This is a genomic window from Lelliottia nimipressuralis, from assembly GCF_004115925.1.
Lineage (GTDB): Bacteria > Pseudomonadota > Gammaproteobacteria > Enterobacterales > Enterobacteriaceae > Enterobacter > Enterobacter nimipressuralis.
Map to the genome: position 1 here is coordinate 171751 of NZ_SDDX01000008.1, position 230686 is coordinate 402436.

The following is a 230686-nucleotide window of genomic DNA, read 5'->3' on the forward strand; positions in this document are numbered from 1 at the left end:
TTTCATAGGTGAAAGTGCGAAGGGACGACTCCAGCGTTAATGAGTTGGAGGCACCGCTGCGGTTACGATCGGGAGCAACAACCTGCACCTCGGCAAACTCGCGAAGGTGTTTAGCCAGCGTCTGAATTCCAGGCGCATGGATCCCATCATCGTTACTCAGCAATATTCGCATAGTCACCCGACGTATTGATTAGTTCCCTGACAACACTGGTGGCAAAGCTCCCTGCCGGCAGCCAGAAACGTAACTCTACGGTTACGTCATCCCACCAGTTCCAGCTTAGCTGCTGCGGATAGAGCAGCATCGCGCGGCGTGCCGCTTCAACTTTCTCCCGCACCAGCAATGATTGTAATTCTGTCGCCTCTGCAACCGCCGCCTGCTCCGCGACCAGCGCGTCGCCCTTCGTTCCCCACTCTCCCGAGCCGGGCAGCGCGGCGGTAATCAGCAGCGTTTTATTGTCGACGCGTGCCTGCAGATCGGCCATTTCATCGCTTGTGGCGACAAACCAACTGCCGCGTCCCGCTAATTGTAGCGCATCGCCGACAACAACTTGATTCGCGTCCGTTTTTTTCAGTCGTTCGCTCACAATCTGATTAAACAACGCACTGCGGGCTGCCGACAACCAAAAACTGCGTTTATTCCTGTCGCGAACCGAGGCATTGCTCTGCGCCCAGCGCAGCGCGCCCTGCAAATTGCTGCCGCCAATCCCGAAACGCTGGGTACCGAAATAGTTCGGCACGCCCTGCTCGTTGATGGCCGTCAGACGTTTTTCGACGTCATCACGGTCTGTGACTTCACGCAGCACCAGGGTAAACGTATTGCCCTGAAGCGCCCCCAGGCGCAACTTGCGCTTGTGGCGGGCGTACTCCAGCACTTTACAGCCTTCAAGCTCAAATTTGCTTAAATCAGGCATCGCATTGCCCGGCACGCGCGCGCACAGCCACTGTTCCGTGACCGCATGTTTGTCTTTTTGCCCCGCAAAGCTCACTTCACGGGCATGAATCTTGAGGAATTTTGCCAGCGCATCGGCCACAAAACGGGTGTTGCAGCCGTTTTTCAGAATACGCACCAGAATATGCTCGCCTTCGCCGTCCGGCTCAAAGCCGAGATCTTCCACGACCACGAAATCTTCTGGGCTGGCTTTCAGCAGGCCATTTCCCTGTGGTTTGCCGTGCAAATACGTCAGGTTAGCAAAGTCGATCATTTGGCCGCCTTCACCAGCAGCGCCACAGCCTCACAGGCGATACCTTCGCCGCGACCGGTAAAGCCGAGCTTCTCGGTGGTGGTCGCTTTGACGTTAACGTCATCCATATGGCAGCCGAGATCTTCAGCGATAAAAACGCGCATCTGCGGAATGTGTGGCAGCATTTTTGGCGCCTGAGCGATGATCGTCACATCGACATTGCCGAGGGTATAGCCCTTCGCCTGAATCCGGCGCCAGGCTTCACGCAGCAGCTCGCGGCTGTCCGCGCCTTTAAACGCCGGATCGGTGTCCGGGAACAGTTTACCGATATCGCCCAGCGCCGCCGCGCCGAGCAGAGCATCGGTTAAGGCATGCAGCGCAACATCGCCATCAGAGTGCGCGAGTAAGCCCTTCTCGAAGGGAATGCGTACGCCGCCAATGATAATCGGGCCAACGCCGCCAAAGGCGTGTACGTCAAAACCGTGTCCAATTCGCATTATGCCTTCTCCTGAGGGATCGTACGGGTAAGATAAAATTCCGCGAGCTGTAAGTCTTCCGGGCGCGTCACTTTTATATTATCAGCGCGCCCCTCAATCAGCTCAGGGTGAAAACCGCAATACTCCAGCGCCGACGCTTCATCGGTGATGGTGGCGCTTTCATTGAGCGCGCGGGTTAAACAGCTTTTGAGCAGTTCGCGGGGGAAAAACTGGGGGGTCAGCGCGTGCCATAAATCGACGCGCTCAACGGTATGGGCGATAGCTTGAACCCCCGGCTCTGCGCGCTTCATGGTGTCGCGCACGGGCGAGGCCAGAATGCCACCCGTGGCGCTGGTTTCGCTGAGCTTAAGCAGACGGGCCAGATCGTCCTGATGCAGGCAGGGGCGTGCAGCGTCGTGCACCAGCACCCACTCGGCATTACCCGCCGCGCGAAGGCCTGCAAGAACGGAGTCGGCGCGCTCTGCGCCACCATCAACGACGGTAATCTGTGGGTGATTTGCCAGCGGTAGATCGGCAAAACGGGCATCGCCCGGACTGATGGCGATCACGACGCGCGTCACCCGTGGATGCGCCAGCAGCGCCGCGACGGAGTGTTCAAGGATCGTTTTATCGCCAATGGAAAGGTACTGCTTAGGACACTCTGTTTGCATGCGCCGACCGAAACCTGCTGCCGGTACCACAGCGCATACATCCGAAAAAGTCACTGCCATGTCGTAATCCTGGGCCTGATTATCGATTGTTTTGTGCTGAGCCCTGACTGCGTTTAGACGCATCCGGCACCAGACGATAAAAAGTTTCGCCCGGCTTAGTCATACTGAGTTCGTTGCGTGCGCGTTCCTCAATCGCTTCTTGCCCGCCATTGAGGTCGTCAATTTCAGCAAAGAGTTGATCGTTTCGCGCTTTGAGTTTTGCGTTTGTTGCCTGCTGTGCCGTGACGTCATCATTGACGCGACTGTAGTCGTGAAGACCGTTCTTACCGAACCACAGCGAATACTGTAGCCAGACCAGCAAAGCCAGCAACAGCAGTGTTAATTTACCCATCCAGCCCCCTGAAAAACGGCATCATCATCCCATAACTTTCCGTTCGACTCTACTCTGGGGTTTTAATTATGTCGCAAGTTAGCCCATCAGCCATAAAAACAGCAGGCCGAAAATGATGACCACGGTGGCAATGGTGATAATGGTGCTGTAGAACAGGCGGCCATTCAGCAGCGAGTGCAGCGCAATGCCAACCACAACCGCGACGGGCATCAGCGCGAGAAAGAAAGGCCAGGTGTAGAGGAAGAAAAACAGCGTATTGCGGCCATAGATCAGAAACGGGATGCCGAGCGCCAGCAACCACGAGACGAAGCCGACCACGGCCCCAGGAAGTGACCAGGTCGTGTCGTCATCAGTCGATACGGTGTCCGACGTGGTGATAATGTAATTCTCACTGTTACGCATAGCAGATCCTGTGACCATGACACATCTTACGGGCAGCGAGCTATCCGTTCGATACCGTCTCAGGATCTGATAATATCGCCCTGTCTGAGCAGGTCTAATAATTGGCCTACTAAATTTGTTACCAATTGTTGACCTTCCAGGTGAATCTCTGGTGATTCAGGGGCTTCGTAAACCGAGTCAATGCCGGTGAAATTACGCAGCTCACCCGCACGGGCCTTTTTGTAAAGCCCTTTCGGATCGCGCGCTTCGCACACCGCAAGCGGCGTATCGACAAACACTTCGATAAACCGCTCGTGACCCACGCGCTCGCGCACCATCTGTCGCTCGGCGCGATGTGGCGAGATAAAGGCGGTTAATACGACCAGCCCTGCATCAGCCATCAGGCTCGCCACTTCCCCTACGCGGCGAATGTTCTCTTTACGATCGTCATCGCTAAATCCCAAATCGCTGCACAGGCCGTGGCGCACATTGTCGCCATCGAGCAGATAGGTACTGACGCCCTGCTGATGCAGCGCCTCTTCCAGCGCCCCGGCCACGGTGGATTTACCGGAGCCAGACAGCCCGGTAAACCACAGCACAACCCCACGATGACCGTGGAGTTGTTCGCGCGCGGCAACCGTTACCGGATGAGGATGCCAGACGACGTTCTCATCGTGCTGCGCCATTATTTTCCTCCCAGCAAATCGCGAGCGCCCCAGTGCGGGAAGTGTTTGCGAACCAGCGCGTTCAGCTCCAGCTCAAAGGCGCTGAATTCAGAAGGCGCTGCGGTTGCCTGCTCGTGCGGCTCGCGCACCATGCCGGCACCCACGGTGACGTTAGTCAGCCTGTCGATAAAGATCAGGCCGCCCGTTACCGGGTTTTGCTGATATTTGTCGAGCACCAGCGGCTCATCAAAAGTGAGATCCACCAGTCCAATGCCGTTCAGCGGCAATTCTGAAACCTGGTGCTGCGCCAGATTGTTGATATCCACCTGATAGTGAATGCTATCGACGCGCGCACGGGTTTTCTTGCCCGCGATTTTGATGTCGTAGCTTTGGCCCGCCGTCAGCGGTTGCTCCGCCATCCACACCACGTCCAGGGACGCGCTTTGCACGGCCGGCACGCTCTCCTGCGCATCCAGCAGCAAATCACCGCGGCTAATATCAATCTCGTCCTTCAGTACCAGAGTCACCGCTTCGCCCGCGCCCGCTTCCGGCAAATCACCGTCGAAGGTGACGATACGGGCAATGGTCGATTCCACACCGGACGGCAGCGCTTTCACGCGCTGGCCAACTTTCACCACGCCGGAGGCAATCGTCCCGGAGAAGCCACGGAAATCGAGGTTTGGACGGTTGACATATTGCACCGGGAAGCGCATCGGCTGGCTTTCCACGGGGCGTTGAATTTCGACGGTTTCCAGCACTTCCAGCAGCGTCGGGCCGCTGTACCACGGCATGTTCACGCTCTGGGAGGCCACGTTATCGCCCTCCAGTGCGGAGAGCGGCACAAAGCGAATATCCAGATTGCCCGGCAGCTGCGCGGCGAAAGTCAGATAGCTCTGGCGGATCTCCTCGAATTTCTCTTCGCTGAAATTCACCAGATCCATTTTGTTGACTGCCACCACCAGGTGTTTGATGCCGAGCAGCGTGGAGATAAAGCTGTGGCGACGGGTCTGATCGAGCACGCCTTTGCGCGCATCCATCAGCAGGATCGCCAGCTCACAGGTCGAGGCGCCCGTGGCCATGTTACGGGTGTACTGCTCATGCCCTGGGGTGTCGGCGATGATAAATTTGCGCTTCTCGGTAGAGAAATAGCGGTACGCCACGTCGATGGTAATCCCCTGCTCGCGTTCAGCCTGCAGGCCATCCACCAGCAGCGCCAGATCGAGTTTTTCGCCCTGGGTGCCGTGACGTTTGCTGTCATTGTGCAGGGAGGAGAGCTGGTCTTCGTAAATCTGACGCGTGTCATGCAGCAGTCGGCCAATCAGGGTACTTTTTCCGTCATCGACGCTGCCGCAGGTCAGAAAGCGCAGCAGGCTTTTGTGCTGCTGGGCGTGCAGGTAAGCTTCCACGCCGCCTTCATCAGCAATTTGTTGTGCAATAGTGGTGTTCATGGCGGCTCCTTAGAAATAACCCTGACGTTTCTTCAGCTCCATTGAGCCTGCCTGGTCGCGGTCAATCATGCGCCCCTGTCGCTCACTGGTGGTGGAGACCAGCATCTCTTCGATGATCTCCGGCAGCGTCTGCGCGTTTGATTCCACAGCACCCGTCAACGGCCAGCAGCCCAGCGTACGGAAGCGGACCATCTGTTTTTTGATCACTTCGCCCGGCTGCAAATCGATACGATCGTCGTCGATCATCATCAGCATTCCGTCGCGTTCCAGCACCGGACGCTCTGCCGCCAGATACAGCGGAACGATTTCGATATTTTCCAGATAGATATACTGCCAGATATCCAGCTCGGTCCAGTTGGAGAGCGGGAAGACGCGGATGCTTTCGCCTTTATTAATCTGGCCGTTGTAGTTGTGCCACAGCTCCGGACGCTGGTTTTTCGGGTCCCAGCGGTGGAAGCGGTCGCGGAAAGAATAGATACGCTCTTTGGCGCGGGATTTCTCTTCGTCACGGCGCGCGCCACCGAAGGCCGCATCAAAACCGTATTTGTTCAGGGCCTGTTTCAGCCCTTCGGTTTTCATGATATCCGTGTGTTTCGCGCTGCCGTGCACGAACGGGTTGATGCCCATCGCCACCCCTTCCGGGTTTTTGTGCACCAGCAGCTCGCAGCCGTAGGCTTTGGCGGTACGGTCGCGGAACTCGTACATTTCGCGGAACTTCCAGCCGGTATCCACGTGCAGCAGCGGGAACGGCAAAGTGCCCGGATAAAACGCTTTACGCGCCAGATGCAGCATGACGCTGGAATCTTTCCCGATCGAGTACATCATCACCGGGTTCGAAAATTCGGCAGCCACCTCGCGGATAATATGGATGCTTTCCGCTTCAAGTTGCCGCAGGTGGGTAAGTCGTTTTTGGTCCATAACCATTCCTTAAGCCAGATTCACCACAGAAGAGTTGAATCCCTCCTGCTGTTGGTTGTGTTGAAACCAGGCGAGCGTCTGATGCAGCTCCACCACCTCTCCCACCACAATCAGGGCGGGCATGGGGGCATTTTTCGCCAGGTTTGCAAGTTGTTGTAAGGTTCCGGTCGCGACGTGCTGGTCGACGCGTGTCCCGCGTGAAATCACCGCCACCGGCGTCGCTTTATCGCGCCCATGACGAATCAACTGTTCGCTGATGTCAGCGGCTTTCAGAGTGCCCATGTAGATCGCCAGCGTCTGACGACTTTGCGCCAGCTGGGCCCAGTCAAACGGCGCGCTGTCTGCTTTGTAGTGTCCGGTAACGAAGGTGACGCTCTGGGCATAATCGCGGTGAGTGAGCGGGATACCGGCATAGGCGGTGACTGCCGATGCCGCCGTGATCCCAGGGACCACCTGAAACGGCACGCCCGCCTGCGCGGCTGCCTGCAACTCTTCACCGCCGCGCCCGAAAATAAACGGGTCGCCGCCTTTGAGGCGTACCACGGATTTCCCGGCTTTCGCGGCATCAATCAGCATCTGATTGGTCTCATGCTGCGCCACTGAGTGTTCGCCCGCGCGTTTGCCGACGCAGATCTGCTCGGCATCGCGACGGATAAGCTCACGCACCTCGTCGCTTACCAGATGATCGTAAAAGACCACGTCGGCCTGCTGGATAACCTGCAGACCGCGCAGCGTCAGCAGCCCGGCGTCACCCGGCCCGGCACCGACTAAAATAATTTCGCCCTGCTGCTGATGTGAAGCGTGAAGGGAGTCCTCCAGTTCGCGTTTGGCGGCCTGTTCGTTTCCCGCCGCCATCAGGCTGGCAAAACGCCCGCGAAAGGCTTTCTCCCAAAAACGACGGCGATCGGCGGTAGTGGTACGGTACGCTTTCAGTCGTTCCCGAAAGCCCCCCGCCACTTCAGCCATACGCCCGAGGCTTACAGGTAATAACGCTTCCAGCTTTTCACGCAGCATGCGCGCCAGCACGGGCGCGTTGCCGCCGGATGAGATTGCAATCAGCAGCGGGGAACGGTCGACAATCGACGGGAAGATAAACGAGCACAAGGGCTGATCGTCCACCACGTTCACCAGCCGATGACGGGCATTGGCCGCCTCGAACACCCGACGGTTCAGCGCCTGATCGTCCGTCGCCGCGATGGCCAGTACCACCTGATCAAGCTGTGACTCATCAAATTCTGACGCCGTAACACTCTGCACCTGCGCGCCGGCCCGCTGTAAAAAAGCGATTTTGCGATCGGCGATTTCGCCCGTCCCGACAACCAGCACCGGACGGTCTTTCAATAAAGCAAACAGCGGCAGATAGTCCACGATGCGGTAACTCGTCTCAACAACAGGAATAGTGGGACTATAGGGGGCGGCTTAGAGTGAATGAAATTACGAATTGGAATGAGTAGTTACTCAATGGAATAACGAGTTGAGAAAACTAATATCAAAAAGTGCTTAACCTGCGAAATAACGGGCATTTAAGAGCAAATGAAATTGTGTAAGCGCCGTCACAGTTTCATACTAGGCAGGTTAAAATTTTGTTCGATTTTTTAAGGACTCACTATGTTTTGCGCAATGCGCCACCGTATCGCTGCCCTGGCGATCGGCGTTTGCTGTATCCTCCCGGCTCAGGCCACCACTCAACCTTTGGGTGAAATCGCATCCACTCAGGCGCGCCATATTGCCACGGTATTTCCAGGACGAATGACGGGCACGCCTGCGGAGATGCTGTCGGCGGACTATCTGCGCCAGCAGTTTGCACAGATGGGCTACCAGAACGACATTCGGGCCTTCCACAGCCGCTACATTTTTACGTCGCGCAATAACAGCAAAAACTGGCATAACGTGACCGGCAGTACGGTTATCGCGGCCCACGAAGGCAAATCGGCGCAGCAAATTATTATTATGGCGCATCTCGATACCTTCGCCCCCCAGAGCGATGCGGACATTGATAATAATCTCGGCGGCCTGACCCTTCAGGGTATCGACGATAATGCGGCAGGCCTTGGCGTGATGCTGGAGCTGGCCGAACGGATGAAAGATGTTCCGACCCAGTACGGGATTCGCTTTGTCGCCACCAGCGGCGAAGAGGAAGGCAAACTCGGGGCGGAGAACCTGCTCAACCGCATGAGCGCGGCGGAAAAGAAAAATACCCTGCTGGTGATCAATCTCGATAATCTCATCGTCGGCGATAAGCTCTATTTCAACAGCGGCAAAAGCACCCCCAACTCTGTACGCAAACTGACGCGCGACCGCGCGCTGGCCATTGCCCGCAGCCACGGTATTCTGGCGGCAGTCAATCCTGGGCGTAATCCGGCTTACCCCAAAGGCACCGGCTGCTGTAGCGACGGCGAAGTGTTTGATAAAGCGGGCATTCCCGTGCTGTACGTCGAGGCGACGAACTGGAACTTAGGGGACAAAAACGGCTACCAGCAGCGCGCTAAATCGAAAGCCTTCCCGGATGGCACCAGCTGGCACGATGTGAGACTGGATAACCAGCAGCACATTGATAAAGTGCTGCCTCAGCGCATTGAGCACCGCAGCCGTGACGTGGTGAAAGTAATGCTGCCGCTGGTGAAAGAGTTGACGAAAGCGGGTAAAGCGTAAACGGAAAGCGAAAGAATGGGGGCATTAGGTCATGTGCCGCCCCCCAAAAAGTTGGACAGAATAGCCGAGGCACTCAAGAAAGAGTCCATGTGATGTACGGGCTCTTTTTTGTTTCCTGCCTGTCTAAAAAATCAATTCTGCAACCGTATCCTCCATTCCGCTGGTTGCTGACTTTTCTGCCTCAGCAATAACTTTGATGGATTAACACCCTTCATACACTCTCCCGAGGATGTTATGTCTGAAAAGAGTCATTTACCGCTGCCGGACGATCACAAGCCGTTACGATGAAGAGAAAGAGTTGCTGGCGCTCGAAGCACGAAAACCGCCCCTACTTAAGCCATAAAACGTGTCGAATGTTTCAGGACGTGCAGCGGACGTTTCCAGTAGATTGGCACAATAAATAGTGGGAGGCTTTTTAGTATTAATGCCCAATATTATCTGGAGTGAACGGGTACATTTGAAAGCAATATAAATAGCAGTATCACTTTATTAAGCCCATTAATGTTAAATCAGAAGTCTGTAGTATCTTAAAAGCCTTGGCTGCAATGGTCAGGGCTTTTAAGATGACTGCCCTTTTGGATTGTAAATTTCCCCAACAGATTACTGACAAAAATAATCTTGCTTATCAAGTCATATGCGCCCACTATGCGTCATCGGTTTGGCATACAGACCTTATGAAAGCAGTTTTAGTAAAGCAGTCCTCATTTCAAGCGTGTTCCTTAGATACTCTTCTGCATGAGCCTCCTCCTAAGTGCCCAATAAGTCCTCATCTGCAAGCAGGCCATGTTTGCCACCGCGTGTGGCTCAAGAAAATTTAAGGAAGTAAATATGTCTAATAAAATGACTGGTTTAGTAAAATGGTTTAACTCTGAAAAAGGCTTCGGCTTCATTTCGCCAGAAGACGGTAGCAAAGATGTCTTCGTACATTTTTCTGCTATCCAGAGCAACGATTACAAAACACTAGATGAAGGGCAGAAGGTTGAGTTCTCAATTGAGAATGGTGCCAAAGGTCCTGCAGCTGCCAACGTTATCACGCTGTAATAGCTGATAATGACACGAATACTTACGACAGCGATGACGGCATCAGCCTGAGCAGATAAGTGAACGTGATAAAAAAACCCGCCTTGAGCGGGTTTTTTTATGTTTCAGGCATAAGGGGGGGCGGCGGTAAAAGTGGGCTATGAGAGTGCGTCCCAGTTCAGCCGCGAGTACAGCAGGGAGTTTGGTGAGTCGCCGCAACGTGATATCAGACGCCTGCGGGGAGAAATAAGTCAGTAACAATCCCCCTCAGCAGCTATTTATAAGGATTCTGACGTCTCCTCTGTACGCAGTCATCCTTTACGGAATGCGTCTCGCAATAAAAAAAGCCCCTGCTCGTGACAAGCAGAGGCATATGACAGCGGACCGGTGAATCAGCCTTCGTGCAACCCGCACTCACGCTTAAGCCCAAAGAATCGTGTATCTTCTTCCGCCATTCCTGGCTCCCATTTGCGGGTGGTGTGGGTGTCGCCCACCGACAGGTAGCCCTGATCCCACAGGGGATGGTATTTCAGCCCGTGCTGCTGCAGATACTGATAAACGGTGCGGTTATCCCAGTCGATAATCGGCAGGACTTTAAATACGCCGCGCTGGATCCCAAGTACCGGCAGACTGGCCCGGCTGCCGGACTGTTCGCGGCGCAGACCGGCAAACCAGGTTTTCGCATTCAGCTCACTGAGCGCCCGGTTCATCGGCTCAACTTTGTTGATCTCATTGTATTTCTCAATGCCCTCAACACCCTGCTCCCACAGTTTGCCGTAGCGCGCTTCCTGCCACGCTGCGCTCTGCTCCGCGCGATAGACCTTAAGATTCAGCTGGAGCTTATCCGTCAGCTCATCAATAAACTGATAGGTTTCCGGAAACAGATAGCCGGTATCGGTGAGGATCACCGGAATGTCGGGGCGGATCTGATTCACAAGATGCAAACTCACCGCCGCCTGAATGCCAAAGCTCGACGAGAGCACATAGTCGCCCGGCAAATTTTCCAGCGCCCACGCGACGCGGCCCTGCGCATCGCGTTTTTCAAGCATGGCGTTCGTTTCCGCCAGCGCCAGGATACGTTCCACTTTGGGCAGATCGTTTAGGGCGTTTAGATCGAGTCTGGACATAAGTTCCTCACTGTTTGCCTTGCCTCATGGCGCTTCGCTTATCAGGCGCGCGCCACCGGGCGATCAGGATTACTCCCAGAAATCTCGCGCTGGATCGAGCACCGGGCGAATAATGCCCGCGCGTACCGTAAAGTCGCCGAAGCCTTCACCCGCTTCGCGCTCTTTCGCCCAGCGTCCGACCAGTTCATCGATGGAATCGAGAATTTCCGGCTCGGTAATGTTTTCGCGATACATACGCGGAATGCGCGTCCCGCTGCGATTCCCGCCAAGATGGACGTTGTAGCGGCCCGGCGCTTTACCCACCAGCCCCAGCTCCGCCAGCATCGCGCGGCCACAGCCGTTCGGGCAGCCCGTCACACGCATCACAATGTGTTCGTCGCCGATGCCGTGTTTCTCCAGCACCGCTTCCACTTTGTCAGTGAAAGAGGGCAGGAAGCGTTCGGCCTCAGCCATCGCCAGCGGACAGGTCGGGAAGGAGACGCAGGCCATGGAGTTTTCACGCTGCGGTTTAACCGCATCCATCAGCGTATGCTCGCGCGCCAGCTTCTCGATCTTCGCTTTCTGACTTTCCGGCACGCCGGCAATGATCAGGTTCTGGTTCGCGGTGATGCGGAACTCGCCTTTATGGATCTTAGCAATTTCCAGCAAACCGGTTTTCAGCGGACGGCCTGGATAATCCAGAATACGGCCATTCTCGATAAACAGCGTCAGGTGCCATTTATTGTCGATGCCTTTTACCCAGCCGATGCGATCGCCGCGCCCGGTGAACTCATACGGGCGGATTGGCTCAAATTTGATCCCTGCGCGACGCTCCACTTCCGCTTTAAACGTCTCAACGCCGACGCGCTCAAGGGTATATTTGGTCTTCGCGTTTTTACGATCCGTACGGTTGCCCCAGTCGCGCTGGGTCGTGACTACCGCTTCCGCCACCGCCAGGGTGTGCTCCAGCGGCAGATAACCAAACTCGCTCGCCGTGCGGGCGTAGGTTTTCTTGTTGCCGTGTTCAATCGACAGACCACCGCCCACCAGCAGGTTAAAGCCCACCAGTTTTCCGTTCTCGGCAATCGCCACGAAGTTCATGTCGTTGGCGTGAAGATCGATATCGTTCTGCGGCGGGATTACCACGGTCGTTTTAAATTTACGGGGCAGATAGGTCTGGCCGAGGATCGGCTCCTCGTCAGTGGTCGCGACCTTTTCCTGATCGAGCCAGATCTCCGCATAGGCGCGGGTGCGCGGCAGCAGATGCTCAGAGATCTTTTTCGCCCATTCGTAAGCTTCCGCATGCAGCTCAGACTCGAACGGGTTCGAGGTGCAGAGCACGTTACGGTTCATGTCGTTGGCGGTCGCCAGCGCGTCCAGGCCCACGGAGTGCAGCATCTGGTGAACCGGCTTCACGTTCTTCTTCAGAATGCCGTGGAACTGGAAGGTCTGACGGTTGGTCAGACGAATGCTGCCGTAAATCGTGTTGTCATGGGCGAACTTATCAATGGCCTGCCACTGCCTGGTGGTGATGACTCCACCCGGCAGGCGACAGCGCAGAAGCATCGCATGACGCGGCTCCAGCTTTTGCTCAGCACGCTCTGCGCGGATATCGCGGTCGTCCTGCTGGTACATGCCGTGGAAGCGGATCAGCAGGAAGTTGTCGCCGTTGAAACCGCCGGTCAGACCGTCATTTAAATCTTCGGCAATGGTGCCGCGCAGGTAGTTGCTCTCTACCTTCATGCGCTCGGCGTCCGTCAGTTTGCCTTCGACCACCAGTGGGCCAGGGTGTTTTTCACTCATTAGTAGACATCTCGCTGATAACGGCGCTCTACGCGCAGCTCACTTAAAAATTCGTCCGCCGTTTCGGCATCCATACCACCGAATTCGGCAATCACTTCCAGCAAAGCCTGCTCGACGTCTTTCGCCATGCGATTTGCGTCGCCACAGACATAAAGATGGGCACCGTCATTGATCCAGCGCCACAGCTCTGCGCCCTGTTCGCGCAGTTTGTCTTGTACGTATATTTTTTGTTGCTGGTCACGGGACCAGGCCAGATCGATACGGTTCAGCACGCCCTCTTTGACGTAACGTTGCCACTCAACCTGGTAAAGGAAATCTTCGGTAAAGTGCGGGTTGCCGAAGAACAGCCAGTTTTTGCCCGGCGCTTCATCTGCCGCGCGCTGCTGAAGGAAGGCGCGGAACGGGGCGATGCCGGTGCCAGGACCAATCATGATCACCGGCGTTTCCGGATTGGCCGGGAGGCGGAAGTTGTCGTTGTGCTCGATGAACACACGCACTTCGCCCTCTTCTTCCACACGATCGGCGAGGAAACTGGATGCCCCACCCGCACGAGCGCGGCCTTCGATTTCATAACGCACCGCGCCGACGGTGATGTGCACTTCGCTTTCCACTTCGGCCTGTGACGAGGCGATCGAGTAGAGGCGCGGCGTCAGCGGACGCAGCAGGCCGATGAGCGCCTCTGCATCCAGCTGCGCAGGCGCGAAACGCACCATATCCACAATCGGCGTGGTCGCGGCGTACTGCTGCAGTTTGGCTTTATCGCCCACGAATGGCAGCAGGGTTTCGCTGCGCGTCAGCGTGGCGTAGTTCTCAACGATATTGGCGGTATTGACCGTCAGTTCAAAGTGCCACTGAAGCGCCTCGGAGAGCGGCAGGGATTTGCCGTCCACGGTGACAGATTCAGTGCCCTTCAGCCACAGCAGCTCCACCAGCTCTTTGACCAGTTGCGGATCGTTCTGATACCAGACGCCGAGCGCATCGCCGGGCTGGTAGCGTAAACCGGAATCACCCAGATCGATTTCGATGTGGCGCACGTCTTTTTCGGAGTCGCGGCCGGTGATTTTCTGGTTAACTGACAAGCTCGCCGTCAGCGGTTCTTCTTTAGTGTAAGGGCTGGTCAGTACCTGATTCACCGCACCTGATGCCGTTGCAACGGCCTGCGCGGGGGAGTCTTTCGGCACGCGAGCTTTCAGCACTTCCACAATGCGCGCGCGCCATTCAGCGGCAGCAGGCTGGTATTCAACGTCAGCGTCGACGCGATCCAACAGGCGCTCAGCGCCCAACTCCGCGAGCTTATTGTCAAAATCTTTGCCGGACTGGCAGAAGAACTCGTATGAGGTATCACCAAGGCCAAAGACGGCGAACGCGGTGCCATCGAGTTTTGGCGCTTTTTTCGAGAACAGGAATTTATGCAGCGCGACCGCTTCTTCGGCCGGTTCGCCTTCGCCCTGCGTGGAGGCAACCACAACCAACAGTTTTTCTGACGCGATTTGTTTGAATTTATAATCCCCGGCGTTGACCAGGTTCACGTTCAGTTGGGCGGCCAGCAGATCGTCGCGCAGTGCTTCCGCCACGCGCCGGGCGTTGCCGGTCTGCGAAGCAGAGATAAGTGTAATCGCCGGGATTTCAACGGCGGCAGGCGCTGCGGTGACAACAGCCCCAGGTTGTTGATTGAGCATCCCCCAGAAATAGCCGGAGACCCAGGCAAGCTGAACAGGTGAAAAATCGGTGGTGGCCGCCTGGAGGCGCGCCAGTTGCTCCGGGTTCAGGGGAAGCAAATTCGAAGGTGGGGCCTGTGTTGTCATGCGTTGTTATGTTCCAGTAGCAAAGCGGAATTTATGCAAAAAGACCAAACTAGAGATAAGGTTAACGGCGGGGATAATAACAATTAAAGAAGGGATGGAAATAATAAATAACCAAAAGAACTAACCGCTTTTAGTCATGGTTCTTAACATTAAAACCGATAAAGCAAGCCACTGAATTTCTTAAATTTTATGAGCATAAGCGATGAGAAAATCTCTCATCCGGGACAAGGGCCGTTTTAGTTAATGCTAAAAAAGGGTCTTTCCGGTACTATGCGGCGGTTTTTTCCGCATTCGTATTACTGAGAGCACATGATGTCCACCACACTGTTTAAAGATTTCATCTTCGAAGCCGCCCATCGCCTGCCGCATGTTCCTGAGGGACATAAATGCGGTCGTCTGCACGGACACTCATTCATGGTGCGTCTTGAAATTACCGGTGAAGTCGATCCGCATACTGGCTGGATCATGGACTTTTCCGAGCTGAAAGCCGCCTTCAAGCCGACCTACGATCGTCTGGATCACTACTACCTGAACGATATTCCGGGGCTTGAAAATCCAACCAGCGAAGTGCTGGCGAAATGGATCTGGGAGCAGATGAAGCCGCTTGTCCCCCTGCTAAGCTCGGTGATGATCAAAGAGACCTGTACAGCGGGCTGCGTTTATCGCGGCGAATAAGACAAAAAAGCCCGGATATCCGGGCTTTTTTATATCAGGCAATATTCAGATACTTATGCGTCTGCATGGACAAACGCCAGTTACGCGCGATACAGGTTTCGATGCATAGCCGGGTGGCGTCATCTTTTTGGCTGATTGGCTGCAGGGCGATAATGCGCTGCTTTTCATCCGTCAGCGTCGCCAGCAGTTCATCCAGCGCTTCAATGTCACGCACGCGCCCTACCGGGTGTTTAATCTCATCCGCGCGCTCCAGCGCCTGAGAGAGTACGTCATATCCGCCGCGCATATTCACTTTGGGCGATACGGTCACCCAGGTCGAGTGCGAGCATCTGACTTCATGGGTACCGCTGGTTTCGATCTGGCAGCTGTAGCCGTTCTTCTCCAGCAGCTCCGTGAGCGGCATTAAATCGTGGATGCAGGGTTCACCACCGGTAATCACGATGTGGCGCGCGGTCCAGCCCTGACGGCCAATAATCGCCAGCAGATCTTCGGCACTCCCGGCACCCCATTTATCGCTCTCTTTGGTTTTTGCCAGAATACTAAACAGCGACACTTCCCGATCTGCGAGTTTATCCCACGTATGTTTGGTATCACACCAGGCACAGCCGACCGGGCATCCCTGTAAACGAATAAAAATAGCAGGAACGCCGGTGAAGTAACCCTCGCCTTGCAGGGTCTGGAACATCTCGTTAATCGGGTACTGCATAGTCATCTCAGTTAAGGGGATAAACGTTAAGTATCGCAGATCCCCGCCTAAGTATCATGCCCGATCGGTGCTTTACGCCTCAATCGCCGCCACAAAGCGCGCCGTAATCTGCTGAGGACGGGTGATTGCACCACCTACCACCACGGTATGCGCGCCCAGTGCCAGGCATCGTGCGGCCCGCTCTGGCGTGTCGACATTCCCTTCGGCCACCACCGGTACCGTCACTGCCGCAAGGACGTCGCGTAAAAAGGCGCAGTCATTATCCGGCAGAGACTGACCTGCCGTCTGCGCCGTGTAGCCGTGAAGGGTGGTGCCCACGCAGTCGAAGCCCAAATCCTGCGCCGTTTTGGCCTCGGCAACGGTGGCGATATCCGCCATCAGCAGTTGAGAGGGATAACGCGCACGAATCTGTGCGACGAGATCGGCAAGCGTCTCTCCATTCGGACGCGGGCGCGCGGTGGCGTCGAGGGCGATAATTTCCGGTGTCAGCGTCATCAGTTCGTCGATCTCTTTCATGGTGGCGGTGATAAACACCTCACTGTCCGGATAATCACGCTTAATGATGCCTATCACCGGTAAAGAGACGCTCGCCTGAATTGCCGCGATATCCACCACGCTGTTGGCTCGAATAGCGACCGCCCCACCCTGCGCCGCCGCCAGCGCCATGCGTGACATGATAAACGGGCTGTGCAGCGGTTCATTTTCCAGTGCCTGACAGGAGACGATCAACTTGCCTTTCAATACATCCAGTATCGTTTTCATTACGCTAAACTCTCTTCGACTTCGTTTTTAATGATGGTGACGTGCGGACCGTAAATCACCTGAACGCCGTTTCCGCGTACAATCACCCCGCGCGCGCCGGTCGCTTTTAGCGCCGCTTCGTTGACCTTACCGCCATCCTTCACGGTGACGCGCAGACGCGTGGCGCAGCAGTCCACCTCTTCCAGATTTTCCCGACCGCCTAATCCTGCAATCACCACCGCTGCGCGTTCGCTTTGTGGAAGCGCACTCTCAACCACGGCCTCTTTCTCACGGCCCGGCGTGGCGAACCGGAAACGGTTAATCAGGTAACGGAAGGTGAAGTAGTAGAGGAAGAACCACGGAACGCCGACCAGCGGGACGTACATCCAGTGGGTTTTGGCTTCGCCCTGCAGGACGCCAAACAGGATGAAATCGATAAAACCGCCCGAGAAGGTCTGCCCGATGGTGATGTGCAGAATATGTGCGATCATAAACGCCAGCCCATCAAAGAAGGCATGGATGACGTATAACACCGGCGCGACAAACAGGAATGAGAACTCAATCGGCTCGGTGATCCCGGTCAGGAAGGAGGTCAACGCCGCCGAGAGCAGCAGCCCGGCCACGCGCTTTTTGTTCTCCGGTTTAGCCGTGTGGTACATCGCCAGACAGGCACCCAGCAGGCCGAACATCATGGTAATAAAGCGCCCGGACATGAAGCGCGAGGTGCCGATATAAAACTGCTGGGTATTCGGATCGGCGAGCTGCGCAAAGAAGATACGCTGCGTGCCTTCCACCAGCTGGCCATTGACGATTTCACTCCCGCCCAGTGCGGTTGTCCAGAACGGCAGATAGAAGATATGGTGCAGACCAAACGGGCCGAGCATGCGCAGGATAAAACCGTACAAAAACGTGCCGAGATAACCCGTCGCGTCCACCAGCCCGCCCAGACCAAATATCATTTTCTGGAAATGAGGCCACACAACCGTCATCAGCGCACCGACCACAATTGCCGCCAGCGAGCTAATAATCGGCACAAAGCGGGAACCGCCGAAGAAGCCGAGGAACTGCGGCAGAGCGATTTTATTAAAGCGATGGTGTAGCGTGCAGGTCACCAGGCCAATCACCACGCCGCCAAAGACGCCGGTTTCCAGCGTCTGAATCCCAAGCGTCATTCCCTGCCCCACCGCGCCGGGATTTTCATGGGCCAGTGTGCCGGTGAGGATCAGCAGCGCATTGATGGTGGCATTCATCACCAGGAATGCGAGGAGCGCCGCAAGCCCGGCGGTGCCTTTATCCGTTTTCGCCAGCCCGACCGCAACACCCACCGCAAACAGCACCGAGAGGTTGGCAAAGACAATCGATCCGGCGCTACTCATGATGGTAAAGATGGCCTGAAGCCAGCCGACATCCAGGAACGGATATGCCGTCAGCGTATTGGGGTTGGACAACGCCCCCCCAATTCCTAGCAGCAAGCCCGCCGCGGGCAATACCGCTATCGGCAGCATGAACGATTTACCGAACCGCTGCGCCTTTTCAAACCACGCCCCTGAAGAGGCACCACTAAACATCTGCATCATATTTTCACTTCCCCCGAGTAATGATGAAAATTTTTACCACATAAATTATATAAACCGAAAATTATCACCAAAGATCGGGAAGCGGATCATACTTTTTTAAAATGACTGGCATCTCTCCCCCGCTTTCCGCCACACTAGCCCCAGAGAAACGCATTAAGGATCTTGCATGTCAGAAAATGAAAATCTGCTGCTGAGGCTGCGCCAGAGCGTCTCGGGATACAGCCCCACTCAGCAAAAACTGGGAGAGTTCGTCTTAAACGATCCCGCGAAAGTGCTTTATCTGACGATCACCGAACTGGCGCGCGAAAGTGAAACCAGTGAGGCGAGCGTGACGCGCTTATGCCGAGCGCTGGGCTGTAAGGGATATACGGAATTCAAAATGGCGCTGGCGCTGGATGTACAGCGGATCCAGGCACCTGCCAGAAAAGGAGATGAGATCGACGAGGTGGTGGAAGAGTCGGTGCAGGCGCTGCGCGATACCGCCCAGTTGCTCGACAGAGAGGTGCTGCTGAAGGCGGCGCAGGCGCTGCATCAGTCGCGGTCAGTCTACATTTATGGCGTCGCGGCCAGCGCCATTATCGGGGACTATCTGCACTACAAATTATTGCGGCTGGGGAAACCGGTGCAACTGTTCAGCGATATGCATCGGGCATCAATGAACGCGACGACGCTCACTCAGGACGATCTGGTGGTGGCGATTTCAAGTTCTGGTTCGACGCGTGACTTACTGCATGTGGTGAAGCTGGCGCGTAAGCGTGGAGCTAAAGTGCTGGCGCTGAGCAACACGCCGCGCAGCCCGCTGGCATCGATAAGCGAAATGCTGCTGGTGGCAGCGAAACCGGAAGGGCCGCTGAGTGCTGGGGCGTTAAATGCCAAAGTGGGCGTGATGCTGCTGGTGGAACTGCTGGCAACCAGTCTGATTACCCTCGACGGTCACTATGGCGATGTCAGTCAGCAGACGGCCAGTGCCACTCTCCCCTTGCTGCTGTAAATCAGACATAAAAAAACCCGCCGAAGCGGGTTTTTTCTTAAGAGTGAAAGCTCAGTAGATTACTGACCTTTGATCTCTTTACGACCGTTGTACGGAGCTTTTTCGCCCAGTGCTTCTTCGATACGAATCAGCTGGTTGTATTTAGCTACGCGATCAGAACGGCTCATAGAACCTGTTTTGATCTGGCCTGCAGCGGTACCAACAGCCAGGTCAGCGATGGTAGCGTCTTCAGTTTCGCCTGAACGGTGAGAGATAACGGCAGTGTAGCCAGCGTCTTTCGCCATTTTGATCGCAGCCAGAGTTTCGGTCAGAGAACCGATCTGGTTGAATTTGATCAGGATGGAGTTAACGATGCCTTTGTCGATACCTTCTTTCAGGATCTTGGTGTTGGTTACGAACAGATCGTCACCAACCAGCTGGATTTTGTCGCCCAGAACTTTAGTCTGGTATGCGAAACCGTCCCAGTCAGATTCGTCCAGACCGTCTTCGATAGAGACGATTGGGTACTGTTTGGTCAGGTCTTCCAGGAAGTGAGTGAACTCTTCGGAGGAGAATGCTTTGTTGCCTTCGCCAGCCAGAACGTATTTACCGTCTTTGTAGAATTCAGATGCTGCACAGTCCATCGCCAGGGTGATGTCGGTGCCCAGCTCGTAGCCCGCTGCTTTTACTGCTTCAGCGATAACAGCCAGAGCTTCTGCGTTAGAACCCAGGTTAGGCGCGTAGCCACCTTCGTCACCAACAGCAGTGTTCATGCCTTTAGCTTTCAGAACTTTAGCCAGGTTATGGAACACTTCAGAACCCATACGAACCGCTTCTTTCAGGGATTTCGCGCCAACTGGCTGAATCATGAATTCCTGAATATCAACGTTGTTGTCCGCGTGCTCACCACCGTTGATGATGTTCATCATCGGAACCGGCATGGAGTATTTGCCTGGGGTGCCGTTCAGTTCAGCGATGTGCTCATACAGCGGCTGACCTTTAGACGCTGCAGCCGCTTTGGCGTTAGCCAGAGACACAGCCAGGATTGCGTTCGCACCGAAGTTAGATTTGTTTTCAGTACCGTCCAGGTCGATCATGATTTTATCGATGCCAGCCTGGTCTTTGGCGTCTTTGCCAAGGATTGCCTGAGCGATAGGACCGTTAACCGCGCCAACAGCTTTGGTTACGCCTTTACCCAGGAAACGGGATTTGTCGCCATCGCGCAGTTCCAGCGCTTCGCGGGAACCAGTAGAAGCACCTGACGGAGCAGCTGCCATACCGACGAAACCACCTTCCAGGTGAACTTCGGCTTCAACGGTCGGGTTACCACGGGAGTCGATGATTTCACGACCGATGACTTTAACGATTTTGGACATTAGATTTTCCTCAGTACAAGTTAAACTAAAACTCCAGACAAACAACGCGTACCGATGGTACGCGTTGCCGTTCTAACTTTTTTTACTTCGCCTGACGCTTCTGGTATTCGCTCGCGGCTTTCACAAAGCCTGCAAACAGCGGATGTCCGTCACGCGGCGTTGAAGTAAATTCCGGGTGGAATTGACAGGCGACGAACCACGGATGGTTTGGCACCTCAATGATCTCGACTAACTGATCATCCCCGGAGCGGCCCGCGATACGCAGACCCGCAGCTTCGATTTGTTTCAACAGCATATTGTTGACTTCGTAGCGGTGACGATGGCGTTCAGTGATGGTTGGCGCACCATACATTTTGCGAACCAGACTATCGTCAGACACCTGGCAAGCCTGAGCGCCAAGACGCATCGTGCCACCCAGATCGCTCTTCTCAGTACGGACTTCGACGTTGCCGTCTTCATCACGCCATTCTGTAATAAGCGCCACAACAGGGTACTTACAGTCTGGCACAAATTCCGTAGAGTTCGCGTTTTCCATCCCGACTACGTTACGAGCGAACTCGATCAACGCAACCTGCATACCCAGGCAAATGCCGAGGTAAGGAATATTGTTTTCACGCGCAAAGCGTGCGGTAGCGATCTTGCCTTCAACACCGCGGTAGCCGAAGCCGCCAGGGATCAGAATAGCATCCAGATCTTTCAGAATTTCGACACCGCGCGTTTCAACATCCTGCGAATCAATCAGCTTGATGTTAACGGTTACGCGATTCTTCAGACCACCGTGTTTCAGCGCTTCGATAACCGACTTATAGGCATCCGGCAGTTCAATGTACTTGCCGACCATACCGATAGTCACTTCGCCTGCCGGATTAGCTTCTTCGTAGATAACCTGTTCCCATTCTGACAGATTAGCTTCCGGACAGTTCAAGCTGAATCGTTTACAAATATAATCGTCCAGACCCTGTGATTTCAACAGGCCCGGGATTTTATAAATGGAATCGACGTCTTTCAGAGAAATCACAGCCTTTTCAGCAACGTTACAGAACAATGCAATTTTCGCGCGCTCGTTGGCCGGAACGGCACGATCGGAGCGGCAGATCAGGATATCCGGCTGGATACCGATAGAGAGCAGTTCTTTCACGGAGTGCTGCGTCGGTTTGGTTTTCACTTCACCGGCCGCCGCCATGTATGGCACCAGCGTCAGGTGCATGAACAGCGCGTGTTCACGACCAATATCAACCGCCAACTGACGAATCGCTTCCAGGAATGGCAGAGATTCGATATCACCCACGGTACCGCCAATTTCAACCAGCACAACGTCGTGGCCTTCGCCACCTGCGATGATGCGCTCTTTAATAGCGTTGGTGATGTGTGGGATAACCTGAACGGTTGCGCCTAAGTAATCGCCACGGCGTTCTTTACGCAGAACGTCAGAGTAGATACGACCCGTGGTGAAGTTGTTGCGGCGACTCATTTTAGTACGGATGAAGCGCTCGTAGTGACCTAAGTCCAAATCGGTTTCAGCGCCGTCTTCGGTAACGAACACTTCGCCGTGCTGGATTGGGCTCATGGTGCCTGGATCGACGTTGATGTACGGATCCAGTTTCATCATAGTCACATTGAGGCCACGGGCTTCAAGAATGGCCGCGAGAGAGGCTGCGGCAATGCCTTTACCCAGAGAGGATACAACCCCGCCGGTCACAAAAATATAGTTCGTTGTCATGCTGAACCTGAGAAGTTAGGTTGGAACGATGGAATAACCAAGACGGGAAAGTAGTATACCCGAACACGGCGAGCGCCACAAACTTTCATTCTCCGTCTCCTGTCTCAGGCTTTGACAAACATAGGGAGTGAGAAAATAGCCCCTTTTGGGTAAATGTTTTTGACGCAAATCAAGCGCTTGTCATTTAAAAAATCACACAAATTGCGCTTGATCGCAAAAATCCGTTAGAGATCATGTTCCTGGCGTTTTACTTCCTGCCACACCTCTTCCATCAAATCGAGGTCCACGCCGGTCATTTCCAGGCCTCGTGCCGCAACAATCCGCTCGACTTCGCGGAAGCGACGTTCGAATTTGAGGTTGGCTTTTTGCAGCGCCGTTTCGGCTTTGACGCCCAAATGGCGCGAGAGGTTGACCGTGGCAAACAGCAGATCGCCCATCTCCTCTTCAAGGCGGGCTTCATCCACCACCGCCTGCTTAGCTTCATCCATCACTTCATCGATCTCTTCGTACACTTTGTCGAGCACCGGGCCAAGAGAGGTCCAGTCAAAGCCCACGGCGGAGCAACGCTTCTGAATTTTATGCGCACGCATCAGGGACGGCAGACTTAATGGGATATCGTCCAGCGCGGAGTGTTGTGCTTTTTCAGCGCGTTCAGCGCTTTTGATCTGCTCCCAACGGACCAGCACTTCTTCGCTGTTGCCAGCGGTCGCGTCGCCAAAAATATGCGGGTGGCGACGTTCGAGTTTGTCGCTAATGGCGGCACAGATATCATTAAAATCGAAGCGCCCCTCTTCCTGCGCCATCTGCGCATAAAACACCACCTGGAAAAGGAGATCACCCAGTTCACCGCGCAGATCGTCAAAATCTTCGCGCGAGATAGCGTCCAGCACTTCGTAGGTTTCTTCGAGGGTATAAGGGGCGATGGTGGCGAAGGTCTGCTCTTTGTCCCACGGACAGCCGTTTTCCGGGTCACGCAGACGTTTCATAATGCCGAGCAGGCGGTCGAGTTGGTTTTTATTGGTGGTGACAGTCATACGGCCTCTTTATCATCTTCACTTTCGCTAATGATAACGTGTTGCCAGATGACTACCATCCCCTCGCACTATATTCGGCAGATTAATAATCCATTCAGGGTGACGAACAAAATAACACCGTAACGGATCGTTTCGTAATCAGCTATGTAGTGCGCACGCAAAATACTATAGCCATAGCCGTGATAACCCACCACGTCGTAGTATCCTGTCACAATGTGAATAGCACAGCAAAGCGTTGTGACAATAATCAACAAAAACCGACAGAGTGTACTCGAATTACCTTTCACCAGACGATACAAAAAATAACAACCAATAAAAACAACCGCCCCCATTAAATAATACACTATGACTGGAAACCAGGGTTTTGATAAAAGAATAAAGTCCTGTTCCATGTTTAATGCCTCACGTCATTTTCATTGTAAGCAGGCATCAATGATAAAACAGTCACTTCATCGCTAATGATCTCAAGCATAAAAACAGGTTTCGTCATTTCAGTCACTCCTCTGACATAGTCTGTCTGGTGTAATCGAATGCCAAACAGACTCCATGACTTTTCTCTCGGCGTAGGAATTTTTCTGGCCATGCCATATCCGGACAGGACAAGATCGATTGTGCCGTATGCAATGTCCCCTAGAGTCTCATTAAAGCCAGTCTTTTTCGCTGCATAATGATATGCGTCTCTGAGTGGGCCGGACGCCTCTTCATAAGCAATAGGATAATAGCCATTCTCATAGGTATTGTTCAGTCCTTGCAGAATCATGGCAGCTCCAGGTACTGTTGCACCACCAACCGTTGATACACATAGCCCCACGCCGCTAATAACCTGACCTATACCTGCCAGAAAACCTATTATTTTGGTGTATAACTTATATAACTCCGCTGCTCTTTTATCTTTATACTCTTGTTCAGCCATCCACCGCGAATAAATTTTATTATTCATAATCACCGAACGCTGATAATTAAGAACATCCGATTTATATTTTAATATTTCCTCACCACCCGACCATGAAAGGCAATCCATCTTAATTTCAACTTCTATCTGTCGGACCACATCGTCAATTCGGCTAAAATAGTCTGTATCTTTAAAGTAAAAAGGTTCTGTCATCCATAAATGCTGTGCTATCGAAAAAAATTTATCTTTCTGAGTTTCAAACTCTTCCTTTGATCCATAAAGCATAAGTGCCTCCACTGCGGTTAAACAACAATTACACATTTAAATGTAAATACCGGAGAGAGTTTACTGCGCATACGCGTAAATTTGAGTGTTGAGGAAAAAATTCGGAAATGTGCCCGCCTCAGCGGAGAGGCCACCGAAAAAATTCAGTGGCCTCTGGCTTATTACCCGCCGTGCAGACGTCGAGCGTCAATCACATCCGGCACCTGATTCAGCTTGCCAAGCACGCGGCCCAGCACCTGTAGGTTGTAGATTTCGATAGTCATATCAATAGTCGCAAGCTGCTCGCGGGTATCACTGCGGCTGGCAACGCCAAGGACATTGACCTTTTCGTTGGCGAGGATGGTAGTGATATCGCGCAGCAAACCGCTGCGATCGTTGGCGGTGACACGCACCACCAGCGAGTAGCCCGCGGAATAGCTTTCGCCCCACACCGCATCCACAATACGTTCTGGCGCGTGAGATTGCAGCTCGGCCAGCTGTTCGCAGTCGGAGCGGTGAATGGAGATCCCGCGCCCCTGAGTGATAAAGCCCACGATATCATCACCAGGTATTGGCTGGCAGCAGCGAGCGATGTGGTGCATCAGATTGCCGACGCCCTCCACTACCACGCGGCCATTGTCTTTGCTGCGATGCTGAGGAGTATAGGTTTTCTGCTGAAGCTGCTTCAGCGCCGCCGCATCCTGCTCCTCCGCGCTCGGTTTGTTAAACTGAGACTGCAGGAAGTTCACCATCTGGTTGAGGCGAATATCGCCCCCGCCAATGGCCGCCAGCAGCTCATCGAGCTCATTGAAGTTGTAGCGCGGCAGCAGGTGTTTTTCCGCCTCTTTGATGCTAATGCCTAAATGCTCAAGCTCATCATCGAGGATCTGGCGACCCGCCAGGATATTCTTGTCGCGATCCTGTTTACGGAACCACGCGTGAATTTTGGAGCGTCCACGGCTGGTGGTGACATACCCCAGGTTCGGGTTCAGCCAGTCGCGGCTCGGGTTTGGCTGTTTCTGGGTGATGATTTCAATCTGATCGCCCATCTGCAGCTGATAGGTAAAGGGCACGATGCGCCCGCCGATCTTCGCGCCGATGCAGCGATGCCCCACGTCGCTGTGGATGTGGTAGGCAAAATCGAGGGGAGTAGACCCGGCAGGCAGATCGACAACGTCGCCTTTTGGCGTAAAGACGTAGACCCGATCGTCGAAGACCTGGCTGCGCACTTCGTCGAGCATTTCGCCGGAGTCGGCCATCTCTTCCTGCCACGCAATCAGCTTACGCAGCCATGCAATGCGGTCTTCATGGCCAGTGCGCGTTCCGCTGGATGGGCCTTCTTTGTATTTCCAGTGCGCCGCGACGCCCAGCTCGGCGTCTTCATGCATCTGTTTGGTACGAATCTGAATCTCGACCGTTTTACCGCCCGGCCCGAGCACTACCGTATGAATCGACTGGTAACCGTTCGGTTTCGGGTTCGCCACGTAGTCGTCGAACTCATCTGGCAGATGGCGGAAGTGAGTATGCACTATCCCCAGCGCGGCGTAGCAGTCCTGCAGGCGATCGGCAACGATGCGCACTGCACGCACGTCGAACAGCTCGTCAAAAGCGAGATGTTTTTTCTGCATTTTGCGCCAGATGCTGTAGATGTGCTTCGGACGACCATAGACCTCCGCCCGCACGTTCTCTTCTTTCATTGACTGGCGCAATCCGCCCACGAACTCGTCGATATAGTGTTCACGATCGATACGGCGTTCGTGCAGCAGTTTGGCAATGCGTTTGTATTCTGCCGGGTGCAGGTAGCGGAAGCAGTAATCCTCAAGCTCCCATTTCAGCTGGCCGATACCTAAGCGGTTCGCGAGGGGCGCATAGATATTGGTACACTCTTTCGCTGCCAGCACGCGTTCATCTTCCGGCGCGTCTTTTACTTCACGCAGGTGCGCGATGCGCTCGGCAAGCTTAATCACCACGCAGCGGAAATCATCCACCATCGCGAGCAGCATGCGACGGACGTTATCTACCTGTTCCGAGGAGACGGAATCTGTCTGGGCGGCTTTCAGTTGGCGGATGGCGGCCATATCGCGCACGCCGTGAATAAGCGCCACAACCGGCTTACCGACGCTGTCGCGCAGCACGTCTTCGCTCACCACTTCGGCATCTGCCAGCGGGAAGAGCAGCGCGGCCTGCAGCGTTTCGAGATCCATGTTGAGCATGGAGAGAATTTCAACCATCTCGATGCCGCGCCACAACAGCAGTTCGGCATCGGCATGTCCCTGCGTTGTGCGCAGACAATAGGCCCAGGTTTCGGTTAAGCGTTCACACGACTGCTGGCTGGAAATCCCCAGACTTGCGATCCATTTTTGTGGGTCAAACTCACCAGCTTTATTGAGATGTGCACTTCTTACCGCAACCATCGTCCTCTCCTTTAGGGACAAGGGCCTGTCGAATTCGACAAGCCGAAATTCGTTAGTTCTGCTCGAACAACACCATTGATTCCAGATGCCCAGTGTGCGGGAACATGTCCAGCATTGCCAGACGCTGAATCTGGTAACCCGCGCCCAATAAAGCCTCGCTGTCGCGGGCGAGCGTGGCCGGGTTACAGGAAACATAGACCACGCGTTTTGGCGCGAGTTTAATTATATGCTGCATTACGCCAGGCGCACCGGCGCGAGCCGGATCGAGCAGGATTTTATCGAAACCGTGCTTTGCCCACGGCTGCCGGGTGACATCTTCTTCCAGATTTTCATGAAAAAATGTCACATTGTGCAACGCGTTGCGCTGCGCATTTTCCTGCCCTTTTGCCACCAGCGCCTCGACGCCTTCTACGCCGACAACGCTGGCCGCCCGTTTTGCCAGCGGCAGGGTGAAATTCCCCATCCCGCAAAACAGATCCAGTACCCGGTCACCGGGCTGAACATCCAGCCACGCGATTGCGGTGGCGACCATCTGCTGGTTTACGCCGTCGTTTACCTGAATGAAGTCGCGCGGACTGAACGTTAAGCGTAGCCCGTCCGACAGATACCAGGGAGTTTCACCTGTAACCTGCTCAAGTATCTCGCTTTGTGGCGCAAGAAAAAGCGCCAGCTCGTGAGAATGCGAAAAGCGTTCCAGTTTTTCGCGGTCTTTGGCAGAAAGTGGCGCAGTGTGACGCAGCACCATCAGCGGGCCGTTATCGGCCAGTACCAGTTCCACATGCCCCAGCGAACGCACGCCCTGTAGATCAGACAGGCAGTTGCGCAGGTCCGGGAGCAATGCTTCAAGACGGGGCACCAAAACGGGGCACTGATTCACGTCGACAATGTCACTGGCGCTGCTCTTGCGAAAACCCATCTCCAGCTTTTGCGTTTTTGGCTGATAGTTCAGGCTCAGACGAGCCCGACGGCGGTAGCCCCACGGCTCGCCGGCGATGATGTCGTTCACGTCATGCTTGATAAGGCGTGCCAGGGCGGTGCTTTTGCTGCGCTGTTGCAGGGCAACGCTGGCATGCTGCTGCTGACAGCCGCCGCACACGCCAAAATGCGGGCAGCGGGGCACAGTGCGTTCCGCGCTATCATTAAGGCGACGCTTCACTTTGCCGCGAGCAAACTTGTTCTTGTCTTCCGTCAGGGTGACTTCGGCACGCTCAGTGGGTAATAATCCGGGGATAAACACCGTCTTACCATTATGACGCGCAACGCCCTGGCCGAAGGGGTCAAGGTCGGTGACATCAACAGTTATGATCTGACGCGTCGTCACGCGTCGCTTTGCAGAGTAGAATTGCGCCATTGCCGAGAATTTTCTCAAATAAACATAATGACTCTAATTGTCCCATAACGGAACTCCATGACCAACTACAGCCTGCGCGCGCGCATGATGATTTTGATCCTCGCCCCGACCGTTTTAATCGGTTTGCTGCTGAGCATCTTCTTCGTTGTGCACCGTTACAATGACTTGCAGCGTCAACTGGAAGATGCGGGAGCCAGCATCATCGAACCGTTGGCCGTCTCCAGTGAATACGGCATGAACCTGCAAAACCGTGATTCCCTCGGCCAGTTAATCAGCGTTTTGCATCGGCGGCATTCAGAAATCGTGCGCGCCATTTCGGTCTATGACGAGAATAACCGGCTGTTTGTCACGTCGAATTTCCATCTCGATCCCGGCGAGCTTAAAATCCCCGACGGTACGCCTTTCCCGCGCCATCTGAGCGTAGTGCGACGCGGCGACATCATGATCCTGCGTACGCCCATTATCTCGGAAAGCTATTCACCTGATGAATCGGCCATATCAGATGCCAAGGCCAGTAATAATATACTGGGATATGTGGCGCTGGAGTTGGATCTCAAGTCGGTGCGCCTGCAACAGTACAAAGAAATTTTCATCTCCAGCGTCATGATGCTGTTCTGTATCGGCATTGCGCTGATTTTCGGCTGGCGATTGATGCGTGACGTCACCAGCCCGATTCGCAATATGGTGAACACCGTCGACCGTATCCGTCGCGGGCAGCTCGATAGCCGCGTCGAAGGGTTTATGCTCGGCGAGCTGGATATGCTGAAAAACGGCATCAACTCGATGGCAATGTCGCTGGCGGCCTATCACGAAGAGATGCAGCACAACGTCGACCAGGCGACCTCCGATCTGCGCGAAACCTTAGAGCAGATGGAGATCCAGAACGTCGAGCTGGATCTGGCGAAGAAACGCGCCCAGGAAGCGGCGCGTATTAAATCGGAGTTCCTGGCGAATATGTCCCACGAGCTGCGTACGCCGCTGAACGGGGTGATTGGCTTTACCCGCCTGACGCTCAAATCGGAGCTTAATCCGACCCAGCGCGATCACCTGCACACCATCGAGCGTTCCGCCAATAACCTGCTGGCGATCATCAACGATGTTCTCGACTTCTCCAAGCTGGAGGCGGGCAAGCTCATCCTCGAAAGTATCCCCTTCCCGCTGCGCAGCACGCTGGATGAGGTGGTCACTCTGTTGGCCCACTCCTCCCATGACAAAGGCCTTGAGCTAACGCTGAACATCAAAAACGACGTGCCGGATAACGTCATCGGCGATCCTCTGCGCCTGCAGCAGGTGATCACTAACCTGGTGGGCAACGCGATCAAATTTACCGAGAGCGGCAACATCGATGTGCTGGTCGAGCGCCGGGCGATAAGCAATAACAAAGTGCAGATCGAGGTGCAGATACGCGATACGGGCATTGGTATTCCCGAGCGCGATCAGTCGCGGCTGTTCCAGGCATTCCGGCAGGCTGATGCCAGCATCTCGCGTCGCCACGGCGGGACAGGTCTGGGGCTTGTGATCACCCAGAAACTGGTCAAAGAGATGGGCGGCGATATCTCCTTCCACAGCCAGCCGAATCGTGGCTCAACCTTCTGGTTCCATATTAATCTCGATCTGAACCCGAACGTGGTGACGGACGGACCGATGACGGATTGCCTGCGCGGTAAGCGTCTGGCCTATATCGAACCCAACGCCGCAGCCGCGCAGAGCACGTTGGATGTGCTCAGCACCACGCCGCTGGAGGTGATTTACAGCCCGACGTTCTCGGCGCTGGCAGTCGACCATTACGATATTCTGCTGATGGGCATTCCCGTGACGTTTACCGGTGAGCTGACCATGCAGCAGGAGCGGCTGGCGAAGGCCGCATCGATGACCGATTACTTGCTCCTGGCTTTGCCGTGCCACGCGCAGCTTAACGCGGAAGAGCTGAAAAATGACGGTGCCGCCGCCTGTCTGTTAAAGCCCCTTACCGCCACGCGCCTGCTGCCTGCGCTGACGGAATATTGCCGCATTAATCATCAGGCGATCCCTGTCTCGAGTGACGATCACAAGCTGCCCATGAGCGTGATGGCGGTGGATGACAATCCGGCTAACCTGAAACTCATCGGCGTATTGCTGGAGGATCAGGTGCATCACGTAGAGCTGTGCACCAGCGGCCCGCAGGCGGTTGAACAGGCCAAACAGATGCAGTTCGATCTGATCCTGATGGATATTCAGATGCCGGGCATGGACGGCATCCGCGCCTGCGAGCTGATTCGCCAGCTGCCGCATCAGCAGCAGACGCCGGTGATCGCGGTAACCGCTCACGCCATGGCCGGGCAAAAAGAGAAACTGCTCAGCGCCGGAATGAATGATTATCTGGCTAAACCGATCGATGAAGAGAAGCTGCACAGCCTGCTGCTGCGCTATAAACCGGGCTTCGCGACCGGAGTGTCTTTAGCGACGCCAGAACCGGCAGAGTTCAGCGTAAACCCTAACGCCACGCTCGACTGGCAGCTGGCGCTGCGTCAGGCGGCCGGGAAACCCGATCTGGCTCGCGAAATGCTGCAAATGCTGGTCGCGTTCCTGCCGGAAATTCGTAACAAAGTGGAAGAACAGCTGGTCGGGGAACACCCGGACGATCTCCTCGAAGCGATCCATAAACTGCACGGTAGCTGCAGCTATAGCGGGGTTCCGCGTCTGAAAAGCCTTTGTCATTTGCTGGAACAGCAGCTGCGCTCGGGCACAGCGGAATCTGAGCTGGAGCCGGAGTTTCTCGAGTTGCTGGACGAGATGGATAATGTGACGCGGGAAGCGAGGAAAGTATTAGGGGGGTAGTTTTCTGCTTTAGACCCTTCTGCCCGGCCCTCTCCGTGCGAGAGAGGGCCGGGAAAAACTACGCGCTCATGCCCATTTTCAACACTGCAGCAATATTCCGCGCTGCCATCCGCACATTCTCTTCTGCATTTTTCAGCGCCTCTTCCAGCGTACAGACGGTGTAAATCACGCTAAATACCGCGTCGATACCGTGCTCATGTACCACGCCGACATCCGCCGTCAGGCTGCCCGCAATTCCAATAACCGGCTTGTTGTAACGTTTGGCGACTTTCGCCACGCCGACGGGAACTTTGCCATGGATCGTCTGGCTGTCGATGCGTCCTTCGCCGGTGATCACCAGATCAGCATCGGCGACGTGGTTATCCAGATGCAGCGCATCGGTGACAATCTCAATGCCCTGACGCAACTCTGCGCCGCAAAACGCATACAGCGCTGCGCCCATCCCGCCAGCCGCCCCGCCACCTTCCAGATTGAGGACGTCGATATCCAGGTCGCGGGCGATAATTTTCGCGTAATGGGCCAGAGATTCATCGAGCCGGGCGATCATCTCCGGCGTCGCCCCTTTCTGCGGGCCAAACACCGCCGATGCCCCTTCTTTGCCCGTCAGCGGATTGGTTACGTCGCAGGCCACTTCAATGCGACAGTTGGCCAGGCGGGTATCCAGCTCGCTGATATCAATCCGCGCAAGTTTCTCCAGCTCGCCGCCGCCCATGCCAATAGGATTATCTTCGGCATCCAGTAGCTTCGCACCGAGTGCCTGCACCATCCCGGCTCCGCCATCGTTGGTGGCGCTGCCGCCGATACCGATGATGATGTGCTTAACGCCTGCATCGAGGGCATGGCGAATCAGTTCACCTGTCCCCCAGGAGGTGGTTTTCAACGGATTGCGTAAGGAAGGTGCCACCATCTCCAGGCCGCTCGCCGCCGCCATTTCAATGAATGCGCTCTGCTCGTCGCCGGATAAGCCGTAGAACCCTTCCGCGTTTTCGCCTAAGGGGCCCGTGACCCGCACCTTGATAATACCGCCCTGTGTGGCTGCGACCATCGCCTCCACCGTCCCTTCGCCGCCGTCGGCAACGGGCAGTTTGACGTAGTGCGCGTCGGGGAAAATCTCGCGAAATCCCTGCTCGATTGCCGTCGCGACCTCAAGAGCACTCAAACTCTCCTTGTACGAGTCCGGTGCGATTACTATTTTCATAAGCCATCCTTACGCCTGTTGACTGGATTGAGCATACACCCGCGCTGAAAACAAAAATGCCGACTCCCGCAGGAACCGGCATTCACACTTAGCGCACCATGCACGGTCGCTTGTTGTTAAACGTCCAGTCCGGGATGAGATACTGCATCGCCATCGCGTCGTCGCGCGCGCCCAGGCCATGCTTTTGATACAGTTCGTGCGCTTTCATCAGTTGATCCATATCCAGCTCTACGCCCAGACCCGGCGTGGTCGGCACTTGCACCATTCCGCCTTTGATTTCGAACGGCTGTTTGGTCAGGCGCTGATTGCCCTCCTGCCAGATCCAGTGAGTATCAATCGCCGTAATGTTGCCTGGCGCGGCGGCGGCCACATGGGTGAACATTGCCAGTGAAATATCAAAGTGGTTGTTGGAGTGCGAGCCCCAGGTCAGCCCAAACTCATGGCACATCTGCGCCACGCGCACGGAGCCTTGCATTGTCCAGAAGTGCGGGTCTGCCAGTGGAATATCAACGGACTGCAGCGACAGCGTATGGCCCATCTGACGCCAGTCGGTGGCGATCATATTGGTCGCCGTTGGCAGTCCGGTGGCGCGACGGAACTCGGCCATCACCTCACGTCCGGAGAAGCCCTGCTCCGCACCGCACGGATCTTCTGCATACGCCAGTACGCCTTTCAGCTGTTTGCCGATGCCGATCGCTTCATTAAGCGACCAGGCCCCGTTCGGATCCAGCGTTACGCGCGCCTGCGGGAAGCGTTTCGCCAGCGCGACAATCGACTCGGCCTCTTCTTCGCCCGCCAGCACGCCGCCTTTCAGTTTGAAATCGTTAAAGCCGTATTTTTCGTAAGCGGCTTCCGCCAGGCGTACCACCGCATCTGGCGTCATGGCTTCATCGTGACGAAGGCGATACCAGTCGCATTTTTCGTCCGGCTGGCTCTGGTACGCCAAAGGCGTGAGTTTGCGATCGCCGACGAAGAACAGATAGCCGAGCATTTCGACTTCACTGCGCTGCTGGCCTTCCCCCAGCAGCGACGCCACGTTAACCCCTAAATGCTGCCCAAGCAGATCCAGCATCGCGGCTTCGATCCCCGTCACCACGTGAATGGTAGTACGCAGATCGAAGGTTTGCAGCCCACGGCCTCCCGCATCGCGGTCAGCAAAAGTAGCGCGCACGGCGTTTAAAACATTTTTGTATTCGCCCAGGGTTTTGCCTACTACCAGCGGGATCGCCTCTTCCAGGGTTTTGCGGATCTTCTCGCCGCCAGGAATTTCGCCCACGCCCGTGTGGCCGGAGTTGTCTTTGATAATCACAATGTTGCGGGTAAAGAACGGAGCATGGGCGCCGCTTAGGTTCATCAGCATGCTGTCGTGGCCCGCGACGGGAACAATCTGCATGGCAGTGACGACAGGAGTAGAGAAAGTGGTCATGGTGCAATCCTTTTAATTAGTGACGACCAAACGCCGGGCGTTTGCGGTCAAATGTCCAGCCGGGAACGAGATACTGCATTGGGCCTGCGTCGTTGCGCGCGCCACCTGGCAGTGTCTTGTACAGCGCGTGGGCCTTATGGATCTGATCCCAGTCCAGCTCCACGCCCAGCCCCGGCGCATCCGGGACGGCAATCTTGCCGTCTTTTATCTCCAGCGGATTTTTGGTCAGGCGCGCGTCGCCCTCCTGCCAGATCCAGTGCGTATCGATAGCCGTGGGTGTGCCGGGAGCCGCGGCCCCCACATGCGTAAACATCGCCAGTGAGATATCGAAATGGTTATTCGAGTGACAGCCCCAGGTCAGACCCCAGTCGTCGCACAGCTGCGCGACACGCACCGCGCCGGAGAGCGTCCAGAAGTGCGGGTCTGCCAGCGGAATGTCCACGGAATTTAGCATCACCGCGTGGCCCATTTCGCGCCAGTTCGTGGCGATCATATTGGTTGCCACTGGCAGCCCTGTCGCGCGGCGAAATTCCGCCATCACTTCGCGACCGGAGAAACCCTGCTCGGCCCCGCACGGATCTTCCGCGTAAGTGAGCACGTCGTTAAACCCTTTGCAGAGCGAAATCGCCTCGTCCAGTCGCCAGGCACCGTTAGGATCAACGGTGATTCGCGCATCCGGGAAACGCTTTTTCAGGGCACGGGCGCTGTCGATCTCCTGCTCGCCAGGCAGGACGCCACCCTTGAGTTTGAAATCCTTAAAGCCGTAGCGATCCTGTGCCGCCTCGGCTAAGCGAACCACCGCCTCGCTGGTGAGCGCTTCCTGATGACGCAGGTGATACCAGTCATGATTGCCCGGCGTGCTGGAGAGATAGGGCAGATCGGTTTTCTTGCGATCGCCCACGTAGAACAGATACCCGAGCACGGTGACGGCATCACGCTGTTTGCCCGGCCCCAGCAGTTCGCACACCGGCACGTTTAACGCTTTACCGAGCAGATCGAGTAGCGCCGCTTCGAGCGCAGCCACCGCATTCACCCGCAGCTCGAACGTCCAGGCCCCTTTGCCGAAGGTATCAAAATCGGCGGCCTGATTGCCTTTGTGTACTTGCTGCACCACCTTGTTCAGACGCGCGACCTGTTGGCCGACAACCATCGGAACGGCGTCAAGCAGCGCCTGGAAAATCACCTCACCGCCAGGCGCTTCACCGACGCCGGTATTCCCGGCGTTATCCGTGAGCACCACAATATTGCGCGTAAAATACGCGTTATGGGCACCCCCGATGTTGAGCAGCATGCTGTCGTAACCGGCCACCGGAATGACCTGCATGTCGGTAATGACTGGACTTGATTGTGTATTCATCATGCACGCCCCGCGACCGGTTTCAGCTCAACGCGTTTGATATCGCCCACCAGCACCAGATAGCTGAGAACCGCCACCAGCGCATGAACGCCTACGTAAATCAGTGCGCCATTGAAGGAGCCGGTGGTTCCGACGATATAGCCGATGGCGATTGGGGTAACGATGCCGGAAATGTTACCGAACATGTTGAACAGACCGCCACTCAGGCCGCTGATCTCTTTCGGCGCGGTATCTGCCATCACCGCCCAGCCCAGCGCACCAATCCCTTTGCCAAAGAAGGCCATCGCCATAAAGCCGATAATCATCCATTCGGCACTTACATAGTTGCAGAACACCATCGTCATGGAGAGCAGCATACCCAGCACAATCGGAGTTTTACGCGCGATATTCAGCGAACCGGTGCGACGCATCAGCCAGTCGGAAATCACCCCGCCCAGCACCCCACCGATAAAGCCGCACACCGCCGGAACCGAGGCCACAAAGCCCGCTTTCAGAATCGACATTCCGCGCGCCTGCACCAGATAGACCGGGAACCAGGTGATGAAAAAGTAGGTTAAGGCGTTGATGCAGTATTGCCCAAGGTAGATGCCTATCATCATCCGCGAGCCAATCAGCTGTTTGATCTGGCCCCACTTCTGGCTGAACGGCACTTTGGCCTTGTCGTTTTTCTGATCCATGTTGATCAGCGCACCGCCTTCAGCGATGTACTCCAGCTCTTTCTTGTTCACGCCCGGATGTTGATTCGGTTCGTGGATCACTTTTAGCCAGACAAAGCTGATGATGATCCCCAGTCCGCCCATAAAGAAGAAGACGTGTGACCAGCCCACTTCGTGGGTCAGCCAGCCCATAATCGGTGCGAAGATGACCGTCGCGAAATACTGGGCGGAGTTAAAAATCGCCACCGCCGTGCCCCTCTCCTGCGCCGGGAACCAGGCCGCGACGATGCGGCTGTTACCAGGGAAGGAGGGCGCTTCTGCCAGCCCGACCAGGAAACGTAAGGTAAAGAGGGCAACGATAATGCCGAAGCCGCTGAAGATATCGACGAAGCCCTGCAGCAGCGTAAACATCGACCAGATAAAGATGGACCAGAAGTAAACGCGTTTGGAACCGAAGCGGTCAAGCAGCCAGCCGCCGGGGATCTGGCCAATCACATAGGCCCAAGAAAATGCGGAGAAGACATACCCCATGCCGACCGGATCAAGCCCGATGTCTTTTGCCATTTCAGAGCCGGCAATCGACAGCGTGGCGCGGTCGCCATAGTTGAAGGACGTGACGATAAACAGCATCACCACTATCCAGTAGCGAGCATTGGTGCGCTTCTCAGCGCTGCTCGCCGCTTGGCTTAATGTACTCATTGTTGCACTCCTGAATCTTGGCTTGCGCCAGGTTCATTCTGTACGACATAACCTGTAGGGTAATCAGAATGAGAGGTTAGTGTTTTGCAGTTTTGGTACGGCATTTCTGGTACGGATGAGAGCCGTTTTATGGTTTCTAACTGCTTTTTTTGGTAACTGACGGGAAAAGTATATGTAAGAGGAGGCAGCAGCCTCACCGTGCATCAACACAACATTGGCGCACGAGTTGGAGGTTGTTTGTGGCAAAAGCCCAGGGGAGTGGAAGATGGTTCACGAAAATGGGGAAGAATGTGAGCCAGATTACTTAGCGGCGCTGCGCTTGCGCTGGCCTACATTGTAGGCCGAGGTTTGAGGCCGGGTAAGGCGTAACAGCCCCCCGGCGAAGGGTTATTTGAGCAACGCGCCCCACTGCTCAACCCATGGATTGGATTCGCTTTCTGGCTCCGGGTGTTCACCGGCGTCGATCAGCAGCATCTCACCCACGCGCTGCGCGCTTTGCTCCTGCAGCAGGGCGTCAAACTGCTTACCGCCCCCGCAGAAATGGGTGTAGCTGCTGTCACCGAGGGCGATAATGCCGTAGCGCGTATCGGGCTGATAGCCCAGCGTGTCTTTGATTGCCTGGAAGAGCGGCACAATGCTGTCTGGTAGATCGCCCTGCCCGGTTGTTGACGTCACCACCAGCACGTACTGATCTTTATATTTTTCCCAGTCGGAAAGAGTCGGATCTTCATAGACCGTCGCTTTGTGACCCTGACTTAACAGAATCGCCTCGGCCTCCTCGGCCACCAGCAGCGAGTTACCGTACATTGTGCCGACAAAAATGCCTACTTCAGCCATGCTTCACTCCCTTCATTATCGCTATTGCTGTTCATCCTGAACGTTGCTCGTCACAAACTCAACCCTTTCATTTTCGGGGAGTTGTCCCATCCAGCCAAACTGTGACAGCGCCTGCATCCAGACGTCATCCAGCCCAGCACGGATCACCAGCGGTTCGCCGGTAAAGGGGTGGGTCAGGCTGAGCTGGCTGGCGTGCAGCATCAGGCGGTTGCAGCCAAAATGCTCGGCGGCGCTGCGGTTCTGGCGCAAATCGCCGTGCTTGCTGTCGCCAATGATCGGATGACGCAGATGGGAGAGATGGCGACGCAGCTGGTGCTTGCGCCCGGTATGAGGCTCAAGCTCCACCAGCCCGTAGCGCGTGGTCGGGAATTTACCCGTGGCAACGGGCATTTCGACCGTCGCCAGACCGCGATAATCTGTCACTGCTGGCTGCGGCTCTTTATCGTCACGGGCAAATTTATCGGCGATTTTATCCAGCTCTTCGACCAGTGGATAATCAAGCGTCGCTTCGTCCATCAGCCAGCCGCGCACGATGGCGTGATAACGTTTTTGAATCTGATGCTGTTCGAACTGCTGAGATAAAAGGCGCCCGGCTTCGCTGGAAAGCCCCATCAACAGGACGCCTGAGGTAGGCCTATCAAGACGGTGGACGGTAAACACGTGCTGACCAATCTGGTCGCGCACGGTTTGCATCACCACGACTTTCTCATCGCGATCCAGCCAGCTACGGTGAACCAGCCAGCCAGACGGTTTGTTGACCGCGACCAGCCACTCGTCCTGATAGAGGATCTCAATGGTCATGCCTGGCCGCCGGAAAACAGCGTGTCCAGGCGTTGCAGTTCAATCAGCACGACATCGCGCGCCGGGTGCTGCGCATCAAGCGCCATTTCATAATAGGGGCAGATGGCAAAATCGTGGGGCAGCGGATGGCCGCCATCCAGCAGCGCGTGCAGGCGCGGGATAAGCACCCACTGCAGCCACTCAAACGGCTCAAGGGTGTCCAGACAGAATGGCTGGGTACTGGCGAAGGCCTCTTGCTGCGGCGCCGTTTCCTGCCACAGCTGATGGAGGCGCATCAGAGCTTCGATAGCGTGCAACTGCGCACGAACGCTGTCGTTATGCGTCATAAAAACCTCAACTGAAAAACTGAACGGCGCGCAGCATAGCATTCCGGGGCGCAGAAATAAAAAAAGGGAGCACTGTATAAACAGTGCTCCCGGTTCGTTTCGCAGCATTCCTGCTACAATTTGTGCTCCCTGCTCGTCCGTGACAACTTTTCCAGTGGCCGTGAGGCCTGATCGTCCGTAACCGCGCATCCTGCTCACATCATCCTGATATGAATGTTTCATCCTGAAACGTCCTGGCCTTCCTGACCCACCGGGCATCATGTCCGGTTCTCATTCTCCGTCCTGGAGGTGTCCCTTACGCATCCTGCGTGATCCTTTTGCTTCAATCCTGAAGCCTTCCTGCCGCGCCATCCTGACGTGTCCTGTGTGAGTAACGTCATCATCCTGATGTTCGTTTCTCGTGTCGTCATCCTGTCGACGGGATATAGAATCCCCTATTACGCTTCGTCTTACAACCCACCTAATCAGGCTTACCGTTATCACTGTTGCGATGACAACGCGGCATTTACAATCTAACCATATGAAATAAATCGTTATTAAATGAATAACTGATTACGTCATGCGGTTATATGACGGCGATCTCTCACAAGCCTTGTAAGAGATCTCTCACAAAGTCTGTAGGATAAAGGATTACAAAACGGGGTCGAGCTGATTAAGGAATTCCGCAAGTGAGGGGGCGAGAACATCGCGTTTGCGGGTGCCGAGCGTCTCTTTGATCACTTCGCCATTCAGGTTAGCAACAGCGATCACATCCAGTTCGCTGTCGAGCGTCGCGATAAACAGCGTCGGTGCAAGCTTCAGGCGTTTTTGCGTCACCAGATGTCCTATCAAGTTCTCCTGAACTCGCTGGAAATCCTCTTCGCTCCAGGTCTGTAGCAGCGTCATCGTTTCATTGCCGAAACGTGCGCGCATATCCCCGGCAAACTGTGTGGTGTAAAACGCATGAACGGCTGGTTGTACCACAATGTCCATGGCGCGCTCAACCGCATTTACATTCTGCTGTTCCGTGAAGGGCTGTGGCTGCCAGATGATTTTATCGTCGAGCGTCGTAATAATGCACGGGGACGGCACGCCGTATAACTCTTCACTTTGCGGCCATGTGTCATGCTGTTGATGCCATGCATCGCAGTAGCGCGTCGTGAACGCCGTCAGGGCATTTGCAGTCTCAATATCCACCGATTTCTCTCTTCACGTAAGACAGGATAAACTTGTGCCTATAGTTTACCTGCAAAGTGACAATGAAACATGTCTTACGAAAATCATCAGGCGTTATCAGGCTTAACGCTGGGCAAAACCACTGATTACCGCGATACCTACGACGCCACCCTGCTACAAGGCGTTCCACGCAGCCTGAATCGCGATCCGCTTGGCCTGTCCGCGGATGCACTGCCGTTTGTCGGCGGTGATATCTGGACGCTTTACGAACTCTCCTGGCTCAACGCGCGCGGTTTGCCGCAGGTCGCCGTGGGCCACGTTGAGCTGGATTACGCCAGCGTGAATCTGGTGGAGTCCAAAAGCTTTAAGCTCTATCTCAACAGCTTTAACCAGACACGTTTTGACTCCTGGGAAGAGGTGCAGCGCACGCTGGCGCGCGATCTGAGTGCCTGCGCGCAGGGTGACGTGACCGTGGCGCTGTATCGTCTGAGTGAGCTTGAAGGTCAGCCAGTGGCGCATTTCCACGGCACCTGCATTGACGATCAGGAAATCGAAATTGAGAGCTACGAATTCAGCACCGATTATCTGCAAGACGCGGCGGGCGAAAAAGTCGTTGAAGAGACGCTGGTCAGCCACCTGCTGAAATCCAACTGTCTGATCACCCACCAGCCTGACTGGGGCTCAGTGCAAATTCAGTATCGCGGCCCGAAAATTGACCGGGAAAAACTGCTGCGTTATCTGGTGTCGTTCCGCCATCACAACGAGTTTCACGAGCAGTGCGTCGAGCGCATCTTCAATGATATCCAGCGCTTCTGCCAGCCGGAGAAACTGAGCGTATACGCCCGTTACACCCGTCGCGGCGGGCTGGACATTAACCCGTGGCGCACCAATACCGACTTTGTTCCGGCCACCGGACGCCTGGTTCGTCAGTAAATTTGTGAAATATGCGGGCTGTATTCCGCGTCTAAGGTTGTGAAACGTCATAAGCCAGGGCTATTGTAATCAGCAGGGAAAGAAGATCTTTATCCCGTAAGGAGCTCACTTGATTACACATATTAGCCCGCTTGGCTCAATGGATATGTTGTCGCAGCTGGAAGTGGACATGCTTAAACGCACGGCCAGCAGTGACCTGTATCAACTGTTTCGCAACTGTTCACTTGCCGTTCTGAACTCCGGAAGTCTGACAGATAACAGTAAAGAGTTGCTGTCTCGCTTTGAAAGCTTTGATATCAACGTGTTGCGCCGCGAGCGTGGCGTGAAGCTTGAAGTGATAAATCCGCCGGAAGAGGCCTTTGTTGATGGGCGGATCATTCGCTCTCTGCAGGCCAACCTGTTCGCCGTGTTGCGCGACATCCTGTTTGTTAACGGACAAATTCACAATGCCGGGCGCTTCCAGCACCTTAATCTGGAAAGCTCGGCACACATGACCAACCTGGTCTTTTCCATTCTGCGTAATGCTCGCGCCCTGCACGTTGGCGAGGCACCTAACATGGTTGTCTGCTGGGGCGGCCACTCCATTAACGAAACTGAATACCTCTACGCACGCCGCGTAGGCACCCAGCTCGGCCTGCGCGAACTGAATATCTGCACCGGTTGTGGTCCTGGCGCGATGGAAGCGCCAATGAAAGGCGCAGCGGTCGGCCACGCGCAGCAGCGCTATAAAGAAGGCCGTTTCATTGGTATGACGGAGCCTTCCATTATCGCGGCCGAGCCACCGAACCCGCTGGTGAATGAGCTGATCATCATGCCGGATATCGAAAAACGTCTCGAAGCCTTCGTGCGTATCGCACACGGGATCATTATCTTCCCGGGCGGTGTCGGAACGGCGGAAGAGCTGCTTTATCTGCTGGGTATTCTGATGAATCCGGCGAATAAAAATCAGGTCTTGCCGCTTATCCTCACCGGGCCAAAAGAGAGCGCTGATTACTTCCGCGTGCTGGACGAGTTTATCGTGCACACCCTGGGCGAAGCGGCGCGTAGCCACTACCGCATTATCATTGACGATGCAGCAGAAGTGGCGCGTCAGATGAAAAAGGCGATGCCGCTGGTCAAAGAGAACCGCCGTGATACGGGCGATGCGTACAGCTTTAACTGGTCGATTCGTATCGCGCCAGACCTTCAGAAGCCGTTCGAACCGTCCCACGAGAATATGGCAAACCTGAAACTGTATCCGGATCAGCCCGTTGAAGTGCTGGCCGCGGATCTGCGTCGTGCGTTCTCCGGCATCGTGGCCGGTAACGTGAAAGAGGTAGGCATTCGCGCCATCGAAGAGTTCGGTCCGTACAAAATCCACGGCGACAGCCAGATGATGCGCCGCATGGACGATCTGCTGCAGGGCTTTGTCGCCCAGCACCGTATGAAGCTGCCCGGCTCGGCCTATATCCCCTGTTACGAGATTTGCGCCTGACCGTCAGTTGCTTTCACTCAATTTAAGCCGGGCACTGCCCGGCTTTTTCATTTCTTCTGATAAAACATAGGCATTACTTATCTTATTTACATTTCTGACTCGGACGCAAACGATTACCTTGATTTTCAAACCGTGATTTATCAGCCTTAATCCAAATTACCTGCAAGAAAAAACTAAAAATCGCCATCTTTACAGCGGAAGCCACGTATCTCGCTGTCCGATCTTTCACGCCGTATGTCGTTAATGGTAGCCTTCGCGCCCGTAAATCCGCTTTGACGTTTTATTAACAGTTTTTTGGTCTAAATATGCCCACTTCAAAAGTGGATTATTGCATTTGGGATCAGGATCACTGATACATTCATTACTTAAATGTATCTTTCCGCCCGCCAATAGTTACGGGCAAAAATTATAAAAAAACCGTCATTGAACGAATTTCATATTACCGTCGGGCCCTTTTTCATCGGAATTGACTAAAAAGCCTGACTAATTGCTTCCTCCAGGAGAAATAGATGGAAACCACTCAAACCAGCACCATTGCTTCGACAGAATCCCGAAGTGGATGGCGCAAAACGGACACCATGTGGATGCTGGGCCTGTACGGTACAGCAATCGGCGCAGGTGTCCTGTTCCTGCCGATCAACGCAGGCGTTGGCGGTCTGATTCCGCTGATCATCATGGCTATCATTGCCTTCCCAATGACTTACTTTGCACACCGCGGCCTGACCCGTTTTGTGCTGTCCGGTAAAAACCCAGGCGAAGACATCACTGAAGTTGTTGAAGAGCACTTCGGCGTTGGCGCAGGTAAACTGATTACCCTGCTCTACTTCTTCGCGATTTACCCAATTCTGCTGGTTTACAGCGTGGCGATTACCAACACCGTTGAAAGCTTCATGACGCACCAGTTGCACATGACGCCGCCACCGCGCGCTATTCTGTCTCTGATCCTGATCGTGGGTATGATGACCATCGTTCGTTTCGGCGAGCAGATGATCGTTAAAGCGATGAGCGTTCTGGTGTTCCCGTTCGTGATTGCCCTGATGGTGCTGGCTTTCTACCTGGTTCCACAGTGGAACGGTGCAGCGCTGGAAACCCTCTCCCTGAGCAGCGCATCGGCAACCGGTAACGGCCTGTTGATGACTCTGTGGCTGGCGATTCCGGTGATGGTCTTCTCCTTCAACCACTCCCCGATCATCTCCTCTTTCGCTGTGGCGAAACGTGAAGAGTACGGTCAGGGCGCAGAGAAGAAGTGCTCCAGCATCCTGGCTCGCGCTCACATCATGATGGTTATTACCGTGATGTTCTTCGTGTTCAGCTGCGTACTGAGCCTCTCCCCGGCGGATCTGGCAGCAGCGAAAGCACAGAACATCTCGATTCTGTCTTACCTGGCTAACCACTTTAACGCACCGCTGATTGCCTGGATGGCGCCAATCATCGCGATTATCGCTATCACTAAATCCTTCCTCGGCCACTACCTTGGCGCACGTGAAGGCTTTAACGGTATGGTGATCAAATCCCTGCGCGGTAAAGGCAAAAGCATTGAAGTTAACAAACTGAACAAAATCACTGCACTGTTCATGCTGTTGACGACCTGGGCTGTGGCGACCATGAACCCGAGCATCCTCGGCATGATCGAAACCCTGGGCGGTCCAATCATCGCGATGATTCTGTTCCTGATGCCGATGTACGCGATTCAGAAAGTCCCGGCAATGCGTAAATACAGCGGCCACATCAGCAACGTCTTCGTTGTGATTATGGGTCTGATTGCCATCTCCGCGATTTTCTTCTCTCTGTTCAGCTAATACCTCCTGCGCCGTCTTCGGACGGCGCACTCCTCCTCTGACTGATAGCAAGGGACGCATCATGATTAGCGTATTCGATATCTTCAAAATCGGTATTGGACCTTCCAGCTCTCATACTGTCGGGCCAATGAAAGCCGGTAAACAATTCACGGATGACTTGATTTCACGCGGCATTCTGCACGACGTCACACGCGTGGTTGTCGATGTTTACGGCTCCCTGTCTCTGACGGGTAAAGGCCACCATACTGACATCGCCATTATTATGGGCCTGGCGGGGAATCTGCCGGACACCGTTGATATTGACGCAATTCCTGGATTCATTCAGGACGTGAATACTCATGGCCGCCTGCTGCTGGCAAACGGTGACCATGAAGTCGAGTTCCCGGTTGATAAGTGCATGAACTTCCATGCCGACAACCTCTCCCTGCACGAGAACGGTATGCGTATTACCGCGCTGGCAGGCGAAAAGGCGATTTACAGCCAAACCTATTACTCCATCGGCGGCGGTTTTATCGTCGACGAAGACCACTTTGGTCAGGCCAGCAACTCTTCCGTTGAGGTACCTTACCCGTACAAAAATGCGGCGGATTTACAGCGTCATTGTCAGGAAAGCGGCTTGTCACTTTCTGGTCTGATGATGAAAAATGAGCTGGCGTTGCACAGCAAAGAAGAGCTGGAACAGCACTTCAAAAACGTCTGGGATGTGATGCGCGGCGGTATCGAGCGCGGCATCACCACCGAAGGCGTGCTGCCGGGCAAACTGCGCGTACCGCGTCGTGCTGCGGCGTTGCGCCGTATGTTAGTGAGCACCGACAAAACCACCACCGACCCGATGGCGGTCGTTGACTGGATCAACATGTTCGCGCTGGCGGTTAACGAAGAAAACGCCGCTGGCGGACGTGTGGTCACCGCACCGACTAACGGCGCGTGCGGTATCGTTCCGGCGGTGCTGGCCTACTACGATAAGTTTATCCGTGAAGTGAACGCTAACTCGCTGGCGCGCTATCTGCTCGTCACCAGCGCGATTGGCTCACTGTATAAGATGAATGCCTCGATCTCTGGCGCTGAAGTGGGCTGCCAGGGCGAAGTCGGCGTGGCCTGTTCCATGGCGGCAGCGGGTCTGACGGAACTGCTGGGCGGTAGCCCAACGCAGGTCTGTATCGCGGCGGAAATCGGCATGGAGCACAACCTCGGACTCACCTGTGACCCGGTTGCTGGTCAGGTGCAGGTACCGTGCATTGAGCGTAACGCGATTGCCTCCGTTAAAGCGGTGAACGCCGCGCGTATGGCCTTGCGCCGTACCAGTGAGCCGCGCGTTTGCCTCGATAAGGTTATCGAAACCATGTACGAGACCGGCAAAGATATGAATGCCAAATACCGCGAAACCTCTCGCGGCGGGCTGGCCATGAAAATCGTGACCTGCGATTAAAATTGTGCGCCTCGCTTTTGCGAGGCGCCTTCCCAATTCCCACGCCTCTCGTAGTTTCATCCTGCTGACAGTGTTACCCTTTATTCATTAACAGAAGGGAGATTATCTGTGGCTGTTCATTTGCTTATTGTCGACGCGCTCAACCTGATTCGCCGTATTCATGCGGTGCAAGGCACACCCTGCAAGGACACTTGCCTGCATGCGCTGGAGCAGCTTATTCGCCACAGCCAGCCCACTCACGCAGTGGCCGTTTTCGACGACGAAGCGCGTAACACAGGCTGGCGGCACCAGCGTTTACCGGATTACAAAGCCGGACGCGCACCGATGCCCGATGATCTCCACGCCGAAATGCCCGCCATTCGTGCCGCCTTTGAAACGCGCGGCGTGCCGTGCTGGGGCGCGCATGGCAACGAAGCCGACGATTTGGCCGCGACGCTGGCAATAAAAGTTGCGGGCGCCGGGCATCAGGCCACCATCGTCTCCACCGACAAAGGCTACTGCCAGCTACTCTCACCGACCATTCGTATTCGCGACTACTTTCAAAAGCGCTGGCTCGACGCCCCTTTTATCGCCAGTGAATTTGGCGTCTCGCCGCAACAGCTCCCTGACTACTGGGGGCTTGCCGGGATCAGCAGCTCAAAAGTGCCGGGCGTGGCCGGGATTGGCCCTAAAAGTGCAGCGCAGCTGTTAACGGATTTTCAGGATCTGGAGGGGATTTACGCCCATCTGGAGAATATTCCCGAGAAGTGGCGCAAGAAGCTGGAAGCGCATAAAGAGATGGCATTTATCTGCCGGGATGTGGCGCGGTTACAGACGGATTTGCAGTTAGACGGGAATTTGCAGCAGTTGCGGCTGGAGCGGTAGGTTCAGGGCAGAAAGTTGCCGGAGGACCTGGAGTGTGCCCGGTAAGCATAGCGCTACCGGGCACATAGACAGGCGTTATCGCTCGTCGCGACGTCCACCCACGGCAGCCCACCAGCGACGGACGTGTACCGTCACTTCTTCACGGTCGTGATAAAGCTGACGCGCCTGGATTTCAGCATTGATCCCCTGGGCATTCAGCTGTTCCTGGATATACGCCAGATTCTGGGAGACCTCTTCATAGCGCTTTTTCATCGGCAGCTTAAGGTTGAAGATCGTCTCGCGGCACCAGCCGTTCACCAGCCAGGTTGCCATCAGCGCGGCCACTTTCGCCGGTTTCTCCACCATATCGCACACCATCCAGGTGATGTTGTTACGGGTCGGGCGATAGCGGAAACCATCTTCACGCAGCCAGGTCACCTGCCCGGTATCCATCAGGCTTTGCGCCATAGGGCCGTTATCGACAGACGAAACCCACATGTTGCGTTTGACCAGCTGATAGGTCCAGCCGCCAGGGCAAGCTCCCAGATCCACGGCATACATCCCGTTCGCCAGGCGCTCATCCCACTCATCGGCAGGAATAAAGACGTGGAACGCCTCTTCCAGTTTGAGCGTAGAACGGCTTGGCGCATCGGACGGGAATTTAAGACGCGGGATACCCATATAAAACGGCGAGTTGTTCGTCGTGTAGGAGTAACCGGTATAACAACAGCCCGGCGCAATAAAGAAGACATGCACCACCGGACGTTTTGGCGTCTCGTAGTTTGTCAGCACGCCCACCTCACGCAGCGCAGCGCGCAGCGGAACGGTGAACTTGCGGCAAAACTTCATCAGCTCTTTGCTTTCGTTGGTGTCAGCCACTTCAACACGCAGATCGCCGCCCTTCTCTACCACGCCCTGCAGCATGCCGGAGATAGGGGAAATACGATCTTCTGGCGGCAAATCGGTCAGCAGTTCGCCCGCGGCAAACATCTGACGGGCAAAAATCAACGAGCTGAACGGTAACTTGCTAACGATCTTATCCGCATCGTCAGGCTGATAGCATTCGAACACCACATAGCCCGAGTGCTCTTTGACGCGGGCAAAGCCGAAGACTTCCAGACGTGACGCTTTGTCAGTAATTTCCGCGGCGCACTCTTTCTCAAACCCCGGGCGACAATATAAAACAACCTTACTCATGAACAACGCCCCTGCGTTTCAGACGGATAGCTCCGATAAACATCAATACCCACCCAGCGAGGAAACTGACGCCGCCGACGGGTGTAACAAACGCCCAAAGGCGCAAATGTGAAAGTGCGAGGCAGTACAAACTGCCGCTGAACAGAACGGTCCCCAGTGCGAGGAATACGCTGCTCCAGTAGAACCAAATGCTAATGCGACGCTGCATTGCCACCGCCAGCCCAAAAATAGCCAGCGTGTGAAATGCCTGATACTCAAGGCCGGTTTGAATCCAGCCCATTTCGACGACCCCTAAGGTCTTGCTCAACACATGCGCGCCGAACGCGCCCAGTGCGACAAAAATAAAGCCACTCACCGCGGCAAAAATCAGCATGAAACGGCTGGTCATGTTTCTGTCCTAAAGTTATGCGTGCCCGGCACACAAAAGAGATGATTACTCATAACGAAAGCGGAATTTTTCTTGTTCATGTGCCGCCTTCGCCAGTATCCACTGCCGGAAGGCGGCTATTTTACCCAGTTCTGCCTGACTGTCATGACAAACCAGATAAAACGCATTCTTGCTGACCAGAACATCATTAAACGGGCAGACCAGGCGGCCTGCCTCAATTTCGGACTGGGCCATCACGTTGTTTGCCAACGCCACGCCCTGTCCGTGAATGGCGGCCTGTAACACCATCGCGCTGTGGCTAAAGATGGGGCCATGCTGCACATTAATATGATTAAGACCCAACTGGCGGGTATAAGTTTGCCAGTCGCGGCGAGAAGCATCATGTAAAAGTGTATGTTGCGCCAGATCGGCAGGCGTTTTCAACGCTTTGTCGCCTGTCAGCAGCAGCGGCGAGCACACCGGCAGGAGATATTCTGCGTATAATTTTTCAACACGCAAGCCCGGCCAGTTGCCGCGACCGTAAAAAATAGCGACGTCGACATCGTCCGCCAGTTTGTCTTCCTGACGGTCCACCGCCTGGATCCTGACGTCGATTCCCGGATAAGCTGAGTTAAAGCTAGAGAGTCGTGGCACCAGCCAATGAATGGCAAAACTGGGCAATAAACTGACCGTCAGCGCACCTTTAGCGCTTCGCGCCTGCAGTTTGCGCGTCGCCTCAGTGAGCTGGGAAAAAATGTCTTTGATATCCTGAAAATAGCTCTGCCCTTCTTCCGTCAGAAGCAGGGAGCGGTTGCGGCGGCGAAACAGCTTAAGCCCCAGGAAATCCTCCAGAGACTTGATTTGATGACTTACTGCGGCCTGCGTCACAAAAAGCTCATCAGCCGCGCGCGTGAAGCTCAGATGGCGTGCTGCAGCATCAAAAACGCGTAATGCATTTAGGGGTGGTAATCGCTTCGACATGGGTATTAGGCTTAGATGTTAAAGGTATTTAACACATAGGAAACAACGTTTAACCTATTAGTTTTTTTTATCTGAGCCATTATAATTTGTCCGTTGAGGAACTACCAGCAAATACCTATAGTGGCGGCACTTCCTGAGCCGGAACGAAAAGCTTTTTTTGGAATGCGTGTTCTGAAGGGCTTTTGGCTTACGGTTGTGATGTTGTGTTGTTGTGTTTGCAATTGGTCTGCAATTCAGATCACGGTAGCGAAGCTACCCTTTTTTCACTTCCTGTACATTTACCCTGTCTGTCCATAGTGATTAATGTAGCACCGCCTATTTGCGGTGCTTTTTTTTGGTCTAAAATCTGTTACTTATCCAGTTCAACCATCTCTTTCACATCAGTACGGTTGATCTGCTGCTTGTTCCCGTTCGCATCTTTATACGAGATCATCCCGGTCTCATTATCGGTTTTTGGCTTCCCGTCAGAGACGATAGTTCGGCCATCATTGGTATGCATCACGTAGTTGTTACCAGAACATGCGCTCAGGGCAAAAGTAAATACACAGGCAGAAATGATTGCGGCAGTCTTGTTCATAATTTTCTCCTTTAGCAATTAATGCTATTCAATCCTAGTTTTAAAACAGGCTAAAACATTCACCTAACACTATTCAGCATAACCTGCTTCTCAAGACCTGCCAGGACAAACAGACAATTCCGATAGCGATCAACAACCTTGCCCTGCCGCCGAAATTGCGCGACGATCTCCATATTGATATGAGGAATTCCATGAACGCTTTCAGTCCTGCGCATTTTCGCGCACAGTTTCCGGCGCTGGCCGATGCCGGTGTTTATCTCGACAGTGCCGCCACGGCGCTCAAGCCGCAGGCTGTGATCGACGCGACAAATCAGTTCTACAGCCTGAGCGCCGGGAATGTGCATCGCAGCCAGTTTGCCGAGGCGCAGCGTTTGACCGCGCGCTATGAAGCTGCCCGCGATCAGGTCGCGCGTCTGCTGAACGCCGAAAGCGGTAAAAATATCGTCTGGACGCGTGGCACCACCGAGGCAATCAATATGGTCGCCCAGTGCTATGCTCGCCCGCTCCTGCAACCGGGCGACGAGATTATCGTGAGCGAGGCCGAGCACCATGCCAATTTAGTGCCGTGGCTGATGGTCGCGGAACAAACGGGCGCCCGGATCGTAAAACTGCCGTTGGGCGCAGATTTACTGCCTGACGTCGGGCGTTTACCCGAACTCATCACCCCGCGCAGCCGAATTCTGGCTCTCGGACAAATGTCGAACGTCACCGGCGGTTGCCCGGATCTGGCCCGTGCCATTGAAATGGCACACCGCCACGGCATGGTTGTGATGGTCGACGGTGCGCAAGGCGTTGTGCATTTCCCGGCTGATGTCCGCAAACTGGATATCGACTTTTACGCTTTTTCCGGTCACAAGCTTTATGGCCCAACCGGGATCGGCGCGCTGTATGGCAAACCGGAACTGCTGGCACAAATGACCCCGTGGCTGGGCGGCGGAAAGATGATCACCGAAGTGACCTTTGACGGTTTCAAAACCCAGGAGATCCCTTACCGCCTCGAAGCCGGTACGCCAAACGTGGCGGGCGTGATAGGGCTGAGCGCCGCACTGGAGTGGCTTGCTGAGACGGACGTCGAGCAAGCCGAAAGCTGGAGCCGTGGGCTGGCCACACTTGCAGAAGAAGAGTTAAAAAAACGTCCCGGATTCCGCTCGTTCCGCGTCCAGGACTCCAGCCTGCTGGCGTTTGATTTTGCCGGTGTTCACCACAGCGATATGGTCACTCTGCTGGCCGGATACGGTATCGCCCTGCGCGCCGGACAGCACTGTGCACAGCCGCTGCTTGCGGCACTCGGCGTCAGTGGCACGCTGCGCGCCTCGTTTGCTCCCTACAACACGCAAAGCGACGTTCATGCCCTGGTGGCGGCCGTCGATCGCGCCCTTGAACTCCTGGTGGATTAATGACGAGCTCATCCTTAGCCGGACACCCTTTCGGCAGCGTGATCACAGAAGAGACGCTGAGACAAACGTTCCTCCCGCTCACCCAGTGGGAAGATAAATACCGACAGCTGATTTTACTGGGCAAGCAACTCCCCACACTTTCTGATGCGTTAAAAGCGCAGGCGAAAGAAATTCCAGGCTGCGAAAATCGCGTCTGGCTGGGTGTGACGACATCCGGGGAGACGCTGCATTTCTTTGGCGACAGCGAAGGGCGGATCGTGCGCGGTTTACTGGCAGTGCTGCTCACCGCCGTGGAAGGCAAAAGCGCCCGGCAATTGCTGGATGGCGATCCGTTGGCGCTGTTTGACGAGCTGGGGCTGCGCGGACAACTGAGCGCCTCACGCAGCCAGGGCCTGTCCGCACTGAGCGAAGCGGTGCTGAACGCCGCCCGTCAGGTTCAGGCCTGACGGTTGGCTTTGGCCATCATTTTCTTCAGGGCGTGAGAGACAGCGACAAAACCAAAGGTTGCGGTGACCATTGTCGCCGCGCCAAAGCCCGAGGCGCAGTCCATTCGTTTCGGCCCTTCTGCGGTGCTTTTCATGGCACAGACGGAGCCATCTGCCTGCGGATAGACCAGCGCTTCAGTTGAGAACACGCAGTCTACGCCCAGCTTACCTTTACTGTTTTTCACCACGTTAAAATCGTTTTTCAGCCTTTCACGCAGTTTTGCCGCCAGCGGATCCTGAATGGTTTTCGCCAAATCGGTCACCTGGATCTGCGTCGGATCGATTTGACCGCCCGCCCCGCCCGTGGTCACTAATGGAATCTTGTAGCGACGGCAATAGGCAATCAGGGCCGCTTTCGGACGCACGCTGTCGATTGCGTCAATCACGTAGCTAAAGCCGGTGCCCAGGTATTGCGCCACATTATCGGCGGTGACGAAATCATCAATCACCGTGACACGACATTCCGGGTTAATCAGGCGGATGCGCTCTGCCATCACTTCTGCTTTCGCCAGGCCAACGTTATCGCGCAGGGCATGGATCTGACGGTTGGTGTTGGTGACGCACACATCATCCATATCAATAAGGGTAATCGCGCCAATACCGGTACGCGCCAGCGCCTCAGCCGCCCAGGAGCCGACTCCGCCAATACCGACCACGCAGACGTGGGCATCCGCAAAAAGTTGCAGGGCTTTTTCACCATATAAACGCGCCGTACCGCCAAAACGTTGACGCCAGGCATCGCTGATTAACGCAGACATAAGACCTCAGGATGTAAAAAGGGTGAGGTTTTATCCTCACCCTGCCCTTCTCCATCACAGGAGAAGGCGGTAAATATTACGCGCTAGATTACCACAATCAGCCGCTGAAAACGTTGCCAGCACTTGCTGCGGGTTTGAGAACCCATACGCGTCCATAATGGTTATACCAGCCCGCACGATGGCCCGCATCCGCACCAATGCCCTGATAAATATCGAAGTGCTGGCCTTTAATGGCCCCACCGACATCCAGCGCCACCATCAGGCGTAATTCATACTGACCGCTGAATTTGCCGTTGTTGTCCAGGGTCGGCACTTCTGCCAGCAGCGTGGTGCCCGGCGGTATGATAGAACGATCGGAAGCCACGGATGCACGTCCAATCAGCGGAACCGCGCTGGCCCCTTTCACCGGTGCGTAATTTTGCGGTTTAAAGAAGACGAAGGACGGGTTCTGCTCCAGCAGCTCACGCACTTCAGCTTCGCTGTGCTTTTCGCCCCACTCGCGAATAGCCTGCATCGACATATCTTCTTTCTTAACTTCCCCGCGATCGATCAGCACTTTGCCGATACTGCGGTAGGCGTGGCCATTTTTACCGGAGTAGCTAAAGAAGTTAAGAGGTGAACCATCACCAAAATCTATATACCCGCTGCCCTGCACATCCATGATGAAGTTATCCATCAGCGAGTTACTGTAGGCCAGCACATACGTTTCATTCAGCGCACCGGAATAGATCTCTGCGCGAGACGGCAGGCGGCCACGCTTTGGCGGCATGCGGTAAATAGGATATTGGAACTCGCCCTGACGGGTGTGTCGCGCCTGGACCACCGGCGTGTAGTAACCGGTGAACTGGACGTTACCGTAGTTATCGGCCCCTTCCATCTGCCAGGCATCGATGCCGTACTGGCGCATGGTGCGCGTATCGCCGCCTGCACGCAGCCAGTCCTGTACGGCGTTGTAGACGCTGTTCTGCGAGCCATACAGACGCGGTGACGCGGTGCGGATCTGGCTGACCTGCTCAGCGAAGTCACCCGCGTTGATCGGCGCACCCACGGCATCCGGCTGGTTAACTAAAGAGAAAGGCTGGGTGAATTTCCCGTCTTTATATTGCTGACCGCGATCGGTCGGTTTAGAGGAGCAGGCCGCAAGAATCGCTACCATTGCGCCCGTCATCAGATACTTCGCCCATCGTCCTTTCATTATATCTCGTCTTAAAGTTGCCCTGAGTCTCTATAAAGAAGATAACAAACCCCTCAGGCTATTGAAATCTGATAGCGCATCCTGAGGCAGGATTTGCGCATTAATCGTCCGAACAGGGCGATGTCGTTCATTTTACATACTAATTTTGGTATTTATGAGAAAAAGGGTTGCATCAAAAACCTATCCGAGTATAGTGCGCATCCACGGACGCGGGGTGGAGCAGCCCGGTAGCTCGTCGGGCTCATAACCCGAAGGTCGTCAGTTCAAATCTGGCCCCCGCAACCAATTCTTCGAAAAACAATAGACACCCTCAAGGGTGTTTTTTTGTATCTGCAGTTTGTGGATTTGCCGGGCGTGAACCCGGCTCATACCATCTATCCTCTTCTGGCCAGCGTCGCGCCATCCGAGAAATACGCCTTAATCCCCGCCAGAATCGACTCTGCCACTTCCTGCTGGAATTTCGCGGTCTTGAGCTTACGCTCCTCTTCGACGTTACTGATAAACGCCGTTTCGACCAGAATCGACGGGATATCCGGCGCCTTCAGCACCGCAAAGCCCGCCTGCTCAACGCTGTTTTTATGCAGCTTGTTCACATTCCCGAGTTTACTCAGCACTGCTTTACCAAATTTCAGACTGTCGGTAATAGTGAGCGACTGCACCATGTCGAACATCGTGTGATCGACATAGCGATCGCCACTCTTGCTCACCCCACCAATCAGGTCGGAGGCGTTCTGGGAATCCGCCAGCAGTCGCGCCGCGGTACTGGTCGCCCCTTTGGTCGACAGAGCAAAGACCGACGAACCGCTCGGCTGTCTGCTGGTAAAGGCATCGGCGTGAATGGAGACAAACAGGTCAGCGCGCTGTTTCTGCGCTTTCGCCACGCGCACTTTCAGCGGAATGAACACGTCTTCATTGCGCGTCATGTACGCCCGCATGTTGCCCTCTTTATCGATCAACGCCTTCAGACGGCGGCCAATCTGCAACACCACGTCTTTTTCACGCGTTCGATATTTCCCGACCGCTCCGGAGTCTTCTCCGCCGTGGCCCGGATCGAGCATGATCACAATCGGGCGATCGCGCCCCGCTTTACCCGGCTGCGGGCCACTCTGCGCAGGAGGAACCTGTCTCTCAAGATCGCCTTTGTTGTAATCTTCCAGCAAGGCGAGGAGTGGATCCTGAATGTCCGTCGCATTAGCCGGATAAAGATCCATCACCAGACGCTCTTTAAAACCGGCCACCGGTGCCAGGGCAAACAGCTGCGGTTTAACGTTCTGCTTCAGCTCGAACACCATGCGCACGGTTTGCGGATCAAACTGGCCGACGCGGGCAGATTTAATGTAAGGATCATCGCCACGGATCTGCGCCCCCATGCCTTTCAGCACCGAGTTCAGATTCACGCCCTCGATATCCACCACCACACGCTCAGGATTGCTCAACGCAAACTGTTTGTATTTCAGTACCTGATTAGACTCTACCGTCACGCGCGTATAGGTCGAAGACGGCCAGACACGCACCGCCACCACCTGACTGACGGCGGCGAATGCAACCTGGCTGACGCTCAGCAACCACATCGCCCCGGCCCCTTGTAACAAGCGGCGGCGGCTTATTGTTGATTTGGATCCCGACATGCTTCTCCCGAGCAAGAAAACGAATTTACCGACAAAACGTCCAAATTGACCGAAAACTTTAGCGAATGATGCATAACCTGTCATCTATAAAAGGGTAAACAATCATGCAGTAAGGCACGCATCACTTAATTTTTTCTCTGGTTTGCACTGAATTTAGGGTTGCGCGCGCGGCAATAATCGAATAAAAATACAGAAAATACGAATAAACATTCACTGAGGGGTTGTGCCGTGGTAAAGGAACGTAGAACCGAACTGGTCCAGGGATTCCGCCATTCTGTTCCCTACATCAATACCCATCGGGGAAAAACGTTTGTCATCATGCTGGGTGGCGAAGCCATTGAGCATGAAAACTTTTCCAGTATAGTCAATGACATCGGTCTGCTGCACAGCCTCGGCATTCGCCTGGTGGTCGTCTACGGCGCGCGCCCACAAATCGACGCCAATCTGGCGGCCCACCACCACGAGCCGATTTATCACAAGCACACCCGCGTGACTGACGCCAAAACCCTGGAGCTGGTTAAGCAAGCAGCCGGGCTTTTGCAGCTCGATATCACTGCGCGTCTGTCGATGAGCCTCAACAATACGCCGCTTCAGGGCGCGCATATCAACGTGGTCAGCGGCAATTTTATTATTTCCCAGCCGTTGGGCGTGGATGATGGTGTGGATTACTGCCACAGCGGGCGTATCCGTCGTATCGACGAAGAGGCGATTCATCGCCAGCTCGATAACGGCGCGATTGTGCTGATGGGGCCGGTTGCCGTCTCCGTGACGGGTGAAAGTTTTAACCTCACCTCCGAAGAGGTGGCAACGCAGCTGGCGATCAAACTCAAAGCCGAGAAGATGATCGGTTTCTGCTCCTCGCAGGGCGTGTTTAACGAACACGGAGATATCGTTTCGGAGCTTTTCCCGAACGAAGCCCAGGCGCGCGTCGAAGCGCTGGAAGCAGAAGGTGATTACCACTCCGGCACCGTGCGTTTCCTGCGCGGCGCGGTCAAAGCCTGTCGCAGCGGCGTGCGTCGCAGCCACCTGATCAGTTATCAGGAAGACGGGGCATTGTTGCAGGAGCTGTTCTCTCGCGACGGTATTGGTACGCAGATTGTGATGGAGAGTGCGGAACAGATTCGTCGCGCCACGATCAACGATATTGGCGGAATTCTGGAGCTTATTCGGCCGCTGGAGCAGCAAGGGATTTTGGTCCGTCGCTCCCGCGAGCAGCTGGAGATGGAGATCGACAAGTTCACCATCATCCAGCGCGACAACCTGACTATCGCCTGCGCGGCGCTCTACCCCTTCCCCGAAGAGAAAATCGGTGAGATGGCCTGCGTGGCAGTGCATCCAGACTACCGCAGTTCCTCGCGCGGCGAAGTGCTGCTTGAGCGGGTCGCCGCCCAGGCACGTCAGATCGGCCTGAATAAATTATTTGTCTTGACCACCCGCAGCATTCACTGGTTCCAGGAACGCGGCTTTACACCGGTCGATATTGATTTGCTGCCGGAGAGTAAAAAAGAGATGTACAACTATCAGCGACGTTCGAAGGTGCTGATGGCGGACTTGAGTTAACCCCACAGGCCATGCGCTTCCCTCTCCCGAACGGAGAGGGAGCCAAACACTCAGGCAGATTCAAACACCGCGCTTAACCCGCTGCGCCGCTCGGTACGCGTCGTCACGGCTTGCGCCAGCACACGCTCGTCGGCATACAGCGACAGCCTTTTCCGCGCGCGGGTGATGGCGGTATACACCAGCTCGCGCGTCACTACCGGCGACATTTGCGCGGGCAGAATCAGCACCGCGTGATCAAACTCGGAACCCTGCGATTTGTGCACCGTCATCGCCCACGCCGTTTCGTGTTCTGGCAGACGGCTTGGCTGCACCGATTTCACGCTGCCATCGGGCATCTGGAACCAGACGCGCAGCCCCTGGCCGCGATCGAGCGCAATGCCGATATCACCGTTAAACAGCCCAAGAGCGCTGTCGTTACGGGAGATCATTACCGGACGCCCCTCATACCAGCGGGAATGCGGCTGGCGGAAGATTTTCCGCTTCTGCGCTAACGCCAGCTCCAGCCGTTCATTCAGCCCGGTGACGCCAAACGGCCCTTCGCGCAGCGCGCACAAAAGCTGATACTCACCGAAGGCTGCAATCACGGCTTCCGGTGCATCCTGTTGCTGCACGCTCATAAGGAAACGCTGATAACCCTGCAATGCATCCTCGAGCATGGCGAGATACTCTTCGCCCGTCTGGAGCGGTTTTTTCTCAATGTCGTCAAATGTGCCGTTAAATACCGTTCTGATGGCCGCACGATCGCCGCGGTTAACGGCGGCGGCGAGCTGACCGATACCGGAATCGCTGCCAAAACGGTAGCTTTTTTGCAACAGGCACAGGCTGTCGCGCAAGGCCCCCGCCCGTTCTTCTGTGTGCCCTTCAATCGGGCAGCCGGTCAGGTGCGACAGCTCCTGCGCGCGCGTGAGGGTATAGCCTGCGCTGGCATAATTGCAGATATCCCCCAGCACGGCCCCCGCCTCAACCGAGGCCAGCTGATCGCGATCGCCGAGGAAAATCACGCGGGCGTGCGGCGGTAGCGCGTCGATCAGGCGCGACATCATCGTCAAGTCGATCATCGAGGCTTCGTCGACCACCAGCACATCCAGGTGCAGCGGATTCCCTGCATGATAGCGCAGACGCTGGCTGCCAGGCTGGGCGCCAAGCAGGCGGTGCAGCGTGCTGGCCTCATTCGGGAACAACTTGCGCTGGGCATCATTCAGCGGCAGTTTTTGCAGCGTGCCACCCAGTGATTCCGTCAATCTTGCCGCCGCTTTGCCCGTGGGAGCAGCCAGCCGGATACGGCATTTCTGCTCGCCCGCTATCTGAATCAGCGCCGCCAGCAGTTTTGCGACGGTGGTGGTTTTCCCCGTCCCTGGTCCGCCAGAAATCACCGAAATGCGCCGCGTCAGGGCTACCGCCGCCGCCACTTTTTGCCAGTTCACCGTTTCTGAGTCACCGAACAGGTCATTCAGGGTTTGAATCAATGCCCTATCGTCATAGGGCAGCGGCTGATTAGAATCATTAAAGAAATGCGCTATCGCCAGCTCGTTACGCCACATGCGATTGAGATAGAGCCGGTCGTGACAAAGAATCAAGGGCGTCGGAATATCACCGTGACTGACGGCGTCAGAGCGCAGTAGCACGTCTTGCCAGTCCGTCGTTTCGCCGAGGAGAGCGTAACAGGCCTGCAGCGGAGCGGGCATTTTCTCATCCGGTACCAGGCGTGACAGGGGCAAGCACACATGGCCTTCACCGGCATCTTTACTGAGGATCGCGGCGGCCAGCATGACCGCAGCATCGTTATCCGCCACCATCATGGCAAACTGCGCGTCGAGAGGGCGCAGCGCACGCTGCTCTACCGCCTCAAGCAACCGCTCTTTCATTGTCATTGGGCCACCTCTTCCGTGCTCGCGGCAAACAGTCTGTCCATTTTATCAATCAACAACGGATCCGGGCGCGTGGTAAAGATCCCCGACTGCGGATCCCGGGCGTCAACGCCACGTAAAAACAGATAAATCACACCGCCGAAATGGTCTTCATAGTTGTAATCCGCGATGCGGTGGCGCAGGTAGCGGTGCAGCGCCAGGGTATAGAGTTGATACTGCAAATCATAGCGGTGCGACTGCATTGCGGCGGCCATTGCCTGGCGGGTATAGGCCTCGCTGTTTTCGCCCAGCCAGTTGGATTTGTAATCCAGCAGGTAGTAGCGCCCCTCATGACGGAACACCAAATCGATAAAGCCTTTCAGCATCCCGCTCACCTGGCGGAAATTGAGCGCCGGGCTGTTCTTCGACAACGGATCGTGCTCGCGAATAATCGCATCCAGTGCGTTCGCTGTCAGCGGCCCGGCAATCGGGAGATAGAACTCCATCTCAACCTGTTTTTCTTTTGCTGTGAGTTGGCTTAGGGAGATCCCCGAATCATTAAGCGGCGCCTCTAAAATCGCCGTGATCCACGCGGTAAGTACCGGCTGCCACTGGGCGTCGTACCCGCCTTTTTGCAGCATCTCCAGCACCCACTCCGGCGACACCGGCTGCGTAAAATCGAGCGTTTCAAATAGGCTATGCAAAAACGTCCCTGGCGACGCACCGCGCGGGAACTGATGCGGTGTAAGCTCGGGTTCTGCCACCACCTCACCTACGCCCGACGCATCTACGTCGAGTTTGGGCATCAGATCCTGCGCAATGTTTTGTCCATGCTGCTGTAGGCCGGAATAGCTGGTGACTCGCCAGTCGTCCACCAGCGCACGCGTAATCTTCCGCGCGCCTAAATCGGGCACCGATGGCTCTGGCATCTGCCAGCGGGAAAGGTCGGGCTGGCCGGGGATCTGCAGGGCAATATTTTCATCACATAACGCGTCGAGACACTGGCGCAGCCCGGCGGCATCTTTTGGCTCACCCCTTTGAATCAGCCTCCCGAGCGCACTTTGATGGAAATCGCTCTCCCCCGCCTTCTCGCCGCGACGGCGGAACAGCGGCGCAACGCCCAGGCTGCAATGCCAGACGGAGCGCGTCAGGGCGACATACAGCAGGCGTAAATCTTCCGCCAGACGCTCCGCCTCGGCAAGCTCAATACTGGCATCGGCTTTGCTGAGATCGAGCACCGGCTCAAACGACACGCGATCGTGATAGAACGCCTGATCCTGCGCACGATAGTTGGCGATAAACGGAAGACAAACCAGCGGATATTCCAAACCTTTTGATTTGTGGATCGTCACGATTTTCACCAGATGCTTGTCGCTTTCGAGACGCATCTGCTGACTGGCCGCATTGCTGTTAGGATCGGCGATATGCTGCGACAGCCAACGCACCAGCGCATGTTCGCTCTCAAGCTGCGATCCCGCTTCCTGTAAAAGCTCGCTGATGTGCAAAATGTCGGTCAGGCGGCGTTCACCGCCTGCGGTCGCCAGCATATTTTCAGCGACATGACGCTGAGCCATCAATTCGCGCAGCATCGCCATGACGCCGCGTTTTTGCCAGCGCTCACGATAATGCGCAAACTCTTCAACCACCGCATCCCATGCACTTTCGTCGTTATTCAGCGCATCAATATCACGCGCGTTAAGACCGAGCATTGAGCTTGCCAGCGCACTGCGCAACGTACTCTCCCGCTCAGGCGTCAGCACGGCCTGCAACAGCCATAGCATCTCCTGCGCTTCGAGCGTTTCAAACACGCTGTCGCGATTAGAGAGGTAAACAGAAGGGATCGCGAGCAGCGTGAGGGCATCGCGCACCAGCGACGCCTCCTGGCGACTGCGCACCAGCACGGTAATGTCCGAGGCGCTGACCGCTTTAGCGGTGTGACCTTTCCACAGTAGCGCTTCGCCCTGCGCACCGGCGCTGAGCCAGTCGCGGATCTGCGCCGCACACTGCTGCGCCATCACGTTCTGATAATCACTGACGCCACAGCCTTCGCCGTCCATCAGCCAAAAGTTCATCGCAGGCTGAACGTCGCCACGGAGCTCAAAGCGCAGTGCGCTGTTTTTCTCAGCCGACTTAACGGGCGAAAACGGAATTTCCTTGAACATGAAAGCCGCATCCATACGCTCAAAAAGCGTATTTACGCTCGCCACCATTCCAGGCGCGGAACGCCAGTTGGTGTCCAGCGTATAGTGCGCTTCGACCTCTCCGCGGGCTTTCATGTAGGTGAAGATATCCGCGCCGCGAAAGGCGTAGATGGCCTGTTTAGGATCACCAATCAGTAACAGCGCCGTTTCGGGCTGTCTGCGCCAGATACGGCGGAAAATACGGTATTGTTGCGGGTCGGTATCCTGGAATTCATCGATCATTGCTACCGGGAAGCGGGCGCGGATCGCCGCTGCCAGCGCGTCGCCATTTTCACTGCCGAGTGCCGCATCCAGGCGGCTTAGCATATCGTCGAAACCCAGCTCGCCACGACGATGTTTCTCACGCGCAACGGTTTCGCGGATCTCGGCCATCGCACGGGTGATCATCAGATCGTTAAGGGTCAGCGGCTGCGCCAGCAGCGTTTCTATCGCGACAAACAACGGATGTTCAGGGACGATACCGTCAACTTTGGTGCGCTCCACCAGGAAGCTCTGAGAAAACTTCTCCAGCGCATCGGGCAGCTGATAGCTGCGCGTCTCTTCCTGCGCCCAGGCGCTGATTTTTTCGATCCATTTCGCCTGATTACCACGGTTAAATTTGCGGCGGTCAATGCCGGAATTTTCAAGAATGGCGTCGATATCGGCAACCGACTCGCACCATTTTTGCTTCAGGGCGGCTATCAGCGAAATAATTTTCTCGTGCCGTGCAGCCAGCGTTTCATCCGCCGGCGGCGGGGATTTTATCGCCGGCGCTTCGCCTTGCAGGTAGCGTTCGATAGCGCGTAAAAGTTCTTCCGGCCCTTTCCATAAGGCATGCACCGCTTCGGCGATATCACGCGGGAGCGGATAGCAATGGCGGCGCCAGAAGTCCGCGCACGCCCGATGACGCAGTTCGGATTCATCCTCAATGAGCTGCTGTTCAAAGAGCATGCCCGATTCAAACGCATTCAGGCTCAGCATGCGCTGGCAAAAACCGTGAATGGTAAAGACAGCGGCTTCGTCCATTTGACGCTCGGCCAGAAGCAACCATTGAGCGGCCTGCTGCTTATCAGCGATCTCTTCAAGGAGGCGAGCGTAAAGTGGGTTGTCTGTGGTCTGGCGCAGGCAGGCGATGCGCAGTTCATGTATGTTCGCACGAATACGTCCGCGCAGCTCGGCGGTCGCCGCTTCGGTGAAGGTCACCACCAGCAGTTGTTCCACGCTGAGCGGGCGCCCAAACGCAGCATTGCCGCCCAGTCCTAACAGAAGGCGCAGGTAGAGGGCGGCAATGGTGAAGGTTTTTCCCGTTCCCGCTGAGGCTTCAATCAATCGTTCGCCCTGTAGCGGCAAACGTAAGGGATCAAGGGACTCAGCGGTATCGGTCATTCTTTCTTACTCCAGGGCATCGATTTCTGCAGTGCGCTGACGCTCTCCCAGACTTTCCAGCCCTGCGGATTCACATAATCCACTTTCCCATTCTGGCTGCCGGAAACCTGAGACAAGCATGCCATGCCTTGCGGCTTCACCACCGCCTGGTGGAAGAAGTCGGCAACCTTTTGAGGCGTCAGCAGTTTTATCTCGGCCACTACTTTATCACGTGAATCAAAGGTCATATTACCCTGATCGAAATCTTTGCTGAGCTGAGACGCTTCTTCGCCCAAGGTTTGCGGAGCCTGCTGCACCTGCGCGATCACGGCCTGCTGAATTTGAGCAAACTCTTCCGGTGTCATTTTGCGCAGCTTCTCTTCAGCCTGTGGGAAGAAGGCCTGATACCGCTGCCAAAGATAAGCGGGCTGTTTATCGCTGCTCTGCAACAAGAAGCCCAGTCCCCACTGGCGACCCACGTTCATCGAGAACGCAAACACCGCATAGCCAAGCTGCTCTTCGGTACGCAACTGATTGTAGAACCACGGCTGGATGATCTGCCCCAGCACCGCGCTGTAGGCCGAGCTGGCATACTCATCGTAGCCGGTCGGCACAAATACTGCGGCCAGCGCAGAGTCCGTGCTGCTCCCCGACTTTTCAAAGATCACATTCTGCTGTTTTTCCACCAGCACATTCTGGTTACGGCACCACTCGTTGCCGTTGGCACCCAGCTGTTTGCGAACATTCTGCGCGAGAGTTTTAGCCTGATCTTCACTCATGTTACCGACAACCAGAAACTCGGGACGCGAATGAGTTTTCAGGGCCGTCCGGTAATCCATCACCTCTTTCAGGGTGATTGACGGCAGCAACGCGCGGCGCGTTTCACGCTGGAAGTACGGAATTTGCGACAGCATCTGCACAGGCATTATCGCCTGGTCAAAGGCTTTGCCTTTTTCCGCCGAATCCATCATCTGCGCATACCAGGATTTGGCCTGCTCCAGCTGCTCTTCGGTCGCCGTGTAGCTGAAATACCCCTCCAGCAGCGCCTGGAAAAGCTGCGGTAAACGCTGGGTGTAACCGTTAGCATTGACCATCAGCCCGTTGTTGGCGTTGGTGGAGAAACTGATCCCACCGACAGCCGCCTGATTGCTGAGCTGATCCAGGGCGATCCCCGCCAGATAGTCATTGAGCGCAAACATCACCTGGTTTTTGGCGCTGTCCATGGCCTGCGGATTGCGCAGCACCACGCTGACATCGGCTTTCGGCTCACTGGCAAAATAGCGGCTTGGGGTGTAAACCACACGTAACGTCGGTTCGTTAACGATCAGTTCCGGATGCGGGTATTCCTTTGCAGGCTTGATGAGCGTGAAATCGTCAGGAATGTACGGATTGAGTTCAGGCAATTTCAACGCAATCTGGCCGGACTCTTTCTGCCAGTCAGCGAAGGTTTGCGCGCTGATTTTATTCACCTGATACGGCGCATCGACAAAGTACGCAGTTTTGTTGTGCGGCTCTTTCGGGCTGATATACCAGATGCGGGCGTTCTGCGGGGTCATCATCGCCAGGCGCGCTTTGATGGCATCGGCGTCATAGCGATCGGCAATGTTCACCGCATCCAGCGTATTTTCCACCGGAACGCGAATCATGGTGTCAGCCAGCCATTCAACATAGTCCATATCGCGGGTGATCGACGGGTAGCGGAAATCGAGATCCAGCACGTGGGCCAGTTCGTCAAAGTAACTTTTATCCACACCGTTATCGCGCAGCAACGACAGATAGCTGAAGATCGCCGCAACCACTTGATCGCGGTGCGCAAGGCCTTTGTCGGTCAGGGTTGCCGAGATCGCGAGAACACCGCTGTTACCGTTGACGACAGGATCGGAATCAGCGCGGATCCCCTCTACCAGCCCCTGCTTCTGCAGCCAGTCAGAGAGCGTGCCCGGGCTGCGATTACCGATCAGATAGGTGAGTAGCTCATCCGTTTTGCTGCGAAACTGTGCGGTATTGTTATCAATACGGAACTCGACACGCAGCACTTTACGCGGCATTGCAGGCACATAGTGAATGATGATCCCTTTTTGCTCATCCGTGACCACTGGCGTGGTGATCTCCGGCTTTTCGATATTTTTATTCGGCACGCGACCATAGGTTTGTGCCGCAAGACGCGCCAGCTCCGGCAGCGGTTTGTTGCTGTAAACCACCGCTTTCATCAGATTGGCGGAATAGTATTTATCACGAAAGGCGTGTAAGGCATCGAGAACCGGGCTGCCGGGTTTATCGCTCAGGGTTTCCAGGTTACCCCCTGAAAAACGCGAGCCTGGGTGCGCCGGGTTAATTGTTTCGGCACTGACCTGCGCCATGCGCATACCGTCTCGCGTGCGCGCCATGGTCAGTTCGGCATTGACGGCGTTACGCTCGCGATCGGCATACTTTTTATCCAGTAAAGGCGACGCGATGGCATCGGCGAGACGGTCAACCGCCCCTTCCAGCGCATCGTTTTCGACTTCAAGATAGAACGCAGTGCGATAAGGTGCCGTGCTGGCATTGTGGCTGCCACCGTGCATTTTGAGGAATTCAGAGAGGCTATCCGGCTGCGGATATTTTTTAGACCCCATCAGCGTCATGTGTTCAAGGTAATGGGCAAGACCAGGATGCGAATCAGGGTCTTCCAGCGAGCCGACGGGGACGACCAGCGCAGAGAGCGATTTAATCGCTTGCGGATCGGAGACCAGCAGTACGGTCATCCCGTTATCAAGACGAATAGCCTGATACTGGCGGGTGTCTTTTTCGCTCTTATGGATTTTTTCCTGAACGGGCTGCCAACCGGTATCTGCCTGAGTGAGGGGTGCCCAGAGGGCGACAAACAAAACAAACGCTTTTAACAAGGTGCTGCCTGGCATTCACTACCTCTTCATCACGGCTACATCATTAACAATTTGCGTGCTGGGCACGCCAGCATCTCTTTATGTTGGTACATCAGTCCGTGACAAGATGGGCATAATAAATGAACGCTTTCTCCTGCGCAATTTTTATACAATCATCAGGACTGATTAAATTTAAACAAAGGTAACAGATAGCGTTGAGCCTCTTGCGTAATGGCGTCGAAGTACTCCGGCTCAAGGGTTCGCCATAACCGCTGATACCAGACATCATCACCCTCTCCGCGCACCATCATATTTCCTTCATACGCCTGTAAAAACTTGCTGCGCGCTTTTTGCAGCGAGGCGTCATCCGTTAACATGGCATCATTCTGCGCGTCGTAACAGGCTTTTATCCACGCCCCCCCACTTTCTGGCAGCAACAGCAGCGGCTTATTCATCCCCTGGCGATAGCCCTCGATATAGGGTTCGAGACAGGCCAGAGCCTGATCGGACGCCATTGGAGGGAAGCGCCATTCGCCGTCCTTACGGACGAATAAACGGCTTTCACCTTCGTTACCGCCCGCACAGTAGACAAGATGTTCGAGCCAGAGTTGCAAACCTTGTGACACACTGAGCATGGCAGGACGCCAGCGCAATAGCCCGTCCGGCTGCACCTGCTGTAGCCAGCCCGTGAGCTGAATACCGTTGCAGGTCAGATCGATTTCAAGGCTTTTTCCCGGCTGACGGAATTCAATAACGCGGTCGGCCAGAGCCTGCATCTCCTGACACTGCATATCCCAGGCGATCTCCCCGAAGGCGCCATACGGGAGCTGGCCTGCGGCCCGATAGCGACGAAACAGCGTTTGTGCATTTTCCTCTTCAACCAGCGCATTAAGCAGCTGTTGATTCAGCTGATAGCGGCTTAATCCATTGAGGGTGAAAGGTTCTGCATCAGGGATCTCGCTCTCTTCGGAGCGGAAATTCACCTGCAACCGCTGCTGGAAAAACGCGCGTACCGGGTGCGCCCAAAACCGTTGCAACTGCTCAAAAGTGAGCGTCTCAAGCAAACGAGGCTCAAGCTCCTTAATGAAATCCGTATGGGCTTGCCCCTCTTTCCTCGCAGCGGGCAGCCATTCGCGGGCATAGCTTTGCTGTTCGTTATCGACGTAGTTAGCCGGATCGAACGGCATGCGGGTGTGGAGACAGGTGATGTGAGCTTTTACCCGCTGTTCGCTTTCGTCGCAATTACGCGCCTCATCACCCGGTAGATAGTGGCTTTGCCCAATGTAATCGACCAGTTCCTGCACCAGTACTGACGGGAAGCGCTCGCTGTTATCCTGAATGGAATGCCCGATATAGCTGATATAGAGCTTTTGCTGGGCCGAAATCAACGCCTCGAGGAAGAGGTAACGGTCATCGTCACGTCGGCTACGGTCACCACGCTTCGGCTGCTGGCTCATCAGATCAAAGCCCAGCGGCGCCAAAGCACGCGGATAGATACCATCGTTCATTCCGAGCAGGCAAACGACTTTGAAAGGAATCGAACGCATTGGCATTAGCGTACAAATATTGACGGGACCGGCAAGGAAGCGCTGGCTAATACGTTCCTGATCCAGGCGCTGCGTCAGTTCATCGCGAAGCAAGGAGAGCGGAATAGCCTCGCCATAATGAGATGAAATACCTTCGTCGATAATGGCCTGCCACTGCTGTTCGATAAGCGCCATCGCCGCTTCGGTGTCCGTGTCGGGCAGGAAGAAATCATTCAACATTTCCCGGCACAGTGGCTGCCATTCCTCAAGCGTGCGGGACTGCATCAGCTCGCGACGCCAGCGATTTAGCTGCATTAACAGTGAAGCCAGATGGCCGACCAGTTCGGCAATCAGCCCTGAGGATTCATCGTAAGGCAGAACCTCATTCCACTCCCCCTGATGGCTCTCCATCGCATAGCCCAGCAGCATACGCGTCAGGCCGAACTGCCAGGTGTGCTGCCCCGTCGGCGGGAGCTCGAACTCCTGGACGTTATCATCGTCAATCCCCCAGCGAACGCCTGATTCATTGACCCACTGGCGCAGATAGCGCAGCCCCTCTTCGTCGATGTCGAAGCGAGCGGCCAGCACAGGAACATCCAGCAGCGCCAGCACATCTTCCGAAATAAAGCGGCTGTCGGGCAGAGCAAGCAGGCTGATAAACGCCTGCAAAGCGGGATGCGACTGGCGCGCCCGGCGGTCGGAAACGGCATAAGGCAGATATCGCTCGCCGGTGGCGCTACCAAATACCGCCTGAATAAACGGGCTGTAGCTGTCGATATCCGCCACCATGACCACAATATCGCGCGGCGTCAGTTCAGGATCGTCCTGCAACATCGCCAGCAGCTTGTCATGAAGCACTTCAACTTCGCGCTGCGGGCTATGACACACATGTACGGTAACGCTGCGATCCTCTGGATCCAGTTTTCGCTTCTTATCGCTGCGGGCAAACTCTTCGGCTGTGATCCCCGCGATGGCGCGGTTCTCCAGATCGAGAATATCCAGTTGCACGTTATGCAGCAGGCTATCAGGAGTGATCTCCGCAAAGGCATCCACATCGCCTTCGCCGGACGAGGTGATATCGGACAGCATGTGAATGTAGTCACGCCCCAGTTTTCCCCAGGAGGCCAGCAGCGGATTCGGCAAGTTTTGAATGCCTTCTTCATCAAAGAGCTGCGCGGCATTGTCGCTGTCTTTGAAGAGCGGGATCGCTCGCTCTTCAAAGATCCGCCGCCGTTGGCGAGCGACAAGACGGGCGAGCCATTTAGGGTCCTGAATATCCCCCCAGTAATGGCGACACGGGTTGGTGAACAGAATGTGGATATCGACATGCTTACCCAGGGCTTTTAACGCGCTCAGGTAAACAGGTGGCAGAGCGGAAATCCCGCATATAAAGACGCGCGACGGTAACCCGGCAGGCGGTTCAGAGGCCTTTTCGAGGGTTGAGATAAACCGCTCGTAAAGGTTGGCACGGTGCCACTGCGGCTGACCCAGTTTTTCGGTGTGTTCCACCAGCGCTTTCCACAGCGGGGCCTGCCAGATTTGCGCCTCAGGCAGGCCGTCAATCAGCTCACCCTTTTCCCAGGACGTCAGCCATTCCGGGCGATAGACCAGATACTGGTCATACAGATCCGCCGTCCGCGAGGCCAGCTGGAACAGTTTACGTTTGTCGGTATCATCGCTCAGGTAGTGGCGCAGCATGGCGAACTCATCGCTCGCCAGCATATCCGGCAGCAGCGACATTAGCTTCCAGCTCATGCTTTGCTTATTGAATTCGCTTTTTTTGGGGATGTCCGGCAGGACGCGAACAAACATCTCCCAGATAAAACTCGCCGGAAGCGGGAACTCGATATTTGCCGCGATACCGAATTTTTGCGCCAGGGACATTTGCAGCCACTGAGCCATACCGGTGCTTTGCACCAGCACCATTTCTGGCTCAAAGGGATCGGCAGGATGCTCGCGCTCGACGATAAACTCCATCAATGCTTCCAGCACATCAAGACGATTTGAGTGGTAGACCCGTAACATAGACGCTCCCGACTACTGACTAAGCGGGCAATGCAGGCGTGTCATCTGACCCTGCCGCCCCAAAGGCGAAATTATAGTGACCGAGATGCTGACACATCCAGCCTGCATTGTCTGCCCCCTGTTTATCCGCCAGCCATCCGGTAACGTCCCCTGTGACAGCTGGGTCTGGCTCCAGGCAGAGTGCCAGAGCTGGCGATACTGATTGAAAACCGTAAATCGCGCTGCCAGCGCCCGATGATAGCCAGACAGCGCAGTAATGACGATAACCAGCAGCATCATCGCTAACAGCACTTCCACCATACTAAATCCCCTTTGCCGGGCTAAGGTAGCTGACACAGTGCGCTCTCCTTCAGTGGACAAAAATCGCTCCAGCCATGGCGGGAGAACACCACTCGCCCGTCCTGGATTATCCCGCCGCGCCACAGCAGCAGCTCACCACTCCCCGCAATAAGCAGGACGCGATTGTCTTCAGTAACGCGCAGACAGACTCGCCCTTGCAGCCCTTTTTTGCACTGAATACCTAGCCCCACCGGCCAGAGCTGACTTTTGCCCCACTCCAGCGCCGACTGGACGTTGGCTTGCTGTAAAATCAGCTGCCGCTCACGGCTCACCATCCGCGTAAAAGCATCGAGCTGTAGATTAAGGCCGGTAAGGATCAGGCTGCCGATCACAAGGAGCAACAGGACCAGCGCAAGCGATGACATCCCCCGCTGACGTTTCACAGATTAAATCCTGTGACGCGATGTGTGACCTGTATTGGCTCGGCGTGTGGACGTGCAGTGGAAACTGCCAGCTCGATACTTAACTCAGGCGCAAAGCCAGTGTGCTCAATTTTGCTCACCAGGAAGTGAGTCACTAACACACGTTCAGGTTCGGTCAGCTTCTCCCAGCCTTTTCCTTCGCAGCTTGTGGCTCCCCGCTGGGTTTCAAGTGCGCCAGCTTCCAGGCGAAACCCTGTTTGCTCCGCCTCTGTCGAGGGGGTATTCTCCCAGCGCCCATTGCTGTTGGCATCCCATTGCACAATGACACAGCGCCCTGCTCTACCCATTGTCAATGCGGGCCCCTGACAAGAGCCGTTGCAGTATCCGGCCCTTTGCAGCTGCTTGCCGATAGCCGTGGCTCTGAGCCAGACCTCTTCTTCTAGCTCCTGCTGTTGCTCTTGCTTGAGAATGGCTCGCTGTAACGCCGGCATAAAACGCGCGGTACTCAGCAGCAAAATACTGCTAATTGCCATCGCGATGAGTACCTCGGTCAGCGAGAAGCCGCGCTGGTTTTTTAACATGTTCCCTTCCCTGTGCTGTTGCACATCCTGATACGCCCGGTGTTCGACACGATAATCAGCCATTCTCCTGCGGGGCTTTTGATGCGTATCCTCCCGGGCCAGGCGGTATCCCGTAATCCATAAAACGCCAGGGATTTCGTCAGTTCAGCAATCGTGACTTCCGGCCATGGAAAAATGAGAACCAGCCCGCTCTGAGTCTGGCAGTCCGCACTTTTCGTCGTCGCAAGACACGCCTTTTCGCCGTCCTTATTCACCACGATGAGATGATCCCGGTTATAACCGTTCGCATCGTTGCGAAGCTGTACCAGGTAGTCACGTACCTGATGGGCGGTTTGCCACAGGCGTTGCTGTTGCTGCCAACTCTGCCAGCCCGACAGCCCTGTGGCGCTGAGAATGACGACAAGGGAAATTGCCACCATGGTTTCGATAAGCGTAAAGCCGCGTTGTTTTTTCATGCCCGCAGTGTGGCGGGAAGCGCCCAGAAAAACGACAGCAGAAAGTGAAGATTACGAGGCGCTTTCCTGTGAAAATCATCCGTTGCATTACGTTGCAAAAACGCTGGAAAGCCGCTCGTAAAAGCGAAATCTGGGCAAAAAAAACCGGCGCTAAAGAGCACCGGTTGTGTCAGGATTTGATCTATCAGATAGCGACAGGAGCTTTGATACCAGGGTGGGGATCGTAGCCTTCAATCTCGAAATCGTCGAAGCGATAGTCAAAGATGGATTCCGGCTTACGCTTGATAACCAGCTTCGGCAGTGCGCGCGGTTCGCGAGTCAGCTGCAGGTGCGTTTGTTCCATGTGATTGCTGTACAGGTGCGTATCGCCACCGGTCCAGACAAAATCACCGACTTCAAGGTCGCACTGCTGCGCCATCATATGAACCAGTAATGCATAGCTGGCGATGTTGAACGGCAGACCGAGGAACACGTCGCAAGAGCGCTGATAGAGCTGGCAGGACAGTTTGCCGTCAGCGACATAGAACTGGAAGAAGGCGTGGCAAGGCGCCAGCGCCATTTTGTCCAGCTCGCCGACGTTCCAGGCTGAGACGATAATGCGACGTGAATCGGGATCGTTTTTCAGCTGGTTCAGCACGGTCGTAATTTGGTCAATGTGGCGACCATCTGGCGTTGGCCATGCGCGCCACTGTTTGCCGTAGACCGGGCCAAGGTTGCCGTTCTCATCTGCCCATTCGTCCCAAATCGAGACGTTGTTTTCGTGCAGATAGGCCACGTTGGTATCGCCTTGCAGGAACCAGAGCAGTTCATGAATGATCGAGCGCAAATGGCAGCGCTTGGTCGTCACCAGCGGAAAACCTTCCTGCAGGTTAAAGCGCATCTGGTGGCCAAAAATAGAGAGCGTTCCGGTGCCGGTGCGATCGTTTTTTGGCGTGCCCTCGTCGAGCACTTTTTTCATCAATTCAAGATACTGTTTCATGGTTCCTCAGGAAAGCTGTTGCTGTGGACGACGACGATACGCCCAAATCATCATTATGATACCCGCGACAATCATCGGGATGGAGAGAATCTGCCCCATGCTGATGTACTGTACCCATTCACCGGTGAATTGCTGATCCGGCTGGCGGAAGAATTCAACGATGATTCGGAACGCACCATAACCAATCAGGAACAGCCCGGAGACAGAACCCATTGGACGCGGTTTGCGGATAAAGAGATTCAGAATGATAAACAGCACCACACCCTCAAGCGCCAGCTCATACAGCTGCGACATGTGGCGCGGCAGTGAGCCGTAGGTGTCGAAGATAGACTGCCACTCTGGGTGGGAAGGCAGCAGCGCAAGGTCTTCCGCACGTGAGTTCGGGAACAGCATCGTAAAGGAGACACTCGGATCGACACGACCCCACAGTTCCCCATTAATGAAGTTGCCGAGACGACCCGCGCCCAGACCAAACGGGATCAGCGGGGCAATAAAATCAGCCACCTGGAAGAAGTTGCGTTTGGTGCGTTTGGCGAAGATGACCATCACCAGAATCACACCTATCAGACCGCCGTGGAAGGACATGCCTCCGTCCCAGACGCGGAACAGGTAAAGCGGATCGTTCAGGAAAATCGGGAAGTTGTAGAACAGCACATAGCCGATACGCCCACCGAGGAATACCCCGAGGAACCCGGCATAGAGCAGGTTTTCAACTTCGTTTTTCGTCCATCCGCTGCCCGGACGACTGGCGCGACGACCCGCAAGCCACATGGCAAAGATGAAGCCGACCAGGTACATAAGACCGTACCAGTGAAGCGCAACGGGACCGATTGAGAAAATGACCGGATCAAATTCCGGAAAATGCAGATAACCACTGTTCATCTGTCACCACAAGATGTTGTTATTCCGCTGAAAGTGGACAGCGAAAAATAAGCGCGCGCAGGGTTAACCCACGCTCCAAAGTTGCGAATCATAGCACAAGGCAGGCGCGGAGGATGCGCCTGAGATGTAAAAGATGTGTATAGAGAATGGAGCAGAGTATCGCTCCATTCGTGTAGGGAATGGGAAAGTTTAGCGACCACCGCGGATCAAACCGCCCATGCCGCGACGCTCCATAAAGGCCGCGACCTGGTGACGGACTTCCGTCGCCAGCTGTGCCTCAAGGCTGCGTTTTGCCAGTTCCTGAGCATCTTCGATTTCGATGTGGCGCAGCAGATATTTCACACGCGCCACCGAGCGACCGTTCATCGACAGATGACGGAAGCCAAGACCGATCAGGATCGCCACACACATGGAATCCCCTGCCATTTCACCGCACAGGCGCAGGTCGATTCCGTACAATTCGGCGTCACGCGCAATCATCGCCAGCGCACGCAGCATCGCCGGGTGCAGGCTGTCGTAAATGCTCGCGACGCGCGTATTGTTACGATCCACCGCCAAAATGTACTGAGTCAGATCGTTCGTACCGACCGAGATGAAATCCACGCGGTTGGCCAACTGTGGCAGCATAAAGACCATCGATGGGACTTCAAGCATCACGCCGAGGCGCGGTTTGGGAATCGCATAACCGATCATCTCTTCCACTTCGCGGCCAGCACGTTCGATCAAGCGACGCGCTTCGTCGACTTCATCCAGACTGGTCACCATCGGCAGAAGAATGCTGAGATTCCCCGTGGCCGCGTTAGCACGCAGCATGGCGCGTACCTGCACCAGGAAAATCTCCGGCTGATCGAGCGTAATGCGGATCCCACGCCAGCCAAGGCACGGGTTTTCTTCACTGATGGGCATGTACGGCAGCTGTTTATCGGCGCCAACATCCAGCGTTCGCAGGGTGACGGGCTTATCGTTAAACATCTGCAACATTCCCTGATACTGCGCCACCTGCTCCTCTTCGGAAGGGAAGCCACTTTGCAACATGAACGGAATTTCAGTGCGGTACAGGCCAATGCCGTCGATGCGGCTGCCGAGCTTCTCTTCGTGCGCCGGACTAAGGCCTGCATTGAGCATCACCTTAACCCGCTCGCCGCTTTTCAACTGCGCGGGCAGATCGACGTCATCTTCCGCCAGGCGGCTTAATTCATTTTCTTCACTGATTAATCGCTGATATTCCTGCAGCAGTACCGGCTCAGGATCGACCAGCAGCTCACCGCGATAACCGTCGACCACCAGGGTGCGGCGTTGCAGCACCGAAGGCTGAATATCCGCGCCCATGACGGTAGGAATACCCAGCGCGCGCACCATTATGGCCGCGTGGGAGTTGGCTGCGCCATCACGCACCACGACGCCTGCCAGTCGGTCATGCGGCAGTTCGGCGAGAGTGGTAGCCGACAGTTCATCGGCGACCAGCACAAAGCGTTTCGGCCAGGCATTTTCGCCCTGAATGGTATCATCGAGATGGAACAGCAGACGCTGGCCCAGACTTCGCAGATCGCCCGCACGCTCTTTCAGATAACCGTCTGTCAGGGAGGCAAACTGCTCGGCGAACCGTTCGATGACCTTTTTCACCGCCCATTCCGCCACCGATCCTTTGTCTACTTCGGCGAAGAGTTCGCGGCGCAGGCGCGCATCGGAAAGCAGGTGGGAATAAAGATCAAAAATCGCTGCCGTCTCTTTCTGCGCCCCTGCGGCAAAACGCTTACTGTAGCGACGGAATTCGTTGGAGGCCTCTTCCAGCGCACCGGTCAGACGTTCGCGTTCAAGGGCAGCGTCCAGCGTTGAGGCTTCGTACACCTGCTCCATGAGCGGCAGCGTGGCGTCCATCCACCCTTCGGCGATGGCCACGCCCGGCGATGCGGGCAGCGCACGGATACGCGTCTGGCGATACTGGCCAAACAGCGCGGCTAACTGAGACTGGGAGAGGATTGCGGCCATTTGCGTGGCCAGCGTCACGAGGAATGACTCCTCGCTTTCGTCAAACTGGCGAAGCTCACGCTGCTGCACCACCAGTATCCCAAGAAGCTGGCGGCGCTGAATGATAGGGACACCTAAAAACGCGCGAAAACGCTCTTCCTTGACGGAAGGGATATATTTAAAACTGGGGTGTTTTTGCGCATCGGCGAGGTTGATAGGTTCCGCCAGCCGTCCAACGAGGCCAACGATCCCTTCATCGAAGGCGAGCGCAACGGTGCGACCACGCGGTTTTTTCAACCCACGTGTCGCCATCAGGTAATAACAGCGTCGATCGTGGTCGGCCAGATACACCGAACAGACTTCGGTTTCCATCGCAAGACAGATGTCGGTCACCAGAATGTCCAGCGCCTCATTGAGGCGCGGAGCACTGGCAACCTTTTCGACTATTTCTCGCAAGCGGGTGAGCATGATGTGCGTTGCTTAACCTCTTTTACGTCGCCAGGCAGGTGGGCTTTGCGGTTTAGGAGGGGCCTCCTGAAACGCAATCACCACACTTGCAAACTCTTTCATCACCCTGCGGTAAACATCGCGCTTAAAGGACACGACCTGACGAACGGGATACCAGTAGCTCACCCAACGCCAGCCATCGAACTCTGGCGTACTGCTGGTTTGCATATTGATTTCCGAGTCGTTGCTCACCAATTGCAGAAGAAACCACTTTTGTTTCTGGCCGATACAAACCGGCTTTGTGTCCCAACGCACCAAACGTTTCGGTAACTTGTAACGCAACCAGTTGCGGGTCGAAGCCAGGATGCGAACATCTTTTCGGCTTAAGCCGACTTCTTCGAACAGCTCCCGATACATCGCTTGTTCTGGGGACTCTCCTGGATTGATCCCGCCTTGCGGGAATTGCCAGGAGTGCTGACCATACCGTCTTGCCCACATAACCTGGCCCTGACGATTACAAATTACGATACCTACATTCGGGCGGTAGCCATCGTCATCAATCACCGGACTACCTCAAACTAAACCTTATATATGATCGATTGTTTCATACTCCTGTGAGGCGGTAAACCACTCTCTTGCAGGGCTGCGAACGAATAACATTTGAATAACTCACAATTTTCACTCAAGTTATAAACAGATGACGGACGCAAAGGGCCATTTTATTCACTTTTTCTGTGGATATAGTTGTGAAGAAGTATGGAATTACCGCTGGACAACATTGCGGGAAGGAAATCACCTCGCAATCTCATCGAGAAATAAATAGCTATATTTCATTACCTTAACGGGTAACACCTGTGAATAATACGTCATAACGTGACGATCGTCACATGAGAGATCCGCGTGCTGATGAAAGATCGAACAGCGTCGGTTTTATCCACAGATTGTGCCAATAACTTAGACACTATTTGTGTGAAAATTCGATTTTCGTCGCACGTCAAGGCTGTAAATTGAAACAGTAGTGAGGGTTATTCCCACTTATCCCACTTTTCTGTGGATAACATGGTGTAAGATCCTGTTCATTGTCAGTGACCAGTTTTGAACAACCCGATTTTACCCTTTTTATCCGTCAGTGGATTTGTCCTAAAAATCCTGATAAATCATAAGCCTGCCATATCGCCAAAGAAATAGTTAAACTCTATCCACAAGGTCTGCTTTTACGGTTCATTTTTTAATCAAAGGTTTAACGTTATGCTTCCGCTCCTTCCACTCACCTCCCCTCCGGCCACTGAAGCGCAGTTATTGCAGCAGGCGCAACGCGTCGCGGGCTACTCGCTCGGCGAACTGGCGGCCATGGCGGGCTTGCCGATTCCTGCGGATCTGAAACGGGATAAAGGCTGGATCGGTGTGTTGCTGGAGCGCTGGCTTGGCGCAAGCGCGGGCAGTAAACCCGAGCAGGATTTTGCCGCACTGGGGGTGGAGCTTAAAACCATCCCCATTGATCGTCAGGGAAAACCACTGGAAACCACCTTTGTCTGCGTTGCGCCGCTCACCGGGAATACGGGTGTGACCTGGAAAATGAGCCACGTACGCCATAAGCTCAAGCGCGTGCTGTGGGTGCCCATCGAAGGCGACAGAGCTATTCCCCTTGCGGATCGCCGCGTGGGTGCGCCACTGCTTTGGAGCCCAAACGAAGAGGAAGAGCGGCAGCTTTCGCAGGACTGGGAGGAGCTAATGGATATGATCGTGCTGGGTCAGGTCGAGCGGATTACCGCGCGTCATGGCGAGGTGATGCAGTTACGCCCGAAAGCCGCTAACAGCAAGGCGCTGACCGAAGCGATTGGCGCTCAGGGAGAACCGATCCTGACGCTGCCGCGCGGCTTCTATTTAAAGAAGAACTTCACCGGTGCTCTGCTGGCTCGTCACTTTTTCGCTTAAACGCGGTTTTTAGCCGAAGTTTGAACTGAATCAAACACATTCACCTGATGTTTAAGATTTTACTGCTTCCTCCTGACGCTTTCTCAGGTTATTACTACACTATGATGTGATACGAGCCAGGTGAGGATGATAACGATGAAAAAATGGGCAGTGATAATCTCAGCGGTGGGTTTAGCGTTTGCGGTTTCAGGTTGTAGTAGTGATTACGTTATGGCGACAAAAGACGGTCGAATGATACTGACTGACGGCAAACCCGAAGTCGACGACGATACCGGCCTTGTAAGCTACAACGATCAGCAGGGCAATAAGATGCAGATCAATCGCGACGAAGTTTCGCAGATCATCGAAAGATAAACAGTTAAAGGTCAGTTGCTTACTGGCCTTTTTGATTTTTTTCTTCCCCTTTTGCTCCCCCTCTGCCATGTTTATAGTCCTTCGTCGGGGAGATTCCTGACGCCGTCAATTTACACAGTATAGGAAGCCGGCTATGCATTATCACCGTATCCCCCACAGCACTCTGGAGATCAGCCAACTGGGGTTGGGCACGATGACATTCGGTGAACAAAACAGCGAAGCCGATGCCCATGCGCAACTCGATTACGCCGTCAGCCAGGGGATCAACCTGATTGATGTGGCCGAAATGTACCCGGTGCCTCCGCGCCCGGAAACCCAGGGATTGACCGAAACCTACGTTGGCAACTGGCTGGCGAAAAACGGCAATCGCGAAAAGCTGGTGCTGGCGTCGAAAGTCAGCGGCCCGTCGCGCAATAACGACGCAGGTATTCGTCCGAATCAGATTCTGGATCGCAAAAATATCCGCGCCGCGCTGGATGCCAGCCTGAAGCGTCTGCAGACCGACTATCTCGATTTATATCAGGTTCACTGGCCTCAGCGCCCGACCAACTGCTTCGGCAAGCTGGGCTATACCTGGAGCGACAGCGCGCCGGTGGTGACCCTGCTCGAAACCCTGGAAGCTCTGACCGAGTGTCAGCGCGCCGGTAAGATCCGCTATATTGGCGTCTCGAACGAAACGGCGTTCGGGGTGATGCGCTATCTGCATCTGGCCGATAAGCACGATTTGCCGCGCATTGTGACCATTCAGAACCCTTACAGCCTGGTTAACCGCAGTTATGAAGTGGGTCTGTCGGAAGTGACACAGTATGAAGGCGTTGAGCTGCTGGCTTATTCCTGCCTCGGCTTCGGGACGTTGACCGGTAAATACCTCAACGGCGCAAAACCTGCCGGGGCACGTAATACCCTGTTCAGCCGTTTTACCCGCTACAGCGGTGAGCAAACGCAGAAAGCCGTTGCGGCGTATGTTGATATCGCGAAACGTCACGGTCTGGACCCGGCACAGATGGCATTAGCCTTTGTGCGTCGTCAGCCGTTCGTGGCAAGCACCCTGCTGGGTGCCACCACAATGGAGCAGTTGAAAACAAACATCGACAGTTTCCATCTGGAGTTGAGCGAAGAGGTGCTGGCGGAGATTGAGGCGGTGCATCAGGTTTACACCTATCCGGCACCGTAACGCGTTTTGATCTTGGATGCCGGGTAAGGCGAAGTCGCCGCCCGGCAATCCGTTACCGACGACGCTGCCAGAGCCACAGCCCGGCAATTGCCAGTGCAAACAACCCACCGAACCCGACACCGATGCCCACGACCGGTAATCCCACTTTAACCGCCAGGGAATACAGCCCCAGCATCAGCAACATCGCGGTGTTTTCACCGAGATTTTGCACCGCAATCGCGTTACCCGCCCCGACGGTCTGTTTACCACGCTCCTGCAGGAGTGCGTTCAGCGGTACAACAAAGAAACCACCGAGCATACCAATCAGGATCAGCAGCACGTAAGCCGGCAGCAGCGCATGTTGCAGGGAGAAAAACAGCACGCCGACGCCAATCAAAATCCCCGCCGGCATACAGCGCGATACGGTTTCCAGGGTGACCAGCTTCGCAGCCACACCGGCCCCGACCACAATCCCCACCGCCACCATCGCGTTGAGATAAGTGGGCGTGGCGTTATCGGTGATCCCGAGCGCCGTCGGGACCCACAATACCAGCAGGAAGCGCAGCGTCACGCCCGCGCCCCAGAACATGCTGGTGCCCAGCAGGGAGAAGCGCGTTTCGCCGTTACGCCACAGCACGCGGCAGGCATTGAAGAAACTGGCCGTCATCGGCGTAAAGCGCCAGGATTGCCCCGGACGCGCCACGGGCAGCGTCGGGATAAACAGGTTCGCCACGACTGCGCCCGCATACACCAGCGCACACACGCCCAGCGCGGCCAGCACATGCCAGTCCGCCAGCACGCCGCCGGCGACGGAGCCGAGCAGAATAGCGGCAATCGTCGAGGACTCCATCAGGCCGTTGGCTTTAACCAGTTTGTCGCCGGTGGTCAGTTCCCCCAGAATCCCGTATTTCGCCGGTGAATACGCCGCCGCGCCAATCCCCACCAGCGTGTAGCCGATGAAGGGATTAAAGCCGAAGCAGATACTCGCCGCGCCCAGCAGTTTGAGACTGTTGGCGAACATCATCACGCGCCCTTTAGGGAAGCTGTCAGCCACCTGCCCGACAAACGGCGCAAAAATGATGTAAGCACCCACAAACACCATCTGCAGGATGGGCTGGCTCCAGTCCGGATAAAACTCGGCTTTCAGCAGCGCCAGCGTTGCAAATAGCAACGCATTGTCGCCAAAGGCCGAAAGGAACTGAGCGCTGGTCACCGCCATCATGCCCTTTGACCACAGGGAGGTGTTAGTGTGTACTGACTCACGCATTATGCTATTCCGCCTCATCAACCATGCCTTTCAGCGCGACAAAATCGGGTTTACCGCTGCCGAGCACCGGTAACTGTTTCAGATAACGAATATCGCGCGGCACGGCCAGCTCAGGCACGCCATGCTCGCGGGCGTAGTGCAGAAGCTGCTCGCGTTTCAGCTCGCTGTCGGTGGTAAAGAGCACCAGCGCTTCGCCTTTGCTGGCGTCGCTCTTAATCGCCGTGGCATGCATTTTGTCAGCAGAAACCGCTGTCGCCAGCTGTTCCACCATTTCCAGAGAGACCATCTCCCCGGCAATTTTGGCAAAGCGTTTGGCGCGGCCTTTGATTTGCACGAAGCCCTGCTCATCAAAGCGCACAATATCGCCCGTGTCATACCAGCCGGTTTCGACCTCGCCCTGCGCGTTTTCCGCCGTCGGCGCTTCAAGCACGCCTGGGTTTTCCACGCGCAGATAGCCATTCATCACGTTTGGCCCTTTCAGCTGCAGGCGACCGCCATCTTCAATGCCCGGCACCGCTAACAGACGTGCGTCCATGCCCGGCAGAATGCGCCCGACCGTGCCAGGCTTCGCCGCCATCGGCACGTTGATCGAGACCACCGGGGCACACTCTGTCACGCCGTAACCCTCAAGAATGCGCAGACCAAACTTGTCCTGCCAGATTTGACGGGTGCTGTCCTGCAGTTTCTCTGCTCCCGCCACCACGTAGCGCACGCGGAAGAAATCATACGGATTGGCGAAACGCGCATAGTTGCCAAGAAACGTTGAGGTGCCAAACAGCACCGTACAGTTACGGTCATACACCAGTTCCGGTACAACACGGTAATGCAGCGGGCTGGGATAGAGGAACACCTCGGCGCCCGTGAACAGCGGCGTAAACAGCCCGACAGTCAGGCCAAAGGAGTGGAAAAGCGGCAGCGCCGACATAAAACGATCGTTCGCGGTGAAGTCGGCAATGGTTTTGATCTGCTCGACGTTCGCCAGAATACTTTTATGAGAGTGAACAACCCCCTTCGGATTGCCTTCAGAACCGGAGGTAAACAGAATAATGGCCGCATCTTCCGGCTGCTGTTTAACCTGCGCCAGACGTGGCGCCAGCAGATGGGCAAAGATCCACAGCTTATCGGCAAGGGTAACGTCAGCTTTCAGATCTTCGAGGAACACCCAGCGCACCTGCTTGAGCTGCTCCGGCAGATGCCAGAGTTTGCCTTTGTCGAGGAACTGGCGCGAAGTGAAAACAGTTTTGATCTCCGCAGCCGTTATCGCGCTGGTCAGCCCTTTCACACCCGCCGTGTAGTTCATCATCGCCGGAATGCGTCCGCGCGAGACCGCCCCGAAAATCACCGCCGCGCTGATCCCGGCGTTAGGCAGCATCAGACCGATTTTTTCCCCGTGCTGGCTGTATTTTTCCAGAATACGGCCCACAAACAGGGTCTTGGTCAGCAGCTTGCGATAGGTATCGGGCGTGAAATTGATATCTTCAACGCAGTTTTTCTTCGCGCCAAAACGGTCCTGCGCGGAAAGAAGTGATTCATATAAGGTTTCGCGCGGGCGCACGGCCATGCGCGCTTCCATCATAATTTGATGGAGCATTTCGCCTGCGATCTTGCGGCGATCCCTTGCGCGCGGTGCTTCAGGCATCGGCAGCGTGGTCGGAGGCAAAATGTGGAGGGTGATTTGCGGGAACAGGCGCTGCTTCACTAGCCCCTTCAGACGGCTGAAATAGGTCAGCTCTGCCCCTTCGATGCGCAGCGGCACCACGGTGGCTTTTGATTTCGCTGCGACAAACCCCGCGCCGTCGTAGATTTTCATCAGCGAGCCGGTCACGGTAAGACGCCCTTCCGGGAAGATCACCACCGGACGGCCCTGCTCGATCAGGCGCACCAGATGTTTAATCATCATCGGTTTGGTCGGATCGAGGGGAACAAAATCAATTAGCGGCGCCAGCCAGCGCATAAACCACTTCTGGCTGATGGAGCTGTAGACCGCGAAGACCGGACGGCCAGGCAGGAAAAGTGCCAGCAAAACGCCGTCGATAAAAGAGACGTGGTTTGGGGTGATGAGCACGCGCTCGCCGCGCAATGACTGAGTGTCCCCCGTCAGGCGGACGCGAAAGAGGATACGAAACAAGGTACGGAAGAACCCAAATAGCATTTCAACTCCCTTTGCCTGTTAAATTTTAGGGTTACGCTAAATTGTGGCAGATTACACGAGAAGTGCAGGCGGGAGGAGAGGTAGCGTATTTCAGGCGAAAAAAAACCTGCGCATCCGCGCAGGCTGGTGCAAGAGATGAGTACGAAACCGTACCAAGAATTCTCACCAATCAATACCTCTGGGATCTTGATTGTGGCTGCTGGCAATCCGCTTCGCCAGCGCGAAAACGCAAGGGAATGAGCCTAAGTGCAACCAGGTGTGAAAAATATCGATTGCTGTTACATGTTGAAGTTACAGACAAAAAAAACCTGCGTATGGACGCAGGTTGGTGTAATTCGTGTTAATCAACCGGAGTCGATTTCACCTATCAATACCTCTGGGATCTCGACTTTAGCAATCTGTTCACATTCTCCACCAGCAGACAATCGCAACAGCCTGCCGCAAAGTGTAAGCAAAGGTTCGCTTTGACATTATTCTGACACGCTTCCCCGTGTAACGATTACACTGTTTTCCCATGTTCTGCGTCACGTTTGCGAGGTGCATTGCGGGCCAGCCCTTGAATGCACCTCGGTTTTCCGCAACACTATTGAGTGTGTAAACGCTTACCCCCTAAAGAAGGTATTTAATGGCGACAATTAAGGATGTGGCTCGTCTGTCGGGTGTTTCTGTGGCGACCGTTTCTCGCGTCATCAACAATTCACCGAAAGCCAGCGATGCGTCCCGTCAGGCCGTGCAAAGCGCCATGGAAACCCTGAACTATCATCCCAACGCCAACGCGCGCGCCCTGGCGCAGCAGTCGACGGAAACCGTGGGTCTGGTGGTCGGCGATGTGTCGGATCCCTTTTTCGGCGCGATGGTCAAAGCGGTTGAACAGGTGGCGTACCAGACCGGCAATTTCCTGCTGATCGGCAACGGCTACCATAACGAACAAAAAGAGCGCCAGGCCATTGAGCAGCTGATACGCCATCGCTGCGCCGCCCTGGTGGTTCACGCAAAAGTCCTCCCCGACGCCGAACTGCTGCATCTGATGAAACAGATCCCCGGCATGGTTCTGATTAACCGCATTATCCCCGGCTATGAGAAACGCTGCGTGGCACTGGACGATCGCTACGGCGCCTGGCTTGCCACACGCCATCTGATCCAGCAGGGTCATACGCGCATTGGTTATCTCTGTTCAAACCACCAGATTTCCGATGCCGAAGATCGTCTGCGCGGCTATTACGATGCCCTGCGCGAAAGCGGCCTGCCGTGCAACGATCGTCTGGTCACCTATGGCGAACCCGACGAGAGCGGCGGCGAGCAGGCGATGACGGAGCTGTTAGGCCGTGGGCGGAATTTCACCGCCGTGGCCTGCTATAACGATTCGATGGCCGCGGGTGCGATGGGTGTGCTGAACGATAACGGTATCGACGTACCGGCAGAAATTTCGCTGATTGGTTTCGATGATGTGCTGGTCGCGCGTTATGTGCGCCCGCGCTTAACCACCGTGCGCTATCCGATTGTGACCATGGCAACGCAGGCCGCAGAACTGGCCCTGGCGCTGGCCGAAAAACGCCCGCCGCCAGATATCACTCACCTGTTCAGCCCGACGCTGGTTCGCCGTCACTCCGTGGTTGCCCCCGCAGATCCGGTCAGCGAATAGCGATAGAGATGAACGGTTTTATTCGGGTATTCCAGCGCATCGCCGATGTACTGCCAGCCGTAGCGCTCATAAAAGTCCCGGCAGGCTGACCAGAGATGCAGCTCGGAATACCCGGCCATTGCGGCATAGCCCATCACATGCTCCTGCAACTACCCCGCCAGCCCTTTCCCGCGCGCGGCGTCGTCAACGTACAGCGCCGCCAGCCACGGAAAGAGATCCTGGCGCGTCATCAAATCACAGCGCCACAATCCGACGGTGCCCAGCAGTGTTTCGCCCTCGACCGCCACAAACGTGAGCGGCAGTGCGCCCGGCGTCTGGCTGTGTTCGATGATGCTGGCAAAGAATTCACGCGGTAAACCGTCACCAAACGCCTGCCATAGCCAGTCGGTTACGCGCTGGGCATGGTGCGCAGCGGCATAAAGGGGAATGATCTTCACACCAGTTTCCCCTGGAAAAGCGGGACAGATTCAAAAAGATAGCCGTCAAAATCCGGCGCGTCTTCATCCGACAGCTCCAGCAGGCTTTTTTTGACGTTTTCCAGGTGCTGGAACATGGCCTGCCACGCCCCCATCACGTCGCGACGACGCAGGGCCGCGAGAATGGTCTGGCGATCGCCAAGCCACTTCAGGCGATATGCGCGGCTGGCGATGTGAACGTTGAACTGCTGCCACAGCGGGCTGCTGTCCATGTGGTGCCAGACGCTCTCGACAGTCGCCAGCAGCATCTGGTTTTGCGTTGCGCCTGCCAGCACCAGGTGAAACATTTTGTTGTTATCCTGGCTGTGATCGTCGGCGGCAATGGCGCGCTGCTCCTGCTCGATGATGCGACGCAGATTATCAATATCCGCGCGGGTCGCCATTTTCGCGGCAAAGGCGGCAATATTGCTTTCGAGCAGCTGGCGCGCCTGCAAAATCTCAAACGGGCCGACGTCGCTATTTAAAAAGCGCTCTTCCTCGTTTTCGTGCTCTTCGGGGATGCGCATCACGTAAACGCCGGAACCCTGACGGATATCGACGGTACCCTGCAACTCCAGCATGAGTAAGGCTTCGCGCACGATGGTGCGGCTGACGCCGTACGTCTCGGCGATATTGCGCTCAGGCGGCAGACGGGACCCCACAGGATAGTGACCGTCGATGATTTGCGTGCGCAGATCATCGCCAATCTCCTGGTACTGTTTTTTTTCTGGCGGAACGACGGCCTTCTCCACGATTTCACCTGTACTTACAGTTGAGTTGACGCTCGGGCCGGGCATCCTCCCGGCCAGTTGGCGGCTATTTTACCAGAACCTGCGTCGTGATTAGCCTATTTCCATTCATCATCGACAGTCAGCGTCAGCGTGCGTTCATCACGCAGCTTTCGGAACCACGCCACCGACGTTTTCGCCCGGCGGGCGCGGTTATCGGCCAGATCGATTTCAATCAGGCCATAGCGGTTTTTGAACGCGTTCATCGGCGAGACGTTATCGGTGAACGCCCACAGCATGTAGCCGTGGCAGTTTGCCCCCTCTTCGCGCGCCAGCAGCGTGTAATAGAGGTGCTCGCTGATAAACGCGATACGATAATCATCGGCAATAACCCCGTCGCTGCCCCGGAACTGCCCTTCGTTTTCCACCCCCATTCCGCTTTCCGCCACAAACCACGGGATGTTGCGATAGTCGTTTTTGATACGCATCGCCATGTCGTAGATGATTCGTGGATAAATTTCCCAGCCGCGCGAGGCGTTCATTTTGCGCCCCGGCAGCTCGAACGGTTCGTAGTAGTAGGCCGGATGGAAGGGCGTTTCCGGATGCCAGGCCCGTGACGGGGCTTTGACCCGGTGCGGATAATAAAGGTTGATCCCCAGCTCATCGACGGTGTTTTCGGCAATGATTGCCAGCTCATCCGCGCTGTACTCCCACTGCACATGGTGCTGCTCAAGTAAGGTAAACAGCGCCTGTGGATAGCGCCCATGTACCAGCGGGTCGAGAAAGACGCGGTTATAGAACAGATCGTAGATCTCTGCCGCGCGCACGTCATGGGGCGCTTTCGAGCGCGGATAGGTCACTTCCGGATTCAGGATGCAGCCCACGGTTCCCCGGTAGCCTTTCTCATGGAACAGCTTCACCACTTTCGCCGTCGCCAGCACTTTGTGATGGTTCCACTGCATCCAGGTGCCTGTGTTCTGCTCGTAGGGCCAGCGCAGCGCGTCGAGATAAACGCGCGTCTGCACCACAATCGGCTCGTTGAAGGTGAACCAGCGCGTTACTTTCCCGTGATAACGTGCAAACACTTTTTCGGCGTAACGCACAAAGAGTTCCACCACCTGCTTCGAGGCCCAGCCGCCGTAGGTTTCCAGCAGCGCACCCGGTAGCTCGTAGTGCTCCAGGCAGATCATCGGCTCGATGCCCTGAAGGTGCATTTCGTCGAACAGAGCATCGTAATACGCCGCGTACTCTTCATCGACGGTTACGTTTTCGTAATCGGTCAAAAACCGCGACCAGTTAATAGAGGTACGATAGTGCGTCAGCCCGGCCTGTTTCATCAGCGCCACGTCTTCGCGGAAGCGGTTGATAAAATCGGTCGCCACCGCCGGGCCGTAGCCGTTATGCCAGACGTGACGATCGTTTTTGTACCAGAGATCGATCCACGAATCCTGCCCCTCTTTTTTGCCGCTCCAGCCTTCCGTTTGCCAGGCCGACGCGGCGGCACCCAGAATAAAATCCTGCGGGATCGAGATGTGTTTTGTGCTCATGAGATCCTCATACGTTATTTGTCGCTTGCTGGCTTTGCGCCTGCAGGGCCGCCTGCTCCGCGCGGCGTGAGGCAATTTTCACGAACGGCAGATAGATCAGCACGGCGGTGACGATACAGATCAGCTGGGTGATCACCGCTCCCATCGATCCCGCCGTCGACAGCCAGGCATTAATCAGCGGAGGCGTAGTCCACGGCACCATCACCACGGCTTTTCCGGCGAAACCGGTGACGGTCGCGAAATAGCCAATCGAGCCGGTCACCAGCGGAGTAATGATGAACGGGATCGCGAGGATGGGGTTGAGCATGATTGGCATACCGAAGATCACCGGCTCGTTGATGTTAAAAATCCCCGGCCCGATAGAGAGCTTGGCGATCTCACGCATCTCTTTGCGCTTCGTGCCAATCATCACCGCGATCAGCAGGCCGATGGTCAAACCCGATCCGCCGATGCTCATGTACACATCCCAGAACGGCATGGTGATGATGTTGGGGATCTCTTTGCCCTGCTCAAAGGCGCTCATGTTGACGGTGATCGCCCCCAGCAGCAGCGGCTCGCGGATCGGTTTGATCATCTGATTACCGTGGATTCCGATCACCCAAAAAAGCTGCGCGACGAACATCAGCAAAAGAATACCCGGCAGGCTTTGCACCACGCGCTCAAGCGGCTGCTGCACCACCTGATAGACCGCGTCATACAGGTACATACCGGTCAGTTGATGGAAGATAAAACCGAAGGTCGCAATGGCGGTGGTGGTGATAATCGCCGGGATCAGCGCCGAGAACGACGCTGAAACGTTTGGCGGGACCGTATCAGGCATTTTGATTTTCAGCCCTGGACGGTTTTCCAGCCAGCAGTAAACCTCGACGGAGAGAATGGCAATAAACATGCCGAGGAACAGGCTGCGGGTGTCAGAGAACTGGCGTAGCAGCACATCTTTCACCACGTGCATCTGCCCGTCGACCAGCATTTCGACGGTGGTCGGCGTGACACAGATAAAGCAGATCACTGCCAGCAGGCCCGGAAACAGTGATTTGATACCGTTGATACGCCCAAGCTCAATACCAATTAAAAACACCGCGCCAATGTTGAGAAAATTCAGCGTGGCGTAGTTTATCGCGCTGGTGATCGGCTTAAGCGCCGCCAGAAACGAGAGCGACTGGAAGCTCGCGAGGCCGTTTTTTGGGTCCAGCACCATGTTGGAAATCAGCACCGAGAAGGCGCCCACGATGATGACCGGCATTAAGGTAATGAACGAGGATTTTATCGCCATGATATAGCGATAGCTGTTGAATTTAGTGGCGAAACTGCCCAGAGCGTCGATCAGTTTTTCCTGCACTGCCATAGGGTAATACCTCAGTAAAAGGGCTTTTATACCCGTCGCCTTTCACGTTGCAGGCTTTTGGCTGCACCCACTCACCCGAAACGCTGCCTAACGTAAGTGCATCGGGATGGGTACGGGTGCCGCCGTCCTGCCACATGAAGCCGCCTGGATAGAGAATAAGGTGTACAGCCGGATACTATTGGCATACCAAAAATAGCTTCAGGTCGCTCAGGGTTCTGTGATTCAACTCTCAATGCGGCCAGAGGTATTCCAAATCATGATTTTTCACCACTTTGGTATGCCAGTTACCCCGTTTTATGCTGAACCGTGATCGCGATAGGGATTTTCCCCTCGCCGTCTCGCTTATGCGCCTGAGGGTCTGTGATAAACTGCGGGCGATTACGTGAATGCAGGAATGTCTAATGGCAACAATGCTGGATGTCTCACTACGCGCGGGTGTGTCGAAAGCCACGGTCTCGCGCGTGCTGAATGGCACAGGTCAGGTCAAAGAGAGTACGCGTCAGCAGGTATTTAACGCGATGGAAGAGCTGGGCTATCGCCCAAATTTCCTCGCGCAGTCGCTGGCGAACCAGACCAGCAACAGCATTGGTCTGGTGGTCTCAACTTTTGATGGTTTTTACTTTGGTCGTCTGCTGCAGCAGGCATCTCGCCAGACGGAAACGCACGGCAAGCAGCTGATCGTCACCGACGGCCATGACGCGCCTGAGCGTGAAGAGCAGGCGGTGCAAATGCTGGCAGATCGCCAGTGCGACGCCATTGTGCTGTATACGCGCTATATGAGCGAAAAAGCGATCATGAAGCTTATCAACAGCGTGAAAATGCCGCTGGTGGTGATTAACCGCGACGTCAGTCTGGCGCGCGATCGATGCGTGTTTTTCGAGCAACAGGAAGCGGCGTTTAAAGCGGTCGATTATCTGATTAGCCAGGGCCATCGGGAGATCGCCTGCATTACAGTGCCCATTCATACGCCAACGGGTAAAGCACGTCTGATGGGCTATCGTCAGGCGCTGGAAAAACACGGCATTGCCTGGGACGATCGTCGGGTGAAGTATGGGGATGCGGGCATGACGCGGGGATATGAGCTGTGCAACGAGCTGCTCAGCGAGAAAGTCCCGTTTACCGCCCTGTTTGCCTGTAACGATGATATGGCGCTCGGGTCGTCCAAAGCGCTGCATCAGGCCGGGCTGCATATTCCGCAGGACATTTCGCTGTTTGGTTTTGACGACGCGCCGAGCGCCAAATGGCTGGAACCCGCCCTCTCCACCGTCTATCTGCCAATCGATAATATGATCGTCACGGCTATCGATCAGGCGGTTCGGCTGGCTAACCACCAGCCGATCGAGACGATCCCGCCGTTTACCGGTACGCTCATGTTGCGCGATTCGGTCACGACAGGGCCGTTTTACACCTCAAAATAGTTCGAGCGCGAGCAGCTCTTCAATGGTCTGGCGACGGCGAATCAGCCGCGCCACGCCGTTATCGAACAGCACTTCTGGCAGCAACGGACGGCTGTTGTAGTTGGACGACATCGACGCACCATATGCCCCCGTATCGTGCAGCACCAGATAATCTCCCGGCGCAACAACAGGCAGCGCGCGGGTTTCCACTTTGCCCCCTTCCTGCTGGGTAAAGACATCGCCCGATTCGCACAGCGGACCGGCGACCACGGTATCAACCCGCGGCGCCTGCGTTAAATCACGACCATCCGCCGCCAGCGCGGTAATGTGGTGATAGCTGCCGTACATCGCCGGGCGCATCAGATCGTTAAAGCCCGCATCCACCAGCACGAAGTGTCGGCTCCCCATCGCCTTCACGCTGCGGACCTGAGTAACCAGCACGCCGGACTCTGCCACCAGGAAACGTCCCGGCTCGATTTCCAGTTTGACTGCATGGCCCAGATGGGCGGCAATTTTGTCGCGCGCCGCGCTCCAGAGGCCGTAGTAGTGATCGGTATCGATCGCCTCTTCCCCTTCGCGATACGGGATCGACAGGCCGCCACCGGCGGAAATCGCCTCCAGATCCTGACCGAATTCGATCACCTGGCGCACCATCGCGCCGCACACCTGTTCAAGATGACCGTAGTCGACGCCGGAACCGATGTGCATGTGAATGCCCACCAGCGTCAGGTTGTAGCGCTGCAGCACTTCCAGTGCCGCAGGAAGGTCGGTATACCAGATGCCGTGCTTGCTGTTTTCACCGCCGGTGTTGGTTTTCTGGCTGTGCCCGTGACCAAAACCCGGATTGACCCGCAGCCACACGCGGTGGCCCGGCGAAACTTGCCCCAGCTGTTCCAGCATATCCACCGAACCGGCGTTGACCGGGATCTGCAGTTCATGCACGCGGGCGAGCGTCGCGCTGTCAATCACGTCAGCGGTGAAGACAATCGCCTCGCTGTCGTGCTTCGGATCGTACCCCGCCGCCAGCGCACGTTCGATTTCACCCAGCGAAACGGAATCCACTTTCACGCCCTGCTCGCGCATCAGACGCAGAATATGGATGTTCGAACAGGCTTTCTGCGCGAAACGCACCACGTCAAACTGATGCAGCGCCGCAATCTTTTCGCGAACGATCTGCGCGTCATAAACCCAGACCGGGCAGCCAAACTCAGCGGGTAAGCGCAGCAGGTTCTGGGCATTCAGATCGGTATCGGTACTGTTCAGGGGGCGTGGCATGGTGTTCTCCGCGTAACGTCATTTTTTAACATTACGCCACAGCGCGAAGAGAATAAAAAATATCGTTTTATAGCGAGTCTATGCAAAAATGATATGGATTCCCGATCAAAACAGGTGCCCTATGCCCGCCGTTAACCTACGCCATATCGAAATTTTTCACGCGGTGATGACCACCGGTAATCTGACCGAAGCCGCGCAGATGCTGCATACCTCGCAGCCCACGGTGAGCCGCGAGCTGGCGCGGTTTGAAAAAGTGTTAGGGTTGACGCTGTTTGAGCGTACGCGCGGCAGGCTGTATCCGACGGTGCAGGGTTTGCGCTTGTTCGAAGAAGTTCAGCGCTCGTGGTACGGCCTGGACCGCATCGTCAGTGCAGCGGAGAGTCTGCGGGAATTTCGCCAGGGCGAGCTGTCGATTGTCTGCCTGCCGGTCTTTTCGCAGTCGTTCCTGCCGCCGCTGATTCAGCCGTTTCTCGCCCGCTATCCCGACGTGAACCTCACTATTGTGCCGCAGGAGTCGCCGCTGCTTGAAGAGTGGCTCTCGGCACAGCGCCACGATTTAGGCCTGACCGAAACCCTGGTCACACCTGCGGGAACGGAGCGCACTGAACTGCTGTCTCTGGATGAAGTCTGCGTGCTGCCTGAGGGCCACCGCCTTGCCAGCAAAAACGTGCTGACACCGGCGGATTTCCACGGCGAAAACTATATCAGCCTGTCACAGACCGACAGTTACCGACAGCTGCTGGATACGCTGTTCCAGGAACATCAGGTGAAACGACGGATGGTGGTGGAGACCCACAGCGCGGCGTCCATTTGTGCGATGGTGCGGGCGGGCGTGGGAATTGCGGTGGTGAATCCGCTCACGGCGCTGGACTATGCCGCAAGCGGGATTGTGATCCGCCGCTTTAGCATTTCCGTTCCCTTTACCGTGAGCCTGATTCGTCCGCTACATCGTCCGGCGTCTGCGCTGGTTGATGCGTTTACGGCGCATCTGGTAGAGCACTCCCACCGGGTGGCGCAGCAGTTACCGGACCTGCAAAACTAGCCTCTTACGACAGCATAAACTCGACGGCATCGGCGGCATGAATTGCCGTGGTGTCAAAGACCGGGAGCGCGCTCTCGTCAGCCGGAACCAGCAGACCAATCTCGGTGCAGCCAAAGATCACCCCTTCGGCGCCCTGCTCCGCGAGTTTATCGATCACGTCGAGATAATAGTGGCGCGAGGCGTCGCTGAAGGTACCGAGGCACAACTCTTCAAAGATGATCTGGTTGATGCGCGCCCTGTCGGCCTCGGTGGGGATTAGGCTTTCAATGCCGAACTGTGACTCCAGTCGCCCACGATAGAAATCTTGCTCCATGGTGTAGCGCGTTCCCAGGAGTGCCACGCGCGTCATCCCGCTGGCGGTTATGGCCCGCCCGGTGGCATCGGCGATATGCAGGAACGGCAGCGAGCAGCTTTCCTCAATATGTGACGCCACTTTGTGCATGGTGTTGGTACAGAGCAAAATGCCATCCGCGCCCGCACGCTCCAGCCCGAGGGCCGCTTGTGCGAGGATCTCCCCCGCTTTATCCCACTCACCGCTGGCCTGGCAGGCCTCAATCTCATGGAAATCGACGCTGTGCAGCAGCAGACTCGCCGAATGCAGGCCGCCGAGACGTTGTTTGATGCCTTCATTAATCAGGCGATAATAAGGAATGGTGGACTCCCAGCTCATTCCTCCCAGCAGACCGATCGTTTTCATATGTTCTCCTGTTCAGATTTCTCCAGTGAAGCAAACTTGTGATCCTGTTTCCAGTTATTTGGCTTGCCGTTTCCTTTTCACTCGCGCTGATATAAATTAATTAAAACAATGTTTCACTAATTAACAGGACACCACGATGTTTATTTTCCACAAAGAGACACAGCTTGAGGATCTGGGCAATGGCGTGACGCGTCGTATTCTGGCGCACGACGGCAAGATGATGGCGGTGGAAGTCAATTTTGAGCAGGGGGCGATTGGGCCAATGCACAACCATCCGCACGAACAGTTAACCTATGTGCTGTCCGGCGAATTCGAGTTCACCATTGGCGAAGAGAAACACGTGGTGACGGCGGGCGACACTCTCTATAAAGAGCCGCACGTGATGCACGGCTGCGTGTGCCTGAAACCGGGCACGCTGCTGGATACCTTCACCCCCGTGCGCGAAGATTTCCTGAAATAAATAAAAAAGGGCGGTCGTTACTCCGCCCTTCTCGTCATCAATGTGATTTAGTTCGTCGCCAGTTCATGCTCTGGTAGCGGTGAACGTGCATGCATTGCCTCACGAATCAGCACGCTGCCACAAGCCACGATTCCGCCGATCAGAGCGGCCAGGATAATGATCAGTGCCTTGCCCGGTCCGTCTTTTTTCACCGGCATCGACGGCGAAAGCTGATACTTGAACGGTTCGAAATTCACATCATTGACGGAGAGCTTCTCCAGCTGAGCCAGATGGTATTCGCGGTTCTGGAAATCGGCGTTCAGCTCGGCCACATCTTTCAACGATTTCTCAATTCGCAGCTTCTGCGCAATCCCGTCCGCGCCCAGCGCGATGGAGTAATCAGGATCATCTTTTACCGCCTGACCATTGCTGTAGACCGGCTTTTTGATTCCGGCGGCGTTCGCCACTTCCAGAGAGTAGTTAAGGCGCTGAAGATTGGTGTTATGGATCGTCGTCAGACGGACACGGTCCAGCTCCAGCCGCTCTTTTTCCATCTGCGTTTTCAGTTCGAGCGCGTTACGCACGTTGAGCATCGTCTCTTTCTCAACGATGGCAGAGATGTAATCGATGTACCCTTTCAGCACGATCTGCGCGTCTTGCGCCGTCGGCGCGCTAAAACTCAACGTCCATGACGCGTAGGGCGCTTTATCGGAATTTTTGGCTGCTGCGTTATCGGTCGCGGTCATGCGTTCGGCAATATTTACCGCCGCGCGATGCAAGTCCTGCGGATCGATCTCAGCATCTTTTAACTGCGCCATCACGAAGGGGGAGGTCTTCAGATACTCTTCCAGCAGCGACTGAGACTGAAACTTTTTGATAAACAGGTTAAAGACGTCCGATCGCTTAACGCTGACATCGACATCCAGCACCTGCAGCGCGACCAGCATTTTCTGCACGTCACTCCACTGGGTTTGCTCCGCGGGAGTCACTACCGCTTTACTGGTCCACTTTTGTGGCATCAGGAAGGCGGCGATAAGCCCCACGACAGCAAAAGCGAAAACCACAGCGATAATCCGCTTTCTGGCAGCAAATAAGATTTCGAAGAGCCCCAGGAGGTCAATTTCTTTCTGGGCAACGACCGGGGGTGGATAACTGGCAAAATGCAGCTCCGTGCTTTTTTTGATATCCATAGCAGACATTCTAATTCTTCTGGTTGAGTTGCAGTGAAATCCTGCCAATCACAGTTAGGTGAAATGGATGATACCCGAAACTAAGAATCATCTGAATGTGTGTTTGCAAAAAATGAGGAATGCGCTACGAAATTTAGTAGTTAGTCGCAATGAGTTATTGAATGTTACAAAGACACATGTTTCACCCGTCACCGATCTCCTCCTTCGGCTTTTCTTCTGTCTAAAAGTCAAAATTGCCAGCCACCTCACCTTATTGAAACAGCGTTTCGACAGCGATCACATTTCCATCATTAATAGAATGACGCAGAAACAAATCGCAATAAAATAAATTAAAACGATGTTTTACAAATCAAGAACAACGGTTCGTTTGTTTTTGAAACCCAGACAAGGCGTGTCCAAATGGAATGATAAAACATCTTATTTATCAGCAGGTAAATGGAGTAGACCTCGTGCGACGCACACCGAACACTCGCTTCCCCGTCTCGTAAAACCGATGCGGGCAGAAGCACCACCAGCAGATTCCGTTTTAAACCATTGATTGCCAGGTAGGTATGTATGAATGAAAACAAAATGCTGGGGCTAGCGTGGATATCACCCTACATAATCGGGTTGATAATCTTTACCGCGTTTCCCTTTGTTTCATCTTTCTTTCTCAGTTTCACTGATTACGATCTGATGAGCCCGCCGGTATTTAACGGCATAGAAAACTACCGCTACATGTTTACAGAAGATACCCTCTTCTGGAAATCCATGGGCGTCACTTTTGCATATGTATTTTTGACCATCCCGCTGAAGCTGGCCTTTGCGCTGGGAATTGCGTTTGTCCTGAACTTTAAATTACGCGGCATTGGATTCTTCCGAACGGCCTATTATATTCCGTCAATCCTCGGCAGCTCCGTCGCTATTGCCGTTCTGTGGCGCGCGCTGTTTGCGATTGATGGCCTGCTGAACAGCTTTATCGGTGTATTTGGGCTGGACCCGGTGAACTGGCTCGGTGAACCGTCTCTGGCGCTGATGTCCGTCACCTTACTGCGCGTCTGGCAGTTTGGTTCCGCGATGGTCATCTTCCTGGCTGCTCTGCAAAACGTTCCGCAGTCTCAGTATGAAGCGGCGATGATCGATGGCGCTTCTAAATGGCAGATGTTCATGAAAGTGACCGTGCCGCTGATTACGCCAGTGATCTTCTTCAACTTCATTATGCAGACTACCCAGGCGTTCCAGGAATTTACCGGTCCGTATGTGATAACGGGCGGTGGACCAACCTATTCGACCTATCTGTTCTCGCTTTACATCTACGACACCGCCTTCAAGTACTTTGATATGGGTTACGGCGCAGCGCTGGCCTGGATCCTGTTCCTGGTCGTCGCGGTCTTTGCCGCTATCGCCTTTAAATCTTCAAAATACTGGGTGTTCTACTCTGCCGATAAGGGAGGCAAAAATGGCTGATATTCAGGAACTCTCCACGGCGAGAAGCATCGCGGAACGCGAAGTGGCCCGCACGCTGCGCAAAGAGAAAATCAACGCCAGTATCCGCTACGTGATCCTGCTGTTTGTTGGCCTGCTGATGCTATATCCGCTGGTGTGGATGTTCTCGGCGTCGTTCAAACCGAACCACGAGATCTTCACCACCCTGAGCCTGTGGCCCGCACACGCCACCTGGGACGGCTTTATCAACGGCTGGAAAACCGGTACCGAATACAACTTTGGCCATTACATGCTGAACACCTTTAAGTATGTGATCCCGAAAGTGATTCTGACCATTATCTCCTCCACCATCGTGGCGTACGGCTTTGCCCGCTTCGAGATCCCCTGGAAGAAATTCTGGTTCGCCACGCTCATCACCACCATGCTCCTGCCGAGCACCGTACTGCTGATCCCGCAGTACCTGATGTTCCGCGAAATGGGCATGCTGAACAGCTATATGCCGCTGTACCTGCCGTTGGCGTTCGCCACCCAAGGGTTCTTCGTCTTCATGCTGATTCAGTTCCTGCGCGGTGTTCCGCGTGACATGGAAGAGGCCGCACAGATCGACGGCTGCAACTCCCTGCAGGTGCTGTGGTATGTGGTAGTGCCGATTCTGAAACCGGCCATTATCTCCGTCGCATTGTTCCAGTTCATGTGGTCAATGAACGACTTTATCGGGCCGCTGATTTATGTCTACAGCGTGGATAAATACCCGATTGCACTGGCTCTGAAAATGTCCATCGACGTCACCGAAGGTGCGCCGTGGAACGAAATTCTGGCAATGGCGAGCATCTCCATTCTGCCATCCATCATTGTCTTCTTCCTGGCACAGCGCTACTTCGTACAGGGCGTAACCAGCAGCGGAATTAAAGGTTAAGAGGGAAATATCATGGCTGAAGTTATTTTCAACAAACTGGAAAAGGTTTACTCCAACGGCTTCAAAGCGGTACATGCTATCGACCTGAAAATCGCTGAAGGGGAATTTATGGTGATCGTCGGGCCATCCGGCTGCGCCAAATCGACCACTCTGCGTATGCTGGCGGGTCTTGAGACCATCAGCGGTGGCGAAGTCCGCATCGGCGAGAAGATCGTCAACAACCTCGCGCCAAAAGAGCGCGGAATTGCGATGGTGTTCCAGAACTACGCGCTCTATCCACACATGACCGTGCGTGAAAACCTGGCCTTCGGTCTGAAGCTCAGCAAAATGCCGAAAGATCAGATTGAAGCACAGGTCAACGAAGCCGCGAAAATCCTCGAACTGGAAGAGCTGCTGGACCGTTTACCGCGCCAGCTCTCCGGCGGTCAGGCGCAGCGTGTGGCCGTGGGCCGCGCCATCGTCAAAAAACCTGACGTGTTCCTGTTCGATGAACCGCTCTCCAACCTCGACGCCAAGCTGCGCGCCTCGATGCGTATCCGTATTTCTGACCTGCACAAACAGCTGAAGAAATCCGGTAAACCGGCGACCACCGTTTACGTCACCCACGATCAGACGGAAGCGATGACCATGGGAGACCGCATCTGCGTGATGAAACTCGGTCACATCATGCAGGTGGATACCCCGGACAACCTCTACCACAAACCGAAAAACATGTTCGTGGCCGGGTTTATCGGCGCGCCTGAGATGAATATTCGCGCTACTCGACTGGTCGATCAGCAGGGCCGTCTGGCGCTGAGCATCGGCAATGAAACGATGCCATTAAGCGAAACCCTGCACGACAAAGTGGTCGGCCATCAGGCGCAAGACACCTTCTACGGCATCCGCCCGGAATTCGTCTCTGTCTCTGACGAGCCGTTCGCAGAAGGTAGCTGCAGCGGCGAGCTGGTACGCGTAGAGAACATGGGTCACGAGTTCTTCGTCTACCTGAAAGTCTCTGATTACGAACTGACTGCCCGAATTCCTTCCGATGAAGCTAAGCCCATGATTTATAAAGGACTTCATCGTAAGGTGTATTTCAAGTTTGATATGAATAAGTGCCACATTTTTGATGCAAAAACTGAACTGAACATCTCAATCTAACTGGAGTTATAAAAATGAAAAAAGTGCTTTTAAGCGCAGCAATCTCCGCTACCCTGGGCCTTACTGCTTTGCCATCGATGGCGCAAGATGTTGATTTACGTATGTCCTGGTGGGGGGGTAATGGCCGCCACCAGGTCACCCTGAAAGCGTTAGAAGAGTTCCACAAACAGCATCCGGACATTAACGTCAAAGCCGAATACACCGGCTGGGACGGCCACCTGTCGCGTCTGACCACCCAGATTGCAGGCGGCACCGAGCCGGACGTCATGCAGACTAACTGGAACTGGCTGCCGATCTTCTCGAAAACCGGCGACGGCTTCTACGATCTCAACAAAATGAAAGACGTGATCGACTTAAGTCAGTTCGATGCCAAAGAGCTGCAGTCCACCACTGTCGACGGTAAGCTGAACGGTATCCCGATCTCCGTGACCGCGCGCGTGTTCTATTTTAACGATGAGACCTGGAAAAAAGCGGGCGTCGAATACCCGAAAACCTGGGACGAGCTGAAAGCAGCCGGGAAAGCTTTTGAGAGCAAACTGGGTAAACAGTATTACCCGGTGGTTCTGGAACATCAGGACACGCTGGCGCTGCTGAACTCCTACATGATTCAGAAATACAACATTCCAGCCGTTGACGAAAAAGCGAAAAAATTCTCCTACAGCAAAGAGCAGTGGGTGGAATTCTTCCAGACTTACAAAGATCTGGTGGATAGCCACGTGATGCCAGACACCAAATACTACGCGTCATTCGGCAAGAGCAACATGTATGAAATGAAGCCGTGGATCCAGGGGGAATGGGGCGGTACCTACATGTGGAACTCCACCATTAACAAGTATTCCGACAACCTGAAGCCACCGGCGAAACTGGAGCTGGGCAGCTACCCAATGCTGCCAGGCGCAACGGATGCGGGCCTGTTCTTCAAACCGGCGCAGATGCTCTCCATCGGTAAATCGAGCAAAAACCCGGAAGCCGCAGCAAAAGTCATTAACTTCCTGCTGAACAGCAAAGAAGGGGTGGATACGCTGGGTCTGGAGCGCGGCGTGCCGCTAAGTAAAGTGGCGGTGCATTACCTGACAGAAGACGGCACCATCAAAGAGAACGATCCGGCCGTTGCGGGCCTGCGCCTGGCGCAGTCTCTGCCAGCTAAACTCTCTGTCTCGCCATACTTTGACGACCCGCAGATCGTGGCGCAGTTCGGCACCTCCCTGCAGTATCTCGACTACGGTCAGAAATCCGTGGAAGAGACGGCAACCGACTTCCAGCGTCAGGCTGAACGTATCCTGAAACGCGCGATGCGCTAATTCCTGTGACCTTCCCTGCCCTGCTACCTCCGGTGGCAGGGTATTTTTTTATCCGGAGAACACGCTATGAAAGGCAAAATCATCCCGCTGAATTTTCGCACGCGCCAGGACAGTGTAACGGGGCACGAGGTGATACGGATGACGCCCCCGCACATCATTTGTCACCGCAACTACTTCTATCAAAAGTGCTTCACTCAGGACGGCAGCAAGCTGATTTTTGGCGGCGCGTTTGAGGGCCACTGGAACTACTACCTGCTCGATATCGCCAGAGAGCAGGCCACCCAGCTCACCGACGGTGCGGGTGATAACACCTTTGGCGGGTTCTTATCTCATGATGATAACGCGCTGTGGTATGTGAAAAACAACCGCGAACTGCGGCGCGTCTGTCTCGACAGTTTCGAAGAGCAGATTGTGTATGCGGTCGACGACGAGTGGGTGGCGTATGGCACTTGGGTCGCGAATTCAGACTGCACAAAACTGGTCGGGATCGAAATCAGAAAGCGTGACTGGCAGCCGTTGACCGACTGGGGCAAGTTCCGCGCCTTTTACTTTACCCAGCCCGAATGCCGCCTGATCAATATTGATTTACACACCGGCGAGCAGCAGGTGATTTTGCAGGAAAAACGCTGGCTCGGGCATCCTATCTATCGTCCGTTTGACGACAGCACAGTGGCGTTTTGCCACGAAGGACCGCGCGATGCCATCGACGCCCGCATGTGGCTCATCAATCCCGATGGCAGCCAGCTTCGCAAGGTGCGCCAGCATGCGCCGGGGGAAAGTTTTACCCATGAATTCTGGGTGCCGGATGGTTCAGCACTCTATTACGTCGCGCACAAGGAGAACGATCCTCAGCGCTATCTTTGCAGCGCCGATCCGCTGACGCTGGAAAATCGTCAGCTGATGGCAATCCCGCCCTGTTCGCATCTGATGAGTAACCACGACGGCTCGCTGATCGTGGGCGACGGCGCGCCGCACAACACGGGCAATATCAGCCTGAACGATCCTTTTATCTGGGTATTTAATATTGCGACCGGAACGCAACACGCCGTTTGCCAGCATAACACCAGCTGGAAAGTGCTTGATGGGGACCGCCAGGTGACGCATCCACACCCGTCGTTCTCGCCGGATAATCAGTGGGTGTTGTATACGTCGGATGAGGAAGGGATGCCGGCGTTGTATTTAGCGCGAGTGTAAAAAAAGCCCGGCAGGCGTAGCGCCGCCGGGCAGCAAAAATCAGACGCCGATATTGCGTAACTTCTCCCCCGCCATCAGCTTGCGTTCGATATGTTCCAATGTGACGTTTTTGGTTTCAGGAATCAGCCAGAACGTGATGCCGATAAACGCCACATTCAGCACCGTATAGAGCCAGAAGGTTCCCGCTGCGCCGATGGAGTCGAGCAGCGTCAGGAAGGTCGCGCCGATAATCATGTTCGACACCCAGTTGGTGGTCGTGGAACAGGTGATACCAAAGTCGCGGCACTTCAGCGGCTGAATTTCCGAGCACAGGATCCACACCACCGGCGCAGCGCTCATCGCGTAGCCCGCGATGCACATCATGGTCATGCCGACGGAGAGCCAGGAGAGATTGCTGGAGGCCGTGCCGTTATCGAACTGCATCAGACAGTAGCCGAGGATCAGCGTTCCGAGCGCCATCACGCTGAAACCAATTTTCAGCGCCGGTTTGCGCCCCGCTTTATCGACGGTAAATACGGCGATAAAGGTGGCGAACATAAAGGTCAGGCCCACCACCAGCGTGGCGATCATCTGCTGTTCGGTGGTGGTAAAACCGGCCATTTTGAAAATGCGCGGCGCGTAATACATGATGATGTTCATCCCGGTAAACTGCTGCATCGCCTGCAGCAACATCCCAAGAAACACCGCGCGGCGCACGTTGCGGTTGGCTTTAAACAGCGACCAGCCGCCCTGCTTCAGCTTCAGGCTTTCGCGGATTTCATTCAGCTCTTCGCGCGCTTTTTCCGAGGTATCGCGCAGCATCCGCAGCACTTCTTCCGCCTCCACGTGGCGCCCTTTTTGTGCCAGCCAGCGCGGGCTATTCGGCAAGAAAATCACCAGCACCATCAGCAGTACGGCGGGCAGCGCCAGCACGCCCAGCATTGCGCGCCAGTTGCCGCTATAGCTGAAATAGGTATCCGAAAGAAATGCCAGCACGATACCCAACGTCACCATCAGCTGGTACATGCTGATCATTTTACCGCGCACGTTTTCACTCGCCATTTCAGAGAGGTAGAGCGGGGCCGTGTAGGATGCAATCCCCACCGCTACGCCCAGCAGCACCCGGGAAAGCAGTAACGCTTCAACGCCTGTGGCAAACGCGGAACCGAGCGAACCGGCGACAAACAGCACTGCCCCCACCATCAGGCTGTATTTGCGTCCCAGCCGGAAAGAGAGCCAGCCGTTAAACAGGGCCCCCAGCGCCGCGCCGAGCATCATGCTGCTCACCACCCACTCCTGCAGACGGCTGCTAAGCGTAAAGTGGTCGGTTATAAACGGCAGCGCACCGGCGATCACGCCGATATCCAGCCCAAACAGTAAACCGGCCACCGCCGCTGAAACGGACACGAACAGATTCATTCTGCGGGTATCGCGCAGGGCGCGGGGCATAAAGGTAGAGTCATTGATAGATGTCATAATTTCCTGCCTGAACAGCGTTAAGACGTTAACTGAAATTACGAGAAAGCCAGCAAAAGTGTCAGGCCGTTAGACGCGAAGTTATGGATTATTTGGCTGGGCAGTAGCGAACTGTGATGGACATTACAATTTCAACTCTGGGTAATTAATCACCATTTATTGTTAATGCATTAATTTATAAGCAATAAAGTTGTGATATGCATCCATCATGGATTTTCACTATGGATTTTATGACTTTATGAATATGGACAAGCTGATTTTTTGGCAAAAAAAACCTCCGCACCAGGCAGAGGTTTTCTTTATAAAGGCGAGAATTAACGCGCCAGCCAGCCACCGTCCACCGCAACGGTGTAGCCGTTGATGTAGTCAGATGCCGGGGAGGCGAGGAAGACAATCGGCCCCATCAGATCGCTTGGCAGACCCCAACGGCCCGCCGGGATGCGGTCGAGAATTTCCGCGCTACGCTGTTCATCCGCACGCAGCTGCTGGGTATTGTTGGTCGCCATGTAGCCTGGTGCAATCGCGTTGACGTTGATGTTGTGCTTCGCCCACTCGTTTGCCAGCAGACGGGTCACGCCCATCACGGCGCTTTTTGACGCGGTGTAAGACGGCACACGGATGCCACCCTGGAAAGAGAGCATGGAGGCGATATTGATGATTTTGCCGCCGTTACCCTGGGCGATAAAGTGTTTCGCCGCCGCCTGAGACATGAAGAACACGCTCTTAATGTTCAGATTCATCACGTCATCCCAGTCGCGCTCGCTGAAGTTGATCGCGTCTTCACGACGAATCAGACCGGCGTTGTTGACCAGCACATCGATATGACCAAATTCAGCCACGGCGCGATCCAGCAGTTCAGGGATCACGTCGATTTTGCGCAGGTCCGCGGTCAGGCTCAGGAAGCGACGACCCAACGCAGTCACGCGCTCGATGGTTTCAGTCGGTTCAACAATGTTGATCCCCACGATATCGCAGCCCGCTTCCGCCAGACCCAGCGCCATACCCTGGCCCAGACCGGTGTCACACCCGGTTACGACCGCTACTTTACCCTGCAGAGAAAATGCATCCAGAATCATGTTTGTTCCTTAATCTTTCAGAGCCTGTCACGAACAGGCAGGTTTATGCTTCACTGCCCGCGACTAGCGCAGATCCTTAACAGCGACGTGGTCCATGTCATCGAAGACCTGATTTTCACCGACCATACCCCAGATGAAGGTATAGGCTTTGGTGCCAACACCGGAGTGAATGGACCAGCTCGGCGAAATCACGGCCTGCTCGTTTTGCATCACGATATGGCGCGTCTCTTGTGGCTGCCCCATCATGTGGAACACGCAGGCGTCTTCGTCCATGTTGAAATAGAAATACACTTCCATGCGGCGCTCATGGGTATGGCACGGCATGGTGTTCCACAGGTTGCCTGGGTCCAGTTCGGTCAGGCCCATGCTGAGCTGGCAGGTTTCCAGCACATCAGGAACGAAGTATTTGTTGATGGTGCGGCGGTTGCTGGTGAGGTTGTCACCGAGGGTGACTGGCGCAACATCCGCTGGAGTGACTTTTTTGGTTGGGTATGCCGTATGCGCCGGTGCGCAGTTATAGTAGAACTTCGCCGGTTTGCTGCTATCGATGCTTGCGAACACCACTTCCTGCGCGCCTTTGCCGACATACAGGGCATCGCGATGACCGATTTCATAGCAGGTGCCGTCTACCGTGATAGTGCCCGGCCCGCCGATGTTAATCACACCCAGCTCGCGACGCTCCAGGAAGTAGCTGACGCCCAGCTGTTTACCCACTTCGCCACCCACGGAAACGGTTTTGGTGGTTGGCATGATCCCGCCGACGATGATGCGGTCGATGTGGCTGTACACCATGGTGTATTCATCAGCTACAAACACCTTCTCAACTAAAAACTCATCGCGCAGACCCTGAGTATCCAGTGTTTTAGCGTGCGCGCTGTGGATGCTTTGTCTGACGTCCACATTTACCTCCAGAATTGATCGTGCCCGAGGGCAAGGATGATTAACGAAACAACGTTCCGTTTTCTCTATGAGCACATAGTATCCGCTGCGAAATGGGTTTTCAATTACATTTAAAACGATGTTTCACTTTTTCTGCATCTTAATAACAGAAGTGTAGTTTGGATCACGATTGTTAAGCGTTGACAGGGATACAGAGGTGGCACACGGAAAACAGGTGCAGAATATTTATCATAGTAAACAATCAATTATAAAACCTTTAAGATTTGACCGCAGAGAAAACATTCCACGTTCAAAATCAAAGATAGCCCTCACGATAAACAATTATTCTTACAAAGTGCGCCATCAGTCACACACATTGAAACGATGTTTTGATAATTTAACACTCAGTTTTTAACTTATCTCACATTCAGATCTGACTGGCAGAAAGTATCCTGCGGTCATATTAAAGGAGCGCATCATGGCTAAAGGTATGCGGGTCAAGCTGAACTATGACGTCAGCCGCGATCCGGATACAGGCGTGGAAATTACCCGCCTGACCCCACCGGAAGTAACCTGTCATCGAAACTACTTTTATCAGAAGTGCTTCTTTAATAATGGCAGCCATCTGCTGTTCGCCGGAGAGTTCGACGGCCACTGGAACTACTATCTGCTGGATCTGAAAAAAGCCGAAGCGGTGCAGCTGACGGAAGGCGCGGGTGATAATACGTTTGGCGGTTTTCTCTCGCCGGACGATAAGTCCCTTTATTACGTCAAAAACGACCGCACTCTGCTGGAAGTGAATCTGGACACGCTGGTCGAGCGCGAAGTGTATCGCGTCTCCGACGAGTGGGTCGGCTACGGCACCTGGGTCGCCAACAGCGATTGCACCAAACTGGTCGGGATCGAGATCGCCAAAAGCGACTGGACGCCACTGAACGACTGGAAAATTTTCCACGACTTCTTCCACAAAGGGCCACACTGCCGCCTGCTGCGCGTGGATCTGAAAACCGGTGAAAGCGCGACCATTCACGAAGAGAAAAACTGGCTCGGCCACCCTATCTATCGCCCGTTCGACGACAATACTGTCGCCTTCTGCCACGAAGGCCCGCACGACCTGGTGGATGCGCGGATGTGGATGGTGAACGAAGACGGCAGCAATGTGCGCAAAGTGAAAGAGCACGCCGAAGGCGAAAGCTGCACGCACGAATTCTGGGTGCCAAACGGCTCCGCGCTGGTGTATGTCTCGTATCTGAAAGGTCAGCAGGGCCGCACCATTTACAGCTTTAACCCGGACACCGGCGTCAACGACGCGGTCATGCAGATGCCCGCCTGTTCTCATTTGATGAGCAACTTTGACGGCACGCTGCTGGTCGGCGACGGTTCTGGTACGCCGGTGGATGTGAAAGACACCAGCGGTTACACCATCGATAACGATCCTTATCTGTACGCCTTTGACGTGGCGAAAAAAGCGCACTTCCGCATCGCCCGTCACGATACCTCCTGGGCCACCGTGGCAAACAGCCGTCAGGTGACCCATCCGCATCCATCCTTTACTCCGGATGATAAAGCGGTGCTGTTCAGTTCCGATAAAGACGGCAAACCCGCTCTCTATATCGCGAAACTCCCCGAGCAACCTGAAATGTTGCATGCATGATTTAAGTTAGTGTTTCTGTAACTGGCCTTGCCCTCCTCCTGGAGGGCTTTTTTTTGGTTTGAAGAACATCTGTTTGCTCGTGATTTCGACCCGACCAGGCGAATACCCCCTGCCGACAGGCATAAAAAAGCCGGCTCATGCGAGCCGGCTTTTTCCCGGAGGTACTGTTTATTATTATTTAGAAGGAATATGCCACACCTAAACGGAAACGCGTCTGACGTTCGTCGGTCTCTTTCACGCCCACGTTGCCCACTTCCACATACGGCGCCCAGTTTTTATCCCATTTGTATGCCAGCTTAGCGTTATATTCGTTGGAATAATCTTTATTATTATTACGAATCATCCCTTCTGAACTCTTCGCGTAGACATAGTTCAGCTCGGTACGGAAATCACCCATTACCCAGCCTACCCACGCATCGCCACGGTTAACTTTATCGTCGTCTTTATTTGAGCTTGAAGGATAGCGCGTATATTCGTAACGATAACGGGCCGCCACATAGAAGCCACTGTCGAAACTGTATTGCAAATGCAGATTCGGTTTATAGATGGTGCGGCTGTCATTACTTTCGATGGTAAATGCCGGTGTCAGCGCAATATTGTCGGTGGCTTTCCAGCGCCAGCTAATCTGGTCTTCGTGGCCGTTACCGACGACATCCGCAAAAGGCTGGTCGGCTTTATCGCCGCCTGATTTCCATTTTGCTTCAACGGAAAAACCTAAGCCATTGGCGAAGCGGTGTGACACGGAAACACGGTCGGCGTTTGAGCCGCTGTCGATGTATTCGTGACGTAAATCAACGGTAACAGCCTGAGCTGCGAAAGACGCACCAACGAGAGAAGCAAGGACCAGAGATTTTTTAAACATGACAAAACCCTCAAATAAAATTATGTTTCGTTTTTATGAAATTGCATTTTATTTTTTAAATAACGATATTTTAGTGATCAAGATCGTAATTATTTGTTTCAATTTTTTTGGCAAGGATCGACGTGACACCCATCAACAAACATCGGGTATTAAAAGGGAATTTCAGGTTTAAGATCACAAAAAGAGGATATTTGATCAGAATATGAAGTTTCTGGATTTAACTGGAGGCTTTAGAATCATCTCATAAGCGTAAAAATAGATTTCAGCGCACAAAAAAAATGCCTCCAATAAGGAGGCTTCTAAAGAGAGAACTATTTCAGTGCGGTTATCTTTCGATGGCGAGCGCCACGCCCTGCCCGCCACCAATGCACAAGGTCGCCAGCCCTTTGCGGGCATTGCGCTTGGTCATCTCATGCACCAGCGAAACTAAAATACGGCAGCCGGATGCGCCAATCGGGTGCCCAAGCGCAATCGCCCCACCGTTGACGTTCACGCGGCTCGGATCCCACTCCAGCATTTTCCCCACCGATATCGCCTGTGCGGCAAACGCTTCATTCACTTCAATCAGATCCACGTCGCTGAGCTGCCAGCCCGCGCGCTCAAGACAGCGGCGCGTGGCATATACGGGAGCGATGCCCATCAGGGCAGGATCGACGCCCACGCTGGCGAACGCTTTGATGCGCGCCAGCACCGGCAGATTCAGCTCTTCGGCTTTGCTTTCGCTCATCATCATCACCGCCGCTGCGCCGTCGTTGATCGACGAGGCGTTGCCCGCCGTCACCGAGCCGAGCGTTTCAAAGGCAGGATTGAGTTTAGCCAGCCCTTCCGCGCTGGCATCCGTGCGCGGCTGTTCATCCGTATCGATAATCAGCAGCTCGCCGTTGTGGCGCAGGGTGTCCACCGGCACGATTTCATCGCGAAAACGCCCTGAGTCGATGGCGGCACGCGCTTTTTGCTGTGAACTGAGCGCGTAGGCATCCTGAAGCTCTCGGCTGATGCCGTATTCCCGCGCCAGGTTTTCTGCGGTCACGCCCATATGGTAATCGTTGAACGCATCCCACAGGCCGTCATGCACCAGGCTATCGAGCAGCTGGCTGTTGCCGAGCTGTGCGCCGGTGCGGCTGTCCGTCAGGACGTGCGGCGCGCGGCTCATGTTCTCCTGGCCGCCGGCGATGATCACATCGGCCTCGCCGCACTGGATCGCCTGCGTCGCCAGATGCAGCGCTTTCAGACCCGAACCGCAGACGTCGTTGATGGTGATCGCCGACACGGTATTCGGCAGCCCGCCTTTCAGTGCCGCCTGACGCGCAGGGTTCTGCCCGGCGCCCGCCGTCAGCACCTGGCCCAGGATCACTTCATCTATTTCATGGGCGGGAATTCCACTGCGTTCGACCAGCGCCCTGACGACCACGCTCCCCAGCTCCACTGCAGAATGGCGAGCCAGCGCGCCCTGGAAACAGCCGATTGCCGTACGCAACGCCCCCACGATCACGACCTCTTTCATCTCTACCTCTGCGCAAAATGACACCGCTGATAGTAGATGCATTGTTATCAACAATTAACGTAATTGTTTAAAAAAAGTGAGTTTTGTCACAGGATTAGCGCGCGTCCTGCAGATACTGGCGCAGCCAGCTTCCGGCGACGCCTGGCGGGCTTCGCTTGTTCCACAGAAGATCGATGGCGATGGTGCGCGGCCAGCCGGGAACGTTGATTTGTACCAGGCTTTTCGCCGCGGCGAACTCTTCCACCAGCGCACAGGGCAGCGCGCACCAGCCGAAGCCCTGCACCGCCATGCTGAGGAGCAGCAAATAGTTAGGCGCAGACCAGATGGGGCCGCGCACCTGGGTGGTTTCCCGTTCCAGATATGTGCTCAGCTGCAGTTCGCGCCAGCCGTGCAGCTCATCCACCTCCACTCTCCCCTGCGCCGCTAGCGGGTGGGTGGTGGCAACATAGATCGCCATCTGGGTTTGCATCGGCAGGCGGATCACGCCGATCCCGGTGGGGTAAATATCGCGCGCTTCCGTAAGGCCGACCTGCGCACGCTCTTTTTGCAGCAGATCGATGACGTCCTCTTCCTCGCCAATCAAACACTCAAATTCCGTGTGCGGAAAGCGCTTGTCGAACTGGATCATCAGATCCTCCAGCACGTCCGGGTTGAGCGTGTCCGAGAGCACAAAGGTCAGCCGCGCTTCCGTCTGGGCGGTCAGGGAGACGGCCAGTTCGTCCAGACGCGCACTGGCGGCCAGAATCGACTGCACGTAACCCAGCACCTGCTCGCCCTGTTCGGTTAACACCGGTTGACGGGCGGAACGGTCAAACAGGGCAAACCCCAGATCTGCCTCCAGATTAGCAATCGCGGTGCTGACAGTGGACTGGCTTTTGCGCAGGCGTCGCGCCGCAGCGGAGAACGAACCGGTAGCCACGGTTTCGACAAAAGCGGTAAGGGCTTCGGGAGAGTAGCGCATGATGTATCTATTTTATCGATGGATAGTATCTTTTATATATCACAAATTACGATAAAAATAGGCCACATCAACGCCCATTCCGGCGAATTCATGAGGTCAGGTTATGCAACACAATGTACAAAAACGAAAACTGCCGGAGCGTATCTTCCACGCGGTGTGCTTCGAAGGGATTGCCACGGCAATTCTGGCGCCTACCGCCGCCTGGTTAATGCAGCGTTCGATGGTGGAAATGGGTGGACTCACCATCATCCTGGCGACCACAGCGATGGTCTGGAACATTATCTATAACTATGGATTTGACCGTATGTGGCCCGTTCACCGCGTAACCCGCACGGCAAAAGTGCGTGCGTTCCATGCTCTGGGCTTTGAGTGCGGCTTTATCGTGATCGGGGTGTCGATCGTCTCGGCGGTGCTCGGCGTAACGCTCCTGCAGGCATTTACCCTGGAGATCGGTTTCTTCCTGTTCTTCCTGCCGTACACCATGTTCTATAACTGGGCGTACGACACGCTTCGCGAAAAAGTGATCAAGCGCCGCCAGCAACGACGTGCCCTGGCGAACTGATCCCTCTAAGGCCGGAACCCTCTTCCGGCCTGACCTGCGACGTCAACTGCGCCTTCAACGCATAATTATGGTAAATTACCCTCCTTTTTGTTCGTTTTATAGTTGATACGTTGCTCTAATGTCGAAAATTTGGTCAAAAGAAGAGACTCTCTGGAGTTTCGCCCTCTATGGCACTGCCGTAGGCGCAGGAACCCTGTTCTTGCCCATTCAGCTCGGCTCCGCAGGCGCGATTGTCCTGCTCATTACGGCCCTTGTGGCTTATCCTTTAACCTACTGGCCGCACAAAGCGCTGGCCCAGTTTATCCTGTCGTCAAACGCCAAAGGCAGTGAAGGGATCACCAGCGCGGTGACGCACTACTACGGCAAAAAGATCGGCAACCTGATCACCACGCTCTATTTTGTCGCCTTCTTCGTGGTGGTGCTGATTTACGCCGTGGCGATCACCAACTCGATAACAGAACAGCTGGCGAAGCATCTGACCGTCGACACCACCGTACGCGTGCTGGTGAGTCTTGGCGTGGTGATGGTACTGAATCTGATCTTCTTAACGGGCCGTCATATCACCCTCAAGGTGATGGGTTTTCTGGTCTTCCCGCTGATCGCCTATTTCCTGTTTGTGTCCCTGTATCTCACCGGCAGCTGGCAGCCGTCGCTGCTGACCAGCCAGATGGCGTTCGATCAGCACACGCTGCACCAGGTATGGATTTCTATTCCAGTGATGGTTTTCGCTTTTAGCCATACGCCAATCATCTCCACTTTCGCCGTTGACAGACGTGAAAAGTACGGTGATGCGGCCATGGGTAAATGCAAAAAAATCATGAAGGTCGCGTACCTGATTATTTGCCTGAGCGTGCTGTTCTTTGTCTTCAGCTGCCTGCTGTCGATTCCGCCGTCGTACATCGTGGCGGCCAAAGAAGAGGGCGTAACAATTCTCTCGGCCCTCTCGATGATGCCATCTTCCCCGGCATGGCTGGGTATTTCGGGCATTGTGGTGGCGATTGTGGCGATGTCGAAATCTTTCCTCGGCACCTATTTTGGGGTCATTGAAGGGGCGACGGAGATCGTCAAATCATCGCTGCATCAGGTGGGCATTAAGAAGAGCCGCGCCTTTAACCGCGCGGTATCAATCATGGTGGTGTCGTTTATTACCTTCGTGGTCTGTTTCATCAACCCGAACGCGATTTCGATGATTTACGCCATCAGCGGGCCTTTGATCGCCATGATTCTTTTCATCATGCCGACGCTCTCCACTTATCTCATCCCGACGCTGAAACCTTACCGCTCTTTCGGCAATCTGCTGACGCTGATCGTCGGCGTGCTGTGCGTGTCGGTCATGTTTGTCGGTTAGCCCTCATGCAGGCCCGGTGAGCGCTTCGCTTTCCGGGCTACACTTGCCGCGCTTTACGATAAAGCACATGCTCCGCCAGACGATGATCGGGGGCGAGCGCAGGATGCAAAAACTCGCCCTCTTTTATCATCCCCAGGCGTTTCATCAGGTTCTCTGACGGCGCATTCAGCACCGAGGTAAATGAAACTACTTCGCCCAGCCCCAGCGTTTTAAAGCCATACTCCAGCGCCGCCGTGGCCGCCTCGTACGCCAGCCCCCCATGCCAGAACGGTTTTGCCAGACGCCAGCCAATCTCCGTGCAGGGTGAAAAGGCAAAACGGTCAGGCTGAGGGTGCAGCCCCAGACTACCGACAAACTCCCCCGTCGCGGTTAACTCAACGGCCCAGAACCCCCAGCCGCGTTCGGCGATGCCTTCTTGAAATCGCGCGGCAAGATTGTCGCTCTCTTCCCGCGTCAAGGTCGCCGGGAAAAATCGCATGACGTCACTGTCGCCATTGAGTGCCGCAAAAGGGGCGAGATCTTCTGGCCTCCACTGCCGGAGCAGCAGTCGTGGTGTCTCTATCATCGGGTTATCCTTGTTTTAAGGTGTCGAGGGGGAAGGGCCGGTCCTGCACGACGGTTTTCATCACCAGCGTCGAGCGCAAATGCTGCACGCCAGGCATTGCCGACAATTTCTCATCGTACAGTTTCTGGAACGAGGGGAGATCGCGCGTGACCACATGCATTAAATAGTCAGGATCGCCGAACAGACGCTGCGCCAGCACGATCTGCGGGATCTCTTCCACCGCCGCCTCAAAGGCGCTGACGGCCCGCTTGTCGCCCTCTTTTAACGTCGCAAAAACAATCGCCACAAAATTGAAGCCCATTTTCGCGGGATCGAGATTTGCACGATAGCCCGTAATCGCCCCGCTCTGCTCCAGGGCGCGTACGCGTCGATGACAGGGCGAGAGGCTTAAGTTTACCCGTTCGGCCAGTTCCGTAAGCGACAGACGGCCATCCACCTGTAGCTCAGCAAGTATTTTTCGATCGATGCTATCCATTTAGAAGAGTTTCTCATTTTAGCCCTGTTTTCAGCATAACATTGGAAGCTCATTTCGCCTGGATGTCGATATTCTTTCTTTCCGCTAATGTCGTTTTGGAAGGGTGATCAAAGAATGGAAATGAGTATCGTCGTCGGGTTCTGGCTGGTCTCTTTTCTGCTGATAATGACGCCAGGCGCCGACTGGGCTTATGCCATCAGCGCGGGGATCAACGGGCGGCGCGTGGTACCGGCTGTGATGGGGCTGATGTCCGGGCATTTGCTGGCGACGGTTATTGTGGTGGCGGGTGTTGGGGTGTTGATCGCCGGGCATCCTCTGGCGCTGTCGCTGCTGACCGTCCTGGGTGCCGTCTATTTGCTGTGGCTGGGCGTGACGATTTTGCGCCATCCGGCCACGGTCAGCGCCGCTGAGCAGCAGGACGGAAGCTGGAACCAGTGGGCGCTCAAAGGGCTTTGTATTAGCGGACTGAACCCGAAAGTGTTCCTGCTGTTTCTGGCACTGCTTCCGCAATTTACCGACCCCAAAGGCAGCTGGTCGGTGCCTGTGCAGATGTCCGCGCTGGCGATGATGCACCTGCTCACCTGCACGCTAATTTACCTGCTGGTGGGCTACGGTTCACGGGCGCTATTAACCACACGCCCGCAGGCGGCGCGGGTAGTGGGCATGATTTCCGGTGGGGTGATGGTGGTCATATCCGTCATTCTGATTTACGGACAGTTCAGATAAAAAAACACCGGCGGGAGCCGGTGCTGAAGTCAGGCGCGGATATCGTCGTATTCGCGCGTTTTATCAAACTCGTGTTTGGCGAACGGGCACAGCGGGATAACTTTGCGGTTCTCCGCGCGCATTTTCTCGACCACTTTCGCCACCAGCTGTTTTCCTACGCCCTGCCCTTTCAGGCTGGCATCGACGTCCGTGTGCTCAATAATGCTCAGATGCTCCCCGGTCGGAACAAACACAATTTCAGCAACCTGATTCCCTTGTGCATCGTTGACGTAAAACTTGTTATGGCCTTCCAGAATATCCATGGTTCCTCGCTTATTTCTGGCGGTACTTCAGGGCACCGCTCGGGCAGGTATCAATCACTCTCTTGACCGTCTCGACATCCACTTCATCGGGGATGATCCACGGCTTACGCTTCAGATTAAACAGCTTGCTGCTGCCGCGCACGCAGTTTCCTGAGTGCTGGCATATCCCCGTATTGAAGTAGACATCGATCTTTTCCCCGGTATACGCCCGGTACCCCGCGTCCAGTAAATCCTTATCCATGACATTGCCTCTGTTATTGTTATGCGTTCGGGATAAGCATAGCGCTGATATCACGAGGTGACTATGGCTCAGCCGAGCTGTGTCATCAGCATCTGACGCAGCCAGACGTGGCCCGCATCGCGATGCAACCGTTCATGCCAAAGCATCAGCATATCAAAGCCTTCCACGTCGACAGGCGGCGCTGAGACAGTTAATCCCGCTACATTACGCGTGAGCCTTTCCGGCACCACCGCCACCAGATCAGTTTTCAACAGCGCTTCGACCAGGAACAGGAAATGCGGCACCGACAGCACGACTTTTCGCGCCAGCCCGCTGCGGGCCAGCGCCACGTCAGTCGCAGCCCAGAAGCCGCCGCCATCCGGGGAGACTATCGCGTGTTCGAGCTGTGAGAACTGCTTTGCCGTGACGCCCGTTCGGAGCGCCGGATGGTCGCGACGCCCTGCCAGAACATAGCGCTCGCTGAAGATCACCCGCTGATGCAGTGACGCGGGCGCCCCCTCCCGGGTATGAAAAATCAGATCGATATCGCCCTGCTCAGCCTGCCGCAAAATCCGCTGAGGATTAAGCTCATAAACCGCGAGGCGCGAGAGCGGCGCTGCCTGGCGGAGCGCTTCCAGCGCGGGCAGCAGGATTGCCGTCGCCATGTAGTCCGTTGCCGCCACGCGCCAGGTATTCTCCGTTTTCTCTGGTTCGAACGATGCCGCCGGGGCGACCACCGACTCCAGAGCCGCCAGCGCCTGACGCAGCGGTTCCCGCAGGGCGTCGGCTCGGGCCGTTGGCCTCATCCCGCGCGGCCCCGGCAGAAGCAGCGGATCGTTAAAAACTTCCCGTAACCGAGCCAACTGGACGCTGACGGAGGGCTGGGAGAGATTCAAGCGCCTCGCTGCCCGGGTCACATTCAGCTCGTCGAGGAGCACCTGCAGCGTGAGGAGGAGATTGAGATCCAGTTGCGAGAAATTAATCATGGCAATACCTGTCATTGCGGTAATCAATTTTTACTATAACGGAGATTTCCCTATTCTGACGGGACTTTCTCTATCAGGAATCGCTCATGAATGTATTAATTGTCTTTGCCCATCCCGAACCCCGCTCGCTTAACGGACAGCTGAAAGATGAGGCTGTCAGACATCTGCAGCAGACCGGTCATCAGGTGCACGTTTCTGATCTCTATGGCATGAAGTGGAAGACCGTCCTGGATACCGATGATTCACTCGCCCCGTTGCGCGGTGAACGTTTTGACCCTTCCGTAGATTCCCGCTTTGCCTACGACAACGCCCTACAAGCAGCGGATATCGCCGCTGAGCAGGAAAAATTACGCTGGGCCGATGCCGTGATTTTCCAGTTTCCGCTGTGGTGGTTCTCAATGCCTGCCATCATGAAAGGCTGGTTTGACCGGGTGTACGCCAACGGATTTGCCTACGGCGTGGGCGAGCACAGCGACCACCACTGGGGCGATCGGTACGGCGAGGGGAATCTGTCCGGTAAACGCGCGATGCTGCTGGTCACCACCGGCGGCTGGGAATCGCACTATGCTCCGCGCGGCATAAACGGTGCTATCGACGACATTCTGTTTCCAATCCAGCACGGGATGCTTTTCTACCCAGGCTTTACGGTGCTGCCGCCAATGCTGATTTACCGCACCGGGAAAACCGACGACGCGAAGTATGCCTATTACCGCCAGCAGCTGACTGACAGGCTGGACAGTTTGTGGCACACAGAGCCGCTGAATTATCGTCGTCAGAACGCCGGAGATTATGAGATTCCTGCGTTAACCCTACGTCCGGACCTTGCGAAAGGAAAAACGGGACTGGGAATACATTTGCAAGACAGTGATTGATGCTGGTGTGAGTGTTTTGAACTGGGTGGGGTAGAGCTGGAGCGGGCGAAGGGAATCGAACCCTCGTATAGAGCTTGGGAAGCTCTCGTTCTACCATTGAACTACGCCCGCTTTGAGGTGCGTAAGGCATTATAGACCTTACGTATGTTCACACAAGCCTCCCGACTGCTAACCGGTGAATAATTAACCGCTTAGCATTTCGGTTTGCTGCCCTGCGCCGGAAGGTAGCGCTGGGGATCAATCGCCGTTGCGCGATAGCGAATCTGGAAATGCAGCGCAACGGAACTGGCTCCCGTGCTGCCCATGGTCGCGATTTTCTGTCCGGCTTTTACGTTTTGTCCGTTATTCACCAGCAGCGTATCGTTGTGCGCGTAAGCGGTAATGTAGTCCTCACCGTGCTTAATCATGATCAGGTTGCCGTAACCACGCAGCTGGTCGCCCACGTAAACCACCTTCCCTGCACCCGACGCATAGACCGGCGTTCCGCGCGCATTCGCAATATCAATGCCTTTGTTGCCACCTTCTGCGGTGGAGTACGGCATAATCACTTTCCCACTGGCAGGCCACACCCAGCAGCGTTGCCCGACCGGCGGCCAGGACGATTGCGGCACCGCGTAAGACGGCGTCACTTTGGCGGTTTTACCTTTCGAGGAAGAGGATTTTTTCGCCGTCGAGCTACCGCTATTGAGCCTGAGCTTTTGCCCTATCTCGATGGTATAAGGTGCAGAAATATTGTTCAGGCGAGCCAGGTCTTTCACGCTCGTTCCGGTTGAGCGCGAGATTTTATAGAGTGTGTCGCCGCGCTTAACGGTGTAGACCGCGCCGGAGTAGCTTCCCGAATCCGCTGATTTACTGCCCGAACAGCCTGCCAGCATGAGCGTCAGCATCAGGCAAAAAAGGGCAATCAGGGGATTTCTTGTCAGGCTTCCTGCAAACAAAGCGGCTCCTCGGTCAGCGTAAATGGCGTCCTATGATAGCAGCCTGAATTCTGTTGCCAATCTTTGCTGCAAAGACTCTTTCCGCATTCAGCATTCAAGCCGCCAGCCAAAGAGTGAGATATAATGGTGCCATCCCGTCGTTCGGGTACTGGAGTCGGAATGAGCACACAAGAACACGTCATTTTGGTTAACGCCCAGGGAGAGGTCATCGGCACTCAGGAAAAGTATGCCGCCCATACATCGCATACCCCTCTGCATCTGGCTTTCTCTTCGTGGTTGTTTAACTCCCAGGGGGAGTGCCTTGTCACACGTCGCGCCCTGAGCAAAAAAGCCTGGCCCGGCGTCTGGACCAACTCCGTCTGCGGCCACCCGCAAACCGGCGAACGTACCGAACACGCGCTTATTCGCCGCTGTCGGTATGAAATTGGCGTCGAAATCACAGATCTGACGCCCATCGCGCTGGATTTTCGTTACTGCGAAACAGACCCCTCAGGGATCGTCGAAAACGAAATTTGCCCGGTGTATGCTGCAAAGCTGGTCAGCCCGCTGAATCTCAATCCCGATGAAGTGATGGCGGTTGAGTGGGTTGCTCTGGAGTCGCTGTTCCACGCTGTCGGCGCGACGCCGTGGGCCTTTAGCCCATGGATGGTGTCGCAGGTCGCCATCGCCCATAAAGCACTCAGGCAGTTCGCCGCCGAGCAAACGTCATAAAAAAAGCCCCGACGCGATGAACGCCGGGGCTTTTTGCATCTCAGTGACTTATTTTACCGGGCGCATTGCCGGGAACAGAATCACGTCGCGGATGGTGTGGCTGTTGGTGAACAGCATGACCATACGGTCGATACCGATACCCAGACCTGCCGTTGGCGGCAAGCCGTGCTCCAGCGCGGTTACGTAGTCTTCGTCGAAGAACATTGCTTCGTCGTCGCCTGCGGCTTTCGCATCAACCTGATCCTGGAAGCGCTGCGCCTGGTCCTGCGCATCGTTCAGCTCGCTAAAGCCGTTACCGATTTCGCGGCCACCGATGAAGAACTCAAAGCGATCGGTGATTTCCGGGTTTTCGTCGTTACGACGCGCCAGCGGAGAAACTTCAGCCGGATACTCAGTGATGAAGGTTGGCTGAATCAGGTGCGCTTCGGCCACTTCTTCGAAGATCTCGGTCACGATACGGCCCAGACCCCAGCTCTTCTCAACCTTAATACCGATGCTGTCAGCGATAGCTTTAGCGGAATCGAAGTTATCCAGATCGGCCATGTTGGTCTCTGGACGGTACTTCTTGATGGCTTCGCGCATGGTCAGTTTGACGAACGGCTTACCAAAGTCGAACACTTCGTCGCCGTAAGGCACTTCAGTGGTGCCGAGAATATCCTGCGCCAGGGTACGGAACAGTGACTCGGTCAGTTCGATCAGATCTTTGTAATCTGCGTAAGCCATGTAGAGTTCCATCATGGTGAACTCTGGGTTATGGCGAACGGAGATGCCTTCGTTACGGAAGTTACGGTTGATTTCGAACACGCGTTCGAAGCCGCCAACCACCAGACGCTTCAGGTACAGTTCCGGCGCGATACGCAGGTACATGTCCAGATCCAGCGCGTTGTGATGGGTGATGAACGGACGCGCAGACGCGCCGCCTGGGATCACCTGCATCATTGGCGTTTCAACTTCCATAAAATCACGGCCAACCATGAACTGACGGATACCCGCCATAATCTGGGAACGGATTTTGAAGGTTTTACGAGATTCATCATTAGAGATGAGATCCAGATAACGCTGACGGTAACGCGCTTCCTGATCCTGCAGACCGTGGAATTTATCCGGCAGCGGACGCAATGCTTTGGTCAGCAAACGCAGTTCGGTACAGTGGATAGACAGCTCGCCCGTCTTGGTCTTGAACAACTTGCCTTTCGCGCCCAGGATATCGCCCAGGTCCCACTTCTTGAACTGCTCGTTGTAGATGCCTTCTGGCAGATCGTCACGGGAAACGTACAGCTGAATACGGCCGCCGACGTCCTGTAAAGTCACGAAAGACGCCTTACCCATCACACGACGAGTCATCATGCGGCCTGCAACGGACACTTCTACGTTCAGCGCTTCCAGCTCTTCGTTTTCTTTCGCGTCGAAGTCAGCGTGCAGCTGGTCTGAGGTATGATCGCGACGAAAATCGTTCGGGAATGGGATACCCTGCTCACGCAGTGCAGCCAGCTTCTCGCGACGGGTTTTCAGTTCGTTATTAAGATCGACTACCGCGTCAGTGCCCTGTGCTTGTTGTTCAGACATGTTGGTTCCTCATAACCCTGCTTTCAAACTTGCTTCGATAAATTGGTCCAGGCTGCCGTCCAGCACCGCCTGCGTGTTGCGGGTTTCAACCCCGGTACGCAGATCTTTGATACGGGAGTCATCGAGGACGTAAGAACGAATCTGGCTGCCCCAGCCGATGTCAGATTTGTTATCTTCCATCACCTGTTTCTCAGCATTCTTCTTCTGCATTTCCAGCTCATAAAGCTTCGCTTTCATCTGCTTCATGGCCTGGTCTTTGTTCTTATGCTGCGAACGGTCGTTCTGGCACTGTGTCACCAGCCCGGTTGGAATGTGGGTGATACGCACCGCAGATTCCGTACGGTTAACGTGCTGACCACCCGCACCGGATGCGCGGTAAACGTCGATACGCAGATCGGCCGGATTGATTTCGATGTCGATATCATCTTCCACTTCCGGATAGACAAACGCGGAGCTGAAAGAGGTATGACGACGGCCGCCGGAATCGAACGGGCTTTTACGCACCAGGCGGTGAACGCCCGTTTCGGTACGCAGCCAGCCGTAAGCGTAATCACCGATGATTTTGATGGTCACAGATTTAATGCCCGCGACTTCACCTTCAGACTCTTCAATGATTTCGGTTTTGAAGCCGCGCGCTTCTGCCCAACGCAGATACATACGCATCAGCATGCTCGCCCAGTCCTGGGCTTCTGTCCCGCCAGAACCGGCCTGGATATCGAGATAGCAGTCGGCGTTGTCGTACTCGCCAGAGAACATGCGGCGGAATTCGAGCTGCGCCAGTTTATCTTCCAGCACGTCGAGTTCGGCGATGGTTTCGTTAAAGGTCTCTTCGTCGTCGGCTTCGACGGCTAATTCCAGCAGGCCGGACACATCTTCCAGCCCCTGAGACATTTGATCCAGGGTTTCAACGATGGCTTCGAGGGAGGAACGCTCTTTACCCAGCGCCTGTGCGCGTTCAGGTTCGTTCCAGACGTCGGGCTGTTCCAGCTCGGCGTTTACTTCTTCAAGACGCTCTTTCTTGGCATCGTAGTCAAAGATACCCCCGAAGAACGCTGGAGCGCTCCGTGAGGTCTTGAATGCGGTTTTTTACCGGATTAATTTCAAACATGGTCTTTTTTCTTTATTGGACTAGTCAAAATGCGGTGATAAGAGCGGGATTGTACCGAATCCACGCCCTTTTTTATAGAGAATAGTGACGCTAAATTGGCCAGATATGATCGATGATAATCTGCAAACTGCGATTGCCGCGAAACTCGTTAATATCCAGTTTGTAGGCCAGTTCGACCTCGCGCACGCCGCTGTCGGGCCAGACGGTGGTATCGACGTTAAAGGCGATGCCATCCAGCAGCGGACCGCCGTTCACCGGCTCGACCATCACTTTCAGATGACGCTCACCCACCAGACGCTGTTGCAGCAGGCGAAAACGCCCGTCGAAGAGCGGCTCCGGGAACATCTGCCCCCACGGCCCGGCGTCGCGCAGCATCTGCGCCACGTCCATGGTCATCTCCGCCGCAGACAGTGCGCCATCAGAGACCACTTCACCTTGCAGCAGTGACGGATCCAGCCAGTCGGTCACCAGCGCGCTGAACAGACGCTGAAATTCATCGAATTTCGCCTCTTCCAGTGATAAACCGGCCGCCATCGCGTGGCCGCCAAACTTGATCATCAAATTGGGATGGAGCGTGTCGAGGCGCTCCAGCGCATCGCGCATGTGCAGCCCCTGGATGGAACGCCCAGAGCCTTTCAGCGTGCCGTCTCCCGCTGGTGCAAACGCGATCACCGGACGGTGAAAACGCTCTTTAATGCGCGAGGCCAAAATCCCGACCACGCCCTGATGCCACTCCGGGTGATACATCGCCAGGCCGCCGGGTAGCGTCTCGGTGCTGCGCTCAAGTTTTTCGCACAGGGTCAGGGCTTCGGCCTGCATCCCCTGTTCGATCTCTTTGCGCGTCTGGTTCAGCGCATCAAGCTCATTGGCCAGCACGCGTGCCTCGCCGATGTTGTCACAGAGCAGAAGCGCCACGCCAACGGACATATCATCGAGCCGCCCTGCCGCATTAAGACGCGGGCCGAGCGCAAAACCGAGATCGCTTGCCGCCAGCTTGAGGGGATCGCGATTGGAAATTTCGAGCAGCGCTTTAATCCCCGGACGGCATTTCCCCGCCCGGATACGCCCCAGCCCTTGCCAGGTCAAAATACGGTTATTGGTATCCAGCGGCACCACGTCCGCCACCGTGCCGAGCGCCACCAAATCGAGGTATTCGGCCAGATTTGGGATCGCAATTCCGCGCGCCTCAAACCAGCCCTTATCACGCAGCAGCGCGCGCAGGGCCAGCATCAGGTAAAAAGCCACACCTACGCCTGCCAGCGATTTCGATGGGAAATCACAGTCGCGCAGATTGGGGTTAATGATGGCTTCAGCTGCCGGCAGCGTTTCACCCGGCAGGTGGTGATCGGTAACAATAACCGGGATCCCGAGATCGTGTGCCCTATCGACGCCGGCATGGGATGAGATCCCGTTATCAACGGTCAGGATCATCTGCGCGCCGCGCGCGTGCGCCTGATCGACCACTTCCGGGCTGAGACCATAACCGTCTTCAAAACGGTTTGGCACCAGATAGGTGACGTTATCGCAGCCCAGCGCGCGCAGGCTGAGGACGCTCAGGGCGGTACTGGTCGCGCCATCGGCGTCAAAATCGCCGACCACGACAATACGGGTCCCTTCACGCAGTGCGTCATAGAGCAATTCTGTCGCTTTTTCGACGCCGCTGAGCTGCAGCCACGGCAGCATCCCTTTGACGCTGCGCTCCAGTTCACTGGCCGCGCGAACGCCGCGCCCCGCGTACAGACGGCGCAGAAGCGGCGACAGGTCGGCAGGTAAATCAACGCTTTCATCCACCTCGCGGCGGCGCAATTTTGTCTTAGTTTTCACGCGGATTATTTACCGCCAAACTGTTTTTGGTGGGCGTCGAGGAACTCTTTCATCTCTTTTGGTCCCTGATAGCCCGGCACAACGTAACCGTTGCTCAGCACAATGGCTGGCGTGCCGGTGACGCCAAACTGCACGCCCAGCGCGTAATGGTTGGCGATATCGATATCGCAGGAGGCCGGTTTCACACCTTTGCCGTTCATGGCGTCATCAAAGGCTTTGTTACGATCTTTCGCACACCAGATGGCTTTCATATCCTGCTCTGGCTGGCTCTGCACGCCCGCGCGCGGGAACGCCAGATAACGCACGGTGATCCCCAGCGCGTTGTAGTCTTTCATCTCTTCATGCAGCTTGTGGCAGTAGCCACAGGTGATATCAGTAAACACGGTGATCACGTGTTTTTCCTGCGCCGCTTTGTAGACGATCATCTCTTTTTCCAGCGCGTTCAGGTTTTTCATCAGCAGCTGGTTGGTCACGTTCACCGGCTGCGCGCCGCTCACGTCATACATTGGGCCTTGAATGAAGTGCTTGCCGTCTTCGGTCACATACAGCACACCGCTGTTGGTCAGCACGGTTTTCATTCCGGCAACGGGCGCAGGCTGGATATCACTGCTGGTCACGCCGAGTTTTGCCAGCGACTGTTTGATCGCTGCGTCATCAGCATGGGCAAAACCGGTAAAAGAGGCTGCCAGCAGGGAGAACAGCACTAAAGATTTTTTCATTTTCAATCCTATCACTATGGTTCGGCACTCACGCTCGTGGGTGGTGCTGTTGGTGTAGCTGCCGCAGGCGTTCTGTCGCTACATGGGTGTAGATTTGCGTCGTAGAAAGATCGCTGTGCCCCAGCAGCATCTGCACCACGCGCAAATCGGCGCCATGATTGAGCAAATGCGTCGCGAAAGCATGACGCAGAACGTGCGGCGAAAGTTTTTCACTGTCGATGCCTGCCAGTGTGGCGTAATGTTTAATGCGATGCCAGAAGGTTTGTCGCGTCATCTGCTGCGCGCGCTGGCTGGGGAACAGAACATCAATCGACACACCGTTCAGAAGCCACGGGCGTCCGTGCTCCAGGTAGTTTTCCACCCAGTAGACCGCCTCTTCGCCGAGCGGCACCAGCCGTTCTTTATTTCCCTTACCGATCACCCGCACCACGCCCTGACGCAAGCTGATGTCGCTCATGGTTAAACCGACAAGTTCCGAGACGCGCAGCCCGGTGGCATACAACACCTCAAGCATGGCTTTATCGCGTAACTCCAGCGGCAGGTCAACCGCCGGGGATTGTAAAAGCCGATCGACCTGGGCCTCGCTGAGATCTTTCGGGAGACGCTGCGGAAGCTTGGGCGACGCCAGCAGCGCGCTGGGATCGTCGGCACGCAGCTTCTCGCGATACATATGCTGGAACAGGCGGCGCATCGCACTCAGCAAGCGGGCAGAGCTGGTGGCTTTATAGCCGCCCTCCATGCGTTCGGCCAATAAGGCCTGGAGATCGTCGTGCTGCGCCTGTTCAAGAGACAGGTCACGGTGCGCCAGCCACTCCACCAGCAGGGTTAAATCGCGGCGATAAGCGCTGAGCGTATTCTCCGCCAGATTTTTTTCCAGCCACAGCGCATCGAGAAATTGTTCGATGAGGGCGAGATCCTTTTCCACGTCTGCTCCTGTGATTCTGCTATCGGCCATTATGACGTAATGGTACAGGTTTCTGGTACACTACGCGCAAAGTCAAAGCAAGTATTGAGAAGTTTACGCGATGAATATTGGTCTGTTTTATGGTTCCAGCACCTGCTACACCGAAATGGCCGCGGAGAAAATTCGCGACATCATTGGCCCGGAACTGGTGACTCTGCACAATCTTAAAGACGACGCGCCCACAGAGATGGAGCAGTACGACGTTCTGATTCTTGGCATTCCGACCTGGGATTTTGGTGAATTACAGGAAGACTGGGAAGCCATCTGGGATCAGCTCGATTCGCTTAATCTTGAAGGCAAAATCATTGCGCTGTACGGCATGGGCGATCAGCTGGGTTATGGCGAATGGTTCCTGGATGCGCTCGGGATGCTGCACGATAAACTCGCGCCGAAGGGCGTCACGTTTATCGGCTACTGGCCGACAGAAGGCTACGAGTTCACAAGCGTCAAACCGATCATTGCTGATGGCGAACTCTTTGTCGGACTGGCGCTGGATGAAACCAACCAGTACGATCTCAGTGAAGATCGCCTGCAAAACTGGTGCGAGCAAATTCTGGGCGAAATGGCAGAGAAGTTTAGCTGATTTCTTAGCGTCCTGGCGTCGGCTGCTGCATCACCATCCGGCGCAAATCTCGCCACTCGCTGGCATCCATACTGTCTGCTGACAGCCAAAGATGCTGGCAACGCGCCCCTTCCTCTTTACGCAGGCGAAACATCATCCCGGAATTCAGCATCCAGGGTGTGCCGACGATCTCCCACTCTTTGCCCTGCCAGCGCAACCGCGAGTCCATCAGCAGTTTGATCTCACCCTGACGGGCGTTGATACGCCGCTGACTGCGCACACTGTCGAACACCACCAGCGAAAGAAGCAACATCCAGAGCGGTGTATAGCTAAGCGGCCACGGCATCAGCAAAATAAAAGCCGCCACAATGCCGTGGAGTAAAAGAGACATCCACTGTGAGCGCCACGAGACGCGCAGATCAGATTGCCACAGGACCACGTTCCCGATTCCGTGTTTGAATTAATTGCACCATCCGCTGCAACTCGGTGTCGGCGGGTTTGCCATGATTCATCAGCCAGTTGAATAAATCAGGATCGTCACTCTCCAGCAGGCGGATAAACAGACGTTTATCATCATCGCTTAAACTGTCGTACTCATATTCGAAGAAGGGCATGACGGAAATATCAAGTTCACGCATGCCGCGACGGCACGCCCAGTGGATACGGGCCTTGTTGTTAATGTCCATGTCGATTTCCTGCTTAACGTTTCTTCTACCTCTAAGAGGGACGATTTCTAGTGTAACGTGTTTTTTGCTGTTTCATTACTGGAATATGAACAACTGGAAGCACGCTTCCAGAATAAACCCTGCAATCTAAGCGGATTACTCTGTTCTGCGTAGCGCTACGCAAGAACAGCGATAAGGCACAATTGGGCTGCTGAAAGCACTTGCAATGACTACAGTCTCTTTTACCATTAGGCATTATCGAAGCGTTATGCAATTCAGGACATCACTATGGCTTTTACTCCATTTTCTCCTCGCCAGCCTGTCGCCTCTGCGCGTCTGCCGCTGACGCTGATTTCTCTTGATGACTGGGCGCTGGCAACCCTCACCGGCGCGGATGCCGAAAAGTATCTGCAAGGCCAGGTGACCGCCGACGTGGGCCAGATGACTGAGCACCAGCATCTGCTGGCGGCGCATTGCGATCCCAAAGGTAAGATGTGGAGCAATCTGCGCCTGTTCCGTCGTCAGGACGGTTTCGCCCTGATCGAACGCCGCAGCCTGCGCGATGCCCAGCTCACTGAGCTGAAGAAATATGCGGTATTTTCCAAGGTGACTATCGCCGCCGATGACGAACACGTTCTGCTGGGCGTTGCCGGTTTCCAGGCACGCGCGGCGCTGAAAAATCTGTTCAATGAACTGCCGGATGCGGAAAAACAGCTGGTGAGCGAAGGCGCTACCTCGATTCTGTGGTTTGAACATCCTGCCGAACGCTTCCTGTTGGTCACCGATGTGGCCACCGCCGAGCGCGTCACGGAAGCGCTGCGCGGTGAAGCGCAGTTCAACAACAGCCAGCAGTGGCTGGCCCTGAACATCGAAGCCGGGTTGGCGGTCATCGATGCCGTTAACAGCGCGCAGTTTATCCCGCAGGCAACGAACCTGCAGGCGCTGGGGGGCATCAGCTTTAAGAAAGGCTGCTATACCGGTCAGGAGATGGTGGCGCGTGCGAAATTCCGCGGGGCCAACAAACGCGCCCTGTGGTATCTGGCAGGCCACGCCAGCCGCGTACCGGAAGCCGGTGAAGATCTGGAGCTGAAAATGGGCGATAACTGGCGTCGTACGGGCACTGTGTTGGCCGCTGTACAGCTGGATGATGGTCGTCTGCTGGTGCAGGTGGTGATGAATAACGACATGGAGCCGGACAGCGTGTTCCGCGTGCGTGACGATGCCAACACCCTGAGCATTGAGCCGCTGCCGTATTCGTTAGAAGAGTGAGTGTTTAGTTTTTTTGCCCGGCAAGCGTAACGCCGCCGGGCAAAAATCAAACCTGTCCGACGTACAGATAAATCGCCAGGAAGTGACACACGCTGCCGCCTAACACAAAGCCGTGCCAGATAGCGTGGTTGTAAGGAATGCGTTTGCAGACGTAGAAAATCACGCCCAGGGAATAGACCACACCGCCCACCGCAAGCAGCGTTACGCCGCCCGCCGCTAATTTCACCGCCAGCTGATAGACCACAATCAGCGACAGCCAGCCCATCGTCAGATAGGTCACCAGTGAAAGCACTTTAAAACGGTGCGCAATGGTGAGCTTAAACAAGATCCCCAGCAGCGCCAGGCTCCAGATGACAATCATCAGGCCGCGCGACAGAGGCGAGTTTAACCCTACCAGTAAAAACGGGGTGTACGTCCCGGCAATCAACAGATAGATCGCGCAGTGGTCGAATTTCTTCAGCCATCGTTTTGCCCGCTGATGCGGAATGGCGTGATACAGGGTCGAGGCGAGGAAAAGCAGGATCATACTCCCGCCGTACAAACTGTAGCTGGTGATCGCCATCGCGTTCGCGTTGGTGTCGAAGGCCTGAACCAACAACAACACCAGGCCCACAATGCCGAACACCAGGCCGATGCCATGGCTGATACTGTTGGCTATTTCCTCAGCCAGTGAATATCCCTGCGCAGTTAATGGTTTGCTAACCATAGAGGACTCCGGGAAAACATAAGATCATGATGTATCGCTTAACTATGCTAACTGAGAATGATTTCAGTGAACACCTGTTAGCTAAAATAAATCCAAATCCCAGATTAGTCCTTAAAAATCATTAAATTAAAAACGATTTTCACCTAACAGATGTGAGTTTTAATCAAAGGCATTTAAAATCAATCACATAAAACTGACTTTGATTCGGATAGATCTCTGTAATCACCTTTTTAAGCGCCTCAAGTGACATATTCTCCTGCTGCGCATGTTTTTCCGTTAGCGTATCCAGCGTAACGGTCGATGTTCCCACCACTTCGATGGTGCAAAAATAGGCGTCGTCTTCAAAGCGTCCGACGCGCAAAATATCGCCCGTTTTAAAATGTGATTCAGACTCGTCACGAATGGTGATGGTTTTACGTCCGGCCAGAATGTCATCCTGGAAGCGCTGAAAAAAAGTGATGTCGTTAGGCTGCATGTTATTATTCCCTGAAGATGAAGTCTGATGAGTGAGTTTAGCCACTGTGAGCATGTTCTCCCATTCCGCCATTGCCAGTCTCAACAATCTGGAGATGATGGTCTACAACTATGTCATCAAAAACCGCGACAAGGTGACCTACATGACCATCCGCGAGCTGGCGGATGCGGCTGGCGTGTCCACCACCACCGTGCTGCGTTTTTGTCGCAAGCTCAACTGTGACGGCTATTCCGAATTCCGCGTGCGGTTTAAATTATATTTAGAACAAAACGAACCGCAGCAGGCGAATTTCGGCACCAGTGAAATTATCAGCTTTTTTAAAAGCGTTAACAACGAAGAATTTGATGCGTTATTAGAGCAGGCGGTCGATATTATATTATCGTCAGAGCGTATTATTTTTGTCGGCGCGGGCACGTCCGGATCGCTTGCAAAATATGGCGCGAGATTCTTCTCAAACATCGGTAAATTCAGTAACCATATCGACGATCCTTATTTTCCGGTAACGAACGATATGGCGAAAAATGCGCTGGCGATTGTCTTGTCCGTCTCAGGCGAAACGGAAGAGATCCTGCGCTTCGCCAGCCAGTTCAGCCTGCATCACTGTAAAGTGCTCTCTATCACCAGCCACGAGCACTCGCGCCTGGCAAAACTGGCGGACTTTAATCTCTCCTGGCATGTGCCGCAAACCCGTATTGCAGGCGTCTACGATATTACGACTCAAATTCCGGTGATTTATATTCTTGAATCAATTGGCCGTAAACTGGCGAAGAAACTGGCGGAATAAAACGCCCTGTTTTTTTGATGTAACATATTACATTCCAGGCTAATTGTTATATCGTGACATTTAATTCTGCTTTGCTAGACTCGAAATCATTAGATCCTAAGACGAGCATAGCAAACATGAAAAAACTCACCTTACCAAAAGATTTTTTATGGGGCGGCGCGGTAGCGGCGCACCAGGTTGAAGGCGCCTGGAATAAAGGCGGCAAAGGGCCAAGCATTTGCGACGTGCTGACCGGCGGCGCCCACGGCGTTCCGCGTGAAATCACTCAGGAAGTGGTACCGGGCAAATATTACCCCAACCACGAAGCCATCGACTTCCACGGTCATTACAAAGAAGACATCAAGCTGTTTGCCGAAATGGGCTTCAAATGTTTCCGTACCTCTATTGCCTGGACGCGAATCTTCCCGAAAGGCGACGAAACTCAGCCGAATGAAGAAGGGCTGAAGTTCTACGACGACATGTTCGATGAGCTGCTGAAGTACAACATCGAACCGGTCATCACCCTCTCCCACTTCGAAATGCCGCTGCATCTGGTGCAGGAATACGGCGGGTGGACCAACCGCAGAGTGGTGGATTTCTTTGTACGCTTTGCCGAAGTGGTCTTCGAGCGTTACAAGAGCAAGGTCAAATACTGGATGACCTTCAACGAAATCAACAACCAGCGTAACTGGCGCGCGCCGTTGTTTGGCTACTGCTGCTCCGGCGTGGTCTATACCGAGCATGAAAACCCGGAAGAGACCATGTATCAGGTGCTGCACCACCAGTTCGTTGCCAGCGCGCTGGCCGTGAAGGCCGCGCGTCGCATCAATCCAGAAATGAAAGTCGGCTGCATGCTGGCGATGGTGGCGCTCTATCCGTTCTCCTGCAAACCAGAAGATGTGATGTTCGCTCAGGAATCCATGCGTGAGCGCTATGTCTTCACCGACGTACAGCTGCGCGGCTACTATCCAAGCTACGTACTGAACGAGTGGGAGCGCCGTGGCTTTACCATCAACATGGAAGCGGGTGACGAGCAGGTCCTGCGTGAAGGCACCTGTGATTACTTAGGTTTCAGCTACTACATGACGAACGCCGTCAAAGCCGAAGGCGGAACCGGTGACGCGATTTCCGGCTTCGAAGGCAGCGTGCCGAACCCGCACGTGAAAGCCTCCGACTGGGGCTGGCAGATTGACCCGGTCGGCCTGCGCTATGCCCTTTGCGAGCTGTATGAGCGCTATCAGAAACCGCTGTTTATCGTTGAGAACGGCTTTGGCGCGTACGATAAGGTCGAAGAAGACGGCAGTATCAACGATGACTACCGTATTGACTATCTGCGCGCGCACGTGGAAGAGATGATTAAAGCCGTGACCTATGATGGCGTAGATCTGATGGGATACACCCCGTGGGGCTGCATCGACTGCGTCTCCTTCACCACCGGCCAGTACAGCAAGCGCTACGGCTTTATCTATGTGAATAAGCACGATGACGGTACGGGCGATATGTCCCGCTCCCGTAAGAAGAGCTTTGCGTGGTACAAAGAGGTGATTGCCAGCAACGGCGAGAACATCTAAATACCTGGTCGGCGCTTAGCTTGCGCTGGCCTAAAATCTCCAGCCCGGTCATCGCAACGCCGCCGGGCATTATCACTACTTCCCGCCCGCCAACTCGATAAAACTGCCCGTCACATACGACGCTTTCTCGCTGAGCAGCCAGACAATCGCCTGCGCCACCTCTTCAGGCTGGCCGCCGCGCTGCATCGGTAAAGCGGATTTCACCCGATCCACACGACCAGGCTCACCGCCGGACGCATGGATATCGGTGTAAATCAGGCCGGGACGCACGCCGTTAACCCGAATACCGTACGCCGCTACCTCCAGCGCCAGCCCGGTCGTGAGTGAATCCACTGCCCCTTTTGACGCCGCATAATCAACGTACTCGCCCGGAGCCCCCAGACGCGATGCTGCCGAGGAGACATTCACAATCGCCCCGCCTTTACCGTGATGTTTGAAGGACATGCGTTTTACCGCTTCGCGACAGCAGAGGAAATAGCCCGTAACGTTGGTCGCCAGCACGCGGTTGATGCGCTCGGCGGAGAGATTTTCGATGGTGCTCTGCTCACACAAAATCCCGGCGTTGTTGACGAGTGCCGCCAGCGGCTCTCCCTCGCGGTCAATGCTGTCAAACATCGCCAGCACCTGCGTCTCGTCGCTGATATCCGCGCGCACGGCAAAGGCTTTGCCACCTGCATCGGTAATCTGAGCGATCACATCCGTCGCGGCCTTAATATTGTGGTGATAATTCACCGCCACGGTGTAGCCTTCAACTGCCAGCTGCAGGGCTGTCGCTCGGCCAATTCCCCGGCTCGCGCCGGTAACCAGTGCAATTGCCATATATTTCTCCCAATAAAAAAGCCGGGTGGCGGCTACGCCTTACCCGGCCTCCTGTCAAAGCTTAAGTATTACTGATATTCGCTCATTGGCACGCAAGAACAGAACAGATTACGATCGCCGTAGACATCGTCGAGACGTTTCACGGTCGGCCAGTATTTGTTCGCCACGCCTGCCGGGAAGACGGCTTGCTCACGGGTATAACCGTGGTTCCACTCTGCCACCAGCTCGTTTTGAGTGTGCGGGGCGTTCACCAGCGGGTTATCTTCCAGCGGCCATTGGCCCTGTTTCACACGGTCGATTTCCGCGCGGATCGCCAGCATCGCGTCGATAAAGCGGTCCAGTTCGACTTTGCTTTCCGATTCGGTCGGTTCAACCATCAGCGTACCCGCCACCGGGAAGGACATGGTTGGCGCGTGGAAGCCGTAGTCGATCAGGCGTTTAGCAATATCCAGCTCGCTAATCCCTGTCTCTTCTTTCAGCGGACGAATATCGAGAATACATTCGTGCGCCACGCGGCCATCGCGACCGGTGTAAAGCACCGGATAAGCGTCTTTCAGGCGAGTTGCGATGTAGTTTGCATTCAGAATCGCCACCTGACTTGCCTGCTTCAGCCCTTCCGCGCCCATCATGCGGATATACATCCAGCTGATTGGCAGAATGGATGCGCTGCCAAACGGTGCCGCAGAGACCGCGCCCTGACGGGTCAGCATGCCTTCAATCTGCACCACGCTGTGCCCTGGAACGAACGGTGCCAGGTGCGCTTTCACGCCGATTGGTCCCATACCCGGGCCGCCACCGCCGTGCGGAATACAGAAAGTTTTGTGCAGGTTCAGGTGCGAAACGTCCGCGCCGATGAAACCTGGAGAAGTAATGCCCACCTGCGCGTTCATGTTTGCGCCGTCGAGGTAAACCTGACCGCCGAACTGATGCACCACTTCGCACACTTCGCGGATGGTCTCTTCGTACACGCCGTGAGTGGACGGGTAAGTCACCATGATGCAGGAGAGCTTATCACCCGCCTGCTCTGCTTTCGCACGCAGATCGGCCAGGTCGATGTTGCCGTTTTTATCGCAGGCAACGACGACCACTTCCATTCCCGCCATCTGCGCAGACGCCGGGTTGGTGCCGTGGGCAGAGCTTGGGATCAGGCAGATATCACGATGCCCTTCGTTGCGGCTTTCGTGATAGTGACGAATCGCCAGCAGGCCCGCGTATTCACCCTGCGCACCGGAGTTTGGCTGCATGCAGAGTGCGTCGTAGCCGGTCAGTTTCACCAGCCAGTCGGAGAGCTGACCGATCATCTGATGGTAGCCTTCCGCCTGATCGGCCGGGCAGAACGGGTGCAGTTCAGAGAACTCAGGCCAGGTAATCGGAATCATTTCCGCAGCGGCGTTGAGCTTCATGGTACAAGAGCCCAGCGGGATCATCGCCTGGTTCAGTGCCAGATCTTTGCGCTCCAGAGAGTGCATGTAACGCATCATCTCGGTTTCGCTGTGATAGCGGTTAAACACCGGATGAGTCAGGATCGCGTCATCACGCAGCATGCTTTCCTGAATGGAGCGGCTGTCGTGCGCCACCTCTTTATCCAGGTTAGCGACGTCCAGACCGTGGTCATCACCCAGCAGTACGCTGAACAGCGCCTGGATATCTTCACGGGTAGTGGTTTCGTTCAGGGTGATACCCACTGCGTTCAGGATGTCGCTACGCAAATTGATTTCGGCAGCTTCAGCACGCGCCAGCACGCCCGCTTTGTCGGCCACTTCCACACACAGGGTGTCGAAGAAGTGCGCATGGCGCAGCTTCAGGCCTTTCTGCTGCAAGCCCGCCGCCAGAATATCGGCAAAACGGTGAATGCGGGTAGCGATGCGCTTCAGGCCGACCGGGCCATGGAACACGGCGTACAGGCTGGCGATGTTGGCCAGCAGCACCTGAGAGGTACAAATGTTGGAGTTCGCTTTCTCGCGGCGGATATGCTGCTCGCGCGTCTGCATCGCCATGCGCAGCGCGGTGTTACCGGCAGCGTCTTTCGACACACCGATAATACGGCCTGGCATGGAGCGTTTGAATTCGTCTTTCGCCGCGAAGAAGGCCGCGTGCGGACCACCATAGCCCATCGGCACGCCGAAGCGCTGTGCTGAGCCGAAGACAATATCTGCGCCCTGTTTGCCAGGGGCGGTGAGCAGCACCAGCGCCATAAAATCAGCGGCCACGCTGACCACAATTTTGCGGGATTTCAGCTCAGTAATCAGGCTGCTGTAGTCGTGAACTTCACCGGTGGTGCCAACCTGCTGCAACAGCACGCCAAACACATCCTGGTGATCCAGAACCTTTTCCGCATCGTCAACAATCACGTCAAACCCGAAGGTTTCCGCACGGGTGCGGACCACGTCCAGCGTCTGGGGATGAATGTCTGCCGCCACGAAGAAGCGGTTAGCGTTTTTCAGCTTGCTGACGCGCTTAGCCATCGCCATCGCTTCGGCGGCGGCGGTCGCTTCGTCAAGCAGAGAAGCGGAGGCAATATCCAGCCCGGTCAGATCCAGCGTCACCTGCTGGAAGTTTAGCAGCGCTTCCAGACGTCCCTGAGACACTTCCGGCTGATAAGGCGTATAGGCGGTGTACCAGCCTGGGTTTTCCAGCATGTTGCGCAGGATCACCGGCGGTAACTGCACCGGAGTGTAGCCCATGCCAATGTAAGACTTAAAGCGCTTGTTGAGACCGGCGATTGCCTTCAGCTCTGCCAGCGCGGCGTATTCAGTGGTCGCGTCACCTACCTGCGGCGGCGTGGCGAGCTGAATGTCTTTGGGCACGATCTGGCCGATCAGTGCGTTTAACGAATCCGCGCCAACTGTCTTCAGCATCTCCTGCTGTTGCTGAGCATCCGGCCCAATGTGACGTTCAATGAAGGCGCCACGGTTTTCAAGCTGGCTTAAAGTCTGTGTCATGAGCGATGGTTCCTAAACGTGCGGTGATATTAGGATCCCCTCCCCCTTTCGGGAGAGGGTGAAAAGCAATTACTCGTCTTCTAACAGTGCTGCGTACGCGGTTGCATCCAGCAGAGCTTCAACTTCTGCTTCGTCGTTCGCTTTGATTTTGAAAATCCAGCCGCCGGTGTACGGCTCCCTGTTAACCAGCTCCGGGGAGTCGCTCAGGGCGTCGTTGACGGCCACGATTTCGCCGCCCACTGGCGCGTAGATGTCAGACGCGGCTTTCACCGATTCTGCAACAGCGCAGTCGTCGCCCGCGCTCACGGTCGCGCCGACGTCCGGCAGGTCCACAAACACCATGTCACCCAGTAACTCTTGCGCGTGCTCGGTGATCCCAACGGTGTAAGTCCCGTCGGCTTCTTTGCGCAGCCATTCGTGTTCTTTGCTGTATTTCAGTTCTGCTGGCACATTGCTCATTGGAATTCTCCTGATAAAAAATGATTAGGCGACCGGTTTACCGGCGCGAACAAAAATCGGTTTAGTCACGCTGACCGGCATTTCACGGTTGCGGATCTGCACCACGGCAGTCTCGCCAATCCCGGCCGGTACGCGCGCCAGCGCAATGCTGTAGCCCAGCGTCGGTGAGAATGTGCCGCTGGTGATAATGCCTTCATGAAGATTGCCGCTGGCATCGGTGAAACGCACAGGCAGCTCGTTACGCAGCACACCCTTCTCTTTCATCACCAGGCCGACCAGCTGATCGGTGCCTTTCTCACGCTGCAGTTCCAGCGCTTCACGACCAATAAAATCGCGGTCAGCGGGTTCCCATGCGATGGTCCAGCCCATATTGGCAGCCAGCGGAGAGATACCTTCATCCATCTCCTGACCGTAGAGGTTCATCCCGGCTTCCAGACGCAGCGTATCGCGCGCGCCCAGGCCCGCAGGTTTGACACCAGCTTCAACCAGCGCACGCCAGAAATCGGCGGCTTTCTCGTTCGGCATCGCAATTTCATAGCCCGCTTCACCGGTGTAGCCGGTCGTCGCGATGAATAGATCGCCTGCCTGAACGCCGAAGAACGGCTTCATGCCCTCCGTCGCTTTACGCTGCTCTTCGCTGAACAGAGAAGCGGCTTTAGCCTGCGCGTTAGGACCCTGAACGGCGATCAGAGAAAGATCGTCACGTACGGTGATATCAACGGCGTATTTGGCTGCGTGTTCAGAAATCCAGGAGAGGTCTTTTTCGCGGGTGGCGGAGTTAACAACGAGGCGGAAGAAATCTTCAGTGAAGTAATAAACGATCAGGTCATCAATCACGCCGCCGGAGGCATTCAGCATCCCGGTGTAGAGCGCTTTGCCTGGCGTTTTGAGTTTGGCGACATCGTTCGCCAACAGATAACGCAAAAACTCCCGGGTGCGACTGCCGCGGAGATCGACAATGGTCATGTGGGAAACGTCGAACATCCCGGCATCGGTGCGCACGGCGTGGTGCTCATCGATCTGCGAGCCGTAATGCAGCGGCATCATCCAGCCATGGAAATCCACCATGCGCGCGCCGCATAACGTGTGTTGTTCGTACAAAGGAGTCTGTTGAGCCATCTTGTCCTCGTTGATTTAGCAGAGCGGGGCAATCTTGTGTTTCGCGCGAAATTCCACCACGAAACCCGGCGTCGGTATCACTCCTGGACGCCGACGCAAACGTTCTCTTTCCCCTGAACTTACCACCGAAATCGGCGATTAACCATAAGCTAAAGCGGGTCATCACATTAGCTTATGACCAAAAAACGCTGAAAAGCCTACAGAGTTATTCACTGGCAAAATGCGATTTACCCCGCATTAAATTAACTTTAATTTCACAATATGTAGCACAGGCTGATATTTTCTGTGGAAAAACGCGGCTAATTTCCGACATGGAAAAAACACGACATTAGATAATCTAATGCGAAAAGAGGCGTGGAATTAGAATATTTCAAACGAGGGAAACATCCCGGCACAAAGGCCGGGAGAGGAAAGTGTGATGGGGGTCTAATTTAACGTTTAGTGCTTAACGCAGCCACTCAGGAAGATCGTTTAACCCCATCGCCTGGCGAAGGAGCTGCGGTTTGACGCCGGGAAGCGTATCCGCCAGTTTCAGTCCAACATCGCGCAGCAGTTTTTTCGCCGGATTGTTACCGGCAAACAGCTCGCGAAAGCCCTGCATCCCCGCCAGCATCATCGCCGCACTGTGTTTGCGGCTGCGCTCGTAGCGGCGCAGGTATATATGCTGACCAATATCTTTGCCTTCACGATGCAGACGACGCAGCTCATCGATAAGCTCTGCGGCATCCATAAAGCCCAGATTCACGCCCTGCCCGGCCAGCGGATGAATAGTGTGTGCGGCATCGCCCACCAGCGCCAGACGATGCGAGGCAAACTGCCGCGCGTAGCGTCCGGTCAGCGGGAAGAGCTGGCGTTCACTTTCCAGCGTACACAGCCCAAGACGGTTATCAAAGGCCATGCACAGCGCCTGATTAAACGCGTCAGGCGTCGCCGCCTCCATCTGCTGTGCTTTTTCCGGCACCAGTGACCAGACGATGGAGCACAGATGCGGATCGCTTAACGGCAGAAACGCCAGGATGCCGTCATTGTGGAAAATCTGACGCGCGACACCGCCGTGCGGTTCGGTCGTGCGGATCGTCGCCACCAGCGCATGATGACGGTAATCCCAGAAGGTGAGCGGAATATCCGCTTTGTTACGCAGCCAGGAGTTTGCGCCATCGGCACCCACGACCAGCCGCGCGGTCAGCATATCGCCGCTTTGCAGTGTCAGAAACGCCTCGTTTTCGCCCCAGGCGATCTGTTGCACCTGCGCGGGCGCCATCAGGGTGACGTCGGAACAGCTCTGGGCTTTGCGCCACAGAGCGTGGTGAATCACCGCGTTTTCAACGATATGGCCCAGATGACTGTAGCCCATGTTTTCATCGTCAAAGGCGATATGGCCGAAGCTGTCTTTGTCCCATACTTCCATCCCGTGGTAGCAGCTGGCGCGAAACGCGGTGATCTCTGACCAGACGCCGAGATGCGTTAACAGCTTTTCACTGGCGGCATTAATGGCCGACACGCGTAGCTCTGGCGGTGCGTCCTGCGCAACAGGCTGCGGCGGCTTGTGTTCAAGCACCGCCACCCGCAGGCCGCTGCCCTGTAAACCACAGGCCAGCGCTAGCCCCACCATTCCGCCGCCGACAATGGCAACATCAACATTCTGCACTTAGTAACTCCTTAACGAGCGACCCAACCAAGAGTTCGCTGCGCCAGCACGTCGCGTGCCGGAATGAATAGTTCCATCGCCATCAGGCCCGCGTTGCGCCCGGCTACCAGCGGCGCCCAGCGATTCGCGAACAGATGCACCAGGCCATCGGTCACACCGACGGTCGCCTCTTTATCTGCCTGACGGCGTTTCTGATACTGACAAAGCACGGAGTAAGCACCGCAATCGTCGCGATCCTGCCATGCCTGCGCCAGCGTCTCCGCCAGGCTCATGACATCGCGTAATCCTAAGTTAAACCCCTGCCCGGCAATCGGATGCAGGGTTTGCGCCGCATTCCCGACTAACGCCACACGATGAGACACGGAGCGCGACGCGGTGGTCAATGCCAGCGGATAGGCGGCGCGTTTCCCGGCGTGGGTGATTCGCCCTAAACGCCAGCCAAAGGCTTTTTGCAGTTCATCGCAAAAACGCGCATCTGACCAGGCCATCACGTCATCCATAACATCCAATGCGTGGCACCAGACCAGCGAACTGCGGCCAGCGGACATGGGCAGCATCGCCAGTGGGCCGTGCTCGGTAAAACGTTCAAAGGCGCGGCCCTGATGAGGCACAGCGGTGGAAACGTTAGCGATCACCGCCGCTTGACCATAAGGCTGCTGCTGCCATTCGATACCGCATTGGGTGGCAAGCGCAGAACGGGAGCCGTCTGCGGCCACCAGCAGTTTGCCGTCCAGCACATTGCCGTTATCCAGCGTCACGCTCACACTCGCTTCACTGCGGGTGAAGCTTGCGACGCGCGCCGGGCAGTGCAGCGTTACGCCAGGCGCATCCTGCAATAAGCGGAACAGGCGCTGCCCCACGTCGTGCAGTTCGACCACCTGCCCGAGGGCATTAATGTGGTAATCCTGGGCATCGAGCGTAACAAAACCGGCGTGGCCGCGATCGCTGACGTGAACGGTTTTGATCGACGTCGCGCACTCGGCAATCGCCTGCCAGATACCCAGGCGCGACAGATGCTGGCAGGTCCCCTGCGCCAGCGCAATCGCACGGGCATCAAAACCTGGATGCTGCGCCGTCTGCGGCGCAACGGCTTCAACCAGGTGAACGGGGAGCTGGCCGTGCGTCAGCTGTGAGATGGCCAGCGCGAGCGTCGCCCCCGTCATGCCACCGCCCACAATGATCACGCTCATACGCGCGCCGCCGCCATCAGAGCTTCGATCTCATCGGCCTTTTTGACCACGGAAGCCGTGAGGTTTTCGTTACCGTATTCGGTGATCACGATGTCGTCTTCAATACGAATACCAATCCCGCGATACTCGGCAGGGACATCCGCATCGGGCGCGATATACAGGCCCGGTTCAACGGTTAACACCATCCCCGGCTCAAGGGCGCGCGAACGATCCGGACCGTAGCCGCCGACATCGTGGACATCCAGCCCCAGCCAGTGGCTCAGGCCGTGCATAAAGAACGCGCGGTGGGCGTTGTCGGCAATTAACTCTTCCACGTCGCCCTTGAGGATGCCCAGTTTCACCAGCCCGTTCACCATGATGCGGATCACCGAGCCAGTCACGTCCTGAATGGAGGTTCCCGGACGGAACAGCGTTAACGCGGTTTCCAGTGATTCCAGCACGATGTCGTAAACAGCGCGCTGCGCAGGGCTAAATTTGCCGTTCACCGGGAAGGTGCGGGTGATGTCACCGGCGTAACCGCGATATTCACACCCGGCGTCGATCAGCACCAGATCGCCATCACGCAGTTCGCTTTCGTTTTCGGTGTAGTGCAGGATGCAGCCATTTTCCCCGCCGCCCACAATCGTGTTGTAGGACGGGAAGCGCGCCCCGTGGCGGTTGAATTCATGAAGAATTTCGCCTTCGAGCTGATACTCGAACATTCCCGGACGGCACTTTTCCATGGCGCGGGTATGGGCCAGCGCACTGATTTCACCCGCGCGGCGCATCACATCCAGCTCTTCCGGCGATTTAAACAGCCGCATTTCATAAACGATTGGGCGCCAGTCCGTCAGGGACGCGGGTGCCGATAAATTTTGACGAGAGCCTTTACGCAGTTTATCCAGCGCCGCAAACACCAGTTCATCGGCGTAAGCGTATTCGCCCTGAGCGTGATACACCACGTCCAGACCGTTGAGCAATTGATAGAGCTGGTCGTTGATTTCGCTGAAAGCCAGCGCGCGTTCCACGCCGAGTTTCTCTGGCGCGGCGTCTTGCCCTAAGCGGCGGCCAAACCAGATTTCGGCGGCCAGATCGCGAACGCGGTTAAAGAGAACGCTGTGGTTGTGGGTGTCATCGCTCTTAATCAGCACCAGTACCGCTTCAGGCTCATTAAAGCCGGTGAAGTACCAGAAATCGCTGCTCTGTCGATAGGGATATTCGCTGTCATTGCTGCGTGTGGCTTCCGGTGCGGCAAAAATCAGTGCCGCGCTGCCCGGCTGCATGTGGGCTAAAAGCGCCTGGCGGCGGCGAAGAAACTCCTGTTGAGTCATGACACCCTCCTGTGCGTTCTTTTTTAATGTAAGGTCGGTTTGCGGACTTCCGGTGCGGTCGGCTGTGAGCGCGTAAAGGTGTCGTGGCACAGCAGCGCCGCGACGCGTACGTACTCGATAATCTCTTCGACGGACATTTCCAGCTCTTCCTGATCTTCGTCTTCGTCGTAGCCCAGCTGCGCAATGTTGCGCAGATCGTCGATCGCTTCACCCGCTTCGCCGGTGACTTTATCGAGCTTAGGCTGCGTAACGCCCAGACCGAGCAGATAGTGGTTTACCCAGCCTGCCAGCGCATCGGCGCGATCGAAGACGCTGACGTCGTCGCCATCAGGCAGATAAAGCTGAAAAAGGAAGCCATCGTCCTCCAGAGAATCACTGGTCGCCGAGTGCATTTTGCGCAGGGCTTCAGCAAGCTCGTGACCAAAGGCCAGACCTTCGTTCGTCAGGTCATGAAGCAGCGGCTGCCATGAGCTGTCGCTGTTTCCGCCGCACAGCATGCCACTGATCAGACCGTGCATTTCAGCAGGGGTCAAACCCACGCCCTGCTGGTTAAGTAACTGGCTTACTTCGTTGTAACCAGGCATTTCGTTCTGTATAGACATGCGCATTCGTCATCGTTGGAGGAATATTCATGATATGCTACCACTTTGGACCCTGGAGATACCAGAAAAGGGCTTGTATCTTCATATCAGGGTAGCTATAGTGTCGCCCCTTCGCAGCCCCCGGGCCATGTGCGAAGGTCGCGCAGTCAATCAGCAGGAAGGTGGCATGTCTGCACAACCCGTCGATCTCCAAATTTTTGGCCGTTCGCTGCGAGTGAATTGTCCGCCTGAACAAAGGGATGCTTTGAATCAGGCTGCGGATGATTTGAATCAGCGGTTGCAAGATCTAAAAGAACGCACTAGAGTCACAAATACTGAGCAGCTGGTTTTCATCGCCGCGTTGAACATCAGCTATGAATTAACTCAGGAAAAAGCGAAGACCCGCGACTACGCGGCGAGCATGGAGCAACGCATTAAAATGCTCCAACAGACCATTGAACAAGCGCTGCTTGATCAGGGTCGCCCCCCCGAAAGGCCGGTGCAAAAGTTTGAATAACACTTTGCAGTTGACTATGGTAGAGTGACTGTGAAGACAAAATTTCTCTGAGATGTTCGCAAGCGGGCCAGTCCCCTGAGCCGATATTTCATACCACAAGAATGTGGCGCTCCATGGTCGGTGAGCATGCTCGGTTCGTCCGAGAAGCCTTAAGACTATGACGACACATTCACCTTGAACCAAGGGTTCAAGGGTTACAGCCTGCGGCGGCATCTCGGAGATTCCCCTTCTTTACTACCTTCATGCATCATGACTCAATTTCCTGAAGTCCCTGCTTCCCGACAAGACATCCGTCAGTTAATCCGCAAACATCGTCGAGCGCTTTCGCCCGAACAACAAACGCATTTCGCCCAGCTCGCTGCCGCCCGTATGATGGCGTATCCCCCTGTGGTTATGGCCCATACCGTCGCCCTGTTTCTGTCGTTTGACGGCGAGCTGGATACCCAACCGCTGATCGAACAACTCTGGCGCGCCGGGAAAAAGGTCTATCTGCCGGTGCTGCACCCGTTCAGTCCGGGCAATCTGCTGTTTTTGCACTACCATCCGCACAGCGAACTGGTGGTGAACCGTCTGAAAATTAGCGAACCCAAACTCGATGTGCGCGATGTCCTCCCCCTGAGCGAGCTGGACGTTCTGATCACGCCGCTGGTGGCGTTTGATGAAAGCGGTCAGCGTCTCGGAATGGGCGGAGGATTTTACGATCGCACGCTGCAAAACTGGCAGCAGTATGGTTTGCAGCCGGTGGGCTATGCCCATGATTGTCAGGGCGTAAAAGCACTGCCGGTGGAGAAATGGGATATTCCGCTGCCCGCAGTGGTGACGCCGTCGAAAGTGTGGGAGTGGTGAGGTAAACAATAAAGCCGGGTGGCGGCTACGCTTAACCCGGCTTACGATTTGGATTCGCCAGAGAGGTCGGGTAAGGCGTCAGCGCCACCCGACACAACAAACCGCAGATTAGTACAACAGACGCGCGCGAATCGTACCCGGAATCGCCTTCATGCTCAGCAGCGCTTTCTCTGCCACATCTTCATCTGCTTCGATATCAATAACCACATAGCCCATCTGCGAGTTAGTTTGCAGATACTGCGCGGCGATGTTGACGCTCTGCTCGGCAAAAATCTGGTTAATCGCGGTCAGCACGCCTGGACGGTTTTCGTGGATATGCAGTAGACGGCGACCGCCGTGCAGCGGCAGAGACACTTCCGGGAAGTTCACCGCAGACAGCGTAGATCCGTTATCGGAATACTTGCTCAGTTTACCCGCCACTTCCAGACCGATATTTTCCTGCGCTTCCTGAGTCGAACCGCCAATGTGCGGCGTCAGGATCACGTTGTCGAATTCACACAGCGGAGAGGTGAACGGATCGCTGTTGGTGGCCGGCTCTGTCGGGAAGACGTCGATAGCCGCGCCCGCCAGATGCTTGCGCTTCAGGGCATCGCACAGGGCAGGAATATCCACTACCGTACCGCGAGCGGCATTGATCAGCAGTGCGCCCGGTTTCATCAGCGCCAGCTCTTCCGCACCCATCATATTTTTGGTGGAGGCGTTTTCCGGCACGTGCAGGCTTACCACATCACTCATGTTCAGCAGATCGGAAAGATGCTGCACCTGGGTCGCGTTACCCAGCGGCAGTTTGTTTTCGATATCGTAGAAAAAGACATTCATGCCGAGAGATTCGGCCAGAATCCCCAGCTGCGTACCGATATGGCCGTAGCCGATAATCCCCAGCTTTTTACCGCGCGCTTCGAACGAGCCGGACGCCAGCTTGTTCCACACACCGCGGTGAGCTTTGGCGTTCGCCTCCGGAATACCGCGCAGCAGGAGCAGCAGCTCGCCAATCACTAACTCCGCCACGGAACGGGTGTTGGAGAAAGGTGCGTTAAAGACCGGCACGCCGCGTTTAGCTGCCGCATTCAGATCGACCTGATTGGTACCTATGCAGAAACAGCCAATAGCCACCAGCTTCTCAGCGCAGGCAATAACCTCTTCAGTCAGGTGAGTACGGGATCGCAGGCCAATGAAATGGGCATCACGGATGGATTCTTTCAGCTGCTCAGTATCCAGCGCGCCTTTGTGGAATTCGATGTTGGTGTACCCTGCTGCACGAAGGTTATCGAGTGCTTTCTGATGCACCCCTTCGACGAGCAGAAACTTAATCTTGTCTTTTTCCAGTGATACCTTTGCCATTTACCCGACCCTGTTTTGTCTGAACTGATGTTGTGCTGGATTTAAATCCGCTCCCGCCAACATATCAAAAAAAACTATTGCAGCAATATGAACGTTTGCGTCGTCACTCTGAAGAAAAGTCATCCAGGGCGAAATGTCAGAGGAAAATGCTGTGGATAATCAGGAAAGCGGCAGGATCGTCAGAACAGGTCAAAAAACGTGACACAAGTCACCGAATTTCGCTTTTGAAAAATATTTAGCGGGGGGAAGGCTCCCCCCGTCAGATCATTTTACGATGGTTTTCACGCCGTCAGCGGTGCCAATCAGCGCCACATCCGCGCCACGGTTGGCGAATAGCCCTACCGTCACTACGCCTGGAATGGCGTTAATGGCATTTTCCATCGCCACGGCGTCCATAATCTCCATACCGTGAACGTCGAGGATGACGTTACCGTTGTCAGTCACCACGCCCTGGCGATATTCCGGACGACCGCCCAGTTTCACCAGCTGACGCGCCACTGCGCTGCGCGCCATCGGAATGACTTCAACCGGCAGCGGGAAGTTACCGAGAATATCCACCTGCTTAGACGCATCCGCGATACAGATGAATTTATCCGCGACGGAAGCGATGATCTTTTCACGCGTCAGGGCAGCACCGCCGCCTTTAATCATCTGCATATGGCCGTTGATCTCATCAGCGCCATCAACGTAAATCCCCAGACGATCGACTTCGTTAAGATCGAAGACCGTAATGCCGAGACTTTTCAGCTTTTCCGTGGAAGCATCGGAGCTGGATACCGCGCCCTCGATCTGCCCTTTCATCGTGCCGAGCGCATCAATAAAATGTGCGGCGGTCGAGCCAGTACCGACACCGACAATGGTACCGGGTTGTACGTACTGGAGAGCGGCCCATCCTACTGCTTTTTTCAGTTCATCCTGCGTCATGATCTTTTTGCCTGTGGTGTGAAAACTCAGGGCGTATTATAGAACAGGCAGGCAGGGAATGTCCCTGTGACCGGTGTCACATTACCGAGCAAAGCCCTGACAGATCCGATGTGGTCGGAATTGGTCTGTCACAAAGGTAAATTTGTGTCATAGTGCAGAATCAGCAAAATTCAGGAGTACTGCCCCGCAATGAAACGTCCGGACTACAGAACACTACAGGCGCTTGATGCCGTCATTCGTGAACGAGGTTTTGAGCGCGCAGCGCAGAAGCTGTGCATCACTCAATCCGCCGTATCACAGCGAATCAAACAGCTTGAGAATATGTTCGGACAACCGCTGCTGGTGCGTACCGTTCCGCCACGTCCGACGGAACAAGGGCAGAAGCTGCTGGCCCTGCTGCGTCAGGTTGAGCTGCTGGAAGAGGAGTGGCTCGGCGATGAACAGACCGGTTCCACACCGCTGCTGCTCTCGCTGGCGGTGAACGCCGACAGTCTGGCCACCTGGCTGCTGCCCGCTCTCTCCTCGGTGCTGGCCGATTCGCCTATCCGCCTCAATCTGCAGGTGGAAGATGAAACCCGTACTCAGGAGAGGCTGCGTCGTGGCGAAGTGGTCGGTGCGGTCAGTATCCAGCCGCAGGCGTTGCCAAGCTGCCTGGTCGATCAGCTCGGCGCGCTGGACTATCTTTTTGTCGGCTCAAAAGAGTTTGCTGAGCGTTATTTCCCGAATGGTGTCACCCGTGCCGCGCTGCTGAAAGCCCCTGCCGTGGCCTTCGATCATCTCGACGATATGCATCAGGCGTTTTTGCAGCAGAACTTCGACCTGCCGCCGGGCAGCGTGCCCTGTCATATCGTGAATTCGTCTGAAGCCTTCGTGCAGCTGGCCCGTCAGGGGACGACCTGCTGTATGATCCCGCATTTGCAGATTGAGAAAGAGTTGAAGAGCGGTGAACTTATCGACTTAACGCCGGGGCTGTATCAGCGTCGGATGTTGTACTGGCACCGTTTTGCGCCGGAGAGCCGCATGATGCGCAACGTCACCGATGCACTGCTGGCCTACGGGCATAAGGTGTTGAGACAGGATTAATAAAAAAGCCGGGTTACCCCGGCTTTTTTGTCATTGATTACTGCGCAGGCGCCTGCTGTTGCTGCTGGCCCTGTGCGGGTTCCAGTTGGAAGACCACATCCACCTGATCGTCGAACTGAATGGTCGGCTGCTCGTAAGTTTCCTGTGCGGAAACCGGTGCGGCATCGGCCTTCATCATGCGAACCATCGGGCTTGGCTGGTAGTTAGAGACGTGGTAACGCACGCTATACACCGGGCCGAGCTTCGATTTGAAGCCAGAAGCCAGCTGCTCTGCCTGACGTACTGCGTCGTCAATCGCCGCTTTGCGCGCTTCGTCTTTGTATTTCTCTGGTTGCGCAACGCCCAGCGACACGGAACGGATTTCGTTCAGACCCGCTTTCAGCGCGCCATCCAGCAGCGAGTTCAGCTTATCGAGCTGACGTACAGTCACTTCCACCGTACGCACGGCGCGATAGCCTTTCAGAATGCTTTTGCCATTCTGATAGTCGTAATCTGGCTGGGTGCGAAGATTCGCGGAGTTAATGTCTTTCTTTGCAACGCCGTTCTGCTCAAGGAAAGAGAGATATTGCGCAACGCGATCGTCGGCCTGTTTCTTGGCTGACGCAGCATCTTTTGCCGCCACGTTCACTTCAATCGCAAGGGTTGCAACATCGGGAGCAGCGTCCACGCTTGCCGTACCGGAAGTGACAATGTGCGGTCCATTTGGCAATTCGTTTGCCTGTACCGATACTGCACCAAAACTGACTAATGCCGCCAGGGCCATCACTTTAAACTTCACTGTTATTCCTCCATGTTGCGAAGTGCCCACCTAAGGGCGCATGCCAGCAAGCTTAGCGCGTCTGCTTCAGTTGTCCATAAGACAACGCTTAGTTGAACAATACCTGTACGTGACTAATGCCCTCTTTCGCCAGCTGGAACGCGATAAACCACATCACCACGCCGACGAGAATATTAATGATGCGCTGCGCTTTGGCGGTGCGTAAGCGCGGGGCAAGCCAGGCGGCAAGTATCGCCAGACCAAAAAACCACAGGAAGGAAGCACTCACTGTTCCCAGTGCGAACCAGCGTTTAGGTTCGACATCCAGCTGACCGCCCAGGCTGCCGAGCACCACGAAGGTATCCAGATAAACGTGTGGATTAAGCCAGGTCACCGCCAGCATGGTGGCGATGATCTTCCAGCGTCCCTGCTTCATCACTTCGGCGCTGGCAAGTTCCAGGTTACTGCTCATGGCGGTTTTCAGAGCGCCAAAACCGTACCACAGCAGGAACGCCACGCCGCCCCAGGTCACCAGCGCCAGCAGCCACGGCGACTGCATCAGTAGCGCGCTGCCGCCAAAAATCCCGGCGCAAATGAGCAGCAAATCGCTGACGGCGCAGAGCATGGCGATCATCAGGTGATACTGTCGACGAATCCCCTGGTTCATAACAAACGCATTTTGGGGACCGAGCGGTAAAATCATGGCTGCGCCTAGCGCAAGCCCTTGAAAGTAATAAGATAACATGGAGAAATACTCTTACACGGTTGTCGTTACGGCAGACTATACTGCGAGAACTTCATTAGAGGAAATTGATAATATTAATCCCTAATTAGCTACCCTAATGATGCCGTATTGAGATTCTGACAAACGTTTTAACTCCGGATTTAGCGTATGCTGAAGGTATCAGCAACCGTACCAAAGGAATGGATATGAAGCATAACGCGAAGGCTTTACTTTACTGCGCCGCATGGGTGTTTACCTGTCTGTGGGCTGCCACCGCCAGCGCGACCACAACGTTACGCTATACCGATCACGAACCGTACGGAAACATGCGTACCCGGCTCATAAAAGAGACTTTTTTTAGAGCGATTGAGACGGAATCCCTCGGTCGCCTGAAAATCGACGCCCACTGGAACGGCGAGCTGTCCACCAGCTATAACGCACTAACGACCATCAGCCAGGGCGGTGTTGCGGATATGGGCACTGTCGTCCCCGAATACACGCCCGACCTCCTTCCACGGCACCAGATATTTAAGAGCTTCCCTCTTGGGCCTGCCAGCGGTAATGCCCAGGCTGCTGCCTTTCAGCGCATCTTCAAAGATTATCGCCAGTTTGGGAACGAGCTTGAAAAAAATAACGTGATAAACCTGCAGTTTTTCCTCGGGTATCCGGTAGGTTTTTTCACCACCCAACCCAATGTGAAACTCGATCAGTTGAACGCAAGCAAATGGCGAACGGCCAGTTTCTGGCATCAGTCATTTTTACGTAACGCGGGTGGCGTTCCGGTGAATATGCCGTGGAATGAGCACATTACCGAAGCGCTGAAGGACGGGCAGCTCGATGGCCTGATGGTTAACCTCGACAGCGGGCACGATATTCACGCCGAGCGTGCCGCACCTTATATTCAGGTTTCTCCTTCCCTGTGGCTCGGACACGTATATCTGCTGGTGATGAATAAAGCGGTGTGGGATAGCCTCGACGTCAAGGATCGCGGTGCCATCAGACGTGCGGCAGCCGCTACGCAAAAACGTCTTGGCGCAGCGCAAGAGGCTAATCTGGCCGAGATGACCAACGCGATGAAACGGGAAGGCGCGACCATTCATTATCTGACAAACGATGAGCTGAAAGCCTGGCAAACCGCCACCGGGTATCAGCAGGTTCAGGCCGAATGGGTCACTCAGCAGGAAAACAAAGGAATCAGTGATGCGGGAATGTTGATGCAGGGTGTCAGCAGCATTATTAACCAGACACTGAGATAAAAAAAACGCCCGCCGGTATTCACGCGCGGGCGTTGTCTGTCAGAACGGATTTATTCGCTCGCGTGTTCTTTCACGCGCTTGAAGTTCACGTCCATCTGCGGATACGGGAAGCTAATACCGTTAGCGTCAAATTCACGCTTAATGCGCTCCAGCACGTCCCAGTAAACTTCCTGCAAATCGCTGCTTTTGCTCCAGATGCGTACCACGAAATTGATCGACGAAGCACCGAGTTCGTTCAGACGAACAGTTCTCTCGCGGTCCTGGATGATACGAACATCCGACTCAATGATATTCGTCAGCAGCGCTTTCACCTTATCGATATCGGAATCATACGCCACGCTGATCAACAGTTCGTTGCGACGTACCGGTTCGCGGGAAAAGTTAATGATGTTTCCGGCGATGATTTTACCGTTCGGCACCACAACGATACGGCCATCAACGGTGCGCAGGGTGGTGGAGAAAATCTGCACCTGCAGCACGGTCCCGGCAATGCCGCCTAAATCGACGTATTCACCGGAGCGGAACGGGCGGAAAGTCACCAGCAGCACGCCTGCGGCGAGGTTCGACAGTGAACCCTGCAGGGCCAGACCGATAGCCAGACCCGCAGCACCGAGTACCGCGATGACGGAGGCCGTCTGTACACCGACGCGCCCAAGCGCAGCAATCAGCGTAAAGGCAATCAGGCCGTAGCGCACCAGCGCGGAGAGGAAATCTGCCACCGTGGCATCAATCTGACGCGCGCGCATCACGCGGTTGATCGCATTGGACACCACGCGTGCCACGATCATCCCGACGATAATAATCGCAATCGCTGCCACGATATTCACCGCATAACTCAGCAGTAGCGCCTGGTTGCGCACCAGCCAGGTGCCCGCGTTGTTGATGCCATCTACTACACCGAGATCATCCATTCATTCTTCCTTTTGCTAATCCAGACAAAAAATCCATCTCACTGGGAGACAGGCAGGTCAGTAAAGGGTAAACAAAAAGTGCTGATTGTGCCAAACAGATCACACAATCGGCCGTGGCAGCCCGTTGAAAAGGCATAAAAAAAGGCCCGCAAATGCGGACCTTTTTAACGCTTTTCAGCAACTCAAATTACAGAACGTCAACCGCGTTCAGTTCTTTGAATGCCTGCTCCAGACGGGTAATCATAGAAGTCTGGGCAGCACGCAGCCATACGCGTGGATCGTAGTATTTCTTGTTCGGCTGGTCTTCGCCTTTCGGGTTACCCAGCTGGCCTTGCAGGTAAGCTTCGTTGGTTTTGTAGTACTGCAGGATGCCGTCCCAGGTTGCCCATTGGGTATCGGTATCGATGTTCATTTTCACTACACCGTAGCTTACGGAGTCTTTGATTTCCTGAGCAGAAGAACCGGAACCGCCGTGGAAGACGAAGTTCAGGCTGTTGTGCGGCAGGTTGTGTTTCTTAGAAACATATTCCTGAGAATCGCGCAGGATAGTTGGAGTCAGAACCACGTTACCTGGCTTGTAAACGCCGTGTACGTTACCGAAAGATGCCGCGATGGTGAAACGTGGGCTGATTTTGCTCAGCTCGGTGTACGCGTAATCAACATCTTCTGGCTGGGTGTACAGTGCAGAAGCGTCCATGTGGCTGTTGTCCACGCCGTCTTCTTCACCGCCGGTGCAACCCAGTTCGATTTCCAGGGTCATGCCCATTTTGGACATGCGCGCCAGGTATTTGGAGCAGATTTCGATGTTTTCGTGCAGTGACTCTTCAGACAGGTCGATCATGTGAGAAGAGAACAGTGGCTTACCGGTCGCTGCGAAGTGTTTTTCACCCGCGTCCAGCAGACCGTCGATCCATGGCAGCAGTTTCTTCGCGCAGTGGTCGGTGTGCAGGATAACTGGAACACCGTAGTGCTCAGCCATCTGGTGTACGTGGTGCGCACCAGAGATAGCGCCCAGGATTGCTGCGCCCTGAGGAACATCAGTTTTAACGCCTTTACCCGCGATGAACGCAGCGCCGCCGTTAGAGAACTGTACGATAACCGGAGCTTTAACTTTTGCAGCGGTTTCCAGTACGGCGTTAATGGAGTCGGTACCCACGCAGTTAACTGCCGGCAGAGCAAAGTTGTTTTCTTTTGCTACCTGGAACACTTTCTGAACGTCATCACCAGTGATCACGCCAGGTTTTACGAAATCAAAAATTTTAGACATGTTACGTAGTCCTGTATCTTCGGCCGTTAGAAAAGGTGCGAGCTCTAAAAAGCACGCTGAAATTTGGGCAGGTTTCCCTGCCCATGAATGGCTTACTTCTTAGCGCGCTCTTCGAGCATTGCTACTGCTGGCAGAACTTTACCTTCCACGAATTCGAGGAATGCGCCGCCACCAGTGGAGATGTAGGAAATTTTGTCGGAAATACCGAACAGGTCGATAGCCGCCAGAGTGTCGCCGCCGCCTGCGATGGAGAACGCTTCGCTGTCTGCGATTGCGTTAGCCACGATTTCAGTCCCTTTACGGAAGTTAGGGAATTCGAACACGCCAACCGGGCCATTCCACAGAATGGTTTTCGCGTTTTTCAGGATGTCAGCCAGTTTCTGTGCAGACACGTCGCCCAGGTCCAGAATCTGCTCTTCATCTTTGATGTCGTTAACAGACTTCAGCGTCGCGGTCGCCGTTTCAGAGAACTCGGTTGCTACGCGCACGTCAGTTGGGACTGGGATATCGCAAGTGGTCAGAAGGCGTTTAGCTTCGTCAACCAGGTCTGCTTCATACAGGGATTTACCCACGTTGTGGCCTTGAGCGGCAACGAAGGTGTTTGCGATACCACCACCAACGATCAGCTGGTCAGCGATTTTAGACAGGGAATCCAGAACGGTCAGTTTGGTAGACACTTTAGAACCACCAACGATAGCAACCATTGGACGTGCTGGTTCTTTCAGTGCTTTACCCAGTGCTTCCAGTTCGTCAGCCAGCAGTGGACCTGCGCAAGCTACGTCTGCGAATTTACCGATACCGTGGGTAGAAGCCTGAGCACGGTGAGCCGTACCGAATGCATCCATCACGAAGACGTCGCACAGTGCAGCGTATTTTTTGGACAGTGCTTCGTCGTCTTTCTTCTCGCCTTTGTTAAAGCGAACGTTTTCCAGAACAACCAGTTCACCTGCAGCCACTTCAACGCCGTCCAGGTAGTCTTTAACCAGACGTACCGGGCTGGACAGTTTGTCTTTCAGGTAATTAACAACCGGCAGCAGAGAGAATTCTTCGTTGTACTCGCCTTCGGTCGGACGACCCAGGTGAGAGGTTACCATCACTTTCGCACCCTGTTTCAGTGCCAGTTCGATGGTTGGCAGAGAAGCACGAATACGCGCATCGCTGGTCACTTTGCCATCTTTAACAGGTACGTTCAGATCGGCACGGATGAAAACGCGTTTACCTGCCAGATCCAGATCGGTCATCTTAATTACAGACATGGTGAATCCTCTCGTTGATTCTTAAAGTTTTGCATGCGCACTTTGCGCCCTACCTGAAACCTTGTGCGGCCATGGCTAACGTGGTGTCGAGCATCCTGTTAGCAAAGCCCCATTCATTATCGCACCACACCAGCGTTTTGATGAGGTGAGCACCGCTGACCCGCGTCTGTGTACCATCGACAATGGCACTGTGCGGATCGTGGTTAAAATCTACTGAGACCAACGGTAATTCCGTATAGTCAACTATACCATGAAATGCACCCTGTGCCGCTTTTTGCAGCAACAGGTTGACTTCACTGGCTTTTACCGGTTTTTTAACCGTGACACTGAGGTCAATCGCGGTGACATTTATGGTCGGCACGCGAACCGCAATGGCTTCAAAACGGTCGTTAAACTGCGGAAAAATTCGGGTAATTCCGGCCGCCAGTTTCGTATCCACCGGAATGATTGACTGGCTCGCCGCACGTGTGCGACGCAAGTCCGGGTGATACGCGTCGATAACCTGCTGATCGTGCATGGCGGAGTGAATCGTGGTTACTGTGCCCGATTCGATGCCATACGCATCGTCTAGCAGTTTGATGACCGGAATAATGCAGTTTGTGGTGCAGGAGGCATTAGAGACAATACGGTGTTCGGCTTGCAGCTCAAGATGGTTCACGCCGTACACGACGGTTGCGTCGAGATCGTGACCACCGGGATGGGAAAACAGGACTTTCTTCGCGCCTGCTGCCAGATGCGCCTCGCCGTGTTCGCGATTGCCGTACACGCCGGTACAATCCAGCACCACATCCACACCCAATTCACGCCACGGCAGCGCGTCAATACTGCGCTCATGCAGGACGCGAATCACATCATCGCCGACGAACAGTTGCTCTCTTTCCTGGCGTACATCCCAGGCAAAGCGCCCATGGCTGGTATCGTATTTCAACAAATGCGCCATACCCGCCGCGTCTGCCAGTTCATTGACAGCCACTACGGTGATTTCCGCCCGACGTCCTGATTCATATAATGCACGAACCACGTTACGTCCGATGCGACCAAAGCCATTAATCGCTACGCGTACGGTCATAGGTCTCCTGCAAGGCTATCCCTGAGATTGAGGTGGCTGAAAGAGTAATCCAGCTACGCTCGGAGGGGAATGCTTGCCTGTCACAAACTGCGACTGATTGGTCAATTGTCGAACATTTAATCGACTGAAACGCTTCAGCAAGAATAAGCGAAACGGGGAATAAAAGGAACGTTCGCCCGGAGGGATTCGCCATTTATCTGACTTGCGTCACATTTCTTCGGCCATTTACCGCGGAATTATTCCACTCCGGCGAAAACATATTCGCCCTGGCCGTCATCCGTGGCGTCAGGTCCGCCGTTCGACTATCGCAAAGAACAGGCGCCACGTTTGGCCCCTCAGTGCGCAAATTAAAGGCTACCCTCTTCCCTCGGCAGTTTTTCCCCATAAAAAAAACCAGGCGGTATTGCTACCCACCTGGTTTTTTATAGCGCCCGGCAAGACTCTCGCCGCCGGGCGTTTACGCGATTACAGCAGTTCTTTCGCTTTCGCGACTACGTTCTCAACGGTGAAGCCAAACTCTTCGAACAGCAGTTCTGCTGGTGCAGATTCGCCGAAGGTGGTCATACCGACGATGGCGCCGTTCAGGCCCACGTATTTGAACCAGTAGTCAGCGATACCGGCTTCCACAGCCACGCGCGCAGAAACGGCTTTCGGCAGTACGGATTCACGGTAAGCCGCATCCTGTTTGTCGAACGCGTCGGTAGACGGCATGGAGACCACGCGCGCTTTCACGCCTTCAGCAGACAGTTGATCCCACGCAGCAACCGCCAGCTCAACTTCAGAACCGGTTGCGATAATAATCAGCTGTGGCTGACCCGCGCAGTCTTTCAGCACATAACCACCGCGAGCGATGTTAGCCAGCTGCTCTTCGGTACGATCCTGCTGTGCCAGGTTCTGACGAGAGAGAATCAGCGCGGTTGGACCGTCCTGACGCTCAACGCCATATTTCCACGCTACCGCAGACTCAACCTGGTCACATGGACGCCATGTGGACATGTTTGGGGTCACGCGCAGAGAAGCCACCTGCTCAACCGGCTGGTGAGTCGGGCCATCTTCGCCCAGACCGATAGAGTCATGGGTATAGACCATTACCTGACGCTGTTTCATCAGCGCAGCCATACGCACGGCATTACGCGCATATTCTACGAACATCAGGAAGGTAGAGGTGTACGGCAGGAAACCACCGTGCAGAGAGATACCGTTCGCAATGGCGGTCATACCGAATTCACGCACACCGTAATGGATGTAGTTACCGGCGGTATCTTCGTTGATCGCTTTAGAACCAGACCAGATCGTCAGATTAGACGGCGCCAGGTCAGCAGAGCCGCCGAGGAATTCTGGCAGCAGTGGACCGAAGGCTTCGATCGCATTCTGAGACGCTTTACGGCTGGCAATTTTAGCCGGGTTAGCTTGCAGCTTAGCGATGATCTCTTTCGCTTTCGCGTCGAAATCTTCCGGCATGTCACCTTTCATACGACGGGTGAATTCTGCCGCTTCCTGCGGGAAGGCTTTTGCGTAAGCTGCGAATTTCTCATTCCAGACGGACTCTTTCGCCTGGCCTGCTTCTTTGGCATCCCACTGAGCGTAAATCTCAGACGGAATTTCAAATGGCGCGTATTTCCAGCCCAGCTGTTCGCGGGTCAGTGCAATTTCTGCGTCGCCCAGCGGTGCGCCGTGGGAATCGTGAGTACCCGCTTTGTTTGGAGAACCGAAACCGATGATGGTTTTGCACATCAGCAGGGATGGTTTGTCAGTCACGGCACGCGCTTCTTCTACTGCACGTTTAATCGCGTCTGCATCGTGGCCGTCAACACCACGCACAACGTGCCAGCCGTAGGCTTCGAAACGTTTTGCGGTGTCGTCAGTGAACCAGCCTTCAACGTGACCATCAATGGAGATGCCGTTGTCATCGTAGAACGCAACCAGTTTACCCAGCTTCAGAGTACCGGCCAGGGAGCACACTTCGTGAGAAATGCCTTCCATCATGCAGCCGTCGCCCATGAAAGCGTAGGTGAAGTGATCAACGATATCGTGACCTGGACGGTTGAACTGCGCCGCCAGCGTTTTCTCTGCAATCGCCATACCGACCGCATTCGCAATACCCTGACCCAGTGGACCGGTTGTGGTCTCAACGCCCGCGGTATAACCCACTTCCGGGTGACCTGGGGTTTTGGAGTGCAGCTGACGGAAGTTCTTCAGCTCTTCGATTGGCAGCGCATAACCCGTGAGGTGCAGCAGGCTGTAGATCAGCATAGAGCCGTGGCCGTTGGACAGCACGAAGCGGTCGCGGTCAGCCCAAGATGGGTTCTGCGGGTTATGGTTCAAGAAATCACGCCACAGGACTTCGGCAATGTCAGCCATACCCATAGGGGCACCCGGGTGACCGGATTTGGCTTTCTGTACTGCGTCCATGCTCAGCGCACGAATAGCATTAGCAAGCTCTTTACGTGAGGACATTTTAACTCCAGATCGGACTGTTAAAGGCCGCGCCCTTGACGACAGCGCGTTTTGGGCTATGCCAGAAAAAAGTGCCAACAATGTAACCCAAGCGACAAAGCATGTACATGGAGCATTCTTTTGCCCTTTAAGAAATCTCTGGATCACGCTCGCATGTTGCGCAATCTACTCGCCCGGGGCTCCAGATATTCCTTATACTTAGCGCGACTGCGGCTTCGCTGCCGGAGCAATTTTCAGACTTTTTTCAGTTAACGAGTACGGAAGCAACATCATGAAAATGCGTGCAATAGTGCTGGCCCTAGGTACGACGCTCCTGCTGAGCGGTTGTCAGAATATGGATTCAAACGGTCTGATGAGCTCTGGCGCAGAAGCCTTCCAGGCTTATTCCCTGAGCGATGCGCAGGTCGTCGCACTGAGCGACCAGGCGTGTAAAGAGATGGACGGAAAAGCGACCATTGCACCGGCCAGTAGCACTTACGCGCAGCGTCTGAACAAGATTGCCGCCGCGCTGGGCGATAACATCAACGGCCAGGCCGTGAATTACAAAGTCTATATGGCGAAAGACGTGAACGCGTTTGCGATGGCGAACGGATGTATCCGCGTTTACAGCGGGTTGATGGACATGATGACGGACAACGAAGTCGAAGCGGTGATCGGCCATGAAATGGGCCACGTCGCACTCGGCCACGTGAAGAAAGGTATGCAGGTGGCGCTCGGCACCAATGCCGTGCGTGCAGCAGCAGCCTCTGCAGGCGGTATCGTTGGCAGTCTGTCCCAATCCCAGCTGGGCGATGTGGGCGAAAAACTGGTTAACTCCCAGTTCTCCCAACGTCAGGAGTCAGAAGCGGACGACTACTCCTACGATCTGTTGCGCAAACGCGGGATCAATCCGTCAGGCTTAGCCACCAGCTTTGAGAAACTGGCAAAACTGGAAGAAGGCCGTCAAAGCTCAATGTTTGACGATCACCCGGCGTCCGCAGAGCGTGCGCAACATATCCGCGATCGCATGGCGGCAGACGGGATCAAATAATCCCCTTCAGAAAAGCCTAGGGCGTTACTGGCTTTGCCAGTAACGACACGGGCTGCGCACCGTCACCCGGGAGTACGTGAGGGTGACGGGCACTGCCCGGTTTCAAAATGGCGAGTCAAACAGCCCGATTACTCGCCTTTTTTGGCTGCCTGAATGTACAGCATTTCCAGCGCCAGTGTTGCAGCGGCCAGAGCCGTGATTTCAGACTGATCGTACGCTGGCGCCACTTCTACCACGTCCATCCCCACGATGTTCAGGTCTTTCAGACCGCGAACCAGTTTGATCGCACGGTCAGACGTCAGGCCGCCAATGACCGGCGTACCGGTGCCCGGTGCAAACGCGGGGTCCAGGCAGTCGATATCAAAGGTCAGGTAGACAGGCATGTCGCCGACAATCTGCTTCACCTGCGCGATGATGTCGTCCACGCCGCGATCGTTCACCTGGCAGGCGTCCAGCACGGTGAAGCCGTTGTCTTTGTCGAATTCAGTACGGATACCGATCTGCACAGAGTGATTTGGATCGATCAGGCCTTCGTTCGGCGCGGTGTAGAACATGGTGCCATGGTCAAACTCGCAGCCGTTCGCGTAGGTGTCCGTGTGGGCATCGAAATGCACCAGCGCCATTTTACCGAAATGTTTCGCGTGCGCGCGCAGCAGCGGCAGCGTCACAAAGTGGTCACCGCCGAAGGAGAGCATGCGCTTACCGGCAGCCAGCAGTTTTTCTGCGTGCGCCTGCAGTTTTTCGCTCATTTCACGTGCGTCGCCGAAGGCATACACCAGATCGCCGCAGTCGACGACGTTCAGGCGCTCACGCATATCGAAATTCCACGGGAAACGGTTGTGCTCCCAGGCCAGGTTGGTAGAGACCTGACGAATGGCCGCCGGACCGTGACGGCCACCGGCACGACCGGAAGTTGCCATATCAAACGGAACGCCGGTGATCACCCAGTCAGCGTCGCTGTCGTACGGCTGGAAGTTCATCGGGAGACGTAAAAAACCAAACGCGTTAGATACCAGAGAGTTGTCGTACTGATGACCTAAAGTGCTCATGTCCTGACCTCATGTAGAGTCGATGCATTAAAAATAGATGAAAAAAAATCCCCTCCGCGTCGTTAAACCCGACGAGGAAGGGATTGATTCGGAAACTGCATGTTGGTGCGAATTATCGCCGTTAATTCGTACAGGTTCAAGTATCCCGTAGGCCCGGTAAGCGCAGCGCCACCGGGCATTAACGGTTACTCGTCTTCCAGATAGGTGTACCCGTACAGACCCGCTTCAAACTCTTCCAGGAACTGTTGCTGCAGCGCAGCGTCCAGATCGGTGTTTTTCACTTGATCGCGGAACTGAGTCAGCAGTTTTTTCGGATCCAGCTGCACGTACTCCAGCATGTCCGCCACGGTGTCGCCCTCGTCGGAAAGCTCCACTTCCACGTTGCCGTCAGGGAAGACAAAGACGTCAACCGCTTCGGTATCACCGAACAGGTTGTGCATGTTGCCTAAAATTTCCTGATACGCACCGACCATAAAGAAGCCCAGCATTGGCGGGTTCTCAGGATCGTACTCCGGCATTGGCATGGTGGTGGCAATCCCATCGCCGTCCACGTAGTGATCGATAGCGCCGTCGGAATCACAGGTGATGTCCAGCAGCACTGCGCGACGTTCCGGCGCATGATTCAGCCCTTCCAGCGGCAGTACCGGGAACAGCTGATCGATACCCCAGGCATCCGGCATCGACTGGAACAGCGAGAAGTTGACGTAAATCTTATCCGCCATACGTTCCTGCAGTTCGTCGATAATCGGACGGTGCGCACGGTTGCTCGGGTCGAGCTGTTTCTGCACTTCGTGGCACATATTCAGATACAGCTGCTCTGCCCACGCGCGTTCCTGCAGGCTAAAGGTACCGGATGAATAGCCGACGTGAATGTCATGCAGATCCATCTGGCTGTCGTGCAACCATTCACGCAGGGAGCGACGGGTGCCCGGCTCATGCATCTCCTGCCAGGTTTCCCACATGTTTTGCAGAGCACGCGGCGCATCGTCCTGCGGTGGCGTCGCTTCCGTATTCTCGCTGCGTTCAACACCGATAATATTGGAAACCAGCACCGTATGGTGCGCGGTTACCGCACGGCCAGACTCGGTGATCACCGTTGGATGCGGCAAACCGTTCTCTTCACAGGCATCACCAATCGCCCAGATAATGTTGTTCGCGTACTCGTTCAGACCGTAGTTCACGGAGCAGTCAGACTGCGAGCGCGTTCCTTCGTAGTCCACACCCAGACCGCCGCCGACATCGAAGCACTCGATGTTAACGCCAAGCTTATGCAACTCGACATAGAAGCGAGCCGATTCACGTACGCCCGTGGCGATATCGCGAATATTGGCCATCTGCGAACCGAGGTGGAAGTGCAGAAGCTGGATACTGTCCAGACGACCGCGTTCGCGCAGCATTTCCACCAGCTGCAGAACCTGACCCGCCGCCAGACCGAATTTGGATTTTTCGCCGCCGGAGGACTGCCATTTACCGGAGCCTTGCGAAGCCAGACGCGCACGCACGCCCAGGCGCGGCACCACGTTCAGACGCTCGGCCTCTTCCAGCACAATCGCGATTTCCGTCATCTTCTCGATGACCAGATAGACCTTGTGGCCCATCTTCTCGCCAATCAGCGCCAGACGAATGTATTCACGGTCTTTATAGCCGTTACAGACGATCACCGAGCGCGTCATACCGGCGTGCGCCAGTACCGCCATCAGTTCCGCTTTAGAACCGGCTTCCAGACCCAGTGGTTCACCGGAATGGATCAGCGATTCGATGACACGACGGTGCTGGTTTACCTTGATGGGATAGACCAGGAAGTAGTCGCCCTTGTATCCATAGGACTCACGCGCGCGCTTGAACGCCGCATTAATGGAGCGCAAACGGTGTTGCAGGATCTGCGGGAAGCAGAACAGTGCAGGCAGACGTTGCCCTTGCGCTTCGCGCGCTTTCACCAGTTTGGCGAGATCCACGCGAGCTTCCGGTACGTCAGGATCAGGGCAAACGCTGATATGGCCCAGTTCGTTGACGTCGTAGTAGTTATTACCCCACCAGGCAATATTGTATGTGCGCAGCATCTTGCTGGCCTCTTCGGAGCTCATCGCAACCTCCTGCATAGAACGTAGTACACCCTGTCCGCCCGCTGACGAAGGCGAAACCGAAGACATGTCGTCAGACATAGCGAACCTCAACTCTTTGTATTAAGTGTAAAACAGTTGACTACTATCGCAGTGTCACACCGCGATAACAACCCATAAACGGCCCCGCATTCCAGCAGAGTGTGCTGAAATTCAGACCGTGCGACCGGTTTCTTATTCATATCATTGTAAAACACGTAACCGAACTCTGTATGACAAGGTTCGGCGAAACCACGAGATAACTCCTGAATTAACAAGAGCGCCCTTGTTCAGTTTTCACAAAGCGGATGGCCGGCCCTGGAATCCTGAGAAGCACCGAAATGGGTATAACATCGGCAGGTTTGCAGATTAGAAATGCGAGTTGCGGGAAACAGACGCACGCCAGAACAGCGTAACTGAGTTAGCGGAAAACGAGAGTTCATTATCGGGTATCACCTCCACGGCCGCCTTCAGAAGACGAACCTCAAGCCAAAGCTAAGTGTTCACTGCTCAACCCGGCTGGAAGTGGCGACACGATGAAATCATCGAGCGCTTTTTTGTATGAGCCGCGCGCCGCGTTTTATACCCACATCACTCCCAAAATGCAAAGTATAAATGCGCGCCTTGCCAGCCCCGTCAGGAAAAATTTCCACCTGCGCTTTTAGCACAGTGAGACCTTAGTCAAAAAAAACTGGAAATCGGGCGAAGAAGTGACCTAAAATAGCCGTCCAGATGTTAATCCATCTATACTGATTAACACTCAGACTGCCGGTGTCATTTACCTGCCGGTCTTGGTAGAATCGTCTTCTACGGCCATTCCGCACAGCAGTTTGAGCTTACCAAATTATCCTTAGGTGAAATAAAACATGGCAAAACACCTGTTTACGTCCGAGTCTGTATCAGAAGGGCATCCTGATAAAATCGCTGACCAAATCTCCGATGCAGTGCTGGATGCGATCCTGGAGCAGGATCCTAAAGCGCGCGTGGCGTGCGAAACCTATGTCAAAACGGGCATGGTTCTGGTAGGTGGTGAGATCACCACCAGTGCATGGGTTGATATCGAAGAGATCACCCGTAACACCGTGCGTGAAATCGGCTACGTGCATTCTGATATGGGCTTTGATGCTAACTCTTGCGCCGTATTAAGCGCAATTGGCAAACAGTCCCCGGACATCAATCAGGGCGTCGATCGTACCGATCCGCTTGAGCAAGGTGCTGGCGACCAGGGCCTGATGTTTGGCTACGCAACCAACGAAACCGACGTGCTGATGCCTGCACCCATCACTTACGCGCACCGTCTGGTGCAGCGTCAGGCTGAAGTGCGTAAAAACGGCGCGCTGCCGTGGCTGCGTCCGGATGCAAAAAGCCAGATCACTTTCCAGTATGACGACGGCAAAATCGTCGGTATCGACGCGGTCGTACTGTCGACTCAGCACTCCGAAGACGTTTCGCTGAAAACGCTGCAGGAAGCGGTCATGGAAGAGATCATCAAGCCGGTTCTGCCTGCAGAATGGCTGAATGCCTCCACCAAGTACCACATCAACCCAACCGGCCGTTTTGTTATCGGTGGCCCAATGGGCGACTGCGGTCTGACCGGTCGTAAGATTATCGTTGATACCTACGGCGGCATGGCTCGTCACGGTGGCGGCGCGTTCTCCGGTAAAGATCCGTCTAAAGTTGACCGTTCTGCTGCGTACGCTGCACGTTATGTGGCGAAAAACATCGTGGCTGCGGGCCTGGCAGATCGTTGTGAAATTCAGGTTTCCTACGCAATCGGCGTGGCAGAACCTACCTCCATCATGGTTGAAACGTTCGGTACCGAGAAGATCTCTACCGAACAGCTGACCCTGCTGGTGCGCGAGTTCTTCGACCTGCGTCCATACGGCCTGATCCAGATGCTGGATCTGCTGCACCCAATCTACAAAGAAACCGCTGCATACGGTCACTTTGGTCGCGAACATTTCCCATGGGAAAAAACCGACAAAGCCGCCCTGCTGCGTGACGCTGCCGGTCTGTAATTAGCGACTGATAGCGTTTTTGAAGGCCAGCCTCGTGCTGGCCTTTTGCATTTCTGCTCCCGGGATTTTGCCCGCCCGCGCTTCGCTTTTGTGAGCTACATTTCCTTAACGCTCTGCACGCGTAAGATATCGCCGCCACCCGGCAAACCACTCCTACTGAAACCGCTTACACCACGAGATAAAAGCACTTCTTTCAGAATAATCTCTTTGCATGTTCAGCCTTCATCTGCTGTTACATTTCATTTCAGTTAAGTCTGAAACTGCGTTAAACGGGATGCACATCAACAGAATTAACACTATATTTTCAGAGCTTTAATAAAACTGACAGTTATAAGTGAGTGTAACCGATTACACCAATGTGAGTAGCGTCACATATTTTTACGCCGTACTAACCTACCCTTTACATCGATAAAACTGATAACCCAACTGGAGGGCATAATGCCTGACAATAATAAACAGGGGCGTACGTCCAACAAGGCGATGACATTCTTTGTCTGCTTCCTCGCAGCCCTGGCAGGACTTCTTTTCGGCCTGGATATCGGCGTCATTGCCGGTGCTTTACCCTTCATCACCGATGAATTCCAGATCAGCCCACATACCCAGGAATGGGTGGTGAGCTCCATGATGTTCGGCGCTGCCGTCGGTGCCGTTGGCAGCGGCTGGCTCTCCTACCGTCTCGGACGTAAAAAGAGCCTGATGATCGGCGCGATTCTGTTTGTCGCCGGTTCACTCTGCTCCGCCGCCGCACCTAACGTCGAAGTGCTGATCATCTCCCGCGTACTGCTCGGTCTGGCGGTTGGCGTGGCGTCGTATACTGCCCCGCTGTATCTGTCTGAAATCGCGCCAGAGAAAATTCGCGGCAGCATGATCTCCATGTATCAGCTGATGATCACCATCGGTATTCTTGGCGCGTACCTTTCCGATACGGCCTTCAGCTACAGCGGCGCCTGGCGCTGGATGCTGGGCGTGATTATCATCCCGGCAATTTTGCTGCTGATCGGTGTCTTCTTCCTGCCGGACAGCCCGCGCTGGTACGCCGCGAAACGTCGCTTCCATGATGCGGAACGCGTGCTGATGCGCCTGCGTGATACCAGCGCTGAAGCTAAAAACGAGCTTGATGAGATCCGCGAAAGCCTGAAGGTCAAACAGACCGGCTGGGCGCTGTTTAAAGAGAACAGCAACTTCCGTCGCGCGGTGTTCCTCGGCGTGCTGTTACAGGTGATGCAGCAGTTCACCGGGATGAACGTCATCATGTACTACGCGCCAAAAATCTTTGAGCTGGCCGGGTATACCAACACCACCGAGCAGATGTGGGGAACCGTGATCGTCGGTCTGACCAACGTGCTGGCGACCTTTATCGCGATCGGTCTGGTTGACCGTTGGGGCCGTAAGCCAACGCTGACCTTAGGTTTCCTGGTGATGGCTATCGGGATGGGCGTGCTGGGGACCATGATGCATATGGGCATTCACTCCGCGACCGCGCAGTACTTTGCCGTCGCGATGCTGCTGATGTTTATCGTCGGTTTTGCGATGAGTGCCGGTCCGCTGATTTGGGTGCTGTGTTCCGAAATCCAGCCGCTGAAAGGGCGTGATTTTGGTATCACCTGCTCAACGGCAACGAACTGGATTGCCAACATGATCGTCGGCGCAACGTTCCTGACCATGTTGAATACCCTCGGCAATGCCAATACCTTCTGGGTATACGGCGGCCTGAACCTGTTCTTTATTGTTCTGACACTGTGGCTGGTTCCGGAAACCAAACACGTCTCTCTGGAACATATCGAACGCAACCTGATGAAAGGCCGTCCACTGCGTGAGATTGGGGCGCAGAACTAAGATTATTGTGGCCTGATGCCCTCCCCCATCACACGGGGAGAGGGTGATACACGAAAAGCCTTCTCCACCGGAGAAGGCTTTACTGTTTATATCCACCGCATTATCCTCTGGCCCTATGAAAACCCCACGTCTTCCCATCGCCCTCCAGCAAGCCGTTATGCGCGCATTGCGGGATAAACTCGCGCAGGCCAACCTGAAGCTCGGGCGAAATTACCCTGAACCAAAACTGGTCTATCAGCAGCGCGGGACGTCGGCGGGCACCGCCTGGCTGGAATCCTACGAGATCCGTCTCAATCCAGTGCTGATGATGGAAAACCAGCAGGCATTTATCGACGAAGTTGTCCCTCATGAGCTGGCGCATCTGCTGGTGTGGAAACACTTTGGCCGCGTGGCACCACACGGCAAAGAGTGGAAATGGATGATGGAAGCCGTGCTGGGTGTTCCCGCCCGCCGTACGCATCAGTTTGAGCTGGAATCGGTGCGGCGAAATACCTTCCCCTACCGCTGCCAGTGCCAGCAGCACCAGCTGACCGTTCGCAGACATAATCGTGTGGTACGCGGCGAGGCCATCTACCGCTGCGTTAAATGCGGCGAGCCGCTGATCGCAGAATAATCAATTGAACAATCAGGAACTTTCCTGATCTGACTGATTGCATACTGGAACATCTTTCGCTACGTTGCGGGCTCGTTTTGACACGGAGTTTGAGATGTCCCGTCACTATTCTTTCGCTGTTGCCTTTCTGGCGACGGTGCTCGCAGGCCCTGCGCTGGCCGAAGGTATTAACAGTTTTTCCCAGGCCAAAGCCGCAGGCGTCAAAGTAAACGCCGACGCGCCGGGTGATTTCTATTGCGGATGTAAAATTAACTGGCAGGGCAAAAAAGGGGTCGTTGACCTCGAATCCTGCGGCTACAAAGTGCGTAAAAATGAAAACCGCGCCAACCGTATCGAATGGGAACACGTGGTGCCGGCCTGGCAGTTCGGCCATCAGCGCCAGTGCTGGCAGGATGGCGGGCGTAAAAACTGCGCTAAAGATCCCGTCTATCGCCAGATTGAAAGTGATATGCACAACCTGCAGCCCGCCGTGGGTGAGGTCAACGGCGACCGCGCCAATTTCATGTACAGCCAGTGGAACGGCGGCGAAGGTCAGTACGGCCAATGCACAATGAAAGTCGATTTCAAAGAGAAAGTGGCCGAGCCGCCAGCCCGCGCGCGCGGCAGTATCGCCCGCACCTACTTCTATATGCGCGATCGCTACGACCTGAACCTCTCCCGTCAGCAAACCCAGCTTTTTAACGCCTGGGATAAGCTGTATCCGGTCACCGACTGGGAGTGTGAGCGCGATAACCGCATCGCCAAAGTCCAGGGGAATCACAACCCGTACGTGCAGCGGGCTTGCCAGGCGCAAAAGAGCTAACCTACACTAGCGGCAATTGTTATTTTACCCCTCACTTCGCCCACTCCCGTCGGGAGTGGGAAGTTTTAGATGGAATACTGACTATGCGCATCCCTCGCATCTATCACCCTGAACCGATCACCGCAGGCCACGAAATCGCCCTCTCCGACGAAGCCGCGAACCATGTAGGCCGCGTATTGCGTATGGGCGCGGGCCAGGCCGTGCAGCTTTTCGACGGCAGCAACCAGGTGTTCGACGCCGAAATCACTCGCGCCGATAAAAAGAGTGTGCAGGTGAATGTGTTGCGAGGCGAAGTGGATGACCGCGAATCCCCGCTGCATATCCATCTGGGCCAGGTAATGTCGCGCGGTGAAAAAATGGAATTCACCATTCAGAAATCGATCGAACTGGGTGTAAGCCTCATTACGCCACTTTTTTCTGAGCGCTGTGGCGTTAAACTGGATGCTGAACGTCTGAACAAAAAAATTCAGCAATGGCAGAAAATCGCCATCGCCGCGTGCGAACAGTGCGGCCGCAACCGCATTCCGACGATCCGCCCGCCCATGGATTTAGAGGCGTGGTGTGCCGAACAAGAGAGCGGCTTAAAGCTCAATCTTCACCCGCGCGCCAGCGCCAGCATTAATACGCTGCCGCTGCCGGTGGAAAGCGTGCGGCTGCTGATCGGCCCGGAAGGTGGGCTGTCGGCAGACGAAATTGCCATGACCGCACGTTATGAATTTACTGATATTCTGTTGGGACCTCGCGTTCTACGTACTGAGACGACTGCACTCACAGCCATCACTGCACTCCAGGTGCGTTTTGGCGATCTGGGTTGAAGCATTAACGGAGAAGAACAATGATCAAGCTCGGCATCGTGATGGACCCCATCGCAAGCATTAACATCAAGAAAGATTCCAGCTTCGCTATGCTGCTGGAAGCACAGCGTCGCGGCTACCAGCTTCATTACATGGAGATGGCCGATCTGTACCTGAATAATGGTGAAGCCCGCGCGCGGACGCGCATCGTGAACGTCGAGCAAAATTACGATAAATGGTACGAATTCGGATCTGAGCAGGATATTCCCCTCGCCGAACTCGATGTGATCCTGATGCGTAAAGATCCCCCGTTCGACACCGAATTCATCTACTGCACCTATATTCTTGAGCGCGCAGAAGAGAAAGGCACGCTGATTGTTAACAAACCGCAGAGCCTGCGCGACTGTAACGAGAAACTCTATACCGCCTGGTTCTCCGACCTGACGCCAGAAACGCTCGTCACCCGTAACAAAGCACAGCTGAAAGCTTTCTGGCAGAAACATGGCGACATCATTCTGAAGCCGCTGGACGGAATGGGCGGTGCATCGATCTTCCGCGTGAAAGAAGGCGATCCGAACCTCGGCGTTATTGCTGAAACCCTGACCGAGCACGGCACCCGCTACTGCATGGCGCAGAACTATATTCCAGCCATTGTGGACGGCGATAAACGCGTGCTGGTCGTCGATGGCGAGCCGGTACCTTACTGCCTGGCGCGTATCCCGCAGGGCGGCGAAACGCGTGGCAATCTGGCGGCCGGTGGTCGTGGTGAGCCGCGCCCGCTGACGGAAAGCGACTGGGAAATCGCGCGCCGCGTCGGCCCGATGCTGAAGGCCAAAGGGCTCATTTTTGTCGGTCTGGATATTATCGGCGACCGTCTGACGGAAGTGAACGTCACCAGCCCGACCTGTATCCGCGAAATCGAAGCCGAGTTCCCGGTCTCGATCACCGGTATGCTGATGGACGCGATTGAAAAACGTCTGAAGCAGTAACGCTCTCGCACATGCCGCCGGTCATCTACCTGCGGCGAAGTCAATAGTGACAAGGCCCAGCTTTCTCCGCATACTGGGCCTTGTCGCTTTTTAAACCAGGAATCAGAACCTCTGACAATGAATTTACAGCATCACTTTCTTATTGCCATGCCTGCTCTCCAGGACCCGATTTTCCGTCGAGCTGTCGTGTATATCTGTGAATACAGCGAAGACGGCGCAATGGGGATTATCATCAACAAACCGCTGGAAAACCTGCAAATCGAGGGCATTCTTGAGAAGCTCAAGATCACGCCTGAAGAGCGCGCCCCGGAAATCCGCCTGGATAAGCCGGTGATGCTCGGTGGCCCGCTGGCAGAAGATCGCGGCTTTATTTTGCATACGCCTCCGGGTTTCTCCTCCAGCATTCGCGTTTCCGATAATACGGTGATCACCACTTCGCGCGACGTTCTGGAAACCCTCGGCACGCACAATCAGCCTTCCGAAGTGCTGGTCGCGCTGGGCTACTCCTCCTGGGAGAAAGGCCAGCTTGAGCAGGAAATTCTCGATAACGCGTGGCTCACGGCCCCGGCGGATCTGAATATTCTGTTTAAAACCCCGATCGCCGATCGCTGGCGCGAAGCGGCAAAACTCATTGGTATCGACATCCAGACCATGCCTGGTGTGGCGGGGCACGCATAATGAGCGGAACGCTTCTCTCCTTTGATTTCGGCACCCGAAGTATCGGCGTGGCGATTGGTCAGCGCATTACCGGCACGGCACGCCCGTTAACGGCGATCAGAGCCCAGGACGGTACGCCCGACTGGGCCATTATCGAGCGCCTGCTGAAAGAGTGGCAGCCCGAAGCCGTGATCGTTGGGCTACCGCTCAACATGGACGGCACCGAGCAACCGCTCACCGCCCGTGCGCGCAAGTTTGCAAATAAGATCCATGGCCGCTTTGGCGTCGTCGTTAAGCTGCACGATGAACGTCTGAGCACCGTTGAAGCCCGCGCAGGTCTGTTTGAGCATGGCGGATTCCGCGCGCTAAACAAAGGCAGCGTCGATTCTGCCTCGGCGGTGATTATTCTCGAAAGCTACTTCGAGCAAGGGTTTTAATTTCGCTAAAGCCTTCCCTGCGCTTTGCGCTCTGCAAGGCTTTGGTCGAAATTCTGCATGCCCGCCTGCTGCCCGGTCTGGATCACACCAGGCAACTGCCAGGTTTTCCCTTCGCGGATAAGATTGGCCGACGCCGGTGTGTTCACCAGCATCTCAAACAGCGCTACGCGCCCGCCCTGAAGGTCCCGTACCAGTTTTTGTGCCAGCACCGCACGCAGGCTTCCTGCCAGTTGGTTTCGCACCGGATCTTTCTCTTCTGCCGAAAAGGTGTCCACCAGCCGTTCAATGGCCTGTGCCGCCCCGCGCGTGTGCAGCGTCGCCAGCACCAGATGCCCGGTCTCCGCGGCCGTGAGCGCCAGGCGGATCGTTTCGCTATCGCGCAGTTCACCCAACAAAATGACATCCGGATCTTCACGCAGCGCCGCCCGCAGCGCCTGAGCAAATGACGGGCAGTGCAGGCCAATTTCCCGCTGCTGAATCAGGCACCGCTGGCTTTGATAGACGTACTCCACCGGATCTTCCAGCGTCAGAATATGGCCATCGGAATGGTGGTTGAGATAATCCACCATCGCCGCAAGCGTTGTGGATTTGCCGCTGCCGGTGGCCCCCGTCACCAGAATCAGGCCATTGTCACTGGAGAGCAGGTCGGGAATGACGCGCGGCGCGCCAAGCGTTGAGAGCTGAGGGCACTCCTCCGGCAGAAGTCTCAGCGTCAGCGAGACGCCATGGATATGCACAAACGCGCTGGCACGCAGACGCTTGCCACTGAGCAAGGTCACCGCGAAATCCACGTGTCCATTTGCCCACCAGGCGCTCTGCTGTTCGTCATTCAGCCATGTTTTTAACAGCTGCGCGACATCAGGCGGAGGAAAGGGTGCCGGCTCAAGTTTGCCTAATCTACGCCAGCGCGGTGGCGAATCGCTGCACAGGTGTAGATCCGAGACATTATGCTTTACACTAAGGGCCACAATTTCTTCCATATCCATACGACCATCCTCGGACTCATGAACGACATTGCGCATAACCTGGCACAGGTCAGGGACAAAATCTCAGCCGCTGCAACGCGTTGCGGCCGTGCTTCAGAAGAAGTTTCGTTGCTTGCAGTGAGTAAAACGAAGCCTGCGAGCGCCATCGCAGAAGCCATCGACGCCGGGCAGCGCGCTTTTGGCGAAAACTACGTTCAGGAAGGTGTGGACAAAATTCGCTATTTCCAGCAAACCGGGAATACGAATCTTGAGTGGCACTTTATCGGTCCGTTGCAGTCGAACAAAAGTCGGCTGGTTGCTGAACATTTTGACTGGTGTCATACGGTCGATCGTCTACGCATTGCAACACGGTTGAGCGATCAACGCCCTGCCGACATGGCACCGCTTAACATCCTGATTCAAATCAATATTAGCGATGAGAACAGTAAGTCTGGTATCACTCTGGCTGAGCTGGATGCGCTGGCCGAACAGGTGTCTGAACTGCCCGGTTTGACCCTGCGCGGGCTGATGGCGATTCCGGCACCGGAAACGAGTTACGACAGGCAGTTTGCCGTAGCACAGCAAATGGCTGTAGCATTTGAAGCGCTTAAAGCGCGCTACACGACCGTAGACACGCTTTCACTAGGCATGTCGGACGATATGGAAGCCGCCATCGCGGCAGGCAGCACTATGGTGCGCATCGGTACAGCCATTTTCGGTGCGCGCGATTACCCCCCAAAATAAGGAAACCTGAGGAACGCCATGAAGACGTTGACTTTCCTGCTCTCAACGGTCATTGAGCTGTATACGATGGCGCTGCTGTTACGCGTCTGGATGCAGTGGGCTCGTTGTGATTTTTATAACCCATTCTCACAGTTTGTCGTGAAAATCACACAACCTGTTATTGGGCCGCTGCGCCGCATTATCCCACCGATGGGGCCGATCGACAGCGCCTCTCTGCTGGTGGCGTTTGTGCTCAGTATCATCAAAGCTATCGTGCTGTTTATGGTGGTCACCTTCCAGCCGATCATCTGGATCGCAGCGGTGCTGATCCTGCTGAAAACCATTGGCCTGCTGATCTTCTGGGTGCTGCTGGTGATGGCGGTCATGAGCTGGGTGAGTCGCGGCCGTAGTCCGGTTGAATACGCCATGATTCAGCTGACGGAGCCGCTCCTGCGCCCGATCCGCAATCTGCTGCCAGCCATGGGCGGGATCGATTTTTCGCCGATGATTCTGGTGCTGCTGCTGTATGTCCTGAACATGGGCATCGCTGAACTGTTACAGTCAACGGGCAACATGCTGCTGCCGGGGCTGTGGATGGCGCTATGAGTGCCGTCAGTCACCTCGCCGACGGGCTGGTTTTGCGGCTGTATATTCAGCCGAAAGCCAGCCGCGACAGCATCGTGGGATTACATGGCGACGAGTTAAAAGTCGCCATTACCGCCCCTCCCGTGGACGGCCAGGCGAACGCGCATTTGACCAAATATCTGGCAAAACAGTTTCGCGTCGCCAAAAGCCAGGTCATCATTGAAAAGGGTGAGCTGGGGCGTCATAAACAGGTAAAAATCCTCAACCCGCAACACATCCCGACGGAAGTCGCGGCACTGTCACAACAGGATTAACGTATGCAGAAAGTTGTTCTCGCGACCGGTAACGCCGGTAAAGTGCGCGAGCTGGCCTCGCTATTAAATGATTTTGGTCTGGATGTGGTCGCGCAGACCGAGCTGGGCGTCGAGTCCGCGGAAGAGACCGGCCTGACGTTTATCGAAAACGCGATTCTGAAAGCGCGTCATGCGGCACAGGTCACTGGCCTTCCGGCTATCGCGGATGATTCCGGGCTGGCGGTCGATGCGCTGGGCGGCGCGCCGGGCATTTACTCTGCGCGCTATTCTGGCGTAGACGCCACCGACCAGCAGAATCTGGAAAAGCTGCTGGAGACGCTGAAAGCGGTGCCGGACGAGCAGCGCCAGGCGCAGTTCCACTGTGTGCTGGTCTATATGCGTCATGCGGAAGATCCCACGCCGATTGTCTGCCACGGCAGCTGGCCTGGCGTGATAGCCCGCCAATCATCAGGAAATGGCGGCTTTGGCTACGATCCAATTTTCTTTGTCCCCTCTGAGGGCAAAACCGCAGCGGAACTGACCCGCGAAGAAAAAAGCGCGATTTCCCATCGTGGGCGCGCGTTGAAACTGTTACTGGAAGCATTACGTAATGGCTAATTTGCCACCTCTGAGTCTTTATATTCACATCCCGTGGTGCGTGCAGAAATGCCCGTACTGCGATTTCAATTCGCACGCGCTGAAAGGCGAAGTGCCGCATGACGACTACGTTCAGCATCTGTTGACCGATCTGGATGCCGACGTACCTTACGCACAGGGACGTGAAGTTAAGACCATTTTTATTGGTGGCGGTACGCCGAGCCTGCTTTCTGGCCCGGCGATGCAGATGCTGCTGGACGGCGTGCGTGCGCGCCTGAATCTGGCAGCCGATGCGGAAATCACCATGGAAGCCAACCCGGGCACCGTGGAAGCCGATCGTTTTGTCGAGTATCAGCGCGCCGGAGTGAACCGTATCTCGATTGGCGTACAGAGCTTTAGCGAGCCTAAGCTCAAGCGTCTGGGGCGTATTCACGGCCCGGAAGAGGCGAAACGCGCGGCGCATCTGGCAACCGGTCTGGGGCTTCGCAGCTTTAACCTCGATTTGATGCACGGCTTGCCCGATCAGTCTCTGGAAGAGGCGCTGGATGATTTGCGCCAGGCTATCGAGCTGAACCCGCCGCATCTCTCCTGGTATCAGCTGACCATTGAGCCAAATACCCTGTTTGGTTCGCGCCCGCCGGTCCTGCCCGACGACGACGCCCTGTGGGATATTTTCGAACAAGGCCATCAGCTGCTGACGGCTGCGGGTTATCAGCAGTATGAAACGTCCGCCTACGCGAAGCCCGGCTACCAGTGTCAGCACAACCTCAACTACTGGCGCTTTGGCGATTATTTAGGTATCGGCTGCGGCGCACACGGCAAAGTGACTTTCCCTGACGGGCGTATTCTGCGCACCGCGAAAACCCGTCATCCACGCGGGTATATGGAGGGGCGCTATCTGGAGCGTCAGCACGACGTGGCGGTAGACGATAAACCCTTTGAGTTCTTCATGAACCGTTTCCGTCTGCTGGAAGCGGCCCCACGCGCGGAGTTTACGCTTTATACCGGCTTGCCGGAAAGCGTGATTCGACCACAGATTGATGCCGCGCTCGAGAAAGGGTATCTGACGGAATGCGACGCGTACTGGCAGATTACTGAACACGGGAAACTGTTCTTAAACTCCCTGCTCGAGCTGTTCCTCGCCGAAGAGTCCTGACGCGCAGAATCAAAAGCGTGAAGAGATCCACTCCCGGGGAGGGAGTGGATACGAATAATTACTTCAGCGTACTCACCAGCGCCTTCCGGCTGTCTTCCAGGGTTACCACGCGTTGACACACGTCTTTGCCGAATTTCTGGAAATCCGCTTCCTGATTCTTCCATTCGTTCTGGATCGAGGTCTGCAATCCGCCCAGGCTGCCTAATACGCCCTGCAGTGGATTTCCGCCGCCTTTCAGCACGGCTTTCGCCCCCATCTCATTGATGCTGTCCTGCAGAATGCCGCCCATCGCCTGATTCACCAGGTTCTGTCCGTCTGCGCGCACCTGATCGATGGCTTTATAGTGGAACGTCAGACCATCCGTGCGGTGTTCGATGATACGGTTCATCTGCTCTTTCAGTTGGGCGTCCAGCTTGGTCAGACGGGTGCGCATATTGCTGCTCTCACCCACCTCTTTGGCGATGATCTTATCCAGCGCCACACGGCCTTTCTCAACGCGCGTCAGGGCGCCTTCGTCGATCCAGGGTAGCGCTGAGCGCAGATCCGCCTGATAATCTTTCGCCTGCTCGCGTTGGGCCGCGCTCAGGGTGTATTGCTTGCCGTTGTACATCACGTTGCCATCCGGCGTGATCACCAGATTGCCGTTCTCACCTTTTACCTGAACGGTTTGCGGGCTGAGAATCACATCGTCGCGCGGTGTGACTTCACATTTGTAGTCCGCATGGGCAGTTAACGCGGTGGTCATCAATGCCACAGCCAGCAGCGTTTTGCGCATCATAATTATCCCTCAAGACAAAACGGGCCGGCATTTGCCGGCCCTTTGCTAGTTAGTCCCACCAAATGTCGAAAAGTTCGCTAACGCGGACCTCTTCGAATTTGCGGTCTTCCAGCCATTTGCGCACAAGTGTCTGCTGCTCTTCGGTGCACTTACCGATCTCTTGCTTGCAGATCAGCCCTTCCCAGGAGAGATAGCCGCTGCCATCAAACGCCAGTTTGTTTGGCTCGATCACTTCATCGATAAAGGCGTCAACTTCCTTATCGATGGTTTCTACGCTAGTACCTTCCGGGAAACGCCATGCGACGGAAAAACCAACTTCCTGGAATTCCTCGATGTGCATTTTTTTACGCAGACGACGGCTACGGTTTGCCATTATTTAACCCTCTCGAACATTAAGTCCCATACACCGTGACCAAGACGATGGCCACGCTGTTCAAATTTCGTTACCGGACGTGAATCCGGTCGCGGTACGTAGTCGTTGCTCTCAGACTGGTTTTTATACCTGTCGAGCGACGACATCACTTCCAGCATGTGTTCCGCGTAAGGTTCCCAGTCGGTGGCCATATGGAAGACACCGCCCAGTTTTAGCTTACTTTTCACAAGCTCAGCAAATTCTGCCTGAACGATACGGCGCTTATTATGACGTGCTTTGTGCCATGGGTCAGGGAAAAAGAGCTGAACCATGTTCAAAGAATTGTCAGGAATCATTTTGTGCAGCACTTCGACCGCATCGTGGCACATGACACGCAGGTTCTCTACACCCTCTTCGTGCGCGGTCGCAAGGCATGCGCCCACGCCCGGTGAGTGTACTTCAATGCCGAGGAAGTTTTGCTCCGGACGCGCTTTCGCCATGGTCACGAGCGATGAGCCCATGCCAAAACCGATCTCCAGCGTGATCGGCGCATCGCGGCCAAACAGGGCGGCGAAGTCGACTGGCTGTTCGCTGAACTCAACGCCCATCACCGGCCAGTAGTTATCCAGCGCATGTTGCTGCCCTTTTGTCAGGCGCCCCTGACGGCGGACAAAGCTGCGAATACGGCGCAGTGGGCGACCGTTTTCATCAAATTCCGGTGAAATGACGTCGTTTTTCATAAAAGAGTAGTCTGCTTGTGAGAATGTTCGGGAAACGGGCATTATCCAAAGTTAAGCCCTGTATGCAAGCATGGGAAAGATCCGGTTTACAGTCGCATGGCGCTGTGCTGCAATCTGCGTCCCTGATTAAGCGAATCGATGACCATGCAAGCCTCTCAATTTTCAGCCCAGGTGCTGGACTGGTACGACAAATACGGGCGTAAAACCCTGCCCTGGCAAATTGAAAAAACGCCCTACAAAGTATGGCTCTCCGAGGTGATGTTGCAACAAACGCAGGTCGCGACCGTGATTCCCTACTTTGAGCGTTTTATGGCGCGGTTTCCGACGGTAACCGATCTCGCCAACGCGCCGCTCGACGAGGTGCTGCACCTGTGGACCGGCCTTGGCTATTACGCCCGTGCGCGCAATCTGCATAAGGCAGCGCAGCAGGTCGCGACTTTGCATAACGGTAAATTCCCGGAAACCTTCGACGAAGTGGCCGCCCTGCCCGGCGTCGGGCGTTCCACGGCGGGCGCGGTGCTTTCTCTCTCCTTAGGCAAACATTTCCCGATTCTCGATGGCAACGTCAAACGCGTGCTGGCCCGCTGCTATGCGGTCGGAGGCTGGCCGGGTAAGAAAGAGGTCGAGAAGCGCTTATGGGAGATCAGTGAAGCGGTGACGCCCGCGAAAGGCGTCGAGCGTTTTAACCAGGCGATGATGGATTTAGGGGCAATCGTCTGCACGCGTTCCAAACCGAAATGCGAGCTGTGCCCGGTCAATAATCTTTGCGTGGCCTATGCCAATCATTCATGGGCGCAATACCCCGGCAAAAAACCGAAGCAGACCCTGCCAGAACGTACCGGCTTTTTACTGCTGATGCAGCACGACGACGAAGTGTTTCTTTCGCAGCGTCCGCCGAGCGGTTTATGGGGCGGGTTGTACTGCTTCCCGCAGTTTGACAGCGAAGAGGGGCTGCGTGAGTGGCTGGCGCAGCGACAGATTAGCGCCGATAAACTCCAGCAGTTGACGGCGTTTCGCCACACGTTCAGCCATTTCCATCTGGATATTGTGCCAATGTGGCTTCCCGTGTCCTCCTTCGCCTCTTGCATGGATGAAGGCGTGGCTCTCTGGTATAACTTAGCGCAACCGCCATCCGTCGGGCTGGCAGCTCCCGTGGAGCGCCTGTTACAGCAATTACGTGCCGGAGCAGTCGTTTAGCTTCGACAAGACAACGAGGAATCAGAATGGCCAGAACAATTTTTTGTACCTATCTGCAGCGCGACGCCGAAGGGCAGGATTTCCAGCTCTATCCGGGTGAACTGGGTAAGCGCATCTATAACGAGATCTCCAAAGAGGCGTGGGCGCAGTGGCAGCAGAAGCAGACCATGCTCATCAACGAGAAAAAACTCACCATGATGAACCCGGAACACCGCAAGCTGCTGGAACAGGAGATGGTGAACTTCCTGTTTGAAGGCAAAGATGTGCACATTGAAGGCTACACGCCGCCGGAAAAATAACAGCGTGCGGGGGTAACCCCGCAGTTTAGCAAACACAACACGCAATCCCGGAATGATGAAAAAATTACTAGCGCTAGCCCTTGTTGCGCCGTTGCTTGTCTCTTGTTCCAGTAAAAAAGGCGATAGCTATAACGAAGCCTGGGTTAAGGACACGAACGGTTTTGACATTCTGATGGGGCAGTTTGCCCACAACATCGAGAATATTTGGGGATTTAACGAAGTTCTTATCGCGGGACCGAAGGACTACGTTAAATATACCGATGCCTACCAGACCCGTAGCCACATCAACTTTGATGACGGTACGATCACGATCGAAACCATCGCGGGAACCGAACCTGCGGCGCACTTACGTCAGGCCATCGTCAAAACCCTGCTAATGGGTGACGACCCTGGCACTATCGATCTCTATTCCGATGCCGACGATATCACCATCTCCAAAGAGCCGTTCCTGTATGGGCAGGTCGTTGACCAGACCGGGCAGTCGATTCGCTGGGAAGGCCGCGCTACCTCTTTCGCCGATTACCTGCTGAAAACGCGTCTGAAAAGCCGCAGCAACGGCCTGAAAATTATCTACAGCGTGACCATCAACCTGGTGCCGAACCACCTCGACAAGCGTGCGCATAAGTACGTGGGCATGGTGCGTCAGGCGTCGCGCAAATATGGCGTGGATGAGTCGCTGATTCTGGCGATTATGCAGACCGAATCCTCCTTTAACCCGTACGCGGTGAGCCGGTCCGATGCGTTAGGACTGATGCAGGTTGTCCAGCACAGCGCCGGGAAAGATGTGTTCCGTTCGCAGGGCAGATCCGGCATGCCTAGCCGCAGCTTCCTGTTTGATCCGGCCAGCAATATTGATACCGGCACCGCCTATCTGGCGATGCTGAGCAATGTCTATCTGGGCGGGATTGATAACCCGACGTCGCGTCGCTATGCGGTGATCACCGCGTACAACGGCGGCGCAGGCAGCGTACTGCGCGTGTTCTCGAATGATAAAATTCAGGCCGCGAACATCATCAACAGCATGTCGCCAGGGGACGTTTACTCAACCCTGACCACTCGCCACCCGTCTGCGGAATCCCGTCGTTATCTGTATAAGGTGAATACGGCGCAGAAGAATTATCGTCGCCGCTAGTTTTCCCCTGCCCTCTCCCGAACGGGAGAGGGCAATAATCCCCACACTGCCGCCCCATCCATACGAAAATGTTATTTGCATCACAATCTAAACTGCAAATTAATGAGGATTGCATTTTTTTGCGGGAGGTAACAAAACATAACCTCGCCTGCTGATAGAATTGCATCAAATAACAACCCTGAATGTTCCCATAACAACATATCTCCCGCTCAATTGTGAGGAAAGTAACATGAACCTTAAGCTGCAGCTTAAAATATTGTCGTTTCTGCAGTTCTGTCTGTGGGGTAGCTGGCTAACCACGCTCGGCTCCTACATGTTTGTGACGCTCAAGTTCGACGGTGCGTCTATCGGTGCCGTATACAGCTCGCTGGGTATTGCAGCGGTCTTTATGCCAACGCTTCTGGGGATCGTGGCGGATAAATGGATAAGCGCGAAATGGCTTTACGCGCTCTGTCATCTGGTGGGGGCGGGTACGCTATTTATGGCGGCCGGAGTGACCACGCCAGGGGCGATGTTTATGGTGATCCTGCTGAACTCGCTGGCTTATATGCCAACGCTTGGCCTGATCAACACCATCTCCTACTACCGCATTAAGTCTGCGGGCCTGGATATCGTGACCGACTTCCCGCCAATCCGTATCTGGGGCACCATCGGCTTTATCATGGCGATGTGGGGCGTGAGCTTCGCAGGCTTTGAACTGAGCCACATGCAGCTCTACATCGGTGCTGGCCTCTCTGTACTGCTGGCCCTGTTCACCCTGACGCTCCCGCACATTCCTGTTTCTAACCAGCAGCAAAAACAGAGCTGGAGCTCCATGCTCGGCCTGGATGCGTTCGCGCTGTTTAAAAACAAACGCATGGCGATCTTCTTTATCTTCTCCATGCTGCTGGGCGCAGAGCTGCAAATCACTAACATGTTCGGGAACACCTTCCTGCACAGTTTCGACAACAACCCGCTGTTCTCCGGTAGCTTTATCGTTGAACACGCGTCGGTAATGATGTCGATTTCACAGATCTCTGAAACCCTGTTCATCCTGACCATCCCGTTCTTCCTGAGCCGCTACGGTATCAAAAACGTGATGCTTATCAGTATCTTTGCGTGGATGCTGCGCTTCGGTCTGTTCGCCTACGGCGACCCAACGCCGTTCGGCACCGTGCTGCTGGTTCTGTCGATGATTGTTTACGGCTGCGCCTTCGACTTCTTCAACATCTCCGGTTCGGTGTTTGTCGAAAAAGAAGTTAAGCCTGAAATCCGCGCCAGTGCTCAGGGTATGTTCCTGATGATGACCAACGGTTTCGGCTGTATTCTCGGCGGCATCGTGAGCGGTAAAGTCGTTGAGATGTACACCACCAATGGGATTACCGACTGGCAGCCAGTGTGGCTGATCTTCGCCGGTTACTCTCTGGTGCTGTTCTTCGCCTTCATCGCCCTGTTCAAATACAAACACGTCCGCGTTCCGAATGGCGCACAGCCAATCGCGCATTAAGATGTGATGCTCTTGTGCCGGGTGGCGGCTTTGCCTCACCCGGCTTCTTTTTACTTTTCATCCGCACCCATCCAGTACAATCCCCACCGACAGTAAATCTGCGCTCCCTCCTGGGCTTAGATGGCGGGCGATCAGCGCGTTATCCATTTCATTCAGAATCTTTCGATCCCAACCGTTCGCCAGCACATCTTTCGCGTACCCCTGGACATAGCGCAGCCCGTCCAGGCCGCCGCGCGACACCAGATTACTGTCCTGATTCACCGCCATTAACCGCAGCAGCAGATCGTGGAGTTGATGACGATTCCACTGGGGCAGAACCTTCCTGACCGTCGCGAATCCGCTTTGAGCCTCGCCGCGCGCCCCCGTTAAGCCCAGCTCCTGGTACTGGCGCTCACCGGCGGTTGCCCTCCCGCTGCGCCCGGCCAGTTCACGTTCCACCAGCCCCTGACAAATGTTACTTATCTCACAGCAGAGACTGTCTGAAGTGACAGGGTTTACGCGCCCGGCTGCAAAACAGAGCAGTCCCAGCGCGAAAATCCCGCCTTTGTGGGTGTTAACTCCGCCCGTCGCCGCGTACATCGCCTGCTCACAGGCAATTCCCATCGGGCGAATCAGGCTCAACTGTTCCTCCGCGGGTTTTCCGGCATGTTCCGCGCCCAGTTCCGCAAAGCGCGAGAACCACGGCACTATGGCGGCGATGCTGCGGGTAAAAAGTGCGTGATCCATATCGCGATGGGAGCCGTTGTTGCGCTTATCCACCAGCCCCGGTTTTGGCGTGAGCTCCAGTTCCATCCACAGAGCCTCTTCGGCGAGCTGCGGCACATCTGTGACGCGCGGTTTAGTCGCGAGCAAACCAGTCATCGATCATCTTCTCCACACGGGCTACCACCTGCTCCACCGGATGCTGACGCGAACGGGAACAGGCGTGCGCCGGTTCATCGCAGATCAGGCAGCGGCGCATGTTCTCACCGAGCGAGCGCCGTCCGACATGCCCGGCGTTGGGGCAGATCACATCCAGATCCCACAGTCGTCCGAGAGGATGCGTCTGTTCCAGCTCGGCACAGTGAGCTTTAATTTCTGGCGCCTGATGCGCCACGCACCACATGGCTTCTGGTCCCGTGGGCAGCCACAGCACCTGTCGGTCCAGCACCTGCCAGCGGTGCTCCCACAGCAGTTGATCGCACATCTGCAGCGCCACGCCCATGGTATTGCGATAGCGCAGAGAGTCTTTGATATCACCGGGCGTTACCAGCGTCAGCGAAATCACCGGTTGTTGATAATGTGTAAGCCAGTCAGCCTGACGCGCGGCGCGATTCTCTTTCGCCGCCAGCATCTGCGTAAGGCTGACACCCGAATGAACGGGTGTCGCGATGGTCATGATTATGACTCCTTAACCTGTCGGACGGTGTCGATCACGCTGCCGTCACGGTAGCGGATCACCCCGACGATTTTGTCGGTAAATTCGATGGGTTTGGGTTCGCCGGTCAGCGAAATCGCCCGCGCGTACAGGGCCTCGATATCGACAATTTTCAGCCCCGCCGCTTCCAGCCGTTCGCGAATTTCCGCTCGCGCAGGATTGACGGCGATACCGTGATCGGTCACCAGCACGTCGATACTCTCCCCCGGCGTTAAGCGCGTGGTCACCCGTTTCACCACCGTCGGAATACGGCTGCGCAACAGCGGTGCGACGACAATGGTCAAGTTCGCGGCGGCGGCCACATCACAATGCCCGCCCGATGCCCCGCGCATCACTCCATCAGAGCCGGTAATGACGTTGACGTTGAAATCCACGTCGATCTCCAGCGCGCTTAAGATCACCACATCAAGCTGATCGCAGCTCGCCGCTTTGCTGCCCGGATTGGCGTAAACGTTAGTGGAGATCTCCACGTGATTCGGATTGCGTGCCAGTGAAGCCGCGGCCTGTCCGTCAAAGCACTGGGTATCGAGCAGTTTTTCGATCAGCCCTTTTTCATGCAGATCGACCAGACTACCGGTGATCCCCCCCAGCGCGAAACGCGCTTTCACGTGGCTTCGCGCCATCTTTTCGCCCATAAAGCGGGTGCAGGCGGTGGCCGCCGCGCCGGAGCCGGTCTGCATCGAGAAGCCGTTTTTGAAATAGCCGGAGTGCTCGATTACATCCGCCGCATAGCGGGCAATCATCAGCTCGCGCGGATTGCTGGTCACGCGCGCCGCGCCGACGCTGATCTTCGCCGGATCGCCGACACTCTCGACCTGCACCACATAATCCACACGATCCTGCACCAGGCTTGCAGGCATGTTCGGGAACGGCACCAGCTCTTCTGTGAGCAACACCACCTTGCGGGCAAAATGGGCGTCGACCATCGCATAGCCCAGCGAACCGCAGCTGGATTTGCCGTGAGTCCCATTGGCATTGCCAAACTCGTCGCTGCACGGCACACCGAGAAACGCGACGTCGATATTCAGCTCGCCGTCCTGCAGGAGCTTCACGCGTCCGCCGTGGGAGTGAATTTGTACCGGTTCGTCCATCAACCCGTGAGAGATGGCATCCGCCAGTTTGCCGCGCATCCCGGAGGTATAAATACGGGTAATTACACCGTTTTTGATATGTTCAATCAGCGCATCGTTGCAGGTCATCAGGGAGCTGGACGCTAGGGTGAGGTTTTTAAAGCCCATGTGCGCGAGCAGCGCGACCACGTTGTTGATGACCCGGTCGCCTTCGCGAAACGCATGGTGGAACGAAATGGTCATCCCGTCCTGCAAACCGCTGCGCTTCACCGCCTCTTCCAGGGTTTCGCACAGTTTGCGGCGGTGTTTGGCGTCGACATCCGCCAGCCACGGCGTGGCACTGTGGGCGGTATCAAAAGGTTTAAGTTCCCGCAGATGAGGGAAGTTCAGGTGGAGCAGTTCTGTCTGATTCATTGTGTCATCCTTAGCGACGCACGCCGGAGGCAGCCGCGCGTTCCAGCACCATTTGCGCATGGTTAATAATCGGCGCATCCACCATTTTGCCGTTGAGCGACACCACGCCCAGGCCGTTGCGTTCGCCCTCTTCTGCCGCTTCAATCACTAATTTCGCGTGATCCACTTCCTGCTGCGTCGGCGCGTAGGCGTTATGCAGCAGGTCGATCTGGCGCGGGTTAATCAGGGATTTGCCGTTAAAGCCCATTTTGCGGATCAGATTGACCTCGCGCAGGAACCCGGCTTCGTCGTTTACGTCCGACCACACCACGTCGAAGGCGTCGATCCCGGCGGCGCGTGCGGCTTGCAGCACGGCGCAGCGGGCATAGAACAGCTCGGTGCCGTCGCCGCGTTCGGTTTGCATATCCATCACATAGTCAAACGCCGCCAGCGCAATGCCGATCAGGCGCGGTGAGCTGCGGGCTATGGCCACGGCGTTAATCACCCCAATCGCCGATTCAATCGCCGCCATCACGCGGGTCGAACCGATTTCGCGGCCGCACTCGCGCTCAATGCGTTCCAGATGGCCTTCCAGCTCAAAGATATCTTCCGGGGTGTCAGTTTTTGGCAGGCGGATCACGTCCACGCCCGCACGAACCGCCGCCTCCAGATCCAGCAGGCCAAACGGCGTGCTCAGCGGATTAATACGCACCACGGTTTCGATATCCTGATACATCGGGTGCTGCAGCGCATGGAAGACCAGCAGCCGCGCAGTGTCTTTTTCGCGCAGGGCCACCGCATCTTCGAGGTCAAACATGATGGAGTCCGGACGATAGATAAACGCGGTAGAGAGCATGGCGGCGTTGGCGCCGGGTAAAAACAGCATACTGCGACGGAGTTTGTTCATGACATTTTGCTCCAGTCTATCTGCTGCGAGTCTGAAGCGCGGATCACCGCACTCTGCAGGCGGGCGCGGATCACACAGTCCAGCGCACCTTTATCCTCAACGATAATTAACCCCTGGCGCACATCCATGGCGCGCAGCGTTTCGTCGACCACCTGGCGAATTTGCTCGCCAAACTGCTTAATCACTTCACTGTGGATGACAATCTCCAGCTCGCCGTCGGCGGGGGCGATTTTCACCATCAGGTCGCTGGACTCCTGCGTTCCGGCCAGCGCCTCCCTTACAATATTCATGATAAATTCCTGATAGTTATGCGACTTCCGCGCGCGCGTGATCTTTCACGTAGTGCGCTTTGAGATGCGCGAAAGTGGATTCCGGGACAATCTCCCGGATACGAGAAAACTGCTGTGTTTTGAGCAAGCGGCGCACTTCCGACGCCGAAATGGCGTTGCCTGTCACCTTGATGCGCGGCATCTCCACTACCTCGATCGCCGGGGCCAGCAGCTGATGCAGCGTCTGGTTGTACTGGCGGGTGATGTCGCAAAATGGCTCCGAGCCGATAAAGCGATGGGTGATCCCAAGCGCAGGGGCGATAAAGTCGCGGAAGATCAGCACGTCGATTTCACTCCACGCCTGCTGCACTTTGCCGCTCTCTTTAAGGAAATAGGCCGGAAACGTGGCGCGGGAGATGATGTACTGCGATCCCTCATGCACCGAGACATTCGGCAGATGTGCCACGCCGGCGCGCACCATCTCCAGACGGGCGCAGAACGGGAAGAACGATGCGTCCTCGCGCACCACAAAGAGGTGCAGCCAGTCACACTGCTTTGCCGCCTGCTCCACCAGATGACGATGGCCGAGGGTGAACGGATTGGCGTTCATCACAATCGCGCCAATCGTCTCCCCGCATCTGCGGCTGCGCTGCAGCGAGCGGCAGTAGCGCTCGATCCCCTGTGGGGTGTTCTCCAGCAGCACGGCGTTATTACCGCTCTGGGCAATCGGCCAGAAACCGCTGCGGGCGAAGCGCTCTTTATTGCACGGGCGGGTGCAGAGAAAGAGATGAAAGTGACCACGCGCCAGCGCGGCATTTTCTACTTCCGCCAGCAGGCGGGCGCTGAGATTCGCGCCCCTCAGCTTTTCATCCACCGCCACGCACTTGATGACGTTGGCAGCCAGCCCCGCACATCCCACCAGCTGTGAACCGGACCAGGCCTCTATAAACAGCGTAATGTCGTTGTCCAGCCCCAGGCCGCTGTCCGCCAGCAAATAACGGATCTGACTTAAGCGTTCCGGGTGTTGCGCGACGATCGTCTGACGAAAGTCGATAGGGAGTTGCGAGTGCATGCTGCCGCCTTGATCAGTGCGCTGCCGCCAGGGTTTGCGCGGGTGCTTCCATAATCACATTGCTCAGATGACCGATATTTTCGATCTCAACTTCAATGCGATCGCCCTCCTGCATAAACAGCGGCGGAGTACGTTTTTTGCCGACGCCCCCCGGCGAGCCGGTGATGATCACGTCACCCGGGCTGAGACGGGTAAAAGTACTGATGTACTCGATCAGCTCCGCGACTTTGTGGATCATGCTGCTGGTGTTGTCTTCCTGCACCATGCGGCCATTGAGCCAGGTGCGGATTGCCAGCTGGTGCGGGTCTGGGATCTCATCGGCTGTCGCCATCCACGGGCCAAACGCCCCGGTCTGCCGCCAGTTTTTCCCGGCGGTGAACCAGGTGTGCTGCCAGTCGCGGGCGGAACCGTCCATGTAGCAGCTGTAACCGCCGACGTGACTAAGAGCGTCTTCGCGACGGATGTTCTCGCCGCCTTTGCCGATGATCACCGCAAGCTCACCTTCGTAGTCGAATTCGCACGAGTGGCGCGGTTTTAATACCGGTGAGTTATGCCCGGTCTGGGAATCGGCAAAGCGAACGAACAGCGTTGGTGCCGGGTTGTGCTGGTCAAACTCTTTGCGCTTGTCGGCGTAATTCATCCCTACGCAGAGGATTTTTTCCGGCTGCTCAATCACCGGCAAAAAGGTGATGGCGCTCATCGGGATATCTGCAACATCGTTGAGATAGCGCGTGGCATCCGCCAGGCCGTTGCCCTGCAACAGCGCCTTGAGGTCGCTGTAGCGATCGCCCAGACGGCGACCTAAATCCACCACACCTTCGGCCTGCACGATGCCGTAGCTGCGTTTACCCTGATACAGAAAACTTGCGAGTTTCATTGTTCTTTCCTGAAGACTTAGACGAGGAAGTTGCCCAGAACCAGCAGCGAGATAGAGACGTTAATCGCGCCGCCAATTCGGGTAGCAATTTGGGCGAACGGCATCAGGCTCATACGGTTGCCTGCGGTCAGAATCGCCACGTCACCCGTACCGCCCTGCCCGCTCTGACAGCAGGAGACGATGGCGACATCAATAGGGTGCATACCAATCTTTTTACCGACGAAGAACCCGGTGGCCACCAGCGCCGAGACGGTGCTGACAATCACCAGCAGATTGCTCACAGTGAAAGCGTTCACCAGCTCTTGCCATGGGGTAATCGCCACGCCAACGGCAAACAGAATTGGGTAGGTCACGGAGGTCTGGAAGAATTTGTACACCACCTGCGAACCTTCCAGCAGGCGTGGAGAGGCGCCGTTGCAGAGCTTAACCAGCACCGCCACAAACAGCATGCCAACCGGAGCAGGCAGGCCAATCAGCTTGTGACCGAGCATACCCAGCATATAGAGCAGCACCGCCAGCAGCGCACCGGAGGCAATGGTGGTCACATCCGCTTTGCCGGAGAACGCCGGTTGCGACACACTGGCGTCTGCATTGGCGCGGTTTGGCATCAACTGGCCTTCACCCGTGAGGTGCGGATAGCGTTTGCCGAGCTGGTTCAGGCAGCCGGAGATGATGATGGCGGTTAAGCCGCCGAGCATGACCATCGGCAGCACACGGCCAAGGGCAACGCCCTGATCCATGTGCAGCAGCGTGGCGTAACCGATGGAGAGCGGGATCGCCCCTTCACCGACGCCGCCCGCCATGATCGGCAGAATGATAAAGAAGAAGATCTGGAACGGCTCAAGGCCGAGCGCCATGCCGACGCCCATCCCGACGATCATGCCGACAATTTCACCGCACAGCATCGGGAAGAAAATGCGCAGGAAGCCCTGAATCAGCACCGTGCGATTCATGCTCATGATGCTGCCGACAATGATGCAGCAGATGTAGAGATAAAGAATGTTGGTGGATTTGTAGAACTTGGTCGTGGATTCGACCACCACATCCGGCAGCAGACCGTAGTACACCATCGCTGACGGAATAAAGGTGGCGCAAATTGCCGCCGCGCCGAGTTTGCCGACAATCGGCAGACGCTTGCCGAACTCACCGCAGGCAAAACCGAAGAACGCCAGCGTGGCGACCATCACCACGATATCGCTCGGCAGTTTACCGCCCAGACAATCCACGGCGATCAACGCACCGGCTAACACAAACAGCGGCAGGGGAATGATCCCGACTTTCCAGGTATCCATAATGTGCCACCAGCGCTCTTTAAGCGACGGCCGCTGAATTTCAATCGGGTCGTGGGTAACAGAGAAAGAATCGTCAGTAGTGCTCATAATTAAGCCTCTTGGTTATTTGTACGTTCAGCTTAGAGTCACAAAGGCTTACTTTATGTGAGGAAAGGCATATTAAAACCGAAGTTTTTATGGCCTCTATGGTTTTAATGGTTTCTTTTATTTAATGTGATTAACACCTTATTTATGGCCGTGGTTTTTATGGTTTCTTTTCCGGAATGTACAAACAAATAACATTGATTAAATTAGCCTTAAGATAAGCCTGATTTTGACATTTTCTTTTGCTGGTCGCGCTGTGCAAGGGATCACAAGTTTCGGGCAAAGCCCGCATCAGGCCGGTAAAAGATGATATATTGGCAAAACCCATTGATACCCTGCGTGATAGTCATGAAAGTGTCGTTTCAGATAAAGCTATTTATTTCGCTGGTCGTCTTTTTCTCAGTGCTGTTTGCATTACTGGGCGGATATTATTATGTCGACGTCGGTAGACAGCTATATCAGGAAATGAGCACGCGCGCCAAAATACAGGCGGAGGAGATTGCGCTTATTCCTAATCTGCGTAAAGAGGTGGAAGAAAAGGATATCAAAGCCATCCATGATTTTATGCACCAAATAGCCTCCCACAGCGATGCCAGTTTTATTGTCATTGGTGATAATAAAGGGTTACATCTGTTTCATTCGGTGTTTGAAGACCGCATCGGTAAAACGCTGGTCGGCGGGGATAACGACGCCGTGCTCCACGGGAAAAGCACCACCACCATCCGCAAAGGGGGTTTAGGGATTTCCCTACGCAGTAAAGCGCCAATTTTCAACGATGCCGGGCAGGTGGTAGGGATTGTCTCCGTGGGGTATCTTACCAGTTACCTCGACACCATTACCGTGAGCAAAGTGGTGAACATCCTGATTGCCGCGGTGCTGCTGCTGTTCGCCCTGTTTGTCTTCTCGTGGTTTTTCACCCGCAGTATTAAGAAACAGATTTTCTCTCTTGAGCCGCGCGAGATCGGCCTGCTGGTGCGCCAGCAAAAGGCAATGATGGAGTCGATCTATGAAGGGGTGATCGCCATCGACGATAACTATCGGATCGAAGTGATCAACCAGGCGGCACGCACGCTTCTCGGTTTGCCGCAACCGGCGCGGGAACTGCGCGGGCAGCCGATTAGCCAGGTGATTGCCCCGGTGGCGTTTTTTACCCCCCAGACCATGCTGGCGAAAGATACTCACGATGAGATCTGCCGCTTTAACGATCTGACGGTGATCGCCAGTCGCGTGCGGATCATGCTGGAGGATTCCCTTCAGGGCTGGGTGATCACCTTCCGCGATCGCAACGAGATCGACTCCCTGAGCGCCCAGCTGAGCCAGGTAAAACGCTACGTCGATAACCTGCGGATCATGCGCCACGAGCAGTTGAACCGCATGACGACGCTCTCCGGGCTGCTGCATATGGGGCGCTACGAAGAGGCGATTGGCTACATTCAGGCGCAATCAGAACATGCCCAGGAGCTGCTGGACTTTATCTCCTCTCGCTTCAGCTCTCCGACCCTGTGCGGCCTGTTGCTGGGGAAAGCGGCGCGGGCACGTGAGAAAGGCGTCGAGCTAAACTTCGATCCCGCCTGCCGGATGGACAAGCCTTTCGCTCCGCTGCTGGAAGCAGAGCTGATTTCTATCATCGGTAATCTGCTCGACAACGCCATCGAAGCGACCCAGCGCGCCCCGCTCCCCCACGATCCGGTGGAAGTGCTGATTAAACTCAACGATCGGGAGCTGATAATTGAAGTGGCGGATCGTGGGGTCGGCATCCGGCCTGAGATCCGTGAGCGGATCTTTGAGCGCGGTATCACCACCAAAACGCGTGGCGATCACGGTATCGGCCTGTACCTGATCGACAGTTACGTCACCCAGGCTGGCGGCTCCATTGAGGTTGCCGATAACACGCCCCGGGGCGCTATTTTCTCGCTGTTTATTCCCGCCACGGGCACTCCCCCGCGCCCTGTTCAGGAACTGGAAGAGACTGACTATGCAACATGAACATATCGACGTACTGATCGTTGAAGATGAGAACGAGCTGGCACAACTTCACGCAGAGCTGATTAGCAAACATCCGCGCCTCAGACTGGTGGGTATCGCATCATCCCTCGCCGAGGCGCAGTCCCTGCTTTCCAGCCTGCAACCACAGCTGATTTTACTGGATAACTATTTGCCCGACGGCAAAGGCATCACCTTGATCAGCAACCCTCTCCTGGTGCACGCCAACTGCTCGGTGATTTTCATTACCGCGGCCAGCGATATGGACACCTGTAGCCTGGCGATCCGCAACGGCGCATTCGACTACATTTTGAAACCGGTGTCGTGGAAGCGGCTGAGCCAGTCGCTGGAACGCTTCGTGCAGTTTGCAGAGCAGCAGCGGGTGTGGAAGATTGTCGATCAACAAAACGTCGATTCGCTGTATCAGCTGCAGGCCAAAAACTACCGCCAGGATAACGGCAGCAAAGGAATCGAAGAGAACACTCTGGCGCGGGTACAGACCCTATTCAACGACAAAGCGACACACTGTTTTTCCGTCGACGAGGTGGTTAACGAGACGGGGTTAAGCAAAACCACCACGCGGCGCTATCTGGAACACTGCGTGGAAGCGGGTTTTTTGAGCGTGGAGATGCTTTACGGGAAGATTGGCCATCCGCGGCGGATGTATCGGCGGAGTGCGGAGTGAAAGAAGCCGGGCGGCGTTTGCGCCTACCCGGCCTGGTATCATGCTCCCCGCCCCCGAAAGGGAGAGGAAAAATCTACTTCAACACATACCCGTACAAGCGCTTGATCCCGTCGGCATCCTTCTCGCTGTACACGCCCTGGAGTTCTGGCGAGAAGCCCGGCAGCAGATTCACGCCCTCTTCCAGCGCCAGGAAATAGCGCTGCACCGCTCCGCCCCACACTTCCCCCGGAACCACGCACAGCACACCCGGCGGATACGGCAGCGCGCCTTCGGCCGCAATGCGCCCTTCGGCTTCGCTGATGCGCACCAGCTCCACGTCGCCACGAATGTAGGCCTGGTTGGCATCCTGCGGATTCATCACTACCGCAGGCAGGCTCGCTTTGCGGAACATCGCTTTTTGCAGATCTTTAACGTTGAAGCTGACGTACAGATCGTGCATCTCCTGACAGAGGTCGCGAATCGAATAGTCACGATAGTGGACCGGATACTTGTTGAAGATGGTCGGCAGGACTTCGGCAAGCGGCGTGTCGTCTTCGATATGCTGCTCAAACTGCCCCAGCATCGCCACCAGTTGCGCCATCTTCTCCGCACTCTCTGCGGGGGTCAGCAGGAACAGAATCGAGTTCAGATCGCACTTCTCCGGCACGATGCCGTTTTCACGCAGGTAGTGAGCGAGGATCGTGGCGGGGATGCCGAAATCCGTGTAATCACCGGTTTGTGGGTCGATACCCGGCGTGGTCAGCAGCAGTTTGCAAGGATCGACAAAATACTGCTCGTCAGCATAGCCTTCAAAACCGTGCCATTTCGCGCCCGGTTCAAAGCTGAAGAATCGACGCTCGCTGGCAATGGCGTGCGTCGGATGATCCTGCCACGGACGCCCCGCCACCACCGGTGGAATAAAGGGTTTGATCATCTTGCAGTTGGCAATAATCGCCTTGCGCGCGTCGATGCCAAGCTCAACACACTCCGCCCACAGCCTGCGCCCGCTCTCCCCTTCATGGATTTTGGCGTTGATATCCAGCGCGGCAAACAGCGGATAAAACGGGCTGGTAGAGGCGTGCAGCATAAACGCATTGTTCAGGCGCTTGTGCGGGCAGAATCGCGCCTGGCCACGGATATGATTATCCTTTTTATGGATCTGCGACGTTTGCGAGAACCCGGCCTGCTGCTTGTGCACCGATTGGGTCACAAATATTCCAGGATCGTTCTCGTTCAGTTCCAGTAACAGCGGCGAACTGTCGGCCATCATCGGGATAAACTGCTCGTAACCGACCCAGGCGGAGTCAAACAGGATGTAGTCGCACAGGTGGCCGATCTTGTCGATCACCTGACGGGCGTTGTAGATCGTGCCATCGTAGGTGCCGAGCTGGATCACCGCCAGTCGGAATGGACGCGCATCCTGGGCCTTATCGGGCGCCACGTCGCGGATCATTTCACGCAGGTAAGCATCGTCAAAACAGTGCTCGTCGATGCCGCCGATAAAGCCAAACGGATTACGCGCGGCTTCCAGATACACCGGCGTGGCTCCCGCCTGAATCAGCGCCCCATGGTGGTTAGATTTGTGGTTGTTGCGGTCGAAAAGCACCAAATCGCCGCGCGTCAGCAGCGCATTGGTGACCACTTTATTGGCGGCAGACGTTCCGTTAAGCACAAAGTAGGTTTTATCCGCGTTAAAGACTTTTGCCGCGAACTTTTGCGCATCTTTGGCAGAACCTTCATGAATGAGCAGATCCCCGAGTTTGACGTCTGCATTGCACATATCCGCACGAAAAACGTTTTCACCAAAAAAGTCGAAGAACTGACGCCCTGCCGGGTGCTTCCTGAAAAAGGCACCATGCTGATGACCCGGGCAGGCGAAGGTGCTGTTGTTCATCGCCACATACTGACTCAGGGTGTCAAAAAAGGGTGGCAGTAAGTTCTCTTCATAGCCACAGGCTGCTGCTTCCAGTTCCAGGAACTCCTGCGCTTTACCGCTAATCACACCGGTAACACCGTCTGGCGCAGCATCTGGCTCTTGCGAGAAGATGAATACCGGAATCTGGAATCCCGTACGTTTCAGTAACGCGAGAATACCGCTGCGGCTTTCGGCCAACGTCATGACGACTGCCGCCACGTCCGTAAAATCGGTGTTATCCAGCGTCACCTTTTCCCGGTGAGTGGACAGCGCGGACACCAGCTCATGGCTGACGGCAATTTTTAGTGATTTCATAGGCGTAAATACCCGTTTCAAGGGGAGAAGAAATCCAGACAGGAGGGGAAAATTCGCGCAATAATGTCACCTTTCATTTTGAGGTGCAAGAAACAAACTTTATGCACTTCTCAGTGGGAAAGCAGGCAGCTTATGGCCTCCATCATGTAATAATAATGCAAGATCAATGATTAAATAGCGGGAGTGTATTTTGGTTATTGGACCCTTTATCAATGCCGGAGCCGTACTGCTGGGTGGCGTGCTGGGCGCGGTATTAAGCCAGAGATTACCTGAACGTATTCGCACTTCGATGCCCTCCATCTTTGGACTGGCATCCCTCGGAATCGGTATTTTGCTGGTTATCAAATGCGCCAATTTACCTGTGATGGTGCTGGCGACGCTGCTCGGCGCGCTGATAGGTGAGTTTTGCTATCTGGAGAAAGGGATTAATGGTGCCGTGAGTAAAGCCAAAAACCTCATCTCCCGCCCGGGGAAAACGGCGAGCGGTTCCCATGAGACGTTTATTCAGAACTATGTGGCGATCATTATTCTGTTCTGCGCCAGCGGCACGGGGATTTTTGGCTCGATGCAGGAAGGGATGACCGGCGACCCCAGCATTCTGATCGCCAAGGCTTTTCTCGACTTCTTTACCGCCACCATTTTCGCTACCACGCTCGGGATTGCCGTCGCCGCGATCTGTGTGCCGATGCTGATGATTCAGCTGGCGCTCGCCACCTGTGCCGCTATGATTCTCCCGTTAACGACACCAGCGATGATGGCCGACTTCACCGCCGTGGGTGGCCTGCTGCTGCTGGCAACGGGGCTTCGCATCTGCGGCATTAAGATGTTTGCGGTGGTGAATATGCTCCCCGCGCTGGTGCTCGCCATGCCGCTCTCCGCGCTGTGGACCCACTTTTTTGCCTAAGTTGCCAGCAAACTGGTGAGAGAGTGTGCAGTCCGTTGCGAAATCGATAAATTTCGTTGACGGAAGGGCCCCAATCGGGTTTAATGCGCCCCGTTGCCCGGATAGCTCAGTCGGTAGAGCAGGGGATTGAAAATCCCCGTGTCCTTGGTTCGATTCCGAGTCCGGGCACCACTATTTAGAAAAACCAGCCTTAGGGCTGGTTTTTTGCTTTCTGGCGTTCAGCCCCCCCATCCTGGCCGATCCTTTCAAGTTCACGCAGCCATGTTGGCACTATCTATCAATGCCGATCATCTGCTGATCGATGCCGGGTATTGAAACGGATACATCCCGCGGACGCGAAGTCACCCCACTGGCGAAGAACAGGTGTCATTTGCCGCCGCTGGTGGTGCTATGAGTTATTTTTACCCTGGTAAGAATCAATAATATTTAAGACTATAATAAAAACACGCCGCACAATAAACATATTGAGCACATGAATATATATTATGTTTTATCCTGCCCTGTCAGCGGTATATAATCAGTAAAATATCACCGCCACATAATTTCATTGTAAATCAGGGAACGAAGAAATGAATTTCAGGACAATAGCATTTTTCTGCGCGTCAGCCTATTTTCTATCGGGTTGCGCGCCACATTCCCCTATTGATGCAAAGAAAACGGGGACCACGGGGAAAGAGAGCGCCACCAGTAAAAGCGCTTCCCTACAGCTGACGGACAAAGATATTTTTGGCAATGAAACGACGCTTGCGGTTTCTGAAGAGGATATTCAGGCTGCGCTTGAGGAAGATGAATTCCGGGTGCCACTCAATTCAAAAGTTATTCTCGTACAGTCCGGCAGTCGTGCACCAGAGACGGTTATGCAGCAGGAGATGAGTCAATATTATTCCGTGGCAACATTTTCCGGCATTCCTGAAAGACAAAAAGTGGTTTCCTGTAACAAAGAAAAAGATGAGAACAGTGAAGCAACGATTGCAGAAAACATGAACTGGATGCAGGCACTTCGATATATTGCTGCAAAAGGCCATCAGAAAGCCATCATCGTTTATCAGGATCTCCTGCAGTCAGGAAAATATGATCCGACAACAAAAAATACAATCTGGTCGGATTACAAAAACGAAAAAATTACAGAGGCGACCTCACTGCGTTACCTGGTACGTTTCACGCTGGTGGATGTGGCGACGGGCGAATGGGCGACCTGGTCACCGGTCAATTATGAGTACAACGTTACGATCCCTAAGACTAACAAGAAAGAAATTATTGATACCACCGACCAACAGGTATCTCAGCTTAAGCAAAGAACGTACGCGTTAATGGTTAAAGATCTGGTGAATCGTTATCAGTAGACAGGCTATATCTGCCGCCAGAAATTTCGGCGGCAGGTAAAATTATAAATATTCTCCAGCTCAGTAATTAAAGACTGATAAAAATCACCTCGCCATAATAACAAGATAGAAGAATAGATATTTTATAATATGACAACAGCTTTGAGTTTCACTATACCACGCGACCAATATATATAATTTCAATTTTGTTAAAAAATCCTTTCCTCCCACAAGCTATATGCACTGGTTCCCGCTATGCAGTGTTCCTGGGTAATACTTTCATAAGTAAATGATACAGACTCTTCTGGCTGGCCCTGACTGTTGTTAATAGTGTGCGGCAACTCACTATGTATGCTTGAGATGCGGGCCTTAATCAGTTTTACTTTGTAATACAACTCATTAATACCAAAGCGGTTAGTGCGATAATATTCAAAATCGCATGTCAGACACTCATTTTCAGTAATGGACTTACTCAGCAAAGGGGATGATTTATCTACCGGCTTCTGAATGCTTAATGCGAGATGATTAACATTCTGCGCCCTGGTCAGGCCGTGATTAAGCGCCAGCACCATAATCTGATCCGTATGAGCGATTTGCGCCTTATTGCCAATGGAGTCCAGCGAAGAACAGCCAGCCGAGATCAGCCCCTGAAGTTCACCGTTAAGAGTTAGATAAACAAGATTTGCCATAATAAGTTCCTCGGGTCCGGATTATTTCCCGGCACTGGTTTCGTTAGCTGCCGTTTCTGGCAGAGAATGATTTTTTAGCAATAGCCAGCGGCTTGCTACGCCCTCAAGCCGCTCGTTAATTTCTGTTTCCAGCGCTTGCGTATTCTGCCCCTGCATCTGGGCATCCTGATATTGCGTCAGCAGGGACTCCAGAGGAGTTTCCTCACCTAGCCCTCGCTCTGCCTGCCAGACCACATTTTTAATGTAGGAGAGTGTCAGCCCCTCCTTTTCGCGTTTCATCACCAGGTCAGCAAAGGCGCGTAAATCCTGTCGCGTCTGCAGCCAGCCCCGGAGCTGCGGACTGTTGCTGGCGCGTGTTTTCACTGTCTCATTCCACCACGCGGTAGCCTTTTGCTGCTGCTGACTCTCCGGCCAGCGGCTACTCGCAGTGCGAGCCATCAGCATTCCTGTTTCCAGCGGTTGCAGTGAGGATGTCTCTGACTGTTGTTGCAGGCGATGTTGATAGCTATCCAGCATGGGCGAAACCAGCCAAAGTGATGCGGCTCCTGGCCCGCTGTCCTTAACCTTCGAAAGGATCTGCTGCGACGGATAAAACTGCCACCACCAGAGCGCAGCCACGATCGCTGCGCTACAGGCGATACCTGCAATAAACCCTTTAATCGCGCTGCCCGTTTTTTTTGCCGGACTGCGCACCGCCACCGTAATTTCCGGCAGTTCGGGCAGCGGAGGCATCGCGTCTGTCGAAGCTGACGAGATGCTCTCCGGCGCGTAAACCAAAGTTCTGACCGTGTTCTGCGTCTGGGTTTCAGCAATGCTCTTCGGTTGCGGCTCCAGCCGTTTACGCGTGTTCTGCACAAAATAGAGCAGATTCTCAACGCGCGGCTGACGCTTAAGCTCCACCTGCTGGAGTTTGTCGCAGATGAGCTGCAACGCACGTTCCGCGCGATACAGCAGTGGCAGATCGGCTGGCGCGAAGGACATTTGCTGTCGCAGAATATTGCCGGTGCGAATATTCAGCCAGTCGAGCATTTCGGTACGTGCTGTACCGCCCTGCGGCCAGAATTTGTCCCACTCGTGGCAAATCATCGCTGCAAGCAGTTCCACGCCCTCACAAAAGCCTGCCAGGCCCTGAGTGCGGGTTCGCGCCAGGGTGAAGTAGGTCGCCGTATGCAGATCCACACCGTTGGTTTTGAAAATCGACAATGCCAGTGACGCCACCAGCCGCCAGTTCAGCTCCGGCTGTGACGGATGATTAGCTTTATTAATCTCCTCCCGGATTGCGCTGAACTCAGGCAGATCACGAGGATCGCTGCCGGTAACGATGGTCTGTGTGAGTACGTCATTATTCATCCCTGCCTCCTTAGTACAGCGTGTCCGGCAACTCGAACTGACTGAACAACCCGCCTGCGAATGGATTGTCTTCCGTATCCGTGTGTACGCGGTAAACCATCGCCCCGCCGTCCACGGTAAAGCGCACGCTGAACGTACCGTCCTGCACACCCGTTAGCTGCCCCGCCCCGAACAGGCGGAACTGAGCCCACGGCCCGCTGAAGCTGATGCTGCGAGGGGAATTGCCGCTTGTGCCGATAAGCGTCAGTTTGCTTTCATTGCCTTCACGCATATTGTTCGGCCACACCAGATGCGCGGTGTAATTGCGCCCCTGGCTGTAATCCACTAACTGGCCATCGAGATTCAGCACGCTGCGGCGTTTGTTGCCGGATAATGACACGGTCTCTACCGCAAATTGCGCACCTAAGCCGTTCTGTTTGCTGAAGAAAATATCGCGAATTTTTTGTGCTGCTTGCAGTTGCTGGCGGATATCCTCACGGATGATCACCGCACTGTCACCGTCTTCCAGGCTGAGGTCGTTTTCCATAAACAGACGCAGATTCTGCTGATAAAACGCGTCCAGCACGCCATCCGGTTTAAAGAAACGTTCAAAGGCATCCAGTGAGGCGTCCTGCTGCGCACCCGGATTGAACGGATAGTTGTTCGCCAGCTGTTCGTTGAAGGGTTTCACTACGGTGTCGCGCCAGTCCACTTCCATGTAGTGAACGGCTTCCACCATCACCACATGCCAGGCCTGGTCAGCGAGTTTACCCACCCAGCGGTTAAGCGGCGCGGGCAGCGTTTTAGCCATCTGACGGGTGGCAAAAATCGGGTCGCTGCTGTTCTGATCCAGCCGAAGCTGTACCGCTTTAAGCGCCGATTTTCCGGGGACCGGCGCATTCTGGATTGCCAGCAGATAACGATGCAGTTCCGTTAATTGCTGATAGACCGCCTGCATCGTGCTTTCTTTCTCTTTCTGCACCGCCAGCGCGCTGTTTTCCGGCGCGAATTCATGCCCGAGACGGGTCAGCAGACGGTAATCCGGCTCAGCCAGCGCCTCTTCCCGCTCTTTATCGGAGAGCTTTTCTGAGAGGACTGCGGGTTGGGTATTGTCGCGCAGAGCCGTCAACGCCCTCTGGAGGGGCTGATCGCCACTGATCACCTGCTCCAGCGCCCCCGTCAGCTGCGCAATAGATTCATAATCGCGGACATTGAGATTATCCATTCCAACCCGCCAGGTGGCGGTGTAATCGCTGAGATATTGTTCCGTAAGCTGACGCTGGATTTCTGTCCGGTCAGCCTGGCTGTACTTAACGCTGCGGGTGAGGTTCAAAACCCAGCTATCCATCGCCGTGAGTTCCACAAGTTCGTCGCGCTGTTTCACAAAGTAACTCTGCAAACCGTAGCGGGTGAGGAACTGCGGAACAATCAGCTTGTTATCGTCAGCCGAGGTAAACACCCGCTCAAAGCTTGGCCCAACCTGATCGCGCAGGTTTAAATCTGCAGGCAATACGCCCAGCGCACGCGTTTTCAGGCTTTGATAAACGCGCTGGTATACCGGAAGTTTGCTGAGTTCTTTTTGCGCACCAGCAACAGAACTGCCATAGGGCGCCCATCGACTGATAGCATCGCTATCACCCTTCTCCCGCTCTGCATGCCAGTCGGTATGCGCCAGCGCATAGTCGAGATGGGACATTAGCTGCACCTGGATATCGCGCTGACCGTGGAATTTTTCACTCCAGCGCTTCGCCATATATTGCTTCACCACTTCATTGCTGCGCCCGCTTTTGTCTTCCAGCATGCGGATCACACGCAGAATAGCGAGTTTCTCCTCGCTTTCGGGTGGCGCCGAATTCATCTCTTTGACCAGACCGTTTAGCAGAGAAGGCAGATAGCGCTGCTCAAGCAATTGCAGATAGGTCTGCTCCACATAGGGACCAATACGTCTGCCCTGATACAGACCCAGATCCGCCAGACGGCTGCGGTCGCCCCAGTCGCCGTAGGCCAGGGTGGCATCGCGTACAGGATTAAGCAGAGGCAATTGCAGATTGCCATACTCATCCATCCCCTGCGGAGGTTGCACGGCCATAAAGGCTTTCGCCTGCTTCAGCACCTGAATACCTGAGGCGTAGTTGGCATTGTAATAGTGATGCCAGCCGGTTATCAGCAGTATCACTCCCGCACCGCCTGCGACAGAGAAAATCGTCAGGCGACGGCGAGCGTTGATAAGCCAGGCATGGCTTTCGCCCGCCAGGTTTGGCTCCGCCAGCAGCACCTGCGGGAACAAATTACGGGTAAAATAGGGGGCTGTATCCACCAGCGGCCAGGCGCTGAGTGGGCTACTCCCAAGCCCGTATTGACGGGCTGCGGACTGCATAAAGATGTCATCCATCTGGCCACGCTGTAGTGACGACGTGAGATAGACACCGCGCAGCATAACGTCCATGTTTTCGCCGTCCAGCAAGCCGTCAAGCAGTGCAACAAGAGGAGCCAGGCTCCCTTGCATCTGACGAGCAAAACTGAAAAGGGAGCTGCGGTCATGGCTCTGCGCCAGCATGAGATCTGGCAGAGCATGATTAATCAGATCGCCCCATACCTTCCAGAAGTTGTCCAGTTCGGCACGCCAGTCGTCACTCTCATGGGCGCCACGAGTAAACGTCACCCCAAGGATGCTGTCGCGGCCCTGCTTATCCAGAGACTGAAATAGCGCTGCAAATCCATGTAACAAATCGAGCCGGGTGAGGACAACATACACCGGCAGTTGGCAATGAAGGTGCTGGCGCACATCCTGTAAACGGCTGCGCAACATCTGTAAGAGGTATTCACGGCGGCGCTTATCAGCCGTCAGGAGATCGAGAAAATCGAGAGTCAGAATGAGGCCGTTGAGGGGCTGACGGGCGCGTTTCTGAACCAGCCAGTCAAGCATAAGCTCCCATAAACGGCGGTGCAGCACATCCGCCTCAGGCTGCTCACAGAGTGAACCGCTGACGTCGAAAATGACCGCCTGTTTTCCGACGTGAGGCGTGAGATACAGCCGCTGTTCGACGCCGCGTGCGGTTTCTGGAGTATAAATAATATCTGAGGCAAAGCCTTCGCGAATCAGCGCGGTTTTGCCACTTCCTGCAGGACCGATAACCATATACCACGGCAGTTGCCAGAGATATCGACGGCTGTCGAGATGGCGTTGCAGGCGCAGTAGCCAGCGATCGAGGTAGCGCTGCTGGGCATTCAGCTCCACGCTTATCGGATCCTGAGTTTCCTCACGCTGCTGCTTCTGCTGTCGCTCAAGCTGTTGCAGACGTTTCATCACCCTGACGGTGAGCCATGCTAGCGCGATAAATCCCCATACGGCTGTCGCCAGCCAACGGCGCGTCAGCGGCTGCAGCCAGTGCTCTTCGTAGAGTGTCCATGTCGGGCCTTTCCACCAGATCCATACCAGCAGAAAAATCCACGCCAGCACCAGTAACCAGAAGGCGGAAACCTTAAAGCGGGGCATGGCCGGTCTGAGGGCAGATTTCAGCCCGCTGAAGAGTCGGGGTGTTGGTAATCTCACAAAAGCTCCTGTTTATTCTTACTTTTCTGCCATGAATTTATGTTCAAGCTGCTCCAGCAGGGAGGGTTCCCAGTCTGTAAGCAGCATTTGTGAGCCCGCGCTGAACAGCATCCGATACTGTTGCTGCGCGAGTTTGCCCATCCCGGCCTCTTCCATTAACTGTGCTCCAGAGTACTGACGGTAGAACTGTTCGCGAGGCGATCCTTCGGGCAGCGAATCCAGATACTGCAGTGCCGCTTCCAGTCCCTGATCGGCAAACAAGGTCCGGGCGGCCTGAAGCTCCTCGCCGTTTTCTGAGACATACGCGCTCTGGCTGGCAGAAGCAGGAACCAGCCACTGCTTCGTCTGTTCGCTCATAAAGGGCGTGCGGTCGTTAAACAGCAGCGCCGAAAGCGAAGGAAGACGCGCAACAAAACGGGTAACTTCGTCGAGGATGGCTTCTGCCACTGCGAGATATCCGAGGCGCAGTGCAATCTGCGCGGAGAGGTAATGGCCATCCAGCCAGTACGGCGCCAGTAATATGCTTTTCTCGACCTGCAACCAGAGCGCTAAATCTGCGTTGCCAAAACGGGTCTGATAATCGGCAACCCTGTCCGCCGGAATGGCCGCCAGCGGTGTTCGACCGTCACTTTCGGCCTGCGGCGTAGCCGTAATGGTTTGCCAGATCGCGTGACGTCGCAGACGATAGCCGTGCGGTGAGTCCGGCTGACGTTCACAGAGAATATCGGCCACCTCCAGCAGCGTGCTGCGCCAGGCGTTATCGTCATGGCTATTGATGGTGACCCGCGGTGCCGGAGAGATCGCAGGAGTGCTGACCGGAGCGGTATCGGGCGAAGCGGCGTGGGGCGCGTTCGATGCAGCGCGTGCGGATGTATCCGCAGCAGCGTCGCGACACTCGCGCTGGTAGAGGGCAAAGAGTTCATCCGTTGCCTGCGCCAGTTCAGGCGCATGCTGTGTCTGCCAGCACTGCGCCAGTTTTGCCAGCTCGCCCAGAAGTTCGTCACGCTGTTCGGTGGTTGCACGGCCAGCAAAGCCTGCGACGCCCGCGTCAAAACGTTTTATGACCTGCCCGGCAAAGCGCTTTTTATGCGCCATATTTTGCGGTGCCGCCACGGCCCAAAAGTGCTCGGCATAGAGAGCCAACAGGCGCATCGCCAGCAGCGGATCGCCCGCATGCTGAAGGGTTCTGAGCAGGTGCGCCAGTAGGCGGAAATCTTTGCTTTCGCATGCCAGCAACACCAGCCCCCGACGCTGAATTTCCGGGATATCCAGCTGGCTATGAGCCAGCGAGCCGAGTTTAACGATCTCACCCTCGATAAACTCCCACTCCGGGTTATCGTCTTTCAGGCTCTCACTCAGCTTGTCTCCCGGCAGATTTTCCAGCAGATGCGAAATCCAGGTCTGTGGATTATTCAGGTCTAAAGGCATTAATAATCTCCCGCCCAATGGCACGCATCACGCAGTGGTGCGATGGCCTGTGCCAGCCCGTTAATGTCAAAGGTCAGCTTGCCGGCGGGGCTCCCCGCCCCCGTATCCAGGGTCAGTGTTTTGGCGCTAAACAGCTGTTTGATTTCACCAATCCCGGACAGCCCCCGACTGGCTTCCAGCAACACGCCGTTCTCACGGACAAACCAGTGGCTGTTGAACGTCCTGCCATCAGCATTCAGGGTGACCGCGATGTCATGAACATCCAGCGAATGCATCAAAGCCACCTGCATCCGGGTGATGTTATCCATGCAACTGAACATCAGTACCGGACGCGGCGGAACGCTGCCGATAGCCGGGGTCGTGATAACAACGGTTGGATGCTCGCCCGGCGTTTGCACAACCAGCAATGAAGTGGTGTTACCGTCGCGGTGTTTTTCCTGCTCCGTGGCGAGCGTCCAGGCTTCTCCCTGATAGCGCGCTTTAACCAATGCCCCCTCAAAGCCTCCCGGCGAGACGGGCGCGAGCAGATTGTCGTAACAGTCAAGACGCTCCAGAGCTGCCGTTTGTTGACGGCAGGACTGCATCGCCTGCAGGGTTACCTGAGCATCAGACATGGGCACCGTTTCCGCATGTGCAAATCCCGCACAGCTTGCCACCAGCAGAGCCGCAATCAGCCAGGGAAGGCGTGGCTGGCTCATATAACGACACCATCCTCAGGCAGGGTAGATACGGGATCGCTGTCGCACGGTGCATCTTCCACACAGGTGGTAAACGCGCCATTCTCAGCCGACAGTCGGATCAGGGAGATCGCGGTGTTGGCCGCCATTTTCTGTAGCAGCAGCAGCGACAGCGGCGGCAGCAACTCGCCGTCGATCACGGATTCGAGCATTCTGGCGCCATTCTCGGCGCGGGTGACGCGCTGCATAATTTCATCGGTCACCTCCGGTTCAATACTCACCTCAGCACCAAAGCGGCTACGCAGCACGCTGTCCAGTCGTGCAAGCTTTCCGGCGATAATCGTGGTAAGCGTCTCGTGGGTCAGCGGCAGATAGGGCACCACTTCCATGCGTGCAAGCAGGGCGGGTTTGAAGAAATCTGCCAGCACTGGATATAACGCGTCCTGCATCAACGCCGGGTTATCAGCATGTTCGACAATCACCTGATAACCGAGGTTGGAGGTGAGGAAAAATACAATGTTCTTGCAGTCAATCAGACGGCCTTCACCGTCCGCCATTTCGCCCTTATCGAACGCCTGATAGAACAGATTCAGCACGTCCGGGTGAGCTTTTTCGACCTCGTCCAGGAGCACGACCGAGTAGGGTTTCTGACGAATGGCTTCGGTCAGCACGCCCCCTTCTCCGTAGCCCACGTAGCCAGGAGGCGAGCCGATCAGCCTTGAAACCGTGTGCTTTTCCTGGAACTCAGACATATTGATGGTCGTGAGATACTGACGTCCGCCGTAGAGTAGCTCCGTCAGTTGCAGCACGGTTTCGGTTTTGCCTACACCGCTCGGACCGGCTAACAGGAACGCCCCCTGCGGCCGCCCGGGACGGCGCAGGTCAGCACGGGCGGTCAGCAGATGTTTATGCAAACTGGCAATCGCCAGCTGCTGGCCTTTTATGCTTTCGCCCAGCCAGAGCGGAAGATCGGTAATCACCGACATCTCGCTCTGCGACAGCCGGTTAAGCGGCACGCCGGTCCATTCGGCAATCACCGCTGCAATCTGCTTTTTATCGACGTGGGGCGAAACCAGTAGCTGATCGTTATGCAAGGCGTCCAGCTCTGCCGTTAGCCGTTTCAGGCGCTCGGCGTGAGACGGCGTTTTCTCCTCGGTAGTGAGTAATTGCTGACGCAGGGCAATAATCTCCTGCACCAGCGTCTGCTGCTGGTGCCAGGCGTCCTCCAGCGTTCGCAACGCCTGCTGCGCATTCTCATACTGCGCTTGCACCTCATCTCGGCGCGCGTCTCGGTGCGTAGCCCGATACGGATTTCGCGTTCAAGCTGGCGGATTTCCGCCTCGCACTGATGGCATAATGTCGTCAGGGCAGAAATTTTTTTCGGCGGCGAAGAGCGATTAATCGCCACCCTTGCACAGGCGGTATCCAGCACATCAATAGCTTTGTCAGGTAACTGACGCCCGGAAAGATAGCGCTCGCTTAACGTCGCGGCCGCCTGAAGTGCCTCATCATCGATCAGCACACCATGCGATTGTTCATATACCGCCGACAGACCGCGGAGAATGATCGTGGCTTCGGCAGCATTCGGCTCACTGACCTTCACCAGCTGAAAACGACGCGACAGTGCAGCGTCCTTCTCAAAATACTTTTTGTATTCGCCCCAGGTCGTTGCGGCGATAGTTTTCAGCTCACCACGCGCCAGTGCCGGTTTGAGAAGATTAGAAATATCCAGCCCGCCCTGCTGGTTGCCGGCACCTATCAGCGTATGCGCTTCATCAATAAACAGAATGACTGGAATGGGGGATGAAATGACTTCAGCCATCAACCCTTTGAAGCGTTTTTCAAACTCACCTTTGACGGATGCTCCAGCCTGCAATGCCCCAAGATCCAGGTTCATGATGCGGGTATTTTTGAGTTTATCCGGCACCTGGCCTGCAACAATGCGCAGAGCCAGCCCTTCGATTAACGCGCTTTTACCCACACCGGCCTCACCCACCACGACAGGGTTGTTCTTGCGGCGACGGCTAAGAATATCGATCATCAGATCGATTTCGTGATCGCGGCACAGCACCGGATCAAGCCGCCCCTGACGGGCGTCCTCGGTCATGTTCCTGGCATAACGCGCAAGCAAGCTATCGCTGGCATCCGTCGCCACGCTGACGTTTTTTCCGTCGTCATCCTGTATCACGGTTTCAGCAGACTCACGCGTCCACTGCGAAAAATCCTGCTGCAAGCGATCGCGGTTAATACCGGTCAGTTGCCGGGCAGCCGCGGGAGGGACGTAACGTAGCGGCGAGTGCAGAAGCGCCAGCAGCAGCACGCCGCCCCGTAATTCGCTCATCTGCATTTCCGTTGAAGCCAGCAGCCAGGCCTCTTTTAACCACTCCACAAGCATGGGGGAGAAGGCCGGATAGCTGTCTGCAGAGCGCACGGTGGCATAATTTTCGACCGTTAACGCCTGACGCAGTGTCACCACATCAAGATCGGCTTGTTCCGCAATCATCCGCAGATCGCTGCGAACAGACGACAGCATTTGCAGGAGCACATGTGCCACGGTGATTTCCGCCGCCTGCTGGGTCATACACTCTGCCGCAGCGGCCTCCAGCGCCTGTCGGGAAAACAGATTCAGCCGCTTTACCAGCACGGGAAGATCAATCTGGATCATAGACGTCCTTATCGCAGTAATTTATTTAACTGATGCAAAATGTCCTGCGTCTGACTGTCGAGGCGCAGTAAATAGAAGAGATAAAACAGTGCCAGCACGGCAATCCCGCCGAACAACACCTGTTTAATGGTCAAGCGCTTCATGAGCTGATAGCGCCCTCCCCGCGTTTTTTTGTCTTGATGCAGCAGTGGGAAAGCCGCGTCGCCGCGAAGTTTATGAAGGACGTGATACAGACGGCGGTATATCTGTTCAAATTCGCCCTGATTCTGTACAGCAACCTTGTAGCGCCCACGGAAACCCAGTGAGAAACAGAGGTACAAAAATTCGAGTAAATCCTGGTAGCGTTTGGGTTCGCGAATCAGGCGTTCGAGCAGGATAAACACCTTCTCGCCGCCCCAGGCTTCATTATGGAAATGCACCAGCAGGGACTGCTTTATCCACTCGTTCTTGTTCGACCAGCCATTGCCAAGCGCCGCCTCGTCAATAAATGTGCAGAGCACATAGCGAAACGAGACAATCACGCCTGGCTCGTAGCCCTGCTCTTGCAGCAATTGCTCCACCGCCTGAACGTCCGTCACAACCCTGGAAAAGAGGTGTTCAGGCATCGACTGGCTGTTCATCCCCGCCACGCGCATCACCATTCCCAGCAACGGGGTGGCCGCATCGATCATCGGGTTGAGGCTGTTACCACGCAGGGCGAGCCGGTACTGGCGATGGGACGTTTCCCCGCCAGCCTCATACGAAATCGCATTGCCCATTTCCTCGGGGTAGACCGAGTTATTGCTGCCGGAATAAAAGTCAGGCTGTTCGCTCATCGTCTCAACCTCTTATCGCCCACAGCTGCATATCCAGATCCGGGAAGGTGCCGGAAATGTGCAGCGCCATCGCCCCGGCTTTCGCCACGTCCTGCCAGGCCGCGGCCCCTTTATCCAGGTCGAAATAGACGTAACCATCGTGATAAGGAAGCTGGCGAGGCGCGGCAGTGCGAGGCGACAGCGGTACGCCAGGCACCTGGACACTGACCACATTGCGGATTTTGTCGGTCGCAGCGATTTTCGACTGCTGAGTGAACTGGAGAATGATCTGGTTCTGCGGCATCCGCGCGCGGACGGCCAGTACGAAGGAGCCCGACTGCAGCAGCGTCGGATCGTTAACCGTGGCGATATACACCCCATCGGATAAGATCAGCGGCAGGTTCTGAGCCCGTGGCATCAGCACGGTGTTAAGCGCCCGACGCAGCTCCAGAATCACCGTTTTAAAAGACTGCGTGAGATTCCGGTGGTTGTAGACATCGACCGGACACGGCAGACGGCTGTTCTCGGTAAAGGTCATCAGCTCACCCAGCAGACGCACCAGATCCAGATAAAAAGTTTCCGGATGCAGCGTATGCAGATGGGTGCGATGGGTGAAGTGCATCTGGCTGCGGTTCAACATCTGCAACATCATAAATTCTGCTACATCGGCGATACCGCTCTGCTCCGGCGAGCCAATGCGCTTTGCCAGTTCGCTGGCGCGGTTACTGATTAGCCCCTGAACGTCCCCGGCAAACCCGTTCAGCACAGGGCTCACCCGAATCGCCTGACAAGTGGGGATAAAGCCCTCATCCAGTACCAGCGCGCCATTGGGCTGCTGACTGCGAATGCGGCATAACGGGAGGGTGACCATCGCGCTGAGATCGTCCGCGCCGCTCACAATTTTTGGCGCCAGCTGCCCCAGAACAAGCTGCTGGACATCGCCATCATCTGAGTGCAAATCCCGAATATCGCTGCGGGCCAGCCGGTAACGCTCCGTGCTTTGTCCAGCACTTTGGCGGCTCTCAATTTCGCAGGTGATATCACTGATGACCGGCAGCGCGAGGTAGATGTCATGGCTTCCGGGCTTTGACAGATCGACAGGATGGTAGGGCAAAGGAAGCTGGTCCTGCTCCGGGATACTGAATACCGTGCCATCAGGCATGCAGCCGCTCGCAAAGTCGAGCATCAACTTCCCCTGAGCCAGCAACTCTGAATTCACTGACAGCGCTGTAAATCCCCAGCTAAAGTCGGCCTGTGCATTGATGCGCTGGTTCAGCAGATATTCCTGATTACGCTGCTGTTGCTGGAAGTGCTGCGGCAGGGCGAATAATCCCTCTTGCCAGATCACCTTATTTTTCATCGTCGCCATCGTCAGTCTTCCTCTTTTTTCATTTCGATACTGCTCTGCCGTACATGCACCAGCACACGGTATTGGTGGCCCGTACCTTCCACTGGCTCGATCTGCTTCCATTCGGAGGACTGGTCATCCGAGAAGTAGGCTACAATGCCAATAAACTGCGTTTTTTCGTCCAGTTTCACCGGCGGCAGGGTTTTGAGCGTGTCCGGCAGCAGGCTGAAATCCTGGTGATCGATGTAGTTTTTCCCTAACACATCCGGTAACGGTGTACTGGCTATCTGATCATAGTCAGCGGCCTGTAGCTTTGAATCGTCGCTGAGATAGACTAGTTGCACATCCACAGGGGCGGCTTCCCCCTCTGCGTTGGTATTGGTATCCGGTTCAGTGAGAAGCGTGACGGTCACCTCCGACGGTTGTACCGCCTGCTTTCCGACCTGAATATCCGGATTACTGATCACCTGGCCGAGTTTTTTCGCCGTTTCGCAGCCAGTTAAAACCACGCTCATCAGAACGCAGGCCAGAAACGCCCTCCTGATCATGCTTCCGACTCCCGTTGCTTCTCTCTCAATACCCGGTCATAGACCTGGGCATACACTTCGTTAAACAGCATCTCGAAACCCTGCTGACGGCTGGACGCCAGTTCGTCGTAGTAATGGCTATACATCTGCCATGCGCCGGCATCGTCCAGCGGCTGGCGCAATTCATGGCTGCGACGATACTGAACAAAACGGCGCATCAGGCTCTGGGGAGAAAAGGCGTCCAGCAGGACACGCAGCGATTCGATAATCGCCCCGCGATTGGCTTCTTCATGGTGGCGAATGTTGCGCAGGCTCTCGCGTACTGCGGCAGGAGCAGCAAGGTGAACCGGGCTTTTACCCTCGGCAAACATCACATCCAGCGCCGTGGTGTAGTCCATATTCAGACGCAACGGGTTATCTTCCAGCGGACGCAGATGCTTGTCAGACAGGCTGTTACGTTGATATTGAAGCTCAAGCAGCCCTTGTATTGCGGCCTGCAATGTCCTTCCAGCCTCTTCCAAAAAATCATCCGCCTCCTGTGAATTGCGTACAGAAAGCGAGCAGCCTAACCCACGCATAAGCGGCGTGACGGCGAGATGGCGATGTGTCATTTCACCCTGCGCGCCCGCTTCATCATGACTCTCGTGAGAATCGGCATACATCGGTGGCAGATCCATAAACTGATTTTCCAGCCTGCTATTACCGGGCGGAGCGGAAAGCGTGGCGGTGGTTCGAAGGGGAGCCGATCCCGACAGCAGATCACCCGCAGTGGTCAGACTTTCTGTTTGCAACGCCTGGAGAGGATCGGTAGAAAAACCGTTCACCACGGTGTCTGCGAGCTGATGTCGGTGAGGCATTCCCGGATACGTCGGTTGCCCGTCAGTGGTGAGCAGCGCATCAGCCAGGCGATCGCGGTTAGTCACGATGGTTTCCGGGGCGGCCATCTGCTCGCTATAGCTGACGAGTTTTCCTTCATGGAGGAACACTTTTAATGCCAGCGCCCCAAGTCCAATCTCATCGCCCTGACGCAACCGCACTAATCCAGAATCCACGGACACCGGAGCCAGATTGATCATCAACCCTGGCATCAGGCTACGAAGACAGAAGGTGCCATCATGGAGAACCACTTCGCAGGCACGGCCAGCGATAGATCCTGCTCGATCCTGTACCGGCCAGCGGCACGCCGTAGCGTGGCCGATATCTCCGCCCTCGGCAGAAAACAGGCATTTTGCAGCCCTTCCGCTCTCCAGCTCATTGCCGTTCATAACCTGCAACGTGAGTGACAGCACGGAAGAGTGCTTTTTCTCCTCAGCCATATGCGATTCCATAAAATTAATCCCTGATATGAAGGGTGATAGAGGGCGGCACTTTCGGCTGTCCGATAAACGCCGTGCGCCCGATACAGGATCGGGCGCTGTCGCCTAACAGCATGCCTTTCGCCTGCTCGGGAGCCAGATCCAGACGCAAATCCCAGGCGAACTGATCGCGCAGTAAAAAAGAGACAAACATTGTCAATGCCTGGTGATTTCCACCGTCCGGCAAAAATGAGAGATAACGCTCCATCGAGAGATTGCTGATCCGCAGAAGAAATTTTCCGCTGCGATCGGGCACTCTGGCTCCGAGGGTAAAATTGACACCGATGACTGAGCGCCCCGGCACATATCCGGCAGTTCTGTTTTTTGGATTTCTCACACCCAGCCGATTCTGCTGGGCAGGATCGACAGGCACTTTGCGTAGCTGCCAGCTCTCAATACGGACTTCCGGCAGATCAAAACAGTGAGAGACCAGATTGCACACCACGTCCGGTGAGCGCCCCGGTGTAGCAAGTATCCCGGCGTAGGCCAGCATCTTGCTATGGTTGATGGCAAGCCTGGCGCGCACACTGGGATTGCCCAGCCCTACAAGGGCATACATACGCTGCGAAAAAGTGTCTGTGCCACCGTTACGAAAACAGATGTAATAGCGGTACTTACGCCAGGCGTGATAAGTAAACTGCGTCCATCGATGGCTGAACAGATCGAGAAACTCTTTCAGCCCCTCTTCATTTTGTGCCGACTCCTGCGCCATTCTGTCCAGGTAGTACCCGGGCAGTGGCGACTGGCTACCGGAGAAGCCCAGGAATTTGGTCGTCAGGTTGAACTGCCCGGTCTCGTTACGACTGAGCGTGCTCAGGTCACTTCCAGGGAAAGCAATACTGGCATCGGATTTGAACAGCGCCACTTCCTGTTCCGGCTCCGTACGCAAGGATGGCTCCTGGTCCGTACCGCCATACCGCGTATATAGCGATTCCATCAGCACAAAAAAGTTTGTCCCGCGCACATCCGGGAGATTTGCTGTTTCCCTTACATCAGGGCGTGCTGGCCGGTATGTTGCCATTCCCAGGACTCCTGACTTTCGGTGTTGATAATTTTGAGGCAGTGAAACGAATTGATGCTGGCATACAGCGCAAAGAAATAGGACAGCACCGTCCCCAGCAGATAGATCTCACCTTCACAGACAAAGGGGGCCGGATTTATCCACAGCGTGGTGGACAGCCCTCGAACCGGCACCCCCTTAAACAGGCGGTCGACCGGACGGGACGCCATTTTTTCAATAGCATCCAGTTTCTGCGAAGAGAGTCGGGCCTGCTGCGGGTGGTGAATACCGGGTAAATCAAACGTGCGCAGAACCTGAATCAACGCTTCCCTGTCCAGCAGCGAGAGATAGTTCAGATTCATGCAGGAGATCAGCGACCAGTGCATATTGCCGTCCGTCATCGGATAAAGCGGACGGGTTGGCCGCATCACATTACTGAAGGACGCAACGGCTGGATTCTTATTAACGGCCTCGCAGATATCACCGATATGCAACGACGCAGGTAACATGCGATTGGTGCAGACAAGCGAGGCCGTGAAAACTTCGCCATCCAGTCGGGTATGTTCTGGTATGTCTCCGTTCGCGTGAACAAATGCAATCGAATGCTCCAGACCTTGATGAAATAATGACGTTTTTGTTCGGTGGTGCCAGTAAACGACTTCACGCTGACGGTTGTACTCTATCTGGTGCTGAAATCCTTCAAACTCAGGCCAGAGGCGAAACTTTCTGCTCTGTCCGGAACCGCTCTCTTTGCTCGAAACCGAGGTTATCTGGAAAATATCATAGGATTCCGGGTTCTGTTGGCTGGCGCGCAACGGGTACTGCGGCGCACTGTCATCCGGTCTGACAGGTTCAGAGTGGTGCGCGAAAAGATTGACCGCAGGCGTACAATAGGGACGTAAAGAAGCCTTGCGCAGCTTGATATCTGCCGGTAGTGGCAGATTAAAATGCAGGCGTAGCGTAAACGCACCGACCGGAAAATCGTCTGGCAATGGCGCGGCATCCTTCACGTGGAAGAAGAAAAAGCTCTCCGGATAACAGAAATACTCCTGCAGTACCCGGTAACCGACATGAACGTTTTTCGGCCATGGCAACAGCGCATCTTCCGGTTCAAATCCGGCGGCCTCAAGCCACAGATCCGATAATGCTAAACGCCGCTCACCGGCAACCAGTTCGGCATCCACCAGATGTTCACTGAACCATAAATAGAGCTGATGACGGGTGTAGTCGTCTTCATTACCCAACCAAAAAGTCAGTTTATTCAGATCAATTGCGCGGGGAGAAATATTGCCCTCAGTGAAAAAATCAATCTCAATAGCACCTGCTTTTAGGCTGCTGGTGTTTCTCACATCCTGAACTAAAAGAGGTTGTAGCCAGGTATCGCGTGCCAGAGTGAAATGACAAACCGGCAATGAGGCGCGCTCTCCGCTGGTCAGTGCCCCCTGAGCACCAGTCTGCGAGCGGTCACTCTTTCCGGTTTTAATCAACTCATCGCGGCAAACCTGAACGAATGTTTGCAGCTCTTTACGGGGCTGATATTCAATGACCGTCATCGCCGGCACCGGACGCAGATAATTTGGCCACAGCATGTTGATGAGTCCATGCGTGAACTCGGGGAATTCATCTTCAAGCTTTTGCCGCAGGCCACCTGAGAGGAAGGCGAACGCTTCCAGCAAGCGTTCCACATCCGGATCGCCCTCTTTCTCGGCCAAAAAGCGAGCCAGGTAGGGTTTCTCCTGTGCCAGCAATTTGCCGAGCTGACGCAGATAATCCAGCTCTTCGCGGTAGTAACGCTCTTCAAAGGCCATCGGGTTACTCCACTTTCCAGTGCCGGTGGTTATCCAGCAGGATGTCAAACTCCAGGACATCCTGGCTGCTGCTGAAATCTATCGTTGCTACAATATGAAACCGCAGTTCCAGCGGCAGGCAGGCATCCTCTGCGATGGCCGCCACTACCACATCCGAAATCCGCGGTTCATAGCCCAAAATAGACTCCCTGATGGCCTTGACCATCCAGTCGCGAATGTTCAACGAATCGGGGGATTGACTGTTAAAATCATCAATTCCCAGATCCGGCGAACCGTAACAACTGCCGGAACGGGTATTGAGGACGTTACGAAGGGTATCGCGCACCGAATTCAGCAGCGACGCCTTAGGTCGCAGGCGCAGAGGTGGATTCGCCGCCTCGCGGATACGCTCAAACAAACTGCCCCCAGATTCCCGTTCCATTATCATGGTGCTTAATCCCTGTCTAAGCGACCGACTAAGGACAGCTCAAACGATGCTCCCATGTATTTGAAATGTGGACGCACGCTAAGCGCCACCTGGTACCAGCCCGGTTCACCTTCCACATCCGATACTTCAATTTTCGCCTGACGCAGCGGTTTGCGACTGCGAACTTCAGATGGCGGGTTTTCCTGATCGGCCACGTACTGGCGAATCCAGGTATTGAGTTCACGCTCGAGGTCGCCACGTTCTTTCCATGAGCCGAGCTGTTCGCGCTGAAGCACTTTGATGTAATGAGCCAGTCTGTTGATAACAAACAGGTAAGGCAGCTGTGTTCCTAACTTATAGTTAGTTTCCGCTTCCTTTCCTTCCACTGTATTAGGGAATGCCTTTGGTTTCTGAACTGAATTAGCCGAGAAAAAGGCAGCGCTATCAGAACCTTTACGCATCGTTAGCGTAATGAACCCCTGCTCTGCCAGTTCGTATTCACGACGGTCGGTAATGAGAATTTCGGTCGGCACTTTTGCCTGAAGTTGCCCCATGGCTTCATACAGATGCACCGGTAAATCTTTCACCGCGCCGCCGCTTTGTGGGCCAACGATATTCGGACACCAGCGGGTCGATGCAAAACTCTCCGCCATGTTAGCGGCCAGAAGAAACGCCGTGTTACCCCAAAGATAGTGCTCGTGGCTCTTGCTGACATCTTCGTGGTAGTTAAAGCTTTTGATGGGATTTTCATTCGGGACATAAGGATGTCGCAGCAAAAAGCGCGGTGCCGTCAGACCAAGATTTCGGGCATCTTCTGATTCACGCAGCGATCGCCATTTGGTGTATGCCGGCCCTTCAAAAATGGCCGCAACATCCTTGATCCCAGGCAGTTCGGTAAACGAATCAAGTCCGAAAAATGTTGGAGAAACGGAAGAGAGGAATGGGCTGTGCGCCATTGCACTGACGGCGCTGATATATTGCAGGAGCTTCATATCGGCCGTCGTGTTATCGAAGCTGTAGTTGCCGATAACCGCCGCGACAGGCTCTCCGCCAAACTGCCCGAAACCACTGGAGTAAACGTGGCGGTAGAAACCAGACTGGGTAATTTCCGGCGCAAACGAAAAATCGTCCAGCAGCTCTTCTTTTGTGACGTGCAGTAGATGAATTTTGATGTTTTCCCGTGGATCAGCATGATCAACAAGGAGTTTCAGTGAGCGCAGAAACGACTCCAGCTCCTGGAACTCTGGCGCATGCAGGATCACATCCATCTGACGCCCCATGCGCTCATCAATATCAGCAATCATGCCGTTGACGGCCAGGATATCGACGGATTCGCCCTCTTCATCATTCTGTAGAAGAGCCGTAATAAAGGCTGTTACGCCCTGGCGCGCAATATCGTAACTTTCTGACTCCGGCTTGAAACGGGTCTGCGCCATGATGTCATCCAACAATGTGGGCGCGGCGACCTGTGCAGAGGAAGCAGAGGCTTCCGGTAAGGTGATATCTGACATAGTGAAATCCTTGTACAAAGTTATTTCCGACCTGCGATGCCCAGTTCCGCAATCAGTTGTTCACGGCTTTGTTCGTTATCCAGTAAAGCTTTTAGCTGCGCGCGGAAAGCCGGGATATTTCCCATTGGGCCGCGTAACGCCACCAGGGCCTCGCGTAGCTCAAGCATTTTTCGCATTTCAGGTATCTGGGCAGCAATGTTGTCAGGTGCGAGATCGGACAGTGATTTCACTTTCAGCCTGACGCCCATGCGCTCATCGTGATTTTCACTGAGCGTGGAGGGAACGGCGAACTCACGGCCAATACCTGCTTGCTCTAACACCGCATTGAAATTGTTACGATTGATGGCAACAGGCTGCCGCTCATCAAGCGGCGTCTCATCCGAACCGCCTGTCAGATTACCGGTGACCAGCAGGTTAAGCGGCAGCTCAACTTCAGCTGTCTGGGAGCCTGTTTTGGGGGTGAATTTAATATTAATGCGCTCACGTGGAGCGATGCTGCCGTCATTTTTTTGGCTGCTCATAAAAAATAGTCCTTCAGGTTATCGACCAGGCCATCAATGCAGCATATTCCGCACAACTAAAAACACCGGAAATGCCGCCGAAGTGGCGGTTAAATAGATTGAAACGCCTTATCAACCCATATCCTACGCGAAAACAACATTCCCGAAATACTTCGATTCCGGATAATTCCGCTCTATATGCTAGATATAAAATGCGTGCTACAAAGGTTCAAGATACAATGCGAAGCGTAAGAGCACAACCTAATAGATAATAGATTTTCACTGTGAAATTCATATTTATAATTACGCTAAATGATTGATATTAAATGCATTCATGGATTAAATAAGATATTTGTGAAACTTAAGAATCGCCTTATAAAAGCCCAACAACAAAATAAACCAGGAGATTGACTTACCATTGCCCATGATTCAATCTGCTCATTAATTTCATCGCAACGAAATATACTAAAGAATTATACATAGCGATAAACCATATAATCAAAATTAGGAATTAAATATAGCTAAACATTATTTGATGGCTACTACCTATTCGCATTACCTAAAGCAGGGATGCACGTACATGACTGATTTCGGGTAAGAGCCGTTTCAAAATTTGCCTGTCGAGGACTAACGGCAGGTGATTGTCAGCAGTCATTTATACATTAACAAGGAGTTTAAAAATGCCTACACCGTGTTACATCTCAATCACGGGTCAGACCCAAGGAAATATTACCGCAGGTGCATTTACTGCCCCTTCGGTTGGTAACATTTACGTGCAGGGCCACGAAGATGAGATGCTGGTACAAGAATTTCATCATAACGTGACTGTCCCTACCGACCCTCAGTCCGGCCAGCCATCTGGTCAACGTGCCCACAAGCCGTTCATCTTTACCGTGGCACTGAACAAAGCTGTACCTTTGCTGTATAACGCGCTGGCTTCTGGCGAAATGCTGCCAACCACCGAGCTGCACTGGTGGCGTACCTCAGTGGAAGGCAAGCAGGAACACTTCTTCACCACTCGCCTGACCGATTCCACCATTGTGGATATCGACTGCACTATGCCTCACTGCCAGGATGCGGAGAAGCGCGAGTTTACCCAGCTAATTAAGGTTTCCCTCGCCTACCGTAAAATCGAGTGGGAGCACGTTAAGTCTGGCACTTCTGGTGCTGATGACTGGCGTGCACCGCTGGAAGCATAAGTTGATACCCAGCATCCGGTTCTTAGGGACCGGATGCTGTTTTTGTATTGCACCTCGGAAATGGTTGTCAGTAATAAGAAACGCTTTTTGGGGGATGGCGGATGCCGGAGACTTTGGCGGTAGCGTGCTTAAAGACAAGTGAAACAGCACTTTCAACATGGAGAAATTTCGAGTAGTACCTACTTGAGCGGATAGTTTGTAAAAAACCAGTTAATTGCCAGAAGAGCTGTTACAAAGTAGCTCGTCTATGTTTTTTCTTGAGTCTTGTACAAATGGAGCATAAACGACTAACTGCCATACTGAAGGCCTTACAAAGACGTTTCGATATAAAAAGCCCAGCGCCTTACCATACTATTTGATAAAACACATTTAGCCTTTAAATCTAAAGACCTAGTATCTATGCTCAAAAATATAGTGTTATTTGTCATCCTGTTCGTGCTGGCTCCTTTTTACTGTATTGCAAATGAACCCGAAGTAAATTCTTTAGATGACCTGATCGTGAATAGTTTTAAAGTGGATGAAATTCCTGATCTAGGGCATCCAGTTTGCAGTCTCAGCCTCTACGACAATAAGAAAGATGATTATTACAACTATGTGGAAGGAAGTATTTGTCCTGTCGGCGGAGAAATCTGTAAATACTCAGCCATTATGAAAATCAATAACAAAATAAACATACTTAAAGAAGTACCGTCAGACAAAAATGGTATAACATTTCAAAACTCACAATTTTATATAACCTCAAAACATACTGAAGTTAAAGAGTCAGAAATGAACCCTGAAGGAACCAACATTGAATCCATCATTTCTATTAACATCAAAAATAGAGTTAAAAAATTTAACATGACTGGATATTGCGGGATTTAAATACAGTCAAAACACTGAATAAAAAAATAATGGACAATAACGATCCCTAGATTTTTAAACGGGGCGTGTAGTCGCATTATCGTTTCTCAATGCTCAAAAATATGCATTTTCAATTTTTTAAATTCAGTGAACTTAAAAAATGCAAAAATACAGCTTACACATGAAAATATCTCAAACTCACAACTGGGTGCTAGAGTGAATTAGGATAACTAAATAATAAAAAATTCAACAGAATTCTTATTAGTGCTAATGCATAAAGCAGTTGGTATTCTCTCAAACGATAAATAATTTTTTAGCTTGACAACAAACATGTCAAAACCGGTGGTGGGCAGGAAATGTATTTCCACGTTCCTTGCGACAAGCGAAAATTTGTAATACCACTTGATACCCCTAGCTATAAATATGGTCATCTTCAGTAGATATCAGTTTATTAAAAATACTCTTACACATGTAGCATGCGATATTGCATTAACTAAATTATGCACAAATTCTTTTTATCCATATAAAATAGGGGGCAAGTCACAATGATCATTATGGAAAAACAAAATGAACTTATTCAAGTAATGAATAATGTTGCAAATAAGTACATGAAATGGAGTCTTGCAAAAGACCATTTTATCAGTGATACCATTAATTTTTCCTCACAGATTGATAGTGATTTATTTTCTGGGAAACTATCACAATCCGAGGCAAGAGAAGCTCTGGAGAATGAAATAACATCACTAAGAAAACAAAACGATGAACTAGAGAAAAATCAGGTTAGGCAAGCCATTATCCTTCGCCCTATAAGCCAAGAGAAAGTCAGAGGAAGCGGTGGAAGAGAAACTATTAATGTTGATCTATTTATTGCAGGGGCGGGATTTATTGCAGGGGGCTTACAGATTGTCACTGGTGTTGGAATGATTAGCACTGGTGCCGGAGCGATCCCAGGAACATTACTAACAGCTCACGGGGTTAACAACCTTATTGAAAATGGTTATTACTTGCTTTATCGAGAGAGCTGTACCGGTCCAGTACGCTTTATGTACGAAGAAGCAGGAGATTTTTTTGGAATAGATATTAAAGATTCCGATGTTATTTATACTTTTGTTGACGTGGCATTATCGATGAATGGTTTACTTGAGTATAAATTACCAGAAGAAGCACAGAGACTTTACCGTTACATTAACGCAGATTTGCTATGGGGTATAAAAAAGATGGGAATTACTCTTATGGGCCCTGGCGATTTATTTATAGAGATCACCGGTGATATAAATACCGTAGTGGGTCAATGGAGGGCATATTAATGGAAGTTATCATTGAGGCTGCAGGATATAAGTTAAACATTTTATATATTGCTCTATCATGCCTAGGGTTGCATATTAATTTCACTGTCGTAAAAATATTATTAAAGTCCAAAAAGACAACACATCATTTTTATGCCATAACAACATCGACAATATTACCTTTTTTTCACTTCTACGTTTTTAACTTTGGAAGAATACCTTTTTGGGATATAGACCTTGGTAATAATATCCCACTCTATTACATTTCTTTTGGATTAGCATGGATTAGTTCACTTCCTTACATTATCGCAAGAAAGCTGTACAGTTAAATCCCATCATCAAATAACTAAAACACAATACATATAAAATTAATAACCCAGCATCTAACAAAGATTAATGCTAAATAACACAGTTACGAATCTTACACTTCATCAAAGCATTTCAAAACCCGACAAATTAACCCCACTCTATTCACCGTTATTATAGGCATTTATTTGAAAGGGAGACAGATATGTCATTAAAAGGACTGCGTTTTACGTTTGACGTGGATGGACAGCCTTCTGAAACATTTGCAGTCGTGAGTTTCTGGTTGAAACAACGTCTTTCATTTCCATTTATGTTAGATGTAGATGTTGCCAGTAAATCCTTCAATCAGGAAGCAAACAACCTACTAGAAAAAAAAGTCACCCTCACTATTTGGCAGGGGTCAGAGGCGCTGCGTTATGTCACAGGAGTAGTTTCCAGCTTTGGGATGAAAGAAAATAATCGCTGGCAGATGCTGTATCATTTTTGTATTCAGCCGCCACTCTGGCGCTGTGGACTACGGCAGAATTTCCGCATATTTCAACAACAAGATATTGAAGCTATTTCATCAACACTTCTCAGTGAGAACGGTGTTATCGACTGGGCACCCTCTTTTAATGCTGGCCACTCTTCTCGTGAATTCTGTGTTCAATACGGTGAAAACGATCTGGCATTTTTATCACGCCTTTGGGCGGAAGAAGGGATCTTCTTTTATGATAAACACGCACCAGTTGGACCTAATCAAAAATTGATGTTATGCGATGATATTGCTGGCCTGTCCCCACTCAACGACACGATTATCTTCAATCCGAATATAACTACAGAAGTGAATAGTGAGTGTATCAGTGCATTTCAATACGATGCAGGAGTACGTGCCTCATCAGTCGTAAGTAAAGATTATACATTCAAAGTACCCGACTGGGAGGGAACGTTTAATCAACAAGGCGAAAACCTGAATAATCAGCTCACGCAATATGAAGTTTATGATTACCCTGGTCGTTTTAAGGATGAGCAGCACGGGCAGGATTTTAGTCGCTATCAATTGGATGGTTTTCGTAATAGCTCTGAGACTGCCGGAGGGATCAGTAACTCACCCAATTTGTGGCCAGGAACTCGCTTTATTCTCAAAAACCATCCTCAGGAAACCCTCAACCGAGAATGGCAGGTGATTAGAAGCACGCTGGTGGGCCAACAGCCACAGGCATTGCATGGGAGTTCAGGCACAGGCACCACATTGACGAATCAATTTTCGGTCATCCCTGCTGACCGAACCTGGCGGCCCCGTCCCCTGCCTAAACCGAAAGTCGATGGCCCACAAAGTGCGATCGTCACTGGCCCTGCTGGTGAAGAAATCTTCTGCGATGAGCATGGACGTGTCCGCGTGAAGTTTCACTGGGACAGATATAACCCTAAGAATGAGAGCAGTTCATGCTGGGTACGCGTGTCGCAGGCATGGGCCGGTACCGGATTTGGCAACCTTGCCATTCCGCGCATCAACCAGGAAGTCATTGTTGATTTCCTGAATGGTGATCCTGACCAACCTATCATTATGGGTCGAACCTATCACCAGGATAACCGCTCTCCTGGCGGCCTGCCAGGTACGAAAACGCAGATGACCATCCGCTCAAAAACCTACAAAGGTGAAGGTTTCAATGAACTGCGTTTTGAGGATGCGACAGGGAAAGAGCAGCTCTATATGCACGCACAAAAGGACATGCAAACAGAGGTGTTGCATGACCGAACGACGACGGTTAATCACGATCACACTGAAACCGTATCCAATAACCAGACTGTCACCGTAGGCGTCGGACAGACGATAAATGTGGGTGGCAAAAATGAAGGTGGACACGACCAAAAGGTCACCGTCGCCCATGATCAGACGATTACCGTGCAGAACAAGCAGACGCTAAATGTCACGCAGGATCGTGAAAAAAGCGTCGGTGGCGACCAAACAGCCACAATCATCGGCAGCGATACCGCGACCGTCAAAAAAGATCAGTCCGTGACTGTTCAGCAAAACTACACCCTCAATGTCGCGAAAATCACCACTATCAAATCAGGCGAGAAAATCGAACTGATTTGTGGAGCCAGTTCCATCACCCTTGAACAAGGTGGAAAAGTGACGATCTCCGGCACGGAATTTGATTTCACTGCCGGCGGCATTGTTCAAATCAAAGGTAAAGACGTCAATCTCAACTGAGGCACGAAAATGGAATTTCGTAATCTGACGCCGTTTTCAGTGATGGAATATGCGATGGACGACAAGCATAACGAACGTCATCGCGTCGTCGCCATGAAAACCGGCTTCCGGCTTGTCCAGGATGATAATGGTCAGTGGCAGACGCAATTAATGGAAAACCCACCGATGCCATTATGCATCGAAGATGAGTTTGCCGGTGAAATGAACTGCTCGCCTGTCCTGCGCGAGAGTGACCTCGCCCCGTTAAAACCTGCCTGTGATGTTATCGTCAATGGCACAGCACACACCGGGTGGTGTCGCCGCTCAAGAGATGATCGCGAGAGTCCTGATGCGTACGCCTTCAGGCGCAGTGCTGCTAAATAAAGCATTGCAAATAACTGGCAAACGCTTTTATCAACGTCAGACATTAACTGGACAATGGTTTGAAACGGAGCCGGAACTTTTTAGCTCCCTCCCCCTGGATTACCGTTTTGCATTTGGCGGTGAATGCCGGGTGGAGGTCGATAGTGAATATGCTAACCGCATTCCTGAAGAATACCGTCTCACCGAAGACGAGCGTCGGGAGCACCCCAACCAGGTAAATCCACCTCTCGCGCACAGAGCATGCCCGGTCAATCCTCTGGGGCTCGGTTACATGCCCCCCTGGTATTTGAATGCCTGCGATATTCATCAGGTTGAAGCCCCTCGCATTATCGCCACGGACAGCCCCTTTACCCTCAGGCACTTTCTCGCCTGCCTGAACGGAAACGCCGACTGGTTCGCGCCAGAATACCAGCCTGCAGGCTTTGGCTATATCGGACGGAGCTGGTTACCACGCCTGCCGTTGGCAGGGACTTATGACCAGACATGGCTGGAGACTGTGCATCCTGGGCTGCCGGAAGATTTTGATTTTGGTTACTGGAATGGCGCACCACATGACCAACAGATCCTCTTCCCGGATCCAGGGGCAGAGTTTGTCCTCTCGGGTTTTCGCCCGGACGGGGACATTCACTTTTCTCTGCCTGAACACCAGGGACGCATTCTGCTTCGCACCCCAACCGGACAGCGAGTACCTGTCCCTATGTGGCTGGACACGCTGGCAATTGATACAGACTCGCTGAACATAGCACTGACGTGGCGTTTTCTACTGCCAGGTGACGTGCCAATGCGCGTAATGGAAGCGCGATACAGAACCAGGAAGGTATAAAAATGGCAGATAACTATACGGCACGTCAGGACGGACAGTGGACAGTTGTCAGCACCAGCCCCGATGTTTGCAAAACCCCGCGAGGCGATTCTACACCGCCAGTGCCCTACCCGGTGACGGCTAATATGGGCGCAGCAGTGATGGTAGTGCCATCGGTGAAACTGAACAGCTGCCCGGCAGTCGTCCTCAATCAGAGTTCCATCCCGCAGACCCAGGGTGATTCACCTGGGGCTGCCAAAGGTGTCAGCAGTGGAACGGTGGGAGATGTATGCGAGCCACTCGGTCACAGCGAGACGGTATTCTTTGGTGGTAAACCAATCCTGCGGCACAACGATGAATTTTGGATGAACAGCCGCAATACTCTCGGCATTATCGTCGGGCAACCGCCCCCAGGAGGGGTATCTGCTGAAAACGCCGACCCGGAAGATGAACCCGAAACCAAAGAAGAGGAAGATGACGACGGCAGTTGGCTGGACGCGCTGCAGTTAGGGCTTGATATTGCGGGTTTTATACCCGTATTTGGTGCGCTGGCGGACCTGGCAAACGTGGGCGTCAGCGCCGCAAGAGGGAATTACGCCGAAGCAGCCATGTCACTGATGGCGGCAGTGCCCGGAGTAGGTGATGCAGCGGCTGCAGGGAAAATGCTGGCGAAAGGCGCAAAAGCCACTGCAAAGATGGCATCCAAAGCAGCAGAGGCAGAGAAAGCGGCAAAACTTGCCGCAAAAGCAGCAGCAAAAGCAGCCAAAGCCGCGGCGAAAGCTGCCCGCGAGGCGGCCGCAAAATTAAAGGGTGGCATCGTTAAGGGATGGAAGAAGCTAAAGAGAGGTTCCGGAAAAGGGGCTGAGGGGAAAAAGTGCACCAAACCCGGAGAACCCGTAGATGCAGGAACCGGTGATTTTCTCCAGGAGTTCAGCGTGCTCCATCTCCCCGGTTCTCTACCGCTGATGTTGTCCCGGTTTTATCGCTCCCAGTCCCACGCTGGCGGTACATTTGGTCCCAAATGGACTGACGAATGGTCTGCCTCTCTGATAATCCATGGCGATGAATTGCACTTTACCGACAATGAAGGTGTGGTGCTCTATTACCCGGTCCCACAAGATGGAATTTTTAACAGCGTCGTTAACTCCCGTCAGCCACATTATAGGCTGGCGGGTGATATGCACGGGGAACTGACACTTTTTGACCGCCGCTCGCAGCAGACGCAGGTTTTTGCTCCTGCCGGAGTTGGCATCTGGCTGCTGTCAGCCCTTCATGATAACTATGGTAACCGGGTTGAGTTCATCCGTAATGATGCTCTGTTAACGGACATTCACCACAGCGACGGCTACACCCTGACCCTTAACTGGCAGCACAACCAGCTGATGAGCATTGACCTGGTGACCCCTCAGCACCAGCGTCTCGTGACCTGTCGCTACGACACCAATGGCTATCTGACGGAATGCGACACCTTCCAGTTCACCCATTTATGGCATGAATACTCTACCGAAGGCTACATGACCCGCTGGCGGGATACGGATAAAACCTGCGTGGATATCTGTTATGACGCACAGGGCCGTGCCATCAGTACGCTGTCCACCGAAGGCTATTACGACGACCGATTTATCTATCAGGATGAAGAGTCTTGCACCACCTACGTGGATGCGGAAGGCGGCGAAACCCGTTACTGGTATAACGAAGATGGCCTGGTCACCCGAGCTGTCGACCCGCTGGGCCGGGAAGAAATTACGGTCTGGGAGAATACGCAACTTCAGTCCCGCACCGATGCCCTGGGTCGCACGACCGAATACGACTATAACGATGAAGGCGATATCAGCCATATTGCCCTCCCCGGTGGCTACAGCCTCTGGTATGAATATAACGCCACCGGGCAGCTAACTCGTCTGACCGCTCCGGGCGAGCAGATCTGGCAGTGGGCTTACGACGACCACGGTAGCATGGTCTGCCTGACTGACCCACAGGGACGCGTCCAGCAGTTCAGTTACAGCGACCAGGGTGATTTGTTGCAGAGGATTTTGCCCGGCGGTGCAACCTGGCGCTGGAGCCATGACGCCCTGCATCAGGTGCGAGAAACCATCGCCCCGAACGGCGGTATCACGCACACCGAACAGGATTTTCTCGGTCGACTGTTAAGTGTGCAGGACCCGCTCGGCTTCACCACCCAGTTTCGCCACAGTAAACATCACGCCGGGCCACAGGGCAGCGTGGAAGAAATCAGCCGCCCGGACGGCGTCCGGGAGCTGATTCGCCATAACAGCGAAAAGCTCCCGGAGCACTTCACAGACGGTGAGGGCAAAACCACTTCTTACGAATACGGTGCCTTTGACCTGCTCATGGCGATGACCCGCCCCGACGGCGAACGCCTGGCATGCCGGTACGATAAACTCACTCGCCTGACTGAAATCATTAACGCCGAAGGCGAACGTTACCGACTCACCTATGACAAAGCCGGACAGCTGATTGCTGAAACTGACTTCACTGGGCGCACGCTGACGTACGAATACGATAATGCAGGCCGCTGTATCCGCACCCGCTTCCCGGACGGCACATGCCTGAACCGCCGCTACAATGTCACCGACCAGGTCACAGATGAGCAAGTGACGCGGGGCGATAGCAACCACACTCTCAGCACCACCACTTTTCGCTATGACACTCTGTGCCGTCTGGTAGAGGCAAAAAATGATGCGGCGACGGTCACGTATGACTATGACGGCACAAGCCGTCTCATCGCCGAAACCCTCAACGGCAGACGCACGGAGTATCAGTATGATACTGATCGTAACACGGTATCTCAGCGCATCACTGGCGGACTGACTGAACACTTCACCCGCGGCATGACGGGCGAGCTGAAACAGTGGCAACTCAACGACCATGCTCCCCTGACATTCACCCATGATCTATGCGGCCAGGAAACGTCCCGCCAGAGCGACGCCGGGTTTTACCAGCAGCTCAGCTACACGCAGACCGGCATGCTGACAAAGCAGAAAGCCGGGAATCAGAACACCGGGTCGGATGAGCTTAACAGCAGTCTGGCGCGGGAATGGCTGTACGACAAAGCCTACAACCTGACCATGATTGCCGACTCCCTGCGTGGCACTGCGGTGCACAGCCCGACGGCAAACGACCAGATAAGCCATGCCACCTGGACCGGCAGCCAGAGTGTGCCGATGCGTGAAGAGCGCTTCACCTACGACAAAAATCTCAACATCACCCGCCGCCAGACCTGGATAAACGAGGTGATGGAAAGCGAAGCACACCAGCAGCAACGGCATGGAAGGGTAACATTCCGGGAACACAAGGCCTGGCGACATACCACTTCACGCATCAACCCGGATACAGGAAAACCGGAGGAAGGTAAATTTGTCCGGGTGGTAAACGCGCATAACACCGCCTGGAAGTACGATGTGAACGGTCGTCTGGTGGAGAAACGGGTCGATAAAGGCGGCTACCGCCCTCTTCTCTGGCGCTACCGCTGGGACGCCCGGAGCCAGCTCACGGGTATCGAAACGCCGGATGGCGAACGCTGGGAATATAAATACGACCCGTTCGGCCGGCGCATCAGTAAACGCTGCACCAGCCACAACAAACCGGGGATGGATTTTCACTGGAACGGCGACCAGCTCACCGACGAAATTCCCGTCGGCTCTGACGGCAAACCGGATGATGAAAACGCCATTCGCTGGATATACGAACCAGGCAGCTTTACACCGCTGGCGCGCTACGAAAAGGGACAGCTGCACTATGCGGTAACGGATACGGTCGGGCGCATCCAGGAACTGCTGACCGAAGACGGCACCATCGTCTGGCGGGGAAAACAGCAACTGTGGGGCCGGGAAAAGAGTGAAAATAACGCTAACGTCTCATGCAGACTGCGTTTTCCGGGCCAGTATGAGGATGAAGAATCCGGGTTGTATTACAACCGGTTCCGGTACTATGATTGTGAGACTGGGCAGTATATTTCGGCGGACCCTATTGGATCCAAAGGGGGGATAAACCTCTATGCCTACGTCATAAATCCATTGCAATGGTTAGACCCTCTAGGATTAAAGAGGAAAAAGAGAAGCAAAAATTCTGGTGGAACGTTTACCGACAGTAATGGTACGGTACGAAATTCAGATGGAACGTTCGCCAGCGGAGAATCAACTTCAGCCTCCAACGGTAGGCAGGCCCATAAAAACTATGAACTCACACAAGGGGGAGGATATGATTTCAATCGAAGTATACCTGGCAGCGAAGGTAAATTCAGACCTGATGCTATAAATTTTGAAGATAATATTGTTCGTGAATTGAAACCAGATACTCCTTCAGGAAGGTGCAAAGGTAAGAGGCAACTACAGGGGTATCTTGAATATCTAAATGAGCATTTCCCTTGTGATGGTGGTTGGACTGGGTTCTTGGATATCTATCGTTCTTAAGGAGTAAATGTATGGAAAAAAAATAATATTTGACAAATTTACCGAGTTTCTGCGTGATCTTAGTTTCAAAAAATATGGAAGCTTGTGGGGGAAAGTATGTAATGAGTATCTTTTAGTTCTATATTTAAGAAAAAGCCAGTGGGCTAATAAGTATTATTTAGAGATAGGTGGCATTTGTAGTCATGACAAACATCAGGATTTTTCTAAGAAAGCGAAAGATATAGACTTCATAATTTCTGCGGACAAATTAGTTCCAGAGTTAGACTCTGTCATTTTGGACTCAGCTCTTGATTTGGAAGTTTCTGATGATGCAAAGTTAGAGCGATTGCTCCGTGAGCTAAATAGATACTTAATTCCTTATTTGGAAAATTTGAGTACGAAAGAAGGAGTGAAGAAACTATATGTAGATGGAAATCTTAAAGCTGCAATGATTGATGCCCGAGCTCGTGAAGTTCTAAACCTTTGATCAACATTATGAGTAACATTTTTAAATAGAGGGGGTGTTTTTATTTACTTCATAAAAACTGAACGATGAAATAAAATCGTATTTATATTTATAAAGATCACCCCCTTTATATTTGCATTTTACAATGTTAATCAAAATATATAAAACCAACACTTCAAGAGACTTCAAAATATGTAAATGGATATCAAAACAGTAATCTATTTTCATCCTTGTCTATAATAGTACTACCGCAGAGATGTTCGGAACTATCATCGGGCTGAAAACTACTGAAGGAGGGACCCGGGAATATAAATATGACCCGTTCGGCAGACGTTTTACCAATACGCTACACCAGCTATGAAAACCGGGTACGGACTTTTAATGGAACGGCCAACAGCTGATGGAGAAGATCCCAGTAAGAGTATATGGCACTGTGCAAGATGGAAACACCATTGGCTAAATATTTGACCCGAGCAGCTTTACACCGCTGGCGCGCTACGAAAAGGGACAACTGCACTATGCGGTAACGGATACAGTCGGGCGCATCCAGGAACTGCTGGCCGAAGACGGCACCATTGTCTAGCGGGGAAAACAGCAACTGTGGGGCCGGGAAGAAAGTGCGAATGACGCTTACATCTCATGCAGACTGCGTTTTCCGGGTCAGTACGAGGATGAAGAATCCGGGTTGTATTACAACCGGTTCCGGTACTATGATTGTGAGACTGGGCAGTATATAAGTCCGGACCCGATTGGGTTGGCAGGTGGGGTAAATCCTTACGGGTATGTGCATAATCCGTTGGGGTGGATAGACCCTCTAGGTTTAACTAAGAATTATAAGTCTGAATCCCCTTATCACGGACCAAAACCTGAATACGATCCCGCGACACATCATGATCCGTCTTCTCCTGATTTTAGAGGTGGAGGTAGTAAAACAACACCTCTGCCACCAGATGCAGAGGAAGTTTATCGAAAATCAGTACCTGCCGATTCTTCAGGAAACAAATGGTTTGGACAAAATAGTGAAGGCGAGTTCTATCGCTACCAAGGGAACAATGGGAAAGTTCATTGGAATGGTAGAGAAAATTCAGAAAGAGGATTAGAAGTTCCATCTTGGATTCGTAAAAGATTCAAACAAATAGCAGGAAAAATCAAATCACTAGGTGGAAAATGTGGATAAACTTTCATTCGGCGAAAAAAAACTGTTTTCCATTGAAATACAAATTGACAATAAATATATTAACGCATCTCTATTTTTAAACAATGAGGAAATCGGTAATAAAAGAGAAAATGCGCCTCTAGAAACCTTCGTTGCTTTGCTGGAAGATAAAGTAAACAATTATGGGTATACTACAGCCGGCCGCCTTATGAATCTTGATAAATTCAGTATCTATTCGTATGTGGTTGACGGATACAGAAATGCAAATAACTGGAAAGTTTCTCAAACCCTGAGTTACATTTGGATTACTTTAGATTTAACACCATGCTTTGATGGAGAAATAGTCATTCTATTATCTTCGAATGAGAATGACAGAGTTATTTGGAGAAAGTTCAAGAATGAGGATATTAAAGAGATTTTTCTTCCACCAAGATACGTTTTAAAGCAGATGAAGTCTTTAATCAATAAGTTCTCACAATAAAAACCACAAAAACCAGGGTTCTGACTCAACAATAAACCAACTAAATAGGTTGAAAAACTTATGGAGAACTCTGGAAATATCAGTTCATCTCTTTAGTTGGCGAAACATCATGCGTCGGATACCCGAGGTTATTTTTACTGAGATGATAACTATTTATTAAAGGGAATCCCGGTGGGTTCTGACGGTAAACCGGGTAACGAAAACACCATTCGCTGAATATACGAACTGGACAGTTTTTTACGCCGCTGGCACGCTACAAAAAGGGCCAGCTGCACTATGCAGTAATGGATACGGTCGGGCGCATCAAGGAACTCAGCACCATCGTCTGGCGGGGAAAACAGCAACAGTGGGGCCGGGAAGAGAGTGCAAATGACGCCAACGTCTCATGCAGACTGCGTTTTCCAGGCCAGTATGAGGATGAAGAATCCGGGTAGTATTACAACCGCTACCGGTACTATGATTGCGAGGCAGGGCAGTATATAAGTCCGGACCCGATTGGGTTGGCCGGTGGGGTAAATCCTTACGGGTATGTGCATAATCCGTTGGGGTGGATAGACCCGCTGGGGTTGGCTTGTTGTGCAATAAAAGCTAGAAGCCGGAATGAAGCTTTCAGACTTGCTAAAGAATATGCCCAAGTTCCTCGTATTTCTCGTGGTGGCCTTAATATTTCATTAGACGACCTGAAGGTGACCAGTCGTGGGGAAAATTGGGAGAAAATGAAAGCTGCTGGCGGTCAGAAATTGGGACGCAGAAATCCATCGGGTAAAAATGAATGGTTTGAGCATCCCGACGGACACCCAGATGCGGGAGAGCCGGGCATTCCAGATTATCATTCAGGCGGTCATATACATGCTATTGATCCACAAGGCAATGAAAAGGTATTTACATGGTAAGCTGCAAGTCTATGTCCATTGAGCGAGTAATTAAATTCCCTCTTCCTATTTGGATGGCAGATAATTTTATACGAGCAAAAGAATTATGTACCGAACCATACTGTATATGCTATCAAAGGGATGTGGACAATAACGGTTTTGGCCCTTACGGTTTCTCTACAGATAAGTCACAAAAAATAATATCCGGTGTCTTTGGTAACATTTCCCATTTGGATGCCGAGCGAAATAGTATCAAAGAACAAAATAACATTAATATTGACGGAGTCTATTTCTATGGCGAAAGAAGCAATAACTTGATACTTGAACATAATAAATTCCACTCATTCAAAGCCAAGAATAGAATGAGAACAAAAAGAGGGCTAAGTGCAGAACCATTACCTGCAGAGCCATTTCTCTTTAATTTTATCAAAGATGGAATTTATGACTCTAACAAGCTCAATTATTTAATAATTAATGGCTATAACTTCTTTTTGAGTAAGTTTAACACGCCTCAAGCAGGGCAGACTCTATTTTTATTTGAACCAAATGTTTGGCATAAAATAAAACTACACTGTGAATTGAATGAGGTGCATACGCAAGAGTTTAACTCCCCCGAACAATTAAATTATTGGTAATAATCTTACACGTTATGAATAATGACCGAAACGGTCTTACATATATACGCGGCCATTTTAAACTTAGCAGCTATTACAAACGCACTTAGTCACTTAACGCCCCGACGGCGAACGCCTGGCATGCCGGTACGATAAACTCACTCGCCTGACTGAAATCATTAACGCCGAAGGCGACCGTTACCGACTCACCTATGACAAAGCCGGACAGCTGATTGCTGAAACCGACTTCACTGGGCGCACGCTGACGTACGAATACGATAATGCAGGCCGCTGTATCTGCACGCGCTTCCCGGACGGCACCTGCCTGAACCGCCGCTACAATGTCACCGACCAGGTCACAAATGAGCAAGTGACGCGGGACGATAGCAACCACACTCTCAGCACCACCACTTTTCGCTATGACACTCTGTGCCGTCTGGTAGAGGCAAAAAATGATGCGGCGACGGTCACGTATGACTATGACGGCGCAAGCCGTCTCATCGCCGAAACCCTCAACGGCAGACGCACGGAGTATCAGTATGATAGTGACCGTGACACGGTATCTCAGCGCATCACTGGCGGACTGACTGAACACTTCACCCACGGCGTGACGGGCGAGCTGAAACTGTGGCAACTTAACGGCCATGCTCCCCTGACATTCACCCATGATCTGCGCGGCCAGGAAACGACCCACCAGAGCGACGCCGGATTTTACCAGCAGCTCAGCTACACGCAGACCGGCATGCTGACAAAGCAGAAAGCCGGGAATCAGAACACCGGACCGGATGAGCGTAACAGCAGGCTGGCGCGGGAATGGCTGTACGACAAAGCCTACAACCTGACCATGATTGCCGACTCACTGCGTGGCACTGCGGTGCACAGCCTGACGGCAAACGACCAGATAAGTCATGCCACCTGGACCGGCAGCCAGTGTATGCCGATGCGCGAAGAGCGCTTCATCTACGACAAAAATCTCAACATCACCCGCCGCCAGACCTGGATAATAACCATACCTTCGTTACCACGCATGTGAAAAATACAGAATTCTGCAATTTTAACGGTATAGGACATATCCATATCAAATCCAACATCACGCAATTCTTTATCTATGAGATGAGTCTTAGGCATGCGATTGACGCCCTGATATAGAAATATCACATGTATCTGCCGGGCCGCACCACGGGTTGAAGTATGAGCAGGCGCTGAAAAGGACATACCTATGTCAACCAGACAGCAAGCATTGCAGCAGTCGCAGGAAAACGTAACGATAACGTTCTCAAATTTTATTTAATTAAATGCTCTATTACAGACTGTCACGCCTTTCACCAGCCATTGCGGCCAAATGGCTGCCCAGTCGGAGCCATGCGCCATGCCGCTTACCACTGCCGTGTGGGCGCAGGTTCCGCCTGTCACCTGCACAAAACGACGGGCGACCTCGGGGGGAACTGTTTCATCCGCGTCGCCGCTGAGATGCAGCTGTGGAATGTGCTTCAGCTTGCCGGCATGGTCGATGGCGCTCATTGCGTCAGGCATCGCGCTCACATGATGCAACTCGTTGACATAATTGACATCGAGATTACCCGCCACGGTGCGCAGCACCCGGACATCCCCACGCCGTTCGGCCAGCAGCGCCGCGATATTACCCCCGCCAGAATATCCCGTTAATTCAAGCGTCACGCCCGGATAACGCGCCGTAAACTGGCTTAGCGCCTCGTCCATCGCCTTCAATACCTGCGGGGAGAAACGATCGGCGGTCCACCAGCGAACACTGCAATACGCAGGCAACGGCGGCCCTATAAACTGACATGGCCGGCCCAGATAGAGCACGCTGGCGTGAGTATCAGCGGCAGCCAGCTTCAGGCCAACGGGATTGCGTGGAGTCGGATCGTCCGAGGGCCGCGTGCGGCTTTGCCAGGCAAATCCATCCCCTTCGATGTAGACATGCAGTGACGTCACGGTGGGTGCAATTCGACTCCAGCTGGCAATCAAAAAGGAATCTGTCTGAACATTTTCTCTGGTAAGACCTGCATCCTGCGCAATCTGGCTTGCCGTCTCCCGGGGTTCGACATAAACGCAGCCCGTGAATAAAAAAGATAAATTAATCAATAGGGCTGCAAAGAATATATTCTGTTTAACCCGCAAAGCCATATCTCACCCTAAGTTAAATTAAAAACAACACAAAATTTATGGAATTATTTCTCAATGAAATAATTAAGCAAAGCTTATTGTTTTTTGCAACAAATTGTATATTCTGCGCCCGAACAATATCGGATTAATCCGAAGTTTCTCCATCTGCATTTTTACAACAATCGCAACTTTGTGACGGCTCACCATGAGAAAAAAATATCTTAGCCAGCTGATTTCTTTGCTGGTGGCTTCAACAGCGGCACAGGGGCTGCTGACGACCCATTCTATCGCAGCATCAGACGTCATCATCGACACACCAATGTCCGGCCTTCAGGTGCTCGGCTCAAACGATGTTATTCGCGTGACCAATACCGGTTCCCTTAGCGGCGCGCCCACAACCGCGTTAACGCTTCAACAGGGGGCGACGGTCACTACATTCACCAACGAGGGCCTGATCACTGATATTAACGATAATAATCTGCCCTTCAGTATGAATGTGGTTCAAATTGACGGTACAGCCGGTACGTTTGAAAATAACGGCATTATTCAAAGCGTTAATCAGTACCATTATGGCAGCATAGTCGAACTGAGTGCGTCGGGCGTCGTGGATAATTTTATTAACCGTGGCACGATTCAAAATTCGCTGAATAATTTTAATATGGGGATGGATAATACCGGCTCCATCGAAAATAACGGCCATATTATTAATCTGACGAACACGGAAACCGGAACCATTACCGGCTATCGCGGTATTAATAACCTCGGCACTATTGATAGTCTGACCAATGCCGGCGTAATTACCGCTGCGAATAACAATTTTATGCCGATGCCCGGGCAAAACGGCGCGATTTATAATCGCGGGATCATTGGTACGCTGCATAATACGGGTACGCTCCAGACCGGTACCCTCAATTATTTCGGCAGCGCCGGGGTGATTAACTGGGGGACGATCAACACCCTTATCAATGACAATCTGATCAGCGGTAGCGCAGACGCCATTACCAACTATGGCACCGTAGGTACCCTTGAAAACAATGGCCGCATTGCTGCGATTAACAATGGTATTTTCGCCAGCAGCTCCGACGGCAACGCAATCGCCGAGATCGTGAACAACGGCGAAATCTCGGGCGGCTATTACGGTATTTACCTTGCCAGCTACAGCAACCAGAATCCAGCCACTCAAATCATCAACAACGGCACCCTGAGCGGCGGCAACTCTGCCCTGTATATCTACACGGATATTAACGCCAGCGCGGATATTACGCTGACCAACAACGGTGTGGTGAAAGGCGATATTTACTCCCAAAGCGCAGCACCGTTACTCATCAATGGCGGTAGCACGACCACGGGAACCTTAACCGGCCAGAACGGGACAGGCACCCTCACCAGCCAGCACTCAGACGTCATCTTTGGCACCGGTTCACTGCTGCTGAACGATAACGTGAATGCGGCCACGGTCCAGAACCGTGGCGCGTCCTTGCAGGTCAATACAGACATTACGATTGCCGGGGATTACCACCAGAAAGCCGCAGCAGCGCTGATTTCAGGTATCTCCGATCTGGCAACCCAGAACGGCACGCTGATGGCCGACAGCGGCTATGGCCGTTTGAATGTCACCGGCAATGCGACAATCGAAGAAGGTTCGAGCATCAACCTGGTCCGCACGGGTGGCACGTATCAGTTCGCGGAAGGCCAGCGCTATGTGGTGATCAATGCCGCGGGATCGGGCACCGATTACAACGCCGATAAGCTGAACTACAGCGCGAGCGGCTATCGCGGCGCCGTGAGTGGTTCCGTTTATGAGACAGGAACAGACAAAGCGCTGGTCTTGACCGTGGGCGCCGAGCCTCCGGTTGTGACACCGCCTGTTGTCACGCCACCGGTTGTGACACCACCTGTTGTGACACCGCCCGTTGTGACGCCACCGGTTGTGACACCGCCCGTTGTCACGCCACCCGTTGTGACGCCACCGGTTGTAACACCGCCAGTGGTGACGCCACCGGTTGTAACACCGCCCGTTGTAACACCACCGGTTGTAACGCCGCCAGTGGTGACACCGCCGACTCAGCCAACGCCAAAACCTGCGCTGGCGACGATCCCAAGCGCCAGCGCGGCATTGGGCGGTCTGGCGAACTACACCGGGATCTCCTCTCCGCAGCTGTTGGATCTGTATAACGCCTCGTTAGCCATCCAGGGCAAAGACGAAGCCAACCGCGCGGGCGAGAAACTCTCCCCAGGCCAGAACATCAACACCAGCTCTGCCGCCGCCGTGGCGACCTCTACCGCTCAGGCGGTTGTGGGCGCGCACATTGATGCAGTGCGTAATCCTCACACCTCCGGCACCAGCGGCGTCGCGACCGGTGATGACTACACAAGCAACTGGATCGTCTGGGGTCAGCCGTTTGGCGGCTATGCGCGTCAGGACAGCAGTGCTGAAATCAGCGGCTACACGGCGAAATTTGGCGGCCTGATTCTGGGCGCCGACCGCTCGCTGGGTGACGACTGGCGTCTGGGCGCGGCCGTGAACTACAGCAACACCTCCGTGCATGGTAAAGGCAATCTGAGCGGTAACACCTCCACCGCCGACAACTACGGCATCATCGGTTACGCCGGTTACACGGGCGATCCGTGGTATCTGAACCTCTCTGCCGGTGTAAACCGCCAGAACTACAGCTCGGTTCGCCGCGCAGACTTCACCGGCTTCTCCGGCGCTGCTCAGGGTAAATTCAACGGTCAGTCCGTCACCCTGCAAACGGAGTTCGGCTATCCGGTCACGCTGCCTGCCGACGTTGTCGTCACGCCGCTTGCTAGCCTGACGTACGGATATCAGCATGTGGATGACTATAAAGAGACAGGCGGTAACGGCATGGCGCTGAATGTGGGCAGTACCCACTCCCAGTCTGTGGTGAGCGATATCGGTGCCCGCATCGAGAAAACCTTCGCGACCGGTCTCGGCAGCCTGACGCCGTTCGCGCAGGTCTCGTGGATTCATCAGTACGATAACCGTCAGGTGAGCAGCCATGCGACCTACGCCGCCGATGCCGTCGGTGAAACCAGCTTTATCACCAAAGGCGCATCGCCGGTGGAAGATATGGCGGGTGTGGCGATCGGCAGCACGCTGTACGACGCCAACGATCTGAGCCTGGACGCGCGCTACGATCTGCAAGCGGGCGAGCGCTATCAGGCGCACACCTTCAGCCTGCGGTTGCGTAAGATGTTCTAATTGCTGTGAATAAAATGGGGCCGCACATGGCCCCATTTTTTTATCATGGGCGGCAAAACATTGAGTTTTTCATCGGGCGCGTTAATAGTAGTTCTTTTCCCGATAAGAAAATGCCATGAGCCAAACTGCACTCTCCTCTGCATTAAAGGGCGGCGCGCTGCTCCTGATGCTGATCTTGATTTATACCGGCCTGTTTACCGGGGACCGCGTCACCTGGCTGATGGAAGTCACTCCCGTGGTCATCGTGGTACCACTGCTGCTCGCTACCCAAAAACGCTACCCACTCACTCCCCTGCTTTACACGCTGATCTTCTTCCACGCGATCATTCTGATGGTCGGCGGAATGTACACTTACGCCAAAGTGCCCATCGGTTTTGAGGTTCAGGAGTGGCTGAATCTGAGCCGCAACCCGTACGATAAACTCGGACACTTTTTCCAGGGGCTGGTGCCTGCCCTGGCGGCGCGTGAGATACTGGTGCGCGGCGGTTACGTCAATGGTCGCAAAATGACGAGTTTTCTGGTGTGCTGCATCGCGCTGGCCATCAGCGCGACCTACGAGCTGATAGAATGGTGGGCGGCGCTGGCGATGGGACAAGGCGCGGATGATTTTCTCGGCACGCAGGGCGATCCCTGGGATACCCAGTCAGATATGTTCTGCGCCCTGCTCGGCGCGCTCACCACCGTCCTGCTGCTGGGGCGTATTCATCAGCGGCAGCTGGAACGCATCTGAGGAATCGCCACCCATCGCCACCCCAAGCCGACCGTGGCGACCACGATTGTCAGGGTCGCTGCCATGTGCAGGGCAAAATCCAGGGGATGCACTTCAACGGAGTGGCAAAACGACAATAGCGTCAGCGCCATGCAGGCGACGCCAGCCCCTGCCGAGGCGAGACTTTGCAGGGGATGAAGGCTGCGGGTACGGCGCAGATAGCCGATAACCAGTAGCACCATCGGCGCGCTGACGGTCATCATAAAGACGTAGCAGTTCACCGCGTCACGATGGTGAATCTGGGACGACTGGCCCATATTCGCCAGCACGCAGCCCAGCCACACGATCAGCAGCGGCATAAACCACTTCCAGCTCAGGGGACGACGCCCGGCGATGCTGAGTAAAAACGCATTGCGGATCGCCAGCACCCCCATCACAAACGTCAGCCCCAGTTGCAGCAGGGCCAGCAGTGCGCCCGCCTGGGACCAGTCCGTCGCCACACGCTGCAACAGCAAACTGCAAAGCCATCCGCTCGGCAACGCCATTAACGTCCACGCCAGCACGCGCCAGCCATCGCGCCACGGGCGGGTGACGGGCTGCGCCTGCCGACTCAGTTTTTCGATTAACAGCTCATGATCGGTCATGATTCGCTCCCATCCGGCGAAGATTGGTAATAGCCCTGTGCAGCAGGGATTTCACCGCAGAGATCGTCAGATTGTGACGGCTTGCCGCCTGCGCAAGCGTCATCTCCTGCAGATGAATATGTTCCACGATTTGCCGCTGGCGGGCGGGCAGCCTGTTGAGGATCAGCGCCAGCTCCTCCTGCTCGTCCTGATGTTCCACGCTCTCGACAGCCGCGACGTTGGCCAGCGCCTCTTCCGTATCCGTTTCCCTGCGTAACGTCCGCCCATGATGGCGCAGCGCATCGACCGCCCGAGCCTGAGTAATCGCCATCAGCCAGGGTAAAAAGGGGCAGTCTGGATCGTAGGTATGGCGAACCCGATGCACTGTCAGCAGCACATCCTGGATGACATCTTCCACCAGCGCCGGATCGAACACCTGTCGGCGCACTATCGCGCGGATAGCCGGGACGATCGCCCGCAATAACTGCGTATAGGCGTGACGATCGCCGGCCTGAGCTTTTGTCATCAGCTCAGGCCAGGCCTCGCGCGGGGCAAGCCCGTTATCCATATTCCGCCATAACGATTACCTCATGCTTTTTTGCCAGCCGCCTGATTCAGGGCGTTCACCACGATTGAGGGCGTCAGCACTTGCGGGAGCACGTGCGGCGCGCTTCCGTCTGCCGGATAGACCACGTACAGCGGCAGACCGCCCTGGCCGAACATGTTCATCGCATCATCGATGTCCGCGTTAAATTTGGTGGAGTCCGCCACCATATACACTGCACCAGTGCGGGCCATCGCCTCTTTCACCGCCTGCGTAGAGAGCGATGTGCGATCGTTCACCTGACAGGTGATGCACCACGACGCGGTAAAGTTTACGAAGATCGCTTTGCCGTGACCGCGCAGGGCCGCCACGCTCTGCGGAGACCACTTCACGGGCGCCGCGTTATCCGCCACTGCGGTCACAGGCGCCGTTGATCCTGCGTTGATCGCCCT

Annotated in this window: 204 protein-coding genes, 3 tRNA genes, 1 other RNA gene and 6 pseudogenes (2 of these 214 running past the window's edge); 80 read left to right on the top strand and 134 right to left on the bottom strand. The window is 54.6% G+C overall.

All coding sequences use genetic code 11. The features are described 5' to 3' along the window. The 10 genes from surE to cysG all read right to left on the bottom strand — a co-directional run. On the bottom strand, nucleotides 1-172 hold the 5' end (the start) of the coding sequence (gene surE / locus ETG88_RS07175) for a 5'/3'-nucleotidase SurE (protein ID WP_100779138.1). The gene continues 590 nt to the left of window position 1, outside the view; only the first 172 of its 762 coding nucleotides appear in the window; its start codon is at nucleotides 170-172; the stop codon falls past the left edge of the window. Further along, a complete protein-coding gene (gene truD / locus ETG88_RS07180; protein WP_129035053.1) occupies nucleotides 153-1202 on the bottom strand; it encodes a tRNA pseudouridine(13) synthase TruD in 1050 nt (349 codons plus the stop codon). Before truD ends, surE begins: the two co-directional genes overlap by 20 nt. Further along, a complete protein-coding gene (ispF, locus tag ETG88_RS07185; protein WP_017457714.1) occupies nucleotides 1199-1678 on the bottom strand; it encodes a 2-C-methyl-D-erythritol 2,4-cyclodiphosphate synthase in 480 nt (159 codons plus the stop codon). Before ispF ends, truD begins: the two co-directional genes overlap by 4 nt. After that, a complete protein-coding gene (gene ispD, locus ETG88_RS07190; protein ID WP_129035054.1) occupies nucleotides 1678-2388 on the bottom strand; it encodes a 2-C-methyl-D-erythritol 4-phosphate cytidylyltransferase in 711 nt (236 codons plus the stop codon). Before ispD ends, ispF begins: the two co-directional genes overlap by 1 nt. A gap of 19 nt (nucleotides 2389-2407) precedes the next feature. Continuing rightward, nucleotides 2408-2719, bottom strand: a complete 312-nt coding sequence (gene ftsB / locus ETG88_RS07195) for a cell division protein FtsB (protein ID WP_100779135.1) — start codon at nucleotides 2717-2719, stop codon at nucleotides 2408-2410. 78 nt (nucleotides 2720-2797) lie between these two features. Beyond that, a complete protein-coding gene (locus ETG88_RS07200; RefSeq protein WP_100779134.1) occupies nucleotides 2798-3121 on the bottom strand; it encodes a DUF3561 family protein in 324 nt (107 codons plus the stop codon). 59 nt (nucleotides 3122-3180) lie between these two features. Next, nucleotides 3181-3786, bottom strand: a complete 606-nt coding sequence (gene cysC / locus ETG88_RS07205) for an adenylyl-sulfate kinase (RefSeq protein ID WP_100779133.1) — start codon at nucleotides 3784-3786, stop codon at nucleotides 3181-3183. Further along, complete coding sequence (gene cysN, locus ETG88_RS07210; RefSeq protein ID WP_100779132.1) at nucleotides 3786-5213, bottom strand: sulfate adenylyltransferase subunit CysN; 1428 nt, start codon at nucleotides 5211-5213, stop codon at nucleotides 3786-3788. Before cysN ends, cysC begins: the two co-directional genes overlap by 1 nt. Nucleotides 5214-5222: 9 nt before the next feature. Next, nucleotides 5223-6131, bottom strand: a complete 909-nt coding sequence (cysD, locus tag ETG88_RS07215) for a sulfate adenylyltransferase subunit CysD (RefSeq protein WP_095283121.1) — start codon at nucleotides 6129-6131, stop codon at nucleotides 5223-5225. 9 nt (nucleotides 6132-6140) lie between these two features. Next, nucleotides 6141-7499 carry a siroheme synthase CysG gene (gene cysG, locus ETG88_RS07220; protein ID WP_129035055.1) on the bottom strand — a complete coding sequence of 453 codons (1359 nt, stop codon included), beginning with the start codon at nucleotides 7497-7499 and terminating at the stop codon, nucleotides 6141-6143. 240 nt (nucleotides 7500-7739) lie between these two features. On the opposite strand from cysG, the gene ETG88_RS07225 reads away from it, so the two are divergent. The 3 genes and pseudogenes from ETG88_RS07225 to ETG88_RS07235 form a co-directional block, all read left to right on the top strand. Beyond that, the gene (locus ETG88_RS07225) at nucleotides 7740-8783 is read left to right on the top strand and encodes an aminopeptidase (RefSeq protein WP_100779130.1); all 1044 of its coding nucleotides are present in this window, start codon (nucleotides 7740-7742) and stop codon (nucleotides 8781-8783) included. Between the two features lie 828 nt (nucleotides 8784-9611). Then, entirely contained in the window at nucleotides 9612-9824 is a 213-nt protein-coding gene (gene cspG / locus ETG88_RS07230) for a cold shock protein CspG (protein WP_100779129.1), read from the top strand. Nucleotides 9825-9944: 120 nt separating this feature from the next. Continuing rightward, nucleotides 9945-10061, top strand: a pseudogene (locus ETG88_RS07235) (AraC family transcriptional regulator); the annotation flags it as partial. Nucleotides 10062-10195: 134 nt separating this feature from the next. On the opposite strand, the gene cysH reads toward ETG88_RS07235, so the two are convergent. The 3 genes from cysH to cysJ all read right to left on the bottom strand — a co-directional run bounded on the left by cysH (nucleotide 10196) and on the right by cysJ (nucleotide 14517). Beyond that, nucleotides 10196-10930, bottom strand: coding sequence for a phosphoadenosine phosphosulfate reductase (gene cysH, locus ETG88_RS07240; RefSeq protein ID WP_129035056.1), 735 nt, complete (start codon nucleotides 10928-10930; stop codon nucleotides 10196-10198). 69 nt (nucleotides 10931-10999) lie between these two features. Next, nucleotides 11000-12712 carry an assimilatory sulfite reductase (NADPH) hemoprotein subunit gene (cysI, locus tag ETG88_RS07250; RefSeq protein WP_100779127.1) on the bottom strand — a complete coding sequence of 571 codons (1713 nt, stop codon included), beginning with the start codon at nucleotides 12710-12712 and terminating at the stop codon, nucleotides 11000-11002. Then, the gene (gene cysJ / locus ETG88_RS07255) at nucleotides 12712-14517 is read right to left on the bottom strand and encodes an NADPH-dependent assimilatory sulfite reductase flavoprotein subunit (protein ID WP_129035057.1); all 1806 of its coding nucleotides are present in this window, start codon (nucleotides 14515-14517) and stop codon (nucleotides 12712-12714) included. Before cysJ ends, cysI begins: the two co-directional genes overlap by 1 nt. A gap of 309 nt (nucleotides 14518-14826) precedes the next feature. Between cysJ and queD the strand changes: the two genes are divergently transcribed. Continuing rightward, on the top strand, nucleotides 14827-15192 hold the full coding sequence (gene queD / locus ETG88_RS07260; RefSeq protein ID WP_164971777.1) for a 6-carboxytetrahydropterin synthase QueD: 366 nt from the start codon (nucleotides 14827-14829) through the stop codon (nucleotides 15190-15192). A 34-nt stretch (nucleotides 15193-15226) separates the two neighbouring features. Here queD and queE read toward each other — a convergent pair whose 3' ends face one another. The 3 genes from queE to ETG88_RS07275 all read right to left on the bottom strand — a co-directional run bounded on the left by queE (nucleotide 15227) and on the right by ETG88_RS07275 (nucleotide 18216). Continuing rightward, complete coding sequence (gene queE, locus ETG88_RS07265; protein ID WP_100779124.1) at nucleotides 15227-15898, bottom strand: 7-carboxy-7-deazaguanine synthase QueE; 672 nt, start codon at nucleotides 15896-15898, stop codon at nucleotides 15227-15229. A 72-nt stretch (nucleotides 15899-15970) separates the two neighbouring features. Further along, entirely contained in the window at nucleotides 15971-16660 is a 690-nt protein-coding gene (locus tag ETG88_RS07270; protein ID WP_129035058.1) for an N-acetylmannosamine-6-phosphate 2-epimerase, read from the bottom strand. Next, entirely contained in the window at nucleotides 16660-18216 is a 1557-nt protein-coding gene (locus tag ETG88_RS07275; RefSeq protein ID WP_129035059.1) for a PTS transporter subunit EIIC, read from the bottom strand. The genes ETG88_RS07270 and ETG88_RS07275 overlap by 1 nt, the downstream gene beginning before the upstream one ends. Nucleotides 18217-18382: 166 nt before the next feature. Between ETG88_RS07275 and ETG88_RS07280 the strand changes: the two genes are divergently transcribed. Further along, the gene (locus tag ETG88_RS07280) at nucleotides 18383-19207 is read left to right on the top strand and encodes a MurR/RpiR family transcriptional regulator (RefSeq protein WP_129035060.1); all 825 of its coding nucleotides are present in this window, start codon (nucleotides 18383-18385) and stop codon (nucleotides 19205-19207) included. A 59-nt stretch (nucleotides 19208-19266) separates the two neighbouring features. Here ETG88_RS07280 and eno read toward each other — a convergent pair whose 3' ends face one another. The 7 genes from eno to rlmD all read right to left on the bottom strand — a co-directional run bounded on the left by eno (nucleotide 19267) and on the right by rlmD (nucleotide 28237). Beyond that, nucleotides 19267-20562, bottom strand: coding sequence for a phosphopyruvate hydratase (gene eno / locus ETG88_RS07285; RefSeq protein WP_100779120.1), 1296 nt, complete (start codon nucleotides 20560-20562; stop codon nucleotides 19267-19269). 82 nt (nucleotides 20563-20644) lie between these two features. Beyond that, nucleotides 20645-22282 carry a glutamine hydrolyzing CTP synthase gene (gene pyrG / locus ETG88_RS07290; RefSeq protein ID WP_095283160.1) on the bottom strand — a complete coding sequence of 546 codons (1638 nt, stop codon included), beginning with the start codon at nucleotides 22280-22282 and terminating at the stop codon, nucleotides 20645-20647. A gap of 224 nt (nucleotides 22283-22506) precedes the next feature. Beyond that, nucleotides 22507-23316: a nucleoside triphosphate pyrophosphohydrolase gene (gene mazG / locus ETG88_RS07295; protein ID WP_102104648.1), complete on the bottom strand. Its 810-nt coding sequence runs from the start codon at nucleotides 23314-23316 to the stop codon at nucleotides 22507-22509. A gap of 68 nt (nucleotides 23317-23384) precedes the next feature. Then, the gene (locus tag ETG88_RS07300) at nucleotides 23385-23708 is read right to left on the bottom strand and encodes a hypothetical protein (RefSeq protein ID WP_129035061.1); all 324 of its coding nucleotides are present in this window, start codon (nucleotides 23706-23708) and stop codon (nucleotides 23385-23387) included. A gap of 2 nt (nucleotides 23709-23710) precedes the next feature. Further along, nucleotides 23711-24493, bottom strand: a complete 783-nt coding sequence (locus tag ETG88_RS07305) for a DUF4225 domain-containing protein (protein ID WP_164971778.1) — start codon at nucleotides 24491-24493, stop codon at nucleotides 23711-23713. A 161-nt stretch (nucleotides 24494-24654) separates the two neighbouring features. Continuing rightward, nucleotides 24655-26886, bottom strand: a complete 2232-nt coding sequence (gene relA, locus ETG88_RS07310) for a GTP diphosphokinase (RefSeq protein WP_102104651.1) — start codon at nucleotides 26884-26886, stop codon at nucleotides 24655-24657. Between the two features lie 52 nt (nucleotides 26887-26938). Continuing rightward, nucleotides 26939-28237 (bottom strand): 23S rRNA (uracil(1939)-C(5))-methyltransferase RlmD, encoded by a 1299-nt coding sequence (rlmD, locus tag ETG88_RS07315; protein WP_129035063.1) that lies wholly within the window; start codon nucleotides 28235-28237, stop codon nucleotides 26939-26941. Between the two features lie 57 nt (nucleotides 28238-28294). Here rlmD and barA point away from each other — a divergent pair, with 57 nt between their 5' ends. Then, a complete protein-coding gene (gene barA / locus ETG88_RS07320; protein ID WP_100779115.1) occupies nucleotides 28295-31054 on the top strand; it encodes a two-component sensor histidine kinase BarA in 2760 nt (919 codons plus the stop codon). Nucleotides 31055-31112: 58 nt separating this feature from the next. Here barA and ETG88_RS07325 read toward each other — a convergent pair whose 3' ends face one another. The 8 genes from ETG88_RS07325 to syd all read right to left on the bottom strand — a co-directional run bounded on the left by ETG88_RS07325 (nucleotide 31113) and on the right by syd (nucleotide 39530). Further along, complete coding sequence (locus tag ETG88_RS07325) at nucleotides 31113-32252, bottom strand: glycerate kinase (protein WP_129035064.1); 1140 nt, start codon at nucleotides 32250-32252, stop codon at nucleotides 31113-31115. A gap of 88 nt (nucleotides 32253-32340) precedes the next feature. After that, nucleotides 32341-33678 carry a glucarate dehydratase gene (gene gudD / locus ETG88_RS07330; protein WP_100779113.1) on the bottom strand — a complete coding sequence of 446 codons (1338 nt, stop codon included), beginning with the start codon at nucleotides 33676-33678 and terminating at the stop codon, nucleotides 32341-32343. Nucleotides 33679-33694: 16 nt separating this feature from the next. After that, complete coding sequence (locus ETG88_RS07335; RefSeq protein ID WP_129035189.1) at nucleotides 33695-35035, bottom strand: enolase C-terminal domain-like protein; 1341 nt, start codon at nucleotides 35033-35035, stop codon at nucleotides 33695-33697. Then, nucleotides 35035-36390, bottom strand: coding sequence for a galactarate/glucarate/glycerate transporter GudP (gudP, locus tag ETG88_RS07340; protein ID WP_102104656.1), 1356 nt, complete (start codon nucleotides 36388-36390; stop codon nucleotides 35035-35037). The genes ETG88_RS07335 and gudP overlap by 1 nt, the downstream gene beginning before the upstream one ends. 387 nt (nucleotides 36391-36777) lie before the next feature. Further along, complete coding sequence (locus tag ETG88_RS07350; protein ID WP_100779111.1) at nucleotides 36778-37227, bottom strand: flavodoxin; 450 nt, start codon at nucleotides 37225-37227, stop codon at nucleotides 36778-36780. Between the two features lie 21 nt (nucleotides 37228-37248). Continuing rightward, nucleotides 37249-38028 (bottom strand): tRNA pseudouridine(65) synthase TruC, encoded by a 780-nt coding sequence (gene truC, locus ETG88_RS07355; RefSeq protein WP_129035065.1) that lies wholly within the window; start codon nucleotides 38026-38028, stop codon nucleotides 37249-37251. Continuing rightward, on the bottom strand, nucleotides 38025-38354 hold the full coding sequence (locus ETG88_RS07360) for a YqcC family protein (RefSeq protein ID WP_102104849.1): 330 nt from the start codon (nucleotides 38352-38354) through the stop codon (nucleotides 38025-38027). The genes truC and ETG88_RS07360 overlap by 4 nt, the downstream gene beginning before the upstream one ends. A gap of 630 nt (nucleotides 38355-38984) precedes the next feature. Then, nucleotides 38985-39530: a SecY-interacting protein gene (syd, locus tag ETG88_RS07365; protein ID WP_129035066.1), complete on the bottom strand. Its 546-nt coding sequence runs from the start codon at nucleotides 39528-39530 to the stop codon at nucleotides 38985-38987. Nucleotides 39531-39599: 69 nt separating this feature from the next. Here syd and queF point away from each other — a divergent pair, with 69 nt between their 5' ends. The 5 genes from queF (at nucleotide 39600) to xni (ending at nucleotide 46008) form a co-directional block, all read left to right on the top strand. Then, nucleotides 39600-40442: an NADPH-dependent 7-cyano-7-deazaguanine reductase QueF gene (gene queF / locus ETG88_RS07370; RefSeq protein WP_129035067.1), complete on the top strand. Its 843-nt coding sequence runs from the start codon at nucleotides 39600-39602 to the stop codon at nucleotides 40440-40442. Between the two features lie 109 nt (nucleotides 40443-40551). Beyond that, on the top strand, nucleotides 40552-41916 hold the full coding sequence (gene ppnN, locus ETG88_RS07375) for a nucleotide 5'-monophosphate nucleosidase PpnN (RefSeq protein ID WP_102104660.1): 1365 nt from the start codon (nucleotides 40552-40554) through the stop codon (nucleotides 41914-41916). 509 nt (nucleotides 41917-42425) lie between these two features. After that, a complete protein-coding gene (locus tag ETG88_RS07380) occupies nucleotides 42426-43715 on the top strand; it encodes an HAAAP family serine/threonine permease (RefSeq protein WP_100779106.1) in 1290 nt (429 codons plus the stop codon). 61 nt (nucleotides 43716-43776) lie between these two features. After that, nucleotides 43777-45144, top strand: coding sequence for an L-serine ammonia-lyase (locus ETG88_RS07385; protein WP_102104661.1), 1368 nt, complete (start codon nucleotides 43777-43779; stop codon nucleotides 45142-45144). A 108-nt stretch (nucleotides 45145-45252) separates the two neighbouring features. After that, nucleotides 45253-46008 (top strand): flap endonuclease Xni, encoded by a 756-nt coding sequence (gene xni, locus ETG88_RS07390; RefSeq protein ID WP_129035068.1) that lies wholly within the window; start codon nucleotides 45253-45255, stop codon nucleotides 46006-46008. 75 nt (nucleotides 46009-46083) lie between these two features. Here xni and rlmM read toward each other — a convergent pair whose 3' ends face one another. The 4 genes from rlmM to ETG88_RS07410 all read right to left on the bottom strand — a co-directional run bounded on the left by rlmM (nucleotide 46084) and on the right by ETG88_RS07410 (nucleotide 49109). Continuing rightward, nucleotides 46084-47184: a 23S rRNA (cytidine(2498)-2'-O)-methyltransferase RlmM gene (rlmM, locus tag ETG88_RS07395; RefSeq protein ID WP_100779103.1), complete on the bottom strand. Its 1101-nt coding sequence runs from the start codon at nucleotides 47182-47184 to the stop codon at nucleotides 46084-46086. Beyond that, on the bottom strand, nucleotides 47177-47572 hold the full coding sequence (locus ETG88_RS07400; RefSeq protein WP_100779102.1) for a DUF423 domain-containing protein: 396 nt from the start codon (nucleotides 47570-47572) through the stop codon (nucleotides 47177-47179). The genes rlmM and ETG88_RS07400 overlap by 8 nt, the downstream gene beginning before the upstream one ends. Nucleotides 47573-47617: 45 nt before the next feature. Further along, nucleotides 47618-48532, bottom strand: a complete 915-nt coding sequence (gcvA, locus tag ETG88_RS07405) for a glycine cleavage system transcriptional regulator GcvA (protein WP_095283191.1) — start codon at nucleotides 48530-48532, stop codon at nucleotides 47618-47620. A 349-nt stretch (nucleotides 48533-48881) separates the two neighbouring features. Then, entirely contained in the window at nucleotides 48882-49109 is a 228-nt protein-coding gene (locus ETG88_RS07410; RefSeq protein ID WP_100779101.1) for a YgdI/YgdR family lipoprotein, read from the bottom strand. 191 nt (nucleotides 49110-49300) lie between these two features. On the opposite strand from ETG88_RS07410, the gene csdA reads away from it, so the two are divergent. Beyond that, on the top strand, nucleotides 49301-50506 hold the full coding sequence (gene csdA, locus ETG88_RS07415) for a cysteine desulfurase CsdA (RefSeq protein ID WP_129035069.1): 1206 nt from the start codon (nucleotides 49301-49303) through the stop codon (nucleotides 50504-50506). Then, nucleotides 50506-50952: a cysteine desulfurase sulfur acceptor subunit CsdE gene (csdE, locus tag ETG88_RS07420; protein ID WP_123428644.1), complete on the top strand. Its 447-nt coding sequence runs from the start codon at nucleotides 50506-50508 to the stop codon at nucleotides 50950-50952. The genes csdA and csdE overlap by 1 nt, the downstream gene beginning before the upstream one ends. Here csdE and tcdA read toward each other — a convergent pair. Both tcdA and mltA read right to left on the bottom strand, forming a co-directional pair. Then, nucleotides 50943-51749: a tRNA cyclic N6-threonylcarbamoyladenosine(37) synthase TcdA gene (gene tcdA / locus ETG88_RS07425; RefSeq protein ID WP_102104664.1), complete on the bottom strand. Its 807-nt coding sequence runs from the start codon at nucleotides 51747-51749 to the stop codon at nucleotides 50943-50945. The genes csdE and tcdA overlap by 10 nt on opposite strands. Nucleotides 51750-51846: 97 nt before the next feature. Further along, on the bottom strand, nucleotides 51847-52944 hold the full coding sequence (gene mltA, locus ETG88_RS07430; protein WP_100779097.1) for a murein transglycosylase A: 1098 nt from the start codon (nucleotides 52942-52944) through the stop codon (nucleotides 51847-51849). A gap of 208 nt (nucleotides 52945-53152) precedes the next feature. Here mltA and ETG88_RS07435 point away from each other — a divergent pair. Next, a tRNA-Met gene (locus ETG88_RS07435) sits at nucleotides 53153-53229 on the top strand. A gap of 89 nt (nucleotides 53230-53318) precedes the next feature. Here ETG88_RS07435 and amiC read toward each other — a convergent pair. Further along, on the bottom strand, nucleotides 53319-54572 hold the full coding sequence (gene amiC, locus ETG88_RS07440; RefSeq protein ID WP_100779096.1) for an N-acetylmuramoyl-L-alanine amidase AmiC: 1254 nt from the start codon (nucleotides 54570-54572) through the stop codon (nucleotides 53319-53321). Nucleotides 54573-54800: 228 nt separating this feature from the next. Here amiC and argA point away from each other — a divergent pair, with 228 nt between their 5' ends. Continuing rightward, nucleotides 54801-56132, top strand: a complete 1332-nt coding sequence (gene argA / locus ETG88_RS07445; RefSeq protein ID WP_129035070.1) for an amino-acid N-acetyltransferase — start codon at nucleotides 54801-54803, stop codon at nucleotides 56130-56132. A gap of 50 nt (nucleotides 56133-56182) precedes the next feature. Here argA and recD read toward each other — a convergent pair whose 3' ends face one another. The 12 genes from recD to rppH form a co-directional block, all read right to left on the bottom strand. After that, nucleotides 56183-58003, bottom strand: coding sequence for an exodeoxyribonuclease V subunit alpha (gene recD / locus ETG88_RS07450; RefSeq protein ID WP_129035071.1), 1821 nt, complete (start codon nucleotides 58001-58003; stop codon nucleotides 56183-56185). Then, nucleotides 58000-61545, bottom strand: coding sequence for an exodeoxyribonuclease V subunit beta (gene recB / locus ETG88_RS07455; protein WP_129035072.1), 3546 nt, complete (start codon nucleotides 61543-61545; stop codon nucleotides 58000-58002). Before recB ends, recD begins: the two co-directional genes overlap by 4 nt. Beyond that, nucleotides 61542-64424 (bottom strand): pitrilysin, encoded by a 2883-nt coding sequence (ptrA, locus tag ETG88_RS07460; protein ID WP_129035073.1) that lies wholly within the window; start codon nucleotides 64422-64424, stop codon nucleotides 61542-61544. Before ptrA ends, recB begins: the two co-directional genes overlap by 4 nt. Nucleotides 64425-64564: 140 nt before the next feature. After that, nucleotides 64565-67939 (bottom strand): exodeoxyribonuclease V subunit gamma, encoded by a 3375-nt coding sequence (gene recC / locus ETG88_RS07465; protein ID WP_129035074.1) that lies wholly within the window; start codon nucleotides 67937-67939, stop codon nucleotides 64565-64567. Nucleotides 67940-67951: 12 nt separating this feature from the next. Further along, entirely contained in the window at nucleotides 67952-68275 is a 324-nt protein-coding gene (locus ETG88_RS07470; RefSeq protein ID WP_129035075.1) for a prepilin-type N-terminal cleavage/methylation domain-containing protein, read from the bottom strand. After that, nucleotides 68260-68661 carry a DUF2509 family protein gene (locus ETG88_RS07475; RefSeq protein WP_129035076.1) on the bottom strand — a complete coding sequence of 134 codons (402 nt, stop codon included), beginning with the start codon at nucleotides 68659-68661 and terminating at the stop codon, nucleotides 68260-68262. The genes ETG88_RS07470 and ETG88_RS07475 overlap by 16 nt, the downstream gene beginning before the upstream one ends. Next, nucleotides 68658-69221, bottom strand: coding sequence for a prepilin peptidase-dependent protein (locus tag ETG88_RS07480; RefSeq protein ID WP_129035077.1), 564 nt, complete (start codon nucleotides 69219-69221; stop codon nucleotides 68658-68660). Before ETG88_RS07480 ends, ETG88_RS07475 begins: the two co-directional genes overlap by 4 nt. Beyond that, on the bottom strand, nucleotides 69215-69676 hold the full coding sequence (locus ETG88_RS07485) for a prepilin peptidase-dependent protein (RefSeq protein ID WP_129035078.1): 462 nt from the start codon (nucleotides 69674-69676) through the stop codon (nucleotides 69215-69217). Before ETG88_RS07485 ends, ETG88_RS07480 begins: the two co-directional genes overlap by 7 nt. Nucleotides 69677-69860: 184 nt before the next feature. Beyond that, nucleotides 69861-70655: a thymidylate synthase gene (gene thyA / locus ETG88_RS07490; RefSeq protein WP_095283207.1), complete on the bottom strand. Its 795-nt coding sequence runs from the start codon at nucleotides 70653-70655 to the stop codon at nucleotides 69861-69863. A gap of 6 nt (nucleotides 70656-70661) precedes the next feature. Beyond that, nucleotides 70662-71537, bottom strand: a complete 876-nt coding sequence (gene lgt, locus ETG88_RS07495) for a prolipoprotein diacylglyceryl transferase (RefSeq protein WP_100779085.1) — start codon at nucleotides 71535-71537, stop codon at nucleotides 70662-70664. 189 nt (nucleotides 71538-71726) lie between these two features. Beyond that, on the bottom strand, nucleotides 71727-73973 hold the full coding sequence (gene ptsP, locus ETG88_RS07500; protein WP_100779084.1) for a phosphoenolpyruvate--protein phosphotransferase: 2247 nt from the start codon (nucleotides 73971-73973) through the stop codon (nucleotides 71727-71729). 12 nt (nucleotides 73974-73985) lie between these two features. Continuing rightward, nucleotides 73986-74516, bottom strand: coding sequence for an RNA pyrophosphohydrolase (rppH, locus tag ETG88_RS07505; RefSeq protein WP_100779083.1), 531 nt, complete (start codon nucleotides 74514-74516; stop codon nucleotides 73986-73988). Between the two features lie 454 nt (nucleotides 74517-74970). Between rppH and ETG88_RS22415 the strand changes: the two are divergent. From ETG88_RS22415 to ETG88_RS07520, 4 genes and pseudogenes are all read left to right on the top strand, one after another. After that, a pseudogene (locus ETG88_RS22415) lies at nucleotides 74971-75048 on the top strand (hypothetical protein); the annotation flags it as partial. A gap of 152 nt (nucleotides 75049-75200) precedes the next feature. After that, complete coding sequence (mutH, locus tag ETG88_RS07510) at nucleotides 75201-75887, top strand: DNA mismatch repair endonuclease MutH (RefSeq protein WP_129035079.1); 687 nt, start codon at nucleotides 75201-75203, stop codon at nucleotides 75885-75887. Between the two features lie 135 nt (nucleotides 75888-76022). Beyond that, nucleotides 76023-76241: a YgdI/YgdR family lipoprotein gene (locus tag ETG88_RS07515; RefSeq protein ID WP_100779081.1), complete on the top strand. Its 219-nt coding sequence runs from the start codon at nucleotides 76023-76025 to the stop codon at nucleotides 76239-76241. A gap of 133 nt (nucleotides 76242-76374) precedes the next feature. Continuing rightward, nucleotides 76375-77415, top strand: a complete 1041-nt coding sequence (locus ETG88_RS07520; protein ID WP_129035080.1) for an NADP(H)-dependent aldo-keto reductase — start codon at nucleotides 76375-76377, stop codon at nucleotides 77413-77415. A gap of 52 nt (nucleotides 77416-77467) precedes the next feature. Here the strand turns inward: ETG88_RS07520 and lplT are convergent, their stop codons facing one another. Then, entirely contained in the window at nucleotides 77468-78661 is a 1194-nt protein-coding gene (gene lplT / locus ETG88_RS07525) for a lysophospholipid transporter LplT (RefSeq protein ID WP_123428624.1), read from the bottom strand. Nucleotides 78662-78665: 4 nt separating this feature from the next. Then, on the bottom strand, nucleotides 78666-80813 hold the full coding sequence (gene aas, locus ETG88_RS07530) for a bifunctional acyl-ACP--phospholipid O-acyltransferase/long-chain-fatty-acid--ACP ligase (RefSeq protein ID WP_129035081.1): 2148 nt from the start codon (nucleotides 80811-80813) through the stop codon (nucleotides 78666-78668). 625 nt (nucleotides 80814-81438) lie between these two features. Here aas and galR point away from each other — a divergent pair. Beyond that, a complete protein-coding gene (gene galR / locus ETG88_RS07535) occupies nucleotides 81439-82455 on the top strand; it encodes an HTH-type transcriptional regulator GalR (RefSeq protein ID WP_100779077.1) in 1017 nt (338 codons plus the stop codon). On the opposite strand, the pseudogene ETG88_RS07540 reads toward galR, so the two are convergent. The 4 genes and pseudogenes from ETG88_RS07540 to ETG88_RS07555 form a co-directional block, all read right to left on the bottom strand. Next, nucleotides 82416-82892: pseudogene (locus ETG88_RS07540) on the bottom strand (GNAT family N-acetyltransferase). The gene galR and the pseudogene ETG88_RS07540 overlap by 40 nt on opposite strands. Further along, complete coding sequence (locus ETG88_RS07545; protein ID WP_100779075.1) at nucleotides 82889-83662, bottom strand: GntR family transcriptional regulator; 774 nt, start codon at nucleotides 83660-83662, stop codon at nucleotides 82889-82891. The pseudogene ETG88_RS07540 and the gene ETG88_RS07545 overlap by 4 nt, the downstream one beginning before the upstream one ends. Nucleotides 83663-83757: 95 nt before the next feature. Continuing rightward, nucleotides 83758-85185 (bottom strand): glycoside hydrolase family 1 protein, encoded by a 1428-nt coding sequence (locus tag ETG88_RS07550; RefSeq protein ID WP_129035082.1) that lies wholly within the window; start codon nucleotides 85183-85185, stop codon nucleotides 83758-83760. 7 nt (nucleotides 85186-85192) lie between these two features. Then, nucleotides 85193-86530 (bottom strand): PTS sugar transporter subunit IIC, encoded by a 1338-nt coding sequence (locus ETG88_RS07555; RefSeq protein ID WP_129035083.1) that lies wholly within the window; start codon nucleotides 86528-86530, stop codon nucleotides 85193-85195. A 401-nt stretch (nucleotides 86531-86931) separates the two neighbouring features. Here ETG88_RS07555 and ETG88_RS07560 point away from each other — a divergent pair, with 401 nt between their 5' ends. Next, nucleotides 86932-87948 carry a LacI family DNA-binding transcriptional regulator gene (locus ETG88_RS07560; protein ID WP_107702910.1) on the top strand — a complete coding sequence of 339 codons (1017 nt, stop codon included), beginning with the start codon at nucleotides 86932-86934 and terminating at the stop codon, nucleotides 87946-87948. Here the strand turns inward: ETG88_RS07560 and lysA are convergent. Next, the gene (lysA, locus tag ETG88_RS07565; RefSeq protein WP_129035084.1) at nucleotides 87940-89202 is read right to left on the bottom strand and encodes a diaminopimelate decarboxylase; all 1263 of its coding nucleotides are present in this window, start codon (nucleotides 89200-89202) and stop codon (nucleotides 87940-87942) included. The two genes, ETG88_RS07560 and lysA, sit on opposite strands and share 9 nt — an antisense overlap. Nucleotides 89203-89323: 121 nt before the next feature. Here lysA and ETG88_RS07570 point away from each other — a divergent pair, with 121 nt between their 5' ends. Further along, the gene (locus tag ETG88_RS07570) at nucleotides 89324-90244 is read left to right on the top strand and encodes a LysR family transcriptional regulator (protein WP_129035085.1); all 921 of its coding nucleotides are present in this window, start codon (nucleotides 89324-89326) and stop codon (nucleotides 90242-90244) included. A 4-nt stretch (nucleotides 90245-90248) separates the two neighbouring features. On the opposite strand, the gene ETG88_RS07575 is transcribed toward ETG88_RS07570, so the two are convergent. Continuing rightward, the gene (locus tag ETG88_RS07575) at nucleotides 90249-90941 is read right to left on the bottom strand and encodes an aspartate/glutamate racemase (RefSeq protein WP_129035086.1); all 693 of its coding nucleotides are present in this window, start codon (nucleotides 90939-90941) and stop codon (nucleotides 90249-90251) included. A gap of 136 nt (nucleotides 90942-91077) precedes the next feature. On the opposite strand from ETG88_RS07575, the gene ETG88_RS07580 reads away from it, so the two are divergent. Then, complete coding sequence (locus ETG88_RS07580) at nucleotides 91078-91401, top strand: cupin domain-containing protein (protein WP_102104682.1); 324 nt, start codon at nucleotides 91078-91080, stop codon at nucleotides 91399-91401. A 47-nt stretch (nucleotides 91402-91448) separates the two neighbouring features. Here ETG88_RS07580 and wzz(fepE) read toward each other — a convergent pair whose 3' ends face one another. Beyond that, on the bottom strand, nucleotides 91449-92579 hold the full coding sequence (gene wzz(fepE), locus ETG88_RS07585) for an LPS O-antigen length regulator Wzz(fepE) (protein WP_129035087.1): 1131 nt from the start codon (nucleotides 92577-92579) through the stop codon (nucleotides 91449-91451). 546 nt (nucleotides 92580-93125) lie between these two features. On the opposite strand from wzz(fepE), the gene ETG88_RS07590 reads away from it, so the two are divergent. The 5 genes from ETG88_RS07590 (at nucleotide 93126) to ETG88_RS07610 (ending at nucleotide 98546) form a co-directional block, all read left to right on the top strand. After that, on the top strand, nucleotides 93126-94016 hold the full coding sequence (locus ETG88_RS07590) for a carbohydrate ABC transporter permease (protein ID WP_100779065.1): 891 nt from the start codon (nucleotides 93126-93128) through the stop codon (nucleotides 94014-94016). Next, complete coding sequence (locus ETG88_RS07595; protein WP_100779064.1) at nucleotides 94009-94911, top strand: carbohydrate ABC transporter permease; 903 nt, start codon at nucleotides 94009-94011, stop codon at nucleotides 94909-94911. The genes ETG88_RS07590 and ETG88_RS07595 overlap by 8 nt, the downstream gene beginning before the upstream one ends. 12 nt (nucleotides 94912-94923) lie before the next feature. Continuing rightward, the gene (locus ETG88_RS07600) at nucleotides 94924-96051 is read left to right on the top strand and encodes an ABC transporter ATP-binding protein (RefSeq protein WP_129035088.1); all 1128 of its coding nucleotides are present in this window, start codon (nucleotides 94924-94926) and stop codon (nucleotides 96049-96051) included. A 14-nt stretch (nucleotides 96052-96065) separates the two neighbouring features. After that, nucleotides 96066-97352: an ABC transporter substrate-binding protein gene (locus ETG88_RS07605; RefSeq protein ID WP_129035089.1), complete on the top strand. Its 1287-nt coding sequence runs from the start codon at nucleotides 96066-96068 to the stop codon at nucleotides 97350-97352. Between the two features lie 66 nt (nucleotides 97353-97418). After that, nucleotides 97419-98546: an oligogalacturonate lyase family protein gene (locus tag ETG88_RS07610; RefSeq protein WP_129035090.1), complete on the top strand. Its 1128-nt coding sequence runs from the start codon at nucleotides 97419-97421 to the stop codon at nucleotides 98544-98546. 39 nt (nucleotides 98547-98585) lie between these two features. Here ETG88_RS07610 and araE read toward each other — a convergent pair whose 3' ends face one another. The 3 genes from araE to kduI all read right to left on the bottom strand — a co-directional run bounded on the left by araE (nucleotide 98586) and on the right by kduI (nucleotide 101977). Continuing rightward, nucleotides 98586-100004 carry an arabinose-proton symporter AraE gene (gene araE / locus ETG88_RS07615; protein WP_267902411.1) on the bottom strand — a complete coding sequence of 473 codons (1419 nt, stop codon included), beginning with the start codon at nucleotides 100002-100004 and terminating at the stop codon, nucleotides 98586-98588. Nucleotides 100005-100315: 311 nt separating this feature from the next. Beyond that, nucleotides 100316-101077, bottom strand: coding sequence for a 2-dehydro-3-deoxy-D-gluconate 5-dehydrogenase KduD (gene kduD / locus ETG88_RS07620; protein WP_100779059.1), 762 nt, complete (start codon nucleotides 101075-101077; stop codon nucleotides 100316-100318). Nucleotides 101078-101140: 63 nt separating this feature from the next. Continuing rightward, entirely contained in the window at nucleotides 101141-101977 is an 837-nt protein-coding gene (kduI, locus tag ETG88_RS07625; RefSeq protein WP_100779058.1) for a 5-dehydro-4-deoxy-D-glucuronate isomerase, read from the bottom strand. Nucleotides 101978-102434: 457 nt separating this feature from the next. Between kduI and ETG88_RS07630 the strand changes: the two genes are divergently transcribed. Continuing rightward, nucleotides 102435-103610, top strand: a complete 1176-nt coding sequence (locus ETG88_RS07630; protein ID WP_129035092.1) for an oligogalacturonate lyase family protein — start codon at nucleotides 102435-102437, stop codon at nucleotides 103608-103610. A 178-nt stretch (nucleotides 103611-103788) separates the two neighbouring features. Here ETG88_RS07630 and ETG88_RS07635 read toward each other — a convergent pair whose 3' ends face one another. From ETG88_RS07635 to ETG88_RS07645, 3 genes are all read right to left on the bottom strand, one after another. Beyond that, nucleotides 103789-104472 (bottom strand): oligogalacturonate-specific porin KdgM family protein, encoded by a 684-nt coding sequence (locus ETG88_RS07635; protein WP_100779056.1) that lies wholly within the window; start codon nucleotides 104470-104472, stop codon nucleotides 103789-103791. A gap of 325 nt (nucleotides 104473-104797) precedes the next feature. Continuing rightward, nucleotides 104798-105976: an acetyl-CoA C-acetyltransferase gene (locus ETG88_RS07640; RefSeq protein ID WP_100779055.1), complete on the bottom strand. Its 1179-nt coding sequence runs from the start codon at nucleotides 105974-105976 to the stop codon at nucleotides 104798-104800. 94 nt (nucleotides 105977-106070) lie between these two features. Continuing rightward, a complete protein-coding gene (locus ETG88_RS07645) occupies nucleotides 106071-106937 on the bottom strand; it encodes a LysR family transcriptional regulator (RefSeq protein ID WP_100779054.1) in 867 nt (288 codons plus the stop codon). A 103-nt stretch (nucleotides 106938-107040) separates the two neighbouring features. On the opposite strand from ETG88_RS07645, the gene ETG88_RS07650 reads away from it, so the two are divergent. Continuing rightward, a complete protein-coding gene (locus tag ETG88_RS07650) occupies nucleotides 107041-107499 on the top strand; it encodes a multidrug/biocide efflux PACE transporter (protein ID WP_129035093.1) in 459 nt (152 codons plus the stop codon). Nucleotides 107500-107617: 118 nt separating this feature from the next. Continuing rightward, entirely contained in the window at nucleotides 107618-108847 is a 1230-nt protein-coding gene (locus tag ETG88_RS07655) for an amino acid permease (protein WP_107702904.1), read from the top strand. A gap of 37 nt (nucleotides 108848-108884) precedes the next feature. On the opposite strand, the gene ETG88_RS07660 is transcribed toward ETG88_RS07655, so the two are convergent. Both ETG88_RS07660 and ETG88_RS07665 read right to left on the bottom strand, forming a co-directional pair. Continuing rightward, nucleotides 108885-109412, bottom strand: a complete 528-nt coding sequence (locus ETG88_RS07660; protein WP_129035094.1) for a GNAT family N-acetyltransferase — start codon at nucleotides 109410-109412, stop codon at nucleotides 108885-108887. Between the two features lie 4 nt (nucleotides 109413-109416). Next, on the bottom strand, nucleotides 109417-109887 hold the full coding sequence (locus ETG88_RS07665) for an Lrp/AsnC family transcriptional regulator (RefSeq protein ID WP_129035095.1): 471 nt from the start codon (nucleotides 109885-109887) through the stop codon (nucleotides 109417-109419). A gap of 114 nt (nucleotides 109888-110001) precedes the next feature. Here ETG88_RS07665 and ETG88_RS07670 point away from each other — a divergent pair, with 114 nt between their 5' ends. Beyond that, entirely contained in the window at nucleotides 110002-110613 is a 612-nt protein-coding gene (locus ETG88_RS07670; RefSeq protein ID WP_129035096.1) for a LysE family translocator, read from the top strand. Nucleotides 110614-110642: 29 nt separating this feature from the next. Here the strand turns inward: ETG88_RS07670 and ETG88_RS07675 are convergent, their stop codons facing one another. The 3 genes from ETG88_RS07675 to ETG88_RS07685 form a co-directional block, all read right to left on the bottom strand. Next, nucleotides 110643-110915 (bottom strand): GNAT family N-acetyltransferase, encoded by a 273-nt coding sequence (locus ETG88_RS07675; protein WP_100779048.1) that lies wholly within the window; start codon nucleotides 110913-110915, stop codon nucleotides 110643-110645. Between the two features lie 10 nt (nucleotides 110916-110925). Beyond that, on the bottom strand, nucleotides 110926-111156 hold the full coding sequence (yjdI, locus tag ETG88_RS07680; protein WP_100779047.1) for a 4Fe-4S mono-cluster protein YjdI: 231 nt from the start codon (nucleotides 111154-111156) through the stop codon (nucleotides 110926-110928). Between the two features lie 68 nt (nucleotides 111157-111224). Then, nucleotides 111225-112121 carry a LysR family transcriptional regulator gene (locus tag ETG88_RS07685; RefSeq protein WP_100779046.1) on the bottom strand — a complete coding sequence of 299 codons (897 nt, stop codon included), beginning with the start codon at nucleotides 112119-112121 and terminating at the stop codon, nucleotides 111225-111227. An 86-nt stretch (nucleotides 112122-112207) separates the two neighbouring features. Here ETG88_RS07685 and ETG88_RS07690 point away from each other — a divergent pair, with 86 nt between their 5' ends. Next, entirely contained in the window at nucleotides 112208-112993 is a 786-nt protein-coding gene (locus tag ETG88_RS07690) for an NAD(P)H-dependent oxidoreductase (protein WP_129035097.1), read from the top strand. A 37-nt stretch (nucleotides 112994-113030) separates the two neighbouring features. Here ETG88_RS07690 and ETG88_RS07695 read toward each other — a convergent pair. Next, a tRNA-Gly gene (locus tag ETG88_RS07695) sits at nucleotides 113031-113104 on the bottom strand. Nucleotides 113105-113184: 80 nt separating this feature from the next. Then, a complete protein-coding gene (gene actS / locus ETG88_RS07700; RefSeq protein WP_255409576.1) occupies nucleotides 113185-113931 on the bottom strand; it encodes an amidase activator ActS in 747 nt (248 codons plus the stop codon). A 159-nt stretch (nucleotides 113932-114090) separates the two neighbouring features. Between actS and idi the strand changes: the two genes are divergently transcribed. After that, nucleotides 114091-114642 carry an isopentenyl-diphosphate Delta-isomerase gene (idi, locus tag ETG88_RS07705; RefSeq protein WP_129035098.1) on the top strand — a complete coding sequence of 184 codons (552 nt, stop codon included), beginning with the start codon at nucleotides 114091-114093 and terminating at the stop codon, nucleotides 114640-114642. A gap of 48 nt (nucleotides 114643-114690) precedes the next feature. Here idi and lysS read toward each other — a convergent pair whose 3' ends face one another. The 5 genes from lysS to xerD form a co-directional block, all read right to left on the bottom strand. Then, nucleotides 114691-116208 (bottom strand): lysine--tRNA ligase, encoded by a 1518-nt coding sequence (lysS, locus tag ETG88_RS07710; RefSeq protein WP_100779042.1) that lies wholly within the window; start codon nucleotides 116206-116208, stop codon nucleotides 114691-114693. Nucleotides 116209-116217: 9 nt separating this feature from the next. After that, a protein-coding gene (prfB, locus tag ETG88_RS07715; RefSeq protein ID WP_100779041.1) for a peptide chain release factor 2 occupies nucleotides 116218-117316 on the bottom strand; the annotation gives its coding sequence in 2 pieces (ribosomal slippage) (nucleotides 116218-117240 and nucleotides 117242-117316; 1098 coding nt in all). A 90-nt stretch (nucleotides 117317-117406) separates the two neighbouring features. After that, nucleotides 117407-119140 carry a single-stranded-DNA-specific exonuclease RecJ gene (recJ, locus tag ETG88_RS07720; RefSeq protein ID WP_129035099.1) on the bottom strand — a complete coding sequence of 578 codons (1734 nt, stop codon included), beginning with the start codon at nucleotides 119138-119140 and terminating at the stop codon, nucleotides 117407-117409. Between the two features lie 5 nt (nucleotides 119141-119145). Continuing rightward, nucleotides 119146-119859, bottom strand: coding sequence for a bifunctional protein-disulfide isomerase/oxidoreductase DsbC (dsbC, locus tag ETG88_RS07725; protein ID WP_107702898.1), 714 nt, complete (start codon nucleotides 119857-119859; stop codon nucleotides 119146-119148). Between the two features lie 28 nt (nucleotides 119860-119887). Then, nucleotides 119888-120784 (bottom strand): site-specific tyrosine recombinase XerD, encoded by an 897-nt coding sequence (xerD, locus tag ETG88_RS07730; RefSeq protein ID WP_100779038.1) that lies wholly within the window; start codon nucleotides 120782-120784, stop codon nucleotides 119888-119890. A 100-nt stretch (nucleotides 120785-120884) separates the two neighbouring features. Between xerD and fldB the strand changes: the two genes are divergently transcribed. Beyond that, nucleotides 120885-121406 (top strand): flavodoxin FldB, encoded by a 522-nt coding sequence (gene fldB, locus ETG88_RS07735; RefSeq protein ID WP_100779037.1) that lies wholly within the window; start codon nucleotides 120885-120887, stop codon nucleotides 121404-121406. 4 nt (nucleotides 121407-121410) lie between these two features. Here the strand turns inward: fldB and ETG88_RS07740 are convergent, their stop codons facing one another. Together ETG88_RS07740 and sdhE are read right to left on the bottom strand one after the other, a co-directional pair. Next, nucleotides 121411-121824: a protein YgfX gene (locus tag ETG88_RS07740; RefSeq protein WP_100779036.1), complete on the bottom strand. Its 414-nt coding sequence runs from the start codon at nucleotides 121822-121824 to the stop codon at nucleotides 121411-121413. Beyond that, nucleotides 121805-122071 carry an FAD assembly factor SdhE gene (gene sdhE / locus ETG88_RS07745; RefSeq protein ID WP_095283258.1) on the bottom strand — a complete coding sequence of 89 codons (267 nt, stop codon included), beginning with the start codon at nucleotides 122069-122071 and terminating at the stop codon, nucleotides 121805-121807. The genes ETG88_RS07740 and sdhE overlap by 20 nt, the downstream gene beginning before the upstream one ends. A gap of 267 nt (nucleotides 122072-122338) precedes the next feature. On the opposite strand from sdhE, the gene ygfZ reads away from it, so the two are divergent. After that, a complete protein-coding gene (gene ygfZ / locus ETG88_RS07750) occupies nucleotides 122339-123319 on the top strand; it encodes a tRNA-modifying protein YgfZ (RefSeq protein ID WP_129035100.1) in 981 nt (326 codons plus the stop codon). 46 nt (nucleotides 123320-123365) lie between these two features. On the opposite strand, the gene trhA is transcribed toward ygfZ, so the two are convergent. Next, nucleotides 123366-124025 (bottom strand): PAQR family membrane homeostasis protein TrhA, encoded by a 660-nt coding sequence (trhA, locus tag ETG88_RS07755; RefSeq protein ID WP_100779034.1) that lies wholly within the window; start codon nucleotides 124023-124025, stop codon nucleotides 123366-123368. Nucleotides 124026-124188: 163 nt separating this feature from the next. Then, on the bottom strand, nucleotides 124189-124500 hold the full coding sequence (gene yqfB / locus ETG88_RS07760; protein ID WP_129035101.1) for a N(4)-acetylcytidine aminohydrolase: 312 nt from the start codon (nucleotides 124498-124500) through the stop codon (nucleotides 124189-124191). Between the two features lie 52 nt (nucleotides 124501-124552). On the opposite strand from yqfB, the gene ETG88_RS07765 reads away from it, so the two are divergent. Beyond that, entirely contained in the window at nucleotides 124553-125284 is a 732-nt protein-coding gene (locus tag ETG88_RS07765; protein ID WP_102104699.1) for a MurR/RpiR family transcriptional regulator, read from the top strand. Nucleotides 125285-125400: 116 nt separating this feature from the next. After that, the gene (bglA, locus tag ETG88_RS07770; protein WP_129035102.1) at nucleotides 125401-126834 is read left to right on the top strand and encodes a 6-phospho-beta-glucosidase BglA; all 1434 of its coding nucleotides are present in this window, start codon (nucleotides 125401-125403) and stop codon (nucleotides 126832-126834) included. 75 nt (nucleotides 126835-126909) lie between these two features. Here the strand turns inward: bglA and ETG88_RS07775 are convergent, their stop codons facing one another. The 8 genes from ETG88_RS07775 to ETG88_RS07810 form a co-directional block, all read right to left on the bottom strand. Beyond that, a complete protein-coding gene (locus tag ETG88_RS07775; protein WP_129035103.1) occupies nucleotides 126910-127653 on the bottom strand; it encodes an SDR family oxidoreductase in 744 nt (247 codons plus the stop codon). A gap of 68 nt (nucleotides 127654-127721) precedes the next feature. After that, the gene (gene gcvP / locus ETG88_RS07780) at nucleotides 127722-130595 is read right to left on the bottom strand and encodes an aminomethyl-transferring glycine dehydrogenase (RefSeq protein ID WP_129035104.1); all 2874 of its coding nucleotides are present in this window, start codon (nucleotides 130593-130595) and stop codon (nucleotides 127722-127724) included. 69 nt (nucleotides 130596-130664) lie between these two features. Continuing rightward, entirely contained in the window at nucleotides 130665-131054 is a 390-nt protein-coding gene (gene gcvH, locus ETG88_RS07785; protein ID WP_129035105.1) for a glycine cleavage system protein GcvH, read from the bottom strand. A gap of 24 nt (nucleotides 131055-131078) precedes the next feature. After that, complete coding sequence (gene gcvT / locus ETG88_RS07790; RefSeq protein ID WP_102104702.1) at nucleotides 131079-132173, bottom strand: glycine cleavage system aminomethyltransferase GcvT; 1095 nt, start codon at nucleotides 132171-132173, stop codon at nucleotides 131079-131081. Between the two features lie 445 nt (nucleotides 132174-132618). Then, nucleotides 132619-133821, bottom strand: coding sequence for an FAD-dependent 2-octaprenylphenol hydroxylase (gene ubiI / locus ETG88_RS07795; protein ID WP_129035106.1), 1203 nt, complete (start codon nucleotides 133819-133821; stop codon nucleotides 132619-132621). A gap of 11 nt (nucleotides 133822-133832) precedes the next feature. Continuing rightward, the gene (gene ubiH / locus ETG88_RS07800) at nucleotides 133833-135011 is read right to left on the bottom strand and encodes a 2-octaprenyl-6-methoxyphenyl hydroxylase (RefSeq protein WP_129035107.1); all 1179 of its coding nucleotides are present in this window, start codon (nucleotides 135009-135011) and stop codon (nucleotides 133833-133835) included. Then, the gene (gene pepP, locus ETG88_RS07805; RefSeq protein ID WP_129035108.1) at nucleotides 135008-136321 is read right to left on the bottom strand and encodes a Xaa-Pro aminopeptidase; all 1314 of its coding nucleotides are present in this window, start codon (nucleotides 136319-136321) and stop codon (nucleotides 135008-135010) included. The genes ubiH and pepP overlap by 4 nt, the downstream gene beginning before the upstream one ends. Nucleotides 136322-136344: 23 nt before the next feature. After that, on the bottom strand, nucleotides 136345-136923 hold the full coding sequence (locus ETG88_RS07810; RefSeq protein WP_123428885.1) for a YecA/YgfB family protein: 579 nt from the start codon (nucleotides 136921-136923) through the stop codon (nucleotides 136345-136347). Nucleotides 136924-137089: 166 nt separating this feature from the next. Between ETG88_RS07810 and zapA the strand changes: the two genes are divergently transcribed. The 3 genes from zapA (at nucleotide 137090) to ETG88_RS07825 (ending at nucleotide 138265) form a co-directional block, all read left to right on the top strand. Next, nucleotides 137090-137419, top strand: a complete 330-nt coding sequence (gene zapA / locus ETG88_RS07815) for a cell division protein ZapA (protein WP_129035109.1) — start codon at nucleotides 137090-137092, stop codon at nucleotides 137417-137419. 41 nt (nucleotides 137420-137460) lie between these two features. Further along, nucleotides 137461-137644, top strand: a non-coding RNA gene (ssrS, locus tag ETG88_RS07820) — 6S RNA. Nucleotides 137645-137668: 24 nt separating this feature from the next. After that, nucleotides 137669-138265 (top strand): 5-formyltetrahydrofolate cyclo-ligase, encoded by a 597-nt coding sequence (locus ETG88_RS07825; protein WP_107702889.1) that lies wholly within the window; start codon nucleotides 137669-137671, stop codon nucleotides 138263-138265. A 108-nt stretch (nucleotides 138266-138373) separates the two neighbouring features. On the opposite strand, the gene serA is transcribed toward ETG88_RS07825, so the two are convergent. Both serA and rpiA read right to left on the bottom strand, forming a co-directional pair. Beyond that, nucleotides 138374-139606: a phosphoglycerate dehydrogenase gene (gene serA / locus ETG88_RS07830; protein WP_100779021.1), complete on the bottom strand. Its 1233-nt coding sequence runs from the start codon at nucleotides 139604-139606 to the stop codon at nucleotides 138374-138376. Between the two features lie 264 nt (nucleotides 139607-139870). Continuing rightward, nucleotides 139871-140530, bottom strand: a complete 660-nt coding sequence (rpiA, locus tag ETG88_RS07835) for a ribose-5-phosphate isomerase RpiA (protein ID WP_100779020.1) — start codon at nucleotides 140528-140530, stop codon at nucleotides 139871-139873. A 189-nt stretch (nucleotides 140531-140719) separates the two neighbouring features. Here rpiA and argP point away from each other — a divergent pair, with 189 nt between their 5' ends. Next, nucleotides 140720-141613, top strand: a complete 894-nt coding sequence (gene argP, locus ETG88_RS07840; RefSeq protein ID WP_100779019.1) for a DNA-binding transcriptional regulator ArgP — start codon at nucleotides 140720-140722, stop codon at nucleotides 141611-141613. 37 nt (nucleotides 141614-141650) lie between these two features. Here argP and ETG88_RS07845 read toward each other — a convergent pair whose 3' ends face one another. Together ETG88_RS07845 and argO are read right to left on the bottom strand one after the other, a co-directional pair. Continuing rightward, complete coding sequence (locus ETG88_RS07845; RefSeq protein ID WP_100779018.1) at nucleotides 141651-142391, bottom strand: oxidative stress defense protein; 741 nt, start codon at nucleotides 142389-142391, stop codon at nucleotides 141651-141653. A gap of 88 nt (nucleotides 142392-142479) precedes the next feature. After that, a complete protein-coding gene (gene argO, locus ETG88_RS07850) occupies nucleotides 142480-143115 on the bottom strand; it encodes an arginine exporter ArgO (protein WP_100779017.1) in 636 nt (211 codons plus the stop codon). A gap of 185 nt (nucleotides 143116-143300) precedes the next feature. Between argO and dctP the strand changes: the two genes are divergently transcribed. Further along, the gene (gene dctP / locus ETG88_RS07855; RefSeq protein WP_129035110.1) at nucleotides 143301-144350 is read left to right on the top strand and encodes a TRAP transporter substrate-binding protein DctP; all 1050 of its coding nucleotides are present in this window, start codon (nucleotides 143301-143303) and stop codon (nucleotides 144348-144350) included. A gap of 50 nt (nucleotides 144351-144400) precedes the next feature. Here the strand turns inward: dctP and mscS are convergent, their stop codons facing one another. The 5 genes from mscS to tkt all read right to left on the bottom strand — a co-directional run bounded on the left by mscS (nucleotide 144401) and on the right by tkt (nucleotide 151310). Then, a complete protein-coding gene (mscS, locus tag ETG88_RS07860) occupies nucleotides 144401-145261 on the bottom strand; it encodes a small-conductance mechanosensitive channel MscS (protein ID WP_100779015.1) in 861 nt (286 codons plus the stop codon). Nucleotides 145262-145448: 187 nt separating this feature from the next. Further along, the gene (gene fbaA, locus ETG88_RS07865) at nucleotides 145449-146528 is read right to left on the bottom strand and encodes a class II fructose-bisphosphate aldolase (RefSeq protein WP_100779014.1); all 1080 of its coding nucleotides are present in this window, start codon (nucleotides 146526-146528) and stop codon (nucleotides 145449-145451) included. 92 nt (nucleotides 146529-146620) lie between these two features. Further along, nucleotides 146621-147784, bottom strand: a complete 1164-nt coding sequence (gene pgk, locus ETG88_RS07870) for a phosphoglycerate kinase (protein WP_100779013.1) — start codon at nucleotides 147782-147784, stop codon at nucleotides 146621-146623. A gap of 49 nt (nucleotides 147785-147833) precedes the next feature. Beyond that, nucleotides 147834-148853: an erythrose-4-phosphate dehydrogenase gene (gene epd / locus ETG88_RS07875; protein WP_102104708.1), complete on the bottom strand. Its 1020-nt coding sequence runs from the start codon at nucleotides 148851-148853 to the stop codon at nucleotides 147834-147836. Between the two features lie 465 nt (nucleotides 148854-149318). After that, on the bottom strand, nucleotides 149319-151310 hold the full coding sequence (gene tkt, locus ETG88_RS07880; RefSeq protein WP_102104709.1) for a transketolase: 1992 nt from the start codon (nucleotides 151308-151310) through the stop codon (nucleotides 149319-149321). Nucleotides 151311-151581: 271 nt separating this feature from the next. Here tkt and loiP point away from each other — a divergent pair, with 271 nt between their 5' ends. Continuing rightward, a complete protein-coding gene (gene loiP / locus ETG88_RS07885) occupies nucleotides 151582-152340 on the top strand; it encodes a metalloprotease LoiP (protein WP_100779010.1) in 759 nt (252 codons plus the stop codon). Nucleotides 152341-152468: 128 nt separating this feature from the next. On the opposite strand, the gene speB is transcribed toward loiP, so the two are convergent. The 4 genes from speB to ETG88_RS22525 all read right to left on the bottom strand — a co-directional run bounded on the left by speB (nucleotide 152469) and on the right by ETG88_RS22525 (nucleotide 155931). Next, nucleotides 152469-153389 (bottom strand): agmatinase, encoded by a 921-nt coding sequence (gene speB, locus ETG88_RS07890; RefSeq protein ID WP_002434404.1) that lies wholly within the window; start codon nucleotides 153387-153389, stop codon nucleotides 152469-152471. A gap of 185 nt (nucleotides 153390-153574) precedes the next feature. Further along, a complete protein-coding gene (speA, locus tag ETG88_RS07895) occupies nucleotides 153575-155551 on the bottom strand; it encodes a biosynthetic arginine decarboxylase (protein ID WP_100779009.1) in 1977 nt (658 codons plus the stop codon). An 8-nt stretch (nucleotides 155552-155559) separates the two neighbouring features. Continuing rightward, nucleotides 155560-155691, bottom strand: a complete 132-nt coding sequence (gene yqgB, locus ETG88_RS07900; protein ID WP_129035190.1) for an acid stress response protein YqgB — start codon at nucleotides 155689-155691, stop codon at nucleotides 155560-155562. Between the two features lie 87 nt (nucleotides 155692-155778). Continuing rightward, nucleotides 155779-155931, bottom strand: coding sequence for a hypothetical protein (locus ETG88_RS22525; RefSeq protein WP_420171146.1), 153 nt, complete (start codon nucleotides 155929-155931; stop codon nucleotides 155779-155781). A gap of 423 nt (nucleotides 155932-156354) precedes the next feature. Between ETG88_RS22525 and metK the strand changes: the two genes are divergently transcribed. The 8 genes from metK to ruvX all read left to right on the top strand — a co-directional run bounded on the left by metK (nucleotide 156355) and on the right by ruvX (nucleotide 163634). Then, nucleotides 156355-157506, top strand: coding sequence for a methionine adenosyltransferase (gene metK / locus ETG88_RS07915; protein WP_102104710.1), 1152 nt, complete (start codon nucleotides 156355-156357; stop codon nucleotides 157504-157506). A 438-nt stretch (nucleotides 157507-157944) separates the two neighbouring features. Further along, nucleotides 157945-159342: a sugar porter family MFS transporter gene (locus tag ETG88_RS07920; RefSeq protein WP_100779007.1), complete on the top strand. Its 1398-nt coding sequence runs from the start codon at nucleotides 157945-157947 to the stop codon at nucleotides 159340-159342. Between the two features lie 115 nt (nucleotides 159343-159457). Beyond that, nucleotides 159458-159955: a SprT family zinc-dependent metalloprotease gene (locus ETG88_RS07925; RefSeq protein ID WP_129035111.1), complete on the top strand. Its 498-nt coding sequence runs from the start codon at nucleotides 159458-159460 to the stop codon at nucleotides 159953-159955. A 94-nt stretch (nucleotides 159956-160049) separates the two neighbouring features. Continuing rightward, entirely contained in the window at nucleotides 160050-160757 is a 708-nt protein-coding gene (endA, locus tag ETG88_RS07930) for a deoxyribonuclease I (protein ID WP_100779005.1), read from the top strand. Nucleotides 160758-160840: 83 nt separating this feature from the next. Then, on the top strand, nucleotides 160841-161572 hold the full coding sequence (gene rsmE, locus ETG88_RS07935; RefSeq protein ID WP_100779004.1) for a 16S rRNA (uracil(1498)-N(3))-methyltransferase: 732 nt from the start codon (nucleotides 160841-160843) through the stop codon (nucleotides 161570-161572). A 20-nt stretch (nucleotides 161573-161592) separates the two neighbouring features. Further along, on the top strand, nucleotides 161593-162540 hold the full coding sequence (gene gshB / locus ETG88_RS07940) for a glutathione synthase (protein ID WP_100779003.1): 948 nt from the start codon (nucleotides 161593-161595) through the stop codon (nucleotides 162538-162540). A 117-nt stretch (nucleotides 162541-162657) separates the two neighbouring features. Then, the gene (locus tag ETG88_RS07945) at nucleotides 162658-163218 is read left to right on the top strand and encodes a YqgE/AlgH family protein (protein WP_100779002.1); all 561 of its coding nucleotides are present in this window, start codon (nucleotides 162658-162660) and stop codon (nucleotides 163216-163218) included. Then, on the top strand, nucleotides 163218-163634 hold the full coding sequence (ruvX, locus tag ETG88_RS07950) for a Holliday junction resolvase RuvX (RefSeq protein WP_129035112.1): 417 nt from the start codon (nucleotides 163218-163220) through the stop codon (nucleotides 163632-163634). Before ETG88_RS07945 ends, ruvX begins: the two co-directional genes overlap by 1 nt. 5 nt (nucleotides 163635-163639) lie before the next feature. Here the strand turns inward: ruvX and ETG88_RS07955 are convergent, their stop codons facing one another. Next, nucleotides 163640-164620, bottom strand: a complete 981-nt coding sequence (locus ETG88_RS07955) for a type IV pilus twitching motility protein PilT (protein WP_129035113.1) — start codon at nucleotides 164618-164620, stop codon at nucleotides 163640-163642. Between the two features lie 18 nt (nucleotides 164621-164638). Here ETG88_RS07955 and ETG88_RS07960 point away from each other — a divergent pair, with 18 nt between their 5' ends. Genes ETG88_RS07960 through hemW form a run of 5 tightly spaced genes read left to right on the top strand, consistent with a single transcriptional unit; the run spans nucleotide 164639 to nucleotide 167953 of the window. After that, nucleotides 164639-165343 carry a YggS family pyridoxal phosphate-dependent enzyme gene (locus ETG88_RS07960; protein ID WP_129035114.1) on the top strand — a complete coding sequence of 235 codons (705 nt, stop codon included), beginning with the start codon at nucleotides 164639-164641 and terminating at the stop codon, nucleotides 165341-165343. Nucleotides 165344-165361: 18 nt separating this feature from the next. Next, nucleotides 165362-165928 carry a YggT family protein gene (locus ETG88_RS07965; protein ID WP_100778998.1) on the top strand — a complete coding sequence of 189 codons (567 nt, stop codon included), beginning with the start codon at nucleotides 165362-165364 and terminating at the stop codon, nucleotides 165926-165928. Then, the gene (yggU, locus tag ETG88_RS07970) at nucleotides 165925-166221 is read left to right on the top strand and encodes a DUF167 family protein YggU (protein WP_100778997.1); all 297 of its coding nucleotides are present in this window, start codon (nucleotides 165925-165927) and stop codon (nucleotides 166219-166221) included. Before ETG88_RS07965 ends, yggU begins: the two co-directional genes overlap by 4 nt. A 3-nt stretch (nucleotides 166222-166224) precedes the next feature. Further along, nucleotides 166225-166818: an XTP/dITP diphosphatase gene (locus ETG88_RS07975; protein ID WP_129035115.1), complete on the top strand. Its 594-nt coding sequence runs from the start codon at nucleotides 166225-166227 to the stop codon at nucleotides 166816-166818. After that, nucleotides 166811-167953: a radical SAM family heme chaperone HemW gene (hemW, locus tag ETG88_RS07980; protein WP_129035116.1), complete on the top strand. Its 1143-nt coding sequence runs from the start codon at nucleotides 166811-166813 to the stop codon at nucleotides 167951-167953. The genes ETG88_RS07975 and hemW overlap by 8 nt, the downstream gene beginning before the upstream one ends. Nucleotides 167954-168011: 58 nt before the next feature. On the opposite strand, the gene ETG88_RS07985 is transcribed toward hemW, so the two are convergent. The 3 genes from ETG88_RS07985 to trmB are packed head-to-tail and all read right to left on the bottom strand — an operon-like array spanning nucleotide 168012 to nucleotide 169823. After that, nucleotides 168012-168731 (bottom strand): YggN family protein, encoded by a 720-nt coding sequence (locus ETG88_RS07985; RefSeq protein WP_100778994.1) that lies wholly within the window; start codon nucleotides 168729-168731, stop codon nucleotides 168012-168014. Between the two features lie 49 nt (nucleotides 168732-168780). After that, nucleotides 168781-169107 (bottom strand): YggL family protein, encoded by a 327-nt coding sequence (locus tag ETG88_RS07990; RefSeq protein ID WP_129035117.1) that lies wholly within the window; start codon nucleotides 169105-169107, stop codon nucleotides 168781-168783. Beyond that, the gene (gene trmB / locus ETG88_RS07995) at nucleotides 169104-169823 is read right to left on the bottom strand and encodes a tRNA (guanosine(46)-N7)-methyltransferase TrmB (RefSeq protein WP_129035118.1); all 720 of its coding nucleotides are present in this window, start codon (nucleotides 169821-169823) and stop codon (nucleotides 169104-169106) included. The genes ETG88_RS07990 and trmB overlap by 4 nt, the downstream gene beginning before the upstream one ends. A gap of 144 nt (nucleotides 169824-169967) precedes the next feature. On the opposite strand from trmB, the gene mutY reads away from it, so the two are divergent. The 4 genes from mutY to ETG88_RS08015 all read left to right on the top strand — a co-directional run bounded on the left by mutY (nucleotide 169968) and on the right by ETG88_RS08015 (nucleotide 173937). Continuing rightward, a complete protein-coding gene (gene mutY, locus ETG88_RS08000; protein WP_187469885.1) occupies nucleotides 169968-171020 on the top strand; it encodes an A/G-specific adenine glycosylase in 1053 nt (350 codons plus the stop codon). Nucleotides 171021-171046: 26 nt separating this feature from the next. Further along, nucleotides 171047-171319: an oxidative damage protection protein gene (locus tag ETG88_RS08005; protein ID WP_100778991.1), complete on the top strand. Its 273-nt coding sequence runs from the start codon at nucleotides 171047-171049 to the stop codon at nucleotides 171317-171319. Between the two features lie 55 nt (nucleotides 171320-171374). Beyond that, nucleotides 171375-172451 carry a membrane-bound lytic murein transglycosylase MltC gene (gene mltC, locus ETG88_RS08010; RefSeq protein WP_100778990.1) on the top strand — a complete coding sequence of 359 codons (1077 nt, stop codon included), beginning with the start codon at nucleotides 171375-171377 and terminating at the stop codon, nucleotides 172449-172451. A gap of 229 nt (nucleotides 172452-172680) precedes the next feature. After that, the gene (locus tag ETG88_RS08015) at nucleotides 172681-173937 is read left to right on the top strand and encodes a nucleoside permease (protein ID WP_100778989.1); all 1257 of its coding nucleotides are present in this window, start codon (nucleotides 172681-172683) and stop codon (nucleotides 173935-173937) included. A 57-nt stretch (nucleotides 173938-173994) separates the two neighbouring features. Here the strand turns inward: ETG88_RS08015 and citG are convergent, their stop codons facing one another. From citG to ETG88_RS08055, 8 genes are read right to left on the bottom strand one after another with little or no spacing between them, the layout of a single operon-like run. After that, nucleotides 173995-174798, bottom strand: a complete 804-nt coding sequence (gene citG / locus ETG88_RS08020; RefSeq protein WP_129035120.1) for a triphosphoribosyl-dephospho-CoA synthase CitG — start codon at nucleotides 174796-174798, stop codon at nucleotides 173995-173997. Next, complete coding sequence (gene citX / locus ETG88_RS08025) at nucleotides 174776-175315, bottom strand: citrate lyase holo-[acyl-carrier protein] synthase (RefSeq protein ID WP_107702874.1); 540 nt, start codon at nucleotides 175313-175315, stop codon at nucleotides 174776-174778. The genes citG and citX overlap by 23 nt, the downstream gene beginning before the upstream one ends. A 2-nt stretch (nucleotides 175316-175317) precedes the next feature. Beyond that, a complete protein-coding gene (gene citF, locus ETG88_RS08030) occupies nucleotides 175318-176838 on the bottom strand; it encodes a citrate lyase subunit alpha (protein ID WP_129035121.1) in 1521 nt (506 codons plus the stop codon). 10 nt (nucleotides 176839-176848) lie between these two features. Continuing rightward, on the bottom strand, nucleotides 176849-177724 hold the full coding sequence (citE, locus tag ETG88_RS08035) for a citrate (pro-3S)-lyase subunit beta (RefSeq protein WP_129035122.1): 876 nt from the start codon (nucleotides 177722-177724) through the stop codon (nucleotides 176849-176851). Continuing rightward, the gene (citD, locus tag ETG88_RS08040; RefSeq protein WP_100778984.1) at nucleotides 177721-178014 is read right to left on the bottom strand and encodes a citrate lyase acyl carrier protein; all 294 of its coding nucleotides are present in this window, start codon (nucleotides 178012-178014) and stop codon (nucleotides 177721-177723) included. The genes citE and citD overlap by 4 nt, the downstream gene beginning before the upstream one ends. Before the next feature lie 16 nt (nucleotides 178015-178030). Further along, nucleotides 178031-179065, bottom strand: coding sequence for a [citrate (pro-3S)-lyase] ligase (citC, locus tag ETG88_RS08045; protein WP_102104725.1), 1035 nt, complete (start codon nucleotides 179063-179065; stop codon nucleotides 178031-178033). Nucleotides 179066-179078: 13 nt separating this feature from the next. Continuing rightward, nucleotides 179079-179942 carry a fumarylacetoacetate hydrolase family protein gene (locus tag ETG88_RS08050; RefSeq protein ID WP_102104726.1) on the bottom strand — a complete coding sequence of 288 codons (864 nt, stop codon included), beginning with the start codon at nucleotides 179940-179942 and terminating at the stop codon, nucleotides 179079-179081. 17 nt (nucleotides 179943-179959) lie between these two features. Next, the gene (locus ETG88_RS08055; protein WP_100778981.1) at nucleotides 179960-181321 is read right to left on the bottom strand and encodes a 2-hydroxycarboxylate transporter family protein; all 1362 of its coding nucleotides are present in this window, start codon (nucleotides 181319-181321) and stop codon (nucleotides 179960-179962) included. A gap of 345 nt (nucleotides 181322-181666) precedes the next feature. Here ETG88_RS08055 and ETG88_RS08060 point away from each other — a divergent pair, with 345 nt between their 5' ends. Together ETG88_RS08060 and ETG88_RS08065 are read left to right on the top strand one after the other, a co-directional pair. Then, the gene (locus ETG88_RS08060; RefSeq protein WP_129035123.1) at nucleotides 181667-183304 is read left to right on the top strand and encodes an ATP-binding protein; all 1638 of its coding nucleotides are present in this window, start codon (nucleotides 181667-181669) and stop codon (nucleotides 183302-183304) included. Further along, nucleotides 183294-183986 (top strand): response regulator, encoded by a 693-nt coding sequence (locus tag ETG88_RS08065; RefSeq protein ID WP_100778979.1) that lies wholly within the window; start codon nucleotides 183294-183296, stop codon nucleotides 183984-183986. Before ETG88_RS08060 ends, ETG88_RS08065 begins: the two co-directional genes overlap by 11 nt. Before the next feature lie 73 nt (nucleotides 183987-184059). Here ETG88_RS08065 and ETG88_RS08070 read toward each other — a convergent pair whose 3' ends face one another. Next, nucleotides 184060-186195, bottom strand: coding sequence for an ornithine decarboxylase (locus tag ETG88_RS08070; protein ID WP_129035124.1), 2136 nt, complete (start codon nucleotides 186193-186195; stop codon nucleotides 184060-184062). A 190-nt stretch (nucleotides 186196-186385) separates the two neighbouring features. On the opposite strand from ETG88_RS08070, the gene ETG88_RS08075 reads away from it, so the two are divergent. The 3 genes from ETG88_RS08075 to ETG88_RS08085 all read left to right on the top strand — a co-directional run bounded on the left by ETG88_RS08075 (nucleotide 186386) and on the right by ETG88_RS08085 (nucleotide 188442). Beyond that, entirely contained in the window at nucleotides 186386-187099 is a 714-nt protein-coding gene (locus ETG88_RS08075; protein WP_100778977.1) for a DUF554 domain-containing protein, read from the top strand. Between the two features lie 95 nt (nucleotides 187100-187194). Beyond that, nucleotides 187195-187270, top strand: a tRNA-Phe gene (locus tag ETG88_RS08080). Between the two features lie 398 nt (nucleotides 187271-187668). Further along, nucleotides 187669-188442 carry a lipoprotein YafT gene (locus ETG88_RS08085; protein WP_129035125.1) on the top strand — a complete coding sequence of 258 codons (774 nt, stop codon included), beginning with the start codon at nucleotides 187669-187671 and terminating at the stop codon, nucleotides 188440-188442. A gap of 188 nt (nucleotides 188443-188630) precedes the next feature. On the opposite strand, the gene ETG88_RS08090 is transcribed toward ETG88_RS08085, so the two are convergent. The 15 genes and pseudogenes from ETG88_RS08090 to tssB all read right to left on the bottom strand — a co-directional run bounded on the left by ETG88_RS08090 (nucleotide 188631) and on the right by tssB (nucleotide 208032). Continuing rightward, a complete protein-coding gene (locus tag ETG88_RS08090) occupies nucleotides 188631-189110 on the bottom strand; it encodes an Hcp family type VI secretion system effector (protein ID WP_129035126.1) in 480 nt (159 codons plus the stop codon). Between the two features lie 21 nt (nucleotides 189111-189131). Beyond that, entirely contained in the window at nucleotides 189132-190460 is a 1329-nt protein-coding gene (locus ETG88_RS08095) for a type VI secretion system ImpA family N-terminal domain-containing protein (RefSeq protein ID WP_129035127.1), read from the bottom strand. 10 nt (nucleotides 190461-190470) lie between these two features. Continuing rightward, nucleotides 190471-193935 carry a type VI secretion system membrane subunit TssM gene (tssM, locus tag ETG88_RS08100; protein WP_129035191.1) on the bottom strand — a complete coding sequence of 1155 codons (3465 nt, stop codon included), beginning with the start codon at nucleotides 193933-193935 and terminating at the stop codon, nucleotides 190471-190473. A 75-nt stretch (nucleotides 193936-194010) separates the two neighbouring features. After that, complete coding sequence (gene tssA / locus ETG88_RS08105; protein WP_129035128.1) at nucleotides 194011-195420, bottom strand: type VI secretion system protein TssA; 1410 nt, start codon at nucleotides 195418-195420, stop codon at nucleotides 194011-194013. Further along, nucleotides 195420-196118, bottom strand: a complete 699-nt coding sequence (gene vasI, locus ETG88_RS08110; protein WP_129035129.1) for a type VI secretion system-associated protein VasI — start codon at nucleotides 196116-196118, stop codon at nucleotides 195420-195422. Before vasI ends, tssA begins: the two co-directional genes overlap by 1 nt. Beyond that, a pseudogene (gene tssH, locus ETG88_RS08115) lies at nucleotides 196115-198762 on the bottom strand (type VI secretion system ATPase TssH). The gene vasI and the pseudogene tssH overlap by 4 nt, the downstream one beginning before the upstream one ends. An 8-nt stretch (nucleotides 198763-198770) precedes the next feature. Then, nucleotides 198771-199520, bottom strand: coding sequence for a type IVB secretion system protein IcmH/DotU (gene icmH / locus ETG88_RS08120; RefSeq protein ID WP_129035192.1), 750 nt, complete (start codon nucleotides 199518-199520; stop codon nucleotides 198771-198773). A gap of 61 nt (nucleotides 199521-199581) precedes the next feature. After that, nucleotides 199582-200925: a type VI secretion system baseplate subunit TssK gene (gene tssK, locus ETG88_RS08125; RefSeq protein ID WP_129035130.1), complete on the bottom strand. Its 1344-nt coding sequence runs from the start codon at nucleotides 200923-200925 to the stop codon at nucleotides 199582-199584. A 2-nt stretch (nucleotides 200926-200927) separates the two neighbouring features. After that, complete coding sequence (gene tssJ / locus ETG88_RS08130) at nucleotides 200928-201452, bottom strand: type VI secretion system lipoprotein TssJ (protein ID WP_100778967.1); 525 nt, start codon at nucleotides 201450-201452, stop codon at nucleotides 200928-200930. Then, the gene (gene tagH / locus ETG88_RS08135) at nucleotides 201449-202747 is read right to left on the bottom strand and encodes a type VI secretion system-associated FHA domain protein TagH (protein ID WP_129035131.1); all 1299 of its coding nucleotides are present in this window, start codon (nucleotides 202745-202747) and stop codon (nucleotides 201449-201451) included. Before tagH ends, tssJ begins: the two co-directional genes overlap by 4 nt. Nucleotides 202748-202763: 16 nt before the next feature. Further along, on the bottom strand, nucleotides 202764-203807 hold the full coding sequence (tssG, locus tag ETG88_RS08140) for a type VI secretion system baseplate subunit TssG (RefSeq protein WP_129035132.1): 1044 nt from the start codon (nucleotides 203805-203807) through the stop codon (nucleotides 202764-202766). Beyond that, entirely contained in the window at nucleotides 203774-205594 is a 1821-nt protein-coding gene (tssF, locus tag ETG88_RS08145) for a type VI secretion system baseplate subunit TssF (protein WP_129035133.1), read from the bottom strand. The genes tssG and tssF overlap by 34 nt, the downstream gene beginning before the upstream one ends. A 4-nt stretch (nucleotides 205595-205598) precedes the next feature. Continuing rightward, complete coding sequence (tssE, locus tag ETG88_RS08150; protein WP_164971783.1) at nucleotides 205599-206018, bottom strand: type VI secretion system baseplate subunit TssE; 420 nt, start codon at nucleotides 206016-206018, stop codon at nucleotides 205599-205601. A gap of 8 nt (nucleotides 206019-206026) precedes the next feature. After that, a complete protein-coding gene (gene tssC, locus ETG88_RS08155; protein ID WP_129035135.1) occupies nucleotides 206027-207511 on the bottom strand; it encodes a type VI secretion system contractile sheath large subunit in 1485 nt (494 codons plus the stop codon). Between the two features lie 20 nt (nucleotides 207512-207531). Beyond that, nucleotides 207532-208032, bottom strand: coding sequence for a type VI secretion system contractile sheath small subunit (tssB, locus tag ETG88_RS08160; protein ID WP_100778964.1), 501 nt, complete (start codon nucleotides 208030-208032; stop codon nucleotides 207532-207534). Between the two features lie 659 nt (nucleotides 208033-208691). Between tssB and ETG88_RS08165 the strand changes: the two genes are divergently transcribed. The 12 genes and pseudogenes from ETG88_RS08165 (at nucleotide 208692) to ETG88_RS08225 (ending at nucleotide 224041) form a co-directional block, all read left to right on the top strand. After that, complete coding sequence (locus tag ETG88_RS08165) at nucleotides 208692-209210, top strand: Hcp family type VI secretion system effector (RefSeq protein ID WP_100778963.1); 519 nt, start codon at nucleotides 208692-208694, stop codon at nucleotides 209208-209210. Between the two features lie 498 nt (nucleotides 209211-209708). Further along, nucleotides 209709-210074 (top strand): adhesin, encoded by a 366-nt coding sequence (locus ETG88_RS08170; RefSeq protein ID WP_129035136.1) that lies wholly within the window; start codon nucleotides 209709-209711, stop codon nucleotides 210072-210074. A gap of 533 nt (nucleotides 210075-210607) precedes the next feature. Further along, nucleotides 210608-211360, top strand: coding sequence for a DUF4225 domain-containing protein (locus ETG88_RS08175; RefSeq protein ID WP_164971781.1), 753 nt, complete (start codon nucleotides 210608-210610; stop codon nucleotides 211358-211360). 490 nt (nucleotides 211361-211850) lie between these two features. Beyond that, entirely contained in the window at nucleotides 211851-213842 is a 1992-nt protein-coding gene (locus tag ETG88_RS08180) for a type VI secretion system Vgr family protein (RefSeq protein WP_129035137.1), read from the top strand. 93 nt (nucleotides 213843-213935) lie between these two features. After that, a pseudogene (locus ETG88_RS08185) lies at nucleotides 213936-215028 on the top strand (DUF2169 family type VI secretion system accessory protein). Nucleotides 215029-215030: 2 nt separating this feature from the next. Then, nucleotides 215031-219440 (top strand): PAAR-like domain-containing protein, encoded by a 4410-nt coding sequence (locus tag ETG88_RS08190; RefSeq protein WP_149044957.1) that lies wholly within the window; start codon nucleotides 215031-215033, stop codon nucleotides 219438-219440. Between the two features lie 7 nt (nucleotides 219441-219447). After that, on the top strand, nucleotides 219448-219906 hold the full coding sequence (locus ETG88_RS08195) for a DUF4304 domain-containing protein (protein ID WP_129035138.1): 459 nt from the start codon (nucleotides 219448-219450) through the stop codon (nucleotides 219904-219906). 589 nt (nucleotides 219907-220495) lie between these two features. Then, nucleotides 220496-220708 (top strand): annotated as a pseudogene (locus tag ETG88_RS22630) (RHS repeat-associated core domain-containing protein); the annotation flags it as partial. A gap of 346 nt (nucleotides 220709-221054) precedes the next feature. After that, nucleotides 221055-221522 (top strand): Imm42 family immunity protein, encoded by a 468-nt coding sequence (locus ETG88_RS08210; RefSeq protein ID WP_129035139.1) that lies wholly within the window; start codon nucleotides 221055-221057, stop codon nucleotides 221520-221522. 494 nt (nucleotides 221523-222016) lie between these two features. Continuing rightward, complete coding sequence (locus ETG88_RS22535) at nucleotides 222017-222415, top strand: hypothetical protein (RefSeq protein ID WP_276528579.1); 399 nt, start codon at nucleotides 222017-222019, stop codon at nucleotides 222413-222415. Nucleotides 222416-222426: 11 nt separating this feature from the next. Continuing rightward, nucleotides 222427-223029: a hypothetical protein gene (locus ETG88_RS08220; protein ID WP_129035140.1), complete on the top strand. Its 603-nt coding sequence runs from the start codon at nucleotides 222427-222429 to the stop codon at nucleotides 223027-223029. A gap of 157 nt (nucleotides 223030-223186) precedes the next feature. Further along, entirely contained in the window at nucleotides 223187-224041 is an 855-nt protein-coding gene (locus ETG88_RS08225; protein WP_491546703.1) for a hypothetical protein, read from the top strand. A gap of 254 nt (nucleotides 224042-224295) precedes the next feature. On the opposite strand, the gene ETG88_RS08230 is transcribed toward ETG88_RS08225, so the two are convergent. Further along, the gene (locus ETG88_RS08230) at nucleotides 224296-224964 is read right to left on the bottom strand and encodes an alpha/beta hydrolase family protein (RefSeq protein ID WP_338091935.1); all 669 of its coding nucleotides are present in this window, start codon (nucleotides 224962-224964) and stop codon (nucleotides 224296-224298) included. 376 nt (nucleotides 224965-225340) lie between these two features. Here ETG88_RS08230 and ETG88_RS08235 point away from each other — a divergent pair, with 376 nt between their 5' ends. Together ETG88_RS08235 and ETG88_RS08240 are read left to right on the top strand one after the other, a co-directional pair. Continuing rightward, the gene (locus ETG88_RS08235; protein WP_129035143.1) at nucleotides 225341-228358 is read left to right on the top strand and encodes an autotransporter family protein; all 3018 of its coding nucleotides are present in this window, start codon (nucleotides 225341-225343) and stop codon (nucleotides 228356-228358) included. A gap of 115 nt (nucleotides 228359-228473) precedes the next feature. Further along, the gene (locus ETG88_RS08240; RefSeq protein WP_129035144.1) at nucleotides 228474-229088 is read left to right on the top strand and encodes a DUF2238 domain-containing protein; all 615 of its coding nucleotides are present in this window, start codon (nucleotides 228474-228476) and stop codon (nucleotides 229086-229088) included. Here the strand turns inward: ETG88_RS08240 and ETG88_RS08245 are convergent. The 3 genes in view from ETG88_RS08245 to ETG88_RS08255 are tightly spaced (at most 20 nt apart) and all read right to left on the bottom strand, a layout consistent with a single transcriptional unit that may run on beyond the window. Beyond that, nucleotides 229064-229711, bottom strand: a complete 648-nt coding sequence (locus ETG88_RS08245; RefSeq protein ID WP_129035145.1) for a DUF1109 domain-containing protein — start codon at nucleotides 229709-229711, stop codon at nucleotides 229064-229066. The genes ETG88_RS08240 and ETG88_RS08245 overlap by 25 nt on opposite strands. Then, nucleotides 229698-230258, bottom strand: coding sequence for an RNA polymerase sigma factor (locus tag ETG88_RS08250; protein WP_129035146.1), 561 nt, complete (start codon nucleotides 230256-230258; stop codon nucleotides 229698-229700). Before ETG88_RS08250 ends, ETG88_RS08245 begins: the two co-directional genes overlap by 14 nt. Nucleotides 230259-230278: 20 nt before the next feature. Beyond that, nucleotides 230279-230686: the 3' portion of a protein-disulfide reductase DsbD family protein gene (locus tag ETG88_RS08255; RefSeq protein WP_129035147.1), read on the bottom strand. It continues 825 nt past the right edge of the window; 408 of the gene's 1233 nt are visible here — the last part of the coding sequence; its start codon lies beyond the right edge, outside the window; it ends in the stop codon at nucleotides 230279-230281.

What these genes read in the sequence shown, in the direction of transcription:
- truD (WP_129035053.1), bottom strand. Translation starts at nt 1,202, where the DNA reads ATGATCGACTTTGCTAACCTGACGTATTTGCACGGCAAACCACAGGGA.
- ispF (WP_017457714.1), bottom strand. Translation starts at nt 1,678, where the DNA reads ATGCGAATTGGACACGGTTTTGACGTACACGCCTTTGGCGGCGTTGGC.
- ispD (WP_129035054.1), bottom strand. Translation starts at nt 2,388, where the DNA reads ATGGCAGTGACTTTTTCGGATGTATGCGCTGTGGTACCGGCAGCAGGT.
- ftsB (WP_100779135.1), bottom strand. Translation starts at nt 2,719, where the DNA reads ATGGGTAAATTAACACTGCTGTTGCTGGCTTTGCTGGTCTGGCTACAG.
- ETG88_RS07200 (WP_100779134.1), bottom strand. Translation starts at nt 3,121, where the DNA reads ATGCGTAACAGTGAGAATTACATTATCACCACGTCGGACACCGTATCG.
- cysC (WP_100779133.1), bottom strand. Translation starts at nt 3,786, where the DNA reads ATGGCGCAGCACGATGAGAACGTCGTCTGGCATCCTCATCCGGTAACG.
- cysN (WP_100779132.1), bottom strand. Translation starts at nt 5,213, where the DNA reads ATGAACACCACTATTGCACAACAAATTGCTGATGAAGGCGGCGTGGAA.
- cysD (WP_095283121.1), bottom strand. Translation starts at nt 6,131, where the DNA reads ATGGACCAAAAACGACTTACCCACCTGCGGCAACTTGAAGCGGAAAGC.
- ETG88_RS07225 (WP_100779130.1), top strand. Translation starts at nt 7,740, where the DNA reads ATGTTTTGCGCAATGCGCCACCGTATCGCTGCCCTGGCGATCGGCGTT.
- cspG (WP_100779129.1), top strand. Translation starts at nt 9,612, where the DNA reads ATGTCTAATAAAATGACTGGTTTAGTAAAATGGTTTAACTCTGAAAAA.
- cysH (WP_129035056.1), bottom strand. Translation starts at nt 10,930, where the DNA reads ATGTCCAGACTCGATCTAAACGCCCTAAACGATCTGCCCAAAGTGGAA.
- cysI (WP_100779127.1), bottom strand. Translation starts at nt 12,712, where the DNA reads ATGAGTGAAAAACACCCTGGCCCACTGGTGGTCGAAGGCAAACTGACG.
- cysJ (WP_129035057.1), bottom strand. Translation starts at nt 14,517, where the DNA reads ATGACAACACAGGCCCCACCTTCGAATTTGCTTCCCCTGAACCCGGAG.
- queD (WP_164971777.1), top strand. Translation starts at nt 14,827, where the DNA reads ATGATGTCCACCACACTGTTTAAAGATTTCATCTTCGAAGCCGCCCAT.
- queE (WP_100779124.1), bottom strand. Translation starts at nt 15,898, where the DNA reads ATGCAGTACCCGATTAACGAGATGTTCCAGACCCTGCAAGGCGAGGGT.
- ETG88_RS07270 (WP_129035058.1), bottom strand. Translation starts at nt 16,660, where the DNA reads ATGAAAACGATACTGGATGTATTGAAAGGCAAGTTGATCGTCTCCTGT.
- ETG88_RS07275 (WP_129035059.1), bottom strand. Translation starts at nt 18,216, where the DNA reads ATGATGCAGATGTTTAGTGGTGCCTCTTCAGGGGCGTGGTTTGAAAAG.
- ETG88_RS07280 (WP_129035060.1), top strand. Translation starts at nt 18,383, where the DNA reads ATGTCAGAAAATGAAAATCTGCTGCTGAGGCTGCGCCAGAGCGTCTCG.
- eno (WP_100779120.1), bottom strand. Translation starts at nt 20,562, where the DNA reads ATGTCCAAAATCGTTAAAGTCATCGGTCGTGAAATCATCGACTCCCGT.
- pyrG (WP_095283160.1), bottom strand. Translation starts at nt 22,282, where the DNA reads ATGACAACGAACTATATTTTTGTGACCGGCGGGGTTGTATCCTCTCTG.
- mazG (WP_102104648.1), bottom strand. Translation starts at nt 23,316, where the DNA reads ATGACTGTCACCACCAATAAAAACCAACTCGACCGCCTGCTCGGCATT.
- ETG88_RS07300 (WP_129035061.1), bottom strand. Translation starts at nt 23,708, where the DNA reads ATGGAACAGGACTTTATTCTTTTATCAAAACCCTGGTTTCCAGTCATA.
- ETG88_RS07305 (WP_164971778.1), bottom strand. Translation starts at nt 24,493, where the DNA reads ATGCTTTATGGATCAAAGGAAGAGTTTGAAACTCAGAAAGATAAATTT.
- relA (WP_102104651.1), bottom strand. Translation starts at nt 26,886, where the DNA reads ATGGTTGCGGTAAGAAGTGCACATCTCAATAAAGCTGGTGAGTTTGAC.
- rlmD (WP_129035063.1), bottom strand. Translation starts at nt 28,237, where the DNA reads ATGGCGCAATTCTACTCTGCAAAGCGACGCGTGACGACGCGTCAGATC.
- barA (WP_100779115.1), top strand. Translation starts at nt 28,295, where the DNA reads ATGACCAACTACAGCCTGCGCGCGCGCATGATGATTTTGATCCTCGCC.
- ETG88_RS07325 (WP_129035064.1), bottom strand. Translation starts at nt 32,252, where the DNA reads ATGAAAATAGTAATCGCACCGGACTCGTACAAGGAGAGTTTGAGTGCT.
- gudD (WP_100779113.1), bottom strand. Translation starts at nt 33,678, where the DNA reads ATGACCACTTTCTCTACTCCTGTCGTCACTGCCATGCAGATTGTTCCC.
- ETG88_RS07335 (WP_129035189.1), bottom strand. Translation starts at nt 35,035, where the DNA reads ATGAATACACAATCAAGTCCAGTCATTACCGACATGCAGGTCATTCCG.
- gudP (WP_102104656.1), bottom strand. Translation starts at nt 36,390, where the DNA reads ATGAGTACATTAAGCCAAGCGGCGAGCAGCGCTGAGAAGCGCACCAAT.
- ETG88_RS07350 (WP_100779111.1), bottom strand. Translation starts at nt 37,227, where the DNA reads ATGGCTGAAGTAGGCATTTTTGTCGGCACAATGTACGGTAACTCGCTG.
- truC (WP_129035065.1), bottom strand. Translation starts at nt 38,028, where the DNA reads ATGACCATTGAGATCCTCTATCAGGACGAGTGGCTGGTCGCGGTCAAC.
- ETG88_RS07360 (WP_102104849.1), bottom strand. Translation starts at nt 38,354, where the DNA reads ATGACGCATAACGACAGCGTTCGTGCGCAGTTGCACGCTATCGAAGCT.
- queF (WP_129035067.1), top strand. Translation starts at nt 39,600, where the DNA reads ATGTCTTACGAAAATCATCAGGCGTTATCAGGCTTAACGCTGGGCAAA.
- ETG88_RS07380 (WP_100779106.1), top strand. Translation starts at nt 42,426, where the DNA reads ATGGAAACCACTCAAACCAGCACCATTGCTTCGACAGAATCCCGAAGT.
- ETG88_RS07385 (WP_102104661.1), top strand. Translation starts at nt 43,777, where the DNA reads ATGATTAGCGTATTCGATATCTTCAAAATCGGTATTGGACCTTCCAGC.
- rlmM (WP_100779103.1), bottom strand. Translation starts at nt 47,184, where the DNA reads ATGAGTAAGGTTGTTTTATATTGTCGCCCGGGGTTTGAGAAAGAGTGC.
- ETG88_RS07400 (WP_100779102.1), bottom strand. Translation starts at nt 47,572, where the DNA reads ATGACCAGCCGTTTCATGCTGATTTTTGCCGCGGTGAGTGGCTTTATT.
- gcvA (WP_095283191.1), bottom strand. Translation starts at nt 48,532, where the DNA reads ATGTCGAAGCGATTACCACCCCTAAATGCATTACGCGTTTTTGATGCT.
- ETG88_RS07410 (WP_100779101.1), bottom strand. Translation starts at nt 49,109, where the DNA reads ATGAACAAGACTGCCGCAATCATTTCTGCCTGTGTATTTACTTTTGCC.
- csdA (WP_129035069.1), top strand. Translation starts at nt 49,301, where the DNA reads ATGAACGCTTTCAGTCCTGCGCATTTTCGCGCACAGTTTCCGGCGCTG.
- csdE (WP_123428644.1), top strand. Translation starts at nt 50,506, where the DNA reads ATGACGAGCTCATCCTTAGCCGGACACCCTTTCGGCAGCGTGATCACA.
- tcdA (WP_102104664.1), bottom strand. Translation starts at nt 51,749, where the DNA reads ATGTCTGCGTTAATCAGCGATGCCTGGCGTCAACGTTTTGGCGGTACG.
- mltA (WP_100779097.1), bottom strand. Translation starts at nt 52,944, where the DNA reads ATGAAAGGACGATGGGCGAAGTATCTGATGACGGGCGCAATGGTAGCG.
- amiC (WP_100779096.1), bottom strand. Translation starts at nt 54,572, where the DNA reads ATGTCGGGATCCAAATCAACAATAAGCCGCCGCCGCTTGTTACAAGGG.
- recD (WP_129035071.1), bottom strand. Translation starts at nt 58,003, where the DNA reads ATGACAATGAAAGAGCGGTTGCTTGAGGCGGTAGAGCAGCGTGCGCTG.
- recB (WP_129035072.1), bottom strand. Translation starts at nt 61,545, where the DNA reads ATGACCGATACCGCTGAGTCCCTTGATCCCTTACGTTTGCCGCTACAG.
- ptrA (WP_129035073.1), bottom strand. Translation starts at nt 64,424, where the DNA reads ATGCCAGGCAGCACCTTGTTAAAAGCGTTTGTTTTGTTTGTCGCCCTC.
- recC (WP_129035074.1), bottom strand. Translation starts at nt 67,939, where the DNA reads ATGTTACGGGTCTACCACTCAAATCGTCTTGATGTGCTGGAAGCATTG.
- ETG88_RS07480 (WP_129035077.1), bottom strand. Translation starts at nt 69,221, where the DNA reads ATGTTAAAAAACCAGCGCGGCTTCTCGCTGACCGAGGTACTCATCGCG.
- ETG88_RS07485 (WP_129035078.1), bottom strand. Translation starts at nt 69,676, where the DNA reads ATGAAAAAACAACGCGGCTTTACGCTTATCGAAACCATGGTGGCAATT.
- thyA (WP_095283207.1), bottom strand. Translation starts at nt 70,655, where the DNA reads ATGAAACAGTATCTTGAATTGATGAAAAAAGTGCTCGACGAGGGCACG.
- lgt (WP_100779085.1), bottom strand. Translation starts at nt 71,537, where the DNA reads ATGAACAGTGGTTATCTGCATTTTCCGGAATTTGATCCGGTCATTTTC.
- ptsP (WP_100779084.1), bottom strand. Translation starts at nt 73,973, where the DNA reads ATGCTCACCCGCTTGCGAGAAATAGTCGAAAAGGTTGCCAGTGCTCCG.
- mutH (WP_129035079.1), top strand. Translation starts at nt 75,201, where the DNA reads ATGCTTCCGCTCCTTCCACTCACCTCCCCTCCGGCCACTGAAGCGCAG.
- ETG88_RS07515 (WP_100779081.1), top strand. Translation starts at nt 76,023, where the DNA reads ATGAAAAAATGGGCAGTGATAATCTCAGCGGTGGGTTTAGCGTTTGCG.
- ETG88_RS07520 (WP_129035080.1), top strand. Translation starts at nt 76,375, where the DNA reads ATGCATTATCACCGTATCCCCCACAGCACTCTGGAGATCAGCCAACTG.
- lplT (WP_123428624.1), bottom strand. Translation starts at nt 78,661, where the DNA reads ATGCGTGAGTCAGTACACACTAACACCTCCCTGTGGTCAAAGGGCATG.
- aas (WP_129035081.1), bottom strand. Translation starts at nt 80,813, where the DNA reads ATGCTATTTGGGTTCTTCCGTACCTTGTTTCGTATCCTCTTTCGCGTC.
- galR (WP_100779077.1), top strand. Translation starts at nt 81,439, where the DNA reads ATGGCGACAATTAAGGATGTGGCTCGTCTGTCGGGTGTTTCTGTGGCG.
- ETG88_RS07550 (WP_129035082.1), bottom strand. Translation starts at nt 85,185, where the DNA reads ATGAGCACAAAACACATCTCGATCCCGCAGGATTTTATTCTGGGTGCC.
- ETG88_RS07555 (WP_129035083.1), bottom strand. Translation starts at nt 86,530, where the DNA reads ATGGCAGTGCAGGAAAAACTGATCGACGCTCTGGGCAGTTTCGCCACT.
- ETG88_RS07560 (WP_107702910.1), top strand. Translation starts at nt 86,932, where the DNA reads ATGGCAACAATGCTGGATGTCTCACTACGCGCGGGTGTGTCGAAAGCC.
- lysA (WP_129035084.1), bottom strand. Translation starts at nt 89,202, where the DNA reads ATGCCACGCCCCCTGAACAGTACCGATACCGATCTGAATGCCCAGAAC.
- ETG88_RS07570 (WP_129035085.1), top strand. Translation starts at nt 89,324, where the DNA reads ATGCCCGCCGTTAACCTACGCCATATCGAAATTTTTCACGCGGTGATG.
- ETG88_RS07575 (WP_129035086.1), bottom strand. Translation starts at nt 90,941, where the DNA reads ATGAAAACGATCGGTCTGCTGGGAGGAATGAGCTGGGAGTCCACCATT.
- ETG88_RS07580 (WP_102104682.1), top strand. Translation starts at nt 91,078, where the DNA reads ATGTTTATTTTCCACAAAGAGACACAGCTTGAGGATCTGGGCAATGGC.
- ETG88_RS07590 (WP_100779065.1), top strand. Translation starts at nt 93,126, where the DNA reads ATGAATGAAAACAAAATGCTGGGGCTAGCGTGGATATCACCCTACATA.
- ETG88_RS07595 (WP_100779064.1), top strand. Translation starts at nt 94,009, where the DNA reads ATGGCTGATATTCAGGAACTCTCCACGGCGAGAAGCATCGCGGAACGC.
- ETG88_RS07600 (WP_129035088.1), top strand. Translation starts at nt 94,924, where the DNA reads ATGGCTGAAGTTATTTTCAACAAACTGGAAAAGGTTTACTCCAACGGC.
- ETG88_RS07605 (WP_129035089.1), top strand. Translation starts at nt 96,066, where the DNA reads ATGAAAAAAGTGCTTTTAAGCGCAGCAATCTCCGCTACCCTGGGCCTT.
- ETG88_RS07610 (WP_129035090.1), top strand. Translation starts at nt 97,419, where the DNA reads ATGAAAGGCAAAATCATCCCGCTGAATTTTCGCACGCGCCAGGACAGT.
- kduD (WP_100779059.1), bottom strand. Translation starts at nt 101,077, where the DNA reads ATGATTCTGGATGCATTTTCTCTGCAGGGTAAAGTAGCGGTCGTAACC.
- ETG88_RS07630 (WP_129035092.1), top strand. Translation starts at nt 102,435, where the DNA reads ATGGCTAAAGGTATGCGGGTCAAGCTGAACTATGACGTCAGCCGCGAT.
- ETG88_RS07635 (WP_100779056.1), bottom strand. Translation starts at nt 104,472, where the DNA reads ATGTTTAAAAAATCTCTGGTCCTTGCTTCTCTCGTTGGTGCGTCTTTC.
- ETG88_RS07640 (WP_100779055.1), bottom strand. Translation starts at nt 105,976, where the DNA reads ATGAAAGAGGTCGTGATCGTGGGGGCGTTGCGTACGGCAATCGGCTGT.
- ETG88_RS07645 (WP_100779054.1), bottom strand. Translation starts at nt 106,937, where the DNA reads ATGCGCTACTCTCCCGAAGCCCTTACCGCTTTTGTCGAAACCGTGGCT.
- ETG88_RS07650 (WP_129035093.1), top strand. Translation starts at nt 107,041, where the DNA reads ATGCAACACAATGTACAAAAACGAAAACTGCCGGAGCGTATCTTCCAC.
- ETG88_RS07655 (WP_107702904.1), top strand. Translation starts at nt 107,618, where the DNA reads ATGTCGAAAATTTGGTCAAAAGAAGAGACTCTCTGGAGTTTCGCCCTC.
- ETG88_RS07660 (WP_129035094.1), bottom strand. Translation starts at nt 109,412, where the DNA reads ATGATAGAGACACCACGACTGCTGCTCCGGCAGTGGAGGCCAGAAGAT.
- ETG88_RS07665 (WP_129035095.1), bottom strand. Translation starts at nt 109,887, where the DNA reads ATGGATAGCATCGATCGAAAAATACTTGCTGAGCTACAGGTGGATGGC.
- ETG88_RS07670 (WP_129035096.1), top strand. Translation starts at nt 110,002, where the DNA reads ATGGAAATGAGTATCGTCGTCGGGTTCTGGCTGGTCTCTTTTCTGCTG.
- ETG88_RS07675 (WP_100779048.1), bottom strand. Translation starts at nt 110,915, where the DNA reads ATGGATATTCTGGAAGGCCATAACAAGTTTTACGTCAACGATGCACAA.
- yjdI (WP_100779047.1), bottom strand. Translation starts at nt 111,156, where the DNA reads ATGGATAAGGATTTACTGGACGCGGGGTACCGGGCGTATACCGGGGAA.
- ETG88_RS07685 (WP_100779046.1), bottom strand. Translation starts at nt 112,121, where the DNA reads ATGATTAATTTCTCGCAACTGGATCTCAATCTCCTCCTCACGCTGCAG.
- ETG88_RS07690 (WP_129035097.1), top strand. Translation starts at nt 112,208, where the DNA reads ATGAATGTATTAATTGTCTTTGCCCATCCCGAACCCCGCTCGCTTAAC.
- idi (WP_129035098.1), top strand. Translation starts at nt 114,091, where the DNA reads ATGAGCACACAAGAACACGTCATTTTGGTTAACGCCCAGGGAGAGGTC.
- lysS (WP_100779042.1), bottom strand. Translation starts at nt 116,208, where the DNA reads ATGTCTGAACAACAAGCACAGGGCACTGACGCGGTAGTCGATCTTAAT.
- dsbC (WP_107702898.1), bottom strand. Translation starts at nt 119,859, where the DNA reads ATGAAAAAATCTTTAGTGCTGTTCTCCCTGCTGGCAGCCTCTTTTACC.
- fldB (WP_100779037.1), top strand. Translation starts at nt 120,885, where the DNA reads ATGAATATTGGTCTGTTTTATGGTTCCAGCACCTGCTACACCGAAATG.
- sdhE (WP_095283258.1), bottom strand. Translation starts at nt 122,071, where the DNA reads ATGGACATTAACAACAAGGCCCGTATCCACTGGGCGTGCCGTCGCGGC.
- ygfZ (WP_129035100.1), top strand. Translation starts at nt 122,339, where the DNA reads ATGGCTTTTACTCCATTTTCTCCTCGCCAGCCTGTCGCCTCTGCGCGT.
- trhA (WP_100779034.1), bottom strand. Translation starts at nt 124,025, where the DNA reads ATGGTTAGCAAACCATTAACTGCGCAGGGATATTCACTGGCTGAGGAA.
- yqfB (WP_129035101.1), bottom strand. Translation starts at nt 124,500, where the DNA reads ATGCAGCCTAACGACATCACTTTTTTTCAGCGCTTCCAGGATGACATT.
- ETG88_RS07765 (WP_102104699.1), top strand. Translation starts at nt 124,553, where the DNA reads ATGTTCTCCCATTCCGCCATTGCCAGTCTCAACAATCTGGAGATGATG.
- bglA (WP_129035102.1), top strand. Translation starts at nt 125,401, where the DNA reads ATGAAAAAACTCACCTTACCAAAAGATTTTTTATGGGGCGGCGCGGTA.
- ETG88_RS07775 (WP_129035103.1), bottom strand. Translation starts at nt 127,653, where the DNA reads ATGGCAATTGCACTGGTTACCGGCGCGAGCCGGGGAATTGGCCGAGCG.
- gcvP (WP_129035104.1), bottom strand. Translation starts at nt 130,595, where the DNA reads ATGACACAGACTTTAAGCCAGCTTGAAAACCGTGGCGCCTTCATTGAA.
- gcvH (WP_129035105.1), bottom strand. Translation starts at nt 131,054, where the DNA reads ATGAGCAATGTGCCAGCAGAACTGAAATACAGCAAAGAACACGAATGG.
- gcvT (WP_102104702.1), bottom strand. Translation starts at nt 132,173, where the DNA reads ATGGCTCAACAGACTCCTTTGTACGAACAACACACGTTATGCGGCGCG.
- ubiH (WP_129035107.1), bottom strand. Translation starts at nt 135,011, where the DNA reads ATGAGCGTGATCATTGTGGGCGGTGGCATGACGGGGGCGACGCTCGCG.
- pepP (WP_129035108.1), bottom strand. Translation starts at nt 136,321, where the DNA reads ATGACTCAACAGGAGTTTCTTCGCCGCCGCCAGGCGCTTTTAGCCCAC.
- ETG88_RS07810 (WP_123428885.1), bottom strand. Translation starts at nt 136,923, where the DNA reads ATGTCTATACAGAACGAAATGCCTGGTTACAACGAAGTAAGCCAGTTA.
- zapA (WP_129035109.1), top strand. Translation starts at nt 137,090, where the DNA reads ATGTCTGCACAACCCGTCGATCTCCAAATTTTTGGCCGTTCGCTGCGA.
- ETG88_RS07825 (WP_107702889.1), top strand. Translation starts at nt 137,669, where the DNA reads ATGACTCAATTTCCTGAAGTCCCTGCTTCCCGACAAGACATCCGTCAG.
- serA (WP_100779021.1), bottom strand. Translation starts at nt 139,606, where the DNA reads ATGGCAAAGGTATCACTGGAAAAAGACAAGATTAAGTTTCTGCTCGTC.
- rpiA (WP_100779020.1), bottom strand. Translation starts at nt 140,530, where the DNA reads ATGACGCAGGATGAACTGAAAAAAGCAGTAGGATGGGCCGCTCTCCAG.
- argP (WP_100779019.1), top strand. Translation starts at nt 140,720, where the DNA reads ATGAAACGTCCGGACTACAGAACACTACAGGCGCTTGATGCCGTCATT.
- argO (WP_100779017.1), bottom strand. Translation starts at nt 143,115, where the DNA reads ATGTTATCTTATTACTTTCAAGGGCTTGCGCTAGGCGCAGCCATGATT.
- dctP (WP_129035110.1), top strand. Translation starts at nt 143,301, where the DNA reads ATGAAGCATAACGCGAAGGCTTTACTTTACTGCGCCGCATGGGTGTTT.
- mscS (WP_100779015.1), bottom strand. Translation starts at nt 145,261, where the DNA reads ATGGATGATCTCGGTGTAGTAGATGGCATCAACAACGCGGGCACCTGG.
- fbaA (WP_100779014.1), bottom strand. Translation starts at nt 146,528, where the DNA reads ATGTCTAAAATTTTTGATTTCGTAAAACCTGGCGTGATCACTGGTGAT.
- pgk (WP_100779013.1), bottom strand. Translation starts at nt 147,784, where the DNA reads ATGTCTGTAATTAAGATGACCGATCTGGATCTGGCAGGTAAACGCGTT.
- epd (WP_102104708.1), bottom strand. Translation starts at nt 148,853, where the DNA reads ATGACCGTACGCGTAGCGATTAATGGCTTTGGTCGCATCGGACGTAAC.
- tkt (WP_102104709.1), bottom strand. Translation starts at nt 151,310, where the DNA reads ATGTCCTCACGTAAAGAGCTTGCTAATGCTATTCGTGCGCTGAGCATG.
- loiP (WP_100779010.1), top strand. Translation starts at nt 151,582, where the DNA reads ATGAAAATGCGTGCAATAGTGCTGGCCCTAGGTACGACGCTCCTGCTG.
- speB (WP_002434404.1), bottom strand. Translation starts at nt 153,389, where the DNA reads ATGAGCACTTTAGGTCATCAGTACGACAACTCTCTGGTATCTAACGCG.
- speA (WP_100779009.1), bottom strand. Translation starts at nt 155,551, where the DNA reads ATGTCTGACGACATGTCTTCGGTTTCGCCTTCGTCAGCGGGCGGACAG.
- yqgB (WP_129035190.1), bottom strand. Translation starts at nt 155,691, where the DNA reads ATGAATAAGAAACCGGTCGCACGGTCTGAATTTCAGCACACTCTGCTG.
- ETG88_RS22525 (WP_420171146.1), bottom strand. Translation starts at nt 155,931, where the DNA reads ATGAACTCTCGTTTTCCGCTAACTCAGTTACGCTGTTCTGGCGTGCGT.
- metK (WP_102104710.1), top strand. Translation starts at nt 156,355, where the DNA reads ATGGCAAAACACCTGTTTACGTCCGAGTCTGTATCAGAAGGGCATCCT.
- ETG88_RS07920 (WP_100779007.1), top strand. Translation starts at nt 157,945, where the DNA reads ATGCCTGACAATAATAAACAGGGGCGTACGTCCAACAAGGCGATGACA.
- ETG88_RS07925 (WP_129035111.1), top strand. Translation starts at nt 159,458, where the DNA reads ATGAAAACCCCACGTCTTCCCATCGCCCTCCAGCAAGCCGTTATGCGC.
- endA (WP_100779005.1), top strand. Translation starts at nt 160,050, where the DNA reads ATGTCCCGTCACTATTCTTTCGCTGTTGCCTTTCTGGCGACGGTGCTC.
- rsmE (WP_100779004.1), top strand. Translation starts at nt 160,841, where the DNA reads ATGCGCATCCCTCGCATCTATCACCCTGAACCGATCACCGCAGGCCAC.
- gshB (WP_100779003.1), top strand. Translation starts at nt 161,593, where the DNA reads ATGATCAAGCTCGGCATCGTGATGGACCCCATCGCAAGCATTAACATC.
- ETG88_RS07945 (WP_100779002.1), top strand. Translation starts at nt 162,658, where the DNA reads ATGAATTTACAGCATCACTTTCTTATTGCCATGCCTGCTCTCCAGGAC.
- ruvX (WP_129035112.1), top strand. Translation starts at nt 163,218, where the DNA reads ATGAGCGGAACGCTTCTCTCCTTTGATTTCGGCACCCGAAGTATCGGC.
- ETG88_RS07955 (WP_129035113.1), bottom strand. Translation starts at nt 164,620, where the DNA reads ATGGATATGGAAGAAATTGTGGCCCTTAGTGTAAAGCATAATGTCTCG.
- ETG88_RS07960 (WP_129035114.1), top strand. Translation starts at nt 164,639, where the DNA reads ATGAACGACATTGCGCATAACCTGGCACAGGTCAGGGACAAAATCTCA.
- ETG88_RS07965 (WP_100778998.1), top strand. Translation starts at nt 165,362, where the DNA reads ATGAAGACGTTGACTTTCCTGCTCTCAACGGTCATTGAGCTGTATACG.
- yggU (WP_100778997.1), top strand. Translation starts at nt 165,925, where the DNA reads ATGAGTGCCGTCAGTCACCTCGCCGACGGGCTGGTTTTGCGGCTGTAT.
- ETG88_RS07975 (WP_129035115.1), top strand. Translation starts at nt 166,225, where the DNA reads ATGCAGAAAGTTGTTCTCGCGACCGGTAACGCCGGTAAAGTGCGCGAG.
- hemW (WP_129035116.1), top strand. Translation starts at nt 166,811, where the DNA reads ATGGCTAATTTGCCACCTCTGAGTCTTTATATTCACATCCCGTGGTGC.
- ETG88_RS07985 (WP_100778994.1), bottom strand. Translation starts at nt 168,731, where the DNA reads ATGATGCGCAAAACGCTGCTGGCTGTGGCATTGATGACCACCGCGTTA.
- trmB (WP_129035118.1), bottom strand. Translation starts at nt 169,823, where the DNA reads ATGAAAAACGACGTCATTTCACCGGAATTTGATGAAAACGGTCGCCCA.
- mutY (WP_187469885.1), top strand. Translation starts at nt 169,968, where the DNA reads ATGCAAGCCTCTCAATTTTCAGCCCAGGTGCTGGACTGGTACGACAAA.
- ETG88_RS08005 (WP_100778991.1), top strand. Translation starts at nt 171,047, where the DNA reads ATGGCCAGAACAATTTTTTGTACCTATCTGCAGCGCGACGCCGAAGGG.
- mltC (WP_100778990.1), top strand. Translation starts at nt 171,375, where the DNA reads ATGAAAAAATTACTAGCGCTAGCCCTTGTTGCGCCGTTGCTTGTCTCT.
- ETG88_RS08015 (WP_100778989.1), top strand. Translation starts at nt 172,681, where the DNA reads ATGAACCTTAAGCTGCAGCTTAAAATATTGTCGTTTCTGCAGTTCTGT.
- citG (WP_129035120.1), bottom strand. Translation starts at nt 174,798, where the DNA reads ATGACTGGTTTGCTCGCGACTAAACCGCGCGTCACAGATGTGCCGCAG.
- citX (WP_107702874.1), bottom strand. Translation starts at nt 175,315, where the DNA reads ATGACCATCGCGACACCCGTTCATTCGGGTGTCAGCCTTACGCAGATG.
- citF (WP_129035121.1), bottom strand. Translation starts at nt 176,838, where the DNA reads ATGAATCAGACAGAACTGCTCCACCTGAACTTCCCTCATCTGCGGGAA.
- citE (WP_129035122.1), bottom strand. Translation starts at nt 177,724, where the DNA reads ATGAACAAACTCCGTCGCAGTATGCTGTTTTTACCCGGCGCCAACGCC.
- citD (WP_100778984.1), bottom strand. Translation starts at nt 178,014, where the DNA reads ATGAATATTGTAAGGGAGGCGCTGGCCGGAACGCAGGAGTCCAGCGAC.
- citC (WP_102104725.1), bottom strand. Translation starts at nt 179,065, where the DNA reads ATGCACTCGCAACTCCCTATCGACTTTCGTCAGACGATCGTCGCGCAA.
- ETG88_RS08050 (WP_102104726.1), bottom strand. Translation starts at nt 179,942, where the DNA reads ATGAAACTCGCAAGTTTTCTGTATCAGGGTAAACGCAGCTACGGCATC.
- ETG88_RS08055 (WP_100778981.1), bottom strand. Translation starts at nt 181,321, where the DNA reads ATGAGCACTACTGACGATTCTTTCTCTGTTACCCACGACCCGATTGAA.
- ETG88_RS08060 (WP_129035123.1), top strand. Translation starts at nt 181,667, where the DNA reads ATGAAAGTGTCGTTTCAGATAAAGCTATTTATTTCGCTGGTCGTCTTT.
- ETG88_RS08065 (WP_100778979.1), top strand. Translation starts at nt 183,294, where the DNA reads ATGCAACATGAACATATCGACGTACTGATCGTTGAAGATGAGAACGAG.
- ETG88_RS08070 (WP_129035124.1), bottom strand. Translation starts at nt 186,195, where the DNA reads ATGAAATCACTAAAAATTGCCGTCAGCCATGAGCTGGTGTCCGCGCTG.
- ETG88_RS08085 (WP_129035125.1), top strand. Translation starts at nt 187,669, where the DNA reads ATGAATTTCAGGACAATAGCATTTTTCTGCGCGTCAGCCTATTTTCTA.
- ETG88_RS08090 (WP_129035126.1), bottom strand. Translation starts at nt 189,110, where the DNA reads ATGGCAAATCTTGTTTATCTAACTCTTAACGGTGAACTTCAGGGGCTG.
- ETG88_RS08095 (WP_129035127.1), bottom strand. Translation starts at nt 190,460, where the DNA reads ATGAATAATGACGTACTCACACAGACCATCGTTACCGGCAGCGATCCT.
- tssM (WP_129035191.1), bottom strand. Translation starts at nt 193,935, where the DNA reads ATGCCCCGCTTTAAGGTTTCCGCCTTCTGGTTACTGGTGCTGGCGTGG.
- tssA (WP_129035128.1), bottom strand. Translation starts at nt 195,420, where the DNA reads ATGCCTTTAGACCTGAATAATCCACAGACCTGGATTTCGCATCTGCTG.
- vasI (WP_129035129.1), bottom strand. Translation starts at nt 196,118, where the DNA reads ATGAGCCAGCCACGCCTTCCCTGGCTGATTGCGGCTCTGCTGGTGGCA.
- icmH (WP_129035192.1), bottom strand. Translation starts at nt 199,520, where the DNA reads ATGGGCAATGCGATTTCGTATGAGGCTGGCGGGGAAACGTCCCATCGC.
- tssK (WP_129035130.1), bottom strand. Translation starts at nt 200,925, where the DNA reads ATGGCGACGATGAAAAATAAGGTGATCTGGCAAGAGGGATTATTCGCC.
- tssJ (WP_100778967.1), bottom strand. Translation starts at nt 201,452, where the DNA reads ATGATCAGGAGGGCGTTTCTGGCCTGCGTTCTGATGAGCGTGGTTTTA.
- tagH (WP_129035131.1), bottom strand. Translation starts at nt 202,747, where the DNA reads ATGGCTGAGGAGAAAAAGCACTCTTCCGTGCTGTCACTCACGTTGCAG.
- tssG (WP_129035132.1), bottom strand. Translation starts at nt 203,807, where the DNA reads ATGGCAACATACCGGCCAGCACGCCCTGATGTAAGGGAAACAGCAAAT.
- tssF (WP_129035133.1), bottom strand. Translation starts at nt 205,594, where the DNA reads ATGGCCTTTGAAGAGCGTTACTACCGCGAAGAGCTGGATTATCTGCGT.
- tssC (WP_129035135.1), bottom strand. Translation starts at nt 207,511, where the DNA reads ATGTCAGATATCACCTTACCGGAAGCCTCTGCTTCCTCTGCACAGGTC.
- tssB (WP_100778964.1), bottom strand. Translation starts at nt 208,032, where the DNA reads ATGAGCAGCCAAAAAAATGACGGCAGCATCGCTCCACGTGAGCGCATT.
- ETG88_RS08165 (WP_100778963.1), top strand. Translation starts at nt 208,692, where the DNA reads ATGCCTACACCGTGTTACATCTCAATCACGGGTCAGACCCAAGGAAAT.
- ETG88_RS08175 (WP_164971781.1), top strand. Translation starts at nt 210,608, where the DNA reads ATGGAAAAACAAAATGAACTTATTCAAGTAATGAATAATGTTGCAAAT.
- ETG88_RS08180 (WP_129035137.1), top strand. Translation starts at nt 211,851, where the DNA reads ATGTCATTAAAAGGACTGCGTTTTACGTTTGACGTGGATGGACAGCCT.
- ETG88_RS08190 (WP_149044957.1), top strand. Translation starts at nt 215,031, where the DNA reads ATGGCAGATAACTATACGGCACGTCAGGACGGACAGTGGACAGTTGTC.
- ETG88_RS08195 (WP_129035138.1), top strand. Translation starts at nt 219,448, where the DNA reads ATGTATGGAAAAAAAATAATATTTGACAAATTTACCGAGTTTCTGCGT.
- ETG88_RS08220 (WP_129035140.1), top strand. Translation starts at nt 222,427, where the DNA reads ATGTCCATTGAGCGAGTAATTAAATTCCCTCTTCCTATTTGGATGGCA.
- ETG88_RS08235 (WP_129035143.1), top strand. Translation starts at nt 225,341, where the DNA reads ATGAGAAAAAAATATCTTAGCCAGCTGATTTCTTTGCTGGTGGCTTCA.
- ETG88_RS08240 (WP_129035144.1), top strand. Translation starts at nt 228,474, where the DNA reads ATGAGCCAAACTGCACTCTCCTCTGCATTAAAGGGCGGCGCGCTGCTC.
- ETG88_RS08245 (WP_129035145.1), bottom strand. Translation starts at nt 229,711, where the DNA reads ATGACCGATCATGAGCTGTTAATCGAAAAACTGAGTCGGCAGGCGCAG.
- ETG88_RS08250 (WP_129035146.1), bottom strand. Translation starts at nt 230,258, where the DNA reads ATGGATAACGGGCTTGCCCCGCGCGAGGCCTGGCCTGAGCTGATGACA.